233 protein-coding genes (2 of these 233 only partly in view) are annotated in these 230,686 nt (G+C 31.2%); 88 read left to right on the top strand and 145 right to left on the bottom strand.

The window, feature by feature from the left end; translation table 11 throughout:
* The 4 genes from ACOSP6_RS11450 to ACOSP6_RS11435 form a co-directional block, all read right to left on the bottom strand.
* A protein-coding gene (locus ACOSP6_RS11450) for a glycoside hydrolase family 3 N-terminal domain-containing protein (protein ID WP_422093280.1) crosses the window boundary here: on the bottom strand, positions 1-561 show its beginning. 2,361 nt of this gene lie to the left of the window's left edge; only the first 561 of its 2,922 coding nucleotides appear in the window; the start codon lies at positions 559-561; the stop codon falls past the left edge of the window.
* Positions 562-648: 87 nt separating this feature from the next.
* Positions 649-1,134, bottom strand: a complete 486-nt coding sequence (locus tag ACOSP6_RS11445; protein WP_422093281.1) for an ABC transporter ATPase — start codon at positions 1,132-1,134, stop codon at positions 649-651.
* A 1-nt stretch (position 1,135) separates the two neighbouring features.
* Positions 1,136-1,972 (bottom strand): exonuclease domain-containing protein, encoded by an 837-nt coding sequence (locus tag ACOSP6_RS11440; protein WP_422093282.1) that lies wholly within the window; start codon positions 1,970-1,972, stop codon positions 1,136-1,138.
* A gap of 9 nt (positions 1,973-1,981) precedes the next feature.
* Positions 1,982-2,836, bottom strand: coding sequence for a PPK2 family polyphosphate kinase (locus tag ACOSP6_RS11435; RefSeq protein WP_422093283.1), 855 nt, complete (start codon positions 2,834-2,836; stop codon positions 1,982-1,984).
* Positions 2,837-2,983: 147 nt separating this feature from the next.
* Between ACOSP6_RS11435 and ACOSP6_RS11430 the strand changes: the two genes are divergently transcribed.
* From ACOSP6_RS11430 to ACOSP6_RS11410, 5 genes are all read left to right on the top strand, one after another.
* The gene (locus ACOSP6_RS11430) at positions 2,984-3,490 is read left to right on the top strand and encodes a flavodoxin family protein (RefSeq protein WP_422093284.1); all 507 of its coding nucleotides are present in this window, start codon (positions 2,984-2,986) and stop codon (positions 3,488-3,490) included.
* Between the two features lie 36 nt (positions 3,491-3,526).
* The gene (locus ACOSP6_RS11425; RefSeq protein WP_422093285.1) at positions 3,527-3,859 is read left to right on the top strand and encodes an ArsR/SmtB family transcription factor; all 333 of its coding nucleotides are present in this window, start codon (positions 3,527-3,529) and stop codon (positions 3,857-3,859) included.
* A 32-nt stretch (positions 3,860-3,891) separates the two neighbouring features.
* The gene (locus ACOSP6_RS11420) at positions 3,892-4,500 is read left to right on the top strand and encodes a low molecular weight phosphatase family protein (RefSeq protein WP_422093286.1); all 609 of its coding nucleotides are present in this window, start codon (positions 3,892-3,894) and stop codon (positions 4,498-4,500) included.
* Positions 4,501-4,506: 6 nt separating this feature from the next.
* Entirely contained in the window at positions 4,507-4,983 is a 477-nt protein-coding gene (locus ACOSP6_RS11415; RefSeq protein WP_422093287.1) for a DUF6428 family protein, read from the top strand.
* Positions 4,984-5,077: 94 nt separating this feature from the next.
* A complete protein-coding gene (locus tag ACOSP6_RS11410) occupies positions 5,078-5,431 on the top strand; it encodes a hypothetical protein (protein WP_422093288.1) in 354 nt (117 codons plus the stop codon).
* Between the two features lie 39 nt (positions 5,432-5,470).
* Here ACOSP6_RS11410 and ACOSP6_RS11405 read toward each other — a convergent pair whose 3' ends face one another.
* Positions 5,471-6,772: an NAD(P)/FAD-dependent oxidoreductase gene (locus tag ACOSP6_RS11405; protein ID WP_422093289.1), complete on the bottom strand. Its 1,302-nt coding sequence runs from the start codon at positions 6,770-6,772 to the stop codon at positions 5,471-5,473.
* Positions 6,773-6,960: 188 nt separating this feature from the next.
* On the opposite strand from ACOSP6_RS11405, the gene ACOSP6_RS11400 reads away from it, so the two are divergent.
* Positions 6,961-7,392, top strand: coding sequence for a hypothetical protein (locus ACOSP6_RS11400; RefSeq protein WP_422093290.1), 432 nt, complete (start codon positions 6,961-6,963; stop codon positions 7,390-7,392).
* On the opposite strand, the gene ACOSP6_RS11395 is transcribed toward ACOSP6_RS11400, so the two are convergent.
* Entirely contained in the window at positions 7,389-8,144 is a 756-nt protein-coding gene (locus tag ACOSP6_RS11395) for a helix-turn-helix domain-containing protein (RefSeq protein ID WP_422093291.1), read from the bottom strand. The genes ACOSP6_RS11400 and ACOSP6_RS11395 overlap by 4 nt on opposite strands.
* Positions 8,145-8,367: 223 nt before the next feature.
* Here ACOSP6_RS11395 and ACOSP6_RS11390 point away from each other — a divergent pair, with 223 nt between their 5' ends.
* The 6 genes from ACOSP6_RS11390 to ACOSP6_RS11365 all read left to right on the top strand — a co-directional run bounded on the left by ACOSP6_RS11390 (position 8,368) and on the right by ACOSP6_RS11365 (position 18,071).
* Positions 8,368-8,763, top strand: a complete 396-nt coding sequence (locus ACOSP6_RS11390) for a YbjN domain-containing protein (protein WP_422093292.1) — start codon at positions 8,368-8,370, stop codon at positions 8,761-8,763.
* Between the two features lie 6 nt (positions 8,764-8,769).
* The gene (locus ACOSP6_RS11385; protein WP_422093293.1) at positions 8,770-9,474 is read left to right on the top strand and encodes a PspA/IM30 family protein; all 705 of its coding nucleotides are present in this window, start codon (positions 8,770-8,772) and stop codon (positions 9,472-9,474) included.
* A 90-nt stretch (positions 9,475-9,564) separates the two neighbouring features.
* Positions 9,565-10,278 carry a hypothetical protein gene (locus ACOSP6_RS11380; RefSeq protein WP_422093294.1) on the top strand — a complete coding sequence of 238 codons (714 nt, stop codon included), beginning with the start codon at positions 9,565-9,567 and terminating at the stop codon, positions 10,276-10,278.
* A gap of 58 nt (positions 10,279-10,336) precedes the next feature.
* Positions 10,337-12,391 (top strand): flotillin family protein, encoded by a 2,055-nt coding sequence (locus ACOSP6_RS11375; RefSeq protein WP_422093481.1) that lies wholly within the window; start codon positions 10,337-10,339, stop codon positions 12,389-12,391.
* A 69-nt stretch (positions 12,392-12,460) separates the two neighbouring features.
* A complete protein-coding gene (locus ACOSP6_RS11370) occupies positions 12,461-13,144 on the top strand; it encodes a hypothetical protein (protein ID WP_422093295.1) in 684 nt (227 codons plus the stop codon).
* Positions 13,145-13,217: 73 nt separating this feature from the next.
* On the top strand, positions 13,218-18,071 hold the full coding sequence (locus ACOSP6_RS11365; protein WP_422093296.1) for a DNA repair ATPase: 4,854 nt from the start codon (positions 13,218-13,220) through the stop codon (positions 18,069-18,071).
* Between the two features lie 50 nt (positions 18,072-18,121).
* On the opposite strand, the gene ACOSP6_RS11360 is transcribed toward ACOSP6_RS11365, so the two are convergent.
* The 3 genes from ACOSP6_RS11360 to ACOSP6_RS11350 all read right to left on the bottom strand — a co-directional run bounded on the left by ACOSP6_RS11360 (position 18,122) and on the right by ACOSP6_RS11350 (position 21,283).
* Positions 18,122-18,544: a secondary thiamine-phosphate synthase enzyme YjbQ gene (locus ACOSP6_RS11360; protein WP_422093297.1), complete on the bottom strand. Its 423-nt coding sequence runs from the start codon at positions 18,542-18,544 to the stop codon at positions 18,122-18,124.
* A 70-nt stretch (positions 18,545-18,614) separates the two neighbouring features.
* Positions 18,615-20,522: a molecular chaperone DnaK gene (dnaK, locus tag ACOSP6_RS11355; RefSeq protein WP_422093298.1), complete on the bottom strand. Its 1,908-nt coding sequence runs from the start codon at positions 20,520-20,522 to the stop codon at positions 18,615-18,617.
* Positions 20,523-20,671: 149 nt separating this feature from the next.
* Positions 20,672-21,283, bottom strand: coding sequence for an NUDIX hydrolase (locus ACOSP6_RS11350; RefSeq protein ID WP_422093299.1), 612 nt, complete (start codon positions 21,281-21,283; stop codon positions 20,672-20,674).
* A 7-nt stretch (positions 21,284-21,290) separates the two neighbouring features.
* On the opposite strand from ACOSP6_RS11350, the gene pyrE reads away from it, so the two are divergent.
* Positions 21,291-21,932, top strand: coding sequence for an orotate phosphoribosyltransferase (gene pyrE / locus ACOSP6_RS11345; RefSeq protein ID WP_422093300.1), 642 nt, complete (start codon positions 21,291-21,293; stop codon positions 21,930-21,932).
* A gap of 25 nt (positions 21,933-21,957) precedes the next feature.
* The gene (locus ACOSP6_RS11340; protein ID WP_422093301.1) at positions 21,958-22,347 is read left to right on the top strand and encodes an SRPBCC family protein; all 390 of its coding nucleotides are present in this window, start codon (positions 21,958-21,960) and stop codon (positions 22,345-22,347) included.
* A 1-nt stretch (position 22,348) separates the two neighbouring features.
* Here the strand turns inward: ACOSP6_RS11340 and ACOSP6_RS11335 are convergent, their stop codons facing one another.
* Complete coding sequence (locus tag ACOSP6_RS11335; protein ID WP_422093302.1) at positions 22,349-23,083, bottom strand: biotin--[acetyl-CoA-carboxylase] ligase; 735 nt, start codon at positions 23,081-23,083, stop codon at positions 22,349-22,351.
* Between the two features lie 84 nt (positions 23,084-23,167).
* On the opposite strand from ACOSP6_RS11335, the gene rsfS reads away from it, so the two are divergent.
* The 6 genes from rsfS (at position 23,168) to ACOSP6_RS11305 (ending at position 27,914) form a co-directional block, all read left to right on the top strand.
* Positions 23,168-23,536 (top strand): ribosome silencing factor, encoded by a 369-nt coding sequence (gene rsfS, locus ACOSP6_RS11330; RefSeq protein WP_422093303.1) that lies wholly within the window; start codon positions 23,168-23,170, stop codon positions 23,534-23,536.
* Between the two features lie 31 nt (positions 23,537-23,567).
* Positions 23,568-25,517: an ATP-dependent zinc metalloprotease FtsH gene (gene ftsH / locus ACOSP6_RS11325; protein ID WP_422093304.1), complete on the top strand. Its 1,950-nt coding sequence runs from the start codon at positions 23,568-23,570 to the stop codon at positions 25,515-25,517.
* 16 nt (positions 25,518-25,533) lie between these two features.
* Positions 25,534-26,130, top strand: a complete 597-nt coding sequence (locus tag ACOSP6_RS11320; RefSeq protein WP_422093305.1) for a hypothetical protein — start codon at positions 25,534-25,536, stop codon at positions 26,128-26,130.
* 2 nt (positions 26,131-26,132) lie between these two features.
* Positions 26,133-26,930, top strand: coding sequence for a phosphatidate cytidylyltransferase (locus ACOSP6_RS11315; protein ID WP_422093306.1), 798 nt, complete (start codon positions 26,133-26,135; stop codon positions 26,928-26,930).
* 2 nt (positions 26,931-26,932) lie between these two features.
* Entirely contained in the window at positions 26,933-27,199 is a 267-nt protein-coding gene (locus ACOSP6_RS11310) for an acyl-CoA-binding protein (protein WP_422093307.1), read from the top strand.
* Positions 27,200-27,278: 79 nt separating this feature from the next.
* Complete coding sequence (locus tag ACOSP6_RS11305) at positions 27,279-27,914, top strand: YceI family protein (RefSeq protein ID WP_422093308.1); 636 nt, start codon at positions 27,279-27,281, stop codon at positions 27,912-27,914.
* A gap of 57 nt (positions 27,915-27,971) precedes the next feature.
* Here ACOSP6_RS11305 and ACOSP6_RS11300 read toward each other — a convergent pair whose 3' ends face one another.
* Both ACOSP6_RS11300 and ACOSP6_RS11295 read right to left on the bottom strand, forming a co-directional pair.
* The gene (locus tag ACOSP6_RS11300; protein WP_422093309.1) at positions 27,972-29,057 is read right to left on the bottom strand and encodes an amidohydrolase family protein; all 1,086 of its coding nucleotides are present in this window, start codon (positions 29,055-29,057) and stop codon (positions 27,972-27,974) included.
* Positions 29,058-29,101: 44 nt separating this feature from the next.
* Positions 29,102-29,629: a 3-hydroxyanthranilate 3,4-dioxygenase gene (locus tag ACOSP6_RS11295; RefSeq protein ID WP_422093310.1), complete on the bottom strand. Its 528-nt coding sequence runs from the start codon at positions 29,627-29,629 to the stop codon at positions 29,102-29,104.
* A 135-nt stretch (positions 29,630-29,764) separates the two neighbouring features.
* Between ACOSP6_RS11295 and ACOSP6_RS11290 the strand changes: the two genes are divergently transcribed.
* Positions 29,765-30,214: a hypothetical protein gene (locus ACOSP6_RS11290; protein ID WP_422093311.1), complete on the top strand. Its 450-nt coding sequence runs from the start codon at positions 29,765-29,767 to the stop codon at positions 30,212-30,214.
* Positions 30,215-30,220: 6 nt separating this feature from the next.
* On the opposite strand, the gene ACOSP6_RS11285 is transcribed toward ACOSP6_RS11290, so the two are convergent.
* The 9 genes from ACOSP6_RS11285 to kynU form a co-directional block, all read right to left on the bottom strand.
* Positions 30,221-30,997: an SDR family oxidoreductase gene (locus tag ACOSP6_RS11285; protein ID WP_422093312.1), complete on the bottom strand. Its 777-nt coding sequence runs from the start codon at positions 30,995-30,997 to the stop codon at positions 30,221-30,223.
* On the bottom strand, positions 30,997-31,506 hold the full coding sequence (locus tag ACOSP6_RS11280; RefSeq protein ID WP_422093313.1) for a PsbP-related protein: 510 nt from the start codon (positions 31,504-31,506) through the stop codon (positions 30,997-30,999). The genes ACOSP6_RS11285 and ACOSP6_RS11280 overlap by 1 nt, the downstream gene beginning before the upstream one ends.
* 19 nt (positions 31,507-31,525) lie before the next feature.
* Positions 31,526-32,965 carry an aldehyde dehydrogenase gene (locus ACOSP6_RS11275; RefSeq protein WP_422093314.1) on the bottom strand — a complete coding sequence of 480 codons (1,440 nt, stop codon included), beginning with the start codon at positions 32,963-32,965 and terminating at the stop codon, positions 31,526-31,528.
* A gap of 78 nt (positions 32,966-33,043) precedes the next feature.
* Positions 33,044-33,700, bottom strand: a complete 657-nt coding sequence (locus tag ACOSP6_RS11270; protein WP_422093315.1) for a hypothetical protein — start codon at positions 33,698-33,700, stop codon at positions 33,044-33,046.
* A gap of 10 nt (positions 33,701-33,710) precedes the next feature.
* Positions 33,711-34,121 carry a RidA family protein gene (locus ACOSP6_RS11265; RefSeq protein WP_422093316.1) on the bottom strand — a complete coding sequence of 137 codons (411 nt, stop codon included), beginning with the start codon at positions 34,119-34,121 and terminating at the stop codon, positions 33,711-33,713.
* Position 34,122: 1 nt separating this feature from the next.
* Complete coding sequence (locus ACOSP6_RS11260; protein WP_422093317.1) at positions 34,123-34,650, bottom strand: DUF1697 domain-containing protein; 528 nt, start codon at positions 34,648-34,650, stop codon at positions 34,123-34,125.
* A gap of 71 nt (positions 34,651-34,721) precedes the next feature.
* A complete protein-coding gene (locus ACOSP6_RS11255) occupies positions 34,722-35,033 on the bottom strand; it encodes a GIY-YIG nuclease family protein (protein WP_422093482.1) in 312 nt (103 codons plus the stop codon).
* A gap of 48 nt (positions 35,034-35,081) precedes the next feature.
* Positions 35,082-36,494 carry an FAD-dependent oxidoreductase gene (locus ACOSP6_RS11250; protein WP_422093318.1) on the bottom strand — a complete coding sequence of 471 codons (1,413 nt, stop codon included), beginning with the start codon at positions 36,492-36,494 and terminating at the stop codon, positions 35,082-35,084.
* Positions 36,495-37,757 (bottom strand): kynureninase, encoded by a 1,263-nt coding sequence (gene kynU / locus ACOSP6_RS11245; protein WP_422093319.1) that lies wholly within the window; start codon positions 37,755-37,757, stop codon positions 36,495-36,497.
* 186 nt (positions 37,758-37,943) lie between these two features.
* Between kynU and ACOSP6_RS11240 the strand changes: the two genes are divergently transcribed.
* Entirely contained in the window at positions 37,944-39,368 is a 1,425-nt protein-coding gene (locus ACOSP6_RS11240; RefSeq protein ID WP_422093320.1) for a hypothetical protein, read from the top strand.
* 100 nt (positions 39,369-39,468) lie between these two features.
* On the opposite strand, the gene serA is transcribed toward ACOSP6_RS11240, so the two are convergent.
* From serA to ACOSP6_RS11225, 3 genes are all read right to left on the bottom strand, one after another.
* On the bottom strand, positions 39,469-41,352 hold the full coding sequence (serA, locus tag ACOSP6_RS11235; protein ID WP_422093321.1) for a phosphoglycerate dehydrogenase: 1,884 nt from the start codon (positions 41,350-41,352) through the stop codon (positions 39,469-39,471).
* A gap of 315 nt (positions 41,353-41,667) precedes the next feature.
* The gene (gene ettA, locus ACOSP6_RS11230) at positions 41,668-43,359 is read right to left on the bottom strand and encodes an energy-dependent translational throttle protein EttA (protein WP_422093322.1); all 1,692 of its coding nucleotides are present in this window, start codon (positions 43,357-43,359) and stop codon (positions 41,668-41,670) included.
* 42 nt (positions 43,360-43,401) lie between these two features.
* Positions 43,402-43,578: a CAL67264 family membrane protein gene (locus ACOSP6_RS11225; protein WP_422093483.1), complete on the bottom strand. Its 177-nt coding sequence runs from the start codon at positions 43,576-43,578 to the stop codon at positions 43,402-43,404.
* Positions 43,579-43,856: 278 nt separating this feature from the next.
* Between ACOSP6_RS11225 and ACOSP6_RS11220 the strand changes: the two genes are divergently transcribed.
* Together ACOSP6_RS11220 and ACOSP6_RS11215 are read left to right on the top strand one after the other, a co-directional pair.
* The gene (locus ACOSP6_RS11220) at positions 43,857-44,828 is read left to right on the top strand and encodes a hypothetical protein (protein WP_422093323.1); all 972 of its coding nucleotides are present in this window, start codon (positions 43,857-43,859) and stop codon (positions 44,826-44,828) included.
* Between the two features lie 4 nt (positions 44,829-44,832).
* Positions 44,833-45,795 (top strand): hypothetical protein, encoded by a 963-nt coding sequence (locus tag ACOSP6_RS11215; RefSeq protein ID WP_422093324.1) that lies wholly within the window; start codon positions 44,833-44,835, stop codon positions 45,793-45,795.
* Here ACOSP6_RS11215 and ACOSP6_RS11210 read toward each other — a convergent pair whose 3' ends face one another.
* Positions 45,796-47,823 carry an FAD-dependent oxidoreductase gene (locus ACOSP6_RS11210; protein WP_422093325.1) on the bottom strand — a complete coding sequence of 676 codons (2,028 nt, stop codon included), beginning with the start codon at positions 47,821-47,823 and terminating at the stop codon, positions 45,796-45,798. It lies immediately after the preceding gene.
* 155 nt (positions 47,824-47,978) lie between these two features.
* Here ACOSP6_RS11210 and ACOSP6_RS11205 point away from each other — a divergent pair, with 155 nt between their 5' ends.
* A complete protein-coding gene (locus tag ACOSP6_RS11205; RefSeq protein WP_422093326.1) occupies positions 47,979-49,709 on the top strand; it encodes a T9SS type A sorting domain-containing protein in 1,731 nt (576 codons plus the stop codon).
* 55 nt (positions 49,710-49,764) lie between these two features.
* Here the strand turns inward: ACOSP6_RS11205 and ACOSP6_RS11200 are convergent, their stop codons facing one another.
* From ACOSP6_RS11200 to ACOSP6_RS11180, 5 genes are read right to left on the bottom strand one after another with little or no spacing between them, the layout of a single operon-like run.
* Positions 49,765-50,484: a pirin family protein gene (locus tag ACOSP6_RS11200; protein ID WP_422093327.1), complete on the bottom strand. Its 720-nt coding sequence runs from the start codon at positions 50,482-50,484 to the stop codon at positions 49,765-49,767.
* A 2-nt stretch (positions 50,485-50,486) separates the two neighbouring features.
* Positions 50,487-50,927: a MarR family winged helix-turn-helix transcriptional regulator gene (locus tag ACOSP6_RS11195; RefSeq protein ID WP_422093328.1), complete on the bottom strand. Its 441-nt coding sequence runs from the start codon at positions 50,925-50,927 to the stop codon at positions 50,487-50,489.
* A 1-nt stretch (position 50,928) separates the two neighbouring features.
* Positions 50,929-51,459: an NADPH-dependent FMN reductase gene (locus ACOSP6_RS11190; RefSeq protein ID WP_422093329.1), complete on the bottom strand. Its 531-nt coding sequence runs from the start codon at positions 51,457-51,459 to the stop codon at positions 50,929-50,931.
* Positions 51,456-51,854, bottom strand: a complete 399-nt coding sequence (locus ACOSP6_RS11185; protein WP_422093330.1) for an OsmC family protein — start codon at positions 51,852-51,854, stop codon at positions 51,456-51,458. Before ACOSP6_RS11185 ends, ACOSP6_RS11190 begins: the two co-directional genes overlap by 4 nt.
* Positions 51,847-52,203: a DoxX family protein gene (locus ACOSP6_RS11180; RefSeq protein WP_422093331.1), complete on the bottom strand. Its 357-nt coding sequence runs from the start codon at positions 52,201-52,203 to the stop codon at positions 51,847-51,849. The genes ACOSP6_RS11185 and ACOSP6_RS11180 overlap by 8 nt, the downstream gene beginning before the upstream one ends.
* Positions 52,204-52,350: 147 nt before the next feature.
* Between ACOSP6_RS11180 and ACOSP6_RS11175 the strand changes: the two genes are divergently transcribed.
* Together ACOSP6_RS11175 and ACOSP6_RS11170 are read left to right on the top strand one after the other, a co-directional pair.
* A complete protein-coding gene (locus tag ACOSP6_RS11175) occupies positions 52,351-53,304 on the top strand; it encodes a bifunctional helix-turn-helix transcriptional regulator/GNAT family N-acetyltransferase (protein ID WP_422093332.1) in 954 nt (317 codons plus the stop codon).
* 136 nt (positions 53,305-53,440) lie between these two features.
* Complete coding sequence (locus tag ACOSP6_RS11170) at positions 53,441-54,340, top strand: EamA family transporter (protein WP_422093333.1); 900 nt, start codon at positions 53,441-53,443, stop codon at positions 54,338-54,340.
* Here the strand turns inward: ACOSP6_RS11170 and ACOSP6_RS11165 are convergent.
* The 12 genes from ACOSP6_RS11165 to aceB form a co-directional block, all read right to left on the bottom strand.
* Positions 54,337-54,696, bottom strand: a complete 360-nt coding sequence (locus ACOSP6_RS11165) for a hypothetical protein (protein WP_422093334.1) — start codon at positions 54,694-54,696, stop codon at positions 54,337-54,339. The two genes, ACOSP6_RS11170 and ACOSP6_RS11165, sit on opposite strands and share 4 nt — an antisense overlap.
* An 18-nt stretch (positions 54,697-54,714) precedes the next feature.
* Positions 54,715-56,418, bottom strand: a complete 1,704-nt coding sequence (locus ACOSP6_RS11160) for a hypothetical protein (protein WP_422093335.1) — start codon at positions 56,416-56,418, stop codon at positions 54,715-54,717.
* A 90-nt stretch (positions 56,419-56,508) separates the two neighbouring features.
* Positions 56,509-57,030, bottom strand: coding sequence for a hypothetical protein (locus ACOSP6_RS11155; protein WP_422093336.1), 522 nt, complete (start codon positions 57,028-57,030; stop codon positions 56,509-56,511).
* Positions 57,031-57,032: 2 nt separating this feature from the next.
* Positions 57,033-58,268: a DUF6638 family protein gene (locus ACOSP6_RS11150; RefSeq protein ID WP_422093337.1), complete on the bottom strand. Its 1,236-nt coding sequence runs from the start codon at positions 58,266-58,268 to the stop codon at positions 57,033-57,035.
* Positions 58,268-60,049 (bottom strand): amidohydrolase family protein, encoded by a 1,782-nt coding sequence (locus ACOSP6_RS11145; protein ID WP_422093338.1) that lies wholly within the window; start codon positions 60,047-60,049, stop codon positions 58,268-58,270. The genes ACOSP6_RS11150 and ACOSP6_RS11145 overlap by 1 nt, the downstream gene beginning before the upstream one ends.
* A gap of 40 nt (positions 60,050-60,089) precedes the next feature.
* Positions 60,090-60,524, bottom strand: a complete 435-nt coding sequence (locus ACOSP6_RS11140; RefSeq protein ID WP_422093339.1) for a hypothetical protein — start codon at positions 60,522-60,524, stop codon at positions 60,090-60,092.
* The gene (locus ACOSP6_RS11135) at positions 60,524-62,482 is read right to left on the bottom strand and encodes an AAA family ATPase (protein ID WP_422093340.1); all 1,959 of its coding nucleotides are present in this window, start codon (positions 62,480-62,482) and stop codon (positions 60,524-60,526) included. Before ACOSP6_RS11135 ends, ACOSP6_RS11140 begins: the two co-directional genes overlap by 1 nt.
* 80 nt (positions 62,483-62,562) lie before the next feature.
* Positions 62,563-62,925 carry a four helix bundle protein gene (locus ACOSP6_RS11130; RefSeq protein WP_422093341.1) on the bottom strand — a complete coding sequence of 121 codons (363 nt, stop codon included), beginning with the start codon at positions 62,923-62,925 and terminating at the stop codon, positions 62,563-62,565.
* 76 nt (positions 62,926-63,001) lie between these two features.
* The gene (locus ACOSP6_RS11125) at positions 63,002-64,051 is read right to left on the bottom strand and encodes a hypothetical protein (protein WP_422093342.1); all 1,050 of its coding nucleotides are present in this window, start codon (positions 64,049-64,051) and stop codon (positions 63,002-63,004) included.
* Between the two features lie 84 nt (positions 64,052-64,135).
* Positions 64,136-65,479 (bottom strand): microtubule-binding protein, encoded by a 1,344-nt coding sequence (locus tag ACOSP6_RS11120; RefSeq protein WP_422093343.1) that lies wholly within the window; start codon positions 65,477-65,479, stop codon positions 64,136-64,138.
* A gap of 226 nt (positions 65,480-65,705) precedes the next feature.
* Positions 65,706-67,328 carry an isocitrate lyase gene (locus ACOSP6_RS11115; RefSeq protein WP_422093344.1) on the bottom strand — a complete coding sequence of 541 codons (1,623 nt, stop codon included), beginning with the start codon at positions 67,326-67,328 and terminating at the stop codon, positions 65,706-65,708.
* Between the two features lie 88 nt (positions 67,329-67,416).
* A complete protein-coding gene (aceB, locus tag ACOSP6_RS11110) occupies positions 67,417-69,012 on the bottom strand; it encodes a malate synthase A (protein ID WP_422093345.1) in 1,596 nt (531 codons plus the stop codon).
* A gap of 128 nt (positions 69,013-69,140) precedes the next feature.
* Between aceB and ACOSP6_RS11105 the strand changes: the two genes are divergently transcribed.
* From ACOSP6_RS11105 to ACOSP6_RS11085, 5 genes are all read left to right on the top strand, one after another.
* Complete coding sequence (locus ACOSP6_RS11105) at positions 69,141-70,625, top strand: helix-turn-helix domain-containing protein (protein WP_422093346.1); 1,485 nt, start codon at positions 69,141-69,143, stop codon at positions 70,623-70,625.
* Between the two features lie 58 nt (positions 70,626-70,683).
* Positions 70,684-72,327 (top strand): acyl-CoA carboxylase subunit beta, encoded by a 1,644-nt coding sequence (locus ACOSP6_RS11100; protein ID WP_422093347.1) that lies wholly within the window; start codon positions 70,684-70,686, stop codon positions 72,325-72,327.
* Between the two features lie 37 nt (positions 72,328-72,364).
* A complete protein-coding gene (locus ACOSP6_RS11095; RefSeq protein WP_422093348.1) occupies positions 72,365-73,603 on the top strand; it encodes an OmpA family protein in 1,239 nt (412 codons plus the stop codon).
* Positions 73,604-73,716: 113 nt separating this feature from the next.
* Complete coding sequence (locus ACOSP6_RS11090) at positions 73,717-74,439, top strand: YebC/PmpR family DNA-binding transcriptional regulator (RefSeq protein ID WP_422093349.1); 723 nt, start codon at positions 73,717-73,719, stop codon at positions 74,437-74,439.
* Between the two features lie 126 nt (positions 74,440-74,565).
* Positions 74,566-75,756, top strand: coding sequence for a phage integrase SAM-like domain-containing protein (locus ACOSP6_RS11085; protein ID WP_422093350.1), 1,191 nt, complete (start codon positions 74,566-74,568; stop codon positions 75,754-75,756).
* On the opposite strand, the gene ACOSP6_RS11080 is transcribed toward ACOSP6_RS11085, so the two are convergent.
* Both ACOSP6_RS11080 and ACOSP6_RS11075 read right to left on the bottom strand, forming a co-directional pair.
* Entirely contained in the window at positions 75,745-77,145 is a 1,401-nt protein-coding gene (locus tag ACOSP6_RS11080; protein WP_422095721.1) for a hypothetical protein, read from the bottom strand. The genes ACOSP6_RS11085 and ACOSP6_RS11080 overlap by 12 nt on opposite strands.
* 5 nt (positions 77,146-77,150) lie before the next feature.
* Positions 77,151-77,894, bottom strand: a complete 744-nt coding sequence (locus ACOSP6_RS11075; protein ID WP_422093352.1) for an SOS response-associated peptidase — start codon at positions 77,892-77,894, stop codon at positions 77,151-77,153.
* A gap of 100 nt (positions 77,895-77,994) precedes the next feature.
* Here ACOSP6_RS11075 and ACOSP6_RS11070 point away from each other — a divergent pair, with 100 nt between their 5' ends.
* The 5 genes from ACOSP6_RS11070 to ACOSP6_RS11050 all read left to right on the top strand — a co-directional run bounded on the left by ACOSP6_RS11070 (position 77,995) and on the right by ACOSP6_RS11050 (position 82,395).
* Positions 77,995-78,237: a hypothetical protein gene (locus ACOSP6_RS11070; protein ID WP_422093353.1), complete on the top strand. Its 243-nt coding sequence runs from the start codon at positions 77,995-77,997 to the stop codon at positions 78,235-78,237.
* Between the two features lie 552 nt (positions 78,238-78,789).
* Positions 78,790-79,113: a hypothetical protein gene (locus ACOSP6_RS11065; RefSeq protein ID WP_422093354.1), complete on the top strand. Its 324-nt coding sequence runs from the start codon at positions 78,790-78,792 to the stop codon at positions 79,111-79,113.
* A gap of 2 nt (positions 79,114-79,115) precedes the next feature.
* Positions 79,116-79,301: a hypothetical protein gene (locus ACOSP6_RS11060; RefSeq protein WP_422093355.1), complete on the top strand. Its 186-nt coding sequence runs from the start codon at positions 79,116-79,118 to the stop codon at positions 79,299-79,301.
* A 172-nt stretch (positions 79,302-79,473) separates the two neighbouring features.
* Complete coding sequence (locus ACOSP6_RS11055; protein ID WP_422093356.1) at positions 79,474-79,821, top strand: hypothetical protein; 348 nt, start codon at positions 79,474-79,476, stop codon at positions 79,819-79,821.
* An 18-nt stretch (positions 79,822-79,839) separates the two neighbouring features.
* On the top strand, positions 79,840-82,395 hold the full coding sequence (locus tag ACOSP6_RS11050; protein ID WP_422093357.1) for a hypothetical protein: 2,556 nt from the start codon (positions 79,840-79,842) through the stop codon (positions 82,393-82,395).
* A 385-nt stretch (positions 82,396-82,780) separates the two neighbouring features.
* On the opposite strand, the gene ACOSP6_RS11045 is transcribed toward ACOSP6_RS11050, so the two are convergent.
* The 20 genes from ACOSP6_RS11045 to ACOSP6_RS10950 form a co-directional block, all read right to left on the bottom strand.
* On the bottom strand, positions 82,781-84,637 hold the full coding sequence (locus tag ACOSP6_RS11045) for an AAA family ATPase (RefSeq protein ID WP_422093358.1): 1,857 nt from the start codon (positions 84,635-84,637) through the stop codon (positions 82,781-82,783).
* A gap of 161 nt (positions 84,638-84,798) precedes the next feature.
* Entirely contained in the window at positions 84,799-86,691 is a 1,893-nt protein-coding gene (locus ACOSP6_RS11040; protein ID WP_422093359.1) for an ATP-binding protein, read from the bottom strand.
* A gap of 315 nt (positions 86,692-87,006) precedes the next feature.
* Positions 87,007-89,616, bottom strand: a complete 2,610-nt coding sequence (locus ACOSP6_RS11035; RefSeq protein WP_422093360.1) for an ArdC family protein — start codon at positions 89,614-89,616, stop codon at positions 87,007-87,009.
* Positions 89,616-90,086, bottom strand: coding sequence for a hypothetical protein (locus ACOSP6_RS11030; RefSeq protein ID WP_422093361.1), 471 nt, complete (start codon positions 90,084-90,086; stop codon positions 89,616-89,618). Before ACOSP6_RS11030 ends, ACOSP6_RS11035 begins: the two co-directional genes overlap by 1 nt.
* Positions 90,064-90,702: a hypothetical protein gene (locus ACOSP6_RS11025; RefSeq protein ID WP_422093362.1), complete on the bottom strand. Its 639-nt coding sequence runs from the start codon at positions 90,700-90,702 to the stop codon at positions 90,064-90,066. Before ACOSP6_RS11025 ends, ACOSP6_RS11030 begins: the two co-directional genes overlap by 23 nt.
* Positions 90,703-90,739: 37 nt before the next feature.
* Positions 90,740-91,744 carry a hypothetical protein gene (locus ACOSP6_RS11020; protein ID WP_422093363.1) on the bottom strand — a complete coding sequence of 335 codons (1,005 nt, stop codon included), beginning with the start codon at positions 91,742-91,744 and terminating at the stop codon, positions 90,740-90,742.
* 2 nt (positions 91,745-91,746) lie between these two features.
* Positions 91,747-92,244, bottom strand: coding sequence for a hypothetical protein (locus ACOSP6_RS11015; protein ID WP_422093364.1), 498 nt, complete (start codon positions 92,242-92,244; stop codon positions 91,747-91,749).
* A gap of 19 nt (positions 92,245-92,263) precedes the next feature.
* Positions 92,264-92,551 (bottom strand): hypothetical protein, encoded by a 288-nt coding sequence (locus ACOSP6_RS11010; RefSeq protein ID WP_422093365.1) that lies wholly within the window; start codon positions 92,549-92,551, stop codon positions 92,264-92,266.
* A gap of 60 nt (positions 92,552-92,611) precedes the next feature.
* On the bottom strand, positions 92,612-93,178 hold the full coding sequence (locus ACOSP6_RS11005; RefSeq protein ID WP_422093366.1) for a glycoside hydrolase family 108 protein: 567 nt from the start codon (positions 93,176-93,178) through the stop codon (positions 92,612-92,614).
* Positions 93,178-93,531, bottom strand: coding sequence for a hypothetical protein (locus tag ACOSP6_RS11000; protein ID WP_422093367.1), 354 nt, complete (start codon positions 93,529-93,531; stop codon positions 93,178-93,180). Before ACOSP6_RS11000 ends, ACOSP6_RS11005 begins: the two co-directional genes overlap by 1 nt.
* A gap of 3 nt (positions 93,532-93,534) precedes the next feature.
* Positions 93,535-94,305: a hypothetical protein gene (locus ACOSP6_RS10995; RefSeq protein ID WP_422093368.1), complete on the bottom strand. Its 771-nt coding sequence runs from the start codon at positions 94,303-94,305 to the stop codon at positions 93,535-93,537.
* 2 nt (positions 94,306-94,307) lie between these two features.
* Positions 94,308-94,496, bottom strand: a complete 189-nt coding sequence (locus tag ACOSP6_RS10990; RefSeq protein WP_422093369.1) for a hypothetical protein — start codon at positions 94,494-94,496, stop codon at positions 94,308-94,310.
* The gene (locus tag ACOSP6_RS10985; RefSeq protein WP_422093370.1) at positions 94,496-95,395 is read right to left on the bottom strand and encodes a hypothetical protein; all 900 of its coding nucleotides are present in this window, start codon (positions 95,393-95,395) and stop codon (positions 94,496-94,498) included. The genes ACOSP6_RS10990 and ACOSP6_RS10985 overlap by 1 nt, the downstream gene beginning before the upstream one ends.
* Before the next feature lie 28 nt (positions 95,396-95,423).
* On the bottom strand, positions 95,424-95,699 hold the full coding sequence (locus tag ACOSP6_RS10980) for a hypothetical protein (protein ID WP_422093371.1): 276 nt from the start codon (positions 95,697-95,699) through the stop codon (positions 95,424-95,426).
* A 4-nt stretch (positions 95,700-95,703) separates the two neighbouring features.
* The gene (locus ACOSP6_RS10975; RefSeq protein ID WP_422093372.1) at positions 95,704-96,036 is read right to left on the bottom strand and encodes a hypothetical protein; all 333 of its coding nucleotides are present in this window, start codon (positions 96,034-96,036) and stop codon (positions 95,704-95,706) included.
* Positions 96,037-96,099: 63 nt separating this feature from the next.
* The gene (locus tag ACOSP6_RS10970; protein WP_422093373.1) at positions 96,100-96,687 is read right to left on the bottom strand and encodes a hypothetical protein; all 588 of its coding nucleotides are present in this window, start codon (positions 96,685-96,687) and stop codon (positions 96,100-96,102) included.
* Positions 96,688-96,737: 50 nt separating this feature from the next.
* On the bottom strand, positions 96,738-97,181 hold the full coding sequence (locus ACOSP6_RS10965; RefSeq protein WP_422093374.1) for a hypothetical protein: 444 nt from the start codon (positions 97,179-97,181) through the stop codon (positions 96,738-96,740).
* Between the two features lie 25 nt (positions 97,182-97,206).
* Positions 97,207-98,679, bottom strand: coding sequence for a transglutaminase-like domain-containing protein (locus tag ACOSP6_RS10960; protein WP_422093376.1), 1,473 nt, complete (start codon positions 98,677-98,679; stop codon positions 97,207-97,209).
* Positions 98,680-98,805: 126 nt separating this feature from the next.
* On the bottom strand, positions 98,806-99,009 hold the full coding sequence (locus ACOSP6_RS10955) for a hypothetical protein (RefSeq protein ID WP_422093377.1): 204 nt from the start codon (positions 99,007-99,009) through the stop codon (positions 98,806-98,808).
* A gap of 194 nt (positions 99,010-99,203) precedes the next feature.
* Positions 99,204-99,431, bottom strand: coding sequence for a hypothetical protein (locus tag ACOSP6_RS10950; protein ID WP_422093378.1), 228 nt, complete (start codon positions 99,429-99,431; stop codon positions 99,204-99,206).
* A 34-nt stretch (positions 99,432-99,465) separates the two neighbouring features.
* Here ACOSP6_RS10950 and ACOSP6_RS10945 point away from each other — a divergent pair, with 34 nt between their 5' ends.
* Positions 99,466-99,651 (top strand): hypothetical protein, encoded by a 186-nt coding sequence (locus ACOSP6_RS10945; protein WP_422093379.1) that lies wholly within the window; start codon positions 99,466-99,468, stop codon positions 99,649-99,651.
* On the opposite strand, the gene ACOSP6_RS10940 is transcribed toward ACOSP6_RS10945, so the two are convergent.
* Positions 99,652-100,218: a hypothetical protein gene (locus tag ACOSP6_RS10940; protein WP_422093380.1), complete on the bottom strand. Its 567-nt coding sequence runs from the start codon at positions 100,216-100,218 to the stop codon at positions 99,652-99,654.
* Positions 100,219-100,497: 279 nt separating this feature from the next.
* On the opposite strand from ACOSP6_RS10940, the gene ACOSP6_RS10935 reads away from it, so the two are divergent.
* Positions 100,498-100,749 (top strand): hypothetical protein, encoded by a 252-nt coding sequence (locus ACOSP6_RS10935; RefSeq protein WP_422093381.1) that lies wholly within the window; start codon positions 100,498-100,500, stop codon positions 100,747-100,749.
* Positions 100,750-100,886: 137 nt separating this feature from the next.
* Here ACOSP6_RS10935 and ACOSP6_RS10930 read toward each other — a convergent pair whose 3' ends face one another.
* The 7 genes from ACOSP6_RS10930 to ACOSP6_RS10900 all read right to left on the bottom strand — a co-directional run bounded on the left by ACOSP6_RS10930 (position 100,887) and on the right by ACOSP6_RS10900 (position 104,235).
* A complete protein-coding gene (locus ACOSP6_RS10930) occupies positions 100,887-101,471 on the bottom strand; it encodes a hypothetical protein (protein ID WP_422093382.1) in 585 nt (194 codons plus the stop codon).
* A gap of 126 nt (positions 101,472-101,597) precedes the next feature.
* Positions 101,598-102,290 (bottom strand): hypothetical protein, encoded by a 693-nt coding sequence (locus ACOSP6_RS10925; RefSeq protein ID WP_422093383.1) that lies wholly within the window; start codon positions 102,288-102,290, stop codon positions 101,598-101,600.
* Positions 102,283-102,978 carry a hypothetical protein gene (locus ACOSP6_RS10920; protein WP_422093384.1) on the bottom strand — a complete coding sequence of 232 codons (696 nt, stop codon included), beginning with the start codon at positions 102,976-102,978 and terminating at the stop codon, positions 102,283-102,285. The genes ACOSP6_RS10925 and ACOSP6_RS10920 overlap by 8 nt, the downstream gene beginning before the upstream one ends.
* A 1-nt stretch (position 102,979) precedes the next feature.
* Positions 102,980-103,384: a hypothetical protein gene (locus ACOSP6_RS10915; RefSeq protein ID WP_422093385.1), complete on the bottom strand. Its 405-nt coding sequence runs from the start codon at positions 103,382-103,384 to the stop codon at positions 102,980-102,982.
* Positions 103,385-103,489: 105 nt separating this feature from the next.
* The gene (locus ACOSP6_RS10910; RefSeq protein ID WP_422093386.1) at positions 103,490-103,723 is read right to left on the bottom strand and encodes a hypothetical protein; all 234 of its coding nucleotides are present in this window, start codon (positions 103,721-103,723) and stop codon (positions 103,490-103,492) included.
* Positions 103,716-103,997, bottom strand: a complete 282-nt coding sequence (locus ACOSP6_RS10905) for a hypothetical protein (RefSeq protein ID WP_422093387.1) — start codon at positions 103,995-103,997, stop codon at positions 103,716-103,718. The genes ACOSP6_RS10910 and ACOSP6_RS10905 overlap by 8 nt, the downstream gene beginning before the upstream one ends.
* Before the next feature lie 22 nt (positions 103,998-104,019).
* Entirely contained in the window at positions 104,020-104,235 is a 216-nt protein-coding gene (locus ACOSP6_RS10900; RefSeq protein WP_422093388.1) for a helix-turn-helix transcriptional regulator, read from the bottom strand.
* 208 nt (positions 104,236-104,443) lie between these two features.
* Between ACOSP6_RS10900 and ACOSP6_RS10895 the strand changes: the two genes are divergently transcribed.
* Positions 104,444-104,884 (top strand): hypothetical protein, encoded by a 441-nt coding sequence (locus tag ACOSP6_RS10895; protein ID WP_422093389.1) that lies wholly within the window; start codon positions 104,444-104,446, stop codon positions 104,882-104,884.
* A gap of 7 nt (positions 104,885-104,891) precedes the next feature.
* Here the strand turns inward: ACOSP6_RS10895 and ACOSP6_RS10890 are convergent, their stop codons facing one another.
* The 3 genes from ACOSP6_RS10890 to ACOSP6_RS10880 are packed head-to-tail and all read right to left on the bottom strand — an operon-like array spanning position 104,892 to position 106,984.
* Positions 104,892-105,425, bottom strand: coding sequence for a hypothetical protein (locus tag ACOSP6_RS10890; RefSeq protein WP_422093390.1), 534 nt, complete (start codon positions 105,423-105,425; stop codon positions 104,892-104,894).
* An 18-nt stretch (positions 105,426-105,443) separates the two neighbouring features.
* Positions 105,444-106,373, bottom strand: coding sequence for a hypothetical protein (locus ACOSP6_RS10885; RefSeq protein WP_422093391.1), 930 nt, complete (start codon positions 106,371-106,373; stop codon positions 105,444-105,446).
* Positions 106,374-106,378: 5 nt separating this feature from the next.
* Entirely contained in the window at positions 106,379-106,984 is a 606-nt protein-coding gene (locus tag ACOSP6_RS10880; protein ID WP_422093392.1) for a hypothetical protein, read from the bottom strand.
* Between the two features lie 126 nt (positions 106,985-107,110).
* Between ACOSP6_RS10880 and ACOSP6_RS10875 the strand changes: the two genes are divergently transcribed.
* Positions 107,111-107,614: a hypothetical protein gene (locus tag ACOSP6_RS10875; protein WP_422095720.1), complete on the top strand. Its 504-nt coding sequence runs from the start codon at positions 107,111-107,113 to the stop codon at positions 107,612-107,614.
* A gap of 14 nt (positions 107,615-107,628) precedes the next feature.
* On the opposite strand, the gene ACOSP6_RS10870 is transcribed toward ACOSP6_RS10875, so the two are convergent.
* The 5 genes from ACOSP6_RS10870 to ACOSP6_RS10850 all read right to left on the bottom strand — a co-directional run bounded on the left by ACOSP6_RS10870 (position 107,629) and on the right by ACOSP6_RS10850 (position 111,953).
* Positions 107,629-107,856, bottom strand: coding sequence for a hypothetical protein (locus tag ACOSP6_RS10870; RefSeq protein WP_422093394.1), 228 nt, complete (start codon positions 107,854-107,856; stop codon positions 107,629-107,631).
* Between the two features lie 73 nt (positions 107,857-107,929).
* Positions 107,930-108,697 carry a hypothetical protein gene (locus ACOSP6_RS10865; RefSeq protein ID WP_422093395.1) on the bottom strand — a complete coding sequence of 256 codons (768 nt, stop codon included), beginning with the start codon at positions 108,695-108,697 and terminating at the stop codon, positions 107,930-107,932.
* A 142-nt stretch (positions 108,698-108,839) separates the two neighbouring features.
* Positions 108,840-109,475 carry a response regulator gene (locus ACOSP6_RS10860; RefSeq protein ID WP_422093396.1) on the bottom strand — a complete coding sequence of 212 codons (636 nt, stop codon included), beginning with the start codon at positions 109,473-109,475 and terminating at the stop codon, positions 108,840-108,842.
* 636 nt (positions 109,476-110,111) lie between these two features.
* Positions 110,112-111,473, bottom strand: a complete 1,362-nt coding sequence (locus ACOSP6_RS10855) for a hypothetical protein (protein WP_422093397.1) — start codon at positions 111,471-111,473, stop codon at positions 110,112-110,114.
* A 306-nt stretch (positions 111,474-111,779) separates the two neighbouring features.
* Positions 111,780-111,953 (bottom strand): AAA family ATPase, encoded by a 174-nt coding sequence (locus ACOSP6_RS10850; protein WP_422093398.1) that lies wholly within the window; start codon positions 111,951-111,953, stop codon positions 111,780-111,782.
* A 374-nt stretch (positions 111,954-112,327) separates the two neighbouring features.
* Here ACOSP6_RS10850 and ACOSP6_RS10845 point away from each other — a divergent pair, with 374 nt between their 5' ends.
* Entirely contained in the window at positions 112,328-113,188 is an 861-nt protein-coding gene (locus ACOSP6_RS10845; RefSeq protein WP_422093399.1) for a DUF6882 domain-containing protein, read from the top strand.
* 32 nt (positions 113,189-113,220) lie between these two features.
* Here ACOSP6_RS10845 and ACOSP6_RS10840 read toward each other — a convergent pair whose 3' ends face one another.
* On the bottom strand, positions 113,221-115,272 hold the full coding sequence (locus ACOSP6_RS10840; protein WP_422093400.1) for a YfbK domain-containing protein: 2,052 nt from the start codon (positions 115,270-115,272) through the stop codon (positions 113,221-113,223).
* A gap of 192 nt (positions 115,273-115,464) precedes the next feature.
* Here ACOSP6_RS10840 and ACOSP6_RS10835 point away from each other — a divergent pair, with 192 nt between their 5' ends.
* The gene (locus tag ACOSP6_RS10835) at positions 115,465-116,064 is read left to right on the top strand and encodes a hypothetical protein (RefSeq protein WP_422093401.1); all 600 of its coding nucleotides are present in this window, start codon (positions 115,465-115,467) and stop codon (positions 116,062-116,064) included.
* Between the two features lie 14 nt (positions 116,065-116,078).
* On the opposite strand, the gene ACOSP6_RS10830 is transcribed toward ACOSP6_RS10835, so the two are convergent.
* The 12 genes from ACOSP6_RS10830 to ACOSP6_RS10775 form a co-directional block, all read right to left on the bottom strand.
* The gene (locus tag ACOSP6_RS10830; protein ID WP_422093402.1) at positions 116,079-117,140 is read right to left on the bottom strand and encodes an AMP-binding protein; all 1,062 of its coding nucleotides are present in this window, start codon (positions 117,138-117,140) and stop codon (positions 116,079-116,081) included.
* Positions 117,141-117,149: 9 nt separating this feature from the next.
* Positions 117,150-118,088 carry a CPBP family intramembrane glutamic endopeptidase gene (locus ACOSP6_RS10825; protein WP_422093403.1) on the bottom strand — a complete coding sequence of 313 codons (939 nt, stop codon included), beginning with the start codon at positions 118,086-118,088 and terminating at the stop codon, positions 117,150-117,152.
* A gap of 3 nt (positions 118,089-118,091) precedes the next feature.
* Positions 118,092-119,132, bottom strand: coding sequence for an o-succinylbenzoate synthase (locus ACOSP6_RS10820; protein ID WP_422093404.1), 1,041 nt, complete (start codon positions 119,130-119,132; stop codon positions 118,092-118,094).
* A gap of 4 nt (positions 119,133-119,136) precedes the next feature.
* Entirely contained in the window at positions 119,137-119,655 is a 519-nt protein-coding gene (locus ACOSP6_RS10815) for an SRPBCC family protein (RefSeq protein ID WP_422093405.1), read from the bottom strand.
* A gap of 2 nt (positions 119,656-119,657) precedes the next feature.
* On the bottom strand, positions 119,658-120,335 hold the full coding sequence (locus tag ACOSP6_RS10810) for a metal-dependent hydrolase (protein WP_422093406.1): 678 nt from the start codon (positions 120,333-120,335) through the stop codon (positions 119,658-119,660).
* Between the two features lie 3 nt (positions 120,336-120,338).
* Positions 120,339-121,154: a DUF4349 domain-containing protein gene (locus tag ACOSP6_RS10805; RefSeq protein WP_422093407.1), complete on the bottom strand. Its 816-nt coding sequence runs from the start codon at positions 121,152-121,154 to the stop codon at positions 120,339-120,341.
* A gap of 22 nt (positions 121,155-121,176) precedes the next feature.
* Positions 121,177-122,154, bottom strand: coding sequence for a 1,4-dihydroxy-2-naphthoate octaprenyltransferase (gene menA / locus ACOSP6_RS10800; protein ID WP_422093408.1), 978 nt, complete (start codon positions 122,152-122,154; stop codon positions 121,177-121,179).
* A gap of 4 nt (positions 122,155-122,158) precedes the next feature.
* On the bottom strand, positions 122,159-122,779 hold the full coding sequence (locus ACOSP6_RS10795; protein WP_422093409.1) for a hypothetical protein: 621 nt from the start codon (positions 122,777-122,779) through the stop codon (positions 122,159-122,161).
* 11 nt (positions 122,780-122,790) lie between these two features.
* Positions 122,791-123,570 carry a (Fe-S)-binding protein gene (locus tag ACOSP6_RS10790; RefSeq protein ID WP_422093410.1) on the bottom strand — a complete coding sequence of 260 codons (780 nt, stop codon included), beginning with the start codon at positions 123,568-123,570 and terminating at the stop codon, positions 122,791-122,793.
* Between the two features lie 68 nt (positions 123,571-123,638).
* Entirely contained in the window at positions 123,639-124,955 is a 1,317-nt protein-coding gene (locus ACOSP6_RS10785) for a 4Fe-4S dicluster domain-containing protein (protein WP_422093411.1), read from the bottom strand.
* Between the two features lie 89 nt (positions 124,956-125,044).
* A complete protein-coding gene (locus tag ACOSP6_RS10780) occupies positions 125,045-126,010 on the bottom strand; it encodes an MlaD family protein (RefSeq protein ID WP_422093412.1) in 966 nt (321 codons plus the stop codon).
* 66 nt (positions 126,011-126,076) lie between these two features.
* Positions 126,077-127,417, bottom strand: coding sequence for an N-acetylmuramoyl-L-alanine amidase (locus ACOSP6_RS10775; protein ID WP_422093413.1), 1,341 nt, complete (start codon positions 127,415-127,417; stop codon positions 126,077-126,079).
* 105 nt (positions 127,418-127,522) lie between these two features.
* On the opposite strand from ACOSP6_RS10775, the gene ACOSP6_RS10770 reads away from it, so the two are divergent.
* Positions 127,523-130,282, top strand: a complete 2,760-nt coding sequence (locus ACOSP6_RS10770) for a putative LPS assembly protein LptD (RefSeq protein ID WP_422093414.1) — start codon at positions 127,523-127,525, stop codon at positions 130,280-130,282.
* Positions 130,283-130,294: 12 nt separating this feature from the next.
* Positions 130,295-130,675, top strand: a complete 381-nt coding sequence (locus ACOSP6_RS10765) for a RidA family protein (protein ID WP_422093415.1) — start codon at positions 130,295-130,297, stop codon at positions 130,673-130,675.
* Positions 130,676-130,764: 89 nt separating this feature from the next.
* Here the strand turns inward: ACOSP6_RS10765 and gap are convergent, their stop codons facing one another.
* Both gap and pfkA read right to left on the bottom strand, forming a co-directional pair.
* Positions 130,765-131,757: a type I glyceraldehyde-3-phosphate dehydrogenase gene (gene gap, locus ACOSP6_RS10760; RefSeq protein WP_422093416.1), complete on the bottom strand. Its 993-nt coding sequence runs from the start codon at positions 131,755-131,757 to the stop codon at positions 130,765-130,767.
* A gap of 29 nt (positions 131,758-131,786) precedes the next feature.
* On the bottom strand, positions 131,787-132,773 hold the full coding sequence (gene pfkA / locus ACOSP6_RS10755) for a 6-phosphofructokinase (RefSeq protein ID WP_422093417.1): 987 nt from the start codon (positions 132,771-132,773) through the stop codon (positions 131,787-131,789).
* A gap of 128 nt (positions 132,774-132,901) precedes the next feature.
* Here pfkA and ACOSP6_RS10750 point away from each other — a divergent pair, with 128 nt between their 5' ends.
* Positions 132,902-134,635, top strand: a complete 1,734-nt coding sequence (locus tag ACOSP6_RS10750) for a sodium:solute symporter family protein (RefSeq protein WP_422093418.1) — start codon at positions 132,902-132,904, stop codon at positions 134,633-134,635.
* Positions 134,636-134,667: 32 nt separating this feature from the next.
* On the opposite strand, the gene ACOSP6_RS10745 is transcribed toward ACOSP6_RS10750, so the two are convergent.
* Positions 134,668-136,026: a tetratricopeptide repeat protein gene (locus ACOSP6_RS10745; protein ID WP_422093419.1), complete on the bottom strand. Its 1,359-nt coding sequence runs from the start codon at positions 136,024-136,026 to the stop codon at positions 134,668-134,670.
* A gap of 217 nt (positions 136,027-136,243) precedes the next feature.
* Between ACOSP6_RS10745 and ACOSP6_RS10740 the strand changes: the two genes are divergently transcribed.
* Both ACOSP6_RS10740 and ACOSP6_RS10735 read left to right on the top strand, forming a co-directional pair.
* Positions 136,244-136,585 carry a DUF2853 family protein gene (locus ACOSP6_RS10740; protein WP_422093420.1) on the top strand — a complete coding sequence of 114 codons (342 nt, stop codon included), beginning with the start codon at positions 136,244-136,246 and terminating at the stop codon, positions 136,583-136,585.
* A gap of 87 nt (positions 136,586-136,672) precedes the next feature.
* Entirely contained in the window at positions 136,673-138,100 is a 1,428-nt protein-coding gene (locus ACOSP6_RS10735; RefSeq protein WP_422093421.1) for an L-serine ammonia-lyase, read from the top strand.
* Positions 138,101-138,110: 10 nt separating this feature from the next.
* On the opposite strand, the gene yaaA is transcribed toward ACOSP6_RS10735, so the two are convergent.
* The gene (yaaA, locus tag ACOSP6_RS10730; protein WP_422093422.1) at positions 138,111-138,869 is read right to left on the bottom strand and encodes a peroxide stress protein YaaA; all 759 of its coding nucleotides are present in this window, start codon (positions 138,867-138,869) and stop codon (positions 138,111-138,113) included.
* A 160-nt stretch (positions 138,870-139,029) separates the two neighbouring features.
* On the opposite strand from yaaA, the gene ACOSP6_RS10725 reads away from it, so the two are divergent.
* Positions 139,030-139,773 carry a hypothetical protein gene (locus tag ACOSP6_RS10725; RefSeq protein ID WP_422093423.1) on the top strand — a complete coding sequence of 248 codons (744 nt, stop codon included), beginning with the start codon at positions 139,030-139,032 and terminating at the stop codon, positions 139,771-139,773.
* A 484-nt stretch (positions 139,774-140,257) separates the two neighbouring features.
* Positions 140,258-140,959, top strand: a complete 702-nt coding sequence (locus ACOSP6_RS10720) for a hypothetical protein (protein WP_422093424.1) — start codon at positions 140,258-140,260, stop codon at positions 140,957-140,959.
* Between the two features lie 68 nt (positions 140,960-141,027).
* Here ACOSP6_RS10720 and ACOSP6_RS10715 read toward each other — a convergent pair whose 3' ends face one another.
* Positions 141,028-141,840, bottom strand: a complete 813-nt coding sequence (locus ACOSP6_RS10715; protein WP_422093425.1) for a hypothetical protein — start codon at positions 141,838-141,840, stop codon at positions 141,028-141,030.
* Between the two features lie 121 nt (positions 141,841-141,961).
* On the opposite strand from ACOSP6_RS10715, the gene gcvP reads away from it, so the two are divergent.
* On the top strand, positions 141,962-144,817 hold the full coding sequence (gcvP, locus tag ACOSP6_RS10710) for an aminomethyl-transferring glycine dehydrogenase (protein ID WP_422093426.1): 2,856 nt from the start codon (positions 141,962-141,964) through the stop codon (positions 144,815-144,817).
* Between the two features lie 394 nt (positions 144,818-145,211).
* On the opposite strand, the gene ACOSP6_RS10705 is transcribed toward gcvP, so the two are convergent.
* The 4 genes from ACOSP6_RS10705 to ACOSP6_RS10690 all read right to left on the bottom strand — a co-directional run bounded on the left by ACOSP6_RS10705 (position 145,212) and on the right by ACOSP6_RS10690 (position 148,657).
* On the bottom strand, positions 145,212-145,499 hold the full coding sequence (locus tag ACOSP6_RS10705; protein ID WP_422093427.1) for a hypothetical protein: 288 nt from the start codon (positions 145,497-145,499) through the stop codon (positions 145,212-145,214).
* 175 nt (positions 145,500-145,674) lie between these two features.
* A complete protein-coding gene (locus ACOSP6_RS10700) occupies positions 145,675-146,772 on the bottom strand; it encodes a methyltransferase (RefSeq protein WP_422093428.1) in 1,098 nt (365 codons plus the stop codon).
* 22 nt (positions 146,773-146,794) lie between these two features.
* Complete coding sequence (locus ACOSP6_RS10695; RefSeq protein WP_422093429.1) at positions 146,795-148,306, bottom strand: FMN-binding glutamate synthase family protein; 1,512 nt, start codon at positions 148,304-148,306, stop codon at positions 146,795-146,797.
* A gap of 99 nt (positions 148,307-148,405) precedes the next feature.
* Positions 148,406-148,657, bottom strand: coding sequence for a type B 50S ribosomal protein L31 (locus ACOSP6_RS10690; RefSeq protein WP_095070479.1), 252 nt, complete (start codon positions 148,655-148,657; stop codon positions 148,406-148,408).
* 186 nt (positions 148,658-148,843) lie between these two features.
* On the opposite strand from ACOSP6_RS10690, the gene ACOSP6_RS10685 reads away from it, so the two are divergent.
* Both ACOSP6_RS10685 and ACOSP6_RS10680 read left to right on the top strand, forming a co-directional pair.
* The gene (locus ACOSP6_RS10685; RefSeq protein WP_422093430.1) at positions 148,844-149,887 is read left to right on the top strand and encodes a glutaminyl-peptide cyclotransferase; all 1,044 of its coding nucleotides are present in this window, start codon (positions 148,844-148,846) and stop codon (positions 149,885-149,887) included.
* Between the two features lie 8 nt (positions 149,888-149,895).
* On the top strand, positions 149,896-151,404 hold the full coding sequence (locus ACOSP6_RS10680) for a hypothetical protein (RefSeq protein ID WP_422093431.1): 1,509 nt from the start codon (positions 149,896-149,898) through the stop codon (positions 151,402-151,404).
* A 193-nt stretch (positions 151,405-151,597) separates the two neighbouring features.
* On the opposite strand, the gene ACOSP6_RS10675 is transcribed toward ACOSP6_RS10680, so the two are convergent.
* Together ACOSP6_RS10675 and ACOSP6_RS10670 are read right to left on the bottom strand one after the other, a co-directional pair.
* Positions 151,598-152,593: a hypothetical protein gene (locus ACOSP6_RS10675; RefSeq protein WP_422093432.1), complete on the bottom strand. Its 996-nt coding sequence runs from the start codon at positions 152,591-152,593 to the stop codon at positions 151,598-151,600.
* 72 nt (positions 152,594-152,665) lie between these two features.
* Positions 152,666-153,949: an amidohydrolase family protein gene (locus ACOSP6_RS10670; protein ID WP_422093433.1), complete on the bottom strand. Its 1,284-nt coding sequence runs from the start codon at positions 153,947-153,949 to the stop codon at positions 152,666-152,668.
* 120 nt (positions 153,950-154,069) lie between these two features.
* Between ACOSP6_RS10670 and ACOSP6_RS10665 the strand changes: the two genes are divergently transcribed.
* From ACOSP6_RS10665 to ACOSP6_RS10645, 5 genes are all read left to right on the top strand, one after another.
* Positions 154,070-155,041, top strand: coding sequence for a YjgN family protein (locus ACOSP6_RS10665; RefSeq protein WP_422093434.1), 972 nt, complete (start codon positions 154,070-154,072; stop codon positions 155,039-155,041).
* Positions 155,042-155,051: 10 nt separating this feature from the next.
* On the top strand, positions 155,052-155,735 hold the full coding sequence (locus ACOSP6_RS10660; protein ID WP_422093435.1) for an SDR family NAD(P)-dependent oxidoreductase: 684 nt from the start codon (positions 155,052-155,054) through the stop codon (positions 155,733-155,735).
* Between the two features lie 5 nt (positions 155,736-155,740).
* Complete coding sequence (locus ACOSP6_RS10655; protein WP_422093436.1) at positions 155,741-156,334, top strand: SprT-like domain-containing protein; 594 nt, start codon at positions 155,741-155,743, stop codon at positions 156,332-156,334.
* 14 nt (positions 156,335-156,348) lie between these two features.
* Positions 156,349-157,425, top strand: coding sequence for a mannose-1-phosphate guanylyltransferase (locus tag ACOSP6_RS10650; protein ID WP_422093437.1), 1,077 nt, complete (start codon positions 156,349-156,351; stop codon positions 157,423-157,425).
* Between the two features lie 381 nt (positions 157,426-157,806).
* Positions 157,807-159,681, top strand: coding sequence for a hypothetical protein (locus ACOSP6_RS10645; protein WP_422093438.1), 1,875 nt, complete (start codon positions 157,807-157,809; stop codon positions 159,679-159,681).
* A 13-nt stretch (positions 159,682-159,694) separates the two neighbouring features.
* Here the strand turns inward: ACOSP6_RS10645 and lpxK are convergent, their stop codons facing one another.
* Positions 159,695-160,714: a tetraacyldisaccharide 4'-kinase gene (gene lpxK / locus ACOSP6_RS10640; protein WP_422093439.1), complete on the bottom strand. Its 1,020-nt coding sequence runs from the start codon at positions 160,712-160,714 to the stop codon at positions 159,695-159,697.
* A 52-nt stretch (positions 160,715-160,766) separates the two neighbouring features.
* On the opposite strand from lpxK, the gene ACOSP6_RS10635 reads away from it, so the two are divergent.
* From ACOSP6_RS10635 to ACOSP6_RS10620, 4 genes are all read left to right on the top strand, one after another.
* The gene (locus ACOSP6_RS10635; protein WP_422093440.1) at positions 160,767-161,861 is read left to right on the top strand and encodes a Nif3-like dinuclear metal center hexameric protein; all 1,095 of its coding nucleotides are present in this window, start codon (positions 160,767-160,769) and stop codon (positions 161,859-161,861) included.
* A gap of 6 nt (positions 161,862-161,867) precedes the next feature.
* Entirely contained in the window at positions 161,868-162,638 is a 771-nt protein-coding gene (locus tag ACOSP6_RS10630; protein WP_422093441.1) for a zinc ribbon domain-containing protein, read from the top strand.
* Positions 162,639-162,829: 191 nt separating this feature from the next.
* On the top strand, positions 162,830-165,700 hold the full coding sequence (locus ACOSP6_RS10625) for an FAD-dependent oxidoreductase (RefSeq protein WP_422093442.1): 2,871 nt from the start codon (positions 162,830-162,832) through the stop codon (positions 165,698-165,700).
* Positions 165,701-165,836: 136 nt separating this feature from the next.
* Positions 165,837-166,049 carry a bacteriocin gene (locus ACOSP6_RS10620; protein ID WP_422093443.1) on the top strand — a complete coding sequence of 71 codons (213 nt, stop codon included), beginning with the start codon at positions 165,837-165,839 and terminating at the stop codon, positions 166,047-166,049.
* Between the two features lie 64 nt (positions 166,050-166,113).
* Here the strand turns inward: ACOSP6_RS10620 and folE are convergent, their stop codons facing one another.
* The 8 genes from folE to nadC form a co-directional block, all read right to left on the bottom strand.
* Entirely contained in the window at positions 166,114-166,782 is a 669-nt protein-coding gene (gene folE, locus ACOSP6_RS10615) for a GTP cyclohydrolase I FolE (protein WP_422093484.1), read from the bottom strand.
* A 69-nt stretch (positions 166,783-166,851) separates the two neighbouring features.
* On the bottom strand, positions 166,852-168,216 hold the full coding sequence (gene hisS / locus ACOSP6_RS10610; protein ID WP_422093444.1) for a histidine--tRNA ligase: 1,365 nt from the start codon (positions 168,214-168,216) through the stop codon (positions 166,852-166,854).
* 69 nt (positions 168,217-168,285) lie between these two features.
* Entirely contained in the window at positions 168,286-169,215 is a 930-nt protein-coding gene (locus ACOSP6_RS10605; protein ID WP_422093445.1) for a YihY/virulence factor BrkB family protein, read from the bottom strand.
* A gap of 86 nt (positions 169,216-169,301) precedes the next feature.
* Entirely contained in the window at positions 169,302-169,661 is a 360-nt protein-coding gene (locus ACOSP6_RS10600; RefSeq protein WP_422093446.1) for a four helix bundle protein, read from the bottom strand.
* A gap of 148 nt (positions 169,662-169,809) precedes the next feature.
* The gene (locus ACOSP6_RS10595) at positions 169,810-170,379 is read right to left on the bottom strand and encodes a pentapeptide repeat-containing protein (protein ID WP_422093447.1); all 570 of its coding nucleotides are present in this window, start codon (positions 170,377-170,379) and stop codon (positions 169,810-169,812) included.
* Between the two features lie 14 nt (positions 170,380-170,393).
* Positions 170,394-171,026: a transglutaminase-like domain-containing protein gene (locus tag ACOSP6_RS10590; RefSeq protein WP_422093448.1), complete on the bottom strand. Its 633-nt coding sequence runs from the start codon at positions 171,024-171,026 to the stop codon at positions 170,394-170,396.
* Positions 171,027-171,033: 7 nt separating this feature from the next.
* Complete coding sequence (locus tag ACOSP6_RS10585) at positions 171,034-173,136, bottom strand: M3 family metallopeptidase (protein WP_422093449.1); 2,103 nt, start codon at positions 173,134-173,136, stop codon at positions 171,034-171,036.
* Positions 173,137-173,151: 15 nt separating this feature from the next.
* Positions 173,152-174,012, bottom strand: a complete 861-nt coding sequence (gene nadC / locus ACOSP6_RS10580) for a carboxylating nicotinate-nucleotide diphosphorylase (protein WP_422093450.1) — start codon at positions 174,010-174,012, stop codon at positions 173,152-173,154.
* 118 nt (positions 174,013-174,130) lie between these two features.
* Here nadC and rlmH point away from each other — a divergent pair, with 118 nt between their 5' ends.
* The 7 genes from rlmH (at position 174,131) to ACOSP6_RS10545 (ending at position 179,214) form a co-directional block, all read left to right on the top strand.
* Positions 174,131-174,604, top strand: a complete 474-nt coding sequence (rlmH, locus tag ACOSP6_RS10575) for a 23S rRNA (pseudouridine(1915)-N(3))-methyltransferase RlmH (protein WP_422093451.1) — start codon at positions 174,131-174,133, stop codon at positions 174,602-174,604.
* A gap of 87 nt (positions 174,605-174,691) precedes the next feature.
* Complete coding sequence (locus ACOSP6_RS10570; RefSeq protein WP_422093452.1) at positions 174,692-175,123, top strand: hypothetical protein; 432 nt, start codon at positions 174,692-174,694, stop codon at positions 175,121-175,123.
* A gap of 98 nt (positions 175,124-175,221) precedes the next feature.
* The gene (locus ACOSP6_RS10565) at positions 175,222-175,800 is read left to right on the top strand and encodes a non-canonical purine NTP diphosphatase (RefSeq protein ID WP_422093485.1); all 579 of its coding nucleotides are present in this window, start codon (positions 175,222-175,224) and stop codon (positions 175,798-175,800) included.
* Positions 175,801-175,824: 24 nt separating this feature from the next.
* Positions 175,825-176,856, top strand: coding sequence for a FecCD family ABC transporter permease (locus ACOSP6_RS10560; RefSeq protein WP_422093453.1), 1,032 nt, complete (start codon positions 175,825-175,827; stop codon positions 176,854-176,856).
* A gap of 28 nt (positions 176,857-176,884) precedes the next feature.
* Positions 176,885-177,670, top strand: a complete 786-nt coding sequence (locus ACOSP6_RS10555) for an ABC transporter ATP-binding protein (protein ID WP_422093454.1) — start codon at positions 176,885-176,887, stop codon at positions 177,668-177,670.
* 69 nt (positions 177,671-177,739) lie between these two features.
* Positions 177,740-178,777: a M28 family metallopeptidase gene (locus tag ACOSP6_RS10550; RefSeq protein ID WP_422093455.1), complete on the top strand. Its 1,038-nt coding sequence runs from the start codon at positions 177,740-177,742 to the stop codon at positions 178,775-178,777.
* Between the two features lie 74 nt (positions 178,778-178,851).
* The gene (locus ACOSP6_RS10545; RefSeq protein WP_422093456.1) at positions 178,852-179,214 is read left to right on the top strand and encodes a DUF1304 domain-containing protein; all 363 of its coding nucleotides are present in this window, start codon (positions 178,852-178,854) and stop codon (positions 179,212-179,214) included.
* 86 nt (positions 179,215-179,300) lie between these two features.
* Here ACOSP6_RS10545 and ACOSP6_RS10540 read toward each other — a convergent pair whose 3' ends face one another.
* From ACOSP6_RS10540 to holA, 3 genes are all read right to left on the bottom strand, one after another.
* A complete protein-coding gene (locus ACOSP6_RS10540) occupies positions 179,301-180,101 on the bottom strand; it encodes a DNA alkylation repair protein (protein WP_422093457.1) in 801 nt (266 codons plus the stop codon).
* Between the two features lie 67 nt (positions 180,102-180,168).
* Positions 180,169-181,089 carry an SRPBCC family protein gene (locus ACOSP6_RS10535; protein ID WP_422093458.1) on the bottom strand — a complete coding sequence of 307 codons (921 nt, stop codon included), beginning with the start codon at positions 181,087-181,089 and terminating at the stop codon, positions 180,169-180,171.
* Between the two features lie 103 nt (positions 181,090-181,192).
* Positions 181,193-182,194, bottom strand: a complete 1,002-nt coding sequence (gene holA, locus ACOSP6_RS10530) for a DNA polymerase III subunit delta (RefSeq protein WP_422093459.1) — start codon at positions 182,192-182,194, stop codon at positions 181,193-181,195.
* 43 nt (positions 182,195-182,237) lie between these two features.
* Here holA and ACOSP6_RS10525 point away from each other — a divergent pair, with 43 nt between their 5' ends.
* Together ACOSP6_RS10525 and ACOSP6_RS10520 are read left to right on the top strand one after the other, a co-directional pair.
* Positions 182,238-182,684, top strand: coding sequence for a type I restriction enzyme HsdR N-terminal domain-containing protein (locus ACOSP6_RS10525; RefSeq protein ID WP_422093460.1), 447 nt, complete (start codon positions 182,238-182,240; stop codon positions 182,682-182,684).
* A 47-nt stretch (positions 182,685-182,731) separates the two neighbouring features.
* Positions 182,732-183,730, top strand: coding sequence for a glycosyltransferase family 2 protein (locus ACOSP6_RS10520; protein WP_422093461.1), 999 nt, complete (start codon positions 182,732-182,734; stop codon positions 183,728-183,730).
* A 51-nt stretch (positions 183,731-183,781) separates the two neighbouring features.
* Here ACOSP6_RS10520 and ACOSP6_RS10515 read toward each other — a convergent pair whose 3' ends face one another.
* The 10 genes from ACOSP6_RS10515 to ACOSP6_RS10470 form a co-directional block, all read right to left on the bottom strand.
* A complete protein-coding gene (locus ACOSP6_RS10515; RefSeq protein ID WP_422093462.1) occupies positions 183,782-184,480 on the bottom strand; it encodes a ceramidase domain-containing protein in 699 nt (232 codons plus the stop codon).
* The gene (locus tag ACOSP6_RS10510; protein WP_422093463.1) at positions 184,470-185,090 is read right to left on the bottom strand and encodes an L-threonylcarbamoyladenylate synthase; all 621 of its coding nucleotides are present in this window, start codon (positions 185,088-185,090) and stop codon (positions 184,470-184,472) included. Before ACOSP6_RS10510 ends, ACOSP6_RS10515 begins: the two co-directional genes overlap by 11 nt.
* A gap of 77 nt (positions 185,091-185,167) precedes the next feature.
* Positions 185,168-185,869, bottom strand: a complete 702-nt coding sequence (locus ACOSP6_RS10505) for a response regulator transcription factor (RefSeq protein WP_422093464.1) — start codon at positions 185,867-185,869, stop codon at positions 185,168-185,170.
* An 18-nt stretch (positions 185,870-185,887) separates the two neighbouring features.
* Positions 185,888-187,420 carry a sensor histidine kinase gene (locus tag ACOSP6_RS10500; RefSeq protein WP_422095719.1) on the bottom strand — a complete coding sequence of 511 codons (1,533 nt, stop codon included), beginning with the start codon at positions 187,418-187,420 and terminating at the stop codon, positions 185,888-185,890.
* 151 nt (positions 187,421-187,571) lie between these two features.
* Positions 187,572-188,156, bottom strand: coding sequence for a dephospho-CoA kinase (gene coaE, locus ACOSP6_RS10495; RefSeq protein ID WP_422093466.1), 585 nt, complete (start codon positions 188,154-188,156; stop codon positions 187,572-187,574).
* A gap of 8 nt (positions 188,157-188,164) precedes the next feature.
* Complete coding sequence (locus tag ACOSP6_RS10490; protein WP_422093467.1) at positions 188,165-189,097, bottom strand: YbbR-like domain-containing protein; 933 nt, start codon at positions 189,095-189,097, stop codon at positions 188,165-188,167.
* A gap of 76 nt (positions 189,098-189,173) precedes the next feature.
* The gene (gene yajC / locus ACOSP6_RS10485; protein ID WP_422093468.1) at positions 189,174-189,482 is read right to left on the bottom strand and encodes a preprotein translocase subunit YajC; all 309 of its coding nucleotides are present in this window, start codon (positions 189,480-189,482) and stop codon (positions 189,174-189,176) included.
* A complete protein-coding gene (locus tag ACOSP6_RS10480) occupies positions 189,482-189,946 on the bottom strand; it encodes a DUF1573 domain-containing protein (protein ID WP_422093469.1) in 465 nt (154 codons plus the stop codon). Before ACOSP6_RS10480 ends, yajC begins: the two co-directional genes overlap by 1 nt.
* 40 nt (positions 189,947-189,986) lie before the next feature.
* Positions 189,987-190,925 (bottom strand): transcription antitermination factor NusB, encoded by a 939-nt coding sequence (nusB, locus tag ACOSP6_RS10475; RefSeq protein WP_422093470.1) that lies wholly within the window; start codon positions 190,923-190,925, stop codon positions 189,987-189,989.
* Between the two features lie 76 nt (positions 190,926-191,001).
* On the bottom strand, positions 191,002-192,102 hold the full coding sequence (locus ACOSP6_RS10470) for a Glu/Leu/Phe/Val family dehydrogenase (protein ID WP_422093471.1): 1,101 nt from the start codon (positions 192,100-192,102) through the stop codon (positions 191,002-191,004).
* Positions 192,103-192,270: 168 nt separating this feature from the next.
* Between ACOSP6_RS10470 and ACOSP6_RS10465 the strand changes: the two genes are divergently transcribed.
* Both ACOSP6_RS10465 and ACOSP6_RS10460 read left to right on the top strand, forming a co-directional pair.
* Positions 192,271-194,025, top strand: coding sequence for an ABC transporter ATP-binding protein (locus ACOSP6_RS10465; RefSeq protein WP_422093472.1), 1,755 nt, complete (start codon positions 192,271-192,273; stop codon positions 194,023-194,025).
* Between the two features lie 83 nt (positions 194,026-194,108).
* On the top strand, positions 194,109-194,471 hold the full coding sequence (locus ACOSP6_RS10460; RefSeq protein ID WP_422093473.1) for a PUR family DNA/RNA-binding protein: 363 nt from the start codon (positions 194,109-194,111) through the stop codon (positions 194,469-194,471).
* An 81-nt stretch (positions 194,472-194,552) separates the two neighbouring features.
* Here the strand turns inward: ACOSP6_RS10460 and ACOSP6_RS10455 are convergent, their stop codons facing one another.
* From ACOSP6_RS10455 to ACOSP6_RS10445, 3 genes are read right to left on the bottom strand one after another with little or no spacing between them, the layout of a single operon-like run.
* The gene (locus ACOSP6_RS10455) at positions 194,553-195,602 is read right to left on the bottom strand and encodes a chorismate-binding protein (protein WP_422093474.1); all 1,050 of its coding nucleotides are present in this window, start codon (positions 195,600-195,602) and stop codon (positions 194,553-194,555) included.
* The gene (locus ACOSP6_RS10450; RefSeq protein ID WP_422093475.1) at positions 195,599-196,444 is read right to left on the bottom strand and encodes an alpha/beta fold hydrolase; all 846 of its coding nucleotides are present in this window, start codon (positions 196,442-196,444) and stop codon (positions 195,599-195,601) included. Before ACOSP6_RS10450 ends, ACOSP6_RS10455 begins: the two co-directional genes overlap by 4 nt.
* 6 nt (positions 196,445-196,450) lie before the next feature.
* A complete protein-coding gene (locus ACOSP6_RS10445; protein WP_422093476.1) occupies positions 196,451-196,867 on the bottom strand; it encodes a PaaI family thioesterase in 417 nt (138 codons plus the stop codon).
* 74 nt (positions 196,868-196,941) lie between these two features.
* On the opposite strand from ACOSP6_RS10445, the gene ACOSP6_RS10440 reads away from it, so the two are divergent.
* The 6 genes from ACOSP6_RS10440 to ACOSP6_RS10415 all read left to right on the top strand — a co-directional run bounded on the left by ACOSP6_RS10440 (position 196,942) and on the right by ACOSP6_RS10415 (position 205,788).
* Entirely contained in the window at positions 196,942-197,442 is a 501-nt protein-coding gene (locus ACOSP6_RS10440; protein WP_422093477.1) for an IS1096 element passenger TnpR family protein, read from the top strand.
* Positions 197,443-197,539: 97 nt separating this feature from the next.
* Positions 197,540-198,436, top strand: coding sequence for an ATP-binding cassette domain-containing protein (locus tag ACOSP6_RS10435; RefSeq protein ID WP_422093478.1), 897 nt, complete (start codon positions 197,540-197,542; stop codon positions 198,434-198,436).
* Between the two features lie 17 nt (positions 198,437-198,453).
* On the top strand, positions 198,454-199,302 hold the full coding sequence (locus ACOSP6_RS10430) for an ABC transporter permease (protein ID WP_422093479.1): 849 nt from the start codon (positions 198,454-198,456) through the stop codon (positions 199,300-199,302).
* A gap of 153 nt (positions 199,303-199,455) precedes the next feature.
* Complete coding sequence (locus ACOSP6_RS10425) at positions 199,456-202,536, top strand: choice-of-anchor L domain-containing protein (protein WP_422095718.1); 3,081 nt, start codon at positions 199,456-199,458, stop codon at positions 202,534-202,536.
* A 23-nt stretch (positions 202,537-202,559) separates the two neighbouring features.
* Positions 202,560-204,548, top strand: coding sequence for an excinuclease ABC subunit UvrB (gene uvrB, locus ACOSP6_RS10420; protein ID WP_422092746.1), 1,989 nt, complete (start codon positions 202,560-202,562; stop codon positions 204,546-204,548).
* Positions 204,549-204,591: 43 nt separating this feature from the next.
* Positions 204,592-205,788, top strand: a complete 1,197-nt coding sequence (locus ACOSP6_RS10415; protein WP_422092747.1) for an outer membrane beta-barrel protein — start codon at positions 204,592-204,594, stop codon at positions 205,786-205,788.
* Between the two features lie 78 nt (positions 205,789-205,866).
* Here ACOSP6_RS10415 and ACOSP6_RS10410 read toward each other — a convergent pair whose 3' ends face one another.
* The 3 genes from ACOSP6_RS10410 to sucC form a co-directional block, all read right to left on the bottom strand.
* The gene (locus tag ACOSP6_RS10410; RefSeq protein WP_422092748.1) at positions 205,867-206,211 is read right to left on the bottom strand and encodes a hypothetical protein; all 345 of its coding nucleotides are present in this window, start codon (positions 206,209-206,211) and stop codon (positions 205,867-205,869) included.
* 533 nt (positions 206,212-206,744) lie between these two features.
* Positions 206,745-207,086 carry a hypothetical protein gene (locus ACOSP6_RS10405; protein ID WP_422092749.1) on the bottom strand — a complete coding sequence of 114 codons (342 nt, stop codon included), beginning with the start codon at positions 207,084-207,086 and terminating at the stop codon, positions 206,745-206,747.
* 325 nt (positions 207,087-207,411) lie between these two features.
* Positions 207,412-208,608: an ADP-forming succinate--CoA ligase subunit beta gene (gene sucC / locus ACOSP6_RS10400; protein ID WP_422092750.1), complete on the bottom strand. Its 1,197-nt coding sequence runs from the start codon at positions 208,606-208,608 to the stop codon at positions 207,412-207,414.
* Between the two features lie 250 nt (positions 208,609-208,858).
* Here sucC and ACOSP6_RS10395 point away from each other — a divergent pair, with 250 nt between their 5' ends.
* The 8 genes from ACOSP6_RS10395 (at position 208,859) to ACOSP6_RS10360 (ending at position 218,868) form a co-directional block, all read left to right on the top strand.
* Positions 208,859-211,360, top strand: a complete 2,502-nt coding sequence (locus ACOSP6_RS10395; protein WP_422092751.1) for a DUF5916 domain-containing protein — start codon at positions 208,859-208,861, stop codon at positions 211,358-211,360.
* Positions 211,361-211,443: 83 nt separating this feature from the next.
* Positions 211,444-212,106: an ABC transporter ATP-binding protein gene (locus ACOSP6_RS10390; RefSeq protein WP_422092752.1), complete on the top strand. Its 663-nt coding sequence runs from the start codon at positions 211,444-211,446 to the stop codon at positions 212,104-212,106.
* Positions 212,107-212,151: 45 nt separating this feature from the next.
* Positions 212,152-212,865, top strand: coding sequence for a DUF3667 domain-containing protein (locus ACOSP6_RS10385; RefSeq protein ID WP_422092753.1), 714 nt, complete (start codon positions 212,152-212,154; stop codon positions 212,863-212,865).
* A gap of 13 nt (positions 212,866-212,878) precedes the next feature.
* A complete protein-coding gene (locus ACOSP6_RS10380; RefSeq protein WP_422092754.1) occupies positions 212,879-214,363 on the top strand; it encodes a S10 family peptidase in 1,485 nt (494 codons plus the stop codon).
* Positions 214,364-214,416: 53 nt separating this feature from the next.
* A complete protein-coding gene (locus ACOSP6_RS10375; RefSeq protein WP_422092755.1) occupies positions 214,417-214,965 on the top strand; it encodes a CPBP family intramembrane glutamic endopeptidase in 549 nt (182 codons plus the stop codon).
* Positions 214,966-214,968: 3 nt separating this feature from the next.
* A complete protein-coding gene (locus tag ACOSP6_RS10370; protein ID WP_422092756.1) occupies positions 214,969-215,730 on the top strand; it encodes a TIGR02757 family protein in 762 nt (253 codons plus the stop codon).
* Between the two features lie 46 nt (positions 215,731-215,776).
* On the top strand, positions 215,777-218,245 hold the full coding sequence (locus ACOSP6_RS10365) for a M14 metallopeptidase family protein (RefSeq protein WP_422092757.1): 2,469 nt from the start codon (positions 215,777-215,779) through the stop codon (positions 218,243-218,245).
* A 53-nt stretch (positions 218,246-218,298) separates the two neighbouring features.
* Positions 218,299-218,868, top strand: a complete 570-nt coding sequence (locus tag ACOSP6_RS10360; RefSeq protein WP_422092758.1) for a PAS domain-containing protein — start codon at positions 218,299-218,301, stop codon at positions 218,866-218,868.
* On the opposite strand, the gene ACOSP6_RS10355 is transcribed toward ACOSP6_RS10360, so the two are convergent.
* The 3 genes from ACOSP6_RS10355 to rimO form a co-directional block, all read right to left on the bottom strand.
* Positions 218,869-219,597 carry a diphthine--ammonia ligase gene (locus ACOSP6_RS10355; protein ID WP_422092759.1) on the bottom strand — a complete coding sequence of 243 codons (729 nt, stop codon included), beginning with the start codon at positions 219,595-219,597 and terminating at the stop codon, positions 218,869-218,871.
* A gap of 55 nt (positions 219,598-219,652) precedes the next feature.
* Positions 219,653-220,303, bottom strand: a complete 651-nt coding sequence (locus ACOSP6_RS10350) for a DUF4386 domain-containing protein (protein ID WP_422092760.1) — start codon at positions 220,301-220,303, stop codon at positions 219,653-219,655.
* A 70-nt stretch (positions 220,304-220,373) separates the two neighbouring features.
* Complete coding sequence (gene rimO, locus ACOSP6_RS10345; protein ID WP_422092761.1) at positions 220,374-221,729, bottom strand: 30S ribosomal protein S12 methylthiotransferase RimO; 1,356 nt, start codon at positions 221,727-221,729, stop codon at positions 220,374-220,376.
* A 79-nt stretch (positions 221,730-221,808) separates the two neighbouring features.
* Between rimO and ACOSP6_RS10340 the strand changes: the two genes are divergently transcribed.
* On the top strand, positions 221,809-223,128 hold the full coding sequence (locus ACOSP6_RS10340) for a M48 family metalloprotease (protein ID WP_422092762.1): 1,320 nt from the start codon (positions 221,809-221,811) through the stop codon (positions 223,126-223,128).
* A gap of 20 nt (positions 223,129-223,148) precedes the next feature.
* Here the strand turns inward: ACOSP6_RS10340 and ACOSP6_RS10335 are convergent, their stop codons facing one another.
* The 10 genes from ACOSP6_RS10335 to ACOSP6_RS10290 all read right to left on the bottom strand — a co-directional run.
* Positions 223,149-224,627 (bottom strand): hypothetical protein, encoded by a 1,479-nt coding sequence (locus ACOSP6_RS10335; protein WP_422092763.1) that lies wholly within the window; start codon positions 224,625-224,627, stop codon positions 223,149-223,151.
* Positions 224,628-224,678: 51 nt separating this feature from the next.
* The gene (locus tag ACOSP6_RS10330) at positions 224,679-226,304 is read right to left on the bottom strand and encodes an amidase family protein (protein ID WP_422092764.1); all 1,626 of its coding nucleotides are present in this window, start codon (positions 226,302-226,304) and stop codon (positions 224,679-224,681) included.
* A 92-nt stretch (positions 226,305-226,396) separates the two neighbouring features.
* Positions 226,397-227,350 (bottom strand): signal recognition particle-docking protein FtsY, encoded by a 954-nt coding sequence (gene ftsY / locus ACOSP6_RS10325; RefSeq protein ID WP_422092765.1) that lies wholly within the window; start codon positions 227,348-227,350, stop codon positions 226,397-226,399.
* A 181-nt stretch (positions 227,351-227,531) separates the two neighbouring features.
* On the bottom strand, positions 227,532-227,684 hold the full coding sequence (locus ACOSP6_RS10320; RefSeq protein WP_320417761.1) for a DUF4295 domain-containing protein: 153 nt from the start codon (positions 227,682-227,684) through the stop codon (positions 227,532-227,534).
* Positions 227,685-227,711: 27 nt separating this feature from the next.
* A complete protein-coding gene (rpmG, locus tag ACOSP6_RS10315) occupies positions 227,712-227,894 on the bottom strand; it encodes a 50S ribosomal protein L33 (RefSeq protein ID WP_013070733.1) in 183 nt (60 codons plus the stop codon).
* Between the two features lie 26 nt (positions 227,895-227,920).
* Positions 227,921-228,160, bottom strand: coding sequence for a 50S ribosomal protein L28 (rpmB, locus tag ACOSP6_RS10310; protein ID WP_100925340.1), 240 nt, complete (start codon positions 228,158-228,160; stop codon positions 227,921-227,923).
* Between the two features lie 82 nt (positions 228,161-228,242).
* Positions 228,243-229,490 carry a competence/damage-inducible protein A gene (locus ACOSP6_RS10305; protein ID WP_422092766.1) on the bottom strand — a complete coding sequence of 416 codons (1,248 nt, stop codon included), beginning with the start codon at positions 229,488-229,490 and terminating at the stop codon, positions 228,243-228,245.
* 3 nt (positions 229,491-229,493) lie between these two features.
* Positions 229,494-229,820, bottom strand: coding sequence for a hypothetical protein (locus ACOSP6_RS10300; RefSeq protein ID WP_422092767.1), 327 nt, complete (start codon positions 229,818-229,820; stop codon positions 229,494-229,496).
* Positions 229,821-230,143: 323 nt separating this feature from the next.
* The gene (locus tag ACOSP6_RS10295; protein WP_422092768.1) at positions 230,144-230,470 is read right to left on the bottom strand and encodes a hypothetical protein; all 327 of its coding nucleotides are present in this window, start codon (positions 230,468-230,470) and stop codon (positions 230,144-230,146) included.
* Positions 230,467-230,686, bottom strand: the end of a protein-coding gene (locus ACOSP6_RS10290) for a fumarylacetoacetate hydrolase family protein (RefSeq protein ID WP_422092769.1). 389 nt of this gene lie beyond the right edge of the window; only the last 220 of its 609 coding nucleotides appear in the window; its start codon lies beyond the right edge, outside the window; it ends in the stop codon at positions 230,467-230,469. The genes ACOSP6_RS10295 and ACOSP6_RS10290 overlap by 4 nt, the downstream gene beginning before the upstream one ends.

Genomic DNA, 230,686 nt, shown 5'->3' with positions numbered 1-230,686 from the left:
TTTTGATTCTCCAAATGATCTATTTCCTATAATTGGATTGTTTGGGTTTGTATTAATATCTACAACAGGAGCAAAATTAACATGAATTCCAACTCTTTTACATTGCTCTCCGATGCGTTCTCCCAATTGCTCTAATAACTTATTGTCTTTTATGGCTCCTAAAGTCATATTCCAAGGAAAACGATATGTATTTTTTAAGCGCATGTCTAAACCCCATTCTCCATCAAAGCCAATTAGCAGTGGTACTTTTGATGTTAAATTTTGATATTTATTGGTCAATTGAACCTGTTTTTGAGGTGTTCCTTTCATAAAAATTAAATTACCAACATGATATTTGGTAATCATTTCTGAAATAAACTTTTCATGTGAAGCATCTTTATTCGAATACGCCTGAATCATGAACAATTGACCAATTTTTTCTTCAATCGTCATAGAATTGACAATGCTATCTACCCATTCATTCTGAAGTATGTATTGCTCAGCTCTTAACGGGTCAACTTGCTGTCCTTGTGCAACAACAACAAATAACGTAGTCATTAAAAATAGTATTCTTTTCTTCATAAAAATCTTACACGCAGGTTTATAATTGAGATTTCATCTCTAGTTATTAAATCAAAGTAGCAGGGATTATAATTTTAAAAACAATAGTTATACCAAAAATCGGTTATGCCAGCTTTCTTTCGCTGAAACTTCCCATTTATTTTCGAAATCTTCTTTAGTATTTACCATATTGTTGAATACTATCGTATCCGAGTTTATCTTTTTCTCTTTAGCAAACTCTTGAAAATCTGATAGTTTTACGATATTAATTCGCTCTCCATCTTTGAATGAAACGTTCAATTTATCCATCAAATCAATCGCAAATTCATCTTCTAAAGATTTTATAAATCGCACAGAAGCATCGATTGAACAACCTGATGCATTATTAAAACTTTCGTCTAGAGCAATTATTAAAAACTGATTGTACTTAATCGTAAATGAACCTTTTAAATCATCTCCATGTCTCGTCCATTGATCTATAAACAAAATAGCTTTAGCTGAAATAACTTCAACCTCTTCTTGAGTAAATTCACGATTTGCTTGGTAAATCCAAACTCTAGAAGTATTAGGTAATTCGTTGTATGATACGTACATATTATCTTAAATTAAATTTTTGTTGTAAAGCCTTAAGCTTTTCTTCATCTGTCATTGTATCTGCTGGGTTTTTCTCTGCAGACATTCTTTCTTTAATTTGGCGCAAAACTTTTTTAGTATATAATGGAAAATCAGCTTGCTGAATCCAAGAGTTATATCCTGGATTTTCTTTTAAAACATCTTCTACTCTTCTTCCTTTATATTTACCAAAAGAGAAAATCTCTTTCTTTTCATCATCGAATAAAATAAAACCAGCAAAATCAGCTCTTTTTGTATGAGCAGAGTATTCACTTAATGCTTCTACAGAATTCTCTATATCTTCATATTTATCTAACTGAGCTTTCAAAATTTCGTAGGTAGCCATTGTATCAGCTTCTGCTGAATGCGCATCTTCTAAATCTTTTCCACAGTAAAACTTATATCCAGCACTTAAAGTTCTTTGTTCTTTTTTATGAAAAATCACCTGAACATCAACCGCCTTTCTATTTTCCATATCAAAGTCAATACCAGCTCTCAACATCTCTTCCGCTAAAAGAGGAATATCAAATCTATTTGAATTAAATCCTGCCAAATCGGAATCGCCAATTAATGTATTTACTGTTTCTGCTAATTCTTTAAAAGTAGGTTCATTAACAACCTTTTCGTTCGTAATACCATGAACAGCAGTAACATTCGCAGGAATTTCAATTTCTGGATTCACCAACCAAGTTTTACTTTCTTGAGTTCCATTTGGGAACACTTTCAATATTGAAATTTCTACAATTCGATCTGTGGCTATATTAATTCCTGTTGTTTCCAGATCAAAAAACACAATAGGTTTTGTTAGATTTAACTCCATTTAGGTAATTTATTCATTGTTTAACTGAGCTTTGAACTCATCTATTTTCGCCATTAATTTTGGTTCTAAAACCGGCTCTTCAAAATTGTACTTTTTAAATTCTTCGAAAATGGTATTAGCTACAATAAAACGAGCAGTAGGTTTATCATCTGCCGGAACAACAAACCAAGGTGCATAATCGGTTGAAGTTCTGTTAATAGCGTCTTCATAAAACTCTTGATATTTATCCCATAGTTTGCGTTCTTTTAGATCGCCAGCTGAAAACTTCCAATTCTTTTCAGGAATATTGAGTCTTCTTAACAATCTATTTTTCTGTTCTTCTTTAGAAAGATGTAAAAAGAACTTCAATACAATCATTCCATTTGTGACTAAATGATTTTCAAATTGATTAATTCTTTCCATTCTATCGTGATAAAATGCATCGTTTAAGTCGTCAAGACTTTTAACTTTAGGAATATTTTCAGCAAATATATATTCGGGATGAACTCTAGTTACCAAAACATTTTCGTAATGTGTTCTATTAAAAACACCCACTTTTCCTTTTGCTGGAAGCGCTATATAATGTCTCCAAAGAAAATCATGCTTTAACTCTAATTCAGTAGGTACTTTAAAACTATGTACTTCTACACCTCGTGCATTGAACTGCTTAAAAACCTCACGAATTAAACTATCTTTCCCCGAGGTATCCATACCTTGTAAACAAATTAAAGCACTGTATTTGCCTTCAGCATACATGGTATTTTGTAAATCGGCAATTTTTTTTCTAACTTTTTTTAATTTCTTTTCAGCGTCTTCAATTGGTTCTTGCGTCGGAATTTTATGAAGTTCAATTGGTTTAGTAACCTTGTATTTATTTTTATCCATCTGCATTTTCGAATTATAGCATAAATGTATAAAAATATATGCTTTTTTTAATCGATTTTACCTTGAATCCTATCAATTTTAGCAATTAATTTTAATTAAAATTAACTCAAAGCATAATTACTTTTAAAAATCTAAATTAAAACCGTGATGAAAAAAACAGTAATTATTAAAGCAAGTTCCAGATTTGAAGGAAATACCAAAAAAGTAATTAACTACCTGAATACAAACTCTGATTTCGACGTAATCGAATTATTAGATAAAAGAATAGGTCATTTTAATTATAATTTTGAAAACAAAGACGATGATTTTATTCCTTTAATGGAAGAAATTATTAAGAAGTATGAAACTATTGTATTTGCAACACCTGTTTATTGGTACACTATGAGTGGAATTTTAAAAGTCTTTTTTGATCGCATGTCAGACCTACTGCATTACAAAAAGGAGATAGGAAGAAAACTAAGAGGTAAAAAAATGGCCATGATTAGTAATTCGGCAGAAGACGACCGAAGAGAAGGTTTTGAGATGCCTTTTAAGGAAAGTGCAAAATACTTGGGAATGGAATATATAGGTGATACACATGTTTTCTTTAGTAATAATGAAATAGCTGAAGCAGCTAAAGTTAAATTAAATCAGCTAAAAAACAGTTTAATTTAAATATTAATCGTAATATTGCAATATAATAATTAATAGATGGGTTTAACTAAATCTGAAATATTTAGTCGGGAGCAGAATGAAATTGCTAGTATCGCTAAGGTACTTGGCCATCCTGCTCGTATTGCAATTTTGGAATATTTAGCAAAGTCTAAAACTTGTATTTGTGGAGATTTAGTAGAAGTAATTGGCTTGGCTCAACCTACTATTTCTCAACATTTAAAGGAATTAAAAAAAATAAACATCATTAAAGGAACGATTGAAGGAACAAGTATTTGTTACTGTTTAAATGAAGAAAAATGGAGTGAAATCAATTCCGTTTTAAAACAATTCCTTTCAATATTTTCAGATGCAAAGAATAATTGCTGCTAAAAAAATTTAAATCATTCAATCGTAATATTACAATGAACAAAAGATTAGAACAAACAATAAAAAGCATTTCATCCTTACCAATTTCGGAAGAAAGAAAAGAAGTCTTAACACCACTTCTCTCCTATTTACAAAAGAAGATAAATAATAATGAGCATATTAGTATTAACTACATATGTACACACAACTCTAGAAGAAGTCATTTGGGGCAAATTTGGATGCAAACTCTTGCTAAGCACTTCAATATTGATACTATCACAACTTACTCAGGAGGAACTGAAGCTACTGCAATGGCTAAACCTATTGTTGAAACTTTAAAAAATCAAGGGTTCGAAATTCAACAATTAAGCTTCGAACAAAATCCGATTTACGCTATTAAATACAATCCTAAATCACTACCTGTAATTGGTTTTTCTAAAAAATATGATAACGAATTCAATCCAAATTCAGGTTTTGCTGCAATTATGACTTGTTCGGAAGCGGATGGAGGTTGTCCTTTTGTGGCTGGTTCAGAAATTAGAATTCCTATTACATATGAAGATCCAAAAACATCAGACAATACAGATAAACAGAGTGAAGTTTATTTAACAAGAAGTAATCAAATCGCATCAGAAATGTATTACGTTTTATCTCAATTAAATTAAACAATTATGAAATTATCAGAAATAAAAAAGCACTTATCTAAATTAGAAACTATAAGCTTTAAATTACCAAATGATGATTTGGTTCCAGAGCATTTTCATGTTACAGAAGTCGGAAAAGTTACTAAACACTTTATTGATTGCGGCGGTGTTTTACGAAAAGAAGAAAGGATAAACTTTCAACTGTGGAACGCTAATGATTATAACCACAGATTACATCCAGAAAAACTAATTCATATTATAGAACTTTCTGAAAAAACTCTGAATTTAAAAGATACCGAAATTGAAGTTGAATACCAAGGTGAAACAACTATTGGTAAATATAATTTAGATTTTGATGGAACTTCTTTTCTATTAACAAATACAGCAACGGCTTGTTTGGCGCAAGATCAATGTGGAATTTCATCTCAAGAAAAACCGAAAATCCGTCTTTCCGATTTGCAAAGTCAAGGCTCATCTTGTGATCCAAATACTGGATGTTGTTAATTTACAACTCCTTAAACAGTTCAAAATTGATGATTTCCTAACTATTTCTTGAAAAAGAATTATATTCGCGCCGAATAACCCCTAAATATTAAATATGAAAGTGTTTAAAAAGTTCATTATTTTTTCCTTTTTATTCGGCCTAACTTTTTTATCATCTTGTTCTGAATGTGATAGTGAAAATCCGAGAGCTAGAGTTTCTAATTTAGGTACAGAGGATGTAAGTGTTCAAGTTAAAACTTCTGGAGGAAACACAGAAAACATTAACAATATTGAACCAGGTAAAGCTTCTGAATATCGAAGTTATGCTCCAGGAGAAATAACCTACACTATTGTCCTAAAAAACAATGAAGAAATTGTAGAAGTAGTTGAGATGGATTTTTGTTCTGATTATGAAATAATCATCAATGAGAATAATGAAATAAGAACCACCGCAACCAATAGAGATTAAAAAAATAGATATAAAAAAGCGCCCAATTAGGCGCTTTTTTTATACTTCACTTTCAAATGAATATTCATTTTTCTTTTTATAAGGTCTTATTATTAATCTTGTTTCTCTATCAAAACGAATATAATTGTATACCCAATTTAAAAAGACAACTGCTTTATTTCTAAAACCTATTAATGAAAACAAATGAACAAACATCCATACAAACCAAGCAAAAACTCCTTGAAATTTCCATTTCGGTAAATCGACCACTGCTTTATTTCTTCCAATAGTCGCCATAGAACCTTTGTCATTATAAACAAATGGTTCCATCTCTTTCCCTCTTAATTCTGCTTTTATATTTTTAGCTAACAACCTACCTTGTTGTATAGCCGGTTGTGCCATCATCGGGTGGCCATAAGGATATTTCTCATTATGCATACAAGCTACATCTCCTATGGCAAAAATATTAGTATAAGGTAAAACTCTATTAAAACTATCAACTTTATATCTCGCTGCGCGTTCAATAATACAACCTGCATCCAATCCGTTTATAGATTCTCCTTTTACTCCTGCGGCCCAAATTACAGTTGACGATTTAAAATGATCTTCTCCATTAGTAGAAACAGTTTCTCCATCGTAATCTAGGACTCTTAAATTCTTCCATACATCAACTCCTAACTTAATAAGGAAGTCTTCTGCTTTCTCCGAAGCCTTTGCACTCATTCCCTTTAGTATACAATCTGAACTTTGAATTAAATTAATTTTCATCATTCGTATATCCAAATCGGGATAATCTTTTGGTAGAATTTCTTTCTTCATTTCTGCCAATGCTCCAGCCAGTTCTACACCTGTCGGACCTCCACCTACAATTACAAAATTCATTAATTTCCTTCTTTCCTCTAAGTCGGAAGTCAACAAAGCTTCTTCAAAGTTTTCCAGTATTAAACTCCTTATATTTAACGATTGAGGAATCGACTTCATTTCCATGGTATGCTTTTCAATATTTGTATTACCAAAAAAATTAGTAGTTGATCCTGTTGCGATAACTAAATAGTCATAACTTAAACTTCCAATAGAAGAATGAATCTCTCTCTTATCAGCATCAATGTATTGTACTTCAGCTAAACGAAAATAAAAATTTTCGATATCGTTGAATCTTTTTCGTAAAGGAAAAGCAATACTATCTGGCTCTAATCCTCCAGTAGCAACTTGATATAATAAAGGCTGAAATGTATGATAATTATGTTTATCTAATAAAACAACTTGAAGCTCTTGATTCTCTAGTCCTTTAGCCGCAGCTAATCCAGCAAAACCTCCTCCAACAATAACAACTCTTGGAAAACTGGTTTGAGGTATATTCATAGACCTTAAATTTTAGGTAAACAAATTTACAAAAGTGTTGAAACATTTAACCTGTAAACTTTAGTTATTTAAATATCACCATACAACGTTATCGTAAACTTTTGTTCATAAAAAAACATGTTTTTCCTGTTTTTTAAAACGTATAATTTTATAGTTTTACCGCTGAAAAAAGATTTTTTAAAAACATTATGTTTAAGTTTTTTAAGAAAAAGAAACAGAAAGAATTTACTATCCGATGTTCAACTGATCATCTAAAAATAAATGAGGATACATTAAATTTCCCGTGTGTTTATGATAATTTATTCAGCGTACTGGGAGAACCTTCTAGAAAGATTAATTCGAGTAACGAATATCTTATTTGGGATGAGTACGGTTTTCTTTGTAGTGTAAATGAAAACGGTGAAATCCTATCATTAAGTGTGTATCAAGCCAATAATAATGTTAGTGAATATGTACCTAAAAATGGTTTTAATGGTAAATTATTTTTTGAAGAAGATGATATTACCTTTAAAGAGTTTAGTAAAATCGGATTGGGTAAAATTGCAATTCACAGATTAGGAAGCGAAAGTGAAACTCGCTTTGGATTTAGTATTGGTATTAATAACGACTATAAGAGCTAACTGTTATTTTTCAATTTTAACAACTCTCTTTCTAAAAACAATAACTTATTTTCAACGTCATCACCTACTTCAGGCAATCTACGTATAAACGAATATTTTGCTAACCATAACTCTTTAATCGAAGACTTAGAGAAAATCTTTTCTTCTATATTTTTGTGTGCAGCCTTTAAAATAACCTTATCCGCCACAAAATAGATTTTACGTAGTACAATTTCTTTATCCAATACAACAATTACGACCTCTCCATTTCCATAATTCTCAAATTCTTCCTGTGGTATTTGTTCAGCGATAACTATATCTTTTGGATATAACCCCTTATCATGATCAGTCATTTCAAGATTCGTAACTGTAAATGCTCTTAACAACTTTTCAGAATCAATAGGTAAAGAAATTTCTGGTAAATCATTTATGTAGGCATTATTATCATAATATTCAGCATAAAGACTAGTATTTTTCTCTGAAACATACTTAATCGAAAACATTTGCTCTTTTTCTTCCAGCTCTTCACTCATCAGTAAATCATCCTTAAAACGCAATAATTCATTTACGGTTAAGTCGGATGTTAGCAGACTATCAATAGTTATGCTAAAATAATTAGCAATTTTAATGATTGTCTCTATTCTAGGTTCACTTCTACCCTCCTCATAAGCACCTAAAGTCGCTCTTTTCAAGTCAAATAACTCTGCAAAGGCTTTTTGACTCAAAGCTTTCACTCCTCTAATTTTTTTAATGTTTCTTCCAAAAAAAGACATGTTTTGCTAATTTTATTTGCAATATAAGTTTTTATTTGTATATTTACACTAACAATATTAGCTAATAAAAATTAATATTGCTAATTTTTCTAGAAAAAGTAACACTAACTAAAAAAACTATTTAACTATGATTCTATTAACTTTACATTGTGCAATGATGATTATAAAATCCTTTTTTGCATAACTAACGAAAGAAACAACTATTAAACTATACTAATTGCTAATGAACATTCATTTCGAAAAAACCAAGAATTATTTATTAGAACTAAACTTTACAATCCGTAAAGAAATCGAATCTGAGGGGATTTTTGTTATTGAAAAAGAAAATTTTGGGATTAAAAACCTAATCATTGGAGTGGCCTATCCAATTTTAATTGTAGAGCAATTTATATTTAAAGTAAAAAAGCCAAACGAAGCAATGTTTAGAGCATTACTTCAAAAAAACAGAGATATAATTCACGGTGCGTTTGTACTCGATGAAAAAGGAGAACGTGTCATTTTTAGAGACACTTTACAATTAGAAAACTTAGATATTAACGAATTGGAAGCTACTTTAAACTCATTGAGTTTATTACTTAGTGAATATTCGAATGAAATTATAGAATTTTCAAAATATTAAAATACTATGAACTTATTTAAAAGATTATTTAAAATAGGACAAGCCGAAGCAAATGCTGCACTAGACAGCATGGAAGATCCTATTAAAATGACCGAACAAGGTATTCGGGATTTAAAAATTGATTTGGAGAAATCTTTGGAATCTTTAGCTCAAGTGAAAGCTTTAGCTATTCGTGCTAAAAATGACGTAGAAGAATACACATCTAAATCAAACGATTATCAGCAAAAAGCAATGCTAATTCTTACCAAAGTTAAAAATGGAGAATTAGAAATGGAAGAAGCTGACAAACTCGCAAAACAAGCTTTAGTTCGTAAAGAGGAAACCAATCAACAATTGGAAAATGCCAAAAGCGAGTCTGAAAACTTTGATCAATCAGTAGCGAAACTTGAAAGTTCAGTTCAGGAAATTAAAAACTCATTAAAAAAATGGGAAAATGAACTTAGAACTTTAAAAGCTCGACACAAAGTTGCGAAAGCCACTAAAAACTTGAACAAAGAAATGGCTGAAATAGATAGTTCAAGTACTGTTTCTATGTTAGAAAGAATGAAAAGTAAAATTGAACAAGAAGAAGCTTTAGCCGATGCTTATGGCGATATGGCTAAAGAAAATAAAACACTTGAACAAAAATTAGAAGAACTTACTAATACAACTGAGCAATCGGCTGATGACGATTTAGCCGCTTTAAAAAAAGAAATGGGATTAAATGATTAGTCAATAACGAATTACGGATTGATAATTATCTAAATAATATTTTTAAATCATATCCGTAATTCATAATTTGCACCCCTTAATAAACTAGCTATGACATTAACCGATTTAGTTTTCTCTACTGTAAACGCACCTCTTACAATTTTACTTATTGTTCTTGCTACTTACAGGATTTTAACTATGCTATTAGGTATGGATCTAGATTTCGACCTAGATTTCGATGTGGACGTTGATGTCGACATGGATGTTGACGTCGATACTGATTTAGATACAGATTCGTCCTTTGACGCAACAGGAATAGATGATATTTCTAATGTTGAGTTAAAAAACAAAGCGATAGTTCCTAATAGAAACAAAGAGCTAAAGTGGTGGCAAGTATTTTTGATATATTTCAACTTTTCTGAATTACCATTCATGTTCACTTTTGCTTCATGGATATTTTTCTGGTGGGCAATTACAATTGTGGGAACATATTACACAAATAGCTATGAAAATTCATTTGGATTAATAATTTTCTTTGCCGCTATAATACCAGCACTATTTTTGAACAAAGCTTTTACAAATCCTTTCAAATCATTTTTTAGTCATTTAGGAAGAAAAGGAGAAGAAAAATTAGATTTAATCGGAAGAACTGGAACATTACTATCTAATATTAGAGATGATAAATTAGGAAGTGCTAAACTTTTTGTAGAAAAATCACCAATTAACATCTATGTAAAATCATTAGACGGAGCACCAATCGAATCAGGTACAGAAATACTAATTATCAAAGAATCACAAGACAAAAAATTCTATTACATAAAATAAATATAAATAAAAATCAACTATGAACACTACCCTATTAATTTTCACAGAAATTGACATCATGAGCATCGTATGGACGGTTGTCGGTGGACTTGTTTCCGTAATCATTTTCGGTTTCATGATTATTGCCGCTTTCTATAAAAAAATCCCACAAGGAGAAGCACTTGTAAAAACGGGATTCGGAGGCACAAAAGTAGCATTTGATAAAGGAATGTATGTAGTACCTGTATTACATAAAGTTGAAATCATGGATATTTCTGTTAAGAAAATTGAAATCCAACGATTACAAACGGATGGGTTAATTTGTAAGGACAATATGAGAGCAGATATAAAAGTAGCTTTCTTTGTTCGTGTGAATAAATCAGTAGATGCGATTATTGAAGTTGCCCAAACTATTGGATGTGAAAGAGCTTCGCATATTGAAACTCTTGAGGAATTATTCGAAGCAAAATTCTCGGAAGCTTTAAAAACGGTTGGAAAGAAATTTGACTTCGTTCAATTATATGAATCTAGAGCTGAGTTTAGAGATGAAATCATCAATGAAATCGGTAGAGATTTAAATGGTTATACTCTTGAAGATTGTGCTATTGATTACTTAGAACAAACTCCTGTAAACTATTTAAAGGCTGACAATATTTTGGATGCTGAAGGTATTAAGAAAATCACTGAATTAACCGCAGTACAAAATATCAAATCGAACTTAATAAAGAGAGACGAGGAAAAAACTATACGCAAACAAGATGTTGAAGCTCGTGAGGCTATTTTAGAATTAGACAAACAATTAGCTGAAAAAGAAGAACAGCAAAAACGAGAAGTTGCAAATATAAAAGCGCGTGAGCATGCTGAAATTTTAAAAGTAGCTGAAGAAGAGCGTTTAAAATCAGAAAGCGCAAGAATTGCAACTGAAGAAAAAGTGCAAGTCGCTGAAGAAAACAAACAGCGTCAAGTAATTGTTGCTGAGAAAAACAAGTTACGTACTGAAGCAGTTGAAATCGAAAGAGTTGAAAAAGACAGAATGTTAGAAGCTACAGAGCGTGAAAGAATTGTAACATTAGCGCAAATAGAAAAAGACAAAGTTGTTGAAGTAGAAAAGAAGAATATTCAAGATGTTATTCGTGATCGCGTTATGTTAGAAAAAGGTGTGGTTGAAGAGCGTGAAAACATGAAAGATATTGAAGCATTTAAAACTGCAGATCGTCAGAAGCAAGTAAAAATTACTGTTGCTGAGGCAGAAGCTGAAGAATCTTTAATCAAAAGAATCAAGCAAGCAGAAGCAGAAAAAGAAGCAGCGAAGCAAAAAGCTGAAGAAATTAACATTGAAGCACAAGCTCAAAAAGAAGCAAGTGAAAAAGAGGCCGAAGCTCGTAAAACTTTAGCAGAAGCAAAAGCAAAAGAAGAAGCTACAATTGGTATGTCTGAAGCACAAGTTATGCACGCAAAAGCTGATGCTAACGAACGTCAAGGATTAGTTGAAGCAACTATTATCGAGAAAAAAGCGAAAGCGGAAGCTGCTGGAATCTTAGCGAAAGCTCAAGCTGTTAAAGAAGAAGGATTAGCAGAAGCTCAAGTAATCAAAGAAAAAGCGATTGCAGATGCTGCTGGAATTGAAGAAAAAGCTGAAGCAATGAAGAAACTTGATGGTGTTGGAAAAGAACACGAAGAATTCAAGTTACGTTTAGAGAAAGAATTACAAGTTGATTTAGCTCAAATCCAAATTCAAAAAGATATTGCAGATGCACAAGCACAAGTTATCGGTGACGCATTAAGAGCTGCTAATATTGATATCGTAGGAGGTGAAACAATGTTCTTTGATCAAATTATTGGACAAATTACTAAGGCGAAAGGAATCGATAGATTAGTTCAACATAGTGATAACATTCAAGATGTAAAAGATGCTATTTTAGGAAGTGATGACGTAAAAGGAAATTTACTTGAGAAGATAAAAGAATTTGCTACTAAATACGGAATCTCTACGGAAGACATCAAAAACTTAACTGTTGCTAACCTTTTAATGGACTTAAAAGACAGAGCTAACAATTCAGATGAAGAAGGATTATTCAGTAATCTTTTTAACCTTGCAAAAGGATTAGGATTATCTGATAAGAAATTATCTTAATACCCAAAAAGAGCCTAGACAAATTGCTCTAGGCTTTTTTCTTTTTGATCCACTAAACAAATTAAGCATATGAAAAATAAATTCTTTAAAGCATTGGTCGTAATTAACGGTATACTTATTCCAATATTTATTTTATATGTCTTAGGAAATGCAGTAAACAATCATTTTTCAACAAAAAAATTTGCTTCATCAAAAGAAGTTGAGCAACCAGAGAAAACAACTCTTGAAACAAAACACAGTTCGCTTATAAAAATTCCAAACTCTGATAACTTTGCAATTGCAGAATACTATGTAGAAAAAGCTAGTCATTTAGGTAACATTGTTAAAGATTTAAATTTACCATACGTTGTTCCTGAAAATACTTTCAACATCATTTTTCTAGACTCAAAGCTAAATGAAATGAAAAAGTTATTAAATCAAAAAGCATCGATACAAGGAATTTTCATTTCGAATATATTCTCTTCTCATCATGATAAAGTAAAAGAAGAGTTAACACACCTTTCATTTTATATTGCATTGGAAGACACCAATAGCGATGGTAAAATTGACTTCCTTGATCAACACTATGTTTATGTCTCAGACTTAAATGGAGAAAATTTGACTAAAGTTTCGCACCGAATTGTACAACAATTTGAATGGATGAACCATAAGGAACTTTTACTAACATTTGAAAACGATAAAGATTCGGATATAAAATATGGTATTTACAATGTGAATAATAAATCTATTCGAGAAACTAAAACCATAAGATAATCCATTTTTGTTATTACAAATTATGCTTTTATTATTTCAAGTTTAATTCTAACCATCTTGATAAAAAAAATAAATGGAAAACCAAAACAATCAACAATTAGACGGAGGAACTTATGAAATTATTCAAGGTAGATTGCAAAAACAAAAGCAAGAACTACAAAATAGATTACATAAGTTAAATGATGCTAGAAAACATGTTTTTGGTAATGTAGAAACCAAATTAATTGCTAACGATAGAATAAATACTGAAAATAACTGTATTGCCAGAGATATTGTATCTTTTGGAAACACTTCAATTTTCGGATATAACGTACACTTTGGATTACGAACAGACATCAAATTATCGGATGTATTTAGTGTTTATGAATTCAAAGAAAATCACTTTCATTTACAAACGCTCGACTTAATAAATGACGAAATTTTCATAAATGATTTTACCAACCTTTACAAGTACTATCGTAATACCATATTCTCTAAGTTCGCAATTGTTGGAAATTACCTTCACATGGTATTTCAACTTAGCGAGAACACCAATGACATAAAAACCTTTAAATGGTTAATCAACGATAATTCACTTCAATATGTTGACAACCGAAGTGAGCATGAATATAAATTTCCAACACAACACGAATTCCAGTGGCAAGAAGTTACTAGAGATATGCATCGTTATGGAATACATTCGCATATTTCAGTTCTTGACAAAGTTTTTGTTGAAACCATTGGAGGTGATTTAACCATTAAAATTGAAGACAATACAGATGATGGAAAAGGAATCTTATCTGAACCTGTTGAACATGTTGACCAAACTTTAGATGATGGTCAGTTTAGATATGGAGATTTAGGTAATTTAACGGCTTTAGAGATTAAACCTTTCCAGGAAGATCCTCGTTACTTTGTATACAATCATAAACTACAAGAAGTTCAAAGAATTGACAGCATTAAGGATACTGCTATTCAACTTCCAGACGGACATGGAATCATTTTTCCAAACGGCTACTACTTACAAACAGGAGAATACAAAATCTTTGAAAGCGATGTAAAAGAAGTCAAATTTCAAAAGAAAGTTAGCTCTCCAAATGGTGAAGACTTTTTGTATGTATTTTATGCTACCATTCGTGGTTTATACATTTTAATGTCATACAACATCATTGAACAAGAAGTAAAAACTCCAATAATATGTAATGGTTTCACCTTACTTGAAAATGGAGAATTATGTTACTTCCGTACAGAAAACGAACAAACAAAACATCATGTAGTGCAAATTTGGCAAACTCCTTATTTAAAAGGAAGTTTTATGCCATCACAACACACTGATACTTTATTATATAAAATCGGGAATAAAGACATTGTAAGAGCAATGGCTGAATGTCATGAGTTAATTAATCTCTTAAACAAAGAGGATAATTATACCGGTTTATACAATGATATTGCAAAAATATCGAAAGATATAAACGATACTTATTATTGGCTTCCTGAAGAAGAAACACATCAATTAAACGAACCAATTCTTCAAATTAATGAAGCTGCAAATGCTGCTATTGAGGAATTTGAAAAAGTAGTTCAATTAAAAAAGCAAGCAGAAAAAGCCACTCAAGAAATCAACAAGAAATCTGATGAGCTTTTTAGTAAAATTAGAAGTACTTCTTTTAAATCTATTGACGATTTTGTTGGATTGTTAAGTCAGCTTAGAAGTTTACGTGGTGAAGTAATTAGTTTACACGACGTTCGATATATCCAAAAAGAACATTTAGAAGCACTAGAAGAACAAGTTGCAGAACAAAACAACTTAATTTCGAAACGCTGTGTTCAATTTTTACTGAATGATAAGGCCTTAGCCCCATATCATAAAAGAGTTTCAGAAAAAGAAAAAGCTTTACCTGAGATTAAAAAAGTGGTTGATGCAAAAGCTTTAGAAAAAGAAGTAAATCAAATTACTGCTGATTTGGAGATGTTAATCGATATCGTTTCAAATCTTGAAATTGAAGACACGTCTCAGTCAACAAAAATAATTGATAACATTTCGTTGATTTTTGCTACGTTAAATCAATTAAAAGCAGGAATTAAAAACTCAATTAAGAGTCTTGGTAGTTCTGAAGCAAAAGCAGATTTTGTTGCTCAATTAAAATTAATTGATCAAAGTATCATCAACTATATTGACATGGCTACAACGCCAGAAAAATGTGATGAATTCTTAACTAAAACTGCTATTCAATTAGAAGAATTAGAAGGTAAATTTGCGGATTTCGAAGAATTCATTGGTCAAATTATTGAAAAACGTGAAGAAATTCATGCTGCATTTGACACTAGAAAGAATAACTTAATTGAAAAAAGAAATAAAAAAGCCGTTGCTCTTCAAACTGCATCAGAAAGAATTTTAAAAGGAGTTGCAAAAAAAGCTCAGAGCTTCGATACCGTTGAAGATATCAATGGTTATTTTGCTGCTGACTTAATGATTAACAAAGTAAGAGACATTGTCACTCAGTTAAAAGAACTAGATGATGCTGGAAAAGCTGAAGCCATAGAAACTCAGTTAAAAGTTGCTAAAGAAGATGCTTTAAGAAAGTTAAAAGATAAGCAAGAGCTATATGAAGATGGTGAAAATATCATCAAACTTGGAAAACATAAATTCGGTGTAAACAAACAAGTATTAGACTTAACCATTGTTTATAAAAACGAAGAGCTTTATTATCATTTAACGGGTACTGATTTTTACGATACCATTGATAATGAAATCTTACTGCAATCAAAAAAATATTGGAATCAGGAGTTAGTTTCAGAAAACGGTGATGTTTACAGAGCAGCTTATTTAGCTTATAAAATTTTCAAGAGTAAACCTGAATCTGAATTATTAAATAAAACGGTAGAACAATTACTCGAAGTTGTACAAAAAGAGAGTAGTAACTTATATTCTGAAGGATATGTAAAAGGTGTTCATGACGTAGATGCTAGTCAAATATTATATACACTTGTTCATAAACATCATGAGTTAGGATTACTTACCTTCTCTCCTACCGTTAGAGGCTATGCACAGTATTTTTGGAATTCTTTGGAAGAAGAACAACAAACATTACTTAATTCTAACATAAAAGCTTCTGGAGAAGTTTTAAATGTTTTTCCAGATAGTGAATCGTATTCATTTATCATTGAAAACCTGAGTGAAACTATTGCGATTTTTGCAGAGAAATCTAAACTTTTCAGATCTGAAAATTCAACTGAAATCGCACACTATTTATTTGATGAACTAAAAGCGAATAACACGTTTCAATTAAGCACTGATGCCGTTAGTTTAAAAGAAGATTTTATCAAAACTTTGAAAAAACAAGACGCTTATCATAAGTTTAAAAGCGGGATTGATAAAATTGAAAATTATACAGATAAAATAAACTTAGCCAAACAATGGATCGCTTCTTTTCTTTCTACTAAAGATAAGAGCACACTATCATATATCGATGAAATGGTTTGTATTTCATTATTTGAGCACGAATCAAATTCTGAAATTAAAGCGGTTCATCCAATAGAAAATATTGAAAACCTAAAAGGAGATCATAACTCGATTATTGAAGGAGTCTTTAAATTTAATTATCATGAATTTATTCAAAAACTTGAACATTTTGTTTCTGTAGAAGTTCCAAATTACATTCAATATAAAGAAGCGAAACAAGAAGTTACGGATCAGCTAAAAGAAGATTTAAAGTTAGAAGAATTTAAACCTAGAGTTCTATCTTCTTTTGTAAGAAATAAATTAATTGATCAAGTTTACTTTCCTTTAATCGGAGATAATTTAGCGAAACAACTTGGAACAGTTGGTGACAACAAACGTACCGACAGAATGGGAATGTTATTATTAATTTCTCCTCCAGGTTATGGTAAAACCACTTTAATGGAATACATATCAAATCGATTAGGTTTGGTATTCATGAAAATTAATGGTCCTGCTATTGGTCATGAAGTAACTTCTGTAGATCCAATGTCCGCAAATAACTCAGCATCTAGAGAAGAATTAAAAAAGTTGAACTTGGCTTTTGAAATGGGCGATAATGTGATGTTATATCTAGACGATATACAACATTGTAATCCTGAATTTTTACAAAAGTTTATTTCATTATCTGATGGAACTCGAAAAGTTGAAGGTGTTTTTAACGGAAAACCGAAAACCTACGACTTACGTGGCAAAAAATTCTGCGTAATTATGGCTGGAAATCCATATACAGAAAGTGGAGATCGTTTCCAAATTCCAGATATGTTAGCTAACCGTGCAGACATTTATAATTTAGGAGACATAATTGGAGATACGGCGCATTTATTCAAATTGAGTTTAATAGAAAACTCATTAACATCAAACCCTGTTTTACACCAATTAAGTAGTAAATATTTTGAAGATGTATATTCTTTAATTGATAAAGTTGAAAACAATACAGGTGATGTTGATTTGAAAGGAAATCACACGAAGCAGGAAATTCAAGATTACACATCTGTTTTAGAGAAAGTAATTACGGTTCGCGACACAGTTTTAAAAGTAAATCAAGCTTATATTCAATCTGCCGCAATGGAAGATCAATATAGAACCGAGCCTTCTTTTAAATTGCAAGGATCGTATCGTGATATGAATAAATTAGTTGCGAAAATTGTTCCTATTATGAACAATGATGAATTACAACGATTGTTATTATCTCATTACGAAAGCGAATCACAAACTTTAACCTCTGCAGCCGAAGGAAACTTATTGAAATATAAAGAGCTTATAAATAAACTTTCAGAAGAGGAAAGCGCTCGTTGGAATAGTATTAAAGAAATTTTCTTGAAAAACAATAAACTGAAAGGCTTCGGAGACAAGAATGAAATGGCCCAAATATTAAGTCAAATGATGGCATTCTCTGAAAACTTAGAAGGCATTAAAGAAGCACTTCAAAAAGGATTAGAAAAATAAAATATGGTTTCACAAAACAAAAAAAAGCAATTGTTATACAATTGCTTTTTTTATTCTCCAAAAACAGTAATTACAACTTTCCTGTTTCCTCCATAATTTCTGTGCTCACCTAAATAAACACCTTGCCAAGTTCCTAGATTTAATTTTCCATTTGTAATAGGAATTAACACTTGACAACCTAGCATTGAAGATTTAATATGCGCTGGCATATCATCTGAACCTTCATAATCGTGTTTGTAATAAGGCATGTTTTCAGGAATCATTTTATTAATATGCGTTTCAAAATCCATCCGCACCGTTGGATCAGCATTTTCATTGACAGTTAAACTTGCTGAAGTATGTTTGATAAAAGCTTGAAACTGTCCAATTGAAATACTTTCTAGTTCTGGAATTGCATTCTCTAAAAGATAGGTAATTAAATGATATCCCCTTTCAAAACGAGGTAATACTATTTCTTTCTGGTAAAATTTCATATGCTAAAAATAAAAAACCAGTTGCACAAAAGTACAACTGGTTTTAGTGTTATTAAATTTTAAAGAATATTTACTTAACTTCTTCGAAATCTACATCTTCAACATTATCACTTCCAGCATCTGCAGAAGCTCCTGCATCAGGACCAGGTTGAGCTCCTTCAGCTCCTCCCGCTTGTTGCTGTGCAGCATACATTTCTTCTGAGGCAGCTTTCCAAGCTTCATTGATTTTCTCCATCGCAGCATCTATAGAAGCTAAATCTTTGCTCTCATGAGCTTTCTTTAATTCTTCTAAAGCACTTTCAATTGGAGCTTTTTTATCTGCCGATAATTTATCTCCAAACTCTTTTAACTGCTTTTCTGTTTGGAAAATCATAGAGTCTGCTCCGTTAATTTTATCTGCAGTTTCTTTCGCTTTCGCATCAGCATCAGCATTTGCTTCAGCATCTGCTTTCATTCTTTGGATTTCCTCATCTGTTAATCCTGAAGAAGCTTCAATACGAATGTTTTGCTCTTTATTAGTTCCTTTATCTTTTGCAGAAACATTGATAATTCCGTTTGCATCAATATTGAAAGTAACTTCAATTTGAGGTACTCCTCTTGGCGCTGGTGGAATATCTGTTAATTGGAAACGTCCAATAGTTTTGTTATCTGCAGCCATTGCTCTTTCTCCTTGTAATACGTGAATATCAACAGCAGGTTGATTATCAGCAGCTGTAGAGAAAACTTGTGACTTCTCTGTAGGAATTGTTGTATTTGCTTCGATTAACTTAGTAAATACATTACCCATAGTTTCGATACCTAATGATAATGGAGTTACATCTAAAAGAAGAACATCTTTAACATCTCCAGCTAAAACACCTCCTTGAATTGCAGCTCCTAAAGACACAACCTCATCTGGATTTACTCCCTTACTTGGCGCTTTTCCAAAGAACTTCTCAACAGCTTCCTGAATAGCAGGAATACGAGTTGAACCTCCTACTAAAATAACCTCATCAATATCAGATGTAGATAAATCTGCGTTTTTTAATGCTGTTTTACAAGGCTCGATTGTTCTTCTTACTAAATCATCAATTAACTGCTCGAATTTAGCTCTACTTAAAGTTCTAACTAAGTGTTTAGGACCTGAAGCAGTTGCTGTAATATAAGGTAAGTTAATTTCAGTTGAAGTTGTACTTGATAACTCAATCTTAGCTTTTTCAGAAGCCTCTTTTAAACGCTGTAAAGCCATTGGATCTTTGCGTAAATCCATGTTCTCTTCAGCGTTAAACTCATCTGCTAACCAATTAATGATTTTTTCATCTACATCATCACCTCCTAAGTGCGTATCACCATCAGTAGCTAATACTTCAAATACACCATCTCCTAATTCTAAGATAGAAACATCATGTGTACCTCCACCAAAGTCAAATACTACAATTTTCTTATCAGAATCAGCTTTATCTAATCCGTAAGCTAAAGCAGCAGCTGTTGGTTCGTTAATAATACGACGAACTTTTAATCCTGCAATCTCTCCAGCTTCCTTCGTAGCCTGACGTTGCGCATCATTAAAATATGCTGGTACTGTAATAACTGCTTCTGAAACATCTTGTCCTAAGTAGTCTTCCGCAGTTTTTTTCATTTTTTGTAACACCATCGCAGAAATTTCTTGTGGTGTATATAAACGATCATCAATCTTTACACGAGGAGTATCATTGTCTCCCTTTACAACATCATAAGGTACTCTGTCTGCTTCTTTTTGAGATTCAGAATACTTGTTCCCCATAAAACGTTTAATAGAATAAACAGTTTTTGTTGGGTTAGTCACCGCCTGACGCTTTGCTGGGTCTCCAACTTTACGCTCTCCTCCTTCAACAAAAGCTACTACAGAAGGTGTAGTTCTTTTTCCTTCAGAATTAGGAATTACTACTGGCTCGTTTCCTTCCATCACAGAAACACAAGAATTGGTAGTACCTAAATCTATTCCTATAATTTTACTCATAACTTTATTATCGATTTTATTTTATTCAAAAATTTTTACGATAACAAAATGTCAAAGGTCATGCCAACGCCTTATTTAATTTGTTTTGACAGTTTTTAACATTAATTAATGACAGGCTGACAGTTTTTCCAAAAAAAATAGAGAATAATTTAGTTTAAAGTCTTTTTGTATTCATTATAAACAGTGATGATGTTCTTGTAAGTATTTTTGAGAACTCTATTTTGAATTTCATCTTTATTAAAAAAAGTAGCTTCCATTATTCCTTCTTCCATAAGTGGCTTTAATGAATGACTCTCGTTTTTCGTATTCATCTGATACCAATAAGTCATTTTTAGTCTATGCTCACCTTTTGAAGGATATAAATGATACGTATTTACTAGAAATTTTACTAAACCTACACTAGATAAACCCGTCTCTTCCTTGACTTCTCTCATAGCGGCATCTTCAACAGTTTCGTTTGCTTCAATTCTACCTTTTGGCAAATCCCACTTATTCGCTCTAAAAATGAATAAAATTTCTTTTTTTTGGCTCACAACCAATCCACCACCTGCTTTTCGCAACCTAAAATCAACACAAAACTTTGCCCATACCTCTTTCAAGTTAGATGTATACAAATAAACTCCTTTTGACTTACCTGTTTTAACCATTTTAATAACATCTGTTAAAATGATATCTTTGTAATTCAACACAGGATACTCTTCTCTTTTTATTAATGAAGATGTAAATATAATAGGTCTATCATTCACAAAAACTTTATACATTTGCGCTATGATTTTAAACAAAGATACAGCAAAAAAAACTGCCGAACTTTTACTGCAAGTTAAAGCTATTAAATTAAGTCCAAACGAACCTTTTACATGGGCTTCTGGATGGAAATCGCCAATATACTGCGATAATAGAGTGACACTTTCTTATCCTCAAGTTCGAAATTTCTTAAAAGAAAAAATAGCTAAACTAGTAGAAGAGAAATATGGAAAGCCAGATGTAATCGCTGGAGTGGCAACGGGAGCAATCGCTATTGGTGTTTTAGTCGCTCAAGAATTAGGTGTACCTTTTGTTTACGTTCGTCCGGAACCTAAAAAACATGGAAGAAAAAATCAGATTGAAGGCCATTTAGAACGTGGTCAGAACGTTGTAGTGGTTGAAGACCTAATTAGTACTGGCAAAAGTAGTTTAAATGCTATAAAAGCTCTAAAAGAAACAAACGCAACTGTAAAAGGAATGGTTGCCATATTTTCATATGGATTTTCAATTGCAGCGGAAGCTTTTGAAAATGATCATTTAGATTTTACAACATTGAGCAACTATGAAGAATTGCTTGAACAAGCATTAGAGAGTAATTATATAAACGAAAAAGAATTAATTACACTAGAAAGCTGGAGATTAAACCCAAGCGAGTGGAAACAATAAAATAAGTACAAAAACAAATTTAACAATGAATATAGAAGGAAATAACATCACGGTAAATAAATCGCAAGAAGACTTATTTAATTTTTTAACTAAACTTGAAAATTTCAAGCAGTTAATGCCTGAGAATACAGAAAAATTTGAAGTTGATGGTGATTCTTTTATTTTTGGTTTAAAAGGAATGCCTGAAATTAGATTAGTAATGAAAGAAAAAACTGAATTTTCTAATGTTACTTTAGGAGCTGCAAGTAGTAAATTACCTTTTACATTAGCTGCGGACATTGAAGCAATTTCTGAAAACGAGAGTAAAGCACAATTAAAATTTGAAAGTAGCTTCAACCCTATGATGGCAATGATGGTAAAAAAACCATTGACAAGTTTCATCAATACATTGACAGAAAACTTAGAAAAACTATAAATTAAGCAAATGAAACTTCTTTTAAAGCAAACTCTTTAACTGTTTCATCACTTAATTCTATTTGGAGTTTCCCATTAGTTGTATTGACTCCAATAATTTTACCCATAAATAAAACATTCTCTGCATCTTTAAACATGCTCGGAATGTTTTTTTTATACAATACTTGTAAATATCGTTCTTCTAATAAACTATACCCTCCACTTTTTAAAAGATTAATATTAGTCTTTAGTTTAGAAATAAACTCTTTTAACAAATCATCTAAATCAAATTCCTTGTTCAAAATCATTTTCAGTGATGCAGCATCTGGTAATTCAGGAGGAAATATTTCTTGATTTACATTTAATCCAATACCTATTATGGAAGCATTAATCATTTTTCCTTTAAGAATGTTTTCAATTAAAATACCGCAAACCTTCTTTTTTTCTGACAGAATGTCGTTTGGCCATTTGACTGACAATTTTGGAATCTCCAAGCTATTTAGTGTATCATATACAGACAAGGCTACAGCGAAGTTTAAATAAGTTTGATTATGGATCTCAAGGTTATCAAAAGTAGTGTAAACGCTGAACAATAGGTTTTTACAAGGCTCAGACACCCAAACAGTATTCATTTGACCTCTTCCTGAGCTTTGCTTTTCGGTAACAATTATTGTAAAGTCATTAAGCTCAGAAGCTACTGACAAATCTTTTAAAAAAGAGTTTGTAGAAGCAGTGGCATTGAGTTTGATTATTTGCATATATATTTATTATTGCAACTCGTATTAATAATACATAAATTAATCGCAAAAAAATAATAACTTTGCTAAAATTAAAAATTTTTAATGACAAAAAAACACGCAAGTACAGACGAATTAATCGCTACGATTATTAAGGGTATAGATGATGTTAAAGGTGAAAATATTCAGCTTTTAGACTTGAGAGAAATAGAGAACACCGTATGTGATTATTTTGTAATTTGCACAGGAAATTCAAATACACAAGTTAACGCTATATCAGGTTCGGTTCAAAAAGTAGTTAGTAAAGAACTAAAAGATAAACCTTTTAATGTTGAAGGGCAAGAAAACTCTGAGTGGGTTTTAATGGATTATGTGAATGTTGTTGTTCATATTTTTCAAAAACACATACGAGATTATTACGACATTGAAAGTCTTTGGGGTGATGCTAAGATTACCGAAATAAGCCCAGCTTAATCCATATAATTCTTAAATTCTCCAAATTCTTATGAGCGAAAAGAAAAAAAACAACTCGAAATTCACATTAAATTCTTATTGGATTTATATACCTCTTATTTTATTTTTCTTAGCAATGGGGCTTTTTAACCAAGGCAATCCAAATTCTAAAGAAATTACCAGTAATGATTTTACTGAAATGTTGGAAGATAACGACATTGAAAAGATCATGATTTATAATAAGTCAATTGCTGAGATTCATATAAAGAAGGAAGTTTTTAAAGAAAAAGAGAAGTATTCAAAAAACAAAAAGGATAACTTATTATTTAGTAAATCGAGTAATATTTTCGAATATAATGTAGGTGATTTACAAAACTTTGAAAATCAACTTAAAGAAGCAAAAGAAAAGTATAATCTAAGTTTATTTTATAAACACAAACAAAGAACAAGTCTATTAGATACAATTTTCAGTGCTTTACCTTTCATTTTACTAATTGCTATCTGGTTATTCTTTATGAGAAGAATGTCAGGTGCCGGAGGCGGTTCAGGTGGAAGTGGTCAAATTTTCAATATCGGAAAATCTCGTGCTAAGTTATTCGATGAAAATACTAAAGTGAAAACTACATTCAAAAATGTAGCTGGATTGGAAGGTGCTAAAGAAGAAGTTCAAGAAATTGTTGATTTCCTGAAGAACCCTGAAAAATACACAAAATTAGGAGGTAAAATTCCAAAAGGAGCATTATTAGTTGGTCCTCCTGGAACAGGTAAAACATTATTAGCAAAAGCAGTAGCAGGTGAAGCAGGCGTTCCTTTCTTTTCATTATCTGGATCAGATTTTGTTGAGATGTTCGTGGGTGTTGGAGCTTCTCGTGTAAGAGACTTATTCAAGCAAGCTACACAAAAATCACCTTCAATTATTTTTATTGATGAGATTGATGCTATTGGTCGTGCTCGTGGTAAAAATAGTATGACTGGTGGTAATGATGAACGTGAAAACACGCTTAATCAATTATTAACTGAAATGGATGGTTTCGGAACAGAATCTAATGTTATTGTATTAGCCGCTACAAACCGTGCTGAAATTTTAGATAAAGCTTTAATGCGTGCTGGTAGATTTGATCGTCAAATTTATGTTGACTTACCAGATTTACATGAACGTAGGGAGATTTTTGAGGTACATATTAAACCTTTGAAATTAGCAGATGATGTAAATTTAGAGTTTTTAGCACAACAGACACCTGGTTTTTCTGGAGCGGATATTGCAAATCTTTGTAATGAAGCTGCTCTTATTGCTGCTAGAAATAATAAATCGGCAATTCATCATCAAGATTTCTTAGATGCAGTTGACAGAATTGTTGGTGGACTTGAAAAGAAAAACAAGGTTATTACACCTAAAGAAAAGAAGGTAATCGCTTATCACGAAGCGGGACACGCTACAGTTAGCTGGATGTTAAAATATGCAGCTCCTTTGGTAAAAGTAACAATTGTACCAAGAGGACAATCATTAGGAGCAGCCTGGTATTTACCGGAAGAGCGCAAAATTGTTCAGACCGAACAAATGTTGGATGAAATGTGTGCTACAATGGGTGGTAGAGCTGCGGAAAAATTAATTTTCAATAAAATTTCAACGGGAGCATTAAGTGATTTAGAAAAAGTTACTAAACAAGCTCGTGCAATGGTTACTGTATATGGTTTGAATGAAGAAGTAGGAAATGTAACCTATTATGATTCATCAGGAAACGATTCTTTTGTAAAACCATACAGTGAAGAAACTGCAAAAGTTATCGATGAAGAGATTTCTAAAATCATTGAAGGACAATATACAAGAGCTATCGAAATTTTAGATCAAAATAGAGACAAGCTTGATATTTTAGCACAAAAACTTCTAGAAAAAGAAGTTATTTTTAAAGATGATTTAATTGAAATTTTTGGAAAAAGACCTTTTGAAGCTAAAGAAGAACTTCCAGGTACAGAGGAAAATATTGATACAATTTTAGATTAAGAATCGTAACTTTTTAATGAATATTTTAAGAAAGTTATTTGGTGCACATAAAGAATCAGCCAAAGATAATTTTATAAAAAAACAACCTGTAAAATTATCTTTGGATGACGCTTTCGTGCATCATTTTATAAATGAAGGAGGTAAATTTTTATACTGCACAAAAATTGAAGAGGTCATTGAAAACCTTAAAAACATTGTACAAGAAAATAAATGGAAAACTATTTCTTGCAACGATATAGACCTGTTAAAACTATCAAATGAAATAGATGAGGTTAAAATCAATCAAGATTTAAAAAATAATTATCCAATATTTATCACCTGCGAACATTTAATTGCTAATTCAGGAGAAATTTTATTTTCTTCGAATCAATTAGGAAGTCACAAATTAGCGTCTCTTTCTGATGATTTTATTGTTTACGCTACAACTAGTCAATTAGTAAAAAATATAAGTGAAGGATTAAAAGGTATAAAAACGAATTTTAAAGGTAATATTCCAACCAACATAAGTTCTATTAAGCATTACACACTTGAAAATAAAGTTGAAGACGATTTTTTAAGTTATGGTAATATTAATGCTAAAAACTTATATCTCCTATTATTTGAAGACCTATAAACATGAACAATTTTTCAACTAGAGTTATATCAGCAATTGTTTATGCCGCTATCTTTATTTTTGCAATTGTTTACTCACCAAATACGTATATTGGTTTAATTACTTTTTTCGGTAGCATCTGTCTGTGGGAATTCTCGAAAATAATTCAATTACAAAATGTACTTCTCTCAATTATCTCTTTAGTCCTTTTGATTTCATTGAATTATTTAAAAATTTTAGATACCAATAAAATTATATACCTACTTATTTTTTGTTTGCTGCACTCAATCTATTTAATTATTGATTTGTACTCAAAAAATTTTAGTAATCGAAATCCGATTTTAAAATCTTTTACAACAATAAGCTACGTAGTATTACCTTTTTTCTTTCTTACTTTTCTACCATTCTTAAATGGTACTTATCAGCCAAATCTTATAGTTTATATTATTTTGATTATTTGGACGAACGATAGTTTCGCGTACTTAGTTGGAAAAAACTTTGGAAAGACTAAACTATTTGAACGTATTTCTCCGAAAAAAACAATAGAAGGATTTGTTGGCGGCTTTTTATTCGCTGTTTTTGCTGGGTTTTTAATCGGGAGATATTCGAACATACTTTCAACCCAAAGCTGGTTAATTATAGCTGTTTTAACCTCTATTTTAGGAACTTTTGGTGATTTAGTTGAAAGTAAATTTAAACGTCAAGCTAGCGTAAAAGATAGCGGAACGATAATGCCAGGTCATGGTGGACTTTTAGATAGATTAGACAGCTTGTTTTTCCTTGCACCCTTTGTATATTTGTATATACATTATTTGATGTAGGCATGATTTCTAATTTGGACGAACAATTTAATGAAGCATTTAAAAAAGCATCTACTACAAAACAAAAACTTGCACCGGATGTTTTATTGAGATTATATGCCTATTACAAACAAGCAACAAGAGGAGATAATTTTTCATTCAATGCGAACACTAGTGAAGAAGATTTAAAAAATGCTTTTAAATTTAACGCATGGGCGCAGTTGAAAGGAATGAATGAAGAGGAAGCTAAAAAACACTATATTGAATTGGTTAATTCAATTATAAAATAAGATATAACAATTAAAAAGGTTTAAGTCTTTTTACAAACTATAGTATATTTCTTATCAATCTTAAAAATCAACAATTACAATGAACAAATTTTCAACAATTTTATTTGCTTTGATATTTAGTAGCTTAATTATTTCTTGTAAATCAGAAGCAAAAAAAGAAACAACTAATAAGGAAACCGAAACGACTGCAGTAGAAAAAACAGCACCATATTCATTAAAAAATGCAGATACTAAAATTGGGTTTACTGCTTATAAAACTACAGACAAAGTTCCTGTAAATGGAGTTTTCGAAAAAGTTGAGATTATTAATGGCGGTGACGGAGACTCAGTAAAGGACGCAATTAATGGAACTGAGTTCAATATTCCAATTAGTAGCTTAGAAACAAAAGATAACGGAAGAAACCTGAAAATTAGAAAGTTTTTCTTTGGAGTTATGGAAAATACAATCTCTTTAAAAGGAAAGCTAACTATAGATTCTGATAGTACGGGTATTGCTGATTTCACCATGAATAACATGACTCAAAAGCTACCATTTAAATATACAATTAACGGTAAAGTTTTTAGTATGAATACGACTATGGACATTGCAAAATGGAATGCTCAAAGTGCTATTGATTCTTTAAATGTAGTTTGTAAAGATTTACATCAAGGAGAAGACGGCGTTTCTAAAACTTGGAGTGACGTTGCTATTAACGCAACTTCTACTTTTAAATAGAATACCAATATTTTAGAATATTAAAAAGCCTCAGAATTCTGAGGCTTTTTTTTATGGTTAATTTAAAATTTTATCAACTAATTTTTTCTTTTTAGCTTCATCATCACCGAACAACCACCTCAATACATTATCCTCCCACATTTGATCTTTTTGTTCCTCTGTAATAATATCCCTGCTAATTGCCAAGTCTAAAATCTTTCCTGGGTAAGAAGATTGTTTATCACTTTCCATTTCCCCTAGAGGATAAGGATCATCTAAACCAATTAAAATTTGGTTGGTTCCTTGATTTTTAATCAATAGTTCTAAAGATCCTGTGTCGTGCACTAATGTATCAAAGAAAATATTTTTATTTCCAACAGCCTTCCTTGGATGAATTTTTCCTTCAAACAAATCTGGTCTACCATCAAAACCTTGAATTCTTCTACCAAGATTCATTTGAGCTAGTTGTCCACCATGAGCAAAACATACGCGCATATTCGGATACTTCTCGTAATAACCGTTTAAAGTTAAAAAATGATAAGCATCTGCGCATTGAGCCAACATCCATATTAAATGAAATCGCCAACTCGTATTTTCTAGTTTAATAAACTTTTCACCATCATAAGGATGCACTTCTACAGCTAAATTATATTTATTGGCCAACTCGAAAATTGGTTCATTTTCTTCATCAAAAATACAACGCCAAGTTCCAATGGTATCCATGTAGTGCGTTGGTAAACACAACAAATTCATTCCTAATTGCTCAACACATCTCTCTATTTCCCAACAAGCTCCTCTAACAAATCCAGGATGCACTACAAAACCACAAGTAAATTTATCCGGATGATCTTGTTGTACCTGAGCGTTAAAATCATTCTGAAAACGTAAAGCTTGTTTCATTTCTTCTAAACGAAGTCCATTACCGTACAATTGAGACAAATTAAGAACAACTGCATGATCTATATTAAAATGATCCATCCACTCTAATTTTTCATTTAGAAAAAAACTAGAATCCGTTACTGGTCTACTCCAGTTTTTTTGAAGCATAAACTTCTTGTCTTTATCCACCCAAAAAATCCCCTTATCTTTCATGAACTGCGGGATTTGTTCGGGATATGGTAATAAATGGGAATGACCGTTTATTCTTAACTTTCTTTTTGTCAATGTTTGGTTTGTTTTTAAAGTTTATAGTTTTTCAAAAGTGTATTTTAGTTTACTTTATTTGGAGGTTGCATAACAGAACCACAATTAATACAAGTACACTTTTCCTTATCTGAATAGTACTTATCGAAAATTTTTGGCATATCTGTTTCAATGTTGTCTAGTGCGAATTCCTCACGATATAATGGAGTGCCACAATTTTCGCAATACCACTCTAAAGCATCTAACATTCCTTCAGAACGTGGATATTCGATGACTAAACCAACTGTATTTTCTTTTCTTTGAGGTGAATGAGGAACTTTTCCTGGTAACAAGTAAATATCTCCTTCGTTTATTTCAACATCAATCATTTCTCCTTTATCATCTATGATTTTAAGTATCATATCTCCTTCTAGTTGATAAAAGAACTCAGGAGTTTCGTTATAGTGATAATCTTTTCTATTATTAGGACCTCCAACAACCATTACGATATATTCTCCATTGTCCCAAACTTGTTTATTTCCTACTGGTGGCTTTAAAAGATGACGATGTTCATCTATCCACTTTTTAAAATTAAGAGGCTGTACTAAATTCATATGCTAGTTTTAATGCGATATAAATTTAATAAAAGTGGAAAGATAAGTTATATACTTAATTAAAATTAATTAAAATAAGTGAGACATATTACTTAAATTACATCAATAAGTTTATATCAACTTAATAAATGAACTATGTATTTTACAATTAAAAAAGGAAGATCTAACGCTACAATACTTTTTATTGCTACGGGTTTATTTTTGATACTTGCTTTTAGTTATCAATTATTTATCCATCTTAAAGCTAATGATTTCATTTATGAATTTCCTGGTGATTGGGATAAGCCTTTAGGTATTTTAGTAGGAATTTTCTTAGTTTTTCGTTCAAAGCGATTTAAAAACCAAAGAAAAGGTCTTTATATTAATCTCTCTAAGGATGCGCTAGAATTCCGAACGAAAGAATCAGAGAACATTCAAAAAATTAAGCTATCTGATATAACAAAAGTATATCCTGAAGAGAATAGCATTATTTTGAGAACTATGAAACAAAATCATATAACCATTTGTCTTAAAACAATCAAATCAGAAAAAGAGATGAAAGAAATAAGAAAAAAAGTTATCGAAATAATAAAAACTAATAACTAAAATTAATTACAAAGATTTAGTTCTTCCTCCATCAACAGGAACATTAATCCCATTAATAAAACTCGCTCTTTCGCTTGATAAAAACACAATCGCATTTGCAACCTCCTCAGGCTGAGCAAAACGCTTTGCAGGTGCTGCATTTTTCATGGTTTCAATCACTTCATCAACAGATTTACCTGTTTTATTCGCTTTATTATTGATAATTTCATTTAAGCGCTCTGTAGCTGTGGCTCCTGGTAAAACATTATTTACTGTAATTCCAAATTCACCTAGTTCATTTGCCATGGTCTTTGACCAATTTGCTACAGCTCCACGAATTGTATTAGAAACTCCTAAACCATCTAATGGTTGTTTTACAGAAGTAGATATCACATTAATAATTCTTCCGTATCCTTCTCTTTTCATAAAAGGAACAACGGCTTGAACCAAAACATGATTGCATTTTAGATGCATTGTAAATGCCTTTTCAAACTCGCCTAATTCAGCATTAAAAACAGGGCCTCCAGCTGGTCCACCAGTATTATTAATTAAAATATGAAAGTTAGCTCCAGAAGCTTCAATTTTTTGTTTTAATTCTTCCGGATTTGTAAAATCGGCAACAATGTAGGAATGCTTCTGATTGTTAGTCGGAAGCTCTTTTAAAACAGCCTTTAATTTATTCTCATTACGAGCAACTAATGTAATATTAACACCTTCTTCCGCTAAACCAATAGCTGCTGCTTTTCCTATTCCTTGTGTACTTCCACAAACCAAGGCGTTTTTCTTATTCAGATATAAATCCATTATGGAGTTGGTATAAATTTAAATTTATTCAAAATAGAATCTGCAACTCTCTTATAATCATCGTAGCTCTTCTTCAATGCGGTAAAAGTAAGAATATACATTTTTTTACCTTTTTTGTAAAAATGTTGTTTTACCTTTAATTGTGCTCCAGAAACACTCACAGCATAAACTAAAACGTGTCTTTCATTTATTTTATCGTATAAATTTTCGATAACAGAACTCCCAGTCATCATATTTCTCAATTGAGATTCGGTGAGTTCAATATAAGACTCCATAGTCATTTCTGCCTTTAACTCTTGGATAACCAAACTAATATTTTCTCTAAACGGATCTGTCTTCTGCTTTGGAGAGAACAAAATAAACTCCACATCTTTTCTTTCAGACTTTTGTAAATCCCATTTTTTAGGGTATTCGATAAAATAATCCTCCGATTTAAACACGTCAATATCTTTTTGGCTAAAACTACAAAGTGAGATAAAAACAACTAATAAAGATAATTTCAACTTCATTTTACACTTATATAAATTCTTAATATTGTATACATATATTCTTAGCTTCGGTAAAAAAACGTAACGCCTCAAAACCTCCCTCTCTTCCTACTCCACTCGACTTAACCCCTCCAAATGGAGTTCTCAAATCTCGCATTAACCATGTATTCACCCAAACAATTCCTGTTTGTAACTCTTGAGTCATTTTCATGGTTCTATTCAAATTATTTGTCCAAAGTGTTGCTGACAAACCATATGAAATATCATTGGCCAAAGTTAATGCTTCATTTTCAGTTTTAAAAGACATAATTGTTACTACCGGTCCAAATATTTCCTCTTGGTTTAATTTACACTTATTACTCGTCACTTCAATAATTGTTGGTTGTAAATAATAACCATTTTCAGCTCCTTCAATTTTAACCTCATTCCCTCCAAATAAAATTTTTCCACCTTCTTCCTCTGCAATATCAATATATGATTTTACTTTCTCAAGATGTGGCTTAGAAACCAAAGCTCCAACATTGGTCTCTGAATCAAAAGGAATGCCAATTTTTAATTGACTTACTTTTTTAATAAAATCTACCTTAAACTTTTCATAAATAGATTCTTCAACAAATATCCTACTTCCACATAAGCAAATTTGTCCTTGGTTAGCAAAAGATGATTTTACTGTCGTTTCCAACATTTTATCATAGTCACAGTCTGCAAAGATGATATTAGGGTTTTTTCCTCCTAATTCTAAAGATAATTTTTTAAACATTGGAGCAGCTGTTCGAGCAATATGTGCGCCAGTTGATGTTCCGCCTGTGAAGGAAATCGCTTTAATGTTAGGATGCGCAACAATTGCCTGACCAGTAGTATTGCCTAATCCATGAACAATATTTAAAACACCTTTTGGCAATCCTGCTTCGTTACAAATTTCACCTAACAAATAGGCAGTCATTGGTGTTACTTCGCTTGGCTTTGCCACAACGCAGTTCCCTGCAGCAATGGCTGGAGCTATTTTCCAAGTAAATAAATACAATGGTAAATTCCATGGAGAAATACATCCAACAACTCCAATTGGCTGACGTAATGTTAAATTTATTGCATTCAACCCAACACTTTCATGAGCTTCCGAAGCGAACTGAGTAATAGCATTTGCAAAAAACTGAAAATTAGAAGATGCTCTAGGAATATCAACAGCTTTTGCCAATGTTAACGGTTTACCATTGTCTTTGGATTCTGCTTCTGCTAAAAATTCTAATTTATCTTTTACCAGTTGTGCTATTTTAGATAGAATAGCACTTCTTTCATCTAAAGTAGTTTTTGACCATGAGGTAAAAGCGTTTTTTGCTGCTTGATATGCTTTTTCAACATCTTCTTCACTGGAATTCGGAATTTGTCCGTAAACCTCACCAATAGATGGATTATAATTGTCTATCCATTGATTTTTAATTGGATTTACGAATTCTCCGTTTATGTAGTTTTTAATGTTCATTTCATTATAGATGTGAGAATCCAGAAAAATAAATCAAATTTCTTTTGATTTAAATATTCGAATTGTAGCATGAAGAATTTAAGGAATAAAAACAATTTTAAAACGACCATCTGTTATTTCAACTTTATCAGATAGATTGTTTTCTTTATAAAAAGTAGCACTGAACTCTCCTTTTAATAGTCTTTTTAGAGATGAACCTTGATATTGGGTACTGCTAGTAACCTTAAAAAAGCTCCCAGATTGATCTCCATTATAGGTTTTATAACCATAAATTGAGTTAACATTAGGATAATAGAATAATGCAACCTTTCCTGCATTTTCATCTATATCATTATTATTCATGGCAAAATCATAACTTTTTTCATCAAATAAACCGTCGAATAAATCATTCTGTGATCCTTCTGAACAAATATGCATTCTGTTAAATTCAATATCCATAGAGGGTAATGAATCATCAAAACTTGGATAAACACCTGAATTATATGAAAAACCATTGTTAGAGGAATTCACACAAGTAGAAGGTTGCGTGTTTGATGTGCTAATTTCATATGTAGCTATTGATTCATTCGCTTTCTGACCGTAAACAAATGGTTCTCCATTTAACTTTCCTGAAAAGTACCATAAATATTCAGAGTCATCGATTGAATTTGAAATATCATTCCCTTCTCCACTGCATGATGCTATGATTAAAAAGGTTAAAGAATAGCCTAACATGTTGATTAATTTATTTTTCATTTTAATTTATTTAATTATTACTATTTTTCTTAAAAGCCGTAACCTTAATCTCTACTACTAAGTCCGGATGTGGTAATTGATGAACTGCAACTGTAGTTCTTGTTGGTCCGGTTTCTTTCTCAAAAAACTCTCCGTAAGCTTTGTTATAACCTCCGAAATCATTCATATTCACTAGAAACGTAGTAACATCAACAACATCTTTTAAACTTGCTCCAACAGTTTGTAAATTTCGATCAATGTTTTTTAATACTTCTCTAGTTTGAACTTCAATATCTAATTTTTTTGTGTTCATTTCATCAATCAACTCCACTCCAGCTATTGAATTATCAGGTCGTCTTGAACTGGTTCCAGAAACAAATATAAAATCCCCAACAACTTTTACATGAGGATATGCTCCTCTCGGTGTTACCTTTTTTTCCATTTTAGTTAATTTCTTTTAAAAGTTCCCACAACTTTACAGTAGTTTTTAAATTACGAGTAGTTGCAACAACATTTAATTTTTTCTCTAATGTATTGTTTGTTAGCTTCGTTTTTCCGAAGCCAGACGGACAATATAAATAAACAATATCATTATCTATTTTATATTGATCGTCGTTTATTCCTTTAACTTCAATTTCTTTTTCCTGAACTGAATTATTTAAAAAACTAAAAGCTACAATTTTTTCATTCTCTTTTGAAAATGGATAGTTCTCAATCGCTTTTTTCCATTCATTTGGAGTTCTAATGATAACTGGAATATCATAACCAAATTCTGATTGAATTGCTTCATGAATATTTTTAGAAACCTCTTCTTTTGTAGCTTCTGACTGTAGAATAATGTTTCCGCTTTGAATATAAGTTGAGACGTTTGTGAAATTTAATTTCTCTAACATTTCTCTCAACTCTTTCATCGGTAATTTATTTTTACCAGAAACATTGATTCCTCTCAGTAATACGATATATGTTTTCATTGTTTTGTCAGGTCGAGCGCAGTCGAGACCCTTATTCATAATCCCAACTCCTCAAAAGATAAATCTAATTATTAAGGTTTATATTTAAAATGTGTTGCATTTCTACATTCAGATAAAACTTTTATTAAATCAAAATCACCCTTTATCAATGCTCTCTTTTTCTTTGAACTCCATCTTTTAATTTTCTTCTCAAAAAGTATTGCTTGAATCACATCATCGAATTCTTTATTAAAAACTAAATTCAAAGGTCTTCTTTTGTAAGTAAAACATTTTTTATTTAAACCTTTTTCATGTTCTTCAAATCTTCTTGATAAATTATTTGTTATTCCAACATACAACAACTTATCAAAACATTCAACTATATAAACGTAATACTTTTTCATAAAATCTCTCGACTGCGCTCGAGATGACATTCTCTTGTTTATTTCTGTTTATTTCAGGCCAGCTACTCTATCTTCTTCTAAAATATCGTTCGTTTCTTCTTGTACTTTTTGAAGTACAATTTTCAATTCTTCTACAGACATATTTTCCGATGTTGAAACAGCTTCATCCGCGATTAAATTCAGTAATGCTTTGTCTTGCGCTCTTCCTCGTTTCAATGCTTCGTTATAACCAATATCTTCATTAAAAGTAACTAAAGAGTACTTAGAGTAATATTCCGTTGGAAAATGTTTTTCCAAATCCATCTCAATGGTTCTCTTCTGTTTAAATAATGGATTGGCAACATGGTCTCTCATTTCATAATAATTGTCAATTGCTAAATCTGCAATAGCATCGGTATCTTTCTTTCTTACATTTTGATAAGTTTTGAACACAGTATCCCAATCTCCATCTACCTCGTTCAAAATCTCATCAAAAACAACCACATCCTCAAAAGAAGCATTCATTCCTTGACCATAAAAAGGAACGATAGCATGTGCTGCATCTCCCATTAGCAGTGTTTTATTTTCAAACATCCAAGGTGAACATTTAACGGTTCCTAAAGCTCCAGTTGGATTGTTAAAAAACTCATCTTTTATACTTGGAATTAAAGCCAAAGCATCTGGAAATTGTGTTTTAAAGAACTCTGTTACTTTTTCTTCAGTTGTTAAATTATTGAAATTATATTCACCTTCCTCATAACTCAAAAACAATGTAACGGTAAAACTCCCATCTAAATTTGGTAAGGCAATCAACATATATTTTCCTCTTGGCCAGATATGTAAATGATCTTTACTTATTAAGTGGTTTCCATTTTTATCAGCAGGAATTTCTAATTCTTTATAACCATGAGTCAAATAATCCTGACTATAACTAAATAAAAACTTACGTTCTAAATAGTAACTTTTACGAAGTATTGAACCTGCTCCATCTGTTCCAAAAATAACATCAGCATCAACCGAAAACTCTTCTTGTGTATCGTAGCTTTTAAAATAAGCGACTGTATTTTCAATATCTATAGAAAGACATTTACTATTAAAATGAATGTTTACATTTTCATGTTTCTCTGCCTCATCTAACAATAATGAATTTAAATCTTGACGAGAAATTGAATTAATGTACTCACCTTCTCTTCCTGAATAATTTGAATTAAACGTATTTCCTTCAATATCATGAATTAATCTTCCATACATTGGAATACAAATCTCACGAGCCTTCTCCTCAACTCCTGCTAAACGCAAGGCTTTAAATCCACGGTCAGATAGTGCCAAATTAATTGAGCGTCCTGCTGAAATATCAACCTTTCTTAAATCTGGTCTGCTTTCATACAACTCGACTCTAAAACCACGCTGGGCTAAACGCAAGGCTAATAAACTTCCACATAATCCTGCTCCAACAATTAGTATTTTATCTTGTTTGTTCATCTACAACAACGTTTTTAAAATTGAAACCATTCGATATACATCTTCAAAACTATTATACATCGGTACAGGAGCGCAACGAATTACGTCAGGTTCTCTCCAATCCGTTATAATGTTATTTTCAGTAAGTTTTTTGTGTAAACTTTTATCTGCATTTCGAACCTGAATCGATAATTGGCAACCTCTTTCCTTTGGATTAGATGGCGTAATTATTTTAATTCTATCCGTATCAATTTCATTTATTAAGTATTCAAAATAACCAGTTAGCTTTTCAGATTTTTCTCTTAAAGCATTCATACCAACTTTATCGAATAAATCTAAAGAAGAACGAATAGCTGCCATTGATAAAATTGGTGGATTTGATAATTGCCATCCTTCAGCTCCAGGCATTACATCAAATGGTTGACGCATATTAAAACGTGTTTCTTTGTTATGATTCCACCAACCAGCAAAACGAGGTAATTCTTTATTACGTGCATGTTTCTCATGAACAAATAAACCGGACAAACTTCCTGGTCCAGAATTTAAATACTTGTATGTACACCAAGCAGCAAAATCTACTCCACTTTCATGTAAATTAGGTTGAACATTACCAGCTCCATGTGCTAAATCAATTCCAACAATACAATTTTTTGCGTGGCCAAGCTCAGCTATTTTTTTTATATCTAAAAATTGACCCGTATAGTAATTCACTCCACCAATCAAAAGCATTGCAATCTCATCTCCTTGTTCAGTAAGAATTTGTTCTAAATCCTCAATATTTAATAATTCTTCTCCTTCTCTAGGTTTCCATTCAACTAAACCTTCTTCAATATCATAACCATGAAACATTAATTGAGATTGAACCGCATATCGATCAGATGGAAAAGCATCGCTTTCAATAACAATTTTATACTTCTTTTTAGTTGGTTGATAAAACGAAACCATTAATAAATGTAGGTTTGTAGTCAATGTGTTCATCACCACAACTTCAATTGGTTTCGCTCCAACTATTTTTGCCATATTATCAGTTAGAAATTCATGATAAGGCATCCAAGGATTTTGAGCTTCGAAATGTCCTTCTACTCCGTATTTTGCCCAATCATCTAACTCCTGCTGAATATATTTCTGTGTTTGTTTTGGTTGTAATCCTAAAGAGTTTCCTGTAAAATATAACCAGTCATTACCTTTTTCGTCTTTAGGAATATGAAATTCATTGCGTAAATACGACAACGAATCTTCTTTATCAAGTTGTTTCGCGTAATCTAACGAGTTTTCGTAGTTCATCAAAGATTGATTTTGACTCAAATATATAAAAAATAGCTTCCTTCATCTTTTTAAATAATCTAGAAATTACACACACTTATTACCATAATTCAGACAGTGATGCTTTTTCTATACACACTTAGGATATTTTAGTTAAAAAATGTTAAATTTAAAACTAATTTTAACTAACCAATTAAAAACTATTTCATGAAAACTAATCGACTAATTGCTGTTCTAGCAGTTGCAACGATTGTTACATCTTGTAATAATCACACCAAAGACAAGCACTATTCACATGCTGATACCCCTAAAGAAAGCTATGAATATCCAGCAGATTCTACTACTATAAATAAGTGGATTGCTCATGACAATTTTAAAGCAATGTACAAGCATAGTTGGAATGTATGGAAACATTTGACTGCACCAGTAGAAGGAGGTAAATTAAAATATCAAACTTGGTCAAGTCCAAAACAAATTCTTCATAAATTAAACAATCCTAACGCTAACGTAGCACCAGAAATTGAATTTAACAAGCCTAAACAATTTGGTCATGCAAAGGCTAAACAATCTGATTTTGATGATACCAGTATTGTAGAAGTTGTTGCGTATAATCCATCGGCCGAAAAATATGCTATTGATAATAAAATATTTTACCTGTCTACATTGAAAGCAATGCAAACTGGAGATTTCAGTCAAGTTCCTGAATTCCCTCATGACGCAATTACCATTAAACCTGTTTATAAAATTATTACTCAGAACTCATTAAATGAAAATGGTATTTTCACAATGTCTGCATGGCATGGACCAGAGTATAAAGATGACGGATATCCAGAAAAAGATTGGGTTTCTTGTATTCATGTTGATACAAAAAATACTGGCAACAATACAAACGGACGAATTGATTACGATTGTAAGACGATCACGAAAGAAAACACATTTTTTATTGATGATTTTATCAACTTTAAAATATCTAAGCAACAATCTGAAGAGTATAATCAAGAAATAATTTCTGATTTAAAATCTGATTTAACTAACAAGGTGATTACTCAAGAAGAATATGATTATCAACTTAAAAACCAACAGACATCTGAGGGAGATACTGCTATTCTTGTTGGAATGCATGTCGGAACAAAGGAAATTAAGCGTTGGGTTTGGCAAACTTTCTGGTGGTCTCCAACTCCGGACACTCCTTCTATACCAAGTTCTGATGATATCGCTTCAGCAAGAAGTGGAATCGGATTAACTAATCAGGCAAGACATTACGCAATGGATATTGCATATTCAATGGTTATTCCTGCTCAACCATATGTAGGAGGAAAAAACGAAGGGGAATTAGTTGTTGGATTTAATCCTTACCTAGAATCTGGATTTGGTACGGATGTATTTGATGCGAAGACAAGTTACGTTTATAATAATGGAACTAAAATTGAAACAAACTTAGGAACAATGTCTAACTGTATGAGTTGTCATATGTCGGCAGCTGTAAATACAGCTATCAGTGTTAGCTCAAATATCTCTTCACCACCTTATGTTGGAGACACCTATCTAAGTTATAAAGATTCAATTTTCCAAAATAGATTAATGCTTGATTTCGCTTGGTCAATTCAAAGTAATATCGATACTTTAAAATAAAAAAATCGCTAACCAGACTTTTTTATATATTTTTGTAATGTAAAAACCTCGCTGATATAAGTATCAACGAGGTTTTTCTATTTAACTAAGCTTATTTTAACTAGTACAATACTCTAAATCGAATTGTACCATCTACATTTTTAAGTTCTTGAATTACTTCTTGATTGTAATCTTTATCCACATCAGTAATTACGTAACCAACTTTTGAATCGGTTGATAAATATTGACCAACAATATTTAATCCGTACTCTGCAACAACTTTATTAATATTTGCCATTACACCCGAAACGTTTTTATGAATATGTAAAAAACGATGTGCATTCTGTTGTTTCGGTAATCTAATGTTCGGGAAATTAACAGCATCAACAGTATTTCCAGAATTTATGTAAGCCATGATTTTACCTGGGACAAAATCTGCAATATCTCTTTGAGCTTCTTCAGTACTACCACCAACATGAGGAGTTAAAATTACATTAGGTAATCCTTTTAGCTCTGTATAAAACTCTCCATTTTTTCTTGGTTCTTCTGGATAAACATCTACAGCTGCTCCTGCAAGCTTACCAGATTTTAATGCAGCAGTTAAAGCTGGAATATCTACCACGAATCCTCTTGATAAATTCACCAAATGCGCTCCATCTTTCATTTGAGATATTTCCTTTTCTCCTATGTAATTCTTATTTAATGAATTATCATCTACGTGCAGCGTAACTACATCTGAAATAGCCAATAAATCTGATAATGAATTCATTTTTGTAGCATTACCAAGTGCTAGTTTATCTTCAACATCGTAATAATACACATCCATTCCTAAAGCTTCTGCTAAGACTGAAAGTTGTTTACCAATATTACCGTATCCAACGATTCCTAACTTCTTTCCACGAACTTCTCTTGATCCTTGTGCCGTTTTATTCCATTCTCCATTATGAATTTCGGTACTGCGCTGAAAAACACTACGCATTAACATGATAATTTCACCAATGGCTAATTCAACAACAGAACGTGTATTACTATAAGGTGCGTTGAAAACTACAATTCCGTTTTCTTTACAAGCTTCTAAATCGATTTGTTTAGTTCCAATACAAAAAGCTCCAACGGCTAATAATCTTGGTGCATTTTCAATTACATTTTTAGTTACCTGTGTTTTGGAACGAATTCCTAATACATGAACATCTTTTAACTTCTCAATGAGTTCTTCTTCTGGTAAACTTTTTGAGACTGTTTCCACTGTGAATCCATCAGTAGAAAAATTTTCATACGCATCAGCATGTATATTCTCTAATAATAACATTTTGATACGATTTTTTGGATAAGATATATTTCTTGGCAAATCGTTTATAAATAAAAATTCGTCTAAATTCGGTGTAATATAATCAGCATTTTGAATTGTTTTCTCGCGTTCCACATTTTCTGTATAGGCAAAAAATTTATCCGCAACACCCGCTTCTTTTGTTACATAATCACTATAACCATCTCCTATCATTTGGATTTCACCATCCAAACGAAGATTTTGAAGACATTCAATTTTTCCATTATGAACAGATAAAATATTGTCTCTGTCAAACCCGATAATATCACCTTCATTACTGAACTCGAAAGTGTTTGCAAAAACTCTATCTGCAGTAATATTATATTCTGCTACAATCGGAACTATAAACTCCTTAAAACCTGCTGAAATCACGTAAATATTATCAGAGTAAGTCTCAAAGAATTCTTTGTTTCTTTCTATTGATGAAGAAACTCTTTTCTTCAATTCATCAATTAACAAATCTAAGTCGGATCGTTTAGCGTTTAATAATTTAATCCTGCGCTCTAAAGACTGTGTAAAAGAAATTTCACCATCGATTCCTAAGTTGGTAATCTTAATAATTTCTTCGATGATTTCTTCCTTTTTAGGATTATTTGCTAGCGTGATTTCCGCCAACACATCTAACGCTTCTACTTTAGTTAGCGTACTATCGAAATCAAAAATGTAGTATTTACTCATGAGACTAGATTGTCGATTGAAACCTGAAAATTACAATCTATTTTTTTGAGAAAAAACATTTAAATGACTAAAATTCTAATTTTTAGCAGATTGATAATTTAATCAATGTTTTTTTAGATATACCAAAACCGAAAACCATTGAGATATTATAAATACCTAAGGTTGAAAATTATATCCTCTTCTATAAAACATAGCATCAAAAAAATAATAAAAACCTATTTATGAGCAACATACTTCTTACAATTAGTATAAAACATTAGTTACACTACGTTTTCTTACTCCAAAAAAAACTCACCTGTCGGTGAGTTTATAATATTATCTAATTAACTTCTTGTATTTTATTCGTTTTGGCATGATATCTCCGCCTAGACGTTTCTTCTTGTTTTCCTCATATTCAGAGAAAGATCCTTCAAAGAAATATACTTGAGAATCACCTTCAAAAGCTAGAATGTGTGTACAAATTCTATCTAAGAACCAACGGTCGTGAGAAATTACTACGGCACAACCTGCGAAGTTTTCTAAACCTTCTTCTAAAGCTCGAAGTGTATTTACATCTAAATCGTTTGTTGGCTCATCTAATAATAAAACATTACCTTCCTCTTTTAACGTCATTGCCAAATGCAATCGGTTACGTTCTCCTCCAGAAAGTGTATTTACTTTCTTGTTTTGCTCACTACCTGAAAAATTAAAACGACTCAAATATGCACGTGAATTCACTTGCTTTCCGCCCATCATTACTAAATCTTGACCATCTGAGAAATTCTCCCAAATCGATTTATTAGGATCAATATTTGCGTGATTTTGGTCAACATAAGCAATCTTAGCAGTTTCTCCTACTGAGAATGTTCCTGAATCTGGAGTTTCTTCTCCCATAATCATTCTGAAGATAGTTGTTTTACCCGCACCATTCGGACCAATAATTCCAACAATTCCTGCTTGAGGAAGATTAAACTCTAAATTCTCATATAATAACTTTTCACCAAAAGCTTTAGAAACACCAGAAGCTTCAATTACATTATTTCCTAAACGCGGTCCGTTTGGAATGTAAATTTCAAGCTTCTCTTCAGTTTGCTTTTGATCTTGATTCATTAATTTATCATAGTTCTTTAAACGAGCTTTTGACTTCGCTTGACGACCTTTAGGTGCCATACGAACCCACTCTAATTCTCGTTCTAAAGTTTTCTGACGCTTAGAAGCAGTTTTACTTTCTTGCTCTAAACGTTTTGCCTTTTGATCTAACCAAGAAGAATAATTTCCTTTCCATGGAATACCTTCTCCTCTATCTAATTCTAAAATCCATCCAGCAACGTTATCTAAGAAATAACGGTCGTGCGTTACAGCAATTACAGTTCCTTTATATTGTGCTAAATGATGCTCTAACCAATGCACAGATTCTGCATCTAAGTGGTTAGTTGGTTCATCTAATAATAAGATATCTGGTTCTTGTAATAATAATCTACATAAAGCAACTCTACGTCTTTCTCCTCCAGACAATACACCAATTTTCTTATCTGGATCTGGAGTACGTAACGCATCCATTGCAATTTCTAATTTGGTATCTAATTCCCACGCATTTGAAGCATCAATTTTATCTTGAAGTTCTGCTTGGCGATCCATCAACTTTTGCATTTTATCAGCATCTGAATACACTTCTTCTAAACCAAACATATCGTTGATTTTGTTGTATTCATCTAACACTGCTACTACATCAGCTACACCTTCTTTTACTATTTCTAGTACTGTTTTCTCTTCATCTAATTGCGGCTCTTGCTCTAAATATCCTACTTTATACCCTGGTGAAAACACTACATCTCCTTGGTAGTTTTTTTCAACTCCAGCAATAATTTTTAATAAAGTAGATTTACCAGAACCATTTAAACCTAAGATTCCAATTTTCGCTCCATAAAAGAAGCTTAAATAAATATCTTTTAAAACTTGTTTTCCAGTAGATTGATAGGTTTTAGAAACCCTATTCATGGAAAAAATGATCTTCTTATCGTCAGACATTTTTGATTAGTTAGTTTATTAAATTAAAAAAGTAATAGTGAGTTATACGCGTCCTTTTAATGCATTGAACACCCAAGCAATTGCAAAGAATCCTAAAGCAACTGCACCGAAACCATATCCAGCAATTTCATCATATTTAAAAACTGCCAAAGCCACTAAAAGAATCCCCATTAAAATCATAATTAATGTTGCGTAACCCAACACCGTATTTTTGTTCATTGCCATAATTTCTATTTTAGTATCACAAATATCGATAATTAATCAACATTTATTGAATTATTCTTAAAAATTTAAAGATTTACAACTGAGAGAAGCCTATTGTTTTTTTCGTAAATTGATCTTTTTACATTGAAATATAGCTTGCAATAAAACACTAATTTTTAAAACCATACCAACTTCAAGAATCGATTAAAAGATTGATCATAAGTTATATGCAAATATTCTGTTAATTAACTTAAAATATTGTAACACAATCTTACTGACAAAGTCTCTTAAGTATGCACAAACTTCTTTGCTTAGCGACTTTTTTCCTATTGAGTCCGAACTCATTTGCAACTTCATATAATGAAATAATAGTCAATTCCATACCTATCAAATTTAAAAATGCCGTAAATATTAATGAGCACACAACCCAAATTCCTTTTAAGATAGTAGATAGATTAATAATCATTGAAGGTAAAATTCACAATCAAACTGGAAATTTCATTATCGATACTGGCTCTGAAACAATGATTTTAAATCAGGTTCATTTTAAAACGTATCCATTTCAAAAAGCTACTAAAAAGACAACTGGAATCCTCAAAAATGTTGACAAGCTTTTCGAAAAAAATATAGAAAAGTTATCCTTAAAAGAATTTACTCTTCGAGATAAGCAATCTGATATTATCGATTTATCACATATTGAAAAGAGTAAAAAAATGAAGCTTTTAGGTATTATTGGTTTTGAGATATTGAAAGATTACGAAGTTTTTATTGATCTATATTTAAACCAACTTACACTAACGAAGGTCGATTCAAATGGAAACAGACTAAACAATAACGTTTATCTGGAGGAGATTTCTGACACCATAAACTTTAAACTTATAAAGCATACTATTGTTATAAATGGCTATATTGGTCAAGAAGAAGTTAAATTTGGTCTTGATTCGGGAGCTGAATTCAATCAGATAAATAAAAGTATTTCTAGAAAAGCACGTAAACATTTTTATCCTCAAAAAAGAATAAAACTTATAGGAGCGAGTAAAAAGGAGATTGAAGTGCTATATGGTAATTTGTTTCGAGTACAACTTAGTGGTAAAACCTATTTTGGTCCTATGAAAACAATGTTAACCAACTTGCATAACATGAATAAAGCATTTGGTACAGATTTAGATGGTATTTTGGGACATGACTTTTTCGCACAACGCCGAGTCATTATAAATTACAAAAAAGAAAAACTGTATATAATTAAATATCCTTTGATACGATAATTAAATGAAATATTGGGTTTACATATCTGTTATATTTTTAAGTTTAGTAAGCTTAAAAACCTTCTCTCAAGATAATTCAATTAAGGGTTATCGGATAGAAGGTGATGATGTCATTTTTACTTTTGATAAAAGAGACTATACTCAAGCTACTGACGAAAAGACTCAACAAAAGCTAGAATTTGATGATTTTGATATTAAAAATGTTGTTGTTGCAGGAAATTTTAATTCATGGTCAAGAGATAGTTGGAAAATGAATCGTGTTAGTGAAAACATCTTTGAGCTTCGCAAAAAACTTGCGGACTTTCAAGATGATTTTAACTGGGAATTCAAGTTTGTGATTAACAATAGAATTTGGGCCGAACCTGATGAAACTGTGGGTAATATTACCTATGCTAAAGAAGGAAACAAAAATTACTATACGTACAATCTAAAAATGTACTCGGGGTATCCAAGTAAAAATGGCAACGCGAAATTTTTTCTAAAAGGATATAGAAATGCACGAAAAGTGGTTTTAGCTGGCTCTTTCAATAAATGGAATGAAGAGCTTTTTATCATGCATAAAACAACTGAAGGCTGGGAAATTTCATTGCAATTGAAGCCTAATAGTTATGAATACCGTTTCATCATTGATGGATACTGGATTGAAGATCCTGACAATCCTAACAAAACTCCTAATGAATACGGCGAATACAATTCGGTTATAGATATTAATCAAAGAGTTCAGTTTTTCTTAGAAGGTTATACGCAGGCTAAAAAAGTAATTTTAGCGGGATCCTTTAATGATTGGTCCGAGAGTTCTTATGAAATGACAAAATTAGAAAATGGTTGGACTTTTTCTACTCGTTTACCATATGGAAAACATCATTATAAGTTTGTTGTAGATGGAGAGTGGATAACAGATCCATCAAACTCCGTGAAAGAATTTGATGGACATGGTAATATAAATTCTGTTAAAATGGTCAAGTAATTATAACTCTGCTGCTAATCTACTACCTTGATCAATGGCTCTTTTGGCATCAAGTTCAGCTGCAACATCAGCTCCTCCAATTACGTGAACATTTGCTCCTTTTGCTTGTAATGGTTCTAATAATTCTTTAAAAGGTAATTGACCTGCACAAATGATAACATTATCTACTGGAAGTACTTTTTGCTCCTCGTTTTGTGTGTAATGTAATCCTTCATCATCAATTTTAGTGTATTGCACTTCGTTAATAAACTGAACATTTTTCTTTTTAAGATTTGCTCTGTGAATCCAACCTGTTGTTTTTCCTAAGTTTCCTCCAAACTTGCCTTTACTTCTTTTGAACATAAAAACTTCTCTTGAAGAGGGATGCACATGCTTTTCGACGCCTTCAATTCCACTTCTAGCCTCTAAACTCTTATCAATTCCCCATTCTTCTAGCCAAGCATCTATATTTTGCGAAGTGCTTTCGCCTTCATGCGTTAAATATTCAGAAAGGTCAAAACCTATTCCTCCAGCTCCAATGACCGCTACTCTCTTTCCAACTGGCTTTTTAAGCTTTAAAACATCTATATAATTTAATACTTTTTCATGTTCTATACCATTAATTCTAGGAACACGAGGTGAGATTCCTGTGGCTAATATAATTTCATCAAAATCTTCTTGCGTTAAATCTTCTGCGGAAACTCTTGTATTAAGCTTAAGATTTACATTGTGCAACTCGATTTGTTTACCGAAATAACGAATCGTTTCATAAAATTCTTCTTTACCCGGAATTTGCTTAGCAATATTAAACTGCCCTCCTATTTCAGATTCACCATCAAATAAAGTAACATCATGGCCTCGTTGCGCCGCCACAGTAGATGCAGCCAATCCAGCAGGCCCTGCTCCTACTACAGCTATTTTTTTCTTTTTATCTGTTGGCGTATAGTTTAATTCTGTTTCATGGCAAGCTCTTGGATTAACCAAACAACTTGCAACTTTTTGCTCAAAAACATGATCTAAACAAGCTTGATTACAGGCAATACATGTGTTGATTTCATCATCTTTTTCCTCTTCAGCTTTATTCACCCATTCTGGATCAGCTAAAAACGGACGCGCCATCGAAATCATATCTGCATCTCCTTCAGAAAGTACTTTCTCTGCCGTTTCCGGCATATTAATTCTATTTGAAGTTACTAATGGAATAGAAACTTCTTCTTTCATTTTTTTAGTAACCCAAGTAAAAGCCGCTCTAGGAACTGAAGTTGCAATGGTAGGAATTCTTGCTTCATGCCAACCTATTCCAGTATTGATAATCGTTGCTCCTGCTTTTTCAATCTCTTTTGCCAATGTTACGATTTCATCCCAAGAACTTCCGTTTTCTACTAAATCAAGCATTGACAGTCGGTAAATTATGATGAATTCTTTACCTACTTTTTCTCTAGTTTGCTTTACTATTTCAATAGGTAAACGCATCCTATTTTCATAACTACCTCCCCAATCATCATTTCTTTTATTCGTTCTTTTCGCAATAAACTGATTAATCAAATATCCTTCTGAACCCATAATTTCGATTCCATCATAACCAGCCTCTTTGGCAAGAGATGCTGAACGAACAAAATCTTTGATTGTTCTTTTGATTCCAGACTCTCTAAGCTTAAAAGGTTTAAATTGATTAATAGGGGCTTTGATAGCTGAAGGAGCAACATTTAATGGATGATAACCATATCTTCCGGCATGTAATATTTGCATGCATATTTTTCCTCCTTCTTTATGAACGGCGTCAGTAATTACTTTGTGGTGTTTCGCGTGCTTCTTAGTACTCATTCTTGCAGAAAAAGGACCTGTCCAACCTTGAATATTAGGCGCAATTCCACCTGTAACAATTAATCCTACACCTCCCTTTGCTCTTTCGGCATAAAATGCAGCAATCTTTTCATAACCATTTTTTTCTTCCTCTAATCCTGTATGCATAGAACCCATTAAAATTCTATTTTTCAGCGTTGTAAATCCCAAATCTAATGGTTCGAAAATATGTTTATACTTAGTCATCTAGTTTGTTGTTTTTAATTTTATTATGCATGCATAATAACTGCAAGATAATTCTATTTTCTTAAAATAAAAATCATAAATGTTATTTATAAGCAAATTTTTCAGGCATTTATTACGAATTCGCCGTAAATTTGCACCTCCCATATTTTATCAAAATGAAAAATATAAAAGTCTTACTACTACTTACCTTATCGACATTTAATTTTGTTTTACTTGCTCAATCTGCTCCCATAGCTATTGATGGTTTTTTTGATGATTGGACATCGAACTTAACCACTTATACAGACACTAACGAAACTATTGATGGTGTAGATTTATTAGAATTTCAAGTTACGAATGATGAGAATTATTTATACATCAGAATAAAGGCAGATCGAGAATTTGATTTGACGGAAGGTAGTCCAATTTTACATAACTTTTTCATTTATTTAGATACAGATAACAATTCTGAAACTGGTTTTAAAGTTAGAGATGATTATGGTGCTGAATTAGGAATTGAATTTGCAAATCGAATCGTTTATAACAATTTCACAGGAACCTCAGATCCACAGGTACGTTTTGCTGATATTGAATTTAGATCTGCCCCAACGGTTACCTCCGATGAGTTTGAAATTGCCATTGGGCGAAATTCAATTCCTGATGGAACTAACGCTTTATTTCCTTCTTCTAACGTGAAGATTTTATTGAGAAATAGAGAAAATTTTGATTGGTTACCAAATCTAAATAATGTTTTCACTTATACTTTTGATGAAACTCCTGTAGCACCATATACACCTGTAGATTTTAACAAAACTGATGATTCTTTTATAAGAATAGTTGCATACAACACTAAATTAAATTCGTTGCTCGATAACAGCAAACTCGATGAATACGAACGTATCATGAAAGCAGTTCAACCAGATATTGTTGGTTTCGTTGAGAGTTATGATACAAGCACGAGTTATATCAAATCATTATTTGACGATTGGCTTCCTCTAGGAACTACAGATGGTTGGCATGTTAGAAAACATGGTGGTGAAGTTACTGTTTCTCGATGGGAAATTATACAGGAGTGGGATTTAACAAGACAATTTCCTGTATTAATTGATTTACCTGATAGCTATGGAACTGATTTACTATATACCAATGCCCATTTAAATTGTTGTGGTGCAGATGATGCACGTCAAGACCAAGCGGATCAATACGCAGCTTTTATTCTAGACGCAAAAAATGAAGATGGAATAATTACTTTACCTGAAAATACTGCTATTGTATATTCTGGGGATTTAAATTTAGTTGGATTATCACAGCAATTAACAACCTTGTTAACAGGAGATATTCAGGACACTTTTTCTTATGGAGCTGGCGGCCCGTTAGACTGGGATAACACAGACTTAAAAGAAGAAAATGCGTTGCAAAGTGAAAAAAGAATGAGCTATACTTGGAGATCTGATAATTCTTCCTTTCCTCCTGGTAAATTGGACTTCATGATTTTTTCTGATTATGTATTAACTTCTGAAAAATCTTTTGTGATTCAAACGGAAATTATGCCTACAGATCGTTTAAATTTATATGGATTACAACAGTTTGATACTAGCATAGCATCTGATCATTTTCCTGTTGTAACAGATTTTTCAGTAAATAGAACACTTAGTAACCCAGATGTTGTATTACTCGAAAATAGTGCTTTTCCAAATCCGACTTTTGGAGACTTAAACCTTCAATTTAAAGAATTTAACAATTACTCAATTACTATTTTTAATTCAGTAGGAATATCAGTTTTATCTACCAAAATTTCGTCATCTAAAGTTCGCCTAAATATTGATTCTTTTGCAAGTGGTTTATATCACGTAAGAATTCAAAATGATCAGGGTGAAAATCAAGTTATAAAAGTGATTAAAAAATAAAAAGAACACTTCTTTTTTGAAGTGTTCTTCCTTTAAAAATCTATTTTACTAAAAACTAGTTCATAGGAATTTCAATAAACAAAAGTTCAGAATTTGTGTTTGCTTGAATATTAAAAGTATTCGTTTGTGAAACCCCAAGAGCGTCGCGATTTAACAATTCCTGATTATCTACCACCAAATTACCGCTTATATTCATAATGTACACTCCATGTCTTTCAGATTTTAAATCGTAATTAAAAGTTTTTCCCTCCTCTAAATCGATTCGGGATAGTTTAGCATCTTGATGAATTTTCAATTCAGTATTATCTGAATCATCTAATGAGCTAACTAATACTTGAAGCTTGTTTTTTCTATCCTCTGGATTAAAAGATTCTTGATTATATCTTGGTTCAACACCATCTTTATTTGGTATAATCCAAATTTGAAATAAACTCAAATGCTCCTCGATTGAGCCATTCATTTCAGAATGATAAATACCTTTTCCTGCCGACATTACCTGAACCTCATTTGGTTTAACATACAACCATTCATTCGACATGCTATCTTTATGTTTTAAAACACCGCTTAAGGGAATTGTTATAATTTCCATGTTTTGGTGAGGATGCGTGCTAAAACCTGTTCCAGGAGCTATCAAGTCATCATTTAAAACACGTAATGCTCCATAATGAAGTCTGTTTGGATCATAAAAATTTGCAAAGCTAAAAGAATGGTTAGCCTGCAACCAACCATGATTTGCAAATCCTCTTGTTTCTGCAGGAAACTTTTCTAGTTTCATGATTATCTAATTTTATCTAATAAATTACTTAATATTTCTGCTTCGTCTTCCGTCAAATTTTTTACTACATCGAAATCAGTCATAGACTTGTCTAATTCCGATAATAAGAGTAATCCTTCATCGGTAATACTCACATACACTACTCTTCGATCATGCTCACATCGCGTTCGAGCGATTAAATGTTTCTCCAATAATTTATCCATTAAACGAGTAACATTCGGAGCTCTATCAACCATTCGATCTTTGACAATTTGTACTTTAGTTTTCTCGCCAGCTCCTCTTAAAATTCGGAGTATATTATATTGCTGAGGAGAAATACCATAAGGTTTAAAAAACTCAACTTCTTTTGTATTAATCCAGCTTGCTGTGTATTTAATATTTAAAAAAGCTTTTAGCTTGTTACTCTCAAATGTTGTATTAATATCCTTAGCTATGTCTCCCATCTTATATTGATTTTTCGAATTCGATAACCGCTTCCTTTAGCTGCGATTTTAACTCTTCATGCTGTATATCCTGCTCTTTAAAGTTTTCATAAAACTGAGGTAATGAGAAACTTGCTACAACATTTGCTCCCATGTGTGGGAAAGTTGCTTTAGCACTTGTTAAAACGGAAGCTCCACCTCTAGCTCCAGGAGAAGTTGCCATCACTAGTACCGGTTTATTTCTAAATACTTCTTTATTTTTTCGAGAAACCCAATCAAATAAATTTTTAAATGCCGCAGTATAAGAACCATTATGCTCTGCTAAAGAAATGATAAAGCCATCATATGAATCTAAAGCTGAGTTGAACTGAGAGGCTCCTTCTGGATATTCATTGTTTTTTTCTACATCTTCACTATAAATTGGAACTTTATAATCATTTAAGTCCAAAACATCATATGCTAAGTTATTTAGCTTTGATGCTGCATGAGTTGCTAATTGTTTATTTATTGAAGTACTACTTGTACTTCCTGCGAATGCTGCTATTTTTTTCATATTATATTACTTTCTATTAAATTTTCTCCTTTTATTATTTTGGCAACAGGACATTTTCCTGCTATTTCTTTAAGTCTCTTTTTTTGTTCGTCTGTTGGTTCTTTTTCAAAAGAAATATCTTCTACAAAAACTTGAGAAACTCCATTTCCCGTTTGAATATTCTTTTGAGTAATATCTACAGATATTTTACCTAAATCCCAACCTTTACGTTGTGAATACATTCTTAAGGTTATTGCAAGACAACTTCCTAAAGCTGTTAATAAATACTCTACAGGAGTTGGGGCGTTATCATCACCTCCAACAGTAACAGGTTCATCTATTACAGCGAAATGATGTCTCATTCTCGATTCAGCCAAATAATCTCTTGACGATAGTTTTACCGATGCTTTATTCATTTGTTCTTTTACTAAAAATATATGATACTATAACTAAAATGAAACCTATCAATGCTCCCATTTGTTGTCCGTCGCCAATCATTACATGAGCGAAAAAGGCAAGTAATGTATTAAAAAAGAAACCAGCATACGCCCATTCTTTTAATGATTTGTTCGCTATAAACCAGATAGCGATTAAACCCAAAATTTTTGCGGTAGCTAACGGATAAACCAAATAAGTTGAATACCCCATTGCTTCAAAAGCTTTTACAATTTCAGCGTTATTAAATATGTACATACTCACCGAAAACAGCATAAGAGCAGTTAACAATCCAGTAGCAACATAATAGATGATTTTATTTTTCTTCATGATTAGGTTATTTAATTGTTATACAAAGTTACAAAGAATAAATTTATTTTCCAAGGAATATAAATTTATGGAATATAATTTAATTTATATTTATTCAAATTAAATTTATAAATTTGCATAAGTGCTTATATAAATAATAATTTAAATATGGATGCTTTACAAGGAATTGGAGAAGTTGGAATAGGATCTCGTCTTAAAAGATTAAGTGAATATATGATGAAAGAAACTCAGATAGTATATGATACTCTTGGATTTGATTTTGATCCATATCTATTTCCTACATTGAAAGTTATACTACATAAAAAAGAAGTTACGAATACAGAAATCAATCAGAGTTTACAAACATCACAGCCAGCGACTACTCAGGCTATTAACAAATTAGCTAAAAAAGGGTTGATTCGTTTAAAATCAGACAAAGAAGACAAGCGTAAAAAACTCATTTCTCTTTCCAAAAAAGGTATTCAGCTAGTTGAAGACATTCAACCTCTTTGGGAAAGTATAGAACATACCATCAAAAATTACACACAAATTAAATCGGATTCATTAATCGAACACATCAATAAACTAGAAAAAAAATTTACTCAACAGAATTTTAGTGATGCTATTATGGAACATTATACAGTAAATAACAAAAAACAGCTAGAGGTTACAGGATTTAATCCTGAATATGCTCAATATTTTTATGAATTAAATATTGAATGGTTGAAAACATACTTTTACGTAGAACCTTTTGATGAAGAAGTTTTAAGTAAACCTAAAAAGTATATTATTGACAAAGGAGGATATATATTTTTCGCAAAATTAAATGACCAAGTGGTCGGAACTTTTGCCTTAATGCCTTTAGATGATAATGGAACTTTTGAACTGACAAAGATGGCCGTTTCTCCAGAACATCGTGGTTATAAAATTGGTCAACAATTAATGACCAAGTGTATTGATTTTGCCAAAAAAAATCAGTTCAACAAACTACTACTCTACTCAAACACTAAATTAGAAAACGCCATTTATATCTATAGAAAATTTGGTTTTGTAGAAATGAAATTGGAAGAAAACTCACCATATAAACGCAGTGATATTAAAATGGTTTATAAAGGATTGTAAGCTACGTAAATGAGAACCTGAAATAAGTTCAGGTTGATGTTTATTACTTTCATATTAAAGACAATCATTAAACAACAAGGTCTAAATCATTTGTATTAATTAGTTTTGCAGCTTTTAAAACAAAAAAGCAATACTTATGTGGATGTATTTAGGCCTTTTGGCTGCATTATTTTTAGGTTTACACAACTTATGCAAAAAGCATGCTGTAAAAGACAATGAAGTATATCCAGTACTTTTAGGTACACTAATTAGTGGACTTTTACTTTTATTGCCTTTTTATATCGGTTCTCACTTTTTTCCTGAGACAACCCAAAAAGCAGGGTTTATCATTCAGGATATTCCATTAAAAAAACATGGTTTTATTTTTATAAAATCGATGATTATGTGTGCTTCTTGGATTTTAGCATACCAAGCTTTAAAACATTTACCGTTAACTATTGTTGCTCCAATTCGTTCTGGCGGACCCTTTTTTACATTTCTAGGAGCGATGTTTATTTATCAAGAAAGACCTAGTTTGTATCAATGGATTGGTTTCTTTCTAATTATTTTCTCTGTGTATTTATATTCTCAAGTTGGAAAAAAAGAGGGAATAGTCTTTAAAAGCAATAAGTGGATTTATGCCATTATAGGTGCTACTTTTTTAGGAGCTTCGAGTGGTTTATACGATAAGTTTCTGATTCAGAAAATTAGTTTGAATCCGCAAACCTTACAATTTTGGTTTTGCTTTTATTGTATTCTTATTTTATTAGTTATTCTAAGTATTATTTGGTTTCCAAAAATTGAAAAACGTAAAGCTTTTAAATGGCGATGGTCTATTCCTGCAGTTGGAATTTTACTACAATTAGCAGATTACTTTTACTTTAAAGCATTACAAGATCCAGAAGCGTTAATTATGTTATTATCTGCGATTAAACGAAGTCAATTAATTATTGCTGTTATTCTTGGTGGAATTTTATTTAAAGAGAAAAACAAGCGAAAGAAATTAGTACCGTTAGCCGGAATTATGATTGGTGTAGCGTTGATTTTATATTCTTAAAAAATATTCCATGAATTTGGCAAATATTTATAAATCCCTTTCTCATAAGTATCCCTATATAATAAATCATCGTAATACCAAAACACATTCACTTTTTCTCCAATAGAAAACGGTTTAGTTATATTATTGGCATACCTTAATTTGACAAGAATATATTCACCTGGCTCATATTCTATTTTTACATAGGGATAATGAAAAGTTGTGTAATCATTTCTCATTCCGCCTCTTTCCTTTTTATAGCTTACAACTTCTGCTTCTATTTTTTCACATCCTTTTCTATTTTTAAGAAATTGTATTTTTGAATAAATTGAAGTAAACAATCCTATCAAAACAAATAATAGTAATGCCCAGGTCATAGACAATTATATTTATTATTAATTTTTATTCTCTTCCAACGCCTTAATAGAGTCAATTTTCTTTTGAAGTTCTTCTATTACTTTTTCATTTTTATTTTCACTCAATTTTAAATTTATTGAATCTAAAACTGCTTTTTGTTGGTCTTTAAACACATTAGAATTGATTTTAAAGTAATCGTTGGTAGTTTCACTTTCTTTCCAAGCTTCTCCCAACTGTTCAAAAACCTTTACATTCCACTCACTCGGATGCTTTGCATCAATCCAAACAACATCACGATACTCACTATCTATTAAAGCTAAATCTGGTGTTGCAGAACCATCAAACTTACTTGATTCATCTCGAATTGCAGAAATCGTACTTAAGAAAAACATACGCTTTCTCCCAGCAATTTCTTTAATATAAGGTCTAAATTCAACTGGCTTATTAACCGACCAATCAAACTCTTTTCGAGACTCGATTACTTTTAAAGGCATTGCCGAAACTCCAGCATATCCTTGCTTTTTAGACGCATGATCGTAATAATATAACTTATCCGTTCCATCAGCTGGTATAAAAACACTAAAAGTTAAACTTGTTCTTTCCTCTCCTACTGGCTCTAAACCAAACCAATGGTACAATCCTGTGTAAGCATCCGATTTGGTATCAGAAAAATCAAAATCGGTAACAAAAGGTTGTTGATTTTGATCATCTGGTAGATCTGGGATTTTAACCGCAGTTTCCATATTCCAAGGTAACGGATCACTGAAACCACCTATAAATTTTAACGATTCTGCTTGTAAGCGAGAAACTTTTTCAGCTAAGGTATTTTGACGTGTTAAATACGGAAAATTGCGCATTTCTTCAGGAGAAATATACGTCCCTTTTCCAATTAAAATACGCTCGATATAATCGTTAAAATCGTGCGCTCCATTTTCAATAACCATTACACCTCCGAAACTTGGATAAGGGAAAAAGAAACCTTTCCATTTAATCAAACTCACCACTTGAACCCAAGCTCCTTTATCATTTTTCATGTAATAGGTATCACTTGGTTCCAAATTAAACAATTGAAAAATATTGAAACGCTGTACAACTGCATTGTAAGTATTTCTACTAAATTTTAAAGATTCACCTATGGAGAATGTAACCGGAATTCTGTTTTCACTTGAAAACCTTGGAAACGGAGTTGTACTTGACACTGCAAAAACCTCTTCTGTATTATCTGTCATACCCTGCCAAGCATATTTTTCTGTTGGCTGAATAGCCATGGTCCATTTATTAATAGAATCGATTCGAACTAAATGCGGTAATGAAACATCTTTCGTTTCTCCGACAGATTCATTTGCCATTGAAAAGATATTCATTAATGGTTGAATACGTTCGTTACGAGTTAAAGGCAACTCATTAATTTCTACACGATTTAAGCTATTAAATACGTTGTACGTTTTTACGTAATCGTACATTTTTAAATGCCATCCGATAAAATACAATCCACCTAAAAAAACAAGAATACCAAGAAGCGTAAGTAAACGACCTCCTGTACTTGCTGTTCTTCTAAATTTTCGCAAACCAAAAAACAACACACTAAAACATAGTAAAATGATGAAGATATATTTTCTAACAAACAGTAATGCAGGTTGATAATCGTCTCTTAAAATAAAAAGCAGTAAGAGCAATACAATTATCCAAAAGATCACGATAAACTTTTGTTTACCTCCTTTATTCCAATAGTTTTTAATCATTTTTTTAGTTTTTGGTTGTCATTATGAATGGTAATGAAATAATCTTAAAATTGAGATTCCCACCTCCGTGGGAATGACATCATCAATTTACTAAAGTAATCCTTTGTCTTTTAAACGTTCTCTTGCGCTTTTTTGATCTTCTTTAGGAGCTTCTTCCTTTTTTACTTCCTCTACAATTTCTTCCTTCTTTTCAGACTTCAAATCCTCTATAAAATCTTTTCCTTTATCAATTGTTTCTTTCACAATATCACCTATTGATTCTGAATGTTCATCAATCACTTCACTAGATTTAAAAATAAACCCAGCTACATACGTTCCAACTATAGTTCCTACAATCATTGACATAAATAATGAAACAGTTGTTACACTTATAGGTAGCATGAATTGAGCAACTATAATCCCCATTAAAAATAAGGCGCTAACAAATACTAATCTTAAAATAAATGTTTGTTGATATACAAAACCTTTGGTATCCGTTTCTTTCATTTGTAGCTCCTTTGAGTACATTAACTTATTAAAAATACGGTACAATTTATTTCCATTGGATTCTCTCCAATACAATACGATTCCAAATAATATTGCTGCTACGAAAAGTATTAATTCTAATGTCATGGTTATATGTTTTTCTTAATTGTTTCTATCACCCAATCTTTTAATGAGCCGCTCCAATCTTGATACAAATTGTAAAATATTTCTTTATCGTACCAGTATAAAAATAAAACATCTTTTGGTGAAATACTCACTAATAATTTCCAAACTAAATCTTGTTCGTTCGGTTTTAACGATGAATGTGGACTATGCAAGGCAATGTATATATCTCTATCAACAAAATCTGCAACTTTCGTTCGAGGATCAGATTTCTTCTTCTCTAAATATCGGTCTAATCCCATAATTCTTTTACGTGCAGAAATATCAATCTTATTTAAATATCCTTTAAAAAGCATTGGGTCATCTAGTATGTTTTTTACTGATTGTGTGTCCTCTGTTATGTATTCAGAAAGTAAAAACTTTTTGATACGCTCATATCTTTTTAATGTAATGTTTGAACTAACATCACACTCTATCATTAAATGAGATGTTAACTTCTCAATTAATTCATCATGAGAAATATGATACATTAATACATCGTGATTTGTATCTTTTATAGCCTCCTTGTAGGATTCCATATCTTCAAAAACTAAAATCGGAGACAAAAAGCTTTTTAATACATATATACCACCAAACGCCTCTGTATAAAAAGATTCGGTGTTATATGTAATGTTCTCCAAACTGATCTCTCGTTCTCTTAAATCTCCATAAGTATTTGCGGAATCAAGTAGTTTTTGGTGAACAGCTTCATCAATAAAATTATTATCACTTCTGAATAGCTCAATCAATTGTAATTGCTCTTCTTTTGCTTTATCCAAATCATCAATTAACCTGAACTTAACGGTAATATTCTTGTATTTTAAAACATCTAAAGGTTCGTAAAACACATCGATATCCTGATCGAAATCAACACAAATAGCAGAATCCCTGGTAATGTTTTCAATTCGTTTTTGATGTTTTTTAAACACCAATTTCATTAGTTCTTTATCAAATGAATGAAACGGATTATAAATTGGCAACCCTTTTTGTAAAGGTGTAATAATGATACAATGTGGATTAGCATCACCGTGATTTAAATAATGTGTTTCACCTTTTTCCTCAGCGATTTCCGGGCTCCAACCTATACCATCAATAAAAAAAGAATTTAACTTAGTTTCGGCAAAACCAAGCTTCACCAAACACTTGTTATAACGCTCAACCAATTTACCATTAATTGGTATTAACTCTCCTTTATATAAATCTGCTTCTTTAAGTTTTTGCATTAGTTTACAAAAGTTACTTTACTTATTTTTCCGTTTTTAATTTCATAAATAGCAATAGCTTCAATTGGTTTATCAGAAATTCCAGTTATTCTTTCATAATCGATTACTTTATTTCCTAAAACCATTCTTTTAACTATTTCACAATGTAAATTTGGATAGGTTTTAAAAAGCTTTGCATATCCTCCTTTAAAATTTGCTTTTCCTTTGCCTTTTAATTTATTAGGATAATCATAGATTTCAAAATCATCACTATATGGTTCTAAAAAAGCATCAATATCACCAGCGTTATATCCATTAACCTGACGTTGTACTAACTGCTCTGGAGTATCTTTAATAATACCATAAACTGGAAAAGCTGTTCCTCCTTTAATGACAAAATCAATTGCTTTTACTGCTTCTAGGTTTTCTAAGGGATTTTCATTTAAGATAACCAAATCGGCAAGTTTTCCCTCCTCAATAGAACCTAACTCTTTCTGTTTGTCTAATATTTTAGCCCCATTTATTGTTGAAGTTTGTAATACTTGAAGGTTTGTTAAACCTGCTTTTTTCATCGCTATCATTTCATCAAAAAGCGAAGTTGCATGTAAAGTTCCTATATTCCCAGCATCAGTTCCTGTGGCTACGTTGAATCCATTATCTATTGCTTTCTTCAGATTATATGCCATTAACTTTTCATCATTCTCAAGCTTGACTTTATTATTATTTGCATATGATTTCCATCTCTCCCAATGCTTAAGAGATTTCATCTCCAATTTTTTAGAATCATATAAACTTCCCAGTACAGTTGGGTTAGAAATATTGAAATCTTCCTTTGACGGTGCTATATTTTGTGAAAATGATTTAATATAATTTTTCATGACAATTAATGTTGGTATATAACTAACATTATTATCCTTAACCATTTTTATAAACTCATCATCAATTTTTTCATCTTCAACACTATGAACTAAAAAATTAGCGCCTGCTTTAATAGCTTTTTTAGCCGTACTTAGTTCAGTAGCATGAACCGCAACTTTTAAATTATTTTTATGAGCTTCATCTATTGTTGCTTTTACAATTTGATAATTCTTTTCTTCATCTTTCTTTGATCTTGCGATATACCAAATCTTTATAAAATCTGGTTTTAACGGAATTTGTTTTCTAACCAACTCTCTTGCTTCTTCTGGAGTATTGGCTTTAATAATTGGAGCATTTTCTATTTCAAATGCTTTTGGTTGATATGTTGAAACTAAAGGTCCAGTAATAAATATATTTGGGTACTCACTTATATCAGCATATTTATCTCTTAAATCAAAATTATATATAGGACCACCAACATCAATTACAGTTGTAATACCACATCTTAAATAACGTTTTAAGAAGTCAGTCGTATATCTTTTCAACCAAGTTCTTTCATCTTCATAATCTTTAAATTGTTTCAAATTTGCTACATCTGGTCTAGTGTATAAACCACCTGATTGGAAAAGATGAATATGACTGTCTATTAAACCTGGAATCATCCACTTACCGCTTGCATCTATTACTTTATAGCTAGTTTCAGGTTTGATGCTTTTTGATATTTTTGCAATTTTTTTATTCGTAACAAGAACATCTTTCGTGGTAATTTTTCCAGTTTTAACATCTACTACTTGAATATTATCTATTAAAACAGATTCACCATTAGCATTATACTTTTCACTTTCAACTACGATATCTGGATATAAATTAATCTCGTCTATTTTTTCTTGCCCAAACAAGAAAATTGATGAAAGTATTAAAGTAGTAGTTATGATTTTTTTCATTTTTTTAAATATTGTGCTGAAATTTTATTTTTTAATTCTTTTAGTTTACTATCCAAGATACTATTTGATATATACCTATCAAAATTGAAATTAAAAGAAAAACGAATATTAATACACATCCGTACTTAAACAACTTTTCAGTAAATGTTTCTTTATATTCTTCAGTTTTTTTGTCAATGGTTAATTCATTCCTAGAACCATAAACAGCTTTTATAACTGGAAAATAATTATAGTCCTCAATAAATAACCAATCTTTATTTTCTATACGTATAAATCTTTCAGACTCTGGTTGACTTTCAAGGTAATCAAACTGTCTGGAGTTCAATAATAACTCTTTTGCATATTGAATTACTCCTAACTTATTTGCCTCTATATGGATATTATCATCCATATCGGAGATTATACTAAAATAAGCCTCTTCCTCACTATAATTTTCAAGATTATTTAATGCTTTTTCAATATGAATCTTTTCCATTACTTCTTCTCGAATTGCTCTCTCGCTTCCAATTCAATGTTCATTTGATTGATACGAGCATCTACTTTACGTTTGAAGTCAGTATCAGCAATTGTAGCAACATTGTCTAAATAACGAACAACTTCTTGTCTTCTAATTTCTGAAAAATCCAAGCCTTTCATGTTAGTCTTCATTAATTCTTGAAGCATATTGAATTTGGTTTCATAATCTTTCTTGAAATATATTTCCGGGTTTTCGAACCAATCTTGTTCTAAATCAAAATCTGTTAAACGTAATGAAATTGCTGATTGAATATTACGAACATCTCTTGAAGAAAAGAATGGAAATATCTTTTGAATTTCTTTATACAAACCCGCAAAAAACATATGTTCGTTGGTTTTATACTGCTGCTCTACTCTATCATACACCTCATGAACACGCTCTTCAGTTGGCTTTTCAATACTGCTAAGAACATCACCCATACTTTTTACAAATCCTTGATCTGCTAAATAATTATAACTAGAAGGATCTGACATGTTTACGAAGTCAGGCATCGTTTTATGAAACTTCTTCCACCAAATATAATCTTGATCTAAAAAGTCATTTTCAGTTCTTGCTCCATCGATTTTAAAACGACCTTGTACACGTGAAATAACCGCTTTATCTAACATTTCAGGAAGGTTTGTAAACAATCCGATTGAACTATTTCCGTAATTAACTGCATACGCTCCTTCTGTATATCGCAAGAAAACTCCAATAACCTCTTTTACACCAGCAGAAACTCCTTGAGCTGTTCTCTCCTGTAAATTGTTTTCTGCATCGTCAATTGGTGCAAAAATTAACTTTGTTGGGTCTTGCATTGGTTTCATCCATTCAACCATTTTTTCTGCTGATCCTCCTTGAAACGTAGAAATTAAAGTATCTGGCATTGGATGAAATAAGAACGGAATATCTAAATTATCCGAATGTTCCTTTAATCGAGTTGCAATTGCCGCAATCAACATACTTTTTCCTGTACCTGGAATACCATATCCCATAAATACTGGCATGAATCCACCTAACTCTTGGAAAGGGTTTTTCTGAGCATCGAAATCATAGCTTAACATACGCTCCGTTAAACGACGCGCAAAGTGTTTTGCATCCTTATTTCCTACAATTTGCTCAAACTGAATTTTATTAAACTCGACACTCTTTGCTGTTCCACTAAAAGTATTTTCCCAACCTGAAACCGCAAAATCTGAATTTTCAAGCTTGTAAGTTCTATCGGTAATTGTTTCAGTGTATTCTAGGCTACTTTTTCTAAGATTAATTTCATCAATTAAAGCTTCAAAATACACAACTGTAAAGTCAATTACATCTTTATCCGAACCAATAATATCTGGATGAGACAAATATTTATCATAATAAAATAAGCAACAAGAAATTCCTTTCAACGGAGAAAATAACGACACCTCAGGAATTCCCGCAAACTTCTGTTTCATTACAGATAAATCATCAGAAGCATAAGGCTTTAAATCATGTAGAATTTTATAAGCTGTAGCAAACAACTGAAAAGCTGTTGCTGTTTGCATTTTACTTTCAAACTCTCTTTTACCATTTGCATCTAAAGCTGCTCTTTTTTCAGCTAAACCTGATAATCCAGAAGCATCGGTATAACTATCTTTAATCCAAATTCCTAAAGTTAAACCTTCTTGAACTGCATATAGTGTTTGATTCAAGAAAATAGGAATAGCAACTGAATCAGGTAACAATCGTTTTTTTAATGCTAAAATTGTCTTTGAAACTGAAGTTAACTCAGAAGCTCCTCCGCCATTTGCTCTTGATAAAAACAATAGAATAGATTCATCTTTTTCGTTTTTATCTTTATTTTTTGCTCGCTGCCCCTGCTCCCACTGAATACTTTTTAAATATCCACTAGCTTCATCACGAAGCATATCTAATTCATTTTTCTTAATTGGAAAGGTTGAATTGTGTTCCATATTCTTTAGTTTACAGTTTTTAGTAAGCAGTAACCAGTTTAATGCTACTCACTTTCTTAACTGATATTTTTTATTTCTTTTTAAACTCCGAATTTTTCTGGGTGAATCATCATATAATTGATGAGTTTCCCAATTTCTATACTTTTATTCTCTAATAACTCTTTCTTTTCTTTGGTTATATAATTACAAGCTAAAGCAAATTCTAACCAAAGCTGAGTTTCTGAATTCTCACTATCAGCATCAGAAAGTTTACTTTTAAAGTGTTTTACATATTGTCTTTTCCTATAACCTTCAGCAATAGCCGAACATACGGCTCTGCTAGAACGAATTATTTGAGAAGACAAACCATACATCTCTGATTTTGGAAATTCTTTAGTAAGACTAAAAATATCCATCGCAACATCAAACCCCTTTTGATAGGCCAATAATGTTTTAAAACTCATCTCTTTTTCTTTTTTATTTTTTTTCTTAATTGCAATATTTAACTGAACTGAATACTACAAACTGTAGACTGAGTACTTAAGTTATATCAATTTTTAAATCTGAAATTTGAATTGGTTCTTTTGCCAATTTATTTAAAACTTCTGGTGTTTTGTTATATAACATTTGAATAATTCTATGTGGCGCAAACACATATTTTCTATGTTCTACATCGTTCCACTTTTGTAAAATTTGCTTTGAAAAGAAACCACCTTCTTTGAATGTTCCTCCAGAGAAAACTTCATCTGTTTTAAAAGACAATGCATACGATTCTAACGGAATTTCTTTCTTTGCTATTCCTTCTAGAATTGCATGTGTAATTAAGTTTTCATCTTTAGCAAAAACATTATGCAAAGGACCTAAATCGATTCTCTTGATATACTTAGGATTTACATCTGGTAATTTTCTATCAATATTATACGCCAACGTATCTAAAGCCATATTTCGATCTCCACTTTCACGAAGAATTGCATACAATTTCTCTTTATAATCTTCAATTCGTTTTCCGTCGTAATTGAAATACATGAAACAGATGTAAGGTCTATTATCTGAAACATCGTAAAAACTCCAACTTGTTAACAAATCTGCTGGACTATTCTCAGGTGCTTCTAAAATTTTACCTTGAACAAATCGATTAAAAATATATTTCTGATTTACTGAATTATAATAAACCACTGAAGCCGCTTGAAATAATCTACGCTGTTTTATTTTTTGCTTTTTTCGTAATAGAGAATCTAAAAACTCCTCTTTCAAATCTTCAATATTCTCAAGTTTACTGATATACTCTTTTTTGAGTTCTAAATCATTATACAAATACCTAAACTCTAAATAATTTGGAAATCCAGATTCAGTTAAATCGATTTTCATATTATCGTCTTCGTCATACATGTATTTTACACGCATTGCCTCTATTGAATACAATAATAAATCGGTATACTGTTTAAAAATAACAAGCTCTTGACTACTGCATAAGTTTTGTCTTTGAATATTCACAATTAGCTCTTTAAGAACAAAATCTACCATCTTATGATAAAATACATATTGCTCTTTTGAATCTAATACAGCAGAATCTAAAGGAGTTACAATCATATTGAATTATTCGTACTAAAGGTTCTTATTTCTATAGATTAAAAAGACGGTAAAATTACCGTCTCTTTAATATTTTTCTATTTGCTATGATAATAAATCATCATCGTTTGACTCTGGTTCTGGATCATTGGTAGGCTTATCATCACCTCCTGAAGGAGCGTTTGCATCTGCCTTATAATAATCTTCGAACAATTCTTTCATATCAATTCCATAACGATCGGCAAAATTCTTTTGAATCTCAGAGTCTTTCTCACGGATTTCCTGTAATGCCTCAGCATATGACCCGTAAACACCTTGCATTACTTTTTCATGAACTGGAATATTATCCATCATTTCCTGACGTGCTTTTGCGCTAGCTGTATGCATTGCTGCTAAAGTCTCACCGATATGCTCATCTGTTTTAACTCCTAAGTGCTCTAAAATAGCAGCAAATTCCTGATCTGTTCTTGCTTTTAACGCTACGATATAACCATCGTAATACTTCAAACGCTCTTCAGTATCTGATTTTAATTTTGCTCTATGTGTTTGTAAATTACTACGTAAAGATGTAAGTACTTTAATTGTTAAGTTATGTTTATGAACGAAGCTATCTTTACTAGCTGCCAAAGTAGTGTAGGCATTTTTCAAACCTTCTAGTTCTTCAACTTTTTGCTCTAATTTAGTTACCTTACCAATAGCTTGTGCATATTCAGCAGACTGCTTATCAGCAATTTCTTCTAACTCTTGACGAGCTTGTTTTAACAACGCATATTGCTCTTCTAACTGAGTTTCAACTTCCTTCTTTTTCTCTAATGCCTTTGTATGGTTTTTCGTAGCTTCTACAATTGCAACTTGCAACTTATCTTCTACTTCTTTTATTTCAACTTCACGTTCTTTTAAACGTGTAACTGCAGCTTGAGATTTGAATGATAATTCAGAAAGTAACGTTTGAACATCTGCACTTTCAATACGCTCTTGAAACATCGCTTTAGCCCTATTATCTGCACCAGCACGAACCTTCTCCGCTTCTTTTAATTCTTGCTCGGCTTTCGCAATTTTACTCTTTCTTCCCCAAAGGTTGTTCCACCAAGTATCAGGTTTATTTTGAGCATCTTCTAATTCTATCCTGGCTCTTTCTAAAGCTTTTTGTGCATCATCTATGATTTTTTGCTCATCAGCATTTAACGAAGAAAACTTTTCAAAAATGATTCCTACTTCATCCTGGTAATCCGTTAAATCTTTAATAGCATCTAAAAGAGTAGTTCTATCTTTTTCAGCCATATTCACAACATCGTCTAATGTTGCGTTTAATATTTTTTGTCTAACCTGAGGATCATCTTCTTGAGCTAATTTAGATTTCATGCTATCAATAGCTTTTCCCCAATTAACATCAACTTTTTCCGTTTTATCGTTAGAATTCGTTTCTAATAAATCAAAATCATCAGACATCTTGTGTGCGTTTTTTATAGTTGTACAATTTTTAAAGTTAGCAATTTCGTTAAAAAAAATTATTTAAAATAATTATTCAACAAATAATATGTAGCACTTTTTCCAAAAATGTTACACCTTTAAAACAAAAAAGAAAACCGCTTTTGCACAAAAGCGGTTTTTACTTCAAACTAGAAATATATGTAAACAAACAACTAACTAAAACCTAAAAGTTTTAGCGTTTCTTTTAAACAGTTGCTACCGCAACCTTTTCTTCTGACGTTTTCGCATCAAACTGATTAGAGGTGTTTTTAGAACCACCTGCTTTTAACGCATTTTCTCCCGAGAAGAATGTTTTGTGATCATCTCCTAAATCAGATCCTGCCATTCTTTGGTGTTTTACACAAGAAACTCCTTTTCTAATTTCCTGACGTTGCACTCCTTTAACGTAAGCTAACATTCCTTTTTCTCCGAAATATCCTTCTGCTAAATCATTCATATGAAGTGCAGTTGTGTGATATGTTGGTAATGTAATTAAGTGGTGGAAAATTCCAGCTTCTCGAGCACCATCCATTTGGAAAGTTCTAATTTTCTCATCCGCTCTGTTACATAATTCAGAACCATCGTATTTCGCATCCATTAAGTTTGCTCTGTCATAACCAGATACATCTTCTCCAGCCTCAACCATTGCGTCATACACTTGTGTACGGAAATTTAAAGTCCAGTTAAATGATGGTGAATTGTTGTAAACTAATTTTGCGTTTGGAACAACTTCTTTTACTCTGTTTACCATTGCTGCAATTTGACCTACGTGTGGCGTTGGCGTTTCAATCCATAATAAATCAGCTCCGTTTTGTAAACTCGTTACACAATCTAAAACAACTCTATCGATATTTGTTCCTTCTCTGAATTTATATAATCCATTAGCTAATCTTACCGGGCGAACTAACTTTCCATCTCTTTTTAATAATACTTCGTTATTAGTTACTTGATCTAAAGAAACCTCTTCACACTCAACGAAATCTAAATACTGAGAAGCTAAATCTCCTGGCTCTTGACTTACAGGTAATTTTTGAGTTAATCCAGCTCCTTCTGAATCCGTTCTTGCAACAATAACTCCGTCTTCAACTCCTAATTCTAAGAATGCATAACGAACAGCATTTAACTTTGCAATAAAATCTTCGTGTGGAACAGTTACTTTACCATCTTGGTGTCCACATTGTTTTGCATCTGATACTTGATTTTCAATTTGAATTGCACAAGCACCAGCCTGAATCATTTTTTTAGCTAATAAATAAGTAGCTTCTTCATTACCAAATCCAGCATCGATGTCAGCAATAATTGGAACAATGTGTGTTTCGAAATTATCGATTTGATCTTGCACATCTTCACCAGCTTCTAATCTTCTGAATAAATCATTCAACTCAATCGCATCTGCTTGACGTAAGAAATCATAAATCTCTTCGATTAATCCAGCAACAGCAGTTTTCTCGTGCATAGACTGATCTGGTAATGGTCCGAATTCAGAACGCAATGCTGCTACCATCCAACCTGATAAGTATAAATATTTTTTATCTGTAGTTTTATTATGTTTTTTAACCGCAATCATCTTTTGTTGAGCAACAAATCCATGCCAGCATCCTAAAGACTGAGTATATTGAGAAGAATCAGCATCATAATCTGCCATATCTTTTCTCATGATTGAAGCTGTATATTTAGCAATATCTAAACCAGTTCTAAAACGGTTTTGTGTTGCCATTCTTGCAGCATTTTCTGGACTAATTGCGTTCCAAGATTTACCGAACTTTTCTTTTAAGTTTCTTACCGTTTCTAATGCAGAACTGTAACTTCCTTGTGGTAAATTTTTCATAATATTGTATTTCTAAATAAGTTGTTTATAATAATGACTTGCCCTTTAAATGTTGCCGCATTTTTGGGGCTTTTTTTTGTTTTAATTTTTAAATATATTGATAAGCTGGAAGTGTTAAAAACTCTTCGAAATCCTCTGACAAGACTAAATCATCAAACAACTGAATCGCTAAATCAAATCTTCTGTTTTTGAATGATTCTTCTCCAACCAACTCTTTAATTTTTTCTATCTCTTGAGCTTTTAAATCTTGATACATTTCAACATCAAATTGCTCTTCACTTTCTAATCGAACACCTTTGTGTAACCATTGCCAAATTTGAGTTCTAGAAATTTCTGCTGTAGCTGCATCTTCCATTAGATTATATAGAGCAGCAGCACCATTTCCTGCTAACCAACTTTCTATGTAAAGAATACCGACATTAATGTTTTCACGAATTCCAGTTTCTGTAACAGTTCCAACTGGCATTTCAACCAATTCTTCTTCGGTAACTGTTAAATCTTCACGTTTATTATCGATTTGATTTGCAGTCGGCATGTGTTCATTAAAAACATCCATTGCCACTTTAACCAGTCCTGGATGTGCAACCCAAGTTCCGTCGTGACCATTTTTTACTTCCTGTAACTTATCACCTTCTACTTTAGCATACGCCGCTTTATTTGCTGCTTCGTCATTTTTAACTGGAATTTGAGCGGCCATTCCTCCCATTGCATGAACACGACGAACATGACAACGTTGAACTACTCTTTGAGAATATGCTTTCATAAATGGCGAGCTCATTGTTACTTGTGCACGGTTTGGTACTAAAAACCCTTCATGATTTCTAAACTTTTTTATGTACGAGAAAATGTAATCCCATCTTCCACAATTAAGACCCGCCATATGGTCTTTTAATTCGTATATAATTTCATCTAATTGAAAACTAGCTGTAATTGTTTCAATAAGCACAGTAGCTTTAATTGTATCTTGAGCAACACCTAAATATTCTTGAGCAAAAACAAAAACCTCGTTCCACCATCTTGCTTCTAAGTAATGCTCTAATTTTGGCAAATAAAAATATGTTGCTGTTCCTTGTTCTAATAACACTTTAATGTTATGGAAGAAGTACAACCCAAAATCAACTAATGACCCCGACATTTCTTCTCCATCTAATACAAAATGCCTTTCATTTAAATGCAAACCTCTTGGTCTTACTAACAAAACAGCTGTTTCATCATTTAAACTATAAGTCTTATCCTTCTTTTCGTTGTAGAACGAAATCGTTTTCGTGTTTGCGTCAAGTAAATTTTGTTGACCGTTTAATATATTAGAAATTGTTGGAGAATTACTATCCTCAAAATCTGCCATAAAGGTTTTAGCTCCTGAATTCAATGCATTAATTACCATCTTTCTATCCACAGGACCTGTAATCTCCACTCGTCTATCTAATAAATCTTGTGGTAATGGTTTACACACCCAATCTGAATTTCTAATAGACTCCGTTTCTTTTGGAAAAGAAGGATAATTACCTTCATCAAAATACTGTTGCATCTTGACTCTTTCCTCTAGCAACTCTAGTCGTTTATTATTAAACTTGACATGTAACTCTATTAAAAAAGCCTTCGCCTCTGGCGTTAAAATTGACTGGTAAGACTTCGCTTCAAATCCACTGAACTGAATCTCATTTAGAATTGCTTTAGTTTCCATTTTTATTCTTTTTTAAATAATTACACCACAATGTTATAAAATATTTTTGAACTCTCCAAGCGAACGTTCGCTAAATTTTAAAAAAAGTTAATTTTTATAAGTTCGCTATTATTCATAAATTTGATTTTATGTTATTAGAAGAACAATACATTCGCCTTATTTTTGGGCTGAAACTAAAGCAAATTAGAACGGAAAAAAACCTATCTCTGTTTGGTTTAGGAAAACTTACAGGCTTATCAAAATCTTATTTAAATGAGATAGAAAAGGGAAAGAAATATCCCAAAACAGATAAAATTGCGATTCTTGCAGAGAGTCTTGAAGTACCATACGATCATTTAGTCTCTTTAAAATTAGATAAAAACCTCGCTCCTATTGGTGAGATTTTACAATCAAAGATTTTAAAGGAAATTCCGCTTGACCTTTTCGGGATTCAGGAAAACAACTTAATTGATATTATCGCTAATGCACCTGCTAAAGTAAATGCTTTCATTAGTACCATTATTAAAATTTCTCAGAATTACAATCTTACGAGAGAGAGTTTCTTCTTAGCTTCTTTACGTTCTTATCAAGAAGCACACAATAATTATTTTGAAGATATTGAAGAAAGTGTTGAAAAATTCGCCAAGGCTTATCACATCAATCTTAATAAAAAAATCACTTCAGAAGATTTAAAAGAAATCCTAATTGAAGAATTCGGTTACAATGTAGATACTGAAGAATTATCAAAACACACCAAATTAACGGACTTAAGAAATATTTACATTCCGAAAAAGAACACGCTTTTATTAAGTAAAGAAATTTCGGAACCACAAAAAACGTTTATTTACGCCAAAGAAATAGCTTACAATTTCTTAAAAATAGAGGATCGATTGTATACGTTCCCTTGGATTAAATTTGAAAGTTTTGATCAAGTATTAAATAATTTTATCGCTTCTTATTTCGCTGGTGCTTTAATTATACCGAAACAACAATTAATAAATCAACTAAAAGATTTATTCAATAAAGAAGATTGGAATCCGCTTAGACTGCATAAAATACTGACAAGCTATAATTGTTCTGATGAAACTTTTTATCAACGATTAACGAATATTTTACCGACGGCTTTTAATATTAAGAACTTATTCTTTTTGCGTTTTACGCATAAAAAAGACTCTCCGAAATATCGCTTAAGTAAAGAATTACATATTACTCAGCAGCAAGCTCCTCACGCCAATCGTAACCAGGAACATTACTGTAGAAGGTGGGTTTCCATCAAAACCATTCAAGATTTTGAAAACTCAGACCAAAAAAAGTCTTCATCAGGAATTCAGATTTCGTCTTATGAAAATTCAACTAATGAATATTTAGTATTGTCTTCAGCCAATAAAGATCCATTTAAAAAAGATATTTACAGAAGTATTAGTATTGGAATGCTTTTATCTCCACACTTAAAACGAAAAGTGAAATTTTTCAAAGAAGATACTTTTGAGAAAAATGTAGTTGGCGTAACCTGCGAATCTTGTTCTGTAAAAGACTGTAAAGAGCGTGTATCAGAACCTTGGATACTAGATAAAAAAGCACGTTACAAAGAAATTGAAAACACCGTAAAAAACATCATCGAATCGTACGAGTAATCACCTTGAAGTGTGCTGGTATTTTCTTATTTTAGCACTCGCAAACAAACAAAGATCTATGGACATTAACTTCAATAAAAACGAAGACCACAATAAGTTGTTAGCTTCGGATTTAAAACAGCGTTTAGCCAAAATAAAATTAGGAGGAGGAGAAAAAAGAATTCAAAAACATCATGAAAAAGGCAAACTAACTGCAAGAGAGCGAATTGACTATTTACTTGATAACGATTCTGACTCTATTGAAATTGGAGCTTTTGCTGGTGAAGGAATGTATAAAGAACATGGTGGATGTCCTTCTGGTGGTGTAGTTATCAAAATCGGTTATGTAAAAGGCAAGCAATGTATTGTAGTAGCAAATGACGCTACTGTAAAAGCCGGAGCTTGGTTTCCTATCACAGGAAAAAAGAATTTAAGAGCTCAAGAAATTGCAATCGAAAATAGATTACCAATAATTTATTTAGTGGATTCTGCTGGAGTGTACTTACCAATGCAAGATGAAATTTTCCCAGACAAAGAACATTTCGGACGAATTTTTAGAAATAATGCCGTAATGAGTAGTATGGGAATTACACAAATTGCTGCTGTAATGGGAAGTTGTGTTGCTGGTGGAGCGTATTTACCAATTATGAGTGATGAAGCTTTAATTGTAGATAAAACTGGAAGTATATTTTTAGCTGGAAGTTATTTAGTAAAAGCCGCAATTGGTGAATCTATTGACAACGAAACTTTAGGTGGAGCAACAACACATTGTGAAATTTCTGGGGTTACCGATTATAAAGCTAAAGATGATAAAGATGCTTTAGATCGTATTAAAAATGTAATGGATAAAATTGGAGACTTTGAAAAAGCTGGTTACAATAGATCAGAAAGTAAAGCTCCTGCAAAAGATGAAAACGAAATTTTTGGAATTTTACCAAAAGCACGTCATGAACAATATGACATGATGGAAATTATAGAGCGCTTGGTTGATAATTCTGAATTTGATGAATATAAAGCTGGATACGGACAAACCATTATTACAGGTTATGCAAGAATTGATGGTTGGGCAGTTGGTATTGTAGCGAACCAAAGAAAAATTGTAAAATCGAAAGGTGCAAAAACTAAGCCTAGCGAAATGCAATTTGGTGGTGTAATTTATTCTGATTCTGCTGATAAAGCCACTCGTTTTATTGCAAACTGTAATCAGAAAAAAATTCCTTTAGTATTCTTACAAGATGTTACTGGATTTATGGTAGGAAGTAAATCTGAACACGGAGGAATTATTAAAGACGGTGCTAAAATGGTAAATGCCGTTAGTAATTCAGTAGTACCTAAATTTACTATTGTAGTTGGAAATTCATACGGAGCTGGAAATTACGCTATGTGCGGAAAAGCGTACGATCCAAGATTAATTGCTGCTTGGCCAAGTGCTGAATTAGCGGTTATGAGTGGTGCTTCTGCTGCTAAAGTTTTATTACAAATAGAAACGGCTGCCTTAAAGAAAAAAGGTGAAGAGATTACTAAAGAGAAGGAAGAAGAATTATTTAATAAAATTAAATCTCGATACGACGAACAAATTTCTCCGTATTACGCTGCTGCTCGAATTTGGACAGACGCAGTTATTAATCCGTTAGACACAAGAAAATGGATTTCGATGGGAATTGAAGCAGCAAACCATGCTCCAATTGAAAAGCCATTTAATTTGGGAGTTATTCAAGTTTAATTAGTTAATTTTAGACGCATTAACCAATTAAATTATTATGAAACCAATTAAAAGAAAACTTTTATTTTTTCTTACGATGGTGTTGATATCATCTATCAACTCTGAAATGAACGCTCAATTCTGGAAAAAAATAAAGAAAAAAGCAGAAGAAGTAGTTTCAAAGAAAGCAGACGAAAAGATTGATGATGTTTTAACTAAAAAAGAAAAAAAGAAAACCGATTCTGACTCCGAAACTAACAAAAATGACAAACCTTCGGGAGAGAAAAACAAGAAAGTTGATAATCAGTCAGGAAATAAAAATACTGCCGAGTTATACAGAAACTTCAAATACATACCTGGTGAGAAAGTCATTTTTTCGGATGATTTAGAATTCGAAGAAGTTGGTGAGTTTCCATCTAAATGGGATTTACTAAGAGGCGGTGTAGAAGTAGCGACTCTAGGAAAGGATAAGGTGATTTATGGTACTAGCGATGACTATAATCGAATCACTCCCCTTTTTAACTCTGAAAATTATCTCTCAGATGAATTTACCATCGAATTTGATATTTATGTTAACTCTTACCCAAAATATGGTCCAGAAACACAATATGACATTTCCTTTAGAAAGGAAAGCTTCTATGTTGGTATCTGTGATGTACAAATTAATATTGGGAAAAAAGGTGTAACTGGATTGGTAAAGGACAATAAAAGGGATTTTAATTTTGAAACTGTTCCTTCAGGAGAAGAGAATGACTGGCACCGTATTTCTCTTTCATATTATAAAAAGAAAATGAAGATATATTATGACGGACAGCGCATATCAAATCTTCCAAACTTTAAATTACCCATTGAAAAGTTTGCTATTCAAATGTATACTCATGATAAAAACCATAAAGTCGCTATAAAAAACATCAGAATTGCGTACGGTGGAGGACAAATGTATAAACGCATTCTTTCCAAAGGAAAATATAGCACTAATGGAATTTTATTTGATTCTGGAAAAGCAACAATCAAACCTCAATCTATGGGAGTTATCAATAAAATAGCTTCTATTATGAAAGAAAAATCAGATTGGAAATTTGAAATTATAGGGCATACAGATTCTGACGGTGATGAAAAAAGTAATCTCGAACTTTCAATTAAAAGAGCTCAATCTGTAAAAGAAGCAATTATAGAAAAAGGTATTTCTAAAGATCGTTTAACAGTTTCAGGAAAAGGAGAAACTGAGCCTCTTAATAAAAACTCAAACGAATTAGAAAAAACAAATAATCGAAGAGTAGAATTCATTAAAAAATAATAAACGATCAAGATAATTTCATAAGGAAACACCATTATTCTTAATGGTGTTTCTTTTTTATAAATACATTGATTTTTTTACATTTGCTTTCGATTAATTAATTACAGATAGAAATGGGAAGAGCATTTGAATTTAGGAAAGCAAGAAAGATGAAACGTTGGTCTGCAATGGCTAAAACCTTTACCAGAATTGGTAAAGACATAGTTATGGCTGTAAAAGAAGGCGGACCGAATCCTGAAACCAATTCTCGTTTACGTGTAGTTATCCAAAATGCAAAGGCTGCAAACATGCCTAAGGATAACGTAGCGCGTGCAATTAAAAAAGCATCAGATAAAGATACCGCAAACTATAAGGAAGTTTTGTTTGAAGGATATGCTCCTCATGGAATTGCAGTCATTGTAGAAACTGCAACAAATAATAATAACAGAACAGTTGCTAACGTAAGAGCTGCATTTAATAAATGTAACGGAAACTTAGGAACTTCTGGCTCTGTAGTATTTATGTTTGATCATGTAGTAAACTTTAAAGTGAAAGAAGAATCTCTAGGAATGGACTTAGAAGAATTCGAAATGGAGATGATTGATTTTGAAGTTGAAGAAGTTTTTACCGATGACGAAGACAACAGCATAATGCTATACGCTCCATTTGAACAATTTGGTGCAATTCAAGGTTATTTAGAAGAAAATAATATAGAAATCGTTTCTTCGGAATTTGAACGAATTCCAACTACTACAACTAAACTTGAACCAGAACAACAGGAAGAAGTAGAAAAGCTTTTAGAACGTTTAGAGGAAGATGATGATGTGAATCAGGTTTACCACTCGATGGAGATGTAAACTCAGAAAACATAGTATTTTCAAGACAAGCCCGCTATTTTAATAGCGGGTTTATTTATTTACAATCGTTTATTTTTAATTATATTTGAGTAAAACATGAACAAATAGTGAACAAATAATGAACAAATGAATTTCACCCTTCAATTAAATACCTACAAAAAGAAAAATGGAACGCAAGCAATAAGACTTCGAATTTTTACTTCTTCTAGAGATTCTCAATATATAGACGCTGGAGTCTCTGTTAAAAACTCACAATGGGATTCAAAAAAAGAACTTGTTAAAAAACATGCTTTAGAAGAGCAACTTAATGCTAAACTAAACACACTAAAAACAAGAGTTCAAAAATTATACTACGAAAACAAAGGAATTTCCGCTAAAAGGTTATTACAAATTTATAAAGCAAACGTTCATTATGATACTGAGTCCTTTACTGATTTCTACCAATCAATTATAGATGAAGATAAGTTAAAAAAAAAATTTAGAACAGCTAAAACAAAGCAACATTACTTAGATAAATTAAAAATGTTTTCAAGTTACGTTGCTTTTTCAGACATCAACCATAAATTCTTGAAAGATTATGAAATTTGGATGTTAAAAAGAGACAATAGAAAAAACACAATTGCCTCTAACCTTAGAAGCATCATTACAGTTTTAAATGTTGCAGTCAGAAATGGTTTGATAAAAGAAAATTTAGCTAGAGGATATAAAATTGAAAAGGAAAACACAGTAAAACAAACCTTAAATTTAGATGAAATTCAAAAGATTGATGAATTAGAAATACCTAAAAGACATAAGGCGATGAATGTTGCTAGGGATATGTTCCTTTTCTGTTTCTATTCTGCTGGAATGCGTTTTACAGACATGTGTTTACTAAAATGGAAAAACATAAAAGAGGACAACATTGTTTACACAATGAATAAAGTTAAAGACAGAGTTGGTTCAACCAGGACAATTCCTCTAAACCCTAAATCTAAAGCTATCTTAGAAAAATATAAAGGATTAAACAATACCTTCGTCTTTCCTCCTCTATACAAAGCTGAATTTAAAGATCAAGAACAAATTGAATATATTATTTACATCAAAAACAATAACCTTAATAGAGCTTTAAAAATTGTGGCAGACCATTGTGATATTGACAAGAGAGTTTCTATGCACATGGGCAAACACTCTTTTGCTGATTATGCTGTAAAAAGTGAAGTTAGTTTATTAATGATTTCAAAGCTATTAGGACATACTAGATTAGAAACTACTCAGCATTATTTAAAAGACTTTTATCATAAAGAGGAATCTGATACTATTAATAAATTATTTGGTTAAAAAAGAGGGTACGGTTGGCAAACCACACAACTCAGCAATTTTATTATATTTCCCTGCAAGTTTTTGTATTGTCTCTATATTTTTATTTGTCGATTCTAATACTTTGCCGGCGTTTCTTATTCTCTTTAAATGTTTTTCGAGTATAGCTTTAAAGTTTTTAAGCCTTCCCGATTTTTTTAAAGTCTCAATGTTATTTATTAATTCAAGTTCCGAACTAATTTCCTCAAATTCGATGTATTCACTAGAATCTAAATTAAGGGTTTCTTTCGCATTTCTTAATTCCTCGATAAAGTTATTTACCACTGGCAATAAAACGTTATTATTTGCAAGTAAAATACTGGGTTTAAAATCAATATTAACTTCACTTTTATTATTTAAGGCAGCAAGTAAAAACTCGTTGAGAGCATTAATGCTTTGATCTTTAATAGCTATTATGTCTCTTTGGTTTTCAATTCTTACTTTAGCTATTCTTAATTCACTTTTTAAACCAAGTATTATCTTGGGGTCATCGGTTAATTGCTCAGGGTTTCTCTCTCCAGTAACAATTAATTGGTATTCTTGTAATGCCTTTTCAACTACTTCTCTTGCACCCTCTTCACCTTCAATAATTAACCTAACTAGATAATTCTCTTGCTCTATTTTTACTTTTATTTTTTCTTTTGGATATTTTTGTTGAATATACGTTCCAAAATAATTTAATATCCCTAATCCTGCTAAATAAAGTTCTTCTGGAAATTCTATTGAGTTATTGACAATTACCCTCTCTTCATTAGCCTTAGAATGAAGCTTCATAATTTCTTTAAAATTCCTCGCAATCTTTTCTTCTTCTTTTAGAACTTTTAACTCTCCGAGATTCGTGACTTCAAACTGATTGAATTCTTCATCCGAGTTAAAAAGAATTACAGCAAATGGAATCTGAAAATCAAAAGGAGATGATGAAATCAATAAGTCATGAATTTTCTTTATTTCTATTTTTTTTAAATCATTTACTGTAGAATTAATTTCGCTATCTGCATTTAATCTAATAGTAAAGATTACTATCTCAGTGGACTGATTAAATTCATGCATTACACTAAAATCCTTTAACCAAGTTTTCAAAGCCTCTACTGCAAATAATAAGCTTGTATGATTCAATGATAAATTACCCTTATGAAAATCAATTTTTTTATAAGTTACAGGCGAAAAATCTAATATTTTACTTAAGCTCCAACCTTTCTGATGAAAGGCATCTGAGAGCAATGTTTTAAAATCACTAGTATCCCAAATTGAATTAGCATTTCTTTTAAACGCAAATTCAAAAGATTCTTGAATTTGAATAAACTCATCTTTGTAATTTCTCTGGAATAATTCAATAGCATTTCCAAAATTATAAATATGTTCAATAGCCATTATATCTAAAATAAAGAATTCAACTCCTGATAATGATATTCATTTATTATATCCTCACGGTTACTATCAACTCTTTTAAAAATATCTTGTGAAACTGAATAGGCATCTATTTCTTCTTTGGTAAAAGTGTTCAGTAATGTTTTAATAGTATCTTCATTATCATTACAATTCAACCAATCATACTCATCAGTTGGATCCAAAATTAATGGCATTCTATAACTTCCTTTCGTATTCGGTGAGTTGTGTATTTTCTTAAATAAAGGATTAGCTTCAGTTGTAATTATACTTGCAGAAAACAAAGGCGTGTTTCCATCTTCAATGACACTATAAATTCCAGCAAAAGCAAACAGCTTATGATCATTCATTTTAAAGTAAAACGGTATCGATCCTTTAACTCTGTCATCTTTATGAGGTTCATATAAACCATCAGCAATAATTAAGCAGCGTTGCCAACTAATAAATTGATTGAACAAATAACTTTCAAATAATCGTTCCCTAGTAGCGTTTAAGGTGTTTGTTTTTCGTAAAAACTCACTTCTACCATACAGATCATAATTTGTGGGTAATAAACCCCACGAAGCAACATCGATTGTTTCCGGATCTTCTTGTCTTATGATGTAAAGATTTTTAGTTTCCCAGCCATTAAAATGAAAATATGGTTCATATACTTCAGGATATTCAAAAGTAGCTTGAAACCTATCTTCTAGCTTTCTATAATCTTTTTTGGTATTTGATATATGGTAGCACAATTTTTTGATATTTAACTTCTTACAAAGTACAAAAAAGTAAACAGTTAGAATGCTACATTTTTAAGCAATCATAACTACAAATAATAGCGAAATTTGCAATATGTATTCACAATATTTTTCAAGTATCGTTAAAAGTCAAGGTGTGCCGCATTTAAGTACTGATCAGTTTATTCGTTATCAGAATATAATTGCTTTGGAATATTTTATTCAAAAAATAAGGAGTATGGGTATTTCGCATTCCTTATTTAGAGTATTAAATAATTCCGAGAAAAATTTAAAAAGATTGACTAAAGGTTTGTCTCCAGAAGATTTACTCCAGGAGATGATTGAACTCTCAATCTGAAAAAATATTTTTATATTTAAACATGAAAAAGAAAAATAGAACCATCAGACTTTTCACATATCATTTAAAATGCCTTTTAATGATTTTCTTTCCTAATTCCAATGGAGGTAATCAATTTTGAAGATGGTTTATTTTATCTTACTAAGTGTTCAAATTATTAGAATTAAAAAAATCATTGAGTACTACTGTTTAAAATGAATAAACATCTCTCTAAAATTCCTGGATTATTAACTATAACTATACATTTTTTATTCAATTTTAAATTTTTTGATTAAAAATTATATATATTTACGTATGAAAAAGAAAGGTAGATTTACAATGCTTCTTGTATATCATATAAAGTCCCTTTAATAGTTTTTTTCCTATTTCCGCTGGGGGTAATAGGTATGGAAAATAGTAAAATTATTATTTTCATTTATAATGACTTTGTAGGTTTCATTTTAATCCTTTTATCCCGTATATATTTTACTCGATTATTTCAGTTGAATGTTTTCGAAGTATATATTTTCAATGATTAAAAAACAAATAAATAATATCATAAAATAACAAGACATGGGAAAAATCAAGGTATCAGATCATTCCGCTAAACATTCTGCCTATGGTAGTAGTATTCAACATAATGGGTTACAGTTATATTCTGTTTATACAGATGCAAAAGTTAACTCGATTATACAAAACTTAAAAAAAGAGATCAAAACTGAAATTATCTCAGAGGTCAAGTTTTTAAAACAAAGTGATAGTAATCTAAATGAGAAAATCGAGTCATCATTAGGAAATGTACTAGACAAAATTGATGAAATTCCAGAGATGATATTATCAAATGATAAACTATTAAATTTATTAGCTCTAAAAGTTAGTAAGATATTAAATAAGTAATTATGAGTAAAATAAAAGTACCAAATCATCAAGAAATTTTGGATCTTGGGATGACTGGAATTAGGTATGATAATAGTCTTTTTGAAGTTTGCAAAATCTCTAAAATGCATTCATTTATCAAAACCTTAAAAGATGAAATTAAAACTGAGGTTAATTATTTAAAACAGAGACAGATTAAATTAGATTAAAAAATTGAGTCATCCCTAGGAAGAATCTTTAGTAAGATTGACGAAATTCCTAATAATTATTGCACAATGAAGATTTAATTATTAAGATTACTTCAAAGGTCAGTGAAGCTTTAAGGTCTGAAGACTAAGTTTTAGAGTTAAAATTGAGAAAATTTAAAAAAAAAAAATAATTATGCCGATAAAATCACATTGTAATATTCCTCAAAAGTTCCGTACGCAATATGACTGGAACGATTCTGATGAAAGTTGGAGACGACAACAAGAAAATAAAGCGCCTAGTATATATACTACACATGAGACGAATACTTTGATTTCAAATTTGAGAAATGAAGTGAATTTTACTGTACAAGGAATGAAAGATTCATTAGACTCAGTTGATGAAGAGTTGAAAATCAAAATAGATAACTCTTTAGAAAATATAAATAAAATGTTTTCTAAGTTACCAGAAATGATTTTACAAAATGAAGAATTAATGCTCAAAATAGTACAGGAAGTATCAAATAGGATGCAAAATCAATAATAACCAATAGTTAGTTTTATGTCAGTTGAAAAAATTTATAAAAATGAACTAAATCTACCCATTAGTATTCATAATAATTTCTGTAATAATTATGATATCGAAACAGGTGGCGCCTTATCAGATTATTCTAGTAACATTGATTTAAAAGTAGATTCATCATTGAATGAGACTTTTACTGGTTTATCAAATAGGTACAAGGACCATAAACTTAATAGACTAATAGGTAAGACAGCATTAGAATTAAATGCTGCAATTGTAAAAGGAGCTTTTGAATTTGTTTCCATACCAGCTAAATCTACAGGAGTAGGTTACTTATTAACAAATGGAATAAAAAAGGGTATGGATATTTTACTGGATCAAACTATAGAACTCTATGATGAACAGTCAAAAATTGAGACCGAAAAAATTATTGGTAAACACCTTCAGATATTAAGAGATAAGGATAATGTGAAATTTGAAGAAATTTCTGGTATGAGTCAAGAAGATGCTTTTAAATTACTTTTTCAAAGTGATAAAGGAATTTTTGATAACAGTATTAAATATATAGAAGATGAAGACAAGCCTAATATGATTTTTCATATGGCTAAACTTATGGAAAGTAGGTTTACAAAAGCATTGGTATTAAATGAATTAGCTGATAGAGCTCAAGATGCAGAAATCGAAAATTTAAAAGAAAGTGTTGGAAAATTACAAACGTTGGGTAGGGCGTTAGTTCATTTTCAAAAAGAGAATGAAATTAAAATCTCTAAAATATCCAAAAATTTATTCGCTTTAAAGGAAAATGTTAAGGAGTTGCGGAATGATGTGAATATTAATAAAGAAGATATTAGTATTCTTAAAGATTTTATGTTCAACAATCTTGATGTTGAACAACAAATAAAAGCTATTGAATCAGGTATGAGAGGGGACCCCAATAAACCCGAGAATAAGAAGTTAAAATTACAATTAAAGGCTTTTAAAGCAAAAGAAGATTTGTCTAAGGAAATTAATAGTTATGTGAATGGTGCACAGACTATTATGAATATAGCAAATAATATTGGAGAGAAATTAGGAATTGATTCTGAATTTTTAAAATCGGCAAACGAATTGGTAAATGCTGGTTCAGTGGTGGCCAATGCATATTTAAATTATACTAGCGGTAATGTATTAGGAGCCGTTAGTCAAATTTCTGGATTGTTTGGTAGTAAAAAAGATGTTGCTGCTCAAAGACACGAACAGATAATGAAGAGGCTTGAGATTATAGATACTAAGTTAAATCATGTCCTCGATAATCAACAATTAATAATGGAAAATCAACAGAAGATAATTAATCTTCAGATAGATACTATAAAAACTCTTGGTCGACTTGCTGAAGATATCGATGAAAAGTATTCTCAACAGATGCAGAAATTAGATTATATACATAGAGATATTATTTATAATCGAGAAGTTTTAATGGATAACGCTTATAAAGATCTAGGTAATTTCGAACAATTTGTATATTACTATGATAACTTTAAACAAGTTGATGGGAAATTAGTAAATAATAAGGATCGTATAAAGCTTTGGTTTGATTATGGATGGATTTTTAAAGCCGCTTACGATGATTTATTACATTTTCTAAATTCAAGAAGAATAAGAACTTACCTTAAGTTAGAGACCTATGTTACAAGAGGTGAGTTTACTAAGCTAAATTTAACTTTAAAAGCTTTTGAAAGTTTTTTATACTTTATTAACAAGTTTCATTCTGATAAAATTGATCAAATAACGAATTCGGCATTACTAGCAACTGCAAGTTTGAAAGATTTAAATATAAAGAAGTCTAACCTTAACCCTAATAGAAATAATATTTATAGATGGAGTGCTGTTAGTAGTTTAATTTCTATTCATCATTTGGAAGCAGTATCAGAATTAGTTATGAGAACACAGGACTTTTTTATACTACAAAAAACTGATAGAAAATTATATACATGGGATGAACTGTATAATCTTGAAATTTATTCTTCAATAGGACTAAATATACTAATAGAGATTGAGCATTTATTTAATTTAGCAATTATTCAAGAAAATATTCTGACAGGTGATATAATGCTTGAATTAACTTATAAAACACTTTATGAGTCATTTAGTGAGGATCCAGCGACTTCGGAGAAATATGACGGTGTAATAGAGTTATTGAAGAATGAGATTTTTAGAAAAAACTTTGTCAAATATATGCTTGATAAGGAGTTGCACAAATCAAATACAAATCAACTTCAATATAACTTTGCACTTGCAATTACAGATTTAGAGAATAATTTGCTTCGTCGTATGTTTAATCATAAAAAGTTATCAACTGGCTTAACTTATATTACTGAAAATAAAAAGTTTAAAGAAGGATGGTATATCGCATTACCTAAAGATAAAGATGGTGATGAGATTTATTTAAAATTGATGGATTATAAAGAGTATGATAATGGAAAATTAAGTTATAGGTATGAAATGGAAAAGCTGCATTATCTTAAGGATAAAGTTATAGATGTAATTCTTGACTATCAGAATGAAGAAATTATCGGAGAAAATTTAGAATTGGTTAAACATTTAATGTCAAAATAACAGATGATTAAAGTAATTTCATTAAGCGATTTCAGTGGTACAAGAATTAAGTTAACACCAGGTCTAGGTATTAGAAACCCCAATTTTGAGAAGTTAGACTATTGGCTCTAAGAAAGGTGTCGTATGCTAAAAGGGAGGGGTTAGACCAAAAGGGAATTCTTTAAAATGCACATTCTGTTTATACTGTACAAGAGATAGATGAGAAAATTAATTTATTGAATGAACGATTAAAAGAAATTTCAAGTACTATTAAACTAGAGATAAATGATTTATTTAACTTTATAAATGAACTGTTAAGTAAAATTCCAGAAATGATTAAAAATGATGAAGAATTTAAAAATAAAACAAGCAATTACTTATAGCCATTGTTGTGCATAGTTGTTTTTTAACTATCAGTTTCTTTCGATGATTCAGGTAAAAACTCGTTTATTTTCACAAATACGTGTCTAAAGTTTTCGTAACTAGCTTCCGATATAGTAATAGTATTTTCAAATACTGCTTGGGCAAAAAGTTCTTTGGTCAAAGCAATATTTGTTCTTTCACGATTGTACACATCTGTGTCAATAATCACTCTTTTTCCAGCTTTATTTGTGTTTGATGAATCCCCACCTAATGTGAGATTATTATTATTTAAATTTATTTTACTTCTTTTTTCAAACTCATCTCCAATAAATAATCTTCTCCCATTGACCTCTGTTTTAATTTCATTATCTGAGAATAAAAATTCTGTGGATATTCCACTCGGCTCAATCTTGAAAGAATAAACACCAAGAGTGGATTCATTTGTGACTTTTGTATTAGTATCTGAGTCATATATGCCAACTCTAATTTTTCCAATATCTGTTTTGTCGATATCCCTTGTATTTACAATGCCCTTGAGATAATTGTTTAATTTGGAATCAGATAGTTCATTAACTATTTCAGTTCCACAAACACTAGATTCGACATCGGTTTCAGAACCAAATCTGTAAAACATCTCTTGAGTTATATTCTCAAATTCACCTTTTGAATGAAAATACTCCAATGCCTTAATAAAGTATTTCCAATCTGTTTTACCTTCGGTTATTATCAGAAAATCTTTTGAAGAAATTATTTTACCTTCAAGAATCCTTATTCTATTTTCTTGGTCATATATTTTAGAATAAAATTCTTCATTAACTATTTGTAATTCAGAATAAGAGTCTCTACTTACTTCTAATATTCTGTTTCCCGAAGTATTTGGTTTAAAGACTTCATAGTATTTGGCATCAGTAGTTGATAATCCTATCGTAGCAGGTGAATGAGTTGTCATAATTACCATAATGCCTTGGTCAATAAAGTATCTCTTTATTACAGAAAAGAAAATTTGAATTAATGAAGGATTTAATACAGCATCTAACTCATCAAGTAGTAAGAGCTTTTTTGTTGATAAACTACTTTCACCGAGTGATGCGAAACATAATGAAATTATTGTTTTCTCACCATCAGATAAATCAGATAGTAGTCTTGTGTCATTTTCATCCAAACTACCATCAGGCTTGAGTGCGAAAAGTTTAGGTTGTTCGTTAATCTCTACTCCAATAATTTCATAGTTATCCTTAAATCTGTATTGTAATCCTAATTCTTCAAATAAGTTATTCAATTTCGCCCAAGGTGATATTTCAAATTTGGAAGTATCAAAGTTTGCTCTTCCAACATCTTTCATTTTTTCACTGACTTTCAGAGCGTGATTAAAGAAAATCTCTCCTATGGAATTCGTAAAAACATCACCTGCTTTCCAAATGAAATTATTTGATTTTAGACATTTTTTCAAATCTTCTTGAGAAATTTTGCCAGTATTAAACTCTTGTTCTTCAAAATTTTCAAGAAGTATATTTTTTGCGGTAATTATAGATTCTAAATGCGGAAAATTATCTTTATTATTTGGGTTTAATCTAGTTTTGTTATAGTTGTTCCAGGCGTTCTGCGCTGATTGAATAAAACTTTGAGAAGAAGAGGCTGTAATTTCTCTAATTGCAATATTCTCCTTGAATGACCTAAAATCAATATCTTGAATTTTTATTAGAGCGTTGTTCAATGTAATAATTGAACTAATCTTATTTTGACTATTCTTACCTTCTTGCCCTAGAATAATGTTCAATAGTTGGGATTTCCCTGTTCCATTAATGCCGGAAAGCAGAACTAAATTTCCTTCAAATGAATAACTAAATCCATTTTCAAAAGATTTGTATTTCTGGTTTAATTTTATGGAAAGCTTTGTCATTAGCAATTATGTTTTTCAATTATTCACAACGGTCTCGTATATGAAAAGCAGCGGATTTTAAGTACTAACTTTTCAGTTCAACAATAACCTCTAATTTATTCATTTTGTTTCGTTTAAGAGAATTAACCGCTATTTTTTATATACGTTGTTAGCCTTTGTGCTTATTTCAATTCGTTGAATGAATCAAACCACAATTTTACTTCATCGAAGCAGTTTATTTCATCTAAATGTGTCTTTGTAATCTTGTCAGCGTGAGTATTATTAAGTTGGTTCTTAATTTTACTCGTTCTCTTCTTTTTCTCTTCTTTTTCCAAATCGTTCCATAATTTCGTGCTTTCGGAATTTTCTAAATTATGTTTACCAATAATATCTGATACGTCTGCTGTAGTCCAATCTGTCCCATTTGGAATTACAACTCCATAGATTTCTGTTATCAATGACGGTGGAAATAAATTTTCCATTTCACGATGACTTGTGGTGAATGCAATGTTTCCATTTCCTTTTGCATTAATTGCGTCAACATATTTTTGATATTTATTAGGTTCATCAGAGCCTATATCACTATCATAGATATGAATCTGATTTAGATTTAGTTTTCCTAAATAATCTTGATTTACCCAAAATTGCAATGAACTGCCTCCTAATGGTAATAAAATGATTGATTCTTCATTTTCGATATCGCAAATTGAATTTAGTTCAGGTATACTTTGACTCATTTTTTTTAAAAAGGCAATATCATTTTTGCCTTCTACGCATATTGCTAATTTAACTTTTGATATATCTTCTAACTCAATTGAAGGAAGTACACCCAACTCGTCTGCGACTTTTCTGAAAATGTCATCTTCTTCTCTTGAAACTATAATCTCTTTTTCAATCTTTTCTAAAAATATCAAACAATTAGGCTCAATCTGCTTAGCAATTCCTGGACTGTGTGTTGTTAGAATGACCTGGTTATTCGAACTTTTTGCAAGCGTTTTAAACGCTTCAATCAAAAGTAATTGATGATGAGGATGTTGAGAAGTCTCGGGTTCTTCTAATGCATAAATGATATGAGGCACATTTTTTTCCTTTCTCTGTTTTTCTGCTTCTGCACGGAAAAAATTTAATAAGATTAGTCTTCTAACTCCACTACCTCTCTTGTCAAGAGGTATATTTTCGTCACTTAGTAGATTAAACTTAAAAGCACTATCCCAAGTTGGTTCAGAGAAAACAGGGTCGAGGGAATCAGCTATTTCTGTATTCATCTCCTTCAATTTTTCGATAGTCAATTTTGCAACTTCGGAAGAAGCTTTCTCAACAGCTTCTTTAATAATTTTTAACTGACTTTGTAAAGTACTATCCTTTAAAATATGTTTTATGACCGTTTTCATTGGATTCTGAACTTCCGAATCCTTTTCCTCATTTTTTCTGTCCGATTGAAATAAAGAATAAACTGGAAAATATGATTCTAACTGGTTCCATATTTCTTTTCCTACATTTTGAGTTTTGTCAGAGCTTTTGAATACCGTAACAGGTCTTAACTTACTCTTTAAATTTTCTCCCAAATGATTTCTTATGGCTTCTCTTATAGAAGATGAAATTGTCCCATTATAGTTTTCACTCGGAACTTCTAAATCCTCGGCTCTTTTTTTTAATTCATCTATTTTTAGACTTAATAAATCTTTGGCTTTAGTATGACTCGGGTGTACAGCAACAAGGTCAATTTTTTTAACTCCTGTAGCCCCATAAGTCTTTTGAATTTCTAAAAGGTTGTTTTCATTCAACAAAAGTTCGTTTTCTAGGCTCGTCTCAACTGTACTGTCAACTATCAATTTTTTGGGTAAATCAGAAAAAACTAAACTTATCTTGCACTCATTACCTCCATTCATATTGATATCCGCTTTGCCATATTTACTAATAGCAGATTTGTCATTGATGAAAATATCGATTGCTTCTAAAACAGTTGATTTTCCTATATCATTGCGACCGACAATCACATTGAAAGAACTAAAATCAATTTCTGTTTTAGTTCGATAACCTCTAAAATTTTCTAAAATCAGTTTTTCAATTCTCATAAATGTTGGATGGTTTTTTCAGCATTGAGGCTAACATATTATAACATTAATAATTGTTACTTTATCCAATATAATTTACCGGATAACAGGAACAATGTTGTAATTTTTAAAAAGTGATCTTTAGTGAAATCTTTTTCGGGGTATTTCCAAATATATTGAAAATAGGTTTAAATAAAAATTATTTTAAAATATAATTATCAGATAAGAAAACATTTATGTAAGTAGCGAAGATTTTTCACTTATTTTCAGGAACAATAATACCCTGCAAAATTATTTTGCAGGGTATTAAAATGATAAACCTTTTGAAAATCGGTATTACAAATCAATAATCACATTATCTTTATTTTTATTTGGGATATGAAAAGTTTTATCACTCTCAATTAATTTTTGATAATAAGGTGAATACTTCAATTCTGAAATTGGTGTATGAGAATTGTATCTATTCTTATGATTGTACACATAATTGTTTCTAAAATCTGCAACGTCTTTTTCAACTTTTAGCACAATATCTCCATCGAATCCACCTTTTGAACCACCTCTCATTTTACCGTCTGAAGTTCTTTGAAAGATAATCCAGAACAATTTTCCATCGAATTTCTTTCTAAGATCTTGATCAAAGTTAACCTTAGAATTCAACTCCAATACTTTTGCCCAGGAATCAATTAAAATCAAATCGAAATACTGAACACTGTTTAAAATTCTTTCGAAGTTTTGTTGTTTTGTTAGTTCAGTATCATCACTTTCAATTGAGATTTTTCCTTTCGTAGATTCATCAAAATATTTATTGATTTTTTGTTTAACAACTGAAGAATCTCTGTGTTCCTCTAAACTCCAAATAATAACATTGTATCCCGATTTTGCCATTACTTGAGCAAATTGATATGTTGTATGAGTTTTCCCACCACCTTCAGGAGAATCTAAAGTAATAGCTAAAGATTGTTTTGGTTTTTTCTCAATTTCACCTAAGAACTTTTTCCAGTCATCATCAATAATATTGAATATTTCTTCTGGATTATTGATGTCATTTAGAATTTCTTCGGATGTCTTGTATGGGTTGAGTGGTTTTGGTTTATCAATTGTTTTCGTTCGTAAAGGAGAAGAAATTTCTTTATGATTCTGATTACTTTTTTTATCACCATCAACAACTATTTTCTTTTCAGGTAGAACATTGTGTCCTTTTATTGTTATATCCTTATGTGTAATATCATTAGTTTCAATAATATCAACAACAGTTGTTGGTTGCTCTTGGTTTTCGGCAGTTAAATCTAATACAACTTCACCAGCTCCTTTTAAACCCAATTCTAATTGCTTTGGTTTTCCTTTTTGTTTTGGAATTGAGAAGTTTACTGATACTTTCAAATCTCTTTTATCAAGTTCGGATTTTATCTTTTTAATCAAAGATGTTTTTCCAGCTTCAGAGAGTAACGATGATTTTTTATAGTTTGGGTAGTAACGAACATTAGAAAGAATATGTTTAGATAGCAATGCATAGCCATAAGCTTTGGCTAAAGTAGCATCAGAGGTCTTTTCTAAATTATATCCTTTGCTTACATGAGAAAAGATAGTCTTTTCAGAGATTAACTTTTTAAATTCAAAATAAAACTCTTTTTGGGATAGTTTCTTTATCAGTTTCTTTAAATACAGCGGATTTCCGTCTTTATCTCTCTGTAAGATATAATCGGCTGCTTTTTGCGCTGCTGAAGAAGCTCTAAGAATTAATCGGTTGTCTTTTTTAATATCTTTAATTACACTTTTCCAACCTTTTATATATTCAGCATGATTTTTTTCTGTTCTCCAAATAATACCAGCTTCAGCACTTAAAAAAACAGCTCCGAACTCAGCAATTAATTCTTCTTTAGCATACAATTCTTTTTCCTTTGAAAATACTCTATCTAATCTACTATGATGACCAGTTGCATGAATATACTCATGGAACAACGTTCTATAGTAATCTAATTTTGAATCAAACCTTTCAATTTTAGGTGTTTTTACATAATCATCATTTACAGAATAAAAAGCCCTATCTTCTCCATGTCTTAGCTCTGGAATTGGAGCTGGAAAATTTTCAATAATGGCTTCAGCTGCTTGTAATTTCTGACCATCATTTCTAACCAAATCTTTTTCAAGTTCCTCCAAATTGAAATCTATACCATCAATATCATTTCCATTGAAAATCTTATAGTATTTAATAATCGGTATATAGGATTGAGCAACTAGTTCTTCAATTGTAAATTTCGACTCACTTAATAATCTAATTTTACTTTTGTTTGCCTTTAAGTATTTAATAAATTTCTTTACATCATAGGTCGCAATTTTCAATCCTTCCTTATCGGACTCATAAATGAATAACCTGGTATAATAAATTACAGGATGTCCTTTACTTCCTTTCTTTAGCGTTCCTTTTAACTTTTCAATTTGCTTGAAGGTTAGGAAATAAGGATTAGTGAATGAACGAAAACCAAATAACGTTAATAGATTATGATTGATTCCTCTGTACGGTTTTTTAGTAATGAAATTATATGGAGTTATAAATGGATGCGCTTTCCATCTTTTCTCCCAATTCTTTCCGGAAGCTTCATTAATCATTTCAATCATTTGATCGGTGATCATTTGATAGATATCTGATTGAGATACTTTCCCATTTAAACCAACATCTTCAGGTAAATCAACTAAAGGAATTCCAAGACCTTGAATTTCCTCATTACTTAGTCCTTTTAAACTTTTTGATAATTTAGATGCAATGTTGATTTCAAATTTATCTGCCTTTGAATTATCAAGAATTGATTTAGTCTTTACATATAACTCATTAATTTCAGGTGAAACAGCAGCTAACAACTCAGCTTTAGAATTTAGAGCGACCAGCTTATTTCTATCAACAGTTGTTTTATCTAGGGCATTATATTGATTGATAAATTCTTCTACCATTATGAGATAAAGTTTTCCGTATTTAATTCATATTGTTTTCCCATAGAATCTAAGAGTAATACAATTTTTAAGTTCTTTTGTACATCACCTTTAAAAACCGATAAGTTTTCAAGTAAGCTTTTGGTTTCAAGTTCTACGGGAATATTATTAAGCGTAATAGAATCATTTGCCTTTATTTTCAAATCATGAACATCCACAAATGCAGTTGCTAAAAACCTATTGTTAGTTCTATTAAAAAACCTAATTTCTTTAATCTTTAGTAACTTAAAAGAAGTAAGTCCTAAATCTTCAGAACTTTCATTAGTTATTGTTAGATCCAGAGAAATTTTCAATAAGTTTATACTAAAACTACCTATTCTAAAACCAGTAATTTTTACTTTAAGTTTATTGATAATCTCTTTGGTTTTTCTTGCTTTATTAACCGCAAACAAAGCGATTGTAGCGACACTAGTTATTATTACTCGTTTCATTTGTTTCGTTTACATAATCAGCACTTCCAAAAGTTATTGGATACCATCCTGATACATTTATTATTCCGTTAGTAAAAGAGACAGCTTGCATAAATTGATTTGTTCCCTGTCCAATAGAACCCGATAAGCTGTTTGAATATTCAAACACTATATCTTTTTTATCAAAACCAGGTGTATTTCCACCACGTGAACGAGCTATGATATTGTAAAAATTCACGTTAGAACCAGTAAAAGCTGCAATTAAATAGGGTTGAGAAATTGTACTCGTTACCGAATACGGAAAATTACCAATACATAAGGTGTTACTGGGAGTACCTGTTTGATTTATATTGGTTAGAATTACATGAAAATAAACAAGGTTTCCAATTCTTTCATAAAATGAACCTGAATTGGTAAACGTATATGAAGCAGTTCCACCAGCATCAAATAGAGTTGGTTTAAAAGAATTACGAATACTTCTTTGTAGTAGACCTGCGGTTGTAGCTGTTGGATAAGGTAAAATAGCATTTGAACCTGAAGTGCTTTCCACTTCTTTTGTTTGAGCATTATAACTCAAATCTACTTTACCTAAAGAAAGTAGGTATTTTAAAATCTTATAATCTAAATGGATTTTCATTTCTTACTTTATTATTTGAATTTAGCTCAACTTTAATTTAAAATCCCGTTGGTGGAGGACCTATAATAACAGAACTGTTGAAATATTTAATTTCCCTGTTCTCAAATTCTTCTATGGTACTTTCTTCAAATAGAGTTATTTCAGGAAAGTTTCTGTACAATTCTTCATTAAAGTCAGCGATATTATCAAAGGTGATTTCTAATTCAGAGAGATTCACAAAGGCTGAGTTAACAATTCCTATTGAAACGGTTTTTGGGAAATACATTAAAATTCCTTTTTTACCATCTGGAAAGAATACCGTTTTTACTTCGATAGGCTCAGAATTCTTATAAAGCGTTTCAAGTTGACTCAGCAAAGTTTCTGGGGAATCCAATAAATCACCTTTTTTAAGCTTCTCAACAAAATTCAGAGGACTGTTTTCTAGATCAGAACTAACTTCACTAAAAGTTACTTTATCGAAATCATAATCATCAGTTTCTCCTGTGTAGGCTAACCATTGAGCTTTGTTAATAATTGTAGTATTTATCTCAGCCGTAAAAGGAGGTAATGTAGTCCTAGCCTTATTCTGATATAATTTGGTAAACCCAACATTTAACTTACATCTGATGTTAGAAATTGGGAAGTCTGGTAACTCAATAAAAGCAATTACTCTATTAGGTGTAAATCCATCTGAAATTCCTAATGCAGAACTATTAAAAACAGTTCCAAGATTGCACATTTTTAGTGTATTATCTTTTAAATGAATACATACACCATCTATTTCACTTACCCCACCACCTCCATTTTTAAAAAAACCTAGTTCAGCAAATTTCTTGACAAGTTCTACGCCGTTGGCGGCACCAAAATCATCAGTTAATTCGCTGAGTAAAATTTTCTCATTACTAAATGTAGTTTCATCTTTATCCGGAAGAATTTGAACGCCTCCAGGAATATCAATTAACTCTCTTGATTTAGAAGTTGATTGAACAGATGTTTTTCCATCTTTTTGGAAAGTGACTACAGTTACATTTTTTATTAATTCTATAGTTATTTTTCTTCCCATATCTATTTTTTAGTACAACCACATGCTGTTGAATTTCCAACAACTGTTGTTGAATTGTTGCTTACTATTTTAAGCGGTTTATATAATCGTTTGTAGCTAAATCCTAAAAAGCTGTAGGTAATAGCTAATTCAGAATTCTCTAAAATGTTTTCCGTAACATCAGGAGAAAGCACATTGAAAACAATATCAATATTTGAATTTGCTACAATTCGGCTGTTGAGATCACAACTAGAATTTGTCGCTGCTAAATTTTCTTTGTTGTATAAAACATCAATTGACCTAATGTTGTAGGGAACATTAAGCGAGGTTAAAGGCATGATATGCAAAATAGCTTTCCCTTTATCCAGACTTTTGATTCTTAGTTTGAATTTTACAGCATCAATGAATTCAATAAACTTCTTTCTTTTGAAAATAGTTTTTATAGTCACCAGAGCTCCGAATAAAAATAGACCTCCATAATTTCCTGACTCTTCTACTTTATTGTTTTTCTTTTCTTCCATTTAATTAAGGTAATAGTTGTTATGGATGTGTTTTTTTATAGGTGTCAAATTCTCTTTTAAGGGAGTTATATTTTTGTCTCCATTGAGTTTCAACTTCCTCTAACTTTGTTCTTAATGTTGAAACTTCAGATCTCATTTCTTCAAATTTTTTATCTGAATCTTCTACATACTTATCGTAGGCTAGTTGCATTCCTGAAAGGGCATCAGTTTTCTTTTTCTTTCTTTCTAACCAAACGGAAAATATACCCCCAGCTCCAAATAGATATGCGAATACATGATCAATATTATCAATTAGGTATTGTTTCATTTTTATCGGGACTTCTTAGTTTTAAATAAATTAATGACCCTATTGAAAAAGTGAATAATGCTACAAGCACTTTTTTTTTTCGATAGAGATACTAAATTTCTTTGCTAGTGAAGCAACTCTGTTTCTCCAAATGTCAATCCATTCATTATTGTTAATAGATTCATAGTAATTCAATCTGTACTGACTAATTCTCTGGAATAGTTTTGTTGGATTAACCTCATTGATTGAAACAACTGTTTTATGACCAATTGCTCCATCAACAATCAAACTCTTATTGAAATATTTGTTGAGAACCACTTGAACTATTTTACCAATTGATTTTGGCCCTGCATTAATAGCATGATCTACGATATTTTCTGCAACTGCTTGTGAGTTTATTTCGGAAGCTCTAACAGCATCCCAGTACCATGTTTTGAAAATACTCGTCGCAATTTCTTTAGTAATAGCGAGCATATCTTCTTCAGTTGGTGGTCTACCAATCCAACTCTCATAAACTTTTGCCGAGATCCCTAAATTTGTACCGACTAATTCTCCTTTGGAATTATAATTGCCAGGATCAGAAGAAATCTTTTGATAGCCACCTTCAAACTTTAAGGCTGTTTCTTTGTATAAATAAAAGTCTGCCATTATAAAGTAACTTGTTCTACATATTCCCTATTAGCCATATAAATTCCTCCGGCTATCAATGCTATAATACCTAAAGCTAAAAAGCCTTTCTTTTTATTTGAACTGATTACTACTTCATCCAAAAATTCATCTGAAGGTAATAGGACGATATCTCCTTGTAGTTCAATTCCTTTTAACTGCTTTCCAGACTGGCCAACATGTGAGATTTTAATTTTATCTGAGTCAGCAGCTTCAATTTTTATCCAACCATCAAAATTTGAAAATGTTCCTTGATTTGTCGTTGTATTCACAACATTTACATCAGGAATTGGCACTCCTAAATCGTCAATAATTCTTGCTGTTTTTATAGCCATAGTCTAAATTTTCTTATTAGTTATTTGATGTTGTAATACAACTCCTTGATCCTTAAAAATCCATCCTTTTTCGATGATATAATAGTTTTCTTCTGATCCATTTTCTTTGGTAAAAACACCATGAGCAATTACTTCACCTACATCTTCTCTAAACTCAAAATTTCCATATAACTCTCCAGTACCTTTCCAGTTTCCATTTTCATCTTTTACAGCTTTATTCACTGTAATCATATTTTTAGAAGCTGAATACAAATTTGTTCCAATTGGATAAAGCGTTTGTTGGTTTTGATTATCATTAGGAGAATTAATTATGTTCCAGAACGTTTTTAATTCTGAGGTATCTAATCCTTTTCTAATATCATCAAACAAGTTTCTATCAAACAGAATAGAATACGCCTCCGAAACAGCTTTTACATTCGTTACTTGACTTGCTATGCTATACAAAGCAGATTCATCAGTTGAGATGTTTATCGAGGGTATTAAGTAGCTTAATAAACTAGAATCAGGGAAACCTACTCTTGTAAATGACTCATAAATGATAGCTGCTGCAGTAAGGTTTGGATTTCCAACATTCTCACGAGCAAAACGATCTGCTCGTAATTTTTTAAACTTAGAATATCCGTAACGAACAACAGCTAAAGAACCTAAGGCAACTAGCATGAATTTTGCAGCATTGACAGATTGGCCAATCGCTTTTTTTCCTTCATCCGAACCAATTACTTCATTAGCTATCATTGCAGCTGGTAGTCCTTTTAAACCCTGATTCTTTTTCATAGTTACTTTACAAATGTTTTTAAGAGACTGAAGTTTTCTTTAAAAGCATTTATTGCTTTTGGATTCTCCAAAAATTCAGCGAGCATTTGTAATCCTTGTGTATCAGATTTAGAAAGAATAGTCTCTATTGCATTCTTTCTTGCTTGTTTGTCTGCTATGTTTTTACCATTTATTGCTACTTGAAAAGTCATTATATCATTTGTTTTAAATTATACTTTGTAACCAATTCACTTACTTCTTTCGCGAATTCAGTTACGTTTTGCTGTCCTATTGCCAATAACACTAAATCATTAGCTTGTTGATCAGTAAACTGAGGAGATCTTACCAGAGTAACTAAACTGTGCTTTATTTCAGATAAGTTTTCTTGTGCTGCATTCATACCAGGGCTAACAGCAACTTGTGGTGATTGTTTCTGCATTAAAGCTGGTATTAGATTTTTAGCAACTTCTAATAATGCTTTTGATGTTTCTGGATCTAAAGCAGGTTTGTCCTCAAGTTTTAAGGATTTAATTTCTAATTCGTTGCTCCTCTGAGCAAACATTTGTTCAGTTTGGAGCTTTCTGTTATCGTTGGTAAGTCTATCAATCTCCCTATTTAAGTCCTTGATTTTATCTTTTAACTCCTGGTTTGTTTCTTTTAGCTCATCATATCGTTGCGCTTTGGTATGTAATGAAATAGCTTCTACTGCATTCATTCCAAACCCTCCATTTAATCCAAACATTTGTTGTTGATTTGATGCAACAGTTGTTTGATAAGTAGAAACAGCTGGTGCAACAGTTGGTTGAACTGCTGCACTTTTACTTGCTGTTTCATGAACCACCAAATTTTCACTGTCTTGTAGAGCAACTTCTTTTGGGTTGTCAACCCTTAAGTTTGAAGTTCCATTAGGTTTATACTTTTGTATTAGTAATCTTGTAATTCCTTGAGATTTATATACAGATATTAAACTTTCCAAAGAACCATACTTAGATACTAACTCATCATACTTCATCTTTTTCTTTAAAGTTTTATGAGCTGAATAATCTATAATATCAATTGAATGTTTTGGATTGCTCTTTAAAAAGTATTTTATGCTTTCTATATCTTGCATATTCATAAGTTAGGTGGTGGTTTTATTTTTATTCTCTACAAATACAGCCTGTAACTTTAATGGCTCTCATATAAAGCTTATTTATACTGGAAGCTTTATTATTAAAAGTGATTGTTATTTCTTTATTTGAAAGTGTAGTTGAACTACTAAAAGTAGGTGTATCTTCATAAGGACGTAATACATTTTCACCGACTGATACAGATGTGCTTCCTAAATTCCTGAAATAGACATCTCTTAGTTCATCTAAGTTGATAACTTGATCATTTAAAATAATTTTTTCAATTAGTGTTCCTTCCAATTCCATATAACTATTTCTCTATGTAAAAAAGTAATTGAAATGTAAAATCTGTATCAAGTGGAGTATTAGACTTAGCAAATACTAGGACATCTTGGTTGCCATCAAAATCAAGTTTTTTTCTGCTATCAAAATGATTTCCATTTGTTGGTTGGAATTCCTTATATGAAACATAAGGGTGTAAGATGTCATTTCCTGAGTCTTCTAGTTTTATATTCACTGGAATATTAGGTGTGCTATCAGTAAGTAATGCACATGCAACAACTCTACCTTCTTCTAGATTTACCTTTCCACTTATATAATCACTACCAGAAGGGATTGTAAGGTTTATAACTTTGTGTTTCATGATCTTATAGTTTATAAAAGCTCATAAGAAGCCTATGAGCTTTTTTATTAAAAAATACCTGTATTATTTGTTATTTCTAATAACATCAACACCTCCGAACATTACTTCGATATAATCTAAATCTGTTCCTGTTTTAGCAGCTCCTTTAGGGAAAACTAGCTCGAAGGAAAACTCAGTTCCTCCAACTAATACAAGTGGATTTTTTAAGAATAAATAATCATCTTTAATAGAGTTTCCAGTGTATCTATTAGCTAATTCTGATAAAGGCAAATCAGCAAACTTATAATCTCCTTGACTGATTCTTAAAAATGCATTCCTAAAAGCAGCAGGTAAAGCTTTATCATATTTAAGCGCCCCCTCCATATTTGGATTAGCGTTTACGTCATAGCCTAATTTGATTCTGTCAATAATTGCAACTTTATCAAATGATAATTTGTTTTCTGAAATTGTTGACACACCCAATGTCGCCTTAGTTTCCGTATCTACAAGGTGAATTGTACCTCCAACATCGACTTGTTTCCTTACATAGTGAAAATTATCTATCACTCTAATGTTACCTGAATTAGCAGTAGCTTTAGCTTGCTGTGACAATCTACTTGCATTATGTGTTAAAAGACTGATTACAACTGCATCTGAACTTAAATCTTTCATTTTGTATTTTTTTTGATTTATTATTTTTTACTTTTTATTTATCTCCTTTTTTAAATCGGGTTAATTTTAAAACCTAATTCATTATTTACTCTTGCTTGCTCTCCCCAAGAAGAAGCATCTGGAATCATTAATGTTGGTGTGTACTTGATTTCATTTGCTGAATTCAAACCAAACATTGCATTCATTACTTTTTGACTTTGAGTAGTTGCATCTGCTGGCAAAGAAGGAGCTACAAGCTCGTTTACAGCACCAACTGTGTTTTCCAATCCAACACCCATTAAAAAACCTTTAAGAAGATTTACTCCAACCCCTTTACCCTGTAAAGCACCACCTAACGCAAAACCTCCAACTCCTAAAACCCCTTTAATTAATGGTTCTTTTAGCTCACTTGGAGCAATAGCCATTAAAGCACGTGAACCATAAGTTCCCGCAATTGTTCCCACTCCAAAAGTAGCAGCATCCTGCATACCATTCTTATTGAATTTAAATTTCATATTTCTGATTCTTATTATTTATTAATTAACCAAATAGCATAGCTCCTCCCGCTACTAATGTTCCAAGAATTGCTAATACTCCTTTATTACTCTTTTCTGTTGGTGGTGCATTCGGATCATCTACAGGACCTGTAGTTGGGTTAGTTCCATCACCTGGAACACTAATTATATTTTTGAAATTTATAGTGTCAATTTCTTTAACGGTATAGGTTCTAGTCCAACTACCACCTCTGAATTGAAAACTGATTTGCCTAGATCTTTGTACATAAGTAACATTGAAATCATTATTCAAAGCTGTGTACAAATCCTCTAAAGCTTTTTTGAATATATCATACGATGATTTTTCTCCCTTCTGAGTACAATCTTCGGTGCGTGAAATATTTGCTTCTCTATCTTTCATTCCAAAAGTTAGTTGGGCTAAAACTTCATTTATGGTTTGTTTTATTCGAGTTAAATTTTTCGATTTAACTACGTTTAAAACATCGTAAGTAGTGAAGATTTCCTTTACTTTTTCACCAGTTTGAGGCTCTGCAATTGAAGGAGGAAAAGAAGCACCCCAACAACTTAAATCAAAACCATTATCAAATACTTGTCCGAAGCCTCGATCAATAATTCGGCCTAAATCAATATTTTCAATTAATGAAAAAACACTCAATAATGAACCAATTCCATCACCTTCATCATCAGAGGTATTCCCTAGACCTAAAGGCTTAGTCAAATTAAAGTAGTGTCTATTTTGATTTACTTGAAAGAATTCTTCAGTAATAGTAATTTTTGGCTCAATTCCACGATTAATAAAATAACGAACATCCTTTTTTATTGCATTCGTGACAAGCATTGAAACGCCTCTTTCATTTAACTTTCCTAAAAAAGCGACAAAATTCTTTACAGCTGGATTAATATCTCTACCAACAACTGTTGTCGCAGCGTTCATACCATAATAGGGTAAACCGACGTCTTTTATTTCCATGTCAAATTCTTTTAATTTTGTTACTTCTGTGTTGATTGACTTGGTGGCGTCGATAATCAATTCTTGATTTTTGTATGGAACAACAACATATACGTGACTCCATCTGGTAGGGTCGGAAGGTTGGACGACTTTGCGCAACTTGTGAACTATTCCTAAGTTTGATAAGATTGAAGAAGCAAATAATGAATATGACTTACAATCTATACCGTCAAATCTCATGAAATAACTACAAGCTGGAGATTTTAATTTCTGTTCGTAACCATCGGCATCATACTGCAAATAATTATAGAGCCAAGTGTATATGTTGTTTATTGTTTCTGGAAGTGATTTTCCTTGTAATTCTTTGGCAATTTTTTCAGTTTGAGAAGCATATTTTTTAGACCATTGTTTAATAAGTTCCAATCCACCAGTTGTGGTTGTTTCTTTTAAAAAAGTAGATTGGCATGATACTTTTGGAAAGTAACTGTCATACTTTCTACTCTTGTTAATTGGTCTGTATAATAATCTATTTATTGCCTCTAAACTCATTTGTTGAATTTGAACTACGAGACAAATATGAAGCAGATTTTAAAGCACGAATTAGGATTCGAGAGGATTCAAGAGGATTCGTGAAGTTACAAGAGTTTACATGAAGATTCGTGAAGTTACAAGAGTTTACATTTCACCAACTTCTTGTACAAATAACTTAAATTCAACAGGTGTTATCGTTTTTACATACTTCACTTTATCTAAATCCATCTTTCTACATTTAGAAATTATGTCATTGATTGTTTCCCTCATAAAAACATCAGGAAGTTTATGATACAATCTAAATAGGTCTTTTTTGGTGGATACATAAGATTTTTCTTCTGATTTCATTTGGTTACTATTAAAATTGTAAAGCAACAACAGTTGTTGGTTTGTTGTTGAATTGTTGGTTATTTACTCTTTTTAATTTATTTTGTTTTTACTATTTTTAATTTATGTATCAGAGCTATGAACAACTTAATTTCGAATTTGTTGAACCAAGAAAAGTTTCTCTTTTTACTAGACTGGTTTCAGCTGGATTATCTTTAACTATAGCTTTGATTACTTTGGTAGAAATTCTTCCTGATTTCAAATACATCCATAATATTTATGATTATTATATTTACGGTTGTCTCGAACCTGAAGGAATTAACTTTTTTCCTTTTTTCTAAAACGTCGTGCTCGAAATCTTCTTCATTAGTTCTTTGAAAATCCTCCTCTGAAAACTCTGCTTGGATTATCAAATAATCTTTTACTACGTTCGTTGTCATCATTAGTAGACTCATTTTAAATAATTATTTTTGTTCTATGCCCTTATTTAAACATCTTAGCGAACAGGAGAAAAAGCAACTCTTAAAAAAGATTCAGGAGAAAACTAAGACCAATTCATCTAGAAAAAAACTTTACTATTACTATTTTGGAATTGAACAAAAACCTCCAGGTCTCTTAACGCCTCGTATTTCTGATGAAGAGATTAAAGACTTACTTTCATAACTACAGATTTAATGATAAAGGTTGATACTCTTTTCCTTCATGCATAAATTCATAAGCATAAAATATTGTGTCTGCAGTCCAACCTTTTTTTAACTCCAGTACACAAGTTTGAATTTTTGTGTAGTCAAATGTTTTTCTTGGTAAAACTGTAATTGATTTTAAACCATATCGTTTTATACTTCTCATTCTTGGATCAGAATCAGAAATTGTAAACCAAGGCATAAGCGCAATTACTGTATCAGCCATTTGCATGCACTCCCAAAGAATCATATAGCCTGCTTGCATACCTTTACCGTGAAATTTTAATGGTGCATTATCAACGATTAACGATTTTCCAGAAAATGGTGGATTCATAACAACAGCATCAAATTTTTTCTTCTCCAGTAAAAAGTAATCTTCTGGAGCTGTTACATTGTAACCTTTCAACTCTAACTCTGTTTTTATTCTACCAAGTCCTGCAGTAGGTTCTAAAACATCAACAATATCTGAAGGCAACATGTTAACCATGTACTTTGCTACATCTGTTGGTGTTTGAAAATCGTTTTTATGTTTTAATGCATTACTCACTTAACTACTCTTTTTATTTATTTTGTTTTTACTAGTTTTACTTCATGTATTCTGAAGAAAAAGAAATTCCTATTTGGGTAGGTATTACATTGTTAGTTTTAATTTTCATAATTCTTTATCTAATTCTTAATGGTAATTTTAGTTCTAACCATGGTAATGATGATGAACACTTATTCTAACCACAGTCTTATATTTTTTTGATTACATGTATTTTTGTGACATATTTTTTAACTAGTCTGGAATTGATTATTTTTACTATAAATTAACTCCCAAATTGATATGAAATACAAACAAGATTTAATTGATATTTTAAGTGAATTAAAAGAAGTAAATAATAAAAACGATGCCCAAGTTCTAGCAGCAAGTTTTATATGCGCTCTAGAGTCAAACGGATATTTTGATACCGCCTTTAGTCTATCTAAAGATTTTGTTGACGCAAAATTACAAGCATTTATATACACTTTAGGAATCCCATTAGGGAATCCAAATTCATTCCAATTACTAGAACTTGAACAAAAACTATCCTTGTGATTCATAATTTCTACAGTTTTTATAACTGACCTAAACATTAATTAAAATCAAAAAACCATTACATCTCGAACGGTTTTTATATTGGTATTCAAATCATTAAAACCTATTGTCAATTAATAATAATTTGTAATAGTTTCTTATAAATTGTTTTTAGTTTCGTGGTAAATTTTGCAACTTCTTTGATGCCCACTTAAGGCTTGTACAGTTGAAAAACCTCTTTCACAAACGCATTTATGCGCTTCTCTTTGCTTAGCTTCCGCTTCCAATTGCTCTTGCTTCGCTCGCAATCGCTCAATATTTGCTGCCTCTTCGTTGTATTTCGTAACAAAAACACTGATTAGCAAATAACCTATCAAAGCAAAAAGAGTACTGATAAATACCGACTTCAGCATCTCAAATCCGCTATTATTAAATGCATGAAGTATGATTAACATCATTATTACATCGAATAGAAATAAGACCAATGGAAACACTTTATTTTTAACGTGGATAGAAGCGACTAAAAGTCCAGCTGAAATAATAGTAGCACTAAAAACTGATGCAATACTTCTAAAAAATGGATTTGAAATACTACCCTGTAAAACCTCATAAAACATGAAGCCTATTTTAAATGCATATCCGAAAATATAACAGCAAACTAAAATTGTAACCAATCGTAAACTGGTAAGTATATTTTCCAATTGCATTGGTGTATTTTTGGCTAAGGAGTTTAAGTTTTCCATTGGTTTATTGAATAATTTGATTGCAGTTAGTACATTTAATTATGATTTCTTCGAAAATATCGAAGCAATCAACAACAACAATTGTTGGACTTGGATTTGAACAACACTTCATTTTTTTTCCTCGAATTATAAATTATCTCTAAAGCTGTTTCCTTCCCACTTGATATAGTTAAACATCTCTTGTAACCTATCTCCTATTCGTTTTCCGTAACGATTTTCAATTTCTGATGGTGTTAGATTAGTGGTTAAAAATGTAAGCGCATTTTTACTGTATCGTTCAAAAAGAATCTGCTCCATTAACTCGTATTGATTAAAAGCTAATTTTTCAAATCCCAAATCATCAATAAACAATCTCCCCTTTTGAAACTCCTTCAAATCGAATGACATGTTCTTACTTTTTGTAGCCATCATGTATGCTGAAACAAAAGACCCACAGCTTATTTTTTTAAACAGCATTCTTTTGACTCCTGTTGCTGAATAAATATCTCTTCCTACCCTTCTGATAATTTCAAAAAGCACGGTCTTCCCCACTCCACAATCACCAAATACCAATAAACCTTTTTCTAAAGATGGATTGTTTCTTACCACTTCGTACTTGTTGAAATCTTCAATACCGCAGAAATAATCGATTAACGTTCTCACAATTTTTCGGTTCTCTTCCTTGATTTCAAATGCACATCCGGTTACTTCACAAAATTCTATCTCAGGTGTATTGATAACTTCATTTGCATGTTTTACGAAATACTTCCAAAATAATTTCGTATCCGTTTTTTCAATCGTAGTTTTTTGAACTATGTCGTTTAGAGAAATATTAATCATATTTTGAATTTTTATTTGCCTCGTTTTGCCTTGCACTTTCTTCAACCAAATACGGAAGTGTGTGCAAGAGTTTCGTTTTCCAATTTTTTATCGGTTTGTTGTTACCATCTTTCCATCCATTTTGCTTCCAAGCCTCATATTTCAGTTTTAATTTTTGAACGTTTACATTTTTTGTTTGATCAAAAGCAAAATTTTTAAAATTTTCAAAAGTTGGATAAATATGTGTTTCCTTGTTTATATGTTTACTAGTTATATAGTTTACTTGTTTTATTATACTAGCATTGAGGTGGTCAGTGCTTTTGATAGTGCTTTCGTTAGTGCTTTGGTCTTGCTCTGGTAAGTGCTTCGGCATTGCTTTAGCTAATGCTTTGGTGTCTGCTTCGGGTGGTGCTATGGTATTTTTTACCAAAGCAACAATATTTGCAGTCCATTGGTTTTTACTTTCCTGATACATGATTATAAAACCAAAATTGATAATCTCGTTTAATGCTTTTTTATACGTTTTATAGGACTTAATTCCATTCGCCTCCATAGTCATATCTGTAGGTAAAGAAAACTTCTCTTTCCACCCTAATCTGTTACATCTTTCTATGGCAAAAAAGTATATGGCTGTATGTATAGGTTTTATTTTCTCAGGATTTTCAAAAGAGAAATTAAACCAGTTTCTACTTAGTTCAAATGTATTCATACTAACCCAGGTTTACCATTAATTGATTAGATAATAAATCCGCAATCTCTTTATGATACTTAATCCTTGCTAACAACTCTTCATTATTTGGATACGCTATCAATTGTAAATCAATCATTATTTTCTTAAAATCCTTTTTACTTTTATGGTAAGTAGATTTCAACCTTTGTTGAGATTGCAACAACCATTGATTTGTTTTTTTGTGGTGGAGAACAGTAGAATGAGTTAACTCTAAATATTTAGCTACTGAAGTTGCTGTAGGGAAGAAATCATTGTCTAGTAAAAGTTGAATAAACACTCGTTTGGCATTCACAAACTCCTCCTTTTGATTCTTAATTTTAATGTCAGGAATACCTGTAGCGTTAGAAACTGATTTTTCAACTATTTTAAATATTAGTGTATTCATTTTAAAGGGAAATTTTAGGCAGTTGAAACCCCTCCCATTAAAATTTATACGAAAAAAGGGAGAGGTAAATCAACTAACCAAACTGTGTCATAAATAAATCAAAATCTAATTGTTAAGTGTTACGTAATAACCCTTATTTACTTTAATCGATATTTCACCTTTTCGAAGTTGGTGATTAATTTTTTCCGTTTCTTCAAAAGGGTACAAATACTTTTTTCCTACTTTAAAAAAACTGATTAGCTGTAGATCTCTTAAAGATTGTAATATTTGTGAGTTATACGCGATTCCAATTCGCTCACAAAAAACTTTTCCTGTTACGTTAAGAGGTGTATTATTCATCTTTTGTGTTTTCGATTGTGTCATTAATTCCTAAAGTATTTTCCAATACTTCTAATTGCTTAATTCCGATACTACGGTATGAGGAAATAATTCTAGATAAAAGCTCTCGATTAGACTGATTATCTAATTTTGCATTATCACCCTTTCTAATTTGTCTTAAAAAAGATGTGCTTATGTGATGCTTTTTTGCCACTTCTTCATGACATTTTACAACATTAGCAACTGCTGTTAATTGATCTCTCAATTTTTCTACATTGTCTATTACTCTAACCATATTTCCTCATTTTCTTTTTAAATTAACAGCTACTTATATAAGTAGTTGGATCTCCATGATTTAATGTAAACTCTCGGGAGATTTCTGCTAAGTTTTTAAGCTTATTCTTCTTACGAATGTTTTTAACATGCGTTTGAACAGTAAAGATTGATCTGTTTACTTTTCTGGCGACTTCTTTTACTTCAAATCCTGCTGTGATTAATGCAGAAATGTTGAATTCTGTTTTGGTTAATTTCATCTTTCTTTTCTTTTTTCTTTTGGTTTAATTCCAAACAAAAACTAGAATAACTAATACTTGCAGACATACTAAAAGATTAGTATTTGTATTGTTTTGTTTGGAAATTGACTGTATTTATACGTTCTTTGTTTGTGTCAACGATACAAATATACAGTACAATACAATATAAGCAGTATTTTTACAGTATTTATTACGATACTTTTTATTTATGGAATTGGATAAAGCAATACATATTATCAATAGTAACGGTATAACAGCCTATGAAATCTATAAAAAGACTGGTTTAAATGAATCTGGTTTAAGAAGAGTATTGAATAAAGAAGTATCTCGACCTCAAAGAAAAACGCAAGAAGCTTTAATAAAAATTGCAGCTTATATTGAGCTAAATGGAAACTTGAATGGATTTGATTTGGCCAATAAAGATGTTATTACTACTAAACCAAAAAGCGTTCTTTCTCAAATAGATGCTGAGGACATTCTTGATTATATTATTGTGAACAAGGAAAGATTCAGAAATGAGCCAAAAGTTGATGCAGTAGTTGCTCTATTCTCTAACTTCGAACAGCAAAGAGTTTTACAAGAAGCTTATGATAAAGCTGCCGAAGTTAATAAGCTTATTGAAGAGTTGAAGAAGAAGAATGGGGTTTAATTTTTTTTTATTTTCTAAAAACGTTTAACTCTTTATCATTTAATACTGATTTCCAATTTATATGTTTTCCAATCTTCTCTAGGTAATTAGTATAAAAAAATCTTCTTTTGAATAAAGGTTTTCTTTTTAGCATTTTTATTCTTTTTAAAATGAGATTTAGAATTTCTTCATTAGATAGATTATTTCTAATATTTATTTGATCTACTTCACCAAACCAATTGAACTGTTTTTTAGGAAGTCCTCTTCTAAATACTTTTTTAATATTGCGTGAATGCGGATGACAAGCATACCAATAATCAATCCTTATTTGACTCCCAATACAATAAAGCTCGAGATAACCTATTATTTCATTATACTTAAAAGGATATAATTCAATAGAAACCAAATCATTAAATACTCTATTATAAACATCTTCACCAAATACCTTATTCCCTTTTGCAAACTCTTTTAACTCATCAATTATTTTTTCATTTTCTGAGTCAATTTCTGAATCAGTTAATCTGTAAATAGGTATATCAAAAAAGACATATTTTTCATCCATAATGATTAGATATTAAATTTACAAGTTTAACAATCTTTGAACATCAAGATCTTTTATTTCTTTATCTGATATTACAATAGGCATAAAAGGCATAATTCCTCTTCCTTCAAGCTTATATACTTGTTCTTTAAATAAATTAACTAAGTAGTTACTTGTAATCCCTTCCTTAAAAACTACAATTAAATATGTATTTATAGCTCTATTATCAAAATAGGAATTTAACTGATTATAAATATCAGATAAATTAAAAAAACTCTCGTAGACCGGTAATTTATCGAGATTTTTCTGAAGATAAGTAATTTCAACTACGGCATCGTTAAACTTCTCAGGATTGATTGATTTTAAATAAATATCAATTTTAACACCATAATCCAACAACACATTTGAGATTACATCAAATTTTCGAGATTTAATGTTAGAAAATTTATCAAAAATAATTTTTTCAACATTAATCAAATTATTAGCCATTTCACCTATATATTCTTCCTCAGGTTCATTTGTAATATTATAATCATTTGATTTATTTTCTTTTACATCATATTGCATTCCTTTTTTGACTTCATCAACTGCCTTTTCTTTAACTTCTTCAGGTGATAGTTGCTTAAACTCCAATTCTTCTTTAGCAACTTTAATATTATCCGATTTATCAATCTTTCTCTGTTTCTCTTTCCATTTCACAATTCCTCTTCCAGTAATAATAGAACCAACTAGAAAGAGAAATCCTGAAATCCATGGTAAAGTTTTGATAATAATTGTTCCAAAAACAATTTTATCATCTACTAAATCCTTACTATCAGGAATTAGTGAATTATACTCTGCTCTTGATATTAATAGACCAATATCTTGCTTCATAAATAGCCATGGTATTAAAAAAGCTGATGCAATTATTAATAATCCAACTGAAGTTTGAAACTTATATAAATCAGAAAATTCTACTTTGTTGAACATGCTATCTACTCTTTTTTAATTTCATTCAAAAGGTTGTAAAACGTAGATTCTTTATTAACTATTGCTGCATCCAAACTTTTGTTAATTTCCTCTTTACTATCTCCTTGTATCGGACGTATCAATTGACTTAAACCTCTCGGAACATAAAGCTTATAATTTGCTTTATTAATTGAATCGTTACCCATACTTGCAACAATCCAGTCAGTTTTAAAGCTATAATATTCTTTTAGAGAATCTAAAATAGCAGAAGCCTTTAAATAATTTTCAGATGTTTTATCAATATCTTTAAAATCCAGTGATTGAAAATCATCTGAGACTGTTTTTAACTTATATTCTATATTACTTATGGAAATAACGTTATCAATCCAATCTGTAGGGCCCAGCCATGTTTGCTTTATCACTTTTAATCGAAAAATTAACTTTTTAGGGTTATCATCGTACTTCTCAACAATTTGGTTTATCAACTTTGTTCTATCTAAAGATATACCGTTATCAGATTTAGGTTTATTAATAGTTGCATACAAAACAATTCCTCCGAAGATAGTAACGAAAACATTTATGAAAGGTAAAGTTTGATTATGGTTAAAAAGTTGCTTTAAAAAAGAAAACACAATTTATTTTTTAGTTTGGCTTCGAATCTAAACTAATTTTAATTTATAAAAACAGGAAAAACACCTTTTAATTTTAAAGTTACGTAAATTGATTGCGTAGTACTGAATTAAATTTGTCAAAAAAACATGAAACTAATTCAAGAGAGTGTATTTATATCAGAGATTTTATTTCAATCAAATCAAGTCCTATATGCAATGGATCGTATAAATGAATGCGCTGATAATTCTGATCATATGGGTATATGGTCTTCAATTCAATCTTTTTTAATCTCAACCAGTAATATTTCTAAAATATTTTGGCCTAAAAAGAAATATGAAAATCGAGGTAATCATTTAAGAAACCTTCTTCAAATCCCTGACAATTGTGATCTAAAAAGTAGAAAATTCAGGAATAAGCTAGAACATTATGATGATTTTATTAGTGAATATTTCGAGGATTTAACAAGTTACCATTACGTGGATTTAGTAATGAACCCGTCTTTAAGTTCAACTTCGTTAAGTCTTTGCCATAGAGGTTACAACACTTTTAATAATACTCTAATTCTTAAAGGAGAAATACTCGATTTAAATAAAATCCTAGAAAAAGTAATCTTAATAAGAAATAAATGTCTAAAGATACAATCATTTTAATCTCCAAAATATTTTTAAATCTCAGATTTTTTTGACCTAACTTTCTTAAGGATTATATCTAAATTCTCCTTTAAGATTATGGTTTTTAACTCTTCTTCAATTATAGATGATTGAATTTGCTCATCGGAAAGGGTTTCTTTTTCAATAGTTACATCAAGAGATTTTATAAAGTTGGAAACTTTACTTTTAAGTTTAAACAGTAGTGTTTCTAGAAATAAATAAGCGCTACTTTTAGTTAACATTACACAATAGAATTTTAGCCTATCAAAAAATTAATAGATTTTATAGGTTACATAATGTAGAGGATTATAGCTTTTAAAGTGGCTCTTCAACTATTTTAGCCATTTCTTCCTTTTTATTCTCATCTGCATAGCGTAAACTATACAACGATACTCTGAATAATTTATTTCTTAGCTTTTGAATTAATTTATTCTCTTGTTTATGGATTATATAAACTGCTAATCCAACAAAATAGGTAGACAGTAAAGTACATAAATAATATACATACTTAGGATAATCTTGAATAGTTTTAAAAATCCAGAAAAATTGGAAAAAACAGAACATCATTACAACATAATGAATAACTCGAATTCCTATATTTTTTTCCTCAACTTTATAACTCCTGATTAGATTGTACAGCACATAAAAAAATATTGCAATTACAGGAAACAAGGCCGTTGCAAATAACTGCAAGGACTTAAACCCAAAAACTCTTTCCTTTTCTTGTATTTCCTTAAATTCAGAAAATTTTTTGTCGGTATTTTTCTTTTCTATTGAGTATTTTGAATACAGGTCAAAGTTGTTTGTTTTGACATAACTTTTAAGTTCATTTAAGGCATCAGTTCTCTTGGCTTTAGCTTCTTTATGCTCTTGAATTTTACCAAGATACTCTTCGCTAAAGTTAGGAATAAACTCAAAACAATAAAATAGACTAGCAATTACAGTTGCTATTAATAAATCTTTAAAGAAAAGTTTTTTGTTACTCTTCGCCGTTATCAGGCTCCTCTCCTCCGTTATTATTTGGGTTGGTAATATCGTCTTTGTTGGTCCCGAATTCGTCTGTTTGAACAATCGTGTTTTCATTGGTTACAATTTCTTCGTTTTCAGTACAAGAAATAAAACCTAAAACCGCTACTAAGGCTATAACTTTAAATAAGTTTTTCATTATAATGTGATTTAAAATAAACCACTAAAGGTACAATATTTAAAGAATGGTTTTTATGCTTTACTTTTTGAGTTTATGTTTTTGTTTATAGGTAAGTTTTGCCAACTGAATGTTAGTTTTCACTCCTAATTTCTCTCGTATTCTTTGAAACATTTTTCGTAATGTTCCTGGTTCAATATCCATTTCTGAACATATTTCTTGATTTGATAGATTTTCCATCATCATTGAAAGTGCTTCAGATTCTCGTTCAGCGAGTAAATCGATTACACTTACAATATCTCCTGAGTTTTCTTGCACTAAAATTCCGTTTTCTAAAACCTTATCCGAAACATACTTTTTTCCATTAGCTACTTTTCGAATTGCTTCATAAATACAATGGTGGATTTCGGTTTTATCAATAAATCCTAATGCTCCCAAGAGAAATGCTTCTTGTATATGATTATAATGATAGTAACCTGATACAATTATTACTCTCGGCATATTGTCTTTCCCATATATTTTTTTGAGGACTTCTATACCATCCATGTCAGGCATGGACAAATCAAGAAAGACAATATCACAGAAATTATTTTCTAAAAAATCAATGAAATCTTGTCCAGTAATAGAGGTTCCAACAACCTCATGACCTTCTTGCTTTAGCATCGCCTCATACGAGGCAAATATTATATCATGGTCATCAACTAAATAAATTTTCATTTTCTTTTCTTTTTAGCTTATAAAAATCAATAAGCCGTAAATTTTAAATCACGAAACAAATATATCGGTAAGAAATAACCTAATTTGTACACGAAACCCTGAAATTTTAAATTTGCATATCCCTATTTTGTAGTATAACTAGATATAAAGCATATTAAGAAGTAAATTCTAGCGACAAATCATTTGATTAAGAAAAAAAACTTTTTAGTTAAAAAACAGGTAAAAAAGTGAACAAATAATGAACAAATTAAGAAGAACTAAAAGATAAAATACTGATTTACTAAAATTTAAATAAACATAAATGATATTAATCAGGTTTACCACTCGATGGAGATGTAATCGAAAAAAACATAGTATCTACAAGACAAACCCGCTAGTTAACTAGCGGGTTTATTTATTTACAATCGTTTATTTTTATTTGTGTTTGAATTAAAAGAGAACAAATAAAGAACAAATGGTTTTTAGGTTTCAACTTAATATTTACGTTTTTTAATTGTTGCTAACGGAAAAGTATAAGTGCAGTGCGGGGTTAAAATGCCTATATTTCTAACTTTACTGATATATTCGTTTTTATTCACTTACTTTGATTTTATAACTTTCTCCCGCATTAAACTTATACCGTGTTAGACATAGTTCTTATTTCCATATTTGTTTTGAAAATTCTTTTAAAAAATCATCAGTTAAATATTCAGATTGACATTCAAGCTTACTGTTACTCCCAGTTTTTGCTTGTATTTGAGCTTTAATATTTTTTAATACCTTTTTTCCATGAAATAGAGTTTCTTCGTGCGTATTATAATATTCAGGTATTTTATCCATTAGGAAAGAATTTTTATTTGCATGTTTTTCACCATATTCATTTTTCTTCATGGCTTCTATTGCGTATTCTTTATTATCTTTGATTGCTAGTTTTCTAATGTTATCGATATCTTCTTCTGAAAGTTCAGGATGACAATGTTTAATGTGACGAATGTTTGTAAAATAAGACTCTATATCAGTTCCTTTAGTTATAAATATTTCCAGACCTTTTTTATTATACTTTCTTTTCTCTTCTTCTATATCTCTTGGATTCATATAATCTTTATCTCGATGAATCAATATTGGTGGACAAGTATCGATAAATTTATCTTTTAAATAACTATGAAGAACTTCAGCAGAATTAATTTTTGAACAACCATTATAAGACTGAATTTCATACTCATCAGGTTTAAAACCATTTGCTAAAAGTAAAATTTCAACAAGGCCTTGTTTTTTATCTTCTGTTAGTACTATACATTTTTTGGAATCAGTAAATTGTGATTTAACTTTTTCTAATTCTTCCTTTTCTATCTTTAAAGTTTCAATTTCATTGTTAATGTCTTTCCAGTACTTGGACAACTCTATCAATGGAAGAAGTTTCATTTCCTTTTCCAGTTGAATGCTATTATTATAATCTATCAATCGAATTGTGGAACTTTCATCTTTTGATTTATTAACAAAAAAAGTTGATACTCTTTCACTTGTAGTATTACCTAGTGTGTAAAATATTGGAGAATGGGTAGATATAAAAATCTGAACACCTTCATCGTATTTCGCAAAATTTTCATCTTGAAAATAAATTCTATCCAAATATTCAATAAACTGGTCTGCAAGTTTTTTAGCTGAGTCAAATTCTAAATTATTTTCAGGCTCTTCAAAACCCCATATTGTATTTGCTATGGGTTCACGCTTTCTTTCCTCTCTGAGTTCTGCTTCCGCCATATTTTGGAGAATAACTGGAATATGTCTGACCTTAATTCCATCTCCTCTTTGGTTTAGCATTATTTTCCCATCTGTGGAACCAAACTCAAGAGTATTAAACAAATCCCTAAAGGTTCCTTTGAACTGTAAAATACTTTCAAGGTTAAGTCGTTCACTAATTTGACGACTAATTTGAGCAGTTTTACTTCCAATTTGTTTGTTAAATTCTATCTCTAAAGAATTTGTATCTTTTTGAAGAACATCATATAAATCAAACATCAATTGATTAAAGTATTCTTGACTTTTTATTGCCGGAACATATTTGAACCTAAGTTTTTTAAGCCACTTATAGTATGAACTCTTATAATTACTTGTGAATTCTTTACCATTAACATAGACTATATTTTCAATTGGTAATGTAGAATGTTCTCTCCATATTTTAGTCCATATTACATCTCCTTCATTTTTAAAATATTGCTTTTTAGGAGGCGATATTACTAGTTCAACCTCAATTCTATTTTCTTCTCTTCTAATACCATGTCTTTGATTAGAAAAATTTTTCCAAAATTCAAATTCAATTCCAGGCTAACTCTCATTGTTAAAAAATAAATTTAATGCACGCAAATAATTTGATTTACCTGCATCATTACTTCCAACAATAATATTCAAATCTTTTGTTGGAAGATATTTTATATTTCCCCTTGTTGTATTAAGAATTGAGCGGAAATATTTTATTCTAATACTTTTAATTATTTGCATTTTTTAATTTTAATTATGCTCAACTGTTCCAACATCATCAATTAACTCATTATCCAATATGTTTATCGGATAACAAGAACAATGTTATTATTTTTAAGAAGTGATCTTTAGTGAAATATTTTTCGGGGTATGTCTCAAATATATTGATAATTGTTTTAAATACAAATTATTTTACTAGCTGGTTATCAAATTAGTTGAAGCCTTGCTATTCGTGATAAGTTCTTTCGATTAATACTCTGATTATAGAATTCCCCGTAAAATAATTTTTGAGGGTATTTAAAATTAAAACAAGTCATAAAAATTATATTTGTCCAAATTCAATAAGCTATTCATTAAACCTAATGCACAAATCAACCATAACAATAGTATTTATTATGTTTTCATTTTTTTCTAGAGGTCAATCTGACCTGAAAACTAAGTTCTCAGAAGCCAACTCTGAGATGAATTTAAGAAATATGTATCAGAGAATAATCTGGGATATGCAACCGACAAACCGATATTCTTTTGATCAAACAAAGGGAGAAGTAACATATTTTATAACCGATAAAGATTTAGAAGTAATTGCAATACCTAAAGTTTTAGGAACTTTTAATCTAAACGACAAGACCTTTTTATGGGCCGACAAGAACTCCTCAATCAACAAATTATTAAGTGGCAAAATAGATACTTTTAGAAATAGTCTACCAAAAAAATATCATAAGAATAAGTTTAAATCTTCTATTGAATTGAATGAAAATTTATTGGCTCTTTTTAGTTATGAGTTAAATGCAAACGGATATGATTATCAACGTCAAGATGATGTAATTATATACTATTCACTTTTAGACATAAAAATATTCAAAGACGGTGATCAAATACAATTTCTAGAACCAAAAAAACACACTATTGAACAAGAAATTTCTGAAAACACAGCGTTAATAAAAAAATTTCACAAAGAAAAATTGGAAATTAACAAAGAGTTTAATGAACAAAAAATAGGTTATAAAAAAGCTTTTGAAAAAATTGAAAAGACTCATCTGAAATATTGGTTAAATGAAGACCCTTATTTTTTTCCTTCACTCGAATGGCCTTGTGATTTTGACGAAAAATCGATAACTGAATGGAAAGAATTTAAAATTGATGATAATAGGCTCTTTGTAATGTACTCTAGTGATGAAGGATATAACATTGTATCGCATGCGTATGAAATTGATATAAATGCCAAAGGAGATAAAAGAATAATAAACGAATATTAAAAAAGCACCATTTAAATGGTGCTTTTCTTTTGCTAATTAATATTGCTTTGAGTTTTTACTAATCGAATAAATTCGCTTCTATAACCATCTTTATCAATTCCTTTTCCTTCTTTAGCTAATCTTATTACGTCCTCAAAATTCGCTTCATTATTAAATTTAGATTTTCGTAAACACATTCCGAATAGTGCCACGGACGAAGCAAAATTCATATCAGCACTTGGTATTGTTAATTCATCCTTTACCACTCTTTGCATTTCAATGCTTTTCTTACCGTCCGGTTTTTTATATCTAAACTTTACGGTTAATAACTCATCTTGAAAAGAATCATTTGAATTCTTTGTGTACTTTAAATCATGAATTTTATTTAAAAACTTACTCTCTACTCCTACTGGAATTATTTCATACAAAGCCGTTACTTTGTGTCCACTTCCTAACTCTCCAGCATCTTTGGTATCATCTATAAAATCCTCGTCATTTAACATCCTGTTTTCGTAACCAATTAAACGATATGCTTTTACTTTATTTGGGTTAAACTCCACTTGAATTTTTACATCTTTTGCAATAGTATATAAAGTTCCTCCAAACTCTTTCCCGAACACTTTTTGAGCTTCTTGCATTGTGTCGATATATGCGTGATTTCCATTTCCTTTATCTGCAAGAACTTCTAACTTATCATCTTTATAGTTTCCATAGCCAAAACCTAAAACCGATAAAAACACGCCTGATTTTCGCTTTTCTTCAATTAACTTTTCCATTTCCTTATTAGAACTTCTTCCTACATTAAAATCACCATCTGTAGCTAAAATAACTCTATTATTTCCCTTCTTCTTAAAGTTCTTTTCAGCTAATTTGTAAGCCAATTCTATTCCTTCTCCTCCAGCAGTTGAACCTCCAGATTCTAGATTGTCTAAAGCTTTTAATATTTTTTCTTTCTTATTTCCCGAAGTCGGTTCTAAAACAACTCCCGCTGCACCAGCATAAACAACAATAGAAACTCTATCTTCTTTTCTTAGTTGGTTAACTAATAATTTAAACGCTTTTTTTAGTAATGGTAATTTATTACTCGAACCCATAGAACCTGAAACATCAATTAAAAAAGTTAGATTCGATGGTGGTAAATCTTGATTCTCATACGTTTTTCCTTGCAAACCAATTTTGACAAGCTTTGTAGTATTGTTCCAAGGTGTTTTTACTAATTCTGTATTGATTGAAAAAGGATGCTCTCCTTGTGGTTGTGGATAATTATAATCGAAATAATTAATCATTTCTTCAATTTTAACAGCATCAGCAGCTATTTCCTGTCCATTATTAATCATTCTTCTAATATTACTATAAGAAGCTTTATCAACATCAATTGAAAAAGTAGATAAAGGTGATGCAAACGCATGCTCAAACTGATTCTCATGAATTGAAGCATATGAATCTTGATTCTCTACTCTGTAGTTACCCTTTTTTGTGGTAATAACTATACAGCCATTTTTTGCTGATTTCCCAAAAAGTCTCTTTGCTTTAAATGGTTTGTAAACATTAAGACTTTCTATCTCTTTTTTATCTAAATTATTTACAATCGAATTATATTGAGGATTTACTGGTTGTCCATCCACTATATAAAGAGGCGCATCATTCTTCTGGCTTTTAGATAGAAGATTATTTCCTTTTGAATTAATTCTCTCACCTGTCACTTGACTTTTTAATTGACTAGAAATTTTTTGGTGAAGTTTGTTTATTTTACGAACTCTTGTTGGACTAGAATTAGTTACCGTTCCATAAGCAACAACAGCTACCTCTTCTAAAACATTACTATCAGCAGTTAAAAGAACATTAATAATTGATTTATTCTGAACTTTTCTTTCTTCCGTTTTCATTCCTACAAAAGCAAATATTAAAACATCTGATTCTGAAACTTTTATTGAATACCTCCCGTCAAAATCTGTTTCTGTTCCATCTGTAGTTCCTTTTATAGAAACCGAAACTCCAGGTAATGGCCCACTTTCATCTGAAACTACTCCTGAAACTGTTTTTTGTTGTGCATGTATTAACGATAAGCTGCTTACAATTAATACTAATAGTATTTTTTTTACCATAGTTAATTCTTTTATTTTTCATAAAACTACCAACACAATCCCAGTATAGAAACTATGAATTAGTGAACTCACAGAATGAGCACGTAAAGTTGTTCTTACAGTGAGTTATCAAAAAAAACGAAAAAAGAATAAGTTAAAGTCCTTTTTTTCATAGATTTATAACGAAAATGAAAAACTAAAAACCAATCAATCATGATTTTTTACGGAACTAAAGGAGCTCACTTGAAGAGTGAAAAAATTAGTGGCGTTAAATGTAGCCACTGTGAACAACAAACGTCATATACAGCTAGTATTTTTGGCAGATATGCTTATTTGTACTGGATTCCTGTTTTCCCATTACCTAAAAAAGGAGTTGCTGAGTGCGATAATTGTAAGGTAACACTGGAACCAAAACAGATGAATGATCAGTTAAGAATGAAATATGATAATGTTAATGCTAATGTAAAAACACCGATTACTTATTGGATTGGTTCTTTAATATTAGCGGCAATTATTGCATTTGGAATTTATTCTGTGAATCAACATGAAAAAGATGTTGTAGAATACATAAAAGCTCCACAGGCTGGTGATGTTGTTGAATATAAGCCATCTGATTTTTACTCAACTTTAAAAATTACACGAGTAGAAAATGATTCGGTTTATTTTGCGCAAAACAAGTTTGAAATAGAAAAACAAAGTAGAATCTACAAAATTGATAAAACAGAGAACTACACGGAAGAAGCTTATGGTATTTCGTTAGCTGATTATCAAAAAAAGTTTGACACAAAGGAATTCTTAGATGTAGAAAGATAACCGATTGACTACATCTATTTTAAAACTAAATCCAATGTCTTTTTACGTTGGATTTTTTTTGTTTCCGTTTCAACAAAGTGCTTCGCAAAAATCACCTGTTTAGGAATCTCATATTTCGAAATTGATGCTAATAACTTTATTTTTTCGAGGATTGATTTTTCTTTAGTTGAATCGCCTTCTTCTTCAATAAGGAGAATCATTTTCTCTCCTAAATATGCATCCGGAATACCAGTTATAAAAAATCGTTTATTAATTATTTTAGCTAATTTTCGTTCAATTATTTCAGGATGTAATTTTACGCCTCCAGAATTAATTACATTATCAAATCTTCCCAGCCACTCGAATTCATTTTCTGAAACTAGTTGAACAACATCATTTGTTACCACGACTTCATCCGAAACTTTTGGCGCATTAATTACCAGACAACTTCTATTATCTATAGAAATTTCGACATTTGGCAAACAGCAATAAAAAGTAGGTTTTCTATGCTGATTATTCAACTTTTTAACAGCAATATGAGTTATGGTCTCCGTCATTCCGTACGTAGCAAAAACCTTTGTCTTTATATTTTTAATCTGATTTTTTAGCGTTTCTGAAACCACACCCCCACCAACAATAAGAGTATTTATTCGGTCTATTTCTTGTAGAGAATTTTGAAGCTGTAATGGGACCATTGCCGAAAAATCATACTTTTTTTTGTTTCCAGAAAGAGGATTTGAAACTGGATTAACAATGTCTAAATCCCAACCTAAGATCATAGCACGAACTAGCATCATTTTTCCAGCTATATACTCTAATGGCATACATAAAAGAGCTGAAGTGTTTTCTTTTAAATTGAAAAATTCTCCAGTAGTTAATGCTGAATTTTTCATGTACTCTTTCTTTAACTCTATTGGTTTTGGTGTTCCTGTAGAACCGGAAGTTTTTACAATTAACTTCTCTCTTTTATCAAACCAACTTTCTAAAAAAGTACTTAAAGCATCCGAAAAATCTTTTGCATAAGCCAATAGCTCTTCTTTACTCTGGAAGCTATTACCATTTAACTTAAAACTTTCGTGAAAATCTATAATACGCATTACTAAAAACTAAGCTAAACCTTCTACTTCTTCGAGATCTTCAGTAGCAAGTTTGTCAATTCTTCCTATTAATTTTTCTTTCCAATTAGACCATGAATACTTCTTGGCGTATAATAATAGTAATAAAGGATAAAAGACTAAAACAGGAATTAAAATGTCGAAATAAACATCTGGTTCAGAAAGGTCTTTAAAAATAGAATTTGTTTGAAAAGCTGTCCAATCTGCAGTAACTAACAAAGCTCCGATTAAGTTGTTAGCTGCATGAAACCCTAAAGCCAACTCTAAACCTTCATCTAACAATGTTATTATTCCCAAGAAGAAACCTGTACCTATATAATACACCATTACAACATAGCCTAATTTTCCTACTTCTGGATTCGCAATATGCAATAATCCAAATACAATAGAAGTAAAGATTAGTGGAATTACTCTACTTTTAAATTTAGCTCCAATACCTTGAAGCAAATATCCTCTGAATAAATATTCCTCAAAACTAGTTTGAATAGGAATCATTATAATTCCAATTAAGAAAAGTCCTAAAAACTTATTTAATTGAAAATTCCATTGCATTGATTCTGGCTCAAGAAAATAACCCACAAAAACGAAAGCAGCTGTAATTCCACCCCATGTGAAAAATGCAAACCAGATACGTTTCCAATCAATCTTTTTTCTGGAAGTTGTTAGGGAAGTTAATGTTTGTCTGTGAATATATTTCACCCATAAAAACAACATTCCTAAAAAAACAACAAATGTAATAAGCGATTCTAATAAGACTAGGTTTTCGCCTTTATCAGCTATCTCTTTTTTGATAGTAGCATTTTGATCGATATCAAACATTTCTATGGCTACCATATTTAAAACTACTATTCCAATAAACAGGAAAGGAATAACAATGTATTTCCAAAAACCTAAATCTCCTTTATATGCTTGTTGAATATAATTCATCATCTTTTAATTCAAATTAAAGTCCCAATGTAACTGTGAGTCATATAATAACCCACCTTTTTTCACAACTAACGGGCTATTAAAATTATTTGTAAATAAACCTCCAGTCCCTAAACCTTGAGGCATTTTACTATGCAAAGAATACGTCCACTGCGCTATAGCATTCAAACCGATATTACTTTCTAAGGCTGAGGTAATCCACCAACCAATATTGTTATTTTCTGAAATATCAATCCACTCTTTACTTCCCGCAAATCCACCGACCAAACTTGGTTTTAAAATTATGTATTGAGGCCGGATAGTTTCAATTAACTTTTTCTTATCTGTTAAAGAAAAAACTCCTATTAATTCTTCATCCAAAGCGATAGATAAAGGTGTCGCTTCGCAAAGTTTTGCCATTTCTTGCCATTGACCTTGCTTGATAGGTTGTTCTATAGAATGCAATTGAAACTTAGACAGTTTATCAAGTTTGATTAACGCTTCACTTGGTGAAAATGCACCATTGGCATCCACTCGTAATTCAATCTCGTTTTCAGAAAACTCATCTCTAATATACTTTAACAGACGTAATTCCTCCTCAAAATCAATCGCTCCAATTTTCATTTTTATACATGAAAAACCCTGAGCTATTTTCTCTTGGATTTGCTCTTTCATGAATTGTTTATCTCCCATCCAAATCAATCCGTTTATTGAAATTGGATGTTCATTTTTCGTGAAATCTGAAGGAAATAATTCAAACTTATTGGCACTTTTAAAAGACAAAAATGCTTGCTCCAAGCCAAACTGAATTGAAGGAAACTCAATGGTATGTTTTAGCAGTTCTTCTAAACCTAATTGAATATTTTCACAAACCCAATCTAGTTTTTCTTCATAATCTGGACGATCATCAACACTTAATCCACGGAACACACCACACTCTCCGACACCTTGTTTCTCTCCATCTTTTAAAGTCAAAAAAAACGTTTCCTTGGTTCTTAAAACTCCTCTAGAAGTTCCACTTGGACGTTTAAACTCTAGAATATATTTATAGTAATTAGCCTGAATCAAACTGTTAATTTTTCTCGATGTATGACTTAAAGTTATTCAGATATCCTTGGTCTTGCTCTTTGAAAACACCTTTAAAATAAGGAAAAAGACAACTTACTAAATAGGAGTTTCCTCGACAAACGGAATTGTTTGTAATTGTAGTAATACCATTATCAAAACTAAAGGTATAATCATCTGTTTTCAACATAGTTTCGGCATTAAAAAACAACGTTACCTTTTCATTAGGAACATAAGCCATTACTTTTTCTCTAAGCGTTATTTCTTCTCCGTTTTTATTTTTTACAACCATTTTATACGTACTACCAGTTTTCTCAGGTTTTACATCAATAGGTTCTATAGATTGTAATTCGGGAATCCAATTACTAATTTTCGAACTATCATTAAACAATGTAAATACTTCTTCTAATGGTTTATTAACCTCTACTTGAGTAGTGTATGCTGTTTCTTTAAAAATGAGTCCTGTTGACAAGAAAATAACTGCAAACGTTATTATAACTCCTAAAATTATTTTGATTCTCTTCATTCTTAAATTTCTATAGATGTTCCTATGTCCAGGATTAATAAATTTTTATTTGCTTCTGAAAACTTTTTCTTCGCATAGTCAACATTAATTTCTATTGGAGGAAATGTATTGAAATGACAACCTATTACTTTATTACAGGCTACTAAATCTGAAGCTATAATTGCATCTTCAACACCCATCGTAAAGTTGTCTCCTATCGGAAAAATAGATGCTGTTAACTGCGTAGTCATCGGAATTAATTTCATATCCAGAGTTACAGCTGTATCACCAGCAACATACAATGACTTTCCATTAGCAGTTATTACAAAACCTCCTGGCTGTCCACCGTAACTTCCATCAGGAAAAGAAGAAGTATGCACCGCATTAACATATTTCGCAGAAAAAGATTTTGTTTTAAAAGTTCCACCATGATTTAACGGATGTGCTTTAAAATCTTTAGCCGTATAATGCATGTAAATTTCATAATTTGAAACTATGACTGCTCCTGTATTTTTAGCAATGGTTTCCACATCTAAAATATGATCTTGATGTGCATGTGTTACTAAAATATAATCAGCTTTAATTTTTGCAACATCTATATGAGACGCGGCTGAATTTCCAGAAATAAAAGGATCTATAATAATTTGAGTATTCTCTATTTCAATACCAAAACAGGCATGACCGTAGAATGTTATTTTCATGAATTAACTAGTTGTGTTGTTTTTTAATTTCTTTCTAACAAAAATATAAATTACGACAGCAATAATGAGTAGTGGCCAAATAGTAATTAGAAATAAAAACAACGATTGTAAACCATCAAACCCGTTTGTAAAAGCTTTTATAATTTTACCCCAAAAACTATCTTCTTCTATTTTTTGTTCTATTTTTTTGTAAAACTTGATTCTTAATGTAGAGAAAGTAACATTGTTTTCTAAATATTTTAACCTTCCTTCTGCTCTTTCTATATCTGATCTTACCTGTTCTAACTCTTTCTCAACCTCAAGGATTTCTTTTACATTTTTTGCTTTTGCTAAAAGCTGTAAATATCTATTCTCTAATTCTTTTTTTGTTTTGATTCTAGCAGAAACATCTAAAAATTCCTCCGTAACATCACTTACACTAATATTCTTTTCATCAAACTCTTTAACACCTTGGGAAATTTCACCTAAAAAAGCATCGAAATTAGTATTTGGAATTCTAACTGTAATAGTGACATCATTACTATAGTATCCTTTTTCACTTTTTTCCTCAGCAATATATCCATTAAACTTTTTTACAGAAGTTTTAATATTTGTGGTAGTTAATACTAAATCATCTACCTCGAAAGAAACATTACCTCGCTTTATAAGTTTCCTTTGAACAATTTCGACCTTATCTTTATTAGTCTGAGTATATTTAAAACCAGCGTCCTCAACCTCATAACTTGGTAACTCTTCAACAATATCTTTTAAATTATTACTTTCACTATGACAACTAATTAAAAGTAATCCAAAAGTGAAGATGTAAATTATGTTTTTCATTATGCTTACTTTTTCTCTAAAGTTACAAAACGTTTCCTAGTCCAAAAAGTAATGCAAATAAAAAAGTACTTAACGCTACTTTCTTTAATTCACCATCTAATAAACGTTCTTCTTTGTTCTTTTCAATAAAAACCAAATGTTTAATTAATGGAACATAAGCAATGATAAATAAGAATTGAAATGGACTTCTAAAATGAATAACCACGTAAAGCAGAGCAAATAAAAACGATGAAGCTATTAGGTAATAATGATAATACTTAGCAAATTCACTGCCTATTTTAACCACTAATGTATTCTTTCCTGCTTTTTCGTCATTTACTCTATCTCTCATATTGTTTAAATTCAATACCGCAGTACTCAAAGCACCAATCGTAAATGCTGGTAAGAAAATTGTGAAATTTAATTGCTTAGTGAATAAGAAATAGGTTCCTACAACCGCAAGTAAACCAAAAAAGAGGAACACAAATAAATCTCCAAATCCGCTATAACCGTAAGCAGAGTTTCCAACAGTATATTTAATTGCAGCAACAATGGAAGCAATACCTAAACCAAAAAACAGTAATGAAAAACCGAAGTTATCTTTTCCAAAAGCAACATAAATTAAAGCAATTGCCACCACTAACGTAAAAATAGTAGTAACTATCATTGCCTTTTTCATTTGCTTTGGTGTAATAGCTCCAGAAGCCACCATTCTTGCTTCTCCTTCTCTGTTCTTATCCGTTCCTTTTACGCCATCTCCATAATCATTTGCAAAATTGGATAATACCTGGAATCCAATGGTTGTTAAAATTGCCAACCAGAAAATCATACTACTCCATGGATAAACTAAACCTTCAAAAGAAATATTTGCTTCACCAATTAAACCAACATCTTTTAAATCTAAACTTAAAGAGTTCGTATGAAACTTGTCAAACAATCCTAAAAAGCTCCCAACAATAATCCCTGAAACAGAAAGCGGCAAGGTTCGTAACCTAGCCGCTTTTATAAAGTTCTTAAACATGTATTTAATCTAAAAATTCTAATCGTGTAATTTTCTTTCTCACGATATACTCTTTTAACTTTGGTGAAAAGTATTCAAGATTTGTATACGATACTCCCACTTTTACACCTTTCACATCTTTATCAAGTTCAATTAATTTATCAGATCCTTCAAAATTAGTTAGCCACACAAACTTTTGTGTTTTACCATCGCTATCTTTTAATTCAACCATATAAAGATCGTCTCCGCTAATCTTTTTTAAAGTACCTTCTAGATATAATTCCGCAACTTCATCTTCGTCTTCAAAATCTTCGTCACCCGCAATTGCTAATAATACATCTGGACAAAATTTAACCATACTCATCCCCACTTTAGCTCCAAGTTTTTCACCTTCAGCGCGACCTTTCGTTAAGTCGTACTCGATACCTTCTTTTGCTAGCTCATCTTTATACTTCAGATAAGTTTGCACCATCTGCACACCTAACTTAGCCGTTAAATCTGAGGTAGACATTCCTTTAAACTCCTTTTGGTTCTTAGAGAAATAGTTACAAATGTCCATTGACATTTTATCTAAAGCAGATTCTTGACTTATTATATTACCAAATGATAGTAACGAGATTAGTAAGAGTATAATTTTCTTTGACATAGTTTTTTGTATTATAAATTATTTGCTTCAGCTATAAGTTCTGCAATGTCTTTTACAACAATTTGGTCTTCTTTTAAATGAAATTTTACACCATCAGTCATCATTGTATTACAATAAGGACAACCTGTTGCAATAATTTCAGGATTCGTTTCTAAAGCGTCTTTTGTTCTTAAAATATTAATATCCATATCACCTTTTTCAGGTTCTTTGAACATTTGCGCCCCTCCAGCACCACAACATAATGCGGTAGATTTATGACGCTTCATTTCAGTAGATTTAACACCCAATCTTTTGATTAAATCACGAGGTGTTTCATAAACGTCATTTGCGCGTCCTAAATAACATGGATCATGATACGTAAGACGTTTTCCTTTTAAATTTTCACCTTCTATACTTAACCTACCATCCGCTATTAACTTGTTGATATATTGTGTATGATGATATACTTCATATTTTCCTCCTAAACTAGGATATTCATTTTTAAGTGTATTGAAAGAATGTGGATCGCAAGTAACAATTGTTTTTACTTCATAAGCATTTAAGATTTCAATATTTGTCATTGCTTGCATTTGAAACAAAAACTCATTTCCAGCTCTTTTAGCAGCATCACCTGTTGAACTCTCTTCAGTTCCTAATACTGCAAAATCAACATTCGCTTGCTGTAAAATCTTCACAAAAGATCTTGTTATTTTTTTAGCTCTATCGTCGTAACTTCCTGCAGCTCCAACCCAAAACAACACTTCTGGTTGTTTTCCTTGAGCCATCATATCTGCCATTGTTGGTACGTTCATAATATTGTATCGTTTAAGTTGATTTTTTATTTAAATAAAAATTAGTGATTGTAGATAAATTAAATTAACTATTCGTCTTTCCAGTTTAATCTATCCATTTGACTATACTGCCATGGCGCTCCATTGTTTTCGATGTTTGTCATCATCATATTCAACTCTTGAGGCGCAGCAGATTCTTCCATTACTAAATACCTTCTCATATCCATAATAATAGATAAAGGATCGATATTTACAGGACATTCTTGAACACAAGCGTTACAACTTGTACACGCCCAAAGTTCTTCTCTTGTAATGTAATCATCTAATAATTGTTTACCATCAGGCTTAAACTCACCTCCATTGGCATCTATATTTTTTCCTACTTCTTCTAAACGATCACGAGTATCCATCATAATTTTACGAGGAGATAATTTCTTTCCTGTTAAATTCGCTGGACAAGAAGAAGTACATCGTCCACATTCTGTACATGTATATGCATTCATTAATTGAACCCAATTCAAATCAGCAACATCTGAAGCTCCAAACTTTTCTGGAACCTCATCTTCAGCTCCTTCTTCGGGCATAGCGTAAGGATCTGCATCTGGATCCATCATCATTTTCACCTCATTCGTAACTGAAGCTAGATTATTAAACTGTCCTTTTGGATTTAAATTAGCAAAGAATGTGTTTGGAAAAGCTAATAATATGTGCAAATGCTTAGAGTAGTATAAGTAATTAAGGAAAATAAGGATTCCTACAATATGCAACCACCAAGCTGTTTTTTCAATTGTATGAAGTGACTCGCTTGAAAAACCATCAAACCATGGTGCTATAAATTGTGAAACAACATTTCCTGCTCCTGCCTCCTGGAATGGAGTATCTGTTGCATTCATTACTAAGAAAAGAGTCATTAAAACAACCTCGAAATATAAAATAATATTTCCGTCGTTTTTTGGCCAACCTTTCATTTCTGGGCTCATAAAACGTTTAACTCTTTCAATATTTCTTCTAAACCAAAAAACAATAACCGCGAGTAATACTAATAAGGCTAATACTTCAAAAGAACCAAGTAAGAAACCGTATAAACCATTACCAATTAAAGGCTGGAATACACGATGTGTTCCGAATAAACCATCGATAACAATTTCAAGAAGCTCGATATTAATTAGAATGAAACCAACATATACAACAATATGTAAAACTCCAGAAACTGGACGACGAACCATTTTGTATTGCCCTAAAGCAATTTTCGCCATGTTCTTCCAACGTTCTGGTTTTCGATCTGTTCTATCGACATCCTTACCTAATTTAATATTGCGAATCAGTTTTCGAACATTCATCACAAAATACCCTATACCCGCAATTAAAATAAATGCAAAAAAAATGTTTGGTATATATTTTTCCATGTAAAAAAAGTTGATTAAAAATTTAAATAATTAAAACTACTGTATAGTTGTTTGTTATGAGTGTTTACTGTTTGTTTATATCGTAAGTCCTATTGGTTACTGACATTATCATTATTCTTCTCCTCATTATAAGGTTTTGGCTTTTTACCAAATAATGAAAAATGCACGAAACGTTTAGGATTTAATTTCATCTCTCTTAGTAACTCTTCCATTTCTTTAGTTGCGTTCGTAAGATTTGTATAAAGTTGTTCATCCGACATTAGCTTACCAACTGTACCTTTACCACTTTCAATACCTTTAATTAAAGTATTTACATTCGTAAGTGTTGTTTCTAGTTTTTTAACAGTCGCTCCTAAGTCTGCTTTTGCTAAGTCTCCAGAAACTTTAGAAAAATCTTCTGTAATTTTTTTGGTGTTATCGAGAGTTACATTAATCTTTTCTTTGTTATTCTCTAAAATTTTATTGAAACTAGCCATTGTTTTATTTAAACTAGCTACTGTATTTTCAATACCAATAACACTTCTATTTAAACTTTCTCTAGCTTTTTTGTCAAGTACTTGATTTAATCCTATTAAAAGTGAGTCTGCCTCAACTAATACATTTTCAAGCTTTGCCTGAATAGGATTTAGTTTTTCACCAACCGAAGAAAATAAGTCAGACTCAACTTCTCCTTTTAAGTAATCTCCAGAAACAGCCATATCTCCTTCATAGTTAGGAATAATTGCCAAATTTTGACCTCCCATTAATCCTGCAGAGTAAATCTTTGCGACACTATTTTTTGAAAATTGAAAATCATCTTCTAAAGATAATTTCACTAGTAAAGTTCCTTTCTTTTCTGGGTCTGGATTGAAGTTAATACCATCAACTTTACCGACTTGTAATCCGTTTATAGTTACTACACTTGCTTCATTTAATCCATTAATATTTTTGTATTCAACGTAAAAGTGTCGTGAATTTGGACTAAATAAATCTTGTCTTTTCATGAAATTATACCCCCAAATACCTAGAGCTATAATCAACAACGCTACTATTCCTGTTTTTAGTTCTTTTGACATAAGCAAAGTTTGCTAGTGACGAAATTACTAATAATTTTTTTGAGAACAGATTAGATTTTTTCTAAATTACTGTTTTTTTAGCGCTTCTCTTAAAGATATTTTAGTTCCATTTGAGAAAGCTACAATAAATGCGTCTTTATGCCCTGCATTTCTAGCTTCAATTAATGCTTCTTTCGTTTTCTTGAAGCTTTCGGATGATCCGTAGTAATATTTATAATACTCATCAATAACAAGTACCTCTACATTTTCTAGACCTTTAAAATTGAAATTATCTTGAGATAGATATCTTTTCGAGGCTGCAATTTGTACTTTAAACTCAATTTTTTCAGGTTTAACTACCTCAGGTTTAGACGCTGTTTTTGGAGTTTTTGGTTTCTCTTCTTTTACTGAAATCACCTTTTCTACAACCTTTTTCGGAACTGCTGTAGTTTCCTTTTTTTCAACTTCTTTCGTTGGTTCTTTCTTCACAACTTTTACTGGAACATCGGTCTTCTTTACTTCACTCTTTTTCTTTGGTGCAGTAACCACGATGTTGAAATCTTTTTTATCTAATCCTCCTTTAGGCTCCTTCTTCCTTTCGTATGATTTTGTTCTTTCAACAGTAGTTACAATCTTATCTTTATTCGACTCCGTCTTTTTCTTACTTTCTTCTGCCTTACGCTCTTGAACGGTGTTAAGCTTTATTCTTTCTATATATTTCTCAATTCCTCTAGCAATAGCCCCTGCCATTCTTAATTGACCTGCATTAGAGTTTAAAAATTTTCCTTCTGCTTTATTAGTTAAGAAACCTAATTCTATCAAAACACTAGGCATCACAGTTTCTCTTAAAACTAAAAAGTTATTTTGCTTTACACTTCTATCGAATCTCTTAGCACTCGAAAAATTATCTTGAACTAAATCTGCAAATGCTAAACTCTCGTCCAAATTCTCTTCTTGTAACATCGATAAACTAATTACAGATTCAGGAGAATTAGGATCATAATCATAGTTTTGTTTATAATTATCCTCTAGTAAAATTACAGCATTCTCTCGTTTGGCAATTTCCAAGTTTTGTTTGTTTCCACTCAATCCTAATACAAAAGTACCTGCACCATGTGCTTTTGGATTTGTATAAGAGTCACAATGCACCGAAACAAAAAGATCAGCCTTATTATCATTAGCTATTTTTGCTCTGTTATGTAATTCTATAAAAACATCTTTATCTCTGGTATAAATTACCTTTATATTTTTGTTCTTTTTAAGAATTTTTCCAACTTCTAAAACAACTTTCAATGCTATATTTTTCTCTCTATATCCATTGCCTAAATTCCCTGGATCTTTTCCTCCATGACCGGCATCTAAAACTACCGTGTACTTCTTTTGAGCATTTACGTTAAACGGATTTAAAATAAATACAGAAAAAAACATAACAAAACACCATATGGGCACGTTGCTTTTATATTTGGTGAATTTTAAGAATTGCATCAATAAAATTTAACTATTTTTGGCTTCTGAAATTTGGTACTCCAAAGATTGAGCCATACTTTTAATAATACAAAAATAGCATTTATCGGATTGAAAGCAAATTCATTGTACATACTTTTAGTTTTCTCCTTTTTTTGTTTTCAAAAAGGTTTAGCTCAAGAACTCGGAAAAAATGAAATTCCAGAACAAAATGTTGTCAAGAAAGATTCAGCCAAAACCATCAGCAATAAAACAAAAATTGATTTAAAAAAGGGAAGTAAACCTGATATTAAAGTCGATTCTACACGTTCTGATTCAATTATAAAACCCAAAGAAGTTATACAATATAACATCTTACATAACGCTAAGGATTACACTATCCAAAACGCAAAAAAGAAAACAATTACATTATATAACGAAGCTGAAGTTGATTATGGAGACATAAACTTAAAAGCTGGGAAAATAATCATCGATTATAAAAACAATACGGTTTACGCCACTGGTATTATTGATAGTACAGGCTATGTTCAAAGACCAGTATTTAAACAAGGAAACCAAGAATCTGAACAAGACTCTATCTTGTATAATTTTAAAAGTGAGAAAGCACTTATTTACGGAATAAAAACTGTTCAGGGAGAAATGATTACGTATGGTGAAAAGACCAAACGTATAAATGACTCAACCGTTTACATGAGTAAACTCCGTTTTACAACTTCGAAGAAAAAAATACCAGATTATTACATCGCGACAAATAAAGCAAAACTTGTACCTGGTAAAAAAATAATTGTTGGTGGTAGTAATTTGGTACTAGCAGATGTTCCTACACCTTTATATTTACCGTTCGCTTATTTCCCTTTAACTAAAGGAAGAACTTCTGGATTTATAATTCCAACATGGGGTGAAAATAATCAACAGGGCTTCTTTTTACAAAATGGAGGTTATTATTTTGCTGTAAATGATTATTTCGATTTGGAGCTAACGGGTGATATATACTCGAATGGAAGTTGGGCAGTAAATTCAAGTTCAGCATACCGAGTGCGTTATAAATACTCTGGAAACTTAAGTTTTAGATATCAAAATCTTACTACAGGAATCAAAGGGTTTAGTGATTTTTCAAAAAGAGCTAATTATAACATTTCATGGAGCCATAGACAAGATCCAAAGACAAGTCCAAACTCCAACTTATCGGCTCAAGTAAATATCAGTAGTAGTAGTCAATTTTTCAGGCAATCATTAAATCAAATTGACCAATCTCAACAATTTAACAACAGTTTTAATTCGTCTATTAGTTATTATAAAAAGTTTGTCGGAACTCCGTTTACCGCAAATATTACCCTGAGTCATCAACAGAACTCAAATAATGAAAGCATAACAATGACATTACCTTCTGTTCAAGTAAGTATGGATCAAATTTATCCGTTTGCAGGAAAAGGTGGTATCAAAAAGAATCCATTTCAAAAAATTGGGATAAATTATAATTTTCAAAGTAGACTGGATATCAATACAAACGAGGATGACTTTTTAACATCCAAAATGTTTGAAGGTTCAAAATCAGGAATGAAGCATGATATAACTGGAAGAACGAACATTAAAGTTTTAAAATATTTTACTTTAAATCCGAGTTTCAACTATAGTGATGTTTGGTATTTTGATAGAATTGAAAAAAGATATGATACTAATATTCCTAATACTTCAACTGGAGCTTCAGGAACTGTAGTAAACGACACAATTAGTGGTTTTAACAGATTCAATACCTACAGCGTAGGAGCATCATTAAACACTACTATTTATGGTGATTTCTCCTTTAAAAAAGGAAGAATTTCTGCTTTACGTCACACCATTATTCCTACGGTATCATGGAATTATAGACCAAATCTTGCAACACAACATCAATTGACTGTTCAGCAAAGTGATGACGTTAACGATTTACTAACTTATACTCAGTTTGAAGGAGGAATTTACGGAGCTCCATCAGCAGGAGTATCAAACTCTATAAGTTTTGCTTTAAACAACAGAGTAGAGGCTAAAATAAAACCTAAGGAAGAGGATAGTGATGAAGAAGATCGTAAAGTAACGCTTCTTAACAATTTAAACTTTACCACGAGTTATAATATTGCCGCTGACTCTCTTCGTTGGAGTCCTGTAAATTTTAACATGGGGATTCCTCTTTTCAAGAATAAGATGATGCTTAACTTCACTGGAGCATTAGAACCCTACCAAAGAGATGTTAATGGTAATCGAATAAACAAATTTAACCCTGGGATTTTTAGACTGGAAACCATGGCGTTAACAACGGGTTATTCATTATCTAGCAAAGACTTTGAAAAAAAGGACGATAAAAAGAAAGACGACAAAAAAGACAATACAGATAGCAACAATTTACCTGATGTTTTAGGAACTGATATTAATCCAAATAGAGATTTCGCTAACAGAGCATCAACAGGAAAAACAGGAAAACGAGAAGAAAAGGTAGCCGAGCTTTATCGCAACAAAATGCCATGGAATTTGAGTTTTACATACGGAATTACCTATAGCAATAACGGTACTAACTTTGCTGGTATTCGAAATCATGTTACTTCCTTTAATGGTAGTATCGATTTAACACCAAAATGGAAACTCGGAGTAAATTCTGGTTACAATTTTACAGAAGGGGCATTTACAAATGCTACATTTAATTTTACAAGAGATTTAGATAGTTGGAGGTTTAATTTTAACTGGACTCCTTTTGGAAGATTTACCTCTTATTACTTCTTTATTGGAATTAAATCTTCAATGTTAAGTGATTTAAAATGGGATAAGAATCAACCACCAGATAGACGTTTATTTTAAACAAAACCAAATATGAAAAAAATAATCAACACTAGTAAAGCGCCAGCACCAATTGGACCTTATAATCAAGCTGTATTATCAGGAAATACTTTATATACTTCAGGTCAAATAGCTATCAATCCAGAAACAGGAGAATTAGTTTTAGATGATATTAAAACTGAAACAAAACAAGTAATGGAAAACATGAAAGTCGTTTTAGAAGCTGGCGGAATGACTTTTGAAAATGTTATTAAGACCTCTATTTTTATTTCAGACATGAATAATTTTTCTCATATAAATGAAGTTTATGGCTCTTATTTTGATGATGAAAATGCTCCTGCTAGAGAAACTGTAGAAGTTGCAAATCTTCCAAAATTTGTCAATGTTGAAATTAGTATGATTGCCATCAAATAATCATTTTAAAATTCAATTTTAAAACATATAAAAACAAAAAACCACATAGAGACTATGTGGTTTTTTCATCATTTAAACTTAACAAATATTTACATAGAAGCAGCGTGCTCCAATAAATCTACAATTTTAGTTGCGTATCCATATTCATTATCATACCATGAGATAATTTTAAAGAAATTCTCATTTAATTCAATACTTGCACCTGCATCAATAACCGAAGTTCTGATATCTGAAACAAAATCTTGAGAAACTACTTCTTCTTCTGTATACCCAATTATATTTTTAAAATCTCCTTTTGAAGCTTCTTCTAATTTCGCTAAAATCTCTTTTAAAGAAGTTGCTTTTTCTGTTCTAAAAGTTAAATCAACTAAAGAAACATCCGCCGTAGGAACACGAACCGCCATTCCTGTTAATTTTCCTTCTAATGATGGAATAACTTTAGTAACAGCCACAGCAGCTCCAGTTGAAGTTGGTATCATATTTCTTAATACCGAACGACCTCTTCTCCATTTTGAATTTGGACTATCAACAGCATCTTGACCAGAAGTTGCAGAGTGAATTGTAGTCATTAAACCTTCTACTAATCCAAAATTATCGTGAATGACTTTAGCTAATGGAGCTAAACAGTTTGTAGTACAAGAAGCATTTGAGAAAATAGTTTCATCTGCCGACAACTCCTCATGATTAACTCCCATTACATACATATTCGCATCTTTAGATGGTGCAGAAATAACAACTTTCTTTGCTCCTCCCTTGATATGTAAACCAGCTTTCTCTTTCGTTAAAAAGAAACCTGTAGACTCAATAACATATTCGGCACCAACTTCATCCCATTTTAAATTTTCTGGATTTCTATCAGCAGTGATACGAATTGATTGTCCGTTTACAACTAAATTACCATCTTTAACTTCAACAGTCCCATTAAAACGACCGTGAACTGAATCATACTTTAATAAATACGCCAAATATTCTACATCAAGTAAATCGTTGATAGCAACAACTTGAACGTTATCTCTTTGCATGGCTGAACGGAACGCTAAACGACCAATTCTTCCAAAACCATTGATTCCTATTTTTATCATTTCTAATTTGTTTGTTTATATATCTAACTCTACGTTGTCATAATATCAGACACGCGTAATAATTCTTTATCTATTGAATGTTGTCCTTTAATAGCTTTTTCTAAATCGGTAGCAACAACTTTGTTGTCTTGTAAACCAACCATTAAGTTGGACTTACCATCTATTAAAAACTCTACAGCTTTCACTCCTAATCGCGACGCCAGCACTCTATCAAAACAACTTGGAGAACCACCTCTTTGCATATGTCCTAAAACAGATACACGAACTTCATATTCTGGCATGTTTTCTTCGACGTAATTTGCCAATTCATACACATTCTTACCTGACTTATCTCCCTCGGCTACTACCACAATACTAGATGATTTTCCTGAACGTCTACTTTTTTGTAAAGACTCTAACATACGTTCTAATCCTAAATCTTCTTCAGGAACTAAAATCTCCTCCGCTCCTGCTCCAACTCCAGCATTTAAAGCTATAAAACCTGCGTCTCTACCCATCACTTCCACAAAGAATAATCTATTATGTGAAGATGCTGTATCTCTAATTTTATCGATAGCTTCCATTGCTGTATTCAAAGCCGTGTCATATCCTAAAGTGTGAGATGTACCAAAAATATCATTATCAATAGTACCTGGAATTCCTATTACTGGAAAATCATATTCACTATTAAATACAACTCCACCAGTAAAAGAACCATCTCCACCTATTACAACTAAACCGTCAACTTCATGTTCTTTTAAATTTTCATAGGCTTTAGCTCTACCTTCTTTGGTCATAAAATCTTTCGATCTTGCTGACTTTAATATAGTTCCTCCTTTATGAATAATGTTGTTTACACTTCTCGCCGACATGTTTATAAAGTCGCCCTCAATCATTCCTTGATATCCTCTGTAAATCCCAACACATTCCGTTCTATAATAAGCACATGCTCTCACCACAGATCTAATGGCTGCATTCATTCCAGGAGAGTCTCCTCCTGAAGTCATAACTGCTATTTTTTTTATCTTTTTTCCCATATGTTCGAATTCAAATTTACTTACTTATTTACAATATTCATTGATAAAAATGCGAAATCGTTTTCGATTTTCCATGTTTTTAAATGCTTTTTAAATTATTTAATTACATTAGCATTTAAACCAAAATTATGAAACTTACTCTTCTTGATTACACTATAATTGCAGTATTTTTTATCATTTCTTTACTGATTGGAATCAGAGCATCGAAGTCAGCAGGTAAAAACAGTTCTGAATTTTTTCTTTCAGGAAGAAACATGCCTTGGTGGTTACTTGGAGTTTCGATGGTTGCAACAACTTTTGCCGCTGATACACCAGGACTAGTTACCGAATTAGTTCGCAAAAATGGTGTTTCAGGAAACTGGGTTTGGTGGGCAATGCTATTAACGGGAATGCTTACCGTATTTTTTTATGCAAAATTATGGCGCAAATCGGGAATTACTACTGATCTAGAATTTTATGAGTTACGCTATTCAGGAAAAACTGCTGGATTCCTTAGAGGTTTTAGAGCTATTTATCTTGGTGTAATATTTAACATTATTACCATGGCGGGTGTTTGCTTAGCTGGCGCTAAAATCGCTGCAATTCTTTTAGGTATCGGTCAAGCTGAGATGTTAATTTACTCATCAATAATAGTTGTTATTTATTCATCTTTAGGTGGATTAAAAGGAGTACTGCTTACAGATTTTGTTCAATTTATTATTGCCATGATTGGCTCTGTTTGGGCTACAATTTACATCGTTAACATTCCCGAAATTGGAGGAATAGACACTCTTCTATCTCAATCAACAGTATCAAGTAAACTAAATATTCTTCCTGATTTTTCTGACACTGATAGTTTAATCACCTTATTTATAATTCCATTTGCGGTACAATGGTGGAGCACTTGGTACCCCGGAGCAGAACCAGGAGGCGGTGGATATATAGCGCAAAGAATGTTAGCTGCTAAAGACGAAAAAAATGCTACTTGGGCAACGCTATTTTTTAACTTTGCTCATTATGCATTGCGCCCTTGGCCATGGATTGTTGTGGGATTAGCTTCCTTAGTTTTATTTCCTGATTTAGAAAGTATCAACCAAACGTTTCCTAACTTAACCAAAGAAATGCAGGGAGAAGATGTTGCCTACGCTGCAATGATGACTTATTTACCAGCAGGATTGCTTGGAATTGTATTAACCTCTTTAATTGCTGCGTTTATGAGTACTATTTCAACTCAATTAAATTGGGGAAGTTCGTATGTTGTCAATGATTTTTATGCTCGATTTATAAACACAAACGCTTCGGAAAAGCAAAAAGTAGTTATTGGAAGAGTTACTACTGCTTTGTTAATGCTGTGCGCTGCTTTATTCTCTTTTTACCTTCAATCAGCAAAAGATGTTTTTGATTTATTGCTTCAAATTGGTGCAGGAACAGGCTTGCTTTTTATCTTGAGATGGTTTTGGCACAGAATAAACCCTTATAGTGAAATTGCAGCTATGGCAATTTCTTTTGTCATTGCAATTTTCTTTTTTATTAACGGAAAGTTAGAACAACCATTAATTGATATTCCTGGATATATGCAATTAGTTTTAGGAGTTAGCATTACCACCTTTGGTTGGATTATTGTTACATTACTAACAAAACCTAGCTCAAAAGAAACCCTAAAAACATTTAACGATTTGATTTTTGATTCTGAAGATAAGTTTAAGAATATTGGAAGTAAAATAGCAGCGTTCTGTACAGGAACAATTGGAATTTATTGTTTTTTATTCGCAACAGGAAATTGGATTTACGGAAACATTACGAAAGCTTCAATTTTATCTTTTGTCGCTGTTATTTGTACAATTATCATTCAACAATTATGGAAAAGAAAACTTTTGGAATAATAAAGATTTAAAACAAAACTAAGGTAAAACCTTTAAGAGAATTGAGAAACTATTTGACGAACATTTTCTTTTTCTGATATCGCCGGAAACAATTCGTTGATAACAGAAAACCCTTCACAGTCAATACTTAAAGCATTTTTTAAATGCATGTAAGCATATTCTTCTTTATCTTCAATCATAAACAATCCAAAAAGCCTATATTCTAATTCAGCAAACTCTTTGTAAATATTTTTTGCACTAATTAATATCTCTAAAGCCTCCTTAAAATTACCTTGATAAATTAAAACATCAGCTAAAGCAATATAAACCTCTATATCAATATCTCCTAACTCAATGCACATCTGAAAAGCCTTGATTGTCTCTTCATAAAAGTTAAGCTTAGTATTAATATTTGCATACTTCCTCCAATACATTATGTTTGTATCATCGATTTGCAAAGCTTTATTTATGTAATACAATGCTTTATGGAAATTATCTGCTTCGTAATATAAATCTGTTAATAATAACCAAGCTTTATCTAATAAAGGATCTTCGTATACTGCCTTTTTATAATATTCAATAGCTGTCCCAGGAGCTTCTAATTTTTCATAGCACTCACCTATTCTTACATAAGCATAAGCGGTTGGATCGTCAAGCTCTAAGGTAATCAAGTAATTCTCTATAGCTTCTTCAAAAAAACCCAATTGCTCTAAAGATTTCGCCTTCTCCAAATAACCTCCAATAAAACTCTCATCAATTATAACAGCGTAATCAAAAGCTTTGATTGCATTTTCATAATCTTGAACTTCAAAATATTGCTTTCCTAATTGATGCCATGCGACTTCGCTGTAAGGATTTTTATCAATATATTTTTTTAAAAACTTAATTGATTGTTCGAAATCTTCTTGCATTTCAAAACAATAAACTATGTTGTATAACGAGGAATAATCTTCGTAATCCACATCAATACACTTAGCAAAATTTAAACGAGCATTATCGTAATCATCTAGATACAAATATTCCATACCAATCATAGCCCAAACATCTACTGGATCCTCGACATAATCCAACGACTTTTTTAATACTTCAATCGCCTCAGTGTGTTTTTTGTATTTGGAAAGAATTACAGCCTTCTGAATGAATAATTCGTCATTATTAGGCTCTACAGCTTCAATTTCATTAATTAACGCTACCGCAGACTCAAAATCATCTTCAAAAATAAAGACTTCAATTTTCAATAATTTTAAAGCAATTGAGTGCGGATGCTGACCTAACCCTAATTGAATAGCTTTTTTTGCTAATGCATGTTTCCCTATATTTAAATAATGCTGAATAATATCTTCAAATTCAGTAGCATCAAAAAAATATACATCATTAGTTTTTAACATCGATTCAAACTTTGATAAAGACATAAGATGTAGATTTGAATTTCTTACATAAATCTACTACAAGAAGTACTTTTATTAACATTAATATGTTTTAGTTTTCAACAAATTAATTAACAAATACAACCATTTGAAATATAACTAAATCATTCAGAAGTATTTGTTTGTATTCAATTTGAAATCCTTAATTATTTTTCTATATTTGGATAGAGTTGAAATACGAATTAACTAAATAATAAAAATCATGAGCAAATTCGACGAAAAAGTAGAACTGTATAAGAAATTTATGAACGACAAAGGATTAAGTTTTGATGCAGATTTATTGTCAGCCGTTACCAAAGGTTTAGGCCCTTCTATTTATAAAAAAGATGCCGAGACTGTATCAGGTTCAGACCCAAAAGAGCTTGAAACTGTAAAGAAAAACTTCTTAATCAAAAAGTTAGGCTTATCTGACGGTCCAAAATTAGATGAAGGTATCGCTGATGTAATTGAAAAGATTGGCAAGTCTGAAAGAAATAAATATCGTGCAGTTGTTTACTACCTTTTAGCTAAAAAGTTCGGTAAAGAGTCTGTTTACGGAAAGTAATTTCTGTCTAAATAATTTTTCGAAACCTGCATTGTTTTCAATGCAGGTTTTTTATTTTTGTTATAACAAACAACTATAACTTACTTTATGCATCAATTTATCAGTGTCTTTGACATGTTAAAGATTGGGGTAGGTCCATCTAGTTCTCATACATTAGGACCTTGGAGAGCTGCTCAAAATTGGATTCAAAAATTAGAATCTAATGACTTATTTAATAGTGTTAGCTCTATTAAAGTTGACTTATATGGCTCTTTATCTTTAACAGGTAAAGGACATGCCACAGATTTAGCGGTAGCACTCGGTCTAAGTGGCAAAGACCCTGAGTTTATCCCAATAGATGAGATTACTGCGAATATCGATTCTATAAAACTCCATAACAAATTATATTTTAATGGTGCTAAAGAACTAGACTTTGCGATGGATTCAATAGTATTTAATCGTGAATTCTTACCTTATCACGCCAATGGACTTACTTTTAGAGGTTATGAAAAAAACGGAAACGAAGTTTCAACTGAAACATATTACTCTATTGGTGGTGGATTTGTAATTCAAGAAGAAGAAGAAAATAATTTATTTGAAAACCTACCTGAGCATCATTTCCCTTATCCTATTAACAGAGCTGTTGATTTAGATGGGTATTGTAAGAATGAAGATAAAGCAATTTCTGAGATTGTTCTAGAGAATGAAAAAGTTCTCAAGGCACATGATGAGATAAATAACGAATTAGACAATATTTGGAGCACCATGCTTGAATGCATGTATATTGGTTGTCATACAGAAGGAATATTACCTGGAGGATTAAATGTAAAGAGAAGAGCTTTTGCTACACACCAGAAGTTAATAAAAGACACTGAATATCATGGAATTAATGATTGGATAAGCGCTATCAGAAAAACCGAAGTTAAATTTAGAGAAATCTTAAAATGGGTTAGCTGTTTTGCTTTGGCTGTAAACGAAGTAAATGCTTCTTTAGGTAGAGTTGTTACGGCTCCTACTAACGGAAGTGCAGGAGTAATTCCTGCTGTATTAATGTATTATATGGTAATTGAAAACCACGATGCAACTATAGAACATGTTAGAAAGTTTTTGCTAACAGCTGGTGAAATTGGAAGCTTATTTAAAAAGAATGCTACTATTTCAGCTGCAATGGGTGGTTGTCAAGCTGAAATCGGAGTTTCCTCAGCTATGGCCGCTGCGGCATTAACAGAATTGCTCGGAGGAACACCGGCTCAATGTTTAGAAGCCTCTGAAATAGCTATGGAGCACCATTTAGGTTTGACTTGCGATCCAATTGGAGGGCTGGTCCAAATACCTTGTATAGAAAGAAACGCTATGGGAGCCATAAAAGCTATTAATGCAGCTGAACTAGCACTTGAGAGAGACCCTGGTGATGCTGTAGTTCCACTGGATAAGGTAATAGATACTATGTGGGCTACTGCCAAAGACATGAATAGAAACTACAAAGAAACCTCTGAAGGTGGACTTGCAATAACTGTAGGACTAGCAGATTGCTAATCCTACTGTACTATCTTGTAAAAACCAAATCGTATTCCGTAGACATTTCTTCTGAAAATCGGTACCCTTCAGTATCAAAGCCTTTTAATTGCTCTATGGTTTCGACATGATTATTTACAATATATCGTACCATCAAACCTCTAGCTTTTTTTGCAAAGGTCATAATGGTTTTATATTTTCCATTTTTGAAATCTTTAAAAACTGGAGTGATCATTGGAACCTTAAGTACTTTTTTAGGAATAGCTTTAAAATACTCCGTACTAGCAAGATTGATTAACAATTCGTCTTCCTCTAATTCATCGTTTAAAGATTCGGCTAAGGAGTTACCCCAAAACTGATATAAATTTTCTTTTCTCCCTACTTTTAATTTTGTTCCCATCTCTAATCGGTAAGGTTGAATTAAATCTAAAGGTTTTAACAACCCGTATAAACCAGATAAAATTCTAAGCTTATTTTGTAGTTGCTCAATTTTATCCTCTTCTAAACTCATAACATCAATACCTCTAAAAACCTCCCCGGTAAAACTATATATAGCTTGTTTTGCATTATCAGAATCAAATGGTAAAACCCAACTTTGATTTCGCTCGTAATTTAAAGAAGCTAAATCATCTGAGATTTTCATTAAATCCGACAACTTTTTCCGAGATAAAGTCTTTAACTTTTTATTCAATTTTTCAGATTGATCTAGAAATCGAGGTTGTGTGTAGTCTTTTACTTTAGCCGGTGTTTCAAAATCGAGCGACTTTGCTGGGGAAATAATAATCTTCATTAAATACTAATTTTAAAAGTATAAAATTACAATAGTTTTACCAAACAACGAAATAACCTAACACGTTAAAAATGAACATATAAACACATGTATAGTAATCCAGAAATAAAAAAGTATATATTTACGATCTATAATTTAATAATCCTTAAAAGCGATAAAAATGAAAAAAACAGTTTACATTTTTATGTCATTCTTATTATTAACCTTTGTTGGGTGTGATGATAATGAGAATCTTGTTGAAGAAAATAATGAAACTTTAGAAAGCTCCTTTTTTCAATCATTAGAAAAAAACTCTAGCTATGCATCAAAATCTGTCGCTGGTCAGTTTTTCTTCGTTAATGATTTAATGGCCGGGCAACACGAAGTAGCTGGAACAGTTACAGTTGCATTTGGCATATCAAATTTAGTTGTTACATATACTACTAACAGTAGTTGGGCATTAAACGAAACTCATTTATATGTTGGTGATAAGGATTTAGTTCCTTTAACAAAAAAGGGGAATCCTAAAATTGGTAAATTCCCTTATAAAACTGAACATGATGGAGCTAACGAATTTACTTATACTATCCCAATGTCTTCACTAAATGGAGTCAATTGTTTAACTGTAGCAGCACACGCCGTTGTAACTAAAGTATGTTCAGGTTCACCTACCGGACCTTTACCTGATGGACCTATTGGAGGTTTACCTGGTGGCTCTGCTAAAAGTACTAGCTCTAAGAGTAAAGGTGGAAAAACTAAACCTCAAAGTAATGACAGCGACGATTGTTCAAGAACTGAAACTGCTTGGGGCGCTGGAACTGAATTTGATGGTAATAGTTGGGCAATGTATACTACTTACTGCGGTGGAGTTGGAGGCAGCTCTTCTGGTGAAGGTGTAAACAACCCTTTTGGAGGTAGTAAATAATTTTTAAGAGTTTTTATTAAGTCAATAAGACTTAATAAACTTATTTATAAAATAAAAAAAGGCTTTTAAAAGCCTTTTTTTATTTTATAAATTCTAAGGATACCCAACAAAAACTGGAAGGGTCTCTACCCAAAAAGAAGCCTAGTATTTAGATTGTTTTCTTTTAGATCTTTGCAAAAAAATAGTAACGCTATAAAAACCATCAAGAAAACAAATTTAAATTTAGAGTTTTAGGTAATTAAAAACTTGGCTATGTGAATTCCTTTACTTTTGCTTGTGTTTCAAAATCTAGCGACTTTGCTGGAGAAATAATAATTTTCATTAAATTTTAAATTTAGCACAATAAAATCACAATAGTTTTACGAAACCTTAAAACGGTTTAAGTAATTAATAATGAATACATAAAGATTACCAAAAAAATATGTATTGTAAAAAAAAGTCTATATTTGCCTTCAATAATTTAATAATCCTAAAAACAAAAATTATGAGGGGAACAATTTACGTTTTTATGTTATTATCGCTAATTACCTTTGTTAGTTGTAATAACAATGAAGAAATCGTTGAAAACCAAGAAACAACGGAAAATGCCTTTTTCAAATCAATTGAAAAGATTTCAAACACTTCATCAAGATCAAGTGCACAAGTTATTTTCGAGACTGACTTAATGGCTGGTCAACATCATGTTGCTGGAACAGTTACACTTGCAGTTGACGGATCAAATTTAGTTATCACCTATTCAACTAATAGTAGCTGGGTTTTAAATGAGACTCACTTGTATGCGGGTGATAAAGATTTAATTCCAGTTACTAGAAAAGGAAACCCTAAAATCGGTAAATTTCCTTACAAAGGAGAGCATGATGGAGTTAATGAATTTTCTTACACTATTCCAATTTCTGATTTAACAGGAGTTAATTGTTTTGCTATTGCAACTCATGCTGTTGTTACTAGCGTATGTTCAGATTCACCTACTGGGCCATTACCTGGAGGACCTATCGGAACTTTACCTGGCGGATCTGCTCGAGGCTCTAACTCGAAAGGTAAAGGTGGAAAAACTAAACCTGGAAGCGATGACAGTAACGACTGCTCAAGAACAGAAACAGCTTGGGGTGCAGGAACTGGTTTCGAAGGAAAAAGTTGGGCTATGTATACTTCGTTTTGCGGAGGTGGTGGTGGAAATACAGAATAATTATTTCATATTTTCACTTGTTTCAGTGAAAAATATTAAAAAAAAAGGCTTTTTTACAAAGCCTTTTTTTATTTCATAATCTCTAAAGATATCCACCAAAAAATAGGTACAGCCTCCACCAAGAAAGAAGCATAATACTTTGGTTGTTTTCTGCCTGCTCTCTGTAATAAAAATAAAACGCACATAAAAATCATTAAATACACAAATTTAAAAGAGCGGTTTGGAGTAATTAAAAACTCAATCACCATAGTAAAAGCAAGTAATACAAAACCCATTTTCTTTGTTCTCTCAACACCAATAAGTTGAGGTATAGTTTGTAATCTTTTTTTATCAAATCGTAAATCTCTAATATCAAAAGGAAGAGTCAAAACAATAACAAAAAAGAAACGCTGTATAAAACCTAAAGCACACGTATAATTAATCTCACCCTTATTCAACACCGGAACTAAAAAAGTAACTCCAGCCCAAACTAGGGCGATAATTATGATTTTTAAAGAGGCAATACTTCTTAAGTTTATAGAAAACCTATCAAATAAAGGAACCGCATAAAACAGTGTTAGTAAACCAAAAGGAATAAATAAAGAAAGTGTCTCTAGACTTAATTGAGCCCCATAGTAAATCATTAACAAAAAAGCACATAGCGAAAACAATTGAATTAACCTGAGGTTTTTAGTCAAACTCAAATGGTGTAATCCAGCGATACCAGCATATTTAACAAAATTATAACCAGTAATTGTTCCATAAAAAATGAAATAATTCAGAGGCTCATTGTAAGAAAAATCAAAATACAATTCTGTAATTCTAACTAAACTATAAACCGCTAAAGCCACATGAATACTAGAGTTTAAATAAAACTCAAAAACAGATTTAAAAACTTTCACATTACAAAGGTAATTCAATTGTTTATAACCATTATAAACAGTTAATAATTTAGGATTCTCCTTGTTACAAAATCCTTAAGTTTTAGTTATTTTTGCTATCCAAAATACAACAACACAATAAATGAATACAAATTCGTTTCAACTACGTCATATTGGTCCTAGAGCTAAAGAACAAGAAGCTATGTTAAAAACTGTTGGAGTAGACAGTTTGGATCAATTAATTTATGAGACAATTCCAGACGACATTCGCTTGAAAGATGAGCTGGATTTACCTAAAGCTTTAAGCGAGTATGAATATTTAAATCACATTAATGAGTTAGGAGCAAAAAACAAAGTCTTCAAAAGTTATATTGGTTTAGGATATCATGAAGCTATTCTTCCAAGTGTAATTCAACGAAATATTCTAGAAAACCCAGGTTGGTATACAGCTTACACACCTTATCAGGCGGAAATCGCTCAGGGTCGTTTAGAAGCACTATTGAATTATCAAACCATGGTTTGTGATTTAACAGGAATGGAATTAGCGAACGCCTCATTACTTGATGAAGGGACTGCTGCTGCCGAAGCTATGGCTTTATTATTTGATGTAAGAGAGCGCGCAAAGAAAAAAGCAGGAGCTAATAAATTCTTCGTTTCAGAAGAAATTTTACCACAAACTTTATCAGTGCTACAAACTCGTGCAATTCCAATTGGTATTGAATTAATAGTTGGTGATCATACGAAGTTCGATTTTGCTGATGATTATTTTGGAGCAATTTTACAGTACCCAGGGAAGTACGGACAAGTTTATGATTATGCTGATTTCGTTACCTCGGCTAATGCAAATGATATTAAAGTAGCTGTTGCTGCTGATATTTTATCTCTCGCTATCTTGAAAGCTCCTGGAGAATTTGGTGTTGATGTAGTTGTTGGAACTACGCAACGTTTTGGAATTCCTTTAGGATATGGAGGACCTCACGCAGGTTACTTCGCAACAAAAGAAGCGTACAAGAGAAGTATTCCTGGAAGAATCATTGGAGTAACAAAAGATGCTAGCGAAAAAAGAGCATTACGAATGGCACTTCAAACTCGTGAGCAGCATATCAAAAGAGAAAGAGCTACCTCAAACATTTGTACAGCGCAAGTTTTATTAGCAGTTATGGCTGGTATGTATGCTGTTTATCACGGGAAAGAAGGAATTCAATATATAGCAAATAGAGTTCATAACGCTACGACTACGCTAACTGCAGCTCTTGAAAGATTAGGTTTCAAACAAAAAAACAGCTCATACTTTGATACTATTTTAGTTGAAGTTGAATCAGAAAAACTTAAAGCTGTTGCTGAAGGAAACGGAATTAACTTCAATTATGTTGATAAAAATCATGTTTCAATTTCTTTAAATGAAACTGTAGGATTAAAAGAAATTAATGCCATTGTTGATTGCTTCGAACAAGCTTTCAACATTCAAGACATTACAATTACGGAGTTTACAAGTAAAGAAGTAATTGAAGAAAATGTAAAAAGAAACACTTCATTCTTAGATAATGAAATTTTCAACTCGTATCATTCAGAAACTGACATGATGCGTTATATTAAAAAATTAGAACGTAAAGATTTAGCATTAAATCATTCTATGATTTCTTTAGGATCTTGTACAATGAAATTAAATGCTGCATCTGAAATGCTTCCTTTAAGTAACCCACAATGGGGAAATATTCACCCATTTGTGCCGTTAAATCAAGCTGAGGGATACCAAACTGTATTAAAGAATCTTGAGCATCAATTAAATGTGGTTACAGGTTTCGCTGCAACGTCTTTACAACCAAACTCTGGAGCGCAAGGTGAATTTGCCGGATTAATGGTAATTAGAGCATATCACTTAGCAAACGGAGATTCTCATAGAAACATCTGTTTAATTCCATCTTCTGCGCACGGAACAAATCCTGCTTCAGCAGTAATGGCTGGAATGAAAGTAGTGGTTACTAAAACTGACGAAAAAGGTAACATTGATGTAGAAGATTTAAAAGCAAAAGCTGAATTGCATAAAGATAATTTAGCTGCTTTAATGGTAACTTATCCTTCTACTCACGGAGTATTTGAGAAAGCTATTCAAGAAATTACTCAAATTATTCACGATAACGGCGGACAAGTATATATGGACGGTGCAAACATGAATGCTCAAGTTGGATTAACAAATCCTGCTACCATTGGTGCTGATGTTTGCCACTTAAACTTACATAAAACATTCGCTATTCCTCATGGAGGTGGTGGACCAGGAGTTGGACCAATTTGTGTTGCTCCACAACTTGTTCCATTTTTACCTACAAACCCATTAATTCCAACTGGAGGAGACAATCCTATTACATCTATTTCTGCGGCTCCTTGGGGATCAGCTTTAGCATGTTTAATCTCTTACGGTTATATCACTATGTTAGGCTCAAAAGGTTTAACAGATTCAACTAAAGTAGCTATTTTAAATGCCAATTATATGAAAGAGCGTTTACACGGTCACTTTAGCACACTTTACACCGGAGAAATGGGTCGAGCAGCTCACGAAATGATTTTAGACTGTCGCGAGTTCAAACAAAAAGGAATTGAAGTTGTAGATATCGCAAAAAGATTAATGGATTATGGATTCCACGCTCCTACCGTATCTTTCCCTGTTGCAGGAACAATTATGGTTGAACCAACTGAAAGTGAAAGTATCGCTGAATTAGATCGTTTTTGTGATGCATTAATTTCTATTCGTAAAGAAATAGAAGAAGCAACTAAAGAAAACCCTAACAACGTTCTTAAAAACGCTCCACATACACAGGAAATGTTAACTTCGGATACTTGGGACTTACCTTATTCAAGAAAAGAAGCTGCGTTCCCATTGGAATATATTGCAGAAAATAAATTCTGGCCATCAGTTAGAAGAGTTGATGATGCTTATGGTGACAGAAATTTAATATGTTCTTGTAATCCTATCGAGGACTATATGGAAGCCGAAGCTTAATACATATAAATAGTTAAAATTATAAAGACTTAAAGACACAAATCTTTAAGTCTTTTTTTTAACTAAAAACCGCGGTTATCAAAGATGACCGCGGTTAAAAACTAATGTATGAGAAAAATTAATACTAGTTAAACCCCTACTTATAGCTAGCATTAAAACTGTAGATACTTATTCACCTCTCATTAGTGAAAAAGCAATATTATTTACTACTCTAGTAGTAAAATATTTTGACTAATAAACAATTTATGAAACCATAGCAACGTGTCTCATAGCTCTTGCAATAGAGTAAATTCTATTTTAATCTATAAAATATACTTGTTAATAATATCCTAAAAAGAAAACCTCTTTAGAATTAAATATCTAAAGAGGTTCTCATTATACTAAGCTTATATATTTATGCCACGCTTACTATTCTTTGTAATGGTATTAGAGTTGCTTGCTTGAGTATTACAGATTTATCCGTAAGCCCCCAAACCGTAGTTTCTACTCTTTTGTAACCATCATCATCCACAAAAACAATTTTTACTTTCTGTCTTTCAATATTCCCGAGTACAAGGGCTCGTTTTAAATCAATAGAACGATTAATCTGATCATTTTTTCGTTCTAAAATCTCATCTTTTGGGAAACTAAGAGCTGCTATTTGCTCTTTTTCAACATTTTTAATTGAGTAACTGAATTTCATGGTAAAATAGGATAGGGATTAAAAATTAATTGTCATTTATTTAAATAAATCTGACATTTAAAGATACTCTAGAATTATTATATCCGAATCTATCATCTGTAAAAAGTAAGGAATCATCGATAAAATGAATGTTTTTTACGATAAACCAAAAATCACAACCAAAAACCTGCGAAAATCACAAAAAACACTCGTAGACTATAAATTTTGAATTCTTAGATAAGACAGTAATGCTTGAAAACAACTTTTCTAAATGGGTTTTATAATTTAAATGGATATTTGCTACCATTACAAAACGTCCATTATCTTTTAGACAGCTTGTAATTCTCTCAAATAAACTTAAACTTACCTCTATATTGTTTTCATGCTCAAAATGAAAAGGAGGATTAGAAATTATTAAATCAAATTGATTTTCTTTGACACCTTCTATAATATCGGTACAAATAAAATTTGACCTATTTGGAAGAAGATTCAACTTAGATGATTCTATTGCTAGATTAAAGTCATCTACTAATGTTACTTTTGACTTTTTGCTTTGACGCAATACTTCATAAGATAATATTCCATTTCCAGAAGCAACATCTAATACCTCTAGTTCATTTTCTTTTACCTTTAAATTTTGGAGTAGAAATTGAGTTCCTATATCGATTTTATCCGAAGAAAAAACTCCTAAGAATTGCTTTAAAATAGCATCATTCCATTTTATACTTTTAACCAAATCTTTATCAGAAACAACTATCTCTTCATTTGGTTCTTTTAAAATTAACAATCTAGATTTTTTCCAAGCCTTCGATTGTTCTAAAGTATTAAAATATTTTTGAGCGATTTTTAAGTATGCTGGTGTAAAATACTTAGTCATAAAACCACAAACTATCTTTGTTTGACTATGAGATGCTTTATGTATCTGCGAAAGAAACAACTCAAATAGTTCTAATGACTTCGGAATTTTAATTAAAGCAATATCAACTTTTTCTAACTTTTCTAATGGCGTTTTAAAAAAGACGTTAGTTGATAAGTTATTATTTTTCAAATTGTTTAAAACCGCCTTTTTCTGACTGGCATACGTCCAAATTGTCTCTTTTACTCTATCATTTAAAATACAGTTCCAAACACCAAATCTATCGTTGTAAATATGTAATTTCTCCTGAGGATAATCTTGAATATAGTTTACCGCTAAAATTTCTGCGTTGCTCCATGCACGCAAAGCATTATCTTTTGTTTCAGGATAGCGTGTTAAGGTGAACTCTCGTGAATTAATCTGTAGTTTTGTTTCCAAAAATTAAACGATTCTTTTGCTTTTAATTAAAGTAAATCTGCTCGAGAGAAGTAATATTTCCGTCTTTATTTCTTCTAAAGACATCTTTTGCCGTAATATCATCAATAGACTTCTTACCCATTGCCGAAACAACCTCTTTTACTGCCGCTATCGTATTTGCATGATAATTTTTAACTCTTACATTTTTATACTCAACAACGAGCGCTTCAACTAAGTCTTCGTCTTGCGTTGCGACACCAACAGGACAAGTATCTAAATTACATTCTCTTGCTTGAATGCAACCTAAACTCAACATAAAACTTCTAGCCATTCCAACCGCATCAGCACCCATAGCTTTCATCTTTATTATATCAAAAGCATCAATAGCTTTTCCACTTGCTATAATTTTAATCTGATCTCTCAAACCATATTTATGAAGCGTTTTATTCACAAATGAAAGCCCTTCTAACAATGGCGTTCCAACATAATTTGTAAACTCTAAAGGAGCAGAACCCGTTCCACCTTCTCCCCCATCAACAGCAATAAAATCAGGGTAATTACCTGCTTGAGAAAATGCTTTAATCATTTCATCTATTTCATCATTATTACCAACGCAAAATTTTATTCCTATTGGTTTTCCATTACTTAAATCTCTAACTTTTTGTAAAAAACCAATCATCTCCTCAAAATTTGAAAATGCCGAATGACTTGGAGGTGAATCAACCCTAGTATAAGGTTCAACAGATCTAATTTTAGAAATCTCTAGTGTATTTTTCTTTGCAGGTAAAATTCCTCCGTGTCCTGGTTTAGCACCTTGAGAAAGCTTTATTTCAATCATTTTAACCTCAGGCCTTATGGCATTTTCTCTAAAAATCTCATCATCGAAATATCTTTTACCATCGACTGTTTTTCCTGCACCGAAATATCCGGTTCCCACCTGAAAAATTAAATCACCGCCTTGTAAATGATAAGGAGAAACTCCTCCCTCCCCAGTATTATGAGCGAAACCGCCCATTTTTGCACCTTGATTCAATGCCATAATTGCATTTTTACTTAAGGATCCAAAAGACATTGCTGAAATATTAATAATAGAACTTTTGTATTTCTGAGAACATTTATCTGAACCAAAAACCACACAATCACCAATTACTTCGTGATGATCCGTTGGAAACAATGAATGCTTCACAAACTCATATCCTTTTTGATATAAGTTATGTTGCGTTCCAAAAGGTATTGTTTCTATTTCTTTTTTTGCTCGTTGATAAACAATACTTCGCTTCTCTCTATTTATTGGAGTTCCATTTAAATCATCCTCTATAAAATACTGTTGAATCTTCTCTCTTTCCTCTTCAAAAAACCATCTTAAACGTGCTACAATTGGAAATGCTCTTAACAAAGAATGTTTTTTCTGCAGAAATGCATCGTAAACTCCTAAAATTGTAAAAGCAGATACAATGGTTAAAAGAATATAATTACCCAAATCAGGCATAAACCAAACTAGTAATCCACATAAAACATTAATAACAATTACTATTGTTAAAATGGTATCTCTCATTTTTCTAAATTTAATTTTGGTTAAAAATACAAGATTTATTGCATAAAAAAAGCTCTAACATTATTCGTTAGAGCTTTTAATATTGTATCAAAGTTAGAATTACTTCTTGAACTTTGCATATTTGTTTTTGAACTTATCAATACGTCCTGCAGTATCAACTAACTTAGACTTACCAGTATAAAACGGGTGAGAAGTTCTAGAAATTTCTAATTTTACTAATGGATACTCTACACCATCTACATCTAAAGTTTCTTTAGTATTTGCTGTAGATCTAGTTAAAAACACATCTCCGTTAGACATATCTTTAAACGCTACCATTCTGTAATTTTCTGGGTGTATACCTTTTTTCATCTTTATAAACTTTTAATTTAATTTGAATTTGTTTAAAATTGGTAAGGTTTTAAACGCCTTCAGAAAAATCAAAAAACCTGCAATGGCTATTTGAGGCTGCAAATTTAACCCTTTTTTTTAAATTCCAAACAAATAAATTAGTTTATTTGTATAAAATTACATCAAAAAATCCGCAACCAAAACAATATGAAATTTATTAAGCAAGCTTCAATCATTAGTTTATTAGTGTTAACGTTAAATTCTTGTGGAGAAGCTAGTTATCGTTTTAAAGTAAATACTCCTAAGAAAACTACTCTTGGAGAGACCGTAACTGTAAAGTTCGAACAACTAGAAGGAGCAAAAGCTGATAGCGTGCATGTATTTGCAGGAACGAAAAAACTTGCTCTTGAAAATAATACAGCTACAATTAATACAAATGATCTTGGAGTTGGAAAACACCCAATTACTGCACTTGCTTTCATTCCTGGTAAAGTAAAAAGGATTAATAATTCTATCGAAGTATTTTCTAACAAGAAATACGAAAGCTATACCTACAAAATTGTAAACACCTATCCACATGACCCAAAAGCTTTTACACAAGGCTTGGAGTTCCACAATGGCTTTTTATATGAAACTACAGGTCGTAATGGGCAATCTTGGTTGAGAAAAGTTGAATTAGAAACTGGAAAAGTACTTCAACAATATGACTTAAGTAATAAGTATTTTGGGGAAGGAATGACTATAATCGATAATCAGATTTTTTGGTTGACGTGGAAAGCTGGTAAAGGTTTCGTTTTTGATTTAGATACTTTTAAAATCGTTAAAGAATTTAAATATCAAAAGAGTATTGAAGGTTGGGGTTTAACGCATTCTGAGAACGCTTTAATTAAATCTGACGGATCAAATAAATTGTGGTTTTTAAATCCTAAAACTCAAAAAGAAGAAAAAAGTATTCAGGTATATACAGATAAAATTACTTTAGAAAAGTTAAACGAATTAGAATATATAAACGGTAAAATTTATGCGAATTATTGGCAAAAACCGTTTATAGCTATAATTAATCCTGAAAATGGTGTTGTTGATGGTGTTGTTGAGCTCAAAGGTTTAGTAACTGAAATCAAAAAAACACAAAAAATTGTTGATGGTGATGACGTTCTAAACGGAATTGCTTTTGACAAAGAAAATAATCGTTTATTTGTTACTGGAAAAAATTGGGGTAAATTATTTGAAATAGAAATTATTAAGCAATAATAAACATCATGAAGTACATACAGACTGTCCTTATTTTACTAATTATAGTTGCAGTTAGCTCTTGTAGAAAAGACTTTAGTACTGTTGCAAGCTCTGGTAAACTGGAATTTTCAAAGGATACTGTGTTTCTTGATACTATATTCACAAATATTGGTTCTGCCACTTACAATTTAAAAGTTTATAATAGGAGTAGCAACGCTATAAGTATTCCCGAAATACGATTAGAAAATGGTATTACCTCCAACTATCGCTTAAATGTTGATGGGATTCCCGGGAAGATTTTTCAAGACATAGAAATCTTAGGAAATGATAGTATTTTTGTTTTTGTTGAAACTACTGTAGACGTAACCTCTATTCCAGATCCATTATACACGGATAAAATATTATTTGATAGTGGTGACAATCAACAAGATGTTGACTTAGTTACCTTAGTTCAAGATGCTACGTTTATTTTTCCTGAAAGAGATCCAATTACCATGGAAATTGACCAACTTACGCTAAACAGTCAGGCAACAACTATTCAAGGAAGATATTTAGAGGATAGTGAACTTACTTTCACAAATGAAAAGCCATATGTAATTTACGGTTACGCAGCTGTTCCTCCGAATAAAACATTAACTATTGAAGCCGGAGCTAAAATTCATTTTCATAACAATTCTGGTTTAATTGTGGACGAATTAGCAACTTTAAAAGTGAACGGAACGCTAAATGAAAAAGTTACCTTTGAAGGAGACCGATTAGAACCATTTTTTGATAAAGTTCCGGGGCAATGGGGAACTATTTGGATGCGTGCTGGAAGCAAAGACAATGAGCTTAATCATTCTATTATTAAAAATGGAATTATTGGTGTTTTGGTTGATAGTTTAGGAACAGCAAATGTACCTACACTTAAAATTGATAACAGTGAAATTTATAATCAATCGAGCTTTGGTATTCTAGGAAGAGAAGCAGAAATTGAGGCTACTAATGTTGTTATTGGAGATGCTGGTCAAGCTTCTTTTGCGGGAACCGTTGGAGGTTCATACAATTTTACGCATTCTACTTTTGCAAATTATTGGAATAATAGTTTGCGCTCGTTACCAGCTGTTCTTATCAATAATTTCTTTGTATTTGAAAATGACCTAGGACAAGAAGTTACCGACACTAGGGATTTAATCGCTGCAAATTTTACAAATTGCATTATCAATGGAGGTAATAATATTGAATTTGTATTAGATAAAGTAGATGGTGGTTTGTTCAATTACAATATTGAAAATTGTTTAATTCAGTTTGATGATTTCAATAATACTTTTGCTAATAATAATGAATTAAATTTCAGCGATACTTCGCATTATTTAAACAATATCATCAATGGAAATCCTAACTTTATCGGAAGATTTGATGAAGATTTTAGAATCGGAGATCAAAGTGATGCCATTAACAAAGCAAAGGCAACTTCTATATCTTTAGACCTTTTAGGAATAGATAGAACATTCTCTCCTGATATTGGCGCTTATCAGCACATTGTTCCAGAATAATCTATTTGAACTTTTTACTTTAACTATAGACTTCCTACCATTTATCGAATTTTACTTAAAACACTGAAATTCTGTAGTATATTTGTATCAAAGTTTGTTTCATTATAATTATTTATAGTAGTTAATTTGGTTTGTAAAGGACTATTTGTTAAGGATAACGAGTAGTCCTTTTTATTTTCAAGTAGTACATTTATTATTTTGAGAACAAATTCAAAAAAGCTCGTTTATCATCAATTATTAAAGCTAAAGCTTTTGCTTCCTTTTTAATTCCATAAATACTTTCAAACTCTATTTTCTCTTTAAAATGGATAATTGTATTATGTCCGCTTAGCTGTCCCAAAAACGAAAAATATTGTATCTCTTCATCTTCAATATCTTTTGAATTAAATTCGACATTTTCAATATTGTCAGTAGTAACTTTAGCAAATCCAGCAAAACCAAATCTTAGAATTAGTTCTTTCTTTTCGGTATTGAATAAAATTGGTCTTTTTTGAATAGCTTTGAGTAAAGCCAAGAACTGTAAAAGAGTATAAACACTTAGAGTTGTTAATATCCATGCAGCAATAATGCTCCACTTTACAACTATGAAATGTAACACAAAAGTTTCAATCATTATGACTAAAATGATTCCTAAAAACACGCCATTATACGTTCCTTCTTTATAATAGCTAAATAAACCTTCTGAATTTTTCGTTTTTTTCCAATTGAAAAATAGGTAATAGAAAACCGTAATTTCTGCACTAAGAAAGTGAGCTATTTTTTCCGGAAAAACCTGAGCAGTCGCAATTCGAATAGAATCGTAAAAATCTAAATTCTCATTCGTATTTTTATACGTTTTAAAAAGCAATCTAGCTTTATGGATGATCAAACTAACCACTCCAACCTCAAGTAAAGGAACTATATATATTTTTGCGTAACTCAATGCATTTTGATCGCTATTAGGAATAAAATAACTAGCCATTAAAGTAGCGAGAACAAAGACTGAGAAAACTGTAAACTTAGGAATCTTCTTTTTTCGAATTAAAAGAAAATAAATAACTGGTATTGTAAGTAGAAAATCTATCGTTATATACACTGAAAAATCAGAAGAATAAAAATTTGATTTAATCAATAAAATTAGACTCAAAAAAAGAAGAGCAGGAATAATTATAAAATCATACCTGCTCCAATATTTGTGTGATGTTAACATATCTAACTACTTTTAATAATTAGTAGTTTTAATTTATGTTTTGTTACATTGAAATCACTTATTTTTTAAATATTATTCATTTTTATAAACTACTCCATCTTTCATTACAAAAACTACATTTTCCATCGTTTTAATATTTTTTGTAGGATCCTCATCAACAGCAATAATATCCGCGAAAAAACCAGTATTTATTTGTCCAATTTCATTTTCCATTTTTAAGATTTTGGCATTCGTAATGGTTGCTGATTGAATTGCTTCTATTGCAGGCATTCCCGCTTCAACCATATAACCAAATTCTTTTCCGTTATTACCGTGTTTGAACACACCAGCATCTGTACCAAAAGCGATACTCACTCCTCGTTTATATGCTTTTGTAAAAGTTCCTTGAATTTGAGGACCAACAGCCAATGCCTTAGGAACAACTATTGCCGGATAATATCCTTCAACTTTTGCCTTCTCTTCTACTTCTTTTCCTGCCGTAATTGTTGGAACTAAGTAAACGTCATGTTTCTTCATTAAATCCATAGTAGCTTCACTCATATAAGTTCCATGTTCAATAGTTTTTACACCTCCAATAATCGCTCTTTGCATTCCCTCATCTCCATGGGCGTGAGCTGCCACATGCATTCCGTAATCTTTAGCCATATCACAAATGGCCTTAATTTCTTCTATTGTAAACTGAGGGTTATCTCCACTTTTTGCTACACTCAAAACACCTCCAGTTGCCGTAATTTTAATACAATCAGCTCCGTTTTTATAACGTTGACGGACAGCTTTTTTTGCATCCTCAACACTATTTACAATTCCTTCCTTAGGTCCAGGATCTCCTATTAAAACTCTTCTACTTCCATTTGTAGGATCGGCATGGCCTCCAGTAGTTGCCAAAGATTTTCCTGCAGTAAACACCCTTGGACCAGGTATTTTTCCTGCATCAATCGCTTTTCTTATTGAAATATTAACTCCCGTTCCTCCTAAATCTCTCACTGTTGTAAAACCTTTTAATAAAGTGGTTTTGGCAAAACCAACAGAATTAAACGCTACATCTGCTTCATCCAAAACATATCTTTCTAATCTAGTTCTAGGTCCAAATTCATTTTCAATATGTACGTGCATATCAATTAAACCAGGCATCACAACCTTATCTTTTAAATCAATAAGTTTATCTGTTTTATTTCTTGGTATCACATAGCCATCAATAACGTTGGTAATTTTATTTTTTTGAACCACTATTGTTTGTTCTTTCTTTATAGCTCCGGATTTCGTATCAATCAATTTACCGCAAAGAATATATGTTGTTTGCCCAACCAGACTAACAGTTGAAAGTAGGAAAAGACATAGAAGAAATAGCTTTCTCATTTTTAATAAAAAATTAAGTTTAATAGAACTCTAAAATAGCTAATTTCACATTAAAAATTCAAAAGTTGTATAACAGAAAATAAAATCGCAATTTTGATTTACTAATTAGCAAACTATTTTATGGCAAGTTTTTCAGGACTTTTTTCGGATAAAAAAGATTTTAATTATTTTGGAAAAGGAAGCGAATTTGCGCTTATCTTTTTCAAAAATATTTTTTTAACAATTATAACACTGGGAATTTATTATCCATGGGCAAAAGTTGAATTATTAAAATATCACTATCAATCAACGGAAATAGATAAAAGCTCTTTTAAATTTCACGGAACTGGAAAAGAAGTTTTTCTAGGATTTCTTAAAATTTATGCAATCCTATTTATATTCTATGTATTTTTAGGATACGGAGCCTATATTGACAGTCCTAAGTTTACAGGAATTACTATTGGAGTATTTTACTTGTTATTCCTCTTATTAATTCCGTTTGCAATTCATGGAGCTGTTCGTTACAGAGCTTCAAAAAGTTCATGGAAAGGAATTCATTTTTCGTATTTAGGAGATAAAATGGAGCTATTCTGGAAATGTTTAATCGGAACTTTGTTGACAGTTCTAACGTTAGGTATTTATGGAGCTTGGTTCAGTATTGACATCAGAAAATATGTGTTGAGTCATTTACGCTTCGGAAATCTTTCTTTTGATTTTAAAGGTGAAGGAAGTACTTTCTTTTTAATCAACTTGAAATTCTTCTTCCTATTCTATTTAACATTAGGAATTTATACAATTTGGTATATCAAGGAATTATATTCTTTTTACGCTGACAATACAACAATTACCCAAAACGGAAGAGAAATAAACTTTCGCTTTAACGCAAAACCAGGAGATATCTTCGAACTATTAATAGTCAACTTTTTACTAGCTGTTGTAACTTTTGGACTAGCAACTCCTTGGATAATTGTAAGAACTCAAACATTTATTTTCAGATTTTTAGAAATTGAAGAAGGATTAAATACAGATGCCATTCAAAAAATAAATTATGATAATTATAAAGATGCTTCTGGAGATAGTTTTTTAGACTTCTTAGATCTTGATCTTTTATAAAACCAAACTAATGAAGAAAAACATAGTTATAACAGGAACAAGTAGAGGAATTGGTTTTGAATTGGCACAACAGTTTGCCGAAGCGGGACATCAAGTAATTGCTCTATCAAGAAATAGTAAGCCATTAGAAAAAGTAAGCCACAATAACATATTACCAATTTCGACCGATTTAATGAATGAAGCTTCTTTACAGCAAGCAGCTTCAGTTATAATTGAAAAATTTGGTCATGTTGACATTTTAATCAATAATGCGGGAATGTTGGTTAATAAACCTTTTGAAAAATTAACCTCTGAAGATTTTTTAAAAGTGTACCAAGTGAATGTTTTTGCTGTGGCACAATTAACACAAAAATTAGTCCCACACATGACATCGGGAAGTCATGTTATCACCATTAGTAGTATGGGAGGAATTCAAGGAAGTATGAAATTTCCAGGATTAGCAGCTTATAGCTCTGCTAAAGGAGCGGTTATTACTTTATCTGAATTGTTAGCAGAAGAGTACAAAGAAAAAGGTATTGCCTTTAATGTTTTAGCTTTAGGAGCCGTTCAAACAGAAATGTTAGAAGAGGCTTTCCCTGGTTATCAAGCACCTATCAGTGCAAAAGATATGGCAGATTACATTTATGGATTTGCACTAACTGGAAATAAAATTTATAACGGAAAGGTATTACAAGTTTCTAGTTCAACACCTTAATCTCTTTGGAAAACACCCTACAAAAATACATCGATGAAAAAGCAATTCCTTTAGTAGTTTACTTAATTAATGAACATAAGGTAAACCTCAAAATTGTAAATGAGCGGCAAACAAAACATGGCGATTTTCGAACTTTACCCAATGGTAAAACTCAAATTACAGTAAATAACAATCTGAATAAACATCAGTTTTTACTCACATTAATTCATGAAATTGCTCATCATGTTACTTATAAAAAGTTTGGACGCGTGCAACCTCATGGTAAAGAATGGAAAACCGTTTTTCAGCATTTAATGCTACCTTTTTTACAGCCAACTATTTATCCACCTAAAATACTTCCTTTCTTAGCAATTCACATGAAAAACCCAAAGGCAAGTACCGATGCGGATGCAAAATTATCTTTCGCTTTACGAGAAGGCATGGCTAAACCGGGAAAGAGTTTTATATTTGAAATCCAGAGAGAAGGTATATTTCAGTATAAAAATATACTTTATAAACGTGGAAATAAAAGAAGAACACGCTATGAGTGTTTAAATCTCAGCAACAAACGCGTTTATCTTTTTAATCAAAATGTTGAAGTTTTACCCATAAAACAATAAAATCAAGCTTATTTATGAAGAATAATTTTTACGCAGTGATTATGGCTGGTGGAGTTGGTTCAAGATTCTGGCCTGTAAGTACACAGAAATTCCCAAAGCAGTTCCATGATATGTTAGGAACTGGACAATCATTAATTCAACGCACTTTCGAACGAATTAATGAATTAGTTCCAACCAATAACATTTTAATTGCTACTAATGAAAACTACGAGAAATTAGTTCTTCAGCAAATTCCACAATTAAGTACAAAACAGTTACTATTGGAGCCTGTAATGCGAAATACAGCGCCATGTATTTTGTATTCAGCTTTGAAAATATATCAACAAAATCCCGATGCTGTTATTTTAGTAGCCCCATCGGATCACTGGATCAAAGATGAAGGTGAGTTTTTAAGAAACATTCAAACGTCATTTGAAGCATGCGCTAAAGACGACATATTAATGACTTTGGGTATTCAACCCGATCATCCGAATACAGGTTATGGGTACATTCAATATGAAAATGCAAATGCTGAAATAAAAAAAGTAAAAAACTTCACTGAAAAACCTGATTTACAAACAGCTGAATCATTTCTAGAAAGTGGAGATTATTTATGGAATGCTGGAATTTTTGTTTGGTCTGCAAAAAGTATTTTAAAAGCTTTCAAAGCATATTTACCGAAAATGGTTGACATACTTGATGACGGAAATAACGTTTATAATTCAGATTTTGAAGATGACTTTATAAAGAGTAATTATAAAAAGTGTGAAAATATTTCAATAGATTTTGGAATCATGGAGCGTGCTGAAAATGTTCATGTTTTACCTGTTGATTTTGGTTGGAATGATTTAGGAACCTGGGGGTCTTTATATGGAAAACTGAAGAAAGATGAAGATGAAAATGCAGTTGTTGGAGCCAATGTAATTTTCAGAGATGCCAAAGGAAACATGATTCGCACTGAAAATGGGAAGCGTGTTGTGATTCAAGGTTTAGAGGATTTTATTGTTGTTGAAAAGAAAGATATTATAATGATTTGTCCTAGAAAAGATGACCAAGATATTAAACAAATAATGGCCAATGCTAGAGACGCTTTCGGAAAGAAATTCGTTTAACTAATAATTGGAACAACTCTCCTAGACAAAACAACTATCCACCAAGAATTATTTTTTGGTGGATATCTTTATTAGAGGAATTCTTAGAATTATTTTAATAAATATGAGAGGTTTGTTTAACTAAATTAAGCTTCACGACTTCAAATAACCACTTACAATATAAAACTATCTCAACCAAATTAGGTTTAAATATCGAATTCTATAATCGAATTAAGTCTAATTATACAATTTTTCTTACATATTTTAACATTTTTTAACTCCTAAACAATTTTAGGGTAATTTTGTCGTTAACCTATAAGATTGATAGGGGAATCAATCTGTAAGTGACACCAAATAAAAATGAAAGTCATAAATCTTCATAGATTTTTGACTAGGGGAAAAATGAAAAATAAACTTTTACTATTCGTATTTGCTATTTCTTTTGTAGCAAATGCACAACAATATACCTACGGTATTTATTTTCCTGATGGGGACAGAGAAGATAAATGTAATACGTTCACCAAGGTTTTCAAACAAAAACCTAATTACGTGCGTTTTGGTGTTCGCCTAGAAGAAGACAACAAATTATATTTCGAAGTAAATAACAAAAGCTGGTATAATGCTTTGTTTAAAGAAAAAGGTGATGGAATTGCTGTTGACATTGTTCGTAGAAAAAGATACTCTTGTGATAAAGAAGTAAAACCTTCTCAAATTCGAGGTGTTCTTTTACCTCCTGTATATGAAATTAATAAACCTGGCAAGTTAAAAAGTGTCGGTCTTAATAGGTATAGTGTTTATATTGGTAAAGTACCTCCTAACCTACAAAAGGAAGAAATTGAGTTTAACTTATTATTCTTGCATAACAAAGCCTTCTGTAAATACTACACAATCTATAATTTAGAAAAATACCCTAGAGGTTTATTGGACATGGGTGTATATTTAGACAATATTACCTACAAGAACAAAAGAATTACTTCTAACAAAAACAATATTGTTACCAAGTACAAGAAATTGACTTTTTCTATTCCTTTTGAAAAAGATAAATCTGAGTACAAACCTGAAGATATCAAACCCTTATACGATTCTTTAAAGCTTACAGATTATAATATTAAAAAAATTGACATAAACGCTTATGCTTCAGTAGAAGGTAGTACGGAGAGAAATTTTGTACTGCAAAAACAACGTGCTAAAAGTATCGCAGGTTCATTACAATCTTTTCAAGAACCTAGTATTATTACACGTATTTCAACTTCTGAAAACTGGGTAGAGTTTTTCAATGATATCAAGAAAACAAAGCATAAAAAACTTGTTAAGCTTCCGAAGAAAAATGTAAAAGCGAAACTAATTAATGAATACGCAGCAAACTTAGAACCAATACTAAGAAATCATCGAAAAGCTGTTGTAGTATTATCCCTTGAAAAAAAGGATGAATACAAAGAACTCCATGTTGATCAATTGGTTACTTTATTTAACAAAGCCGTTCGTGCAGATAAACTTGAAGAAGCCTGTGCTATTCAAAATTCTATTTTAGATAGACTTCGAGACAAGTTCAAACCGCAGGTGTTGAAAAACATGAAAATCCCAAAAACAAAAAAGTATTTACGATTACTCACTAAGAATTGCATCTTCAAATACTTTGTGGATTTAAGACAAACCCTGAATGTAGAAAAAGAATTACTGCAACTTGAAAAATTAGAACCAAACGACAAACGTTTAAAATATAACTTAGCCGTTTTAAAGTTTATTATTTGGAAACATAAAGCCCGAAAAATAAATAGAGATAAGTTTAAAAAAGAGATTTTAAACTTAAAAGAATACGGTATTTCGAAAGAGCTTATAGATAAAATGATTGTAAATTATCATATTATAAAAGCTGAGGAGGACTCTAGAAAAAACAATCATGAAGGCAAAGACAAATCTGTAAAATATATTCTAAAATCGTATCAAGATTTGGTTCTTTCAGATTTTGATTATTTAAGCATAGCTCAATTTTTCACTTACTATTCTAGTATTTATGATGCTATCCACACAATTGAAGATAAAGTGAATAATATTACTGTAGACGAAGATTTATTGTTTTATTATTTAAACCTAACGATTACTAAAGAGGAATTAACCAATACTGAAGCATATAGAACCGTTATGTTAAATGCAATAAATATGAATAAAAAACGCTTTTGCGGTTTATATAATTCAGCTTTAAACAAAGGTGTAACTTTTCAACTGTTAGAAGACGAGTTTTTAAGAGCTACCTATTGCGAGAATTGTAGTAAATAACCAATAGTAAATTTTAACTACGAACATACCTTTTAATCTCTTCATCAAAACCATCTTCATTAACTAAAAAAGAATTAAAAATTTCGAGGTAGTAAAGATTTTCAAGTCTTCCTTTCAATCGAACATAATCTTTCTCTGTAGTTAAAATAATCTTTTTCTGTGATTGTAGCTTTTCCTGCTCCTGCTTTATTTTAGAAATATCTTGCTCTGAAAAATGATGATGATCTGCATATTCTAAATGAGTAAAACTTACTTCTTTTTCTTTCAAATAGGTAATCAAACTTATTGGGTTAGCAATTCCTGTCACTAAAACAATATTCGATTTTAACTCAGACAGTAACAACTCATCTCCTTCTCCCTTTAAACTTTTATTGTATTCAATTCTTGAAAAGAACAACTTTTGATTTGGTAACAATCGTAGTTTATTTTCAATCAACTTCATTTCATTTTTTTCAAGGTTGTCAGGACATTTGGTAACTACAACAATATCTGCTCTTTTTCCTCCACTCCTACTTTCTCTTAAATTACCTGTAGGTAACAAAAAATCATTACAATACAAATCGTTGTATTTCGTCAATAAAATATAAAAGCCCGCTTTTACTTTTCTATGTTGATATGCATCATCCAACAAGATAACTTCCGGATTTACATTACATAACAATTCTTTTATTCCATTCGTTCTATCCACATCCACAGCAACATTTATATCATCAAATTTAGAGAAGAACTGTAAAGGTTCATCTCCAACATCTTCCGCTGAATGGTTCTTATTTAATAATTGAAATCCTTTTGTTTTTCTTTTGTAACCTCTACTTAAAACTGCAACATGATATTCAGACTTTAACAATCGAATTAAATATTCTATTTGCGGTGTTTTTCCAGTTCCGCCAACCGTTAAATTTCCAACAGCAATAATTGGCAAATCAAATGACGTTGATTTTAAAATACCTTTATCGAATAAAAAATTACGCATTCGAGTAATAAAATCGTAAAGAATAGCAAACGGAAATAATAAAAAACGGATTACTTTCATTGAAACGAAAATACATTAAAAATCTTAACTTTGATGTTGAAAAATTTAGTCGATGATAATTAGAGATATAACAAATTACATAGAAGAAATCGCACCGCTTTCCTTTGCTGAGGACTTTGACAATGTTGGTTTATTAGTGGGAGATTATAAGACCAAAGTAACTGGAGTTTTAGTTACTTTAGATACATTAGAAGAAACTGTTGATGAAGCAATTGCGAATAACTGTAACTTAATCGTAAGTTTTCATCCGATTATTTTTGGCGGATTAAAAAAGTTAAACGGAAATAATTATGTAGAGCGCGTTGTTCTAAAGGCGATTAAAAATGATATTGCAATTTATGCAACCCACACTGCTTTAGACAATTCAAAAGTTGGGGTTTCTGCAAAAATGTGTGAAGTATTAAACCTACAAAACACAAAAGTTTTAATTCCAAAAAAAGGGATTATTAAGAAACTTACTACTTATGTTCCTTTTGCAGAAGCTCATAATTTGCGTGAAAAGCTTTTCGAAGTAGGAGCTGGTTCAATTGGAAATTATGATCAATGTTCTTTTAATGTAGAAGGAAAAGGAAGTTACAGAGGAAATGAGAATTCGAATCCAACAATTGGAAGAAAAGGTGAACTCCAATACGAAGAGGAAACCTGCATAACAGTAACCTTTGAAAGTTATTTAGAAGGTACAGTTTTGAATGCTCTTTTTAAAAACCATCCATATGAAGAAGTTGCATACGAAGTAATCACTTTAAATAACAAACATCAAAATGTTGGTATGGGAATGATTGGCGAGTTTGAAAACGCCATGGATGAAACTGAATTTTTAAACTTTGTAAAGTCAACCTTTAAAACTGATTGTGTCCGTCATTCAAAACTACTTGGCAAGCAAATCAAAAAAGTAGCAGTCTTAGGCGGCGCAGGAAGTTTTGCTATATCAAATGCAATTAGAGAAAAAGCTGATGCATATATAAGTGCAGACTTTAAATATCACGAATTTTTCAAGGCTGAAAATCGAATTTTATTGGCAGATGTTGGACATTATGAAAGTGAACAGTTTACAAAAAATCTTTTAGTTGACTATCTTACAAAAAAATTCACTAATTTTGCAATTCGTTTAAGCGAAAAGAGTACAAATCCAATACATTATATTTAATAGACAATGGCAAAAAAAGAAGTAACGGTAGAACAAAAATTAAGAGCGCTATACGACTTACAATTAATTGACTCTAGAATTGATGAAATTAGAAGCGTTCGTGGTGAATTACCTTTAGAAGTAGAAGATTTAGAAGATGAAGTTGCCGGATTAAATACTAGACTATCGAACTTAGCTCAAGATATTGATAACTTAAATACAGATATCAGTAATAAAAAGTTAGCTATTGAAGAGTCTAAAGCATTAATTAAAAAATATACCGAACAACAAAAAAATGTTCGTAATAATAGAGAATTTGATTCTTTAAGTAAAGAAGTAGAGTTTCAAGAATTAGAAATTCAATTAGCTGAAAAGAGAATTAAAGAGTTCAAAGCAAAGATTGCTCAAAAGAAACAAGTAGTTGATTCTACTAAAGAGAAATTAAGCTTACAAGAAGGACACTTAAATGCTAAGAAGTCTGAACTAGATGCTATCTTAAAAGAAACTGAAAAGGAAGAAAAGTTATTAATTGAAAAATCAGAAGAGTTTTCTCAATCAATTGACAAGCATTTATTAACTGCTTACAACAGAATTCGAAATAAAGTGAAAAACGGATTGGCCGTTGTATCTATAGAGCGTGGTGCTGCCGGAGGTTCTTTCTTTACAATTCCACCACAAGTTCAATTAGAAATCGCAAACAGAAAGAAAATTACTATTGATGAGCATAGTGGTCGTATTTTAGTTGATGCTGCTTTAGCTGCAGAAGAGAAAGAAAAAATTGACAATTTAATCTCATAATCAAGAGAGACAATATATTTCAAAAGCGACTTTAAAGTCGCTTTTTTTATTTCAGATAATTCCTTATTCCATCACTTTTATACCTTAAAATAATACAGTTAAGGTTTATTCTTTAAAAGTATCAGTCTAAATCGGTAATTTAATTCAACCTAAAACTGACTTATTAACGCTTTTAACTATTAGAATAAATCATGAAAACTGAATACGACATTATCATTATCGGCGGTGGAGCTATGGGATTAGCAACTGCTGCCGAATTAGCAAACACAAAAAAGAAAGTACTTGTACTAGAGCAATTTGGATTCTTTAACGACAAAGGAAGCTCTGCCGGACTTTCTCGTCAATTTAGAGTGCAATACGCTCAAAAATATATGGCTCAATTAGCCGTAGATTCAATTCCATATTGGGATAAGCTACAAAAAACTACTAAAGATAAACTTATCGATAAGGTTGGTTCTTTATGGTTTGGAGATCCAGATATTAGTTCACAAGAAGGAGGAATTCAAGCGGCGATGGACGTAATGGATGAACTAGATATTCCTTACACAAAACTTAAAGCTAAGGAAATTGAAAAGAAATTTCCTTTCAAAGATATTCCTAAAGACTACTATGGTTTTTTTCAAGAAGATGGAGGAATTATTGATTTAAAAGCTACGTTAAAAGCTCTTTTTAATATTGCTGAAAAAGCAAAAAATATAGATTTACTTGAATTTTCACCGGTAACAAATATTCAATCTTTAAATACAGGAATAATTACGGTTGAAACATCAGAAAAAGCTTACACAACAGAAAAGTTGGTAATTGCACCCGGAGCTTTTGTAAACGATATTTTAAAACATTTCGGGCTTTCTGTAAATGTTGATATTTGGGAAATGTCTTCTGCTTATTATAAGAAAACCAAAGATATCAAACTACCAACTTGGTTTGTTTTTCAAGAACCTCAAAATACAAGTTTATTTTATGGGTTTCCTGAAGAAAATTGGGCTAACCCAGGTTATATTCGAGTAGCACCAGACATACCAGATAGAATTTTAAAAGACCCTTCAGATAGAACCGGAATTCCAAGTGAAAAAAGTTTGGCACTAAACTCTTCTTGGGTGAAAAATCACATGGTTGGTTTAGATGATAAACCTGAGTTTACTTCTACTTGTTTAATCACCTTAAACAACAACAATAAAGAGTTGATGCTAGATACCTTACCTAACTGGGTGCATAATCACGAAAATATCATTGTATATACAGGAGGTTGGGCTGCTAAATTCATTCCTTTATTAGGTAAAATACTTTCCGATTTGGCAGTAAAAGGAAGTACTGATTTTAATATCTCTCATTTTAAAATAGAATGGCCAGTGGTTAGAGGTGAAATTAGTAATCGATTTATTACAAAAGAGGCTAAAAAACTTCAATTAGATGTTGCTATTGTTGGTGCAGGTGCATCTGGTTTATATTCTGGATATCGTTTATTAAATGGTACCGATAAAAAAGGAAATAAACTAGATTTAGATGTTGCCATATTTGACATGAGTGATCGTATTGGTGGAAGATTAGAATCTATCAAACTCCCTGGGATGAATGTTGTTGGAGAATTAGGTGGAATGCGTTACATGACAGAACAGAAAATCGTTACTGCTTTGATTGAAGATGTGTTTTCGACCCAGTATGGATTAAATCCAATTGATTTTCCAATGGGTGATGCCAATCATCATTTATATTATTTAAGAAAACAACGCTTTTTTGCAAATAGGTTTTCACAAGCTAAAATTACAGGCGAAAAATTTAAAACACGATATTTTGTTGAAGAACGTTTTGAAGGAAAAAGCTCGGATGACATTTTCACAGAAATTATCAGTGAAGTTTTAGAGGCTGATGGTTACTCACTAAAGCAAATTCAGGAAGATCCTAATCCAAGAGAAGCTTGGAACCAAATAAAGCAGGAACTAACCTATCAGTTTGATGGTCCATATAAAGGTGTAAAAGTCTATAAAATTGGATTCTGGAATTTATTAAAAGATCGTTCATCTCAGGAATGTTATGAGTTTTTAGCACAAGCAGGAGGTTATTATTCCAACACAATTAATTGGAATGCTGCTGAAGCTTTCCCATATATGGTTGGAGATTTCGCCAGTGATGCCGTAAAATACAAAACAATTGAAGGCGGCTACGACCAAATACTTACCTGCTTAGGAGATGATTTTATTCAACAGGGCGGTAAAATTTATACACGTAATAAATTAAAAACATTCAAAAAGAACACTAAAAAATCGAGTGCATACAAATACGTTCTAACGTTCTATAATCTAGATAAAGAAGAGTATTGGGAAGTTGAGGCAAAAGACATCATTTTAGGAATGCCAAAACGTTCGCTAGAATTATTAGATCAAGACAACTTCTTCTTTAATCCAGATAAAAATCAAAAATTACACAATAATTTAAACTCTGTTATTCCAGAACCTTCGGTAAAAATTTTATTAGGATTTGAAGAACCTTGGTGGAAAGAAGGACTGGGAGCTATGGCTGGTGAATCTATCACTGATTTACCGATGCGTCAATGCTATTATTTTGGTGTTGACCCAAAAAACTCCCACTCATTATTCCTAGCAAGTTATAATGATATGAGGACTGTAAGTTTTTGGCAAGCGCTAGAAAATGGTGAAAAATTCCAAACAAGAGAAACAAAATTAGTTAGAGCTAAAAATGCAATCTATCCAAACTATGAACATGCTAGTAAAATGATGGTTGGGGAAGTTATGAGTCAAGTTAGAGAACTACACGGACCAAATGTAGATGTTCCCGCGCCTTATACTTCTGCTTATAAAGATTGGACCAAAGATCCTTATGGTGGCGGTTATCATGCATGGAAAAATGAATATAAAGTTTGGGAAGTAATGCCGTACATAAGGCAACCATTTGATGAGGAGCGCATTTTTATTGCTGGAGAAGCTTACTCTGATCAACAAGGATGGGTCGAAGGAGCCTTCTGTGTTACGGAACATATCATGAGAGAGAAATACGGATTGGAATGCCCAGAGTGGTTAGACAAAGACTACTATTTGGGATGGTAAAACAAAGAGCGGCTTTTAAGTCGCTTTTTTTTATGAATTAAAACAAGATAAGACTGAAAAAATAATTTGGTATCGCTAGTAACATTTTTCTAATTCTTAGAACATTCTATAAATAACAATCTAAAAAAATTAAAAAATGAGCAAAATAGCCAGTTTAAAAAGTTTCAGGAAATTAGATAAAAAAGAACTAAAAAACATTACAGGAGGGATAAACACTACACCTGTAAACGGTAGTGGTTGCACTGCCATGTGTGCAAGAAGAGGCCATAATTTAATGGAAGGAGGTATGAGCGCACAAGATGCTCATAATTACGTCGCTGCGTGCATTGTATCTTGTAACAATGGTTAATAAATAGTTTAAAAAAGGCACAGTTAATTAACTGTGCCTTTAATCTTTTTATAAAACTTGACTCTTAATCAAAAGTTGTATTCAATTTTATATAGTCTAAAAACTCTCTTTTAGTCTCTTTATTTTTGAATTTCCCACCGAACTCTGCTGTTACTGTAGAACTCTCAATATCTTTAATTCCACGAGAATTTACACACAAATGTTTTGCATCAATAACACAAGCAACATCTTCAGTACCTAATGCTTCTTGCATTGCCTGAACAACTTGCATTGTTAAACGCTCCTGAACCTGAGGTCTTTTAGAAAAATACTCTACAATACGGTTCATTTTTGACAAACCGATTACTTTTCCTTTAGAAATGTAAGCAACATGAGCTCTACCAACTATTGGTAATAAGTGATGCTCACAAGTAGAATACACAATAATATTCTTTTCTACTAACATCTCTCCGTACTTGTAATTATTATCAAAAGTAGAAGCTGATGGTTTATTTTTTGGGTTTAATCCCATAAACATTTCATTCACAAAGGCCTTTGCAACACGTTTTGGTGTACCTTGCAAGCTATCATCAGTCAAATCCATACCCAAAGTTTCAAGGATATCTTTAACACTTTCTTGTATTCTTGCTATTTTTTCTTCATCCGAAATATCAAAAGCATCATCCCTTAATGGTGTTTTAGCAGATGTTCCAACGTGGTTTTCACCTATTTCGTCTATTCTATCGTCTATCATATTATTATGGGTCTCGAACATAACTTTTTGTTTAATGTTTTTTTGTAAAGATAAAACAAAAAGTTCTTTTTATTGTAAAATTTTAATTATTTCCTTGATTGTAAGGAGTTTTTCTTCTCTTGTTTGTGTGTTTTTGAACTTAAATTGCTCACCTTCAACATCCGTAATAACAAAATCTATGCCTCTTTTATCGACATACTTCCATTGTTTCTTTTGTTGATTATTACTAGCCGCAACATCTGGATATAATTCAGATTTGATTCCATTAGCTCGTAACTCATTAATCGCTTTCATCTTAGATAGCGATTCATTTTCATCGAAATTTAAGAATAAAACTTTTGGTTTTGGTAATTCTACAGCTTCAAACAGTCCTAATTCCTCCATAACAAGGTAAATTCTGTCTAAACCAAATGAAATTCCAACACCACTTACGTCTTTTAATCCAAAAATACCGGTAAGATCGTCATATCTTCCTCCTCCTCCGATAGAGCCAATTTTTACTTCTTTAGGAGCTGAAACTTCAAAAATTGCTCCTGTATAATAGTTTAATCCTCTTGCTAATGTAACGTCAAGTTCTAAAGTTGCAGTTTCTAAACCTAATCCTTTAATATTTTCAATCACAAAACGCAACTCCTCTACTCCTTTGATTCCTTCTTCAGAAGTCATCAACATTTCAGCTAAAGAATTTAATTTATTATCATTACTTCCTGTAAAATCAAATAAAGGTTGAACTTTATCAATAGCTTCTTCTGAAATTCCTTTTGAAATCATTTCCGCAACCACACCGTCTTTCCCTATTTTATCCAACTTATCTAAAGCAACTGTAAAATCAATCAACTTATCTTTAGCTCCAATAACTTCGGCAATTCCAGATAAAATCTTTCTATTATTAATTTTAATGGTCGTTCCTCGAACATTTAACTTACTAAAAACAGAATCATACAATTGCACAAATTCAACTTCCTGCCAAAGTGATTTACTTCCTACTACATCTGCATCACATTGATAAAATTCTCTAAAACGTCCTTTCTGAGGTTTATCTGCTCTCCAAACTGGTTGAATTTGATAACGTTTAAACGGAAAAGTAATTTCGTTTTGGTGTTGTACCACATAACGTGCAAAAGGCACTGTTAAATCGTAACGTAAGGCTTTCTCTGAAATTTGCTTTGTTAATTTTATGCTGTCTTTTGAAGCTAAAACCTCATCATCAACTTTTGACAAAAACGGGCCAGAATTTAAAATCTTAAAAATTAATCGATCACCTTCATCTCCATATTTTCCCATTAAGGTAGAAGAATTTTCAAAACTTGGTGTTTCAATAGGCTGAAAACCGAATAATTCAAAAGAATGTTTTATTGTGCTAAAAATAAAGTTTCTTCTGGCTACTTCAGTTGATGAAAAGTCTCTTGTTCCTTTAGGAATTCCTGGTTTCATAAATTAAAAATCGATTTAAAACTAAATAGTGTTTATTTCAGCCTGCAAATATCTGAATTTATTGGCGGATTACGAAGTTTTATTTCGACGTTTTAACTGATAGATCGATGCATTTAATTCAAAACCAAGTAATAATATGATCGCATTTAACCAAACAAACAACATTAAAATTAGTAAAGTCCCAATAGAACCATATAACTGATTGTACTTTGCAAACTTAACTACGTATATTCCAAAGAGATAGAACGTAAACAAAGAAACTACAGTAGTTAACAATGCTCCTGCAGAGAAAAATTTAATTTGTTTGCCCTGTTTTGTTCCATATCGAAACAATATTGAGGCTATTGTATATATCATTATTAAGAATAACAAACCTCTTCCTAAATAAAACAGATTCATCTCTCCTGTGTCAAACCAACCAATTTCATCAATCTTAGACAAAGCTATCTGATATAAAATAATTAGTGAAACTGTGATAATTAAGAAAAATGACATTAACAATGAAACTCCAAGAGAAACCACATAGGTTCTGAAAACATTTCTAAATTCATTGACATGATATGAATATTCGAAACCTCCAAAAATTGCATTCACTCCATTCGTCATCAGAAAAATAGAAGCTAAAAAACCGAACGATAATAAACCTCCGTATTGATTGTTTAAAATATCGCGAATAACACCGTTTACAGCATCAAATGTTTTTGGTGGTAAAGCCTCCCTGATTAAATCGAACAAACTATCTTGAAATCCTTCAATTGGGAGGTACGGAATAAGTGTAAGAATGAACAGTAAAAATGGAAAAATCGCCATAAAGAAACTAAATGCAATTCCTCCTGCTCTAGTTGTTAATGCTCCTTTAACAATACCTATTATATACATTTCGAGTACATCATAAAGCGATAACCCTTCTAAGCCTGGAATTTTAATTTGCTTTCCAAACTTTACTAACCAATTAATTACTGGTATTTTTTCTAGACTATCTTCTATTTCTTTTGACATTTTTTTGTGTTACAAAGATTCACAGTGGCATAGACTCAAAGTTACAAAGCTTTTTAGTTTACTGACTAAATCTTTTAAATAAAAAATTATCTTTTTTCTTTGAGTTTTCTAATTAAACTAGATAACATTCTCTCTATTTCTCTTGATAAATCAAATAGTTTTGAAAATTTCAATTTATTCATATAATTTAAATTGAATGAAATCTCAAGTTGAGTTTGAAGTTCAAACAATGAAGCAATCGAAATATTTAAAAACCTTAAATAATCATTTAATCCTGATCTACCATACCCTTCAGCAATATTGCTCGGAATTGATATTGCACTTCTTCGAATTTGAGATGTTATACCGTACTTTTCATCTTCAGGAAAATACTTAGTTATTTTATAAATTTCGGTAACAAAATTCATAGATTTTTGCCAAACAATTAACTCTCTAAATGTTTTCATAGTATTTTTTACTTCAAATCTACAAACTTTTATCTAGCTTAAAAAAGATTACGAATTTGCTAATTGAAAATTCAAACCTACTCGATTATTATTAAAACCAATGACTCTGTGACTCTGTGACTCTGTGACTCTGCAACTAAAAAACGGATTACTCTAACTTGATTTTATACTTCTCTAACAAATTTACTACGTTATCTTTAGAGAATACAGCTTTTTCTATTTTATTAGTTTCTAAATCTATTGAAAAGTTACGCGATGTTTTAAAATTTACATTTCGCAAATCTGTTTCTTCAAATATAGCCCCTAATAAATCACAATTATCAAAATAAGAAAACTGCACATCTGCCTCAGTAAAATCAACTTCTTTAATGCTACAATCTACAAATTGAAAGTTTTGCATTTTTAGTTGATAGAATGAACAATAATCTAACTGACAATCATTAAAATTCAATCTTAATAAAAATGGATCAACTTCATAAAATTTAACACCTAACAACTTAGAATTAGAGAAATGAGTGTCTTTAAAACTAGAATCTTTCAATCGAGCATTACTTAAATTACAGTCAATGAATTCACACTCCAGAAACTCGGAGTTATTAATATGAAGTTCAGATAAATCACAACTCTTAAACGTACAAGAATCAAAGTCAGTTTTACTAAGTTGTTCACTCGTAAAACTGACTTTGGTAAATGTTTCGTTATCGTAATATTCGTTCATATGAATTTCAAAAACTATAATTTGAATTCTGTGATATTATCTACATCGAAAATATGTGGATAATGTTCTTTAATATTATTCACCATAAATTCTACCGGAACATCATCGAAATGTCCATAATCATCTACATATTCCATGAATAAACTTCCTGAGCTATTATACTGTTGTAAAAAAGAACTGTTTTCTCCATCGAACGCCAAAGGTTCAACATTAAACATTTTACATAAATCCGCGTTAAATGCTGGTGACATTTTCAACCATTTTCCATTTAACTGAACGTTCACCATTCCATGTGGTGTAAGTTCATTAGAACCAAACTTCTCAGTTAAGCGTTCAACAGCAATATGGTTTTTTACTTTTCCCAAATGTAATCTTGCTGGGATACCCAATCCTCTTAAACAAGAAATTAATAACACAGATTTTTCAACACAGTTTCCAGATTCATTTTGACCGATGAAACTTGCTTTATATTTTTCTTTAGAGAGACTTATTGTATACGGATCATAGCGCCATTCATCTCGAATTTTATTGTAAATACGAATTGTTTTCTCTTTACCAGACAACGTTTCATTTTTAAATCCCGAGATAATGTTCTGAATGACTTCGTTACTATAATCGAAAAAATAAGTCTCTCTTAAGTAGTTCATTCCTATTTTATTTTAAACCTCTAGCTTTTAACATTGGTTCTGCTTGAGGGTCTCTTCCTGCAAATGTTTTATACATTTCTGCATAATCCATTGTACTTCCTCTTGACAATACTTCTTTACGGAACTTATCTCCATTCGCTCTGGTTAATAAGCCATTATTCTTAAACCAATCATAGGCGTCATGACTTAACATTTCTGTCCATAAATAAGAGTAATATCCTGCAGCATAACCTCCACTAAAAATATGCGCAAAATATGTAGAGCGATATCTCGGCGGAATTTCATCTACATTTAATTTCATTTTCGCTAAAGCTTCTTCTTCAAATTTTGCAACATCGTCAACATTTGTATCAACACCAATTGTATGCCACTGCATGTCTAAATTAGAAGAACATAAGTTTTCAATAATTGAATATCCTTGATTAAAAGTTCCCGCCTCCTTAATTTTCTTTAATAAAGCATCTGGTATTACCTCACCAGTTTTGTGGTGCAAAGCATAGTTATTCAAAACTTCTGGATGTGTAGCCCAATTCTCATTGAACTGAGATGGAAATTCTACAAAATCTCTAGCTGTACTAGTTCCTGAAATTGAAGCATATTGTTGATCTCCAAATAATCCGTGTAAAGCGTGACCAAATTCATGGAACATTGTTTCAACTTCATCAAAACTAATTAATGCAGGTTCTCCTTCAGCTGGTTTTGGTGAATTACATACATTATATACTGCCGGTTTTTGGTTACGTAATTTAGATTGTTTTACAAAAGCACTCATCCAAGCTCCTCCTCTTTTACTATCTCTAGCAAAGAAATCTCCGTAGTATAACCCTAGCTTACTTCCATCTTCTTCAAAAATTTCATACACAACAACATCAGGGTGATAAACTGGAATATCGGTACGCTTTTTAAAAGTTAAACCGTATAATTTTGTAGCTGCAAAGAATACTCCTTTTTCTAATACATTAGTAATTTCAAAATATTGCTTTACCTCTTCTTCATCCAGGCTATACTTAGACTTACGAACTTTCTCTGCATAGAAATTCCAATCGTACGGAGTTAATTTAAAATCTCCACCATTCTTTTTAATTTCTGCTTGAATTTCTTTCACCTCCGAAGCCGCTTTTTCCAAAGAACCTGGAATCAGGTTATTAAACATATCAAAAACTTTGTCTGGAGTAGAAGCCATTGTTCCTTGTAAACTCCAGCTCGCATAATTATCAAACCCGAGAATCTTTGCTTTTTGAGCACGTAACGTAACCATTTCTTTTACTAAATCAGAAGTATTATATTCGCCTCCATCTGTTCTATGAATTGACTTATTAAACAATTCCTCTCTCAGTTCTCTATTTTCTAGAGTTTGTAGGGATGGTTGTTGTGTAGTATTGATTAATTGAATTTCATACTTACCATCTTTCTCAATGGATTTAATTTTCTCTTCTGAAAAACCTTTTAGTTTAGCTTTATCTTCAACTACAACTCCTCCTTTTTTACTAGCATCCAATAATTTTTTTCCAAAGTCGTTTGACAATGTAGCAAGCTTTGCATTGATATCTTTTAGCTTAACCTTATCCTCTTCTGATAAGTTAGCTCCTGCTTTAGCAAATCTTTTGAATGTTTCTTTTACTAAATGTTTAGATTCATCATCAAGATTTAACGATTCTAAATTGTTATGAACCGTCTTTATTCTTTCGAAAAGTTTAGTATTTAATAAAATCTCGTCAGTGTGCTTAGAAAATTTTGGAGCTAACTCTTTTTGATTTTCTTTGATAACATCATTAGTATTTGCTCCTGCCAACGCATAAAAAACAGCAGTAACATTATCTAATGTTTTGCTGCTTTCTTCTAAAGCTAGAATTGTATTTTCAAATGTTGGAGCTTCAGTATTTGCCACTATTTTAGCAATTTCTTCATTCTGAACTTCCATACCTTTAAGAATGGCCGGCATAAAATGTTCATCCTTGATTTTCGTAAAATCTGGAGCTCCATAATCTAAAGTACTTTTAACTAACAATGGATTTTCCGAAGTACTCATATCGTTTGTATCTTTTTTTGTTTCTTTTGTATTACAACTTACAGCGAATGCAATGGTTGCAATGAAAATATATTTTTTCATTTGTATTATGTTTGATTAATCAACTGCTTTTAAACTTAAATCTAAATTATATACGGAGTGTGTAAGCGCTCCAGAAGAGATAAAATCTACTCCACATTCAGCATACTTTCGAATTGTTTTTTCATTTATTCCACCTGAGCTTTCAGTTAAACATTGATCGCCTATGAGTTCAACTGCTTTTCGTGTATCATCATAATTAAAATTATCAATCAATATTCTGTAAACTCCTTCATTTGATAAAATCTCTTTGATTTCATCTAAGTCTCTAGCCTCAACAATAATTTTAATGTCTAACTCTTTTTCTGCTAAATATGCTTTTGTTTTGGTTATTGCCTGGGTAATTCCTCCCGCAAAATCAATATGATTATCTTTAATCATAACCATATCATATAAAGCAAAACGGTGATTCTCTCCTCCACCAATTTTAACCGCCCATTTTTCAAGAGCTCTAATTCCAGGAGTTGTTTTACGAGTATCTAGCACTTTAGTTTTTGTTCCCTCTAATAAGTCCATAAAAAAACGAGTTTTCGTAGCGATGGCACTCATCCGTTGCATTGCATTTAATACAAGACGCTCAGCCTGCAAGATAGATTGAGATTTTCCAGATACATAAAAGACAATATCTCCGTACTTAACTTTTTCTCCATCGTTAATTAAAGTTTCTACTTCAAGGTCTGCATCAACATAAGCAAATACCATTTTTGCAAATTCAACTCCTGCGATTATTCCTTCATCTTTTACCAATAATTTTGCTTTTCCTGTTGCTTCATCTGGTATACAAGATAAAGATGTGTGATCCCCATCTCCTATATCTTCTCTTATGGCATTTCTTATAATTAAATCTAGCTCTTTATTAAATTGTTCTTTAGAAATCATTTTTTTCTTATTATGAATGTAAAAATAGCATTTTTACAATTACGAGATATTAATTGGTTATTGAATTAATTTAATAGTAAAATGTGAATTCCTAATTCAACATTCGTAATTTTGGCACATGAAAATCAAATTACTTGCAGTAGGAAAAACAGATGATAAAAATCTGAATCAGTTGATAGAACTGTATCAAAACAGATTGAAGCATTACGTTAAGTTTGACCTTGAAATAATTCCAGATTTAAAAAATGCTAAAAATTTATCTGAAGCACAACAGAAAGAAAAAGAAGGTGATTTGATTCTTTCTAAACTTCAAAACACTGATCAGCTTATCTTACTGGACGACAAAGGAAAGCAATATACGTCCATTGAGTTTTCTAATTTTCTTCAGAAAAAAATGAACTCAGGAATTAAGCAATTGGTTCTGGTTATTGGTGGACCTTATGGTTTTTCAGATGCCGTTTATAAAAAGGCGAATGGAAAACTATCGCTATCAAAAATGACGTTTTCTCATCAAATGATTCGTTTATTTATTGTTGAACAAATCTATCGTGGCTTTACCATTTTAAGAAACGAACCTTATCATCATGAGTAGTTCAAAAAATTGAACTGTTAATACATTTGTAAAAATCATAATAACATTTTATTCCTATATTTGACTTACAACGTTAAATTTAAAATTATGAAAAAACTTATCTTATCTATTATGTTCATGGGGTTATTCTCTCTAACAACAAGTGCTCAAGAAATTGGTATTCGTTTTGGAGATGTAACTGGTGGTAAAGTAGCTATTGACGCTGTTTTCTCGGCTGGAAAGTATAGTAGACTACACGCAGATGTTTCTTTCGGAGACGGTGTTGGTGTTGATTTACTGTGGGATTTTATCTACAGACCTCTTGGAGATGATGGGTTAATGTGGTATTTAGGTGTTGGACCTAATGCCTATTTAAGTGATCCTTTTGCACTTGGAGTTGTAGGAGAAATTGGTTTAGAGTACCGATTCAAAAAAGCTCCTATTGTTATTGGTGCAGATTGGAGACCAAACTTCATACTTGTAGAAACTACAGATTTTGTTGCTGATAGTTTCGGACTTAACGTAAGATATGTATTCTAAAGAATTATAAAAATATAACTACTACTAAAAAGATGTACTTCGGTACATCTTTTTGTTTTATGAAACAATACATTACTTTTGTTCCTTTACTTTTATTCATGAAACTAGTATTTGCCACAAATAACTTAAACAAACTGAAAGAGGTTCAGGAAATGCTTCCTCATTCTATCGAATTATTATCTTTAAATGACATTGGTTGTTTTGAGGATATTGAAGAAACGGCGGTTACTTTAGAAGGTAATGCTCAAATAAAAGCTAATCATATTACTGAAAATTATAATTACAATTGTTTTGCCGATGATACTGGTTTAGAAGTTGAAGCTTTAAACGGAGAGCCTGGAGTTTATTCGGCGCGTTATGCAGGAAAACCTGTAAATGCAGAAAACAACATGAATAAACTTCTTAAAAATTTACAGTATAAAACTTATAGAAATGCACAATTTCGCACTTCTATTTGTTTAAATTTAGATGGAAAACAATTTTTGTTTGATGGAATTTGCGAAGGCGAAATCTTAACAGAAAAAAAAGGAGAAAAAGGTTTTGGCTATGATCCTATTTTTCAACCTGTAGGTTATGATAAATCATTTGCAGAAATGAGTTCTGAGGATAAAAATAAAATTAGCCATAGAGGTTTGGCTATAAAAAAACTAATTGATTTTTTAAAAACCTATAAATAAACTTTCCTCGCTATAAAATCAAAAATGGATAAGCCTACAACCTATACGAAAAAATTTATACTTCTTGGAATCTTTTTGGTTTTGATGAGTTTTTTTAACGTTAGTATTGGTTCAATTGATATTCCTTTATCAGATATTTTTAAGACTTTTCTTGGACATACTCCTCAAAAGCCAAGTTGGGAAACTATTATTATTGATTACAGGTTACCTAAAACCATAACTGCAATATTAGTTGGTTCTGGCTTGTCTGTAAGCGGATTATTGATGCAAACGTTGTTTAGAAATCCACTTGCCGGTCCATTTGTATTAGGTATTTCATCAGGAGCAAGTTTAGGTGTGGCTATTTTCATATTAAGCACTAGCTTTTTAGGTGGAATGTTCAGTTTTTCTGCTTTTTTAAATTGGGGATTACCCTTTGCTTCGAGTGTAGGAGCTTTTATGGTTTTACTAGCTGTCATTATAGCTGCTAATAAAGTTCGTAATACAATGTCGATTTTAATTATCGGATTAATGTTTGGCTCTTTAGCTTCTGCTTTAATTAGTGTATTATCATATTTTAGTGATGCTGAACAAATCAAACAATTTGTTTTTTGGGGATTTGGAAGTTTAGGAAATCTAACTTGGAATGAAATTTTAATATTCCTTGCTATTTTTATAATTGCAACTTTGGGTATTTTTATATCAATAAAACCATTAAACAGTTTTTTGCTCGGAGAAAATTATGCTAAAAGTTTAGGTATTAACACTAAAAAAAGCAGAAACATTATTTTAATTATCACTAGTTTACTAACTGGTGTTGTCACTGCTTTTTGTGGTCCGATTGCTTTTATTGGTTTAGCTGTTCCACATATTACCAAATTAGTGTTTAAAACTTCTAATCATAAAATATTAATTCCTGCAGTAGCATTATTCGGTGGAATCATTTTGTTAATTTGCGATAGCATTGCTCAACTTCCTAATAGTGAATTCACTTTGCCTATTAATGCAATAACTTCTTTATTTGGTGCTCCAGTTGTTATCTGGTTATTAGTGAGAAAAAAGAAAATTTACATCTAAAACGAAAAGATAAATAACTGAAAAGAACATGCTAAATATCGTTTTACAAACTAGAAATCTTTCTATTGGATATACATCTAAGAAATCAGAAAAAAAGCTATTAGAATCTATCAACTTAGATATTCAAAAAGGAGAATTTATTGCCTTATTAGGAAAAAATGGCGCTGGAAAATCTACCTTACTCAGAACCTTAAGCAAGGTTCAAAATAAATTAGCTGGAGACATTTTAATCAATCAAAAAAATCTTGTTGAGTATTCTCAACACGAACTTGCTAAAGTAATGAGTGTTGTGCTTACAGAGCGTTTACCCGAAAGTCAACTAACTGTTTTTGAAATCGTTGCACTTGGAAGACAACCGTATACAAACTGGTTGGATAAACTGTCAAAAGAAGACATTAAAAAAGTACTTCATGCTTTAGAGCTCACTAATGTTGCTCATTTAAAAGATAGACCTTTTTATAAATTAAGTGACGGACAACTTCAACGAGTGTTAATTGCTAGAGCATTAGCTCAAGATACTGAAATCATCATTCTTGATGAACCAACTGCTCATTTAGATATTCATCACACCTATAAGATTTTCTCCCTTCTACAGGAACTCGTAAAAACTACCTCTAAAACAATAATAATATCGACACATGAGGTAAATTTAGCACTAAAATTGGCAGACTCTTTTGTTTTAATAGCAAATGATGATTTATATAGTGGTAATGCTGATGAACTTATTCAACAAAATGCATTTTCCTCATTATTCCCAAAAGAACTTATTAGTTTTAACAAAAATTTACAACAGTTCGTCATCAACAAAAATTAAATTTGAGACTGCAAAAGATTTAAGTATTTTTGATCAATATTAATTAGCTAACAAAGAATATCAAATTAAATGAAAAAAATAATTTTAGCTACGTGGGCTTTAGCTGCAGTTGCATGTAGTACGAGCCAAACTGCAACAAAAAGCAATAGTAGCAAAAAAGTAGCGAACAACCCTACAACATACGCTCAAACCATTACAGCAAAAGACTTAGGAAAACACTTATTTATTTATGCTTCTGATGAATTTGAGGGACGTAATACTGGTGAGGCTGGACAGAAAAAAGCAGTAAACTATTTAAAGGACTTTTATATTAATGAAGGAATTGCTTCTCCTTTAGGTGGAAACGATTATTTTCAAAAAGTACCTTCTTCTTACTTAAGTAATAATAGAAGAGGAATGAAGTTAAACGATTCTGAAAATGTAGTTGCCTTCATTAAAGGAACGGAAAAGCCAGACGAAATCATCGTTATTTCTGCTCACTTAGACCACGAAGGTGTAAAAAATGGTGAGGTTTATAATGGTGCTGATGATGATGGTTCTGGAACTGTAGCAATTTTAGAAATTGCGCAAGCTTTTAAAAAGGCTGCTGATGATGGAAACGGACCAAAACGTTCGATTTTATTTTTACATGTAACAGGTGAAGAAAAAGGTTTATTAGGTTCTAAATATTATACTGAAAATCCAATTTTCCCTCTTGAAAATACAGTTACAGATTTAAATATTGATATGATCGGAAGAATTGATGCACGTCATAAAGGAAATCCTAATTATGTATATTTAATTGGTTCTGATAAGTTAAGTACTGAATTACACAATCTATCTGAAAATGTAAACAAAAAATACATGAACATTGATTTAGACTATAAGTACAATGATGAGAATGATCCAAATCGTTTTTACTATCGTTCTGACCACTATAACTTTGCAAAACATAATATTCCAATTATTTTTTACTTTAACGGAACACATGCGGATTATCACAGACCAACTGATACTCCTGACAAGATTAACTATGAATTGTTAGAAAACAGAACACGTTTAGTATTCTATACAGCTTGGGAAGTGGCTAACAGAGAAAATCGTTTAGTTGTTGATAAAGCCAACTAATCAAAATTTAAACATATATTAAAAACTCGCTTAATTGCGAGTTTTTTTTATTTTTAAGGTAAACTAATCAACTTATGGATCTACTAATAAAAATACTTATCGGAATTATTGCTGCATTTCATTTATACATCTTATGGTTTGAAATGTTCGCTTGGGAAACAAGAGGAAGAAAAGTTTTCCGACATTTTCCAGCGGAGTTGTTTCCAAAAACAAAAGTTATGGCCGCGAATCAGGGTTTATACAACGGTTTTTTAGCAGCTGGTTTAATTTGGACTTTCTTTATTGAAAATATAGAATGGCAAACTAATGTTTCGTTATTTTTCTTAGGATGTGTAGCTATAGCTGGAATTTATGGAGCTATATCTGCCAGTAAGAAAATATTTTTTGTTCAAGGTTTACCAGCGATTATTGCGTTAATCTTAGTTTTAATAAAGTAAAAAGGGTCATTACGAAGTCTTTAAGACTGAAGTAATCTTTTCTTTTATATAATATAGAGATCGCTTCGTTATTCGCGATGACTACACTACTTGCGAATAGTTCGTAAAGCTCTTTTAACGATATAACTAGTTTCTTCCGTTGTTGATTCTTTTTCCCAACGATTGCAAACATTTAATACCCATTCTGGTTTTGACTTGCTTGCATCATTTAACCAATTAGCAACCGAATCTCTTACATACTTTGATGAATCCGATTTTAGTGGTTCTAGTAATAGAATTCCTTTCTCCGGGTTTTCCTGAAATTCCGCTATTTTCTTTGTCCAAACTCCTACTGGCCTTAACGATTCTATAGCAAATCTTCTGATATTCTCATCTTTATTAGATGTCCATTCAGACAATATTGAAATGGAAGAATTTAAATCAGAAATCATTCGCTCTTTTGTTGCAAAAATCACTACTTCTCTAACGCCGAAATGAATATCAGCTGTATATTTTTTCATCGCTGATAATAATTCAGGAACTTCATCATAATGTAAACTTTCAGCCCAACATGACCAGCAACGAACAACATCAGAAATATGATTTCTTAAAAAATCATACACCTCTTTATCTTGTGTAAGAATTCCGAAATTATGACCAATCACTTTAGTGTTACTATTGGCTGTAGGCTTTTTTTGTTGATGAACTGCAGCGTCAAAATCAATATACCATTCGATCTTTCCTAAATCATTGAGAACCAGTTTTAATAAAGACAGTTGATCGACTGCCAACCATTCCATTAAGTTTTTAGTTTCAATTAATCCTTTGTTTAAAAAATCAATAACTTCAGGATTCAAGTCTTTAAAACTTCTAGCTCCTTTTCTATTTATAATATGCTCTGGTATCATAGATGTTTTCAAAAAACAAGAGCAGCCCAATTGAGTTGCTCTTTGATTTATTATTTATTCAACCCTTTTAAAGAATTGGCATACTGATATCTGTAATTAATTCCTCTGGAGCAGTTGTGGCTGGATCATTCAAATAAATCTCCATAGGAGAGGCTTTTTTATTCTTTTTGAATTCTTTATTTCTCTCCATCATCATAACTGCTGTCCAAGCATTTCCTAAGTGGTCATAGGTTCCTTTATGACGAACAGTATTCATTTTTAATTTTGGCAATGAGCCAAAGAAAAAACTATCAGGTAGATTTTCAGGTTTCTTATCTACAGGAAAACCAGAAACATATACCACCTTATCTTTCACTAAATCAAATTTTTTGTATTCTGAAAATGGTAAACCAGTTACCTCAATATTATTGTTTCCGATAAACTCATGTAAAGCATTAAAATCTTTCTCCATTGCCTCTCCTATTTTAGAAAAAGGTGTAGTTGTTTTGATTCCTATAAAGTTACAGCCTTCAAAATTGTTATCTCCAACAAATTCTAATTGGCTATTAATTTTTCCTAATTCCAATTCTTCTTTTAGCATTTTTAGGCCTCTATCATAATCCATTCCAACGTAAATCTCCATTGCTTTTTTCATCCAGAACATAAAAAACGGTAACGAACTATCCATTGTCCAGTTCACCTTTGTGGTTTCTCCTTCTTCCTTAAAATTAAAAACCACTTTAGCTTTCGATTTCCAAGGTTTCAAAAAAGTCAAATCGTAATCAACTCTCTCATCATTTTCACCGGTAACTTTCATTTCTCCACTACCTACTCTACTCCCTTCCCATTTGTAATATTTACCATCATCCGCATAGTTAATTGTAGCTTCTGGCTCACAAATTAACCAAGGCGACCAGTTTTTCCAGTTATGGAAATTGGCTAAAAACTCTTTTATTTTTTGTTGTGGGGCATTAATTGAAATGCTTTTAGATACATTAATTTTTGGCATGGCAGTTAGATTTAGTTTTTATAAAGTTATAAAAAAACCAAATACACCAGCATTAAATATTGTGTAACTAAATTGAAAAGAAAAATTGAATTTGATTCTACTACTAATGTAAAATCTTAAATATTAATTCTTTTAGAATATCTGCTTGAGATTGATTTGCTCCAACTCCTTTACTCTTAACATCTGCATCTCTCAAAATCCCAATAACTTGGGAAACTTTTCTCATGGGATAATTTCTAGCAGCACTTACATAATCATCTACAAAGTATGGATTCACTCCTAAAGCTCTAGCAACAGAAGCTTTCGACTTATCTTTCAACCCATGATACATTAACAATTGTGTAAAGAAACTATTAAGCAACGAAATAGTCATAACTAATGGATTGTTCTTTGGGTTTTGACTAAAATAATTTATAATTCTGTTGGCCTTAACAACATCTTTATTTCCAACTGCTTTACGCAATTCAAAATTATTAAAGTCTTTCGATATACCAATATTCTCTTCAATATGGTTTGGAGAAATAATCGTTCCTTCAGATAAAACAGAAGTTAACTTATCAAGTTCGTTACTAATTTTACTTAAATCCGTTCCTAAAAACTCGACCAGCATTTGACTAGCTTTTGGCTCTATTGAAAACTTTTTCCCTCTTAAAACCTTAACAATCCAATCACCAACTTGATTTTCATACAGCTTTTTACTTTCGAAAATTAAGCCACTTTTTGAAATAGCCTTAAAAACCTTTTTTCGTTTGTCTAATTTCTTATACTTATAATTAAAAACTAAAACTGTTGACGGCTGCGGATTTGTAGCATACGTTTCTAATTTATCAATCGTTCGTGCTAAATCTTGTGCTTCTTTTACAATTATTACCTGATGTTCTGCCATCATTGGAAATCGTTTTGCCGAAGAAACAATTTCCTCAACAGATACATCTCTTCCATACATAACAATCTGATTAAAGCCTCTTTCCGACTCATCTAACACAGAATTCTCGATGAAATCAGAAATTTTATCAATATAATACGGCTCTTCGCCCATTAAAAAATAAATAGGTTTTAGTTTACCTTGTTTTATGTCATCAACAATTAGCTTAACGTCGTTCATTAATTTTTTAGAAGTGTATTTAAAAGATTGTTACTTTTGATTGATGGAAAAACTGAATTTACCTTCATATCCTTTAAAAATCAAAAATAGCGAAAAACACTATCTAATTTTTGATGAAATTCGAAAAAAATATATTGTGCTGACTCCAGAAGAATGGGTTCGACAACATTATGTTCATTATTTATTAAAAGAAAAAGGATATCCTATTTCATTAATAGCACTTGAAAAACAGTTCACCATAAATAATTTAAAAAAGCGAAGTGATATTTTAGTGTTTAATTCTAATGGAACTCCTGATATCATTGTGGAATGTAAGGCTCCCAATGTAAAAATTACTCAAGATACTTTTGATCAAATTGCTCGTTACAATTTAAAACTAAATGCGAATTACTTAGTCGTTACTAACGGTATTGAGCATTATCATTGTCAACTAGATGTAACCAACGAAAATTATATCTTTCTTAAAGAAATTCCATCGTATAAAATTTAATACTTCTTTACATTTTAAAGTCAGATTAATAGCGTAAGTTTGCGAACTTGAAAACCGCCGTAGTCATATTAAATTGGAATGGTAAGCAATTACTAGAACAGTTTCTTCCTTCGATTGTGAGAAACAATGAAGGAGATACAGATATTTATGTTGCGGATAATGCTTCTTCAGATAACTCTATTGAATTTGTAAAAAACAACTTTCCATCAGTAAAGATTGTTGTGAATTCAGAAAATGGCGGATATGCTAAAGGATACAACGACGCTTTACAACATATTAAAGCCAATATTTATTGTCTAATTAACTCGGACATTGAAGTAACGAAAAATTGGCTATCACCAGTTATTGGAGTCTTCGAACAAGAGGAAAATACGGCGATAATTCAACCAAAACTTTTAGATTATAAAAACAAAGAAAAGTTTGAATATGCAGGAGCTGGTGGTGGATTTGTAGACTATTTTGGTTATCCATATTGTAGAGGAAGAGTTTTCAACTACCTAGAAAAAGATAACGGACAGTTTAATGATATTTCAGAGATTTTCTGGGCTTCGGGTGCTTGCTTTTTTATTAGAAGTAATGTATTTCATAAACTAGGTGGTTTCGATGAAGATTATTTTGCTCATCAAGAAGAAATTGATCTATGTTGGAGAGCTCAAAATGAAGGTTTTGATGTGAAATACGTAGGAACCTCGACTGTTTTTCATGTTGGAGGAGCTACTTTACAGGAATCAAACCCGAGAAAAACATTTTTAAACTTTAGAAATAGTTTATTAACAATTCTAAAGAATGTCCCTAGAAAAAATTTCTTTCAGGTACTATTTGTGCGTCTTGTTCTAGATGGTGTTGCTGGATTAAAATTCATGCTAGAATTGAGACCTATTCATACTTGGTCTATCTTAAAAGCACATTTAAGTTTTTATAAAAACTTAAGGAAATTCATAAAAAAGAGAAGACAAATTCAACGAAAATCGCATTACAGCATTCATACTTCAGTAGTTTGGCAACATTTTGTTTTAGGAAGAACAAAGTTTAAAGATTTACAATAAGAATCAACTGGCTACAATTCCTAAAACTTAAACAATCTCATAAATTCTCTTTTATTCTTTCAGGGCTCTTTCATTGTCCATGTAAATATAACTCAGGAGAAAAAAAACTGCTACCCCACCGAAAGTATGCCACAACCAGTGAGTTCCCATTGGTAAAATAGGGTCTAAACTACCTTTCACAACTAAATTATCTAAGGTTCTAAAAGTAACTGCCAAAGCAAAAATTAGGAATCCATATAAAATGAATTTGGCATTTTTCCATTGTGTTTTATAAGCATACCAAACAAACGGACCAACAACGGTTAACGAAGTAATAAAATAACCAAATGAAATGCGATATGTATTTGGAATTGGTAGCATTCTCGGAATAACAGACAATGCTAAAATTACGGCAAAAAGTAAAACTCTTTTCCACCAAACCTTCTCTATCTTACCAATGAAATAAACAATTCCTCCGAGACAAACGATCATTATTGGTAACCAATCTAAAACCAACCAAAACTCATGGCTTCTGGTACCATGAAACATTGTTCCTCCAATCCAACTAATAAATATTACTGGAATTGCGAAAAGAAAAAAAGAGTGTTGCTTTGGATTTTTGTATATTTTTCTTCCAAAATAAATCAGGATTAGGATGAAAATCAAGTTACTGAAGGTATTAAATGGCTCGACAGGCAATCTACCTTCTATGGTTTCCTGATAAATCGGACCACTATCATTTGGAAACTTAAAAAACAGATTAAATAACATCTAAACTCCCTTTACCTTCTCTAAGAACTTCTGGCTCATCCTGAGTTAAATCGATTACTGTAGACGCCAGATTATCGCCATAACCACCATCAATAACAATATCAACAATGTTTTGCCATTTTTCAAAAATAAGCTCGGGATCCGTGGTATACTCTATAACTTCATCTTCATCATGAATAGAAGTAGAAACTATTGGATTACCTAAATGTTCGACAATTGTTCTTGCTATATTATTATCTGGTATACGAATACCTACAGTTTTTCTTTTTTTAAAAGCCTTGGGAAGATTAGTGCTTCCGGGCAAAATAAAAGTATATGGTCCTGGCAAAGCTCTTCTTAAGATTTTATAAACCGGAGTCTCTATTTGTTTTACGTAATCGGATAAATGACTTAAATCATTACATACAAACGAAAAATTAGCTTTTTCAAGTTTAATTCCTTTGATTTTAGCAATCTTTTCTAATGCTTTAGTATTTGTTATATCGCATCCTAATCCGTAAACTGTATCTGTTGGGTAAATCACCAAACCTCCTGATTGTAAAACTTTCACAACCTTTTCTATCTCCCTTGGATTTGGATTTTCATTATATAACTTTATAAACTGTGCCATACTATTTTACTTATCTATAAAAATAAAAAACTTCCAACAAAAATGCTGGAAGTTTCTAATATTTTCAAGTAGTTGTATTAAGCTTCGTTATCGATTAATCTAAAACCTTCACCGTGAATATTTAAAATTTCAACAGACTCGTCTAATTTTAAGTACTTTCTAAGCTTGGCTATATACACATCCATACTTCTAGATGTAAAGTAGTTATCATCTCTCCATATCTTAGTTAACGCAAGTTCTCTTGGCATTAAGTCATTTTTGTGAATAGCTAACATTCTTAACAACTTACTTTCTTTTGGAGATAATTTTTGGGGCTCGTCTCCATTGAAAGAAAGGTGTCTTAATTTAGAATTGAAAGCAAACTTTCCTATTGTAAACTCGAACTGGTCATCATCTTTTGATTTCTCAGTTTCTTTACGTTGTAAAATAGCTTTAATCTTGTGCAATAAAACTTCAGAATCAAATGGTTTATTTAAGTAGTCGTCTGCTCCTACCTGATATCCTTTTAAAACATCTTCTTTTAAAGTTTTTGCTGTTAAGAAAATAATTGGCACTTCTTTGTTTGTAGACCTAATATCTTCTGCTAAAGAAAAACCATCCTTTCTAGGCATCATTACATCTAAAATACAAAGATCATACTCTGAATTTTTAAACATAATTAAACCTTCAATACCGTCTTTAGCATGTGTTACGTTGTAATCATTTAATGCTAAATAATCTTTTAAGACCGTTCCAAAATTTGGATCGTCTTCTACTAATAGAATTTTTCTTGTTCCCATTTTATGTACCCTTCAAATTTATATTAATGGTAATTTTACTGTAAACGTACTCCCTTTCCCTTTTTCACTCTCTACATAAACGGTTCCGTGATGATTGTCTACAATTTCCTTCACATATGCCAAACCAAGTCCATGACCTTTAACATTGTGAATATTTCCTTTATGTTCTCTATAAAATTTATCGAAAACATATTTTTGAGCATTTTTGCTCATTCCTATTCCTTCATCTTTTACTTTAAAAATGAAGAATTTATTTGTGCTTTCTGTAAACACATTAATTTTTGGTGCTTCATCTGAATATTTGATCGCATTTTCTAAAATATTAACAACAACATTCGTTAGATGAAACTTATTTCCTAGAACTTCTGATGCGATGGCATTAAACTGAAAATCGATCGTTCCTTTTTTATCTGAAACTAATAGACTAACATGGTCAATCGCCTCCTCAATAATATCATGTGCCTCAACCGCCTCTTTCGTTATATCAATTTGATTCTTTTCCAATTTAGAGATTCTAAGTACATTTTCTACCTGCCCATGCATTCGCTTATTTTCATCTCTTATCATTTGAACATAACGCCTTACCTTATCTTCATCACCAATAATCTTCGGATTTTTTATCGCGTCCAAAGCTAAATTAATAGTTGCTATTGGTGTTTTGAATTCGTGCGTCATGTTATTGATGAAATCAGTTTTAATTTCTGATATCTTTTTCTGACGTATTAATTGATATAATGAAGTTGAGAAAGCCGCAATAATTATTCCAATAAATAAAAGCGAAAGCAATAACGCTTTAATCATTCCCGACAAAAGGCTTTTCTTCTCATCTGGAAATGAAACGTACAGTTTATAATTACTATTTCCATTATCATCTTCAAATAATGGATAGAAATAATTATTACTTTCATCTATCTTGAAATATCCTGATTTAATAGGTGTGGCCAACCCTCCTTCATAGACACCAAATTTGAACTTTTGACGAATATTCATTTTAGCCAACTCGTCTTTCAACGTATTATTTAACTCTCTACTACTAATTCTTTTATGAATTGGTGTGAACTTTTTGTTTTGACTAAACAAATATTCAAACTGTTCTTTTTCCCAGCTTGGATAGGTCATATACCTTGAAAATTTATTTTCATCTGTAAATGTTTTAAACTTACTGTCTTCTGCTCCAAAAGTTTTCGTGTATAAAAAATCTTCTTTCCCAGTAAAACGTTTAAATATTACGGTATCATTTCCTACAAAATCAACAGGGATTTTGAAATTTTCTTCCAAAATAGTAGCTCCAAAAGTGAATTTCTGTTTACTAACAGTATCAATTTGTTGAAATAAATAATTCTTTAATTCAGCATTAGTTCTGGCTTTATTGTTTTCAAAGAACGACCTATGTTTATCCACAAACTCATCATATTCTCTCTTTTTAATTCTTTCAGAAGTTTTAGCAAGAGCAATTGTGACATTTGTTTCAAATTCTAGCTGTTTACTTTTAACGGCATCCTTAACCCAATAAAGCTGAACAGCTATGATTCCGATCAACGAAATACTCATTAAAATTACAATCAGAATAAAAATTCTCCTTCCCATTATTCAAATGTACTTTATTAAGCCAAAGGGTGAAATTCTTTTAACTTAGATTAACAAAGATAATGTGTTTTTAAGAAAAATTTAAGATTTGTGTTAAAATATCAATAACCGAAGACTAACTTTTTGTTAATTTATTATGAATATTTTTTATTTGATCCTGAACATGCGTAATGCTCAGATTATGAATTAGATAATGAGATTGAATTGTTTTTTTCTCTTCACTCCATTGATTATTCATTCTACTTTTAACCTGTTCATAGCTTGAATTATCTCTTTCAATTACTCTTTGAATTCTTACTTCCTCGGGAGCAGTAACCGTTATTATTTTATCACATAGTTCGCTACTTCCATTTTCAAAAAGAATCGCGTTTTCATAAAGCACATAATGTTTGTCATTATGCTTTTTTAAAAAATCTTGCAAATGCTTATGAACAACAGGGTGAACTATTGAATTTAATAAACTTAGCTTACTTTTATTATTAAAAACAATGCTTGCCAAAAAAGGTCGATTTAAAAGGTTATTTTTATATACCTCCTCGGAGAACTCTTCAATCAATTTTTCTTTTATTTCTTTTGAAGTATTCATCAATTTCTTGGCTTCATCATCTGCGAAATAAACAACAACATTCTCAAATTCTGCAAGCATCTTAGCAACTGTTGTTTTTCCACTTCCAATACCTCCTGTTAATCCTACTAGCATTGCGTTTTTTATTTTTGAATTAAGAAATCAATTTTTTGAGGAGTAATTCTAACCGATGAAACAAGATTTGATTTCTTCTTGAAAGTTGGAACCAAATAAGTCAATCCTTTTTCCTCGGAAGACTTATAATCACAAATTACTTCAAATGATTCTTCCGTAATTTTACTGTAATTTTTTAACCCAACTTTATACGTTACGGTTACTTTTTTCGGATAAATTTTAAAATCTAATTCTGCTGGTTTATTAATTATGGTCACAGGTAATTCAAAAGTTCCTTCTGTATATTTATCAGTAAAAATTTGAGCTTCAACACTGTTGTCACTTAATTTTATATTTTCAAAACCTGAAGATAAATCCAGCTCTATTTTAATTTTAACATCCTCAGAAACTTCCTCAAGGTTCACATTTTTTGTGGTAATACTTGTAATTAATTCTATCTCATCTTGTGGACCTGAAATTAGAACACTATCTGGCTGAATCTTTACATCAGACAAACCATAACCTGGTTTGAATTTAATTGCATTTGTAAATTTTATTGGTACCTTTTTAGTTCTAAAAGTTCCTAAATTCAAATGAATTGTATCTTGTACAATATCAAGTAATTCAAGACCTGACTTTAATTGCTCTTGAAGCAAAGGTTTTTGCTCTTCCGTAAGAAGGTAATACTTTCTTTTTTTTCTTTTGTACTTATCCAAGGAGACTACTACGTTTTTACTAAACAAATTTGTAGAAAAAAGTTTAAACCCATTTCCTTTGATTAACAATTTAATTTGATTTACAGGTTCTTCTCGAAATACTTTTTCTTGCGGTAAATTTTCATACGTTACATTAAAAACGATTTCTGTTTTATACTCTTTTGAAAGGTTGATTAAGAACCACATCAAAAATGAAGTAGCTAAAAAACTTAGGAAAATTTTAGGTATGTTTTTTAAAGTATTCAAAAATCTATTTTATTGCAATCTAATTAAAAACAAAAAAGTGAGCAAAAGCTCACTTTAACTATTTAAAAAATAACGTTTATTTTTCTGTTTGTTTCTGTGTAAGTTCCATAGAAATCGCAGCTCTCTCGAATCTAATTTTTCCTGCTCCAGTTTCAATAACCACAGTATTATTGTTATCGTTAATTTCTGCTATTCTACCGTGAATTCCGCTTGTTGTAACAACTTTAGCTCCTTTTTTAATTTCTGATCTAAACTGTTTTTCTTTTTTCTGACGTGCCATTTGTGGTCTTATCATAAAAAAGTATAAAACTCCTAACATCGCAACAAATGGTAACATTTGCATTAATCCACCGGCATCTGCTTGTAATAATATCATCTCTAACATTAAGCCTTACTTTTTGGAGTTACCATTCCTGTTACTTTAACTTGCTCTTGTCCTTTAGAAGTATTAGTAGTTAAAGTTACGGTTTTACTTTGCTTATTTGGTTTACCAGCGGTATTGAACTTCACCTGAATTTCGGCAGTCGCTCCTGGCTTGATAGGATCTTTTGGCCATGTTGGCACTGTACATCCACATGTAGCTTTAGCATCTGTAATAACTAAATCAGATTTCCCTGTATTTGTTACTTTGAAAGAAGTTTCAACTACAAAACCTTCTTCTACAGTACCAAAATCATACACTTCTTTATCGAAAGCGATTTCTGGTGCTCCTTGACTTATTTCTTTATCTCTTTGATTAGCTTGCGTTACATTTTCTTGTTTTACTTTTGCAGCAGCATTTCCTTTTTTACAAGAAATTACTGAGCTAAATGCAACTGCTAGTACTAAAATTCCTACTATTTTTTTCATTATTATTTAGTTTTTAGACTTAACAAAAATATTTATTTTTTTATAATAAACCTCTTCCTATTTTGACCATCTTATTACTCTCCGTGTAGTCTTTAGCAATCTTATCTAAAACTCCATTAATAAAGTAACCACTTTTATTGGTTGAGTAATCTTTGGCCAATTCTATATATTCATTTATAGTTACCCTACTTGGAATAGAAGAGAAATGAAGGAACTCAGTAATTGCCATCTTGATTAAAATCATATCAATATCTGCTATTCTATCTGCTTCCCAATTAGGAGTTTTCTCTTTAATATCTTCTTCATACTTATGATGATTTAACATCACTTTGTTAAACAAGTTTGAAACAAACTTTTTATCCTGATCATCTTTATATAACTGACCTAAAACAAAAGGATTGTCCTTCTTTTGCTTATTTAACGTTTTCACCACCCAAGTATTCACGAAAGGAATATCATCAACCCATGAAATCATTGTGTCTTCAAAATAATCTGCTAACTTCTCATTTGGAGCAATAATTTCTTTGAAGAAATTTACCACAAAAATGCGATCTTCATGATAAGAATCCTCAACAGAATCCATATAATCTTTATATAAATTACTTGTACTTAGGTTTTCCCAAATAATTTTCACATATTCTTCTTCAAGCTCCCAGTTATTTAATTTATTTAACTCTAAATAACCCTCAAGGCTTACACTATCCTTTATTTGATTCAGTAATCTGTTATCAACAAACTTCGTATTTGGATTTAAATCTTCTTTTGTTGCTAAGATTTTCTTTTTTGAAAGCGCTAATTTTTTAGCTGCTAGTTTTTGAACTTCAACTAAAAGTTGGAGATTTAAGACGTATAAATCATGCATTTTTTGAATGCTGAACTTCAAAAACTTTTCTTCTTTCACTAAGTCTGAAGTATTAGCCTGTTGCATTGCATAAACAGACTGCATTACTTTTAAACGAATATGTCTTCTATTAATCATTAAATGAGGAACTTTAAAAAGGGCGATAGAAAATGTTTCTATCGCCCCGCAAAAATAAAATATTTATTGGTTTTGTCTAGCTATTTTGCTCTTTTTTACGATCATCAATTCTTCTTTGAGCAATATTAAATGCTGCTCGATGCGTCGTAATATTTTCCTTTTCTGCTAATTCGAAAATTTCTAATGTTGTATTGTAGATATTCTCAGTTCTTTTTAAACTCTCAGCTTTATCGTATCCTACAACCTCTGCATAAACATTTATTATTCCTCCAGCATTAATTAAGAAATCAGGCGCATACGCGATTCCTTTTTCTCTTAACATTTTACCATGTCTTACTTCATTTGCTAATTGATTGTTAGCAGCTCCAGCAATTACTGATGCCTTTAACTGAGAAATACTTTCATCGTTTACAGTTGCACCTAAAGCACATGGAGCATAAATATCAATATCTAATCCGTAAATATCATTTCCTAATACTACGTTTGCATTGTATTTTTTGCTTAACTCCTCTAAACGAGCCTCATTAATGTCATTTAAGATAACCTGAGCTCCTTCATCTGTGATATGCTTTACTAAAGTTTCACCAACATGACCAACTCCTTGAACTAATACTTTCTTACCTTCTAACTTATCAGTTCCAAATTTATATTTGGCAGCAGCTTTCATCCCCATATATACTCCATAAGCAGTAACAGGCGACGGATTTCCAGATCCTCCAATAGCTTCTGAAACTCCAGTTACATGAGGAGTAACCTCTCTAATAATATCCATATCGCGAGTTTCCATACCCACGTCTTCGGCTGTAATGTATTTTCCACTTAATGAATTAACAAATTCACCAAACTTTCTCATTAAAGCGTCGTTCTTTTGTGTTTTTGCATCACCAATAATTACTGCTTTACCTCCTCCAAGGTTTAAACCAGTAATAGCTGATTTGTAAGTCATTCCACGAGATAAACGTAAAACATCATTTAATGCCTCCCACTCTGTTTTGTACTGCCACATTCTAGTTCCTCCTAAAGCAGGTCCTAAAGTTGTATTGTGGATACCAATAATTGCTTTTAATCCTGTATCTTCGTCATTGCAAAAAACAATTTGCTCGTGACCATCGAAAGATAGTTGCCCAAAAACAGGATCGTTTTTAAGGTCTTTAGTATCAATAATTTCAGACATCATATAGTGTTTGTTTTAAATGAAGAAAATTATCATTCTTCAAATTTATAGGTAACAAAAATATGAATTTCATAATTACAAAGCAATATGGCAACCTGAAATTAAGAATACTATAACAACCTTGTTAGAATTTTATCATATTAACATATTTCTTTTAATATCATTAAAAAATTGAAAGCATTACAATATCTTAACAAATATTTTATCAAATACAAATGGAGATTGTTTATAGGTATCATTATCACAATTTTATCTAAATTACTCGCTTTAAAGATTCCAGAGATTATAAAAAACTCTTTGAATATTGTAGAGGATTATGCAAAAGGAAAAGTAACAGATATTGCTGCTGTAAAACATGAATTACTTATCAACATTTTAATAATTATAGGTGTAACCCTACTCGCTGGTTTTTTTACTTTTTTAATGCGTCAAACAATTATTGTTGTTTCTAGACTTATAGAATTTGACTTAAAAAATGAGATTTACCAGCAATATCAAAATCTTTCTGTTAATTTTTACAATAAGAATAGAACCGGAGATTTAATGAATCGTATATCAGAAGATGTATCTAAGGTACGCATGTATTTTGGACCTGCTATTATGTACTCATTAAATATGATTGTGCTTTTTGCAATTGGATTTACCAAAATGTTAAATACAGATTACAAACTTACTCTATACACCTTAATTCCTTTTCCTGTTCTGTCTATTTCTATCTTTTTGTTAAGCAAGGAAATCAACAAGAAAACAACTATTGTACAACAATATTTATCTAAACTAACAACCTTTAATCAAGAATTCTTCTCAGGTATAAATGTTGTAAAATCATACGCTATTGAAAATGCTGTTTTTGCAAACTTCAATCAATTAGCTGATGAGGCAAAAGAGAAAAATATTGAACTATCTAAAGTTCAGGCTTTATTTTTTCCTCTTATGATTTTATTAATCGGAATTAGTAACATCCTAGTCTTATATATAGGAGGAAAGCAATATATCGCGGGAGAAATACAAATTGGAGTAATCGCCGAATTCATTTTATATGTAAACATTTTAACTTGGCCAGTTGCTATTGTGGGTTGGGTTACTTCTATAATACAACAAGCTGAAGCTTCACAAACAAGAATAAATGAATTTTTAGAGCAAGTTCCTGAAATAAGAAACACCGCTTCTGAGAGAACCAACATTAAAGGAAAAGTAACTTTTGAAAACGTATCTTTAACCTATGATGACACGAATATAACTGCTTTAAAGAATATCAGTTTCACTGTAAATGAAGGAGAAACTCTAGCTATAATGGGTAAAACTGGTTGTGGAAAATCATCGATTGTCAATATGATTGCCAGGATGTACGATGCAACTGAAGGAACAGTTTTAATTGATGATAAACCTATCAAAGAATTTCATTTAGATGATGTAAGAGATCAAATTGGTTTTGTTCCTCAAGATCCGTTTTTGTTTTCCGATACCATAGAAAACAATATTAAATTCGGTAAAGAAGACGCTACAGAAGAAGAAATAATAACGGCCGCAAAAAATGCAGTAATTCACGATAACATTATCAATTTCACGAATGGATATAAAACCATTTTGGGAGAAAGAGGTGTTACATTATCTGGTGGACAAAAACAAAGAACCTCGATTGCACGAGCGATTATCAAAGACCCTAAAATTCTAATTTTTGACGATTGTTTATCTGCCGTGGATACAGAGACAGAAGAAAAAATTCTCTCTAATCTCGAAAGAGTTTCTAAAAACAAAACAACGTTTATAATTAGCCATCGAGTTTCTTCTGCAAAAAATGCAGATAAGATTATCATATTAGAAGACGGTAAAATTATTGAACAAGGAACTCACAATCAACTAATAACAAAAGAAGGAACTTATAAAAACCTATACGAGCAACAACTCCTAGAAAAAGAAATTTAGAGTTTTATGTGTACAAGTAAAATATTTTGTTAGATTTGTTTACGTAAAAACGAAATAAACTACGATTTTTAAGACTTCGAATTATGAGCGAGAGAGTAGAACAAGAAGAAATCTTTTCACAAGTATTAAGAGCTGGAAGAAGAACCTATTTTTTTGACGTAAGAGCTACGAAAGCTGACGATTATTACTTAACTGTAACTGAGAGCAAAAAATTCACACACGACGATGGATCATTCCATTATCAAAAGCATAAAATTTATCTTTATAAAGAAGACTTTAGCGATTTCAAAGAAATGTTAAATAAGGCTACGGACTATATTATCGATAAAAAAGGAAGCGAAGTTATTAGCGAACGTCATCAGAAAGACTTTAAAAAACATGATGAAAACGGATTTGTAGAGCAAACTACTGAAAGCTTTACTGACGTTTCATTTGACGACATATAACAAGTTTAATTCAAATTCAATTTACACAAAGCAAAAGCCACTTATTAAGTTGTTTAACAACTTTTGAGTGGTTTTTCTTTTCTACAATACACTTTTCATTGCTGCAGATTTCGCAACAGTCTCTAACCATTCTTTCTCTGGGTTACTATCGGATGTAATTCCTCCTCCAACATAAACATTTACAGCATTCGCCGAAGTTAATTTCATACATCTAAGATTTACATATAGATTAGAAACTTGTGAATTCTCATCTAAATTTAATTCTCCAAGAAAACCAGTGTAAAATTCCCGATCATATCCCTCTTCATTCATAATAAACTCTTTTGCCGAGTGTTTTGGCAAGCCGCAAACTGCAGGTGTTGGATGTAACTCCTTAATTAATCGAGAAATATTTCCACGCACTTTCCCTTTCACTAAAGTCCTCAAATGCAATAAATTTCCAATTTTAATTGTTTCTAAATCAGCAATTCGAAGCTCTTGACAAATAGGTTGGAGTTTTTCACTTATATAATCTGTAACAATGTACTGTTCTTCAATTTCTTTAGTACTCCAATTCGGATCTAACCCCTCTTGATAAACTTGAGTTCCCGCCAAAGACATTGTTTTAAATTCTTTTCCTTTTATGGAAATTAATGTTTCAGGAGTTGCCCCCATCCATTTACCTACTTTCGGATGATACCAGAAATAAACGAAAGCAGTAGGATATTTTTTAAGCAATCTTGAAAAAACTTCAAATTCATTTAGACCTGAACTCAATATTACCTCTTCCTTTCTTGACAAAACAACTTTACGAAAACCATTGTTTTGGATTGCTTCTACTCCTTTTTGAACTAAATGAACATGAAAATCTTTTTGAGAATTATTTTCCGAAATTTTATCAAGAGGAAAATTAACTTCTATGTTTATCCTTTCCTTTTCTACAACTGAATTAGCTCCTGAAAATAGAATTGGAGACTTCTCATCATTAAAAGGCGCAAAAACGAATCCAGAATCATTATCCAAATTATTACTATAATTAACCTCTTTATCCTTTTGAAAAAAGCCTTGTAAAAAATCTGAATTCGGTTTTTTGTATATTACAAATGGTAACTTTTCAGTTAGTGCGTTCTCTACTCTATTAAAAATCTTCAATCCGCGTGTTTTAATAATTGTTTTTTTATAAAATCAAAATTCGACCAAACCAAACCATGATTTCCTTTTTCCAAATCGACCAAAGTAAATTGCTCAGAATTGAATTGCTCTTCTAACATTTTAGAGTTTGCATATGGTACTATCCAATCACTTGTTCCATGAATACTAACAACATTATTAGGGGTTTCATTCCAAGTACTCTCAAATTTTTTCAAATCCTCACGATGAGATAGTTTTTCCTTAGAGGCCTCTTTCCAAACAGATGGAACGAGCCATCTGGTAGCTTTCCATTTATAGAAATTTAACATCCAAGGCATGGGTTCAACTTCACTATGAACTGCTGGTGCTAGCAACAAAATTTTCTTAACTTTTTTCTTAACGGAAAGCGCAATTGGTCCACCATAAGAATACCCAACCAAAATAACTTTCTGATTATTAAGTTGCTTAATAATATCGAGTAACATATCTCTCTCAAAAGCAATACTCTCTTGAACTGGGTTTTTATCTTTATAGTTATAACCAATCCTGTCGTAAGAAATCATATTAAACTTGTTTTGAAGCAAGCTATCTGCCATGTATCTTGAAAAATCATTCAATGAACCAATTGTTCCATGAACAAAGACTAACGTTGGCATTAACGTATCTTTTTGAATAGTGATTTTACGATATGAAAAGTCTTTAAATTTTTCTCTCGTCAATACTGGTTTTATAGCGCTATCCTCGTATGCTTCCAATATTTTTTGATCCGATTTTGGAGTTGTAAATAATGCAAAAACTATATACAATCCAATTATCAATATAAAGAGCGTAGTTAAAATAATTCTCAGGATTTTTTTAAACACCAGTGGTTATTTTTTATCTAAAATAATGTTCGTTAGTTTACAAATAGAAATAAGGTTATTCTCCTCATCAACCACCTTTACTTCCCATAAGTGTGTGGTTCTTCCTTTGTGGACTGGTCTAGCAGTTCCATAAACAAAACCGTCTTTCTTACTTTTTAGATGATTAATACTTAATTCAATTCCTTTTACAATTTTATCCTCGGACTTCAAAAAGTAAGCCGATGCCAAACTACCTACAGTTTCTGCTAGTGCCGCTGTTGCACCTCCATGCAAAATACCATAAGGTTGGTAAACCTTTGAAGTAACCGGCATTTTTGCCGTAATGTAATCCTCACCTATATCGACAAACTCAATTTCTAAGGTTTCCATTAAGGTATTGGAATTGTATGAATTAAGTTTCTTTAAAATCTCCTCTTTTTTCATTTATGAATAAAATGTTCAAAATCTAAAACCAGGAGTAAAAATACGTATTTTTGTAGTCTATTAAAAATTAAGAAATGTACAAAGTTAGAGCTATTTTAGATGTTGATGAAGATGTGATAAGAACAATTACGTTCAATGAAAACTTATCTTTAGAAAAATTACATTTTGATATTTCGAAAGCCTTTGGATTTGACGGAAGTGAAATGGCCTCATTTTATAAAAGTGATAACGAATGGAATCAAGGTTTGGAAATTCCTTTATTCAACATGGCGGAAGCAGGAGAAGAGTTATCCATGTCAACTTGTTTCACAAAAGATATTCTAGTGAACAAGAATGATAAATTAATTTATGTATATGATTTTCTACAAATGTGGACTTTTTACATTGAATTAATTGAAGCTTCGGACGAAGTAATCACGGAGACAAAAACAATACTTAGCGTCGGAGAAATTCCTAGTAAAGCTCCTGATAAAGTCTTTGAATCAGATGATATTTTGGGTGATTTTAACGACGAAAACGAAGATATTTTCGACGACTTTGAAGACCTAGATAGTTTAGATTTAGATAATTATTAAACCACTTCCTCCAGGTTAAAGAAAAGTACATCATAAAAATTTCGTAACATTTTGGTATCTTGTTCGTCGAATAGAAAACTGACAAAACTTTATACTATTGGATACCATCTTATCTATTAAGAACCTCGACAAAAAATATGGTCGTGTTCACGCAGTAAAAAACCTATCATTTGATATTGAAAAAGGAAATGTTTACGGAATTTTAGGACCTAACGGAAGTGGAAAGTCTACAACTTTAGGAATTATCTTAAATGTTGTAAACAAAACTTCAGGAGAATTTTCATGGTTCGGCGGAACAATGTCTACTCATAACGCATTAAAAAGAGTTGGAGCTATTATTGAACGCCCAAACTTTTATCCTTACATGACAGCTGTTCAAAACCTTGAACTTATATGTAAAATTAAAGGTGTACCTCATGCTAATATCGAAGAAAAACTAAAAACGGTTAACCTTTACGAAAGAAGACACAGCAAGTTTAAAACTTATTCATTAGGAATGAAACAACGTCTTGCAATTGCCTCTGCACTACTAAACAATCCAGAGATTTTAATATTAGATGAACCAACAAATGGTCTAGACCCTCAAGGTATTCATGAAATCAGACAAATAATTAAAGAAATTGCTAAAAATGGAACAACAATATTATTGGCTTCGCATCTTCTAGATGAAGTTGAAAAAGTTTGTTCACATGTGGTTGTAATTAGAAATGGGTTAAAACTTTACAGTGGTAGAGTTGAAAACATGGTTGCTTCGAATGGAATTATTGAAGTAAAAACAGATGGTGATCAAGAGTTATTAGTGAATACCTTGAAAAACTACTACGATATCGCAACTGTTAATGTTGAAGATGATTTAATCGTAGCTCGTTTAGAGAATGAAACTACGGCATCTGAAATCAACAAATACTTATTCGAAAAAGGAATTATTGTTTCCCATTTAGTTATGCGTAAACCAAGTTTAGAAGAACAATTCTTGAACTTAACTAATAACTAATCAAAAAAATCACACCTATGTTACGTCTTTTAAATATTGAATTTCACAAATTAAAACACAATAGAGCCAGTAGAGTTCTATCTATCATATATTTCGGTTTACTAACATCAATTGCCTTAATTGCTGCAATCAAGTTTGATATTGGACCCATAAAATTTCATTTAGCTGAACAGGGAATTTTTAACTTCCCTTACATCTGGCACTTCAATACATATATGGCTGCAATGTTTAAGTTCTTTTTGCTATTGGTAATTGTTTCCATGATGGCAAACGAGTACAGCTACAAAACACTGAAACAAAACCTTATAGACGGTTTAAGTAAAAAAGAATTTATTTTATCAAAGTTTTATACTGTTATTGTATTCGCTGCTGTTTCAACTTTGTTTGTTTTTGTTGTATCTCTTATTTTAGGTCTAATTTATTCGGATTTCAATGAGTTTTCAATTATCCTATCTGACCTAGAGTATTTTCTTGCATTTTTTATCAAACTTGTAGGCTTCTTTTCTTTCGGTTTATTTTTAGGAATTTTAATCAAAAGATCTGCGTTTGCTGTTGCAGCTATGATTGTATGGCTTATCATAGAGAGTATGTTCAAAGGTTATCTTTACTGGACATTTAGAGATTTAAAAATGGCTGCTGGAGCTGAAGTTGCCAAAATAATGCAATTCTTTCCTTTAGAAGCAATGGCAAACCTTATAAAAGAACCTTTTACCCGTCTTGGAGCCGTAAAATCTGTTGCGAAACAAATTGGTGAGGAATTCGTTGCTGATTATTCCGTGCATGTCACTGATGTCATCATTGTCTTAGTTTGGACTGCTATTTTCATATACCTTTCTTATCGCTTATTAAAGAAAAGAGATTTATAAAAAATTATAATATACATTTAACACGGAAAAAACACAGTTTTACAGGTAGGGTTTTTCTATATTTAATTGTTTTATTTCAAGTTGTTAATACTAAGAACAACGTCATTTTTGACGTTTTTTTTAGTAAATTGTCAGCCTTTTTTAATCAATTATATGAACAATCTAAAAGCTACTCTTTTATTTATATTTTTCATTAGTGTTTTAAGTATAAATGCTCAAGTAGATGTAAATGATAACACTCAAACTGAATCTAGTTTTAGTCCTGAACAATTAATTTCTGACGTTTTAATTACAGGTTCTTGTAACACGGTATCAAATGTTACTTCTGAAGTAAGTGGTACACCTACAGAACAACCGTTTAAAAATTATGGTTTTTTTAAACGTCAAGCTGGTAGTTCCTTTCCTTTTGAAGAAGGAATTGTATTATCTTCAGGAATTGCTACAAATATTCAAGCCAATGCTGGAGGAGGAACTTTAAGTACAGCTACAACAGGGAATAATGATGCAGATCTTGCGAACACATTAGGAGTTCCAATCAGCCAAGTAACAGATGCGGCGGTGATTGAGTTTGACTTCGTTCCTAAATCTACTAGAATTAGCTTTCGATATTTAATGGCTTCTCAGGAGTACCAGGGAACCTTCCCTTGTAGTTTCGCGGATAGTTTTGCGTTCTTACTAAGACAAAGTACAGAGACAAACTATACTAATATTGCTGTGGTACCTGGAACTACAACTCCAGTTAGTGTGACTAATGTACATGCTGAAATACCAGATGGTTCAGGTGGAGTTCAGTGTGCTGCTCAAAACGAGAGCTTATTTGCAGGAACCGATGTCACAGAAACAGGTTTTGCAGGAAGAACAGTAGTATTGACAGCTCAGGCTGATGTTATTCCAAACGTAACATATCATATAAAATTAGTTGTTGCTGATTTTGGAGATCAGGTTTTTGACACCGCTGTTTTTTTAGAAAAAGGAAGTTTTAATTTAGGACTAAACTTAGGAGAAGATTTAACTATCGCAGGAGATAATTCAGTATGCGGAGATAGTACTTTATTAACAGCAAATGTTACAGCTACTTCATATAAATGGTATAAAGATGGGGTGGAAATAGTTGGGGAAACTAGCCAAAGTTATTTAGCAAATTTAGGAAACGGAACATACACCTGCGAAATTAATGATGCTGGTTGTACCGATAGTGATGACATTGTTTTAGAGTTTTCCGAACCATCAACTGCGGTTCCTCCTATTTCAGACTTATCTAATTGTGAAAGTAACACCTTTGATCTGACAGTTCGAACAAACGAAGCACTTGATGGTCAAAATCCCGCCGATTTTGAAGTCTTGTTTTTCAGTGATTCAAATTTTTTCAATCAGATAACCAACCCTGCAGCATATGTTAGTCCCAGTGATGATGAAGTAATTTATGTTAGAAAAAGAAATAGAACAGCTAATCACTGTTTTACTGATGGTTCTTTTAGAGTTTTAAACTTTGATAATCCAGTGGGACAAACAGCTTCCGATTATATCGTTTGTGATGATGTTGCTAATGGAGGTGATACAGATGGATTTTTTAATGATTTCATTTTATCAACTAAAGACAGTGAAGTATTAGGCGGATTGGATCCTGCTCTATTTAATGTTTCTTATCATACAACTTTGTCGGGCGCACAAACAGACAATGTTACTGATGTAATTGATAAAGATAATCCTTACAGAAATGCATCTATTAATGAGCAAACCATTTTTGTAAGAATCGAAAATGTAGCTAATACCAATTGTTTTGTCACTTCCGATCCTGGAACAACTTTTATGCCTTTTCGATTAATTATCAATCCACTTCCTGTAATTGCGAACAATCCAGCACAGATTAATCAATGTGATACGGATAGCGATCTTACAACAAACATCAACTTGACACAGGCGGAAATTTCTATTTCTAATAATCATACTAACGAAACTTTCCAATACTATCTAACACAAGCCGATGCCAATGCGGATACCGCGCAAATTGCTGATCCTTTTTCTCATTCTGCTTCTGATGGTGATTCGGTTTGGGTAAGAACTATTTCTAGTGAAGGATGTTTTAGAATCTCTAGGTTGGACATTACCATTTCTTTTGCTGGTGATGTAGCTTATAATGAAGAATTTACCACTTGTGATGATTTCTTAGATGCTGATGGAAATGATACTATCAATAACGATGATAGTGATGGAATTGCTAATTTCGATATCAGTCCTGCTATTGATGATATTAAACTATTATTTGACCCTGCTATTAGAGACGATTTAGATGTATTATTCTTTGAAACTGAAGCTGACAGAGATGCCGTGATTAATCAAATTCCTGATCCTGCTAATTACAGAAACACCAATATTCCTGCAACGACACAGCAAACTATATTTGTGAAAATCGTCAATAGAATCAATAATGATTGTACTGGTTTGGGTGAGTTCTTTATTAGAGTTTTACCGCTTCCAGAATTTGAAGTTACTTCTCCTCAGATTGTATGTTTAAATAGCCCTTCTTTTATTGAAGCAGAAATGCCGGATGGAACATATTCTTACGAGTGGAGACGTAATGGTGTTATTGATACTTCTTCTACTAGCGAAACTTTAGACATTACACAAGGTGGAACATATGAAGTAACAGCAATTAACACGACTACCAACTGTACAAGAACTAGAAGAATTATTGTCAACGAATCTATCATAGCTACATTAACTGAAGATGATGCTACCATTGTAGATGATTCTACTAATAACTCTATTACAATTGATAATAGCAATAACAATTTAGGTATTGGCGATTATGAATTTGCTTTACAAGATGAAAGCAATAACATTATCAGAGATTTTCAAGACACTCCGATGTTTGAGAATTTAAGCGGTGGTGTGTATACTATTTTAGTCAGAGATAAAAACGATTGTGGAGTCGCTGAATTAGACGTGTCGGTACTTGAATTTCCAAAGTACTTCACTCCTAATAATGACGGAGTAAATGATATTTGGACTGTAAAAGGTGCTAGCACAACTTTCTATCCTCAAAGCAGCATTCATATTTTTGATAGATATGGAAATCCTATTACTGAAATCGCTATTGACGGACAAGGTTGGAATGGTTTATACAACGGGAAAGTATTGCCTTCAAACGACTACTGGTTCAATATTGAATTAACCGATAGAAACGGAAATAAAATTAACAGAAAAGGACATTTCTCACTACTTAGAAAGTAAATAAGTATCCTTATTTTTGTGTAATGGATTTTCAATTAGTTTCAGATTTTCAACCTACCGGTGATCAACCACAAGCAATTCAGCAACTTTCTGAAGGAATTGTCAATAATGAAAAATATCAGACATTATTAGGTGTAACAGGTTCAGGTAAAACATTTAGTGTAGCAAATGTCGTAGCAGAAGTAAATCGACCGACTTTAGTATTGGCGCATAATAAAACGTTGGCTGCTCAATTGTATTCTGAGTTTAAACAATTCTTTCCAAACAATGCGGTAGAGTATTTCGTTTCTTATTATGATTACTATCAACCTGAAGCATACATTCCCGTTACTGGAACTTATATTGAAAAAGATTTATCTATTAACGATGAAATTGAACGCTTAAGAATTAGTACTTCCTCTTCCCTATTATCAGGAAGAAGAGATGTTTTAGTTGTTGCTTCAGTTTCTTGTTTATATGGTATTGGAAATCCAATCGAGTTTAAAAAGAATGTAATACAAATTGAAACTGGACAACAAATTTCTAGAACTAAATTCTTACATCAATTAGTAACTAGTTTGTATTCCAGAACAGAAGTTGAAATCAAAAGTGGAACTTTTAAAGTAAAAGGAGATGTTGTAACTATTTATCCATCTTACGGGGAAAACGGTTATAAAGTTCACTTTTTTGGTGATGAAATCGAAGAAATCGAATCGTTTGATCTAGAGAGTAATCAAATTATTGAAGAATTTGATCAACTAAATATCTATCCTGCAAACCTATTTGTTACTTCTCCTGATATTCTACAAAATGCTATTCATCAAATCCAAGATGATTTAGTGAAGCAATGCGATTACTTTTCTGAAATTGGAAAACATTTGGAGTCTAAAAGATTAAAAGAACGCACTGAGTTTGATCTTGAAATGATCCGTGAATTAGGATATTGTTCAGGAATTGAAAATTACTCTCGTTACTTAGACGGTCGAGAAGCTGGAACACGTCCGTTCTGCTTGTTAGATTATTTCCCTGATGATTATTTAATGGTTATTGATGAAAGTCACGTTACAGTTCCGCAAGTTCATGCCATGTACGGAGGAGATCGAAGTAGAAAAGAAAACTTAGTTGAGTATGGCTTTCGACTTCCCGCAGCTATGGATAACCGACCTTTAAAATTTGAAGAATTTGAAGCCTTACAAAATCAAGTAATTTACGTTTCTGCAACTCCAGCAGATTATGAATTACAAAAAACAGAAGGAGTTTTTGTAGAACAAGTTATTCGTCCAACTGGATTACTAGATCCTGAAATTGAGGTTCGTCCGAGTTTAAATCAAATAGATGATTTAATTGAAGAAATCCAAATTCGTGTTGAAAAAGACGAACGTACTTTAGTTACTACACTTACTAAAAGAATGGCTGAAGAGTTAGCAAAATACTTAACAAGAATCCAAGTTCGTTGTAGGTATATTCATTCTGATGTTGACACACTTGAACGAGTGGAAATCATGCAAGATTTACGAAAAGGACTGTTTGATGTGTTAATTGGCGTGAATTTATTGAGAGAAGGTCTAGATTTACCTGAGGTTTCATTAGTCGCTATTTTAGATGCTGATAAAGAAGGTTTCCTGCGTTCACATAGATCATTGACTCAAACGGTAGGTAGAGCTGCAAGAAATGTTAATGGTAAAGCGATTATGTATGCCGATAAAATTACCAACAGCATGCAATTAACTATTGATGAAACAACAAGAAGAAGAGAAAAGCAAATCAACTATAATACTAAATTCAATATTACTCCGAAACAGATTAATAAGAAGATTGATAATACATTAGCGAAAAATAATATTGCATCCTATCATTATGATAATGCGACCAAAAAAGCTGCTGAACAAGATTTAGAGTTCTTACCAAAATCTGAAATTGAAAAACGTATCAGAGATAAACGTAAGCAAATGGAAGAGGCTGCGAAAAGTTTGGACTTTATGGCAGCTGCTCAATTTAGAGATGAAATCGAATTACTTAAAAAGCAATTGTAGTTTTTTCCTATATTTGCCGGCGAATTAAAAAAAATTAAAAATTATGAAAAAGATACTAGCTCTTATAGTGCTATTAACTTCTTGTACTATTTATGCACAAACTAAATTTGAAAAAGGGTATTTCATTACAACTGAAGGGAACAAAGTGGAATGTTTAATTAAAAATGAAGATTGGTATAACATCCCTTCAGAAATTAATTACAAACTCGATGAGAATAGTACATTAAATACTATTAGTAATAACACGTTAAAGATGGTTTACATCAAAGATAAATTACTTTTAGAAAGACATAATGTACTAATAGATAAATATTCTAAAAAACTGAACGAATTAACCAACACTAGAATAACTAATTACAAAGAGGAAAGTTTGTTATTAAAAGTTATTGTAGATGGTAAAGCTAGATTACTAAAATATGTAGATAAAGGAGTTCAACATTTTTATTATGAGTTAAACTCTGAAATTAAGCCATTAGAGTATAAATTATACAAAACTTCTAAAGGTACTTTAGGAAAGAACCTGAATTACCAGAAAACCTTAAGAGAAAAATTTAGCTGTCCAAAAACTAAATTAAAAACCGCTAGTAAATACACAGAAATAGCTCTTACTAAGTTTTTTAAACAATATAATAACTGTAATGGTGAAGATAATAGTGTTTATAGCTACAGTAAATTGGCTAAGGGAGCAAAAATAAATATTAGAGCTAAAATAAGTATTGGTTTTTCTAATAGTGAAAATCCTTTCAATACTTTATCACGATTTAATTTTAAAAATAAAACAACATATAAAATAGGAGCAGAAATAGAATATGTTCTACCTTTTTTCAACAACAAATGGTCTGGTTTTGTTGAACCAACTTATCAATCGTATTCTGATAAAACAGAATCTATAACACAAGCAGGTGATTTTTCTTACTCTATTGATTATAGCTCTATAGAATTACCTTTTGGTGTTAGGTATTATTCCTTTTTAAATGATGAAAACAAAATCTTTTTTAACGGTGGTTTCAACCTTGATTGGGTTTTAAATGATAAAATTAGTTTTGCCAATGAACCTAGCACGACAATCACCATTAATACAACTACTAATTATTTTATTGGTGTTGGATATGAGCTTAATAATAAGTTTAGCTTAGAATTTAGATATAACACACCAAGAGATCTATCTAGATTCTCTGGATTACCTTCTGAGACTAAATTTAATAATTATTCTCTTAAACTAGGATATAACTTTCTATAAAAGAAAATCATAAAACAGTACAAATAAAAAACTCACCCAAATTGGGTGAGTTTTTCGTTTTACACTTTCTAATTCTTTTTATAAAGAAATCATCTTTACTGGTACGATGTACACTTTCTTTTCTGTTTTATTGGCTAACTTTTTATAGTTTAATCTTGCTTTTACAAAAGCTCCAATTGTTTCTTTATCTCCTTTCGTATCAACAGATAATACAACTATTTCATTTTCATTATTCACAGTAAGCTTAATTTTTACCATAAAATTCTGCTCTACTGGAAAATTAGGATTTTCTAATAATTTCTGAATCTGTTTTGATATTACAGAAACTTTAACTCTATCATCTCCTGGGGTCTTCTCATTTGCTGAAACCGTGTTACTGAACACGATTAATACAGCTACTAATAAAATTTTAATTGATTTCATAGTGATCGTTTTTTTATTGTTTATATGTTACTATTTATTTTAAACAACTTTCGTTTATAATGATCCTAATAGTCTTGCAAGACGATGTAAAATTACGAGTGATTAATAACTTGTAGGTTATCTAAAAATTAACAAAAAAGCCCGTCATTCCTAACGAAAACGCAATAGTTGTATGCTATTCTTGCTTATAAAAAAACGTGAAAAATCAACAATTATGAATCTCTTAAAAAACACAGACAAAAATTCTTTATCCAATAAAGTTTAAGATGTTTTTTTGATAAAACCTTGTATTTTACTTCAAAATCAACATTTAAAAATTTACATTAATTTTACAATTAATAAACAATAATTTAATACTTAAAATTATCGAAAACGTTTTAGAATCGACGTTTTAATGATTATTTTCTAATAAAACCAATAAAAAACCTCGTACTAATTAAATAAAAACAACAAAATAAAGACATAGATAAGAATATTTCAAACTAAAAAAACTCACTTTGGTGAGTTTTTTAAATTTTAATTTAAATTAGAAGTTATAGAGAAATCATTTTTACAGGTAGAGTATATACTTTTGATGTCATATTACGAGATAATCTCCTGTAGTTTAATCTTTCTTTTATATACTCCTCAATAATATTCTCGTTGTTCTCAGCTTCGACAGATAAAACAACAATTTCATTTTTCTTATTAACCGTAAACTTTACAATCACAGATGCGTTTTCCAAAACAGGGAAATTGGGATTAGCTAATAACTTTGATATTTCTTTAGAAATAACTGTCATTTTTAACTTGTCTTCAGTTGGATTTGTATTTGCTGAAATAGAAGTACTAAAAATTAATAATGCGAATACTAAAAATAATTTGATTGATTTCATTGTGTTTGTTTTTCGAGGGTTCATGATTTTATTTTGTTCATTTCTTGGCTTGCAAACCACTACAAATGTATTTCTAACCACTCACAAACAGGTTATGAAACACTTATCAAAAACCTAAACAATCGTTACTAAAATGTTGCTTTTACGTATGCATCTGAACAACAAGGTAATGTTAAGTTAAAAAACTATTAATCAAACAATTAAAACTAAACCATCAATATTTTAAAGAACAATAAAAAAACCTAATAAAATAAATCAAAAAGCCCTACTTTTCACAAAGTAGGGCTTTCAATATAACTTAAGAATTAATTTACATAGCTAAGTATTATGCGTTTAATACTTCACCAACTTTATCAGCAGCTTCTTGGAATTCTGTTGCAGAAATAATTTCCATACCACTGTTATCTATTAATTCTTTTGCTTCTTTTGCATTCGTTCCTTGTAAACGACAAATAATTGGAACATTGATTTTGTCTCCCATGTTCTTGTAAGCATCAACAACACCCTGAGCAACACGATCACAACGAACGATTCCCCCGAAAATGTTTACTAAGATAGCTTTTACGTTAGGATCTTTTAAAATAATTCCAAATGCTGTTTCCACACGCTTAGCATCTGCAGTTCCACCTACATCTAAAAAGTTTGCAGGATCACCACCAGCTTGCTTGATTAAATCCATAGTTCCCATTGCTAATCCAGCTCCGTTTACCATACATCCAACATTTCCATCTAAATCAACATAGTTTAATCCAGCTGCCTTTGCTTCAACCTCAATTGGGTTTTCTTCACGCTCATCACGCATCGCCGCATAATCTTTGTGACGATATAATGCATTATCATCTAAAGTTACTTTAGCATCAACAGCTAAAATTTTATCATCAGATGTTTTTAATACAGGGTTAATTTCAAATAAAGCTGAGTCAGATTTTACGTACGCAGTATATAATGCAGTAACGAATTTTACCATTTCCTTCATCGCACCACCGCTTAAACCTAAGTTAAAAGCAATCTTACGAGCTTGGAAAGGTAATAAACCTAAACTTGGATCGATTTCTTCTGTAAAAATTAAGTGTGGAGTTTCTTCAGCAACAGCTTCGATATCCATACCACCTTCAGTAGAATACATAATCATATTTCTACCAGTAGAACGGTTTAATAAAACCGACATATAAAATTCATTTGGCTCGCTATCACCAGGATAGTAAACATCTTCAGCAATTAATACTTGGTTTACTAATTTACCTTCGGCTGGAGTTTGAGGTGTAATTAACATCATTCCGATAATATCGTTTGAAATGCTTTTTACCTCGTCTAAGTTCTTTGCTAACTTAACTCCTCCTCCTTTTCCACGACCACCTGCGTGAATTTGAGCTTTAATTACGTGCCAACCTGTTCCTGTTTCTTCAGTTAACTTTTTTGCTGCTTCAACTGCTTCTTCTGGAGTGCTAGCAACAATACCTCGTTGTGTGCGAACGCCAAAACTACTTAATATTTCTTTACCTTGATATTCGTGTAAGTTCATTCGATATGAATTTTTAAAGTCGAACAAAAATACAAATTCAATCTAAACTATGAAGGCTTTATTACATTAAAAAATTATCATCATCTACTATTTTTTAACGCTTTTTTAAGAAACCTTGGACTTTAAAAATGTAACACTTCAAATTTTAACAGGTCTTTACTGTAATTAACAAGAATTTACAATTGTAGGTGAATAAACATGTCTACTATTGTTAAATGGAAAACTATCTGATTACTAATTAAAAATTCAAATGAAAAACTATCGTTTATTCCTGCTATTTACTTCTTTGAGTATATTTCTCACTAATGGCCAGGTTAATCAAAATAGAAAAAGACTTACCGCCACAAGAATTACAACACCTCCTAAAATAGACGGGAATCTCGATGATAAAGCATGGCAAAATGCTCCAATTGCAAATAATTTTGTACAATTCAGACCAGATAACGGAGTTGCTGAATTGCCTGATTATAAAACAGAGGTTAAATTAGTTTATGATGACAACGCCGTTTATATTTCGGCAAAAATGTTAGATCCTGATCCTTCTAAAATTCCAGCAGAATTTACAAATCGAGATAACTTTGGTAATTCTGATTTTTTTATGGTATTGATTAATCCGATTGATGATGGACAAAATCCTGTCATGTTTATTGTTACTGCTTCTGGTGTTCAAATCGATTCAAAAGTATCAAATGGAAATAATGAAGACTATAATTGGAGTGCTGTTTGGGATAGTGGCTTTAAAATAACTGATTATGGTTGGGCTGTTGAAATGAAAATTCCATATCGTGCACTTCGTTTCGCAAACAACGATGTACAATCTTGGGGAATGAATTTTCATCGAGAAGCAAGAAATATTAATACCAGATATACCTGGAACCTAATTGATAACGCAGTCGGAAGATGGACACAGTATGATGGTTTAGTAGAAAACTTTAGAAATATCTCTCCTCCTACTCGTTTAAATCTTTATCCTTATGCTTCCGTAATAACAACCACAGAGGGAAATCATACAATAGCTGATTGGAGTGTTGGAATGGATGTAAAATATGGTCTTTCCGAAAACTTCACTTTAGATGCTACTTTAATTCCAGATTTTAGTCAGGTTGGTTTTGACGATGTACAATTAAACTTAGGTCCGTTTGAACAACAATTTACAGAACAGCGTCAATTCTTCACTGAAGGAACTGAGCTTTTTACAAAAGGAAGATTATTCTATTCAAGAAGAATTGGTGGATTTCCTTCTGACCAATTTAATGTAGGTGGAAATTTACAGAATGATGATGATTTTATTGATGGTAAAAAAATAAATGAAGAAATTGTTGATTATCCTACTAAAGTTCAAATGTTAAATGCTATAAAAATTTCTGGTAGAACAAAAAATGGTTTAGGTATTGGTTTTTTCAATGCGATTACTGAACAAACTGAGGCAACGGTCGAGCGAACTGAACAAACTCAAGTTGGAGCTGACGTTGTTACTACTAAAAATCAATACAAAGTTACTACAGAACCTTTTGCCAACTATAATATTATGGTATTGGATAAGCAGTTCAATCAGAATTCATCTATTACTTTAATCAATACTAATGTTACTAGAGACGGGAGATTTAGAGATGCAAATGCAACTGGAATTTTATGGCATGTAGAAGACAAATCGAGTACTTACAATATTGATGGTAGTTTTAGAGCAACACATATTAGCGATGATCCTACTGAAACTACTCCAGGTTACAGTTTTGACACAAGTATAGGAAGACAATCAGGAAAATGGAGATGGGAAATTGGATATAACTTTGAAAACAAAGATTTTAATCCAAATGATATGGGAATCCTATTTAGTAATAACGAACAAACTATTTACGGTTTTACTGGATATAGACAATTAAAGCCAGTTGGAATTTTTAATAACTTTGGAATTAACTGGTGGTACAATGTAAACTTTTTACACAAATCAGGTGTATACACTGGAACAAATACAGGTCTTTCATTTTGGTCAGAAACGAGAAACCGATTTAATTTTGGTGGGAATATCAACTTTAGAACTACCTCGAAAGATTTCTTCGAGCCAAGGCAAGGAAGTACTTCCGGTATTTTCTTTGAAAGACCAATGAGATTGAATATTAATCATTGGGGATCGACTGATTATAGAAAGAAGTTAGCAATTGATTATAATTGGTATTATACTTTTTTTAAAGGAATTCCCAAAAACTCTTACGGCTTCAGATTCGGTCCACGTTACAGATTCAACGATCAATTCTCATTAAATTATTCCTTTAGATTTAATCAAGTTGATAATGACTTAGGTTATATTGATAATAATAATGGTGAAATTATTTTTGGAGAAAGAGATAGAACTACTTACGAAAACACTGTTTCAGGAAAATACAGTTTTAACACCAACTCTTCTTTATCATTATCATTCAGACATAACTGGAGTAAAGTTCCTTATGAAGAACAACTCCTAAGTTTAGATACAACTAATGGTCAGTTGGTTCCAACAACATTTACTGGGAATTATGATAGAAATTTTAATAGTTGGAATTTAGATTTAAATTATTTCTGGCAATTTGCACCAGGAAGTCAATTAATTGCATTTTACAGAAACTCAATTAATCCAAGTGCTACATTTGCTCCGGCAGATATAAGTTTTGCCGATAATATTGATCGTTTATTTGACGAATCAATGATGCATACTTTTTCTTTACGCCTAGTATATTTCATTGATTATAATGACATAAAAAACGTTTTATTCTAAAAAACAATGTATTTTTTCAGGAAATCAGATAAACCTATTTGTCTGGTTTCTTTTTTTTACATTCGTACTTCATAATCTCTACTATGATTACTGCGAAAAATATACACAAACAATACGGAGAAGTTCAAGTTTTAAAAGGTGTAGATTTACACATAAAACAAGGAGAAATAGTTGCAATCGTTGGGCCATCTGGTGCCGGTAAAACTACGTTACTTCAAATTCTAGGAACTTTGGATAAACCAGAAGATGATATTCCTTATGAACTTTCCATAAACAACACAGTAATCAAAGGATTAAAGGATAAAGAGATTTCTAATTTTAGAAATCAACATATCGGATTTATTTTTCAATTCCATCAATTATTACCTGAGTTTACAGCAATAGAAAATGTATGTATTCCTGCATTTATTGCAAAAAGAAATAAACAAGAAGTCGAAGGCAGAGCAAAAGAACTTTTAGAATTTCTTGGCTTATCGCATAGAATTCATCATAAACCAAATGAACTATCTGGTGGAGAACAACAAAGAGTTGCTGTTGCTAGAGCACTCATTAATAACCCTTCAGTAATTTTTGCAGATGAACCTTCTGGTAATTTGGATTCCAATTCTGCTGAGAACTTGCATCAATTATTTTTCAAATTGAGAGATGAATTTGGACAGACTTTCGTGCTAGTTACCCACAATAAAGAATTAGCCGATATGGCAGATAGAAAACTGGAAATGAAAGATGGAGTTATTGTTGAATAATAAGATGACTATATTCAGACTTAATTAATTTAAAAAACAGCACTAATGATTTGCATTTCGTGTAATCATGAACATAACGAAAAATTTTGCCCAAATTGTGGTGAAAAAGCAGGAACACCTAAAATCACAGTTGGCTCAACAGTTGAAAGTACTTTTTCCACAATTACCAATATGGACAAAGGGTTTCTTTATAACCTGAAGAACTTAACCCTGAAACCCAAAATCACAATTGAAAAATATTTAAAAGGTAAAAGAAAAGGGATTTTTAATCCGATTTCATTTTTAATAATAGCGGTAACACTTTATTTAATAGTTGAGTCGTTGTTTAAATCAAGAGATTTAGTTTCTGAGGAGAATGTAAATCTAGTAAAGGATACGTTATCTTACAAAATTGGAGCTACTGGAGGGGCCTTCATTTATAATTATTTCAAATTCTTTTGGGTATTTACTGTAATTCCACTTTCATTTATTACAAAGTTAATCTTTAAACGATTTAACTTTGCCGAGCATATTACTATAAATTCTTTCATTTTAGGACAAGTTACTCTAATTATTGGTTTAGCATCCTTTATAATTTTTAGATTTCCAATAATCTTTAACCCTTTTATTTATGTTTTTTTAATGTTATTTATCTACAGAGTTTTTTACGAATCAAAAAACAAATGGGACGCATTAATCAAAGCATTTACAAGTGTTATTTTTTTTGTAATAACTTTGTTCTTAATAGCTATACTGATAGGATTTATGAGAATAGACTAAAACCATCTACAAAATGAAAAAACTAATATTACTTCTCGTTCTTTTATTTCAAACAAATATCTTCTCTCAAGATAAAAGAATACCTAACGACACTGTTGTTGTAACTTCTCACAGCGCAACAATAAATGGAAAAAAACTAACCTATAAAGCTCAATCTGGTACTCAACCTGTTTTTGATGCTCATGGAAAAATTAAAGCTACCTTATTTTATACTTATTATCATAGAACCGATGTACCTAAAAAAGAGCAAAGGCCTATAATAATGTCTTTTAACGGCGGACCAGGTTCAGCATCTGTATGGATGCATATTGCTTATACAGGACCAAAAACTTTAGAAATAGATAATGAAGGAAACCCAATTCAACCTTACGGAATAAAAGACAACCCGTATTCTGTATTAGATGTTGCCGATATCGTTTTTATCAATCCTGTAAATACTGGATATTCAAGACCGGTTGTTGAAAAAGGTGAAAAAGTGGATAAAAAATATTTCTTCGGAGTGAACGCTGATGCTAAATATTTAGCAGATTGGTTAAATACTTTTATTACAAGAAATAATAAATGGAAAGCTCCTAAATACATTATTGGAGAAAGTTATGGAGGTACAAGAGTAATGCAATTAGCTTATGAATTGCAAAGTAAACAGTGGATGTATTTAAATGGCGTGATTATGGTTTCTCCTGCAGATTATAAATTAATCAGAACAGGAGCATCTGAAGATTATGCAATCAACTTTCCTTACTATACTGCTGCTGCTTGGTACCATAAACAGCTTCCTAATGCATTACAGCAAAAAGATTTGTTAGAAATTTTACCTGAATCAGAGAAGTTCGCTATTAATGAACTATTACCAGCTTTGGCGAAAGGAGGATATATTGATTCCGCTGAAAGGAATGAAATTGCCACTAAAATGGCATACTATTCAGGGATTAAAAAAGAAGTAATTTTAAAGCATAATCTGGAATTACCAAAAGCCTACTTTTGGAAGGAACTGCTTCGCGATACTCAAGGAAAAACTATTGGTAGATTAGACAGTCGATATTTAGGTTTAGACAGAAGAGAAACAGGTTCTAGTCCAGATTATAGTCCTGAACTAGTTTCTTGGTTACATTCCTTTACTCCCGCTATAAATTATTACACGCAAAATGTACTTCAATTTAAAACTGATGTAAAATACAACATGTTTGGACCGGTACATCCATGGGATTTTTCAAATGATAACTCAAGAGAAAATTTACGTAAAGCCATGGCGCAAAACCCATATTTAAACGTTTTAGTACAATCGGGTTACTATGATGGTGCTACAACTTATAGTGCGGCAAAATATACAATGGGTAAAATTGACCCTAGTGGTAAATTAAAAAACCGTATGAGTTTTAAAGGGTATCGAAGCGGACACATGATGTATTTGAGAAAAGAAGATTTAGAAAAAGCTAATAATGATCTTCGAGAGTTTATTATTAGAACAGCAAAAAATGTCGGTGCAGCTAAATACTAATTGTTCTTTGTAACATTTTACCTATTTCGACTACTTATATTCAAATATTTTTTATGAAAGAAACTTTTATAGAGCTAATCAACTATTTAAAAAATCCTGTATTAGCAAAAGATGAAAATACAGATGGGAAATACAGAATGAAGAAGTTTCTTTACTTATTCCTAATCTGTATAGTTACATCTTTCGCTATTATCCCTTTACTAAGTTTAATAGAAAATACCGGTCTAATAGATGCTAGTCAACATTCATCTGAAATATTGATGAAGAACAACCCTGGCTTGTTCATTATGATTGGAATTATTGTAGCTCCTATAATCGAAGAGATTATTTTTAGAGGTCCTTTGACCCTTTTTTATAATCCAAAATACTTCAAAAATTCATTTTTTATTTTTACAATCCTATTTGGGTTTATTCATATCTTGAATTTTGAACTAACTACTAACGCACTTCTTTTATCTCCTATTTTAGTTCTTCCTCAAACTATTCTAGGAGGATATTTAGGTTTCATTAGAGTTAAATTTGGTTTAGCTTGGAGCATTCTTTTACATGCTACGTATAATGCTTTCTTCATTTTAATTAGCTTCGGAAGTGATTTATTTTAAAAAGTGAAGAAAAACGAACTAAAAGAATTTCTGGACGAGAAAGCCGCTTTGTATGAAAACATTAATTTCATAGAAAGTGATCCAATTCAAATTCCTCATCAATTTACTAGAAAAGAAGATGTTGAAATTGCAGCTTTTTTATCTGCAATTATAGCTTGGGGAAATCGCAAAATGATTATCAATAATGCGACTCGAATGATGGATTTAATGGGTAATTCACCATTCGATTTTGTTATGAATCATACAGAAGATGATTTAGCGAATTTCGAAGGATTTGTTCATCGTACCTTTAACGCAGATGATTTCAAATTTTTCATTAAATCCTTACAAAATATCTATAAGAATCATAGTGGCTTAGAATCCGTTTTACTTAATACGGAATCAGATAATTATCAGTTTGCGATTCATAATTTCAAACAAATTTTCTTTGAAATTCCTCATTTACCGAGAACTCAAAAGCATATTTCTGACCCAATAAAAGGGTCTGCAGCAAAAAGAATTAATATGTTTTTGCGTTGGATGGTTAGAGATTCAAAAAAAGGAGTCGATTTTGGGCTATGGAAAACGCATAATCCAGCTTACCTTCATTGTCCTTTAGATGTTCACACAGGAAATATAGCAAGAAAGCTTGGTATTCTTAAAAGAAAACAAAACGATTGGAAAGCTATTAAAGAATTAGACTTAATACTGCGAGAATTCGACAAAAACGACCCAGTAAAATACGATTTTGCACTTTTTGGATTAGGTGTTTTTGAAAAGTTTTAGCTCAAATTAATTGCTTACATTTGATACTCAATCAAATTTAAGTTTCATGCGATTTCAAATAATTGTAGCTACATTAGTAGTAAGCTGTTTTAATCTTTTTTCTCAAAATATTCAATCTCCTTCGGAGTTTTTAGGATACCCTTTAGGATCTCAATTTACAAGACATCATCAAGTTGTTGATTATTTTAAACATTTAGCCGAGAATTCTGAACAAATTACTCTTGAAAAATACGGAGAAACCTACGAAAGAAGAAAGCTACAAGTCGCATATATTTCCAACAAAAACAATATAAATAACATTGATGGAATTAGAAAAAAACATCTTACTAATGCCAATCTTGAAAAAACAGAAGCTTTAAAGGACAAGGCAATTGTTTGGCTTAGTTATAATGTTCACGGAAATGAAGCTTCATCAACAGAGGCTTCAATGCTTACAGCTTATAAATTACTCACTGAAAAACAAACATGGCTAGAAAATGTAATTGTAATTATAGATCCATGTATAAATCCTGATGGACGTGATCGTTATGTAAATTGGTTTAACCAGGTTTCGAATACTAAAATCAATACAAATCCTTTAGCAATAGAACATAACGAACCTTGGATACAAGGTAGACCAAACCATTATTTGTTTGACTTAAACAGAGACTGGGCTTGGGCAACTCAAATAGAATCGCAACAACGTCTTAAACTTTACAACAAATGGATGCCTCATATTCATGTTGACTTTCATGAACAATATTATAATAATCCGTATTATTTTGCTCCTGCTGCAGAGCCTTTCCATGAAATAATTACTGATTTCCAAAGAAATTTTCAAAATGAAATAGGTAAAAACCACGCTCGATATTTCGATGAAAATGGATGGTTATATTTTACAAAAGAAAGTTTCGATTTACTGTATCCGAGTTATGGTGACACGTACCCAACTTTTAATGGCGCTATTGGAATGACATATGAACAAGCCGGACACGGAAAAGCCGGTTTAGGAATTAAAACAAAAGAAGGAGAAGTATTAACGTTAAAAGATCGATTAACACATCATACAACTACTGGATTATCAACTGTTGAAGTCGCTTCAAAAAACACAACAAAACTTAATTCAGAATTTAAAAAGTATTTCAACAATAGAAGTTTCAAATACAAATCGTACGTTTTACAAGGAGATTCTGATAAGCTGAACGCTTTAAAAAAACTTTTAAAGCTCCATGAAATTAAATACAGTTCAACCTCTAATAAAGAAGTACAAGGATTTGTTTATAGAAAAAACGCTACCGGTAAACTTTCAATTTCTAAAAACAACCTGAGTATTTCAACCAATCAACCAAAAGGTAAACTTGTTGAAGTTTTATTCGAACCTAAAACAGTTATTAAAGACTCTTTAACTTATGACATTACTTCTTGGTCTTTGCCATATGCATATGGATTGGATGCTGTAGCTACAAAAAAAGACATTAGTTCAAGAACTGATAAGGTTAACTTTAAAGAAGCGAGTTTAAAAAGCAACGTTTATGCATACGTTTTTGATTGGAATCATATTACGGATGCAGCACTTCTGGCTGATTTACTACAAAATAAAATACGTGTAAGAACAACTTCTAAAACAATTGAAAATAGTAGTCAAAAGTTACAACCAGGTTCTTTAATTGTAACTAAAAGAGATAATAAGCATATTTCAAATTTTGATAAACTTATATATGAATTAAGTAAAAAGCATAATAAAACAAATAATCATATAACTACGGGATTATCTACAAAAGGACCAGACTTAGGGTCCTATAGTGTAACAGAAATAAAGAATAAAAAAATCGCTGTTTTAGGAGGAAAAGGTATTTCTACCTTAAGTTATGGTGAGGTTCGTTATTTTTTAGAACAAGATTTGAACTATACATATAGCGCTATTAAAACTAGTGATTTATCTTCAAGCTTACTTTCAAAATTTAACATTCTAATTTTACCAAATGGAAGTTATTCCAATATTCTAAATTCTGAAAAGCTAAAAACCTTAAAAAACTGGATTCGCCAAGGAGGAAAAGTAATTTCTATTGGTTATGCTAATCAGGTTTTTGCAAATAGCAAAAGTTTTGGTTTAACGCCCAAAGCGAATAAAAAGAAAAAAGACACCACAAAAACTGAGACTAAAAAACGTGTTTATGCAGAGACGGAGAGAGAGCAAATTAAAAGTTTAATTACAGGTGCTATCTTTAAAACTGATGTCGATAATACACATCCTTTAGGTTTTGGATATTCGAAAGATTATTTTACTCTTAAACTCGGAACCAGCTCATATGATTTCCTTAAAAACGGAGCAAATGTAGTTACATTGGACGACAATACTGTAGTTTCAGGATTTGCCGGTAGTAAAACATTGCAAAAGCAAAAGGGATCTTTAATTTTTGGAACTGAGAATATTGGAGGAGGTAAAATCATATATCTAGCAGACAACCCTTTATTCAGAGGTTTCTGGGATAATGGTAAATTATTCTTTGCAAACGCTTTATTTATGGTAAACTAGAGGGTTACTTATGTTTATTTTGTTTATTTTTAATCGCCCGAAAATAAACAAAGATGAAAAACCCATTACACAAAATGAGGAGTTTAGATATTTTTATCAACTCTTTAGCTGTTAAAGACTATCAAGAAATTAAAGGACATTTATACTCTAGTGAACCGAATCATATAAATTTTTTAAGTTTTGATTTACATATTCAAAATCTAAATTCAGTTTTTCAAAAAACAACTTTAAATCGTGACTTATTATCTCTGAAGAGTTATGCTGGTAATAAAAAATGGAAAGATGATCTTGATTCTATACTTTTAAAAAAATCATTTGAAGCATTAATTCTTACAGATTTAAATAGAAATATTCTTTGGGTAAATGATGGTTTTTCAAAAATGACAGGCTATTCAAAGGATTACGCTATGCATAAATCTCCAAGCTTTTTGCAAGGAAGAGAAACTTCTGAAGAAACAAGAACTAGAATAAAAACGAAACTCAAAAGCAATAAACCTTTTACTGAAATAATTATCAATCACAGGAAAGATAATACAACTTATAAATGTGAATTACATATTTTTCCGCTTAAAGAAAATAATCAAACTACGCACTTTCTTGCTTTAGAAAGACAAATTGCATAATTAAATTAAATCGCAATACCAAAAACTAGTGTCATACGATTTTACTTTTTCAGAAGTATCTGTATGACAGTTTTGATCATCTTCTTCGTTTAAAGTATACGATTTTAAAACCTTCTCTCCTATTTTAAAATCAATTGGATTCTTAAAAATAGGACCGTCATAAACAAAAGTGTGGAATTCTCCATTTTCTCCACAAACGTCCACATTACTTGGTAAGTCTTTGATAAAATTTTCATCAATTGTTCTTCCAACAAATTCTTCTCCAAGCAATTTAGCATTCACACAAACTGTAATTGCCTTAAAACCTAAATCTATAAACTCATGAATCAACTCATTTGTATCTTTTTCCCAAAGCGGATATACACCTTCTAAATTTACTTCAGCAAGTTTATTATCACGATAGTTTTTAAGGTCTTCCAGAAAAATATCACCAAAAATGGAATAATTCATTCCTTTTAATTTAAACGAAGAAAGCTTTTCATGCATTTTCTGGCTATATAAATCCATGGTTACTTGAGCTGGAAAATATAACTTCTCAAGAGGTAAATTCAAACTTTCAACTTGAGCATTTAATAATTCTTCCCTTAACCCATGCATTGAAATTCGAGAATAATCTTCGTTTACATTTGTGAGTAACGTTTCTACAACATATTCTTTTTGTTGTAAAATTTTATATAAAGCTAGCGCAGAATCCTTACCTGAACTCCAATTAAAAAAGGCTTTTTTCATTATGTAAAAATAAAAAGAACATGAGAATTATAAATGTTTCTATTATAATATTGGTTTAATCCTCTTTAAATCCTTTAGCAATTAACCATATCGGTAATACTAACTGAATAAACGCCATTGGCAACATTAGATTCATGCTGATACCTTTCCCAAAAATAGAAGCAATCATTTCAACAAACATTAAAACTGAAGCTATTATTCCAATTAGAGAGATTGCTTTCGGAACTAAATTAGCAACAAATAAAGTATAGTATAATACAAAAACTGGAAAACAAGAAGTTAATAGTGACATATAGTGGGTCCACCAGTGTTTTTCCGAAAATACTTTTTTTAGAGCATTTAAAGTATCAGTATTACTAATATCAGTAGAAATTTCGCTAAATTCTAATAATGAAAACACACTGCCATTATCAATAACAATTGCGATAAAATTTAATAAAGTAAATGCCAAATAAAGTCTAGCTAGATGGGCACTATATTTTTCAAAAACTTGGAATAACAACACCGCAATACCAATAGATATAATTCCACTCAACATATTTAGTATAGTAGAACTTACCAACTGACTTCGGTGAGTTAAAATTTCTTTTAAAAAATTTTCTGATGATAAAGGTGCTTGTAAAACTTGGTAAACCGTTACTCCTATAACAAAAATAAAAAGGAATAAGACACCAACAATTCTGGCAGTTTTTTGATTAGCTTTCATAATTGATCATTTGATTAATTAACCAGAAGACGAACTAGAAATCAAATCGTTACAACACGAACAAAATAAACTATTTACTTCTTTTTTGATTCATAGGAACTGGCCTCTCTTGCTTTACCGTTGGAACACCATGTAAATCAAAATCACCTGCATCAAAAATTTCAATATCGATGAACTCTCCTAGCTTGATATAATGGTCTCTTGCATCAACAATCACATCATTATCCACATCTGGCGAATCAAATTCGGTCCTACCGTAGTAATATTCACCATCCTTTCTATCAAACAAACAACGGAACGTTTTTCCTATTTTCTCTTGATTCAGTTCCCAAGAAATTTGGCTTTGCACTTCCATGATTTCATTAACACGACGGAACTTAACATCAGCAGGAACATCATCTTCTAAAACATAAGCTCCGGTATTTTCCTCGTGAGAATATTCAAAAGCTCCTAAACGCTCAAAACGCATCTCCTCAACCCAATCTTTCAACTCTTGAAATTGTTCTTCTGTTTCACCTGGATAACCAACAATTAAAGTCGTACGAATTGCCATATTTGGAACGTACTCTCTGAATTTCTTAATTAAATTTGTGGTTTTCTCATGAGTTGTACCACGTTTCATAGATTTTAAAATCTCTGTATTGATATGCTGTAATGGAATATCTAAATAATTACAAACCTTAGGTTCCTCTCTCATTACATCTAGCACATCCATTGGGAATCCTGTTGGAAAAGCATAATGTAAACGAATCCATTCAATTCCCTCAACTTTTACTAGCTCTTTTAATAAATCAGCTAATGCTCTTTTCTTGTAGATATCTAATCCGTAATATGTTAAATCTTGAGCGATTAACATAATTTCCTTAATTCCTGACTCAGCTAATTTTGTTGCTTCAATAACCAACTCTTCTATTGGAGTTGACTTGTGTTTTCCTCTCATTAAAGGAATAGCACAAAACGAACAAGGACGATCACAACCTTCAGCAATTTTCAAATAAGCGTAATGTTGTGGAGTTGTTGTTAATCTTTCTCCAATCAATTCATGCTTATAATCTGCTTCTAAAACCTTTAATAAATTAGGTAAGTCATGAGTCCCGAAGTATTGATCTACATTAGTGATTTCACTTTCTAAATCTGGCTTGTAACGTTCACTTAAACATCCTGTTACAAAAACTTTATCCACTTCACCCGCTTCTTTACGTTGCGCATAATGTAAAATTGTGTCAACACTTTCTTCTTTTGCTTTTCCAATAAAACCGCAAGTATTAATTACTACAATATTTCCATCGTCTTCTGGATCTTCGTGAACAACATTTTTGCCGTTGGCTTTAAGTTGTCCCATTAAAACTTCACTATCGTAAACGTTTTTAGAACATCCAAGAGTTACAACATTTATCTTATTTTGCTTTGTAGATTTAGTACGCATCTATCTGAATTTAAGGAGTACAAAATTACTGCTATTTCGTTAAAAATATTGGTATCTTGGTCAAAAATTAAACTTGAATATGAAAAAAAGACTTTCTTTTGTAATCTTCTTAATTTCTTTTTCTGTTTTTTCACAAAGTTATGTTGCTTTAGACACAACAGATTATATCAAAAGAGATATTTTCCTAAAAAAAATTGATAATGACTTTGAACTATTAGAAAAGCAAATAAAAAAGCGATATAAAGGAAAATTAAGAAAGGGTATCATTTCTTCATTTAATAGAATTCATAAGGATATCTCGAAAAACATAAAGAAAAAAAGGTTGGTATTTCATGATACTTTCACAAGCTATATTGACTCTTTATCTGATGTTATTATAAAAAACAATAAAGATTTAATTGATGAAAAAATCTATGTTTATGTTCATAAACAAAACTCTCCAAACGCATTAAGTCTAGGACGAGGGATAATACTCTTAAACATGGGATTATTCTCTTTATTAGAAAATGAGCAGCAACTAACTTCTGTATTAACTCACGAAATTGCTCATCAGCTTCTAAACCATACGGAGAATACAATTGTTTCTAGAGTAAAAACAGAAACCTCAAAGGAGAAAAAACAACAAGTAAAAAGAATCAAAAAAAAACGATATAGCACCCATTCTGAGGCTTTTTCTGTATTAAAGAATATCTTATACAATAACAGTAAAAATAGGAGAAAACAAGAAGTTAAAGCAGATTCGTTAGGATTTATATTATATAAAAACACTAAGCTATCATTTAATGAATACTTACAAACTTTACATTTATTAAAGAATTATGATTCGTTGCCAAATGTAAAAGTAGATTCAACAGTATATAGAAAATTCTTTGACTTACCTTCGCAACCTTTTAATAATGAATGGTTAACTGTAGAAGACTTTAAATCTTACAATTATGAGCATTATAACAGTAAAATCGACTCTGATTCTTTAAAATCGCATCCGGAATTGGATGAAAGAATAAAATATTTAAAAAAAACATTTTCTAATGATCTAGATTCTTCTAATAATTCAAGTCAACAGGCTAGTTCTAGTTTTGAAAAATTAAAAGAAATTGCAAATCAAGAAAGTATAATTAATCTTTTTTACAATGAAGCTTATGGTCTGAGTATCTACAGTATTTTAGCAAGGCTGGATGAAAATCCGGAGAATGCATATTATAAAAAATGGCTGGGTATTAACTTCAATAAGCTTTATGAAGCTAAGAAAAAGTATCAGTACAATAGACATGTTGATAAAATTGTACCAAATGAACAAGATAGAAGCTATCAGCAATTCCTGAGTTTTTTATGGAATTTAAGGCTAAATGAAATTAAGCACATTGCGGAATACTATATACCAAAAAAAAGCGAAGATTAATCTTCGCTTTTTTAAATTTATTAATAGTTTAATTTCTCCAGTCGTAACTGATCGTAATCAGAATCTTTATTGAGTTCTCTCAATAAAATATATCCTTCTTTAGCTACATATGGAATTATAAAATGATCTTCAGAAGACATTGGTATTTGTTCATGATTTAACTTTCCATCAATTATACTAACAATACCAAGCACCCAATTTTTCTTTTTACTATCACCTTCCATCTCTTTATGATCGTTATAAAAGAAAACAACTCCGTTTCCATTTTTTACTTGTTGAGAATATAGGTAATCTGAGAATGAGTACTTTGATAAATCTTTTTCAATTTTATCTAAACTCTTTAAATTAAAATCTTTGTCAAAATTAAGAATAACAAAATCGGCAGTTCTATAACTCGTTGTTCCAAACAACCCTTTGTTAGGTTTACGTTTTTCGGTTAAAATTGAAATAGATCCATTTTTAAACACGTAAAAGTTCTTCGCTATTAACCTAAAGCCATCTTTTGTTTTTCCTTTTTTATCTATTTCTATAAAATCACTCGCCTGATTCCAGAAAAAATATTTTTTTGAAAGTTCATTTCCTTTTTTATCCAATTCTATTCTAAAAACTCCAATTGCTTTTTCTGAATCATATCCTTTTCTGTGAAATGGACTCATTTTACCAACAATAACATATCTATCTCCTAAATCCTCCATATTAAACATATGATTAGCTTTAGAATTTTCATTTTCCAATTCGTATTTAAAAATTTCTTCACCTGTCTGAGGGTCTAAACTATAAATTGTAATCTTCCTGTTTTTGGTATTAGTAAATGAATAAATGATGTTGTTGTCGTCAATAATCTCATTAATTTTAATTCCTTTTAGTTCCTCTTTATTTGCTGTATGCTCCCATTTTTTATTTCTATCTATATCATACATTCTCATGGTTTGAGGTAACTTAAATCCAACGTAAGAAACAAGAAAATCATTAAGTAAAAATCCAGATTCGGTTGCAACAGGATAAACTACTCTATTTTTTCGGATTGTTCTTAAAAACTTTTTATTTGGTCTTTCTCCGTTTACAAGTACCTTTTCATCATTAAAATAAAATGGTTCTGAAACTTTGTTGTCCTCCAAATTTATTGTTCTAAAAGTATTATATACACTATAATATTCAATCGGACTAGGGCTAAAATGGGTAACTGTTATAAGGATTTTGTTTTTTACCTTTTTGATTGCTCCAAATCTAGTAGAAACACCTCGGTAATCTTTTTCATTAAATTCTCCGTTTGCAACTTTATTCAAATTCTTATCTAGAATTACATATTCATATTTAGAATGAGTCTTATCTACATCACCTAATTTAGACACAATGAAATATCCATAAATCGTTCCGTCAGATTCCTTTATAGAGGTAAATTTGATTAATTCTCCAGATGCTAATTCTGAAATATCAGAGATTTGAGATGATAAGCTAAAGCTCAATAAAAATGATAGTAGTAAAAGTTTTATCCTCATGTTTTAATAAAAATTATTTTTAAAATATAATCGAGATAAAAGTATCTAATTTTATTGATAGTTTGCAGGTAATTTTCTAACATGTGTTAATTTTTCAAAGAATAACCCTAATGATAATAAATCAAACTCTGATTTAGGTTTACCAATGAAAGTCAAGCTAATAGGTTCTCCAGTTTCTTTATATCCCATAGGAATCGTAAGATTTGGATATTCTGCAACAGCTGAATACGCTGCATGATAATTATTTATTGAAAGAATTACATCCAATTTTTCCTCCTCGAAAGCCTTAAAAAACTCAATTCCTTCTTTATTAAGACGTTCTTTTATTACAGCTAATTGTTCAACGGTAGTAGTGTCTTTTATAATTCCTTCAAATAATTGTTGACCATATGGTGCTCTTTTTAATGAATCTTGTTGATTGTACGTCACAATATCTGAAACAGTCGAAACTTCCATGTTCTTACCTTCTAAATATCTAGATAAATCATGTTTCATATCGATATTAAGTAAGGTTAAGAAACCTGACAAACTTGTTTGTTCTGGTGCTATTTCAATTACATTTCCTAAATCCTGAAGCATGTGAACCGTCTTATTATAAATTGAATCTGCCAATAGAGACTTTAACACTCCGATTCTTTTAGCTTTAAAATTTGCAGGAATTAACTCTTCAACTGATTCAATTGACTTTGACTTTGCATCATTTTCATCTGCTCCTAGCAATGCCTTGAACAAAATATAGTTATCCAGAACATTTTTTGTCATTGGACCTGGTGTATCTAACGTACTTGATATTGGTACAATTCCACTTCTACTTAATAATCCGATGGTTGGTTTTAATCCAACTACTGAATTTTGACTTGAGGGTGAAGTAATCGAACCAGCAGTTTCTGTTCCAATAGTGGCAACTGCATAATTTACTGCTGTGGCAACACCACTTCCAGAACTCGAACCTCCAGTCTCAAATTCTTTTCGTCCATAAGGATTTAACGTTTGTCCTCCTATTGCACTATAGCCAAGAGGACAACCAGAACAAAAGTAATACGCCCATTCGCTTAGGTTTACCTTTCCTAAAATTAAAGCTCCGTTTTGCTTTAGTCTATTTACAATAAAAGCGTCATCAGGATTATTATTTTTCAATACCTCTGCTCCTGCTGTCGTATTCATTCCAGAAGTATTAATATTATCCTTTAATAAAATTGGCATTCCGAAGATAGATTGGTTATTCACATCGGTCTTTTGAGATAATTTGTCTTTCTCTCTTGCTTCATTTACAACATTTGGATTCAAACTTATAATAGCATTTAAATACTTAGTTGAATCGCTTTCAAATTTTCTAATTCTATATAAATAAAATAAAGTCAACTTTTCATAATTTAATTTCCCTTCTTTTATAGACTTCTGAATTGTTGGAATTGACTTCTCTAAAACCAAAGGCTTAATTGTTAAATAATCACTTTCAGAAAATTGCGATAAATCCTTTTGAAACGGTTTAAAAACTTCATTCATATCTAAATATTTAGATTGAAGTAGCTTAAACTTCATACGTGGATTTTGATGTTCTTGCTGACTTTTAAGCTCAGCTGTTTCATCATATTTTTTGAAATAGTTTATCTCTTTTTCTTCTTTTTTACAACCTATAAAGATGAGGGTAACGAATATAATTAAGACTTTTTTCACGATAATAGTTTTATTTGAATCCTTGATTTTCAAAGATAAAAATAAAAAAGCTCCTTAAAAAGGAGCTTCATATTCTATTATTTCTAGTTATATTACTTGAAGAAACTATCAACGAATTCGAATTTATTAAATACCTGTAAATCGTCAATTCCTTCACCAACTCCAATATATTTAACAGGGATTTGGAACTGATCTGAAATACCAATTACAACTCCTCCTTTTGCAGTACCATCTAATTTAGTAACGGCTAAAGAAGTAACTTCAGTTGCTTTTGTAAATTGTTTTGCTTGCTCAAAAGCGTTCTGACCAGTAGACCCATCTAAAACTAATAATACATCGTGCGGAGCATCTCCAACAACTTTCTGCATTACCCTTTTAATTTTAGAAAGCTCATTCATTAAGTTTACTTTATTATGTAAACGACCAGCGGTATCAATGATGATGACATCTGCATCTTGATTGATTCCAGACTGTAATGTATCGAATGCCACGGATGCAGGATCAGAACCCATTTCCTGACGAATAATTGGCACATCAACTCTATCTGCCCAAACTTGTAGCTGATCAATTGCAGCTGCTCTAAACGTATCAGCAGCTCCTAAAACCACTTTTAAACCTTTTTTCTTAAACTGAGAAGCAAGTTTTCCAATAGTTGTAGTTTTACCAACTCCATTTACACCAACAACCATTAATACATAAGGTTTTTTATTCTCTGGAATTGTAAAATCAGTTTCGTTACCTACATTTGTTTCTGATAATAAACCAGCAATTTCTTCACGAAGAATTTGATTCAACTCTTCCGTTCCTAAATATTTGTCGCGTGCAACACGCTCTTCAATTCTATCGATTATTTTTAATGTGGTATTTACACCTACGTCAGATGACACTAAAACCTCTTCCAAATTATCTAAAACATCATCATCAACTTTAGATTTTCCTGCAACTGCTTTAGATAGTTTAGAGAAAAAACTGTCTTTAGATTTTTCTAATCCTTTATCTAATGTTTCTTTTTTCTCTTTGGAAAATATTTTTTTAAAAAAACTCATAATCAGCAATTAATATCTGGTTAGTTAGGTGTTAAAAATTGTACCAACTCAGCAATCACAGCCAAAATGTCATTAAAAAACAACTTGGACAAATTTAACATTCAAAATTACAGTATTTTGGCGTATAAAAAAAGCTACTTTCACGAATGAAAGTAGCTTTTCTTTAAACTGTATACAAGAATTACTTTTTTGCTAAAAAGTCATTCACGCTATCTGGATCCATAATAGCTTCAACGAAAGTATAAGCACCTGATTTAGGAGACTTCACCATCTTGATAGCTTTAGTTAATCTTTTCGAACCTGTTTGTAAAGTTGCTACTGATTTCTTTGCCATTTTATATAAAATTTACGCCGTAGCTTATTATTTAATTTCTTTATGAACTGTCATCTTCTTCAAGATTGGATTAAATTTCTTTAATTCCATTCTATCCGGAGTATTCTTTTTATTCTTAGTTGTAATATAACGAGAAGTTCCTGGTTGACCAGAAGCTTTGTGCTCAGTACACTCTAAAATAACCTGAACTCTATTTCCTTTTTTTGCCATCTCTGTATAACTTTATCTAGTAGTAATTACTTTGTTAAGAAACCTTTTTCTCTTGCTTCTTTGATTACAGCAGTAATTCCTTTCTTGTTAATATTTTTTAATGCAGAAGCAGATACTTTTAATGTAATCCAATTATCCTCTTCTGGAATATAAAAACGCTTAGTCATTAAATTAGCGTTGAATTTTCTTTTTGTTCTATTTAAAGCGTGAGATACATTGTTACCTACCATCGCTTTTTTTCCTGTTAATTCACAAACTCTAGACATCTTCTTGACAGTTTTTGGTGTTATTTCTAAACGAGGTGCAAATATACGTATTTTTCACCAAATAAAACAAAATATATTTACGTTAATTTTTCATATTCTTTCTCAGAATCAATTCTAAAGCTTTATTAACGGTTTTATTAATGACTTTTTCTCTTGGTTTTCCAAAGTTATACTCATGAACTTCCGCCCCATTTTCATCAGCTATCCCAATATATACAAGTCCGACATCTTTATCATTATGGTCGGTTGTTGGTCCAGCATTTCCTGTAATAGATATTGCTAAATCAGTATTCACTTTTTTTCTAGCATTAATCGCCATCAATTCAGCTACCTCTTTACTTACAACACTATATTTATTTATAAGAGACATAGGAACATCCAGTAATTGCTCTTTTAATTGAGATGTATAAACCACAAAACCTCCTTTAAAATAAGCAGACGAACCAGGAACTGACACTAAAGTTGAAGCAATTTTCCCTCCTGTCATACTTTCTGCCGTACAAATCGTCAACTCTTTTGACTTTAAAAATTTACCAACTTGGCTTTCAATAGTACCCTCATCTTCATATCCGACAAAAATATCATCCACTAAAACTAATAGTTCATTCACCTTTTTAAGTAACATCTTTCTCAATTCTTCCAGATTAGCACCTTTTGCACTTAAGCGTAATCTTACTTTTCCAAAAGAAGGCAAATATGCTAGTTTTATATTATGCGGTAAATTATTTTCAAAATCCTCTATTCTCTCAGCTATAACACTTTCACCTTGACCGTATGTTAATATGGTCTTATGAAGTATATATGGCAAGTCAAATTCCTCTTGTAATTTTGGTAATACTTCATAAGTCATTAAACCTCTCATTTCATAAGGAACGCCAGGTAAAGAAACAAATACTGTTTCTTTTTGATTAAACCACATTCCAGGAGCAGTTCCTAAACGATTCATTAATAATGTTGCTTTTGAAGGTAATTCTGCCTGGTATTTTTGAACCTCGTTAAAAGGGTGGTTGAATTTTTTAAAAAGAAACTTAATATTATCAATTACTTCAGGATAAGTAATTACTTCTTCATCATTAAAATATTCGGCAATAGTTTTTTTTGTGATATCATCTTTTGTAGGACCCAAACCTCCTGTAATGATAATTATATCAACTCTATCATGTGCTTCTTTTAATGCATTTAATATATGTTGTCTTTCATCTTGAATTGAAGTTATTTGATAAACGGACACTCCTATCTTATTTAACTCTTTGCTAATCCATTGAGAGTTTGTGTCAACAATTTGTCCAATTAGGATTTCATCTCCAATGGTGATAATTTCAGCATTCATATACTACTCTTTATTTCCAATTTGATCAATTGTATCGTCTATTTCAGGTTTTTCATTTTCCCATTTCTTTTCTAAAAACATATATAAAAGATAACAACTAAGACCACCAATAGGAACTTCTATTAATGCAAGACTAAACCTATTTGTTGTTTCTAACCAGTTGGAATCGTTTGCTATTAAAATCACAGCTAAAATAACTCCAAATAGAAAAGTTGCTAAAAAGTATGCACCTACTCCTAAAAAAGCTATTCCCCATTTATTCTTCTCATAGTTTTCAGCAAGCTTATAAAATGTCTTTCCTATAAATACTAGTAGTATTATTCCTATCATAATTATTAATTTTAATTCTTTCCTATTTCTTCTATTTTATTTGGTTTGTTTAATTTTCTCTCAATCAATTTGTATAGAATTGATACTATTACTATTGAAAACGGAACTGAGAAGCAACTTACTATAATTGAATTTGAATGATTAAATTTCAATCCAACATTTAAAAAAAATATTATTATGACAGATGAAATAAAATAAACAGATAGAAAAGATAGAACTCCAATTCCTATATACAAAAACGGATTTCGATAAAATTTTTGAGAAAGCTTTAAAAAATGATACCCAACAAACAATACTCCTATTATAATTATTAATTCCATTCTTTATTCTTTTCCAATTTCATCAATCGCCTCTTCTGCATCGATATTCATTTTCTTTAACCATTTTTTTTCAAGCAAATAATGAATTAGCACAACTACGAATACACCAACAAAAAAAGCAACCAATCGGTGAGTAGCTCTACCAATATTACTTGACACAAAATGAGAAAACACATAAAGCATTGCATTCAAAAGAACAACCAAAATAAAAGTTCCTAATCCGAGAAACACATATAATACTGTGCTTTTTTTATACTTTTTAGCTAAACTGTAAAAAGCCCAACTTATTGTTATAAGAATAATGACAAGTAATACTGAAGTTAAATTCATTTTACTTTTATTTCGAATGCTTTCCTTCCTTCAATAACGCCAGTTAACACATCATTTTCTACTACTTTTCCAACTCCTGCAGGAGTTCCTGTAAAAATTATATCTCCTTTTTTTAGCATAAAAAACTGAGAAACATAACTAACTAATTCATCAACTTTCCAAAGCATAGATTTTGTATTCCCGTCTTGAACTACTTCTCCATTTTTATGCAGTTGA

The sequence above is a fragment of the Tenacibaculum sp. MEBiC06402 genome (genome assembly GCF_049239625.1).
Taxonomy (GTDB): domain Bacteria; phylum Bacteroidota; class Bacteroidia; order Flavobacteriales; family Flavobacteriaceae; genus Polaribacter.
Note: the sequence above shows the minus strand (reverse complement) of the source record. Positions and strands in the feature narration are given on the sequence as shown.

Bases quoted from the DNA above. Each gene is read 5' to 3' on its own strand.
- ACOSP6_RS11445 (WP_422093281.1), bottom strand. From the start codon at position 1,134: ATGTACGTATCATACAACGAATTACCTAATACTTCTAGAGTTTGGATT.
- ACOSP6_RS11440 (WP_422093282.1), bottom strand. From the start codon at position 1,972: ATGGAGTTAAATCTAACAAAACCTATTGTGTTTTTTGATCTGGAAACA.
- ACOSP6_RS11435 (WP_422093283.1), bottom strand. From the start codon at position 2,836: ATGGATAAAAATAAATACAAGGTTACTAAACCAATTGAACTTCATAAA.
- ACOSP6_RS11430 (WP_422093284.1), top strand. From the start codon at position 2,984: ATGAAAAAAACAGTAATTATTAAAGCAAGTTCCAGATTTGAAGGAAAT.
- ACOSP6_RS11425 (WP_422093285.1), top strand. From the start codon at position 3,527: ATGGGTTTAACTAAATCTGAAATATTTAGTCGGGAGCAGAATGAAATT.
- ACOSP6_RS11420 (WP_422093286.1), top strand. From the start codon at position 3,892: ATGAACAAAAGATTAGAACAAACAATAAAAAGCATTTCATCCTTACCA.
- ACOSP6_RS11415 (WP_422093287.1), top strand. From the start codon at position 4,507: ATGAAATTATCAGAAATAAAAAAGCACTTATCTAAATTAGAAACTATA.
- ACOSP6_RS11410 (WP_422093288.1), top strand. From the start codon at position 5,078: ATGAAAGTGTTTAAAAAGTTCATTATTTTTTCCTTTTTATTCGGCCTA.
- ACOSP6_RS11405 (WP_422093289.1), bottom strand. From the start codon at position 6,772: ATGAATATACCTCAAACCAGTTTTCCAAGAGTTGTTATTGTTGGAGGA.
- ACOSP6_RS11400 (WP_422093290.1), top strand. From the start codon at position 6,961: ATGTTTAAGTTTTTTAAGAAAAAGAAACAGAAAGAATTTACTATCCGA.
- ACOSP6_RS11395 (WP_422093291.1), bottom strand. From the start codon at position 8,144: ATGTCTTTTTTTGGAAGAAACATTAAAAAAATTAGAGGAGTGAAAGCT.
- ACOSP6_RS11390 (WP_422093292.1), top strand. From the start codon at position 8,368: ATGAACATTCATTTCGAAAAAACCAAGAATTATTTATTAGAACTAAAC.
- ACOSP6_RS11385 (WP_422093293.1), top strand. From the start codon at position 8,770: ATGAACTTATTTAAAAGATTATTTAAAATAGGACAAGCCGAAGCAAAT.
- ACOSP6_RS11380 (WP_422093294.1), top strand. From the start codon at position 9,565: ATGACATTAACCGATTTAGTTTTCTCTACTGTAAACGCACCTCTTACA.
- ACOSP6_RS11375 (WP_422093481.1), top strand. From the start codon at position 10,337: ATGAGCATCGTATGGACGGTTGTCGGTGGACTTGTTTCCGTAATCATT.
- ACOSP6_RS11370 (WP_422093295.1), top strand. From the start codon at position 12,461: ATGAAAAATAAATTCTTTAAAGCATTGGTCGTAATTAACGGTATACTT.
- ACOSP6_RS11365 (WP_422093296.1), top strand. From the start codon at position 13,218: ATGGAAAACCAAAACAATCAACAATTAGACGGAGGAACTTATGAAATT.
- ACOSP6_RS11360 (WP_422093297.1), bottom strand. From the start codon at position 18,544: ATGAAATTTTACCAGAAAGAAATAGTATTACCTCGTTTTGAAAGGGGA.
- dnaK (WP_422093298.1), bottom strand. From the start codon at position 20,522: ATGAGTAAAATTATAGGAATAGATTTAGGTACTACCAATTCTTGTGTT.
- ACOSP6_RS11350 (WP_422093299.1), bottom strand. From the start codon at position 21,283: ATGTATAAAGTTTTTGTGAATGATAGACCTATTATATTTACATCTTCA.
- pyrE (WP_422093300.1), top strand. From the start codon at position 21,291: ATGATTTTAAACAAAGATACAGCAAAAAAAACTGCCGAACTTTTACTG.
- ACOSP6_RS11340 (WP_422093301.1), top strand. From the start codon at position 21,958: ATGAATATAGAAGGAAATAACATCACGGTAAATAAATCGCAAGAAGAC.
- ACOSP6_RS11335 (WP_422093302.1), bottom strand. From the start codon at position 23,083: ATGCAAATAATCAAACTCAATGCCACTGCTTCTACAAACTCTTTTTTA.
- rsfS (WP_422093303.1), top strand. From the start codon at position 23,168: ATGACAAAAAAACACGCAAGTACAGACGAATTAATCGCTACGATTATT.
- ftsH (WP_422093304.1), top strand. From the start codon at position 23,568: ATGAGCGAAAAGAAAAAAAACAACTCGAAATTCACATTAAATTCTTAT.
- ACOSP6_RS11320 (WP_422093305.1), top strand. From the start codon at position 25,534: ATGAATATTTTAAGAAAGTTATTTGGTGCACATAAAGAATCAGCCAAA.
- ACOSP6_RS11315 (WP_422093306.1), top strand. From the start codon at position 26,133: ATGAACAATTTTTCAACTAGAGTTATATCAGCAATTGTTTATGCCGCT.
- ACOSP6_RS11310 (WP_422093307.1), top strand. From the start codon at position 26,933: ATGATTTCTAATTTGGACGAACAATTTAATGAAGCATTTAAAAAAGCA.
- ACOSP6_RS11305 (WP_422093308.1), top strand. From the start codon at position 27,279: ATGAACAAATTTTCAACAATTTTATTTGCTTTGATATTTAGTAGCTTA.
- ACOSP6_RS11295 (WP_422093310.1), bottom strand. From the start codon at position 29,629: ATGAATTTAGTACAGCCTCTTAATTTTAAAAAGTGGATAGATGAACAT.
- ACOSP6_RS11290 (WP_422093311.1), top strand. From the start codon at position 29,765: ATGTATTTTACAATTAAAAAAGGAAGATCTAACGCTACAATACTTTTT.
- ACOSP6_RS11285 (WP_422093312.1), bottom strand. From the start codon at position 30,997: ATGGATTTATATCTGAATAAGAAAAACGCCTTGGTTTGTGGAAGTACA.
- ACOSP6_RS11280 (WP_422093313.1), bottom strand. From the start codon at position 31,506: ATGAAGTTGAAATTATCTTTATTAGTTGTTTTTATCTCACTTTGTAGT.
- ACOSP6_RS11275 (WP_422093314.1), bottom strand. From the start codon at position 32,965: ATGAACATTAAAAACTACATAAACGGAGAATTCGTAAATCCAATTAAA.
- ACOSP6_RS11270 (WP_422093315.1), bottom strand. From the start codon at position 33,700: ATGAAAAATAAATTAATCAACATGTTAGGCTATTCTTTAACCTTTTTA.
- ACOSP6_RS11265 (WP_422093316.1), bottom strand. From the start codon at position 34,121: ATGGAAAAAAAGGTAACACCGAGAGGAGCATATCCTCATGTAAAAGTT.
- ACOSP6_RS11260 (WP_422093317.1), bottom strand. From the start codon at position 34,650: ATGAAAACATATATCGTATTACTGAGAGGAATCAATGTTTCTGGTAAA.
- ACOSP6_RS11255 (WP_422093482.1), bottom strand. From the start codon at position 35,033: ATGAAAAAGTATTACGTTTATATAGTTGAATGTTTTGATAAGTTGTTG.
- ACOSP6_RS11250 (WP_422093318.1), bottom strand. From the start codon at position 36,494: ATGAACAAACAAGATAAAATACTAATTGTTGGAGCAGGATTATGTGGA.
- kynU (WP_422093319.1), bottom strand. From the start codon at position 37,757: ATGAACTACGAAAACTCGTTAGATTACGCGAAACAACTTGATAAAGAA.
- ACOSP6_RS11240 (WP_422093320.1), top strand. From the start codon at position 37,944: ATGAAAACTAATCGACTAATTGCTGTTCTAGCAGTTGCAACGATTGTT.
- serA (WP_422093321.1), bottom strand. From the start codon at position 41,352: ATGAGTAAATACTACATTTTTGATTTCGATAGTACGCTAACTAAAGTA.
- ettA (WP_422093322.1), bottom strand. From the start codon at position 43,359: ATGTCTGACGATAAGAAGATCATTTTTTCCATGAATAGGGTTTCTAAA.
- ACOSP6_RS11225 (WP_422093483.1), bottom strand. From the start codon at position 43,578: ATGAACAAAAATACGGTGTTGGGTTACGCAACATTAATTATGATTTTA.
- ACOSP6_RS11220 (WP_422093323.1), top strand. From the start codon at position 43,857: ATGCACAAACTTCTTTGCTTAGCGACTTTTTTCCTATTGAGTCCGAAC.
- ACOSP6_RS11215 (WP_422093324.1), top strand. From the start codon at position 44,833: ATGAAATATTGGGTTTACATATCTGTTATATTTTTAAGTTTAGTAAGC.
- ACOSP6_RS11210 (WP_422093325.1), bottom strand. From the start codon at position 47,823: ATGACTAAGTATAAACATATTTTCGAACCATTAGATTTGGGATTTACA.
- ACOSP6_RS11205 (WP_422093326.1), top strand. From the start codon at position 47,979: ATGAAAAATATAAAAGTCTTACTACTACTTACCTTATCGACATTTAAT.
- ACOSP6_RS11200 (WP_422093327.1), bottom strand. From the start codon at position 50,484: ATGAAACTAGAAAAGTTTCCTGCAGAAACAAGAGGATTTGCAAATCAT.
- ACOSP6_RS11195 (WP_422093328.1), bottom strand. From the start codon at position 50,927: ATGGGAGACATAGCTAAGGATATTAATACAACATTTGAGAGTAACAAG.
- ACOSP6_RS11190 (WP_422093329.1), bottom strand. From the start codon at position 51,459: ATGAAAAAAATAGCAGCATTCGCAGGAAGTACAAGTAGTACTTCAATA.
- ACOSP6_RS11185 (WP_422093330.1), bottom strand. From the start codon at position 51,854: ATGAATAAAGCATCGGTAAAACTATCGTCAAGAGATTATTTGGCTGAA.
- ACOSP6_RS11180 (WP_422093331.1), bottom strand. From the start codon at position 52,203: ATGAAGAAAAATAAAATCATCTATTATGTTGCTACTGGATTGTTAACT.
- ACOSP6_RS11175 (WP_422093332.1), top strand. From the start codon at position 52,351: ATGGATGCTTTACAAGGAATTGGAGAAGTTGGAATAGGATCTCGTCTT.
- ACOSP6_RS11170 (WP_422093333.1), top strand. From the start codon at position 53,441: ATGTGGATGTATTTAGGCCTTTTGGCTGCATTATTTTTAGGTTTACAC.
- ACOSP6_RS11165 (WP_422093334.1), bottom strand. From the start codon at position 54,696: ATGACCTGGGCATTACTATTATTTGTTTTGATAGGATTGTTTACTTCA.
- ACOSP6_RS11160 (WP_422093335.1), bottom strand. From the start codon at position 56,418: ATGATTAAAAACTATTGGAATAAAGGAGGTAAACAAAAGTTTATCGTG.
- ACOSP6_RS11155 (WP_422093336.1), bottom strand. From the start codon at position 57,030: ATGACATTAGAATTAATACTTTTCGTAGCAGCAATATTATTTGGAATC.
- ACOSP6_RS11150 (WP_422093337.1), bottom strand. From the start codon at position 58,268: ATGCAAAAACTTAAAGAAGCAGATTTATATAAAGGAGAGTTAATACCA.
- ACOSP6_RS11145 (WP_422093338.1), bottom strand. From the start codon at position 60,049: ATGAAAAAAATCATAACTACTACTTTAATACTTTCATCAATTTTCTTG.
- ACOSP6_RS11140 (WP_422093339.1), bottom strand. From the start codon at position 60,524: ATGGAAAAGATTCATATTGAAAAAGCATTAAATAATCTTGAAAATTAT.
- ACOSP6_RS11135 (WP_422093340.1), bottom strand. From the start codon at position 62,482: ATGGAACACAATTCAACCTTTCCAATTAAGAAAAATGAATTAGATATG.
- ACOSP6_RS11130 (WP_422093341.1), bottom strand. From the start codon at position 62,925: ATGAGTTTTAAAACATTATTGGCCTATCAAAAGGGGTTTGATGTTGCG.
- ACOSP6_RS11125 (WP_422093342.1), bottom strand. From the start codon at position 64,051: ATGATTGTAACTCCTTTAGATTCTGCTGTATTAGATTCAAAAGAGCAA.
- ACOSP6_RS11120 (WP_422093343.1), bottom strand. From the start codon at position 65,479: ATGTCTGATGATTTTGATTTATTAGAAACGAATTCTAACGATAAAACG.
- ACOSP6_RS11115 (WP_422093344.1), bottom strand. From the start codon at position 67,328: ATGAAAAATTTACCACAAGGAAGTTACAGTTCTGCATTAGAAACGGTA.
- aceB (WP_422093345.1), bottom strand. From the start codon at position 69,012: ATGGAAACTAAAGCAATTCTAAATGAGATTCAGTTCAGTGGATTTGAA.
- ACOSP6_RS11105 (WP_422093346.1), top strand. From the start codon at position 69,141: ATGTTATTAGAAGAACAATACATTCGCCTTATTTTTGGGCTGAAACTA.
- ACOSP6_RS11100 (WP_422093347.1), top strand. From the start codon at position 70,684: ATGGACATTAACTTCAATAAAAACGAAGACCACAATAAGTTGTTAGCT.
- ACOSP6_RS11095 (WP_422093348.1), top strand. From the start codon at position 72,365: ATGAAACCAATTAAAAGAAAACTTTTATTTTTTCTTACGATGGTGTTG.
- ACOSP6_RS11090 (WP_422093349.1), top strand. From the start codon at position 73,717: ATGGGAAGAGCATTTGAATTTAGGAAAGCAAGAAAGATGAAACGTTGG.
- ACOSP6_RS11085 (WP_422093350.1), top strand. From the start codon at position 74,566: ATGAATTTCACCCTTCAATTAAATACCTACAAAAAGAAAAATGGAACG.
- ACOSP6_RS11080 (WP_422095721.1), bottom strand. From the start codon at position 77,145: ATGGCTATTGAACATATTTATAATTTTGGAAATGCTATTGAATTATTC.
- ACOSP6_RS11070 (WP_422093353.1), top strand. From the start codon at position 77,995: ATGTATTCACAATATTTTTCAAGTATCGTTAAAAGTCAAGGTGTGCCG.
- ACOSP6_RS11065 (WP_422093354.1), top strand. From the start codon at position 78,790: ATGGGAAAAATCAAGGTATCAGATCATTCCGCTAAACATTCTGCCTAT.
- ACOSP6_RS11060 (WP_422093355.1), top strand. From the start codon at position 79,116: ATGAGTAAAATAAAAGTACCAAATCATCAAGAAATTTTGGATCTTGGG.
- ACOSP6_RS11055 (WP_422093356.1), top strand. From the start codon at position 79,474: ATGCCGATAAAATCACATTGTAATATTCCTCAAAAGTTCCGTACGCAA.
- ACOSP6_RS11050 (WP_422093357.1), top strand. From the start codon at position 79,840: ATGTCAGTTGAAAAAATTTATAAAAATGAACTAAATCTACCCATTAGT.
- ACOSP6_RS11045 (WP_422093358.1), bottom strand. From the start codon at position 84,637: ATGACAAAGCTTTCCATAAAATTAAACCAGAAATACAAATCTTTTGAA.
- ACOSP6_RS11040 (WP_422093359.1), bottom strand. From the start codon at position 86,691: ATGAGAATTGAAAAACTGATTTTAGAAAATTTTAGAGGTTATCGAACT.
- ACOSP6_RS11035 (WP_422093360.1), bottom strand. From the start codon at position 89,616: ATGGTAGAAGAATTTATCAATCAATATAATGCCCTAGATAAAACAACT.
- ACOSP6_RS11030 (WP_422093361.1), bottom strand. From the start codon at position 90,086: ATGAAACGAGTAATAATAACTAGTGTCGCTACAATCGCTTTGTTTGCG.
- ACOSP6_RS11025 (WP_422093362.1), bottom strand. From the start codon at position 90,702: ATGAAAATCCATTTAGATTATAAGATTTTAAAATACCTACTTTCTTTA.
- ACOSP6_RS11020 (WP_422093363.1), bottom strand. From the start codon at position 91,744: ATGGGAAGAAAAATAACTATAGAATTAATAAAAAATGTAACTGTAGTC.
- ACOSP6_RS11015 (WP_422093364.1), bottom strand. From the start codon at position 92,244: ATGGAAGAAAAGAAAAACAATAAAGTAGAAGAGTCAGGAAATTATGGA.
- ACOSP6_RS11010 (WP_422093365.1), bottom strand. From the start codon at position 92,551: ATGAAACAATACCTAATTGATAATATTGATCATGTATTCGCATATCTA.
- ACOSP6_RS11005 (WP_422093366.1), bottom strand. From the start codon at position 93,178: ATGGCAGACTTTTATTTATACAAAGAAACAGCCTTAAAGTTTGAAGGT.
- ACOSP6_RS11000 (WP_422093367.1), bottom strand. From the start codon at position 93,531: ATGGCTATAAAAACAGCAAGAATTATTGACGATTTAGGAGTGCCAATT.
- ACOSP6_RS10995 (WP_422093368.1), bottom strand. From the start codon at position 94,305: ATGAAAAAGAATCAGGGTTTAAAAGGACTACCAGCTGCAATGATAGCT.
- ACOSP6_RS10990 (WP_422093369.1), bottom strand. From the start codon at position 94,496: ATGACTTTTCAAGTAGCAATAAATGGTAAAAACATAGCAGACAAACAA.
- ACOSP6_RS10985 (WP_422093370.1), bottom strand. From the start codon at position 95,395: ATGCAAGATATAGAAAGCATAAAATACTTTTTAAAGAGCAATCCAAAA.
- ACOSP6_RS10980 (WP_422093371.1), bottom strand. From the start codon at position 95,699: ATGGAATTGGAAGGAACACTAATTGAAAAAATTATTTTAAATGATCAA.
- ACOSP6_RS10975 (WP_422093372.1), bottom strand. From the start codon at position 96,036: ATGAAACACAAAGTTATAAACCTTACAATCCCTTCTGGTAGTGATTAT.
- ACOSP6_RS10970 (WP_422093373.1), bottom strand. From the start codon at position 96,687: ATGAAAGATTTAAGTTCAGATGCAGTTGTAATCAGTCTTTTAACACAT.
- ACOSP6_RS10965 (WP_422093374.1), bottom strand. From the start codon at position 97,181: ATGAAATTTAAATTCAATAAGAATGGTATGCAGGATGCTGCTACTTTT.
- ACOSP6_RS10960 (WP_422093376.1), bottom strand. From the start codon at position 98,679: ATGAGTTTAGAGGCAATAAATAGATTATTATACAGACCAATTAACAAG.
- ACOSP6_RS10955 (WP_422093377.1), bottom strand. From the start codon at position 99,009: ATGAAATCAGAAGAAAAATCTTATGTATCCACCAAAAAAGACCTATTT.
- ACOSP6_RS10950 (WP_422093378.1), bottom strand. From the start codon at position 99,431: ATGATGACAACGAACGTAGTAAAAGATTATTTGATAATCCAAGCAGAG.
- ACOSP6_RS10945 (WP_422093379.1), top strand. From the start codon at position 99,466: ATGCCCTTATTTAAACATCTTAGCGAACAGGAGAAAAAGCAACTCTTA.
- ACOSP6_RS10935 (WP_422093381.1), top strand. From the start codon at position 100,498: ATGAAATACAAACAAGATTTAATTGATATTTTAAGTGAATTAAAAGAA.
- ACOSP6_RS10930 (WP_422093382.1), bottom strand. From the start codon at position 101,471: ATGGAAAACTTAAACTCCTTAGCCAAAAATACACCAATGCAATTGGAA.
- ACOSP6_RS10925 (WP_422093383.1), bottom strand. From the start codon at position 102,290: ATGATTAATATTTCTCTAAACGACATAGTTCAAAAAACTACGATTGAA.
- ACOSP6_RS10920 (WP_422093384.1), bottom strand. From the start codon at position 102,978: ATGAATACATTTGAACTAAGTAGAAACTGGTTTAATTTCTCTTTTGAA.
- ACOSP6_RS10915 (WP_422093385.1), bottom strand. From the start codon at position 103,384: ATGAATACACTAATATTTAAAATAGTTGAAAAATCAGTTTCTAACGCT.
- ACOSP6_RS10910 (WP_422093386.1), bottom strand. From the start codon at position 103,723: ATGAATAATACACCTCTTAACGTAACAGGAAAAGTTTTTTGTGAGCGA.
- ACOSP6_RS10905 (WP_422093387.1), bottom strand. From the start codon at position 103,997: ATGGTTAGAGTAATAGACAATGTAGAAAAATTGAGAGATCAATTAACA.
- ACOSP6_RS10900 (WP_422093388.1), bottom strand. From the start codon at position 104,235: ATGAAATTAACCAAAACAGAATTCAACATTTCTGCATTAATCACAGCA.
- ACOSP6_RS10895 (WP_422093389.1), top strand. From the start codon at position 104,444: ATGGAATTGGATAAAGCAATACATATTATCAATAGTAACGGTATAACA.
- ACOSP6_RS10890 (WP_422093390.1), bottom strand. From the start codon at position 105,425: ATGGATGAAAAATATGTCTTTTTTGATATACCTATTTACAGATTAACT.
- ACOSP6_RS10885 (WP_422093391.1), bottom strand. From the start codon at position 106,373: ATGTTCAACAAAGTAGAATTTTCTGATTTATATAAGTTTCAAACTTCA.
- ACOSP6_RS10875 (WP_422095720.1), top strand. From the start codon at position 107,111: ATGAAACTAATTCAAGAGAGTGTATTTATATCAGAGATTTTATTTCAA.
- ACOSP6_RS10870 (WP_422093394.1), bottom strand. From the start codon at position 107,856: ATGTTAACTAAAAGTAGCGCTTATTTATTTCTAGAAACACTACTGTTT.
- ACOSP6_RS10865 (WP_422093395.1), bottom strand. From the start codon at position 108,697: ATGAAAACACGATTGTTCAAACAGACGAATTCGGGACCAACAAAGACG.
- ACOSP6_RS10860 (WP_422093396.1), bottom strand. From the start codon at position 109,475: ATGAAAATTTATTTAGTTGATGACCATGATATAATATTTGCCTCGTAT.
- ACOSP6_RS10855 (WP_422093397.1), bottom strand. From the start codon at position 111,473: ATGTTTGATTTATATGATGTTCTTCAAAAAGATACAAATTCTTTAGAG.
- ACOSP6_RS10850 (WP_422093398.1), bottom strand. From the start codon at position 111,953: ATGCAAATAATTAAAAGTATTAGAATAAAATATTTCCGCTCAATTCTT.
- ACOSP6_RS10845 (WP_422093399.1), top strand. From the start codon at position 112,328: ATGTTTTCATTTTTTTCTAGAGGTCAATCTGACCTGAAAACTAAGTTC.
- ACOSP6_RS10840 (WP_422093400.1), bottom strand. From the start codon at position 115,272: ATGGTAAAAAAAATACTATTAGTATTAATTGTAAGCAGCTTATCGTTA.
- ACOSP6_RS10835 (WP_422093401.1), top strand. From the start codon at position 115,465: ATGATTTTTTACGGAACTAAAGGAGCTCACTTGAAGAGTGAAAAAATT.
- ACOSP6_RS10830 (WP_422093402.1), bottom strand. From the start codon at position 117,140: ATGCGTATTATAGATTTTCACGAAAGTTTTAAGTTAAATGGTAATAGC.
- ACOSP6_RS10825 (WP_422093403.1), bottom strand. From the start codon at position 118,088: ATGATGAATTATATTCAACAAGCATATAAAGGAGATTTAGGTTTTTGG.
- ACOSP6_RS10815 (WP_422093405.1), bottom strand. From the start codon at position 119,655: ATGAAGAGAATCAAAATAATTTTAGGAGTTATAATAACGTTTGCAGTT.
- ACOSP6_RS10810 (WP_422093406.1), bottom strand. From the start codon at position 120,335: ATGAAAATAACATTCTACGGTCATGCCTGTTTTGGTATTGAAATAGAG.
- ACOSP6_RS10805 (WP_422093407.1), bottom strand. From the start codon at position 121,154: ATGAAAAACATAATTTACATCTTCACTTTTGGATTACTTTTAATTAGT.
- menA (WP_422093408.1), bottom strand. From the start codon at position 122,154: ATGTTTAAGAACTTTATAAAAGCGGCTAGGTTACGAACCTTGCCGCTT.
- ACOSP6_RS10795 (WP_422093409.1), bottom strand. From the start codon at position 122,779: ATGTCAAAGAAAATTATACTCTTACTAATCTCGTTACTATCATTTGGT.
- ACOSP6_RS10790 (WP_422093410.1), bottom strand. From the start codon at position 123,570: ATGAACGTACCAACAATGGCAGATATGATGGCTCAAGGAAAACAACCA.
- ACOSP6_RS10785 (WP_422093411.1), bottom strand. From the start codon at position 124,955: ATGGAAAAATATATACCAAACATTTTTTTTGCATTTATTTTAATTGCG.
- ACOSP6_RS10780 (WP_422093412.1), bottom strand. From the start codon at position 126,010: ATGTCAAAAGAACTAAAAACAGGAATAGTAGCGTTGTTGATTATAGCT.
- ACOSP6_RS10775 (WP_422093413.1), bottom strand. From the start codon at position 127,417: ATGTTTTTTTCTGTATTTATTTTAAATCCGTTTAACGTAAATGCTCAA.
- ACOSP6_RS10765 (WP_422093415.1), top strand. From the start codon at position 130,295: ATGAAAAAAATAATCAACACTAGTAAAGCGCCAGCACCAATTGGACCT.
- gap (WP_422093416.1), bottom strand. From the start codon at position 131,757: ATGATAAAAATAGGAATCAATGGTTTTGGAAGAATTGGTCGTTTAGCG.
- pfkA (WP_422093417.1), bottom strand. From the start codon at position 132,773: ATGGGAAAAAAGATAAAAAAAATAGCAGTTATGACTTCAGGAGGAGAC.
- ACOSP6_RS10750 (WP_422093418.1), top strand. From the start codon at position 132,902: ATGAAACTTACTCTTCTTGATTACACTATAATTGCAGTATTTTTTATC.
- ACOSP6_RS10745 (WP_422093419.1), bottom strand. From the start codon at position 136,026: ATGTCTTTATCAAAGTTTGAATCGATGTTAAAAACTAATGATGTATAT.
- ACOSP6_RS10740 (WP_422093420.1), top strand. From the start codon at position 136,244: ATGAGCAAATTCGACGAAAAAGTAGAACTGTATAAGAAATTTATGAAC.
- ACOSP6_RS10735 (WP_422093421.1), top strand. From the start codon at position 136,673: ATGCATCAATTTATCAGTGTCTTTGACATGTTAAAGATTGGGGTAGGT.
- yaaA (WP_422093422.1), bottom strand. From the start codon at position 138,869: ATGAAGATTATTATTTCCCCAGCAAAGTCGCTCGATTTTGAAACACCG.
- ACOSP6_RS10725 (WP_422093423.1), top strand. From the start codon at position 139,030: ATGAAAAAAACAGTTTACATTTTTATGTCATTCTTATTATTAACCTTT.
- ACOSP6_RS10720 (WP_422093424.1), top strand. From the start codon at position 140,258: ATGAGGGGAACAATTTACGTTTTTATGTTATTATCGCTAATTACCTTT.
- gcvP (WP_422093426.1), top strand. From the start codon at position 141,962: ATGAATACAAATTCGTTTCAACTACGTCATATTGGTCCTAGAGCTAAA.
- ACOSP6_RS10705 (WP_422093427.1), bottom strand. From the start codon at position 145,499: ATGAAATTCAGTTACTCAATTAAAAATGTTGAAAAAGAGCAAATAGCA.
- ACOSP6_RS10695 (WP_422093429.1), bottom strand. From the start codon at position 148,306: ATGAGAGATACCATTTTAACAATAGTAATTGTTATTAATGTTTTATGT.
- ACOSP6_RS10690 (WP_095070479.1), bottom strand. From the start codon at position 148,657: ATGAAAAAAGGTATACACCCAGAAAATTACAGAATGGTAGCGTTTAAA.
- ACOSP6_RS10685 (WP_422093430.1), top strand. From the start codon at position 148,844: ATGAAATTTATTAAGCAAGCTTCAATCATTAGTTTATTAGTGTTAACG.
- ACOSP6_RS10680 (WP_422093431.1), top strand. From the start codon at position 149,896: ATGAAGTACATACAGACTGTCCTTATTTTACTAATTATAGTTGCAGTT.
- ACOSP6_RS10675 (WP_422093432.1), bottom strand. From the start codon at position 152,593: ATGTTAACATCACACAAATATTGGAGCAGGTATGATTTTATAATTATT.
- ACOSP6_RS10670 (WP_422093433.1), bottom strand. From the start codon at position 153,949: ATGAGAAAGCTATTTCTTCTATGTCTTTTCCTACTTTCAACTGTTAGT.
- ACOSP6_RS10665 (WP_422093434.1), top strand. From the start codon at position 154,070: ATGGCAAGTTTTTCAGGACTTTTTTCGGATAAAAAAGATTTTAATTAT.
- ACOSP6_RS10660 (WP_422093435.1), top strand. From the start codon at position 155,052: ATGAAGAAAAACATAGTTATAACAGGAACAAGTAGAGGAATTGGTTTT.
- ACOSP6_RS10650 (WP_422093437.1), top strand. From the start codon at position 156,349: ATGAAGAATAATTTTTACGCAGTGATTATGGCTGGTGGAGTTGGTTCA.
- ACOSP6_RS10645 (WP_422093438.1), top strand. From the start codon at position 157,807: ATGAAAAATAAACTTTTACTATTCGTATTTGCTATTTCTTTTGTAGCA.
- lpxK (WP_422093439.1), bottom strand. From the start codon at position 160,714: ATGAAAGTAATCCGTTTTTTATTATTTCCGTTTGCTATTCTTTACGAT.
- ACOSP6_RS10635 (WP_422093440.1), top strand. From the start codon at position 160,767: ATGATAATTAGAGATATAACAAATTACATAGAAGAAATCGCACCGCTT.
- ACOSP6_RS10630 (WP_422093441.1), top strand. From the start codon at position 161,868: ATGGCAAAAAAAGAAGTAACGGTAGAACAAAAATTAAGAGCGCTATAC.
- ACOSP6_RS10625 (WP_422093442.1), top strand. From the start codon at position 162,830: ATGAAAACTGAATACGACATTATCATTATCGGCGGTGGAGCTATGGGA.
- ACOSP6_RS10620 (WP_422093443.1), top strand. From the start codon at position 165,837: ATGAGCAAAATAGCCAGTTTAAAAAGTTTCAGGAAATTAGATAAAAAA.
- folE (WP_422093484.1), bottom strand. From the start codon at position 166,782: ATGATAGACGATAGAATAGACGAAATAGGTGAAAACCACGTTGGAACA.
- hisS (WP_422093444.1), bottom strand. From the start codon at position 168,216: ATGAAACCAGGAATTCCTAAAGGAACAAGAGACTTTTCATCAACTGAA.
- ACOSP6_RS10605 (WP_422093445.1), bottom strand. From the start codon at position 169,215: ATGTCAAAAGAAATAGAAGATAGTCTAGAAAAAATACCAGTAATTAAT.
- ACOSP6_RS10600 (WP_422093446.1), bottom strand. From the start codon at position 169,661: ATGAAAACATTTAGAGAGTTAATTGTTTGGCAAAAATCTATGAATTTT.
- ACOSP6_RS10595 (WP_422093447.1), bottom strand. From the start codon at position 170,379: ATGAACGAATATTACGATAACGAAACATTTACCAAAGTCAGTTTTACG.
- ACOSP6_RS10590 (WP_422093448.1), bottom strand. From the start codon at position 171,026: ATGAACTACTTAAGAGAGACTTATTTTTTCGATTATAGTAACGAAGTC.
- ACOSP6_RS10585 (WP_422093449.1), bottom strand. From the start codon at position 173,136: ATGAAAAAATATATTTTCATTGCAACCATTGCATTCGCTGTAAGTTGT.
- nadC (WP_422093450.1), bottom strand. From the start codon at position 174,012: ATGATTTCTAAAGAACAATTTAATAAAGAGCTAGATTTAATTATAAGA.
- rlmH (WP_422093451.1), top strand. From the start codon at position 174,131: ATGAAAATCAAATTACTTGCAGTAGGAAAAACAGATGATAAAAATCTG.
- ACOSP6_RS10570 (WP_422093452.1), top strand. From the start codon at position 174,692: ATGAAAAAACTTATCTTATCTATTATGTTCATGGGGTTATTCTCTCTA.
- ACOSP6_RS10565 (WP_422093485.1), top strand. From the start codon at position 175,222: ATGAAACTAGTATTTGCCACAAATAACTTAAACAAACTGAAAGAGGTT.
- ACOSP6_RS10560 (WP_422093453.1), top strand. From the start codon at position 175,825: ATGGATAAGCCTACAACCTATACGAAAAAATTTATACTTCTTGGAATC.
- ACOSP6_RS10555 (WP_422093454.1), top strand. From the start codon at position 176,885: ATGCTAAATATCGTTTTACAAACTAGAAATCTTTCTATTGGATATACA.
- ACOSP6_RS10550 (WP_422093455.1), top strand. From the start codon at position 177,740: ATGAAAAAAATAATTTTAGCTACGTGGGCTTTAGCTGCAGTTGCATGT.
- ACOSP6_RS10545 (WP_422093456.1), top strand. From the start codon at position 178,852: ATGGATCTACTAATAAAAATACTTATCGGAATTATTGCTGCATTTCAT.
- ACOSP6_RS10540 (WP_422093457.1), bottom strand. From the start codon at position 180,101: ATGATACCAGAGCATATTATAAATAGAAAAGGAGCTAGAAGTTTTAAA.
- ACOSP6_RS10535 (WP_422093458.1), bottom strand. From the start codon at position 181,089: ATGCCAAAAATTAATGTATCTAAAAGCATTTCAATTAATGCCCCACAA.
- holA (WP_422093459.1), bottom strand. From the start codon at position 182,194: ATGAACGACGTTAAGCTAATTGTTGATGACATAAAACAAGGTAAACTA.
- ACOSP6_RS10525 (WP_422093460.1), top strand. From the start codon at position 182,238: ATGGAAAAACTGAATTTACCTTCATATCCTTTAAAAATCAAAAATAGC.
- ACOSP6_RS10515 (WP_422093462.1), bottom strand. From the start codon at position 184,480: ATGTTATTTAATCTGTTTTTTAAGTTTCCAAATGATAGTGGTCCGATT.
- ACOSP6_RS10510 (WP_422093463.1), bottom strand. From the start codon at position 185,090: ATGGCACAGTTTATAAAGTTATATAATGAAAATCCAAATCCAAGGGAG.
- ACOSP6_RS10505 (WP_422093464.1), bottom strand. From the start codon at position 185,869: ATGGGAACAAGAAAAATTCTATTAGTAGAAGACGATCCAAATTTTGGA.
- ACOSP6_RS10500 (WP_422095719.1), bottom strand. From the start codon at position 187,420: ATGAGTATTTCGTTGATCGGAATCATAGCTGTTCAGCTTTATTGGGTT.
- coaE (WP_422093466.1), bottom strand. From the start codon at position 188,156: ATGCTAGTAGGATTAACAGGAGGTATTGGAAGTGGAAAAACAACAGTT.
- yajC (WP_422093468.1), bottom strand. From the start codon at position 189,482: ATGTTAGAGATGATATTATTACAAGCAGATGCCGGTGGATTAATGCAA.
- ACOSP6_RS10480 (WP_422093469.1), bottom strand. From the start codon at position 189,946: ATGAAAAAAATAGTAGGAATTTTAGTACTAGCAGTTGCATTTAGCTCA.
- nusB (WP_422093470.1), bottom strand. From the start codon at position 190,925: ATGATTAATAGAAGACATATTCGTTTAAAAGTAATGCAGTCTGTTTAT.
- ACOSP6_RS10470 (WP_422093471.1), bottom strand. From the start codon at position 192,102: ATGATGTCTGAAATTATTGATACTAAAGACCTTAAAAACGATCCTGTT.
- ACOSP6_RS10460 (WP_422093473.1), top strand. From the start codon at position 194,109: ATGAGCGAGAGAGTAGAACAAGAAGAAATCTTTTCACAAGTATTAAGA.
- ACOSP6_RS10445 (WP_422093476.1), bottom strand. From the start codon at position 196,867: ATGAAAAAAGAGGAGATTTTAAAGAAACTTAATTCATACAATTCCAAT.
- ACOSP6_RS10440 (WP_422093477.1), top strand. From the start codon at position 196,942: ATGTACAAAGTTAGAGCTATTTTAGATGTTGATGAAGATGTGATAAGA.
- ACOSP6_RS10430 (WP_422093479.1), top strand. From the start codon at position 198,454: ATGTTACGTCTTTTAAATATTGAATTTCACAAATTAAAACACAATAGA.
- ACOSP6_RS10425 (WP_422095718.1), top strand. From the start codon at position 199,456: ATGAACAATCTAAAAGCTACTCTTTTATTTATATTTTTCATTAGTGTT.
- uvrB (WP_422092746.1), top strand. From the start codon at position 202,560: ATGGATTTTCAATTAGTTTCAGATTTTCAACCTACCGGTGATCAACCA.
- ACOSP6_RS10415 (WP_422092747.1), top strand. From the start codon at position 204,592: ATGAAAAAGATACTAGCTCTTATAGTGCTATTAACTTCTTGTACTATT.
- ACOSP6_RS10410 (WP_422092748.1), bottom strand. From the start codon at position 206,211: ATGAAATCAATTAAAATTTTATTAGTAGCTGTATTAATCGTGTTCAGT.
- ACOSP6_RS10405 (WP_422092749.1), bottom strand. From the start codon at position 207,086: ATGAAATCAATCAAATTATTTTTAGTATTCGCATTATTAATTTTTAGT.
- sucC (WP_422092750.1), bottom strand. From the start codon at position 208,608: ATGAACTTACACGAATATCAAGGTAAAGAAATATTAAGTAGTTTTGGC.
- ACOSP6_RS10395 (WP_422092751.1), top strand. From the start codon at position 208,859: ATGAAAAACTATCGTTTATTCCTGCTATTTACTTCTTTGAGTATATTT.
- ACOSP6_RS10390 (WP_422092752.1), top strand. From the start codon at position 211,444: ATGATTACTGCGAAAAATATACACAAACAATACGGAGAAGTTCAAGTT.
- ACOSP6_RS10385 (WP_422092753.1), top strand. From the start codon at position 212,152: ATGATTTGCATTTCGTGTAATCATGAACATAACGAAAAATTTTGCCCA.
- ACOSP6_RS10380 (WP_422092754.1), top strand. From the start codon at position 212,879: ATGAAAAAACTAATATTACTTCTCGTTCTTTTATTTCAAACAAATATC.
- ACOSP6_RS10375 (WP_422092755.1), top strand. From the start codon at position 214,417: ATGAAAGAAACTTTTATAGAGCTAATCAACTATTTAAAAAATCCTGTA.
- ACOSP6_RS10365 (WP_422092757.1), top strand. From the start codon at position 215,777: ATGCGATTTCAAATAATTGTAGCTACATTAGTAGTAAGCTGTTTTAAT.
- ACOSP6_RS10360 (WP_422092758.1), top strand. From the start codon at position 218,299: ATGAAAAACCCATTACACAAAATGAGGAGTTTAGATATTTTTATCAAC.
- ACOSP6_RS10355 (WP_422092759.1), bottom strand. From the start codon at position 219,597: ATGAAAAAAGCCTTTTTTAATTGGAGTTCAGGTAAGGATTCTGCGCTA.
- ACOSP6_RS10350 (WP_422092760.1), bottom strand. From the start codon at position 220,303: ATGAAAGCTAATCAAAAAACTGCCAGAATTGTTGGTGTCTTATTCCTT.
- rimO (WP_422092761.1), bottom strand. From the start codon at position 221,729: ATGCGTACTAAATCTACAAAGCAAAATAAGATAAATGTTGTAACTCTT.
- ACOSP6_RS10340 (WP_422092762.1), top strand. From the start codon at position 221,809: ATGAAAAAAAGACTTTCTTTTGTAATCTTCTTAATTTCTTTTTCTGTT.
- ACOSP6_RS10335 (WP_422092763.1), bottom strand. From the start codon at position 224,627: ATGAGGATAAAACTTTTACTACTATCATTTTTATTGAGCTTTAGCTTA.
- ftsY (WP_422092765.1), bottom strand. From the start codon at position 227,350: ATGAGTTTTTTTAAAAAAATATTTTCCAAAGAGAAAAAAGAAACATTA.
- ACOSP6_RS10320 (WP_320417761.1), bottom strand. From the start codon at position 227,684: ATGGCAAAGAAATCAGTAGCAACTTTACAAACAGGTTCGAAAAGATTA.
- rpmG (WP_013070733.1), bottom strand. From the start codon at position 227,894: ATGGCAAAAAAAGGAAATAGAGTTCAGGTTATTTTAGAGTGTACTGAG.
- rpmB (WP_100925340.1), bottom strand. From the start codon at position 228,160: ATGTCTAGAGTTTGTGAATTAACAGGAAAAAAAGCGATGGTAGGTAAC.
- ACOSP6_RS10305 (WP_422092766.1), bottom strand. From the start codon at position 229,490: ATGAATGCTGAAATTATCACCATTGGAGATGAAATCCTAATTGGACAA.
- ACOSP6_RS10300 (WP_422092767.1), bottom strand. From the start codon at position 229,820: ATGATAGGAATAATACTACTAGTATTTATAGGAAAGACATTTTATAAG.
- ACOSP6_RS10295 (WP_422092768.1), bottom strand. From the start codon at position 230,470: ATGAATTTAACTTCAGTATTACTTGTCATTATTCTTATAACAATAAGT.